We start from the raw sequence: 230,686 nt of genomic DNA, 5'->3' as shown, positions 1-230,686 counted from the left end.
CCAGTTCCACATCGTCTTTTTTCAGCCCGGCCTGTTGCAGGCTGCGCAGGGTGAACAGGTAGGGATCGGTGCCCTTGGTGGCGGCGATCTTCTTGCCCTTGAGGTCGGCGACGGTTTGGTACGGCGAATCCTTGCGCACCACCAGGGCGGTCCATTCGGCGCGGCTGTAGACATACACCGACTTGATCGGGCTGCCGTTGGCCCGGCTCAGCACCGCCGCCAGGCTGGCGGAGGAGGCGAAGTCGACGCCGCCGCTGTTGAGGTATTCCAGGGAGCGGTTGCTGCCCTGGCTGAGGACCCAGCTGACCTTGGTCTGGGGCAGGGCCTTTTCGAGAAAGCCGAAGTGCTTGAGCACCAGGCTGACCGGCGAGTAATAGGCGTAGTCCAGGTGCACTTCGGCCGGCGGATTTTCCGCGGCCTGGGCCAGGGGTTGCAGGCCTAGCGCCAGGACGCAGGCGCTGAGCAGGTATCTGGCGCGAGCCAGGGGGAAACGCAAGACGGGTTTCATGGAGCGGCTCCGGACAAGGCGGCGAGAGGGCAATGTTGTTATTTCCGCTGCTTATTTCAAAAGTCGCGGACGGCAGGAATAAATCCTGTCGGAAAGGAATATTGCAGGCTCTGTGCCATAGCCGGGGAAGGGCGGTTTCAAGGTGTTCCAACAGGAAAAAAGCCTCTGGCGATGTTGCCTGGCCAACAGTCTGTTGCCGCGCTGTTTCTCCACCAACAGCCTCCTGACGCGGGTGCAAAAGCGGCTATGAGCTTATGCGTTAACAGAATTTCAAAAGCGGATTCTAAGAGCGTTATGTTCTAGAAAATCCGCTTTTCCAATCATCCAGGAATTTCCCATGACGCTCTCCCGACGCCTGCGCCGTCTGCTCCTCAGCACCCTGTTCGCGGCGCCCCTGGCCCAGGCCGCCGAGCCGCTGGTGCTGCAGGTCGGCGACCAGAACTACTACAACGTGCGCGCCTCGGTGGAGGCTTCGGGAGTGCTCGAAGGCGCGCCCTACCAGGTCGACTGGAAACACTTCCAGGCCGCTGCGCCCCTGGCAGAAGCGCTGAACACAGGCGCCCTGGACCTGGGCTTTCTCGGCGATTCGGGCTTTCTGTTCCTCGCCGCGAAACAGGCGCCGGTGAAGCTGATCGGCGTCTCGCGGCAGAACCCGGACACCATCGCCTTGCTGGTGCCCAAGGACTCGCCGGTGCAGACCATCGCCGACCTCAAGGGCAAGAAGGTCGCCTACTGGCCCGGCGCCTGGAGCCAGCAACTGACCCTGCGCGCCCTGGAGCAGGCCGGCCTGCCGGAGGACCATGTCGAGTTCATCAAGCTGATGCCGATCGACGCCGCCGCGGCCTTGCCCCAGGGCAGCATCGACGCCTTCCCGGTGTGGGAACCCTATATCTCGCAACAGATCCTGTTCTCCGGCGCGCGGCCGATCCTCACCGCGAAGAACCTGATGCCCGGCCTCAGCGCCATCGCCGCCTCGACCCCGGCCATCGACAGCAAGCGCGCCGCCATCGCCGACTTTCTCGGCCGCCTGAAGCTGGCTCGCGCCTGGGTCGACAGCCACACCGACCAGTACGCCGACCTGTGGGCGAAAAAGGCCAACCTCGACCCGAACGTCTCGCGCCATTGGCTGCGCCAGGCGCACATGAGCGTCGGCCCGGTGGACCCGCAGGCCGCCGCCGACCTGCAAAGCACCGCGGACTTCCTGTTCAAGGTCAAGGCGCTGCCGGCGCCCTTGGCCACCGCGACTGTTGTCGACACTTCCTTTACCCAGGCCCTGAGCCAGTGACGCCTTGCCGGGGCCAGGTCACAGGCTCCGGCGCATTCAACGCCCTTCGTGCTGGCGCCGATAAGCCCCCGGCTGCACGCCCACGGCCTTGGCGAAGGCGCGGGTAAAGGCCGCGACCGATTGATAACCCACTGCCGCGCCAACCTGTTCCACGGTGTGGTTGGCCTTGAGCAACTGGCAGGCATGGCGCATGCGCAGCGCCAGCAGAACCTGGCCCGGGGATTGCCCGGCCAGTTCGTTGAAGCGCTTGAAGAAGGCCGAGCGCGACAGCCCGGTGCAGGCCGCCATGCTTTCCAGGGGCCAGGGTTGTTCGGGGTGTTCGATCAGCTGTTCCAGCAGCGCGGCGAAGGCCGGGTGCCGGGCCAGCGCCACCAGCCCGCCAAGGCCCTGGTTATCGGCCACTTGCTGGCGCAGCACATAGAGGAACAGCAGGTGGCTCAGGCGCTCCAGCAGCGCCGAGGAGGGCGCGGGCGTGCGCCGGCACTCTTGCAGGATCAACTCGAACAGGGCCCTAGCCGCGCTCAGGGACGGGTCGCCGGCGCGCAGGACGATCCAGTCCGGCAGGCCGTCGATGATCAGCGACGACAGCCCGGACCTGAAGTGAAAGAAACCGCAGACCAACCCCACGCCATCCTCGGCCTGATCTTTTGCGTGAGCGTCGAGCGCCTGCATGGCCCTGCGTGGCAGTTCAAGGGCGGCGTCACGCGCTTCGGCGCTGGACAGGCGATAGTCCAGGTCGCGCAGCAGGAACAGCGCATCCCCGGCATTCAGGCGCTGGGCCGGCTCATGGCCCTCGATATGCAGCCAGCAATGGCCCTGCACGATCAGGTGGAAGCTGGCCCGGGCCAGGCCGTGGGTGCTGGCGTGCCAGCCGCCGCAGTAGCGGCCGACATGGAACAGGCTGGCGTCGAGTTCGAGGCTTTCTAATAACCAATCAACCAGTGGGCTGGACGAAATCATCTAATGGAAACACTCAGGAGCAAGTAATCGCTACTTTAGAATATGGATCGGAATTCTTATAACCAACAGACTGGCCGGACACCAACACAGCAGGAGTCCACCGCATGTCGCGCATCACTCTACACAGCCTGCAAAGCGCTCCCGAAGCGGCCCGGCCGTTTTTGCAGAACGCCCAGAACAACTCGGGGTTCATCCCCAATCTGCTGGGCATCCTGGCCAATGCCCCGGCGGCGCTGGAGACCTACGTTACGGTATCGGCGCTCAATGGCAAGGCCGAGCTGAGCCTGGCCGAACGGGAGGTGGTGCAACTGGTGGCCGCCACCACCCACGGTTGCGATTTCTGTGTGGCCGGGCACACTGCGGTGGCGCAGAACAAGGCCAAGCTGCCGGACGAAGTGATCAGCGCGTTGCGTGAGCGCAGCCTCTTGCCGGAGGAAAAACTGCAGGCATTGGCTGCCTTCGCCGCCGAGGTGATCGCCACCCGCGGCAACGTCAGCGAGCCGACGTTCGCGGCGTTCAAGGCCGCCGGCTACAGCGAGGGCAATGCCCTGGAAGTGATACTCGGGGTGAGCCTGGCGACCCTGTGCAATTTCGCCAACGTGTTCGCCCGCACGCCGCTGAACCCGGAACTGGCCAAGTACCGCTGGCAAGCGCCGCAGCAATGATGCAGCGGCTGGATTCAAGGCACGGCCGTTGGGCCGGTGCCGCGTAAAAAGGAGAAAACCACATGCTCAACCCCGCATTCAGTCAATGGCTGGACGCCGAGGCCCAGGCTTTGGACCAGGGCCACTGCGACCCACAGCAGGTGCTGGCGCGGCTGGCCGAGGCGCAGGTGCTGCGCATCGGCATTCCGGCCGGGCAGGGCGGTAGCGGCGGCGACCTGGGCGACGCCGTGGAGGCGCTGGCCGCGGTGGCCAGCCGTTCCCTGGCGGCGGCCTTTGTGTTCTGGGGCCAGCGGGCCTTTATCGAATACCTGCTGCACAGCCCCAACGCGGCCTTGCGCGAGCGTCTGTTGCCGGACCTGCTCAGCGGCGAACTGGCGGGGGCCACCGGGCTGTCGAACGCCATGAAGTTCCTCTCCGGCATCGAAGCCCTGCAAGTCCGCGCGCAGCCACGGGCTGGCGGTTGGAATCTGAACGGGCGCCTGCACTGGGTGACCAATCTGCGCAAAAGCGGTTTTGTGGTGGCCGCGGCCATCGAGCACGAGCAGGGCGGCGCGCCCTTTATCCTGGCGATCCCCGCGGGCCTGGCCGGCTTGCAACGTTCCGAGGACCTGCAACTGATGGGCTTGCAGTCGAGCAACACCGCGGCGCTGGAACTGCAACAGGTCGAGGTCGACCACGACTGGTTGCTGCACGAGGATGCCAAGGCCTTTCTGCCAGCGGTGCGCCCGGCGTTTCTCGGCCTGCAATGCGGCATGGCCATCGGCCTGGCGCGGCGCGCGCTGGATGAAGTGCAGACGCACCTGCACAGCGGGCGTTCGATCCTGCGCGAGCCGTTGCAGGAGCAACGCCAGCAGTTGGAGGAGAGCGTCGCCGAGCTCAAGCGCGGCCTGTTGGAGGGGCGTTTCCTGACCCAGCCCGCGGCGCTGTTCCGGCTGCGCATCGCCCTGGCCGAAGCTGCCGCCAATGCCGTTCAGCTGGAGTTGCAGGCCAGCGGCGGCAAGGCCTACCTGAGCGAGCATGGCGGCGGTTTTGCCCGGCGCTGGCGCGAGTCGGCCTTCGTGCCGATCGTCACGCCGAGCCTGGTGCAGTTGCGCGCCGAGTTGCAGCGCCAGGCCCGAGACGCGGCGGCATGAGCGCGGCCTTGCTCGAAGCCCGGCAGATCAGCCTCGGCTACCCCGGTGAAGCAGGCTGGCAAGCGGTGCTGGAAGGCTTCGACTTGCGCTTGCAGCCGGGGGAGGTGGTGTCGATCCTCGGCCCCAGCGGCGTCGGCAAGTCCAGCCTGTTGCGGGTCCTGGCCGGCTTGCAGGCGCCCCACAGTGGTAGCGTCAGCCTCCTGGGCCAGACGCTGGACGGGCCGCATCCACGGGTGGCCGTGGCCTTCCAGGACCCCAGCCTGCTGCCCTGGCTGAACCTGGAACACAACGTCGCCTTCGGCCTCGATTTCGCCCGCCAGCCGGCGCTGGACACCCGGCAGCGCCAGGCGCGGATCGACCAGGCGATCGCCGAGGTTGGCCTGCAGCATGCCCGCGGGCATTACCCGGCGCAGCTGTCCGGCGGCATGGCCCAGCGCACCGCGCTGGCCCGTTGCCTGGCGCGCCAGCCGCAGGTGCTGTTGCTCGACGAACCCTTTGGCGCGCTGGACGAAGTGACCCGCGCCGACATGCAGCAACTGCTGCTCAAGGTGATCGCCGAACACCGCACCGCGGCGCTGCTGATCACCCACGACATCGACGAAGCCCTGCTACTTTCCGAGCGGATCCTGCTACTGGGTAACAGCCCGGCGCGGACCCTCGGCGAGTGGCGCATCGACCTGCCTCAGCCGCGCGCCGAGCTGGTGGAAGAACTGGGCGCCCTGCGTATCGAGATTCTCAAAACCCTTCGGCGGGCGAGCCGCGCTGCACAACCCCAAGCCTTGCTGCCTCAACCTACACCTCTGGCTCTGTAGGAGCGAAGCTTGCTCGCGATAAAAACGTCAGTGCGGCGCAGGGTCCCAGACACCCCGTCAGCGTTGAGGTCATTCGCGAGCAAGCTTCGCTACTACAGACGAGCCGGACGAGCCGGATGAGCCGCAAGAGGCGGTAAATGGCCGGGTTCAACCCCTTGCCCGAATGATCGGAGATACACCATGTGCCTGGATGACTTCACCCACAGCCGTCGCGACTTCCTCAAGCTCAGCGCCTTGCTCACCGCCGGCGGCGCCTTGCCGTTGCTCAATAGCCTGCAGGCCCGCGCCGCCGCGGAGCCGGACGCGCCGGTGCGCATCGGCTACCTGCCGATCACCGACGCCACGCCCTTGCTGGTGGCCCATAACAACGGCCTGTTCGAGGCCGAGGGCATCCGCTCCGAGCGCCCGGTGCTGTTGCGCAGTTGGGCGCAGGTGATCGAGGCCTTTATTTCCGGGCAGGTCAATGTGATCCACCTGCTGTCGCCGATGACCGTCTGGGCCCGCTATGGCAGCCGGGTGCCGGCCAAGGTGGTGGCCTGGAACCACGTCGGCGGCTCCGGCCTGACCGTGGCACCGGGCATCACCGAGGTCCGGCAACTGGGCGGGCAGGCGCTGGCGATTCCGTTCTGGTACTCGATTCATAACGTGGTGGTGCAGCAACTGTTGCGCGACAACGGCCTGACCCCGGTGAGCCGGCCGGCCAGCAGTGCGCTGGCAGCGAATGAGGTCAACCTGCTGGTGCTGCCGCCGTCGGACATGCCGCCGGCCCTGGCCAGCAAGCGCATCGCCGGCTACATAGTCGCCGAGCCCTTCAACGCCCTGGCCGAGGAACTCAAGATCGGCCGGGTGCAGCGCTTTACCGGGGATATCTGGCGCAACCACGCCTGCTGCGTGGTGTTCATGCACGAGCAGGATTTGAATCACCGCCCCGAATGGTCGCAGAAGGTGGTCAATGCCATCGTCAAGGCCCAGTTGTGGACCCGCGACCACCGCGCCGAGGCCGCCAGTCTGCTGTCCCGCGACGGCGCCAACCGCTACACCCCGCATGCGCCCCAGGTGCTGAGCCGGGTCTTGGCGCCGAGTGCCAGCGAACGCCAGCAGTACCTGGCCGACGGCGCGATCCAGCACGCCCAGTGGGACGAGCAGCGCATCGACTTCCAGCCGTACCCGTTCCCCAGCTACACCGAGGAACTGGTCAAGCGCCTCAAGGACACCCTGGTCGAAGGCGACAAGGGCTTTTTGGCCAGCCTCGACCCGCAGCACACCGCCCGCGATCTGGTGGACGAGCGCTTCGTGCGCAACGCCATCGCGTCGGTTGGCGGGCTCAAGGCATTCGGCTTGCCCGACAGCTTCGAACGCAGCGAGGAGTTCAGCCTCTGATGGCCAAGCGATCCGCATCGAGCCTGCACGGGCTGCTGGGCGTGGCGGGGCTGCTGGGCCTGCTGCTGTTGTGGTGGCTGGGGGTGCACCTGTTCGGCGGCGCCGACGGGCTCGCGGCGCGTTTTTCGCCGGCGGCGACCCTGGCCAGCCTGCTGGAACTGCTGGGCCGCGCCGAGCTGTACGAGCATGTGCTGGTCAGCCTCCAGCGCATCCTGGTCGGCCTGGCGCTGGCCTTGCTGGTCGGCGTGCCCCTGGGCCTGCTGATTGGCAGCTACCGCCACCTGGAGGCGGCCACCACCCCGGCGTTCCAGTTCCTGCGAATGATCTCGCCGCTGTCGTGGATGCCGGTGGTGGTGATGCTGATGGGGGTAGGGGACCAGCCGATCTACTTCCTGCTGGCCTTCGCCGCAGTCTGGCCGATCCTGCTCAATACCGCGGCCGGGGTGCGCCAGCTCGACCCGCGCTGGCTGCAACTGAGCCGCAGCCTCAGCGCCACCCGCTGGGAAACCCTGCGCAAGGTGATCCTGCCCGGGGTGCTGGGCCATGTGCTGACCGGCGTGCGCCTGGCCATCGGCATACTGTGGATCGTCCTGGTGCCTTGCGAAATGCTCGGGGTCAGCGCCGGCCTGGGCTATTTCATCCTCGATACCCGCGACCGCCTGGCCTATTCGGAACTGATGGCCATGGTCCTGCTGATCGGCGCCCTGGGCTTTGCCCTGGACAGCCTGGCCCGTGGTCTGCACCGGCGCTGGACGCACTTGCCGTAACGCCGCGACGGGCGCATTGTCAGTGGGAAGTCTGAAGTCATGCTGGCGTTCGATCCGGCGTTGACGCACTGGCGTATAGAGAAGCGGGCGCCGGTGGCCGGCGTGGGCGTCCAGCCTATCTGGAGGTGCGCCATGAGCCAGTATCAACGTTTGTTGCTGGTCATCGACCCGGCAATGCGCCAGTCCCCCGCGATTCCGCGTGCCGCTGCCCTGGCCAAGGCCAGCGGGGCGAGCCTGCATATCGCGGCCTTGCTGAAACCGGCGTCGATTCTTTCCCTGTTCGAGCACAACGTGCGCAATGAAGCGCGCGAACGTTACCGCCTGGGGCACCAGGAATGGTTGCAGGAGGAGGTGCATCGCCTGCGCGGCCATGGTGTCAAGGTCAACGGCGAGGTGGCTTGGGCCGACGACCTGCTGGAGGAAATCCTGCAGCACGTCGCGGAAATCCAGCCCGACCTGCTGATCAAGGACGTGCAGCACGAACCGGCGCTCAAACGCGCCTTTCTCACGCCGATGGACTGGCACCTGCTGCGCCAGTGCCCGGTACCGCTGTACCTGATGGGTCGCCACGGCCATACCTTGCCGCAAATGGTGGTCGCGGCGGTCGACCCGTCGCGGCCGGAGTACCAGCACAACGGGCTCAACGACCGGATCATCCACGAAGCCAACAGCCTGGCCCTGCAATGCGATGCCGAGCTGCACCTGCTGCACGCCTATGACGTGTCGTCGGTCTACCTGGGCGATGCCGGGGGCGGTGGCCTGGTGCTGGCGGACCTGACCCGGGAACTGCGGGTGACCCTGGAAAAAGCCTTCCTGGAACTGGCCGAGCGTTATGGCGTGCCCGAGGAACGCCGGCATTTCATCCTCGGACAACCGGTCACCGTGCTGGCCAACTTCGTCACCGAGAACCAGGCCGACGTGCTAGTCATGGGCCGCGTGCATCGCCAGGGCCTGGAGAAACTGGTGGGCAGCACCACCGAGCACGCGTTGTATCAGGTGCCCTGCAGCCTGCTGGCGCTGTAGCCGGGCGCCTTGGGAGGTGAGACATGAGCGAATATCCGTCATTGCAGATGACCCTGCGCAACCGTCAGGCGGCCGGGCAAGGGCTGGTCGCGCCGTTGCAGAAATACAGCCGCCGGCCCGAGGTGATCGTGCTGGCGTTGCCCCGGGGCGGGGTGCCGGTGGCCTGGGAAATCGCCCGGGCCTTGGAGGTGCGGCTGGACCTGATGCTGGTGCGCAAGCTTGGCGTGCCCGGCCATGAAGAACTGGCAATGGGCGCCATCGCCAGCGGTGGTATCCGCATCCTCAATCAGGACGTCCTGGGCAGCCATCACCTCGGTGATGCCGCGCTGCAAGCGGTGACCATACGGGAAACCCAGGAGTTGCAGCGCCGCGAGCGGGTCTACCGTGGCGACCGGGCCGCGCCCGACCTGCGTGACCAGGTGGTGATCCTGGTGGACGACGGGCTGGCCACCGGCGCCTCGATGCACGCCGCGGTACAGGCGGCGCGCCTGCAGCACCCGGCGCGGATTGTGGTGGCCGTGCCCCTGGGGCCGCAGGAAACCGTCGACACCCTGAGTTTCGAGGTCGACGAGCTGATCTGCCCGATCACGCCCCTGTGGTTCGTGTCGATCGGCAATGGTTACGCGGACTTTGCCCAGACGTCGGACGAGGAGGTGATCGACCTGTTGCAGCGCGCCTGGCAGCGGCCCTGCGAAGGCGGTTCGGCATGAAGGCCCGGGCTGCCTGAACGCGGGCGCTCCGGAACCAAAACCGCCGTTGCCCCTCCAAGCTGTGCCCGGCGCTGCGCACAGGCCGGGCGAGGGATCCATGGGCGAGGGATTTTTGCCATTGAGGTGACGACCGCAACGGTCCGGCACAGGGCAAAACATGAAACAAGGCTTCAAGCTTCTCTGCGCAGTGTTGCTCGCCGCTGGTCTGGGCGGTTGCATCGCTGCCCCCATCGAAATGACCGCGCAGACCGAGCAACGCCTGCGCGCCCAGGCGCCGATCCGCTTTCTGTTGACCTTCGACGACGGCCCCAGCGCGTCCAGTTTGTACAACCCGACCGAACGGGTGCTCGACGACCTGCTCGACAATCCACTGCAACCGGCGATCAAGGCGGTGTTCTTCGTCCAGACCCGGGCCTCGCGGGCCGGCGGCAGCGACATAGGGCGGCGGATCATGGCCCGCGAGCACACCGAGGGCCATGTGCTGGGCTTTCATACCGCCACGCCGAGGCACACCAACCATCGCTCGCTCGACCCACCGGAACTGGAGGCGTCCCTGAACGACGGCAGCGCCGATATCGCGCTGATCACCGGTGTGCCGCCGAACCTGGTGCGCCCGCCATTCTGGAACTACGACAAGCGCACCTTCGCCGCCTACCAACGGCATGGCCTGCATGTGTTGCTCACCGACCTCAGCGCCAACGACGGCAAGGTCTGGGGTTTCAACGCCAGCCCACGGCGCCGGGCCAACATGCTGCGCCAGCTGTCGGAAGTGCGCGAACGCATTGCCCTGGGCCAGTTGCCGACGGTGGACGGAGTGATCCCGGTGGTGGTGACCTTCCACGACCTCAATCGCTACACCGCCCGCCACACCCGGGAATACCTGCAGATCCTGCTCGACAGCGCCCAGGCCACTGGCCTTGCGACTGCGCCCAAGCCGTTCTACGACGATACCGCGGCGCTGCAACGGGCGGTCATGGCCCGTACCGTCACCAACAGCGAACAGCCGGTGCGGTTGCCGGGGTTGTGGAACTGGCTGTGGGACAGGAATTCCCACTGAGCAGGCGTGACCGTTCGCATTGGGCAAGACATGACCGTCGGTCCGCCAGTGTCTCGCCAGGATCGAATAAAACGCTGGTTTTACAGTCACATGGGTGGTTGCAGGCGCCGGCCCCGCCGGTTCGCACAGGGCCCGCTGCGTTGCCGGGCTGCTTTGCCAACCCATCGTTCTGACCCAGGTTCTAGGACACTTCCATGAAGCGACTCGCGACACTCACCCTGACCCTTTGCTCCACGCTGCTGCTGGGTGGCTGCTACCCCCATTGGGACGACGGCCGACGCTACGATCGCGACCATGACGGTTGGCGCGACCACAGCCGTTATGACCGCGACTACTACCGTGATCGCGATCGTGACGACGACCGTTACGACCGCCGCTACGACCGGCGGGACAAGGACGGGCGCTATCGTCGCGACCGTGACGATGACGACGATGATGATTGAGTCGCCGGGCGCTTTTCGCCCGACCTGACAACGGCGCCCGAGGGCGCCGTTGTCGTGTGTGTCGGGCGTTACTTCACCGCATAGAACTTGCGCACATAGGCCGTGCTGTGCCACGCGCAGGGCGTGCCCTGGGCAACGAACAGCGTAGCGCCGGGGCCGGCGCTCAGGCGGCTGCCGTCTGCGCCCTCGAGGGTCACGCTTCCTTCCACCAGGTGCATCAGTTCATTGAGCTTGTGCGGCCGGCCGTGGCGGCGGTACGGCGTGGAATCCCAGACCCCGATCCGCAGGTCGCTGGCGTCGTCCTCGAAGGCGTTGCGCGAGCGGCATTGCGGTTCCGGGCCGATCAGGATCTGTGGTTCGGGAGCCGCCGAGGGCGAGAGCATGGCCCGCGGGTCGAGCAGCGTCAGGCCCGGTTCGGCGCCCGCCGCGGCACGGTTCACCGCGCAGAAGGCCCAGAGCGTGCCGGGTTCGGCCTCGAGCTTGAAGGCGCTGCCGCGGCCGATCACCACGCTGGCGCCCGGGGCCAGTTCCAGGGCCGGTTCCCCAGACGGCTCGGCGCTGTCGAGCAACACCTTGCCGGCGTGCACCACGAGCATTTCGATGTGGGGGAAATCCTCGCTGGCAAAACGTCCGCTGGTGCGTACGACACCGGCGGCAATGCCGTCGCTGCCGTTATAGGCAACCAGCCGATCGGCGCCGAAGGGGTCGTCACTGCCCAGGGCAGCAGGGGTGAACAGGCTGGCGTCGAAGCGGCCGTCGGCGCCTGCCAGCAGCAAAGCGGCGGGTGTGGACATGTAAAGGACTCTCTGGGGGGGGTGGAAAAAGGCGCCGCGACCCAGGGGCTCGCGGCGTTGCGGGTCAACCGATGGCCTGGGTCACCAGGGCGAACTGGCGCACGTTGCCGAGCGCCCGGGGCGGGGTGCCGCGGGCCATCTGCGCGACCTGGTCGACCTGTTTCAGGCCAGCGCTTTCCAGCCATTCGGCCAGGCCGCAGTCGGCCGGAATATCGATGCGCACGAAAGCATCGGCAACCTTGCTCAGCAGGCTGGCGATCATCTGCCGGGCCTGCTCGGCGGTTTCCGCGACCACCGGGCCGATGCAGCGGCCACGGCCGAACGGCCGCAGCAGGGCGAAGGCGCGCAACTGGCCGTCGCGTTCGATGCCGACGCCGTGCTCGACCACCGCGAACAGGTCTTCCAGCACCTGCTGGCGGTCCAGTCCGCTGCCGGCGTTGGCCAGGCTCAACTGGCGCAGGCGGTCGGCCTTGCGCAGCGGCCGGCAGCTTTCACCGGCGGGCAGGGCGCCCACCTCCGGCACCCGCACCAGGCCCTGATGCTGCTGGATCACGCCGAACTCGACGAAGCCCTGGCTGGCATACAGCGGCGCGCCGGCCAGGGTGGCGTTGAGGATCGGCGTGCGCGACTCGCAGGCGTGCAGGGCCTTTTCCATCAGGGCCCGGCCGATGCCCTGGCCCTGGTAGTCGCCGCTGACGATCACCAGGCCGATGGTGGCGTAGTCCCCCTGCAGGCAAGCGAAGGCACTGCCGATCAGGCGCTCGCCGTCCTCCACCACGAAGCCCTGGCCGACCCGCTGCAACATCGCCCAGTCTTCCAGGCGATGGGGCCACTTCAATTGCACGGACAGGGCGTGGGCCGCCGGCAAGTCGGCGACTGTCATCGGGCGGTACACATAAGCAGGGCGAGGGGTGGCGGACATGGCAAGACTCCGTGAAAAAGATAAGCGCGATCGTCGGCGATGCGCCTGTATCCCATCTGCGATCACGCCTGGCAAGAGCCCCGCGGCGATTCGGCAGAATCCCTAAAAGACCGGCCGGCAGACCACAGTAACTACTTAAAAGGGGCCCAAGGTCGGCAGCAAATGCTTGCGCTTTTTTCCTAGGATGGAGGCCTGGTTTTTACCGGCCGGGCCGGCCTTCGCCGACCTTATTGCCGCCTTCAAGTGGAGTGCTCCATGGATAGCTTCGATCCTCGTCTTGTCGCTGTGCGCAGCGCTCATTTCATCGCCGGCCAGTACCGCGACGCCGCGCCCGGGCTGGAGGTCTCGCGACCGTCGGACGGCCAGGCCTACGGGCAGTTGCCAATCGCCGACGCCGGGCTGGTGGACGAGGCGGTGAACAACGCCTGGCAGGCCTTCGCCCGCTCCGACTGGGCCAGCCGTCCGCCCCGGGAGCGGGCGCGGGTGATGCGGCGCTGGGCCGACCTGGTGGAAGCCGACGCGGCGATCCTGGCGCCGCTGGAGGCGGTGGGTTCGACTCGGCCGCATCAGGATGTGATCGGCTGGGACATTCCCTATGTCGCCGAAGGCATCCGCTTTTTCGCCGAGCTGGCGGACAAGCACGGCGGTTCGCTGGCCGCCACCCAGACCGACCGCCTGGGCATGCAGATCGCCGAACCCTACGGGGTGATCGCCGCCATCGCGCCGTGGAATTTCCCGCTGAGCATGGCCTCGTGGAAAGTCGCGCCGGCCCTGGCCGCCGGTAACGCGGTGGTGCTCAAGCCCTCGGAACTGACGCCGTTTTCCAGCCTGCGGTTCGCCGAACTGGCGCTACAAGCCGGGGTTCCGGCGGGCATCTTCAACGTTGTGCAGGGCGACGGCCGGGTCACCGGCGATGCCCTGTGTCGCCATCCGCGGGTGGCCAAGGTGACCTTCACCGGCTCCACCGCCACGGGGTCGAGCATCATGTCCACCTGCGCCCTGGTCGGCCCCAAGCCGGTGACCCTGGAGTTGGGCGGCAAGAGCCCGCAACTGGTGTTCGCCGACGTGCCGGACCTCGCCAAGACCGCGCACACCGTGGCCATGGCCATCACCGGCAACGCCGGGCAGGTGTGCGTCTCCGGCTCGCGGCTGCTGATCGAGCGCTCGATCATGCAGCCCTTCGTCGAGCACCTGCGGGCGTACTTCGAACAATTGCGCCCGGGGCCGACCTGGTCGTCGGCCAGCACGCTGTCGCCGATCATTTCCCGGCAGCAGGCGAATCGCATCGACGGCATCGTCCAGCGTTCGCGCGAGGCCGGCGCCGAGGTGCTCTGCGGCGGCGGGCTGTTCGACGGCCTGGGCGGCGCCTATTACCAGCCGACCCTGCTGACCGGCCTGGATAACCGCAACCCGGCGGTCTGCGAGGAGATCTTTGGCCCGGTGCTGACGGTGCAGGCCTTCGACGACGAAGCCGAGGCCCTGGCCCTGGCCGAGCATGCCACCTACGGCCTGGCCGCCGGAGTACACACCGCCGACATCAACCGCGCCCTGCGCCTGGTCCGGCGCCTGGAAGCCGGCACGGTGTGGGTCAACCGCTACGGGCGCAGCAACGACTACATCCTGCCCACCGGCGGCTACAAGCGCTCCGGCATCGGCAAGGACCTGGGGCGCGAAGCCTTCGAGGCCAACCTGCGCTTCAAGAGCGTGCTGATCGATATCGCCGGCTGAAAACCGTGATCGGCGGGGGCGGGTGAGTGGGGCGGTACGAAGTATGCATTGAACCTGCCGGCGCCGCCGCAGGCCGGCCGCCACCGGTTGGGGATCGACCGGCAGACACTCTGCGATTCAGCGAAACGGGCGCTTCCAGACGGGGGCGCCCGTTTTCGTTGGGGCCGGCGCAGGTTCTGCGGCGACCGGGCCCGGACTTGAGCCCCGGCGGCCGGCAAAGGTCCATAAAAGCGCATGAATACGGGCTTTGCCCAAGGCTGGCGCGCCCCGCAAAGTCTGCTGAGGGCACCCCGAAAAACGGTGGTTTGTATCGAGCAGCCCGCGCTTTTAACGCCATCTGCTGATTTCACGGTGTTGTAATGAAGCTGTGATTGCAACGCTGCATCAGGGCTCCGGCAGCCGCGCTCTTGCGTGTCACGCCATGACCTCAACGAACTTCAGGACCGCACTCAATGAGCTTTCTTCGTCCCAAATTCATTACGTTCGACTGCTACGGTACGCTGACCAACTTCCACATGGGCACCATGACCCGCGAGCTGTTCGCCGACCGCGTCGGCCCTGAACAGATGGACCAGTTCGTCAAGGACTTCTCGGCCTACCGCCTGGACCAGGTCATGGGCGACTGGAAACCCTACGACGAGATCCTCAAGACCGCGCTGGCGCGGACCTGCAAGCGCTGGGGCGTCGAGTACCGCGGCGAAGGCCAGCTGTACTACGACGCCGTGCCGACCTGGGGCCCCCATCCGGACGTGCCGGCCGGGCTGTCGAAGATCGCCGACAAGATCCCCCTGGTGATCTTCTCCAATGCCAGCGACAGCCAGATCATGTCCAACGTCGACAAGCTCGGCGCGCCGTTCCACAAGGTCTTCACCGCCGAACAGGCCCAGGCCTACAAGCCACGCCTGGCGGCCTTCGAGTTCATGCTCGACAACCTCGGCTGCGGCCCGCAAGACATCCTGCATGTGTCCTCCAGCTTCCGTTACGACCTGATGCCGGCCCATGACATGAAGATCAAGCACAAGGCTTTTGTCGCCCGTGGCCACGAACAGCCGGCCAACGCCATCTACGGCTACCAGCAGATCCCGGACATCGGCGGCCTGGCTGGGCTGGTCGGGCTCTGATCGGTCATGGGCGCTCTTCAAGGCTGGGTCAGGGAGTCAGGCATGGGCAGTGAATCCTATTGGCTCGACAGTGCGCCGGCCTTCACCGGGGCACAGAGCGGCGCGCTGCCGGACAGCGTCGACGTGGCGATCGTCGGTGGCGGTTTCACCGGGCTGTCCGCGGCCCGCGCGCTGGCCATGAAGGGCGCCCGGGTGGTGGTGCTGGAAGCCGGCCGGGTGATCGGCGAAGCTTCCGGGCGCAACGGCGGCCAGTGCAACACCGGGGTGGCCCAGGATTACGCCGCCCTCAGCGCCAGCCTCGGCGCCGAACGCGCGCGGGCCTATTACCAGGCCTATGAGCGGGCGGTGCAGAGCGTGGTGGCGCTGGTGGCGCAGGAGGGCATCGGTTGCGACCTCAAGCGCAACGGCAAGCTCAAGCTGGCGGCCAAGCCCCTGCATTACGAAGGGCTGGCGCGCACCTGCGAGCTGATCCGCCGCGAGGTCGATGCCGATGTCGAGCTGCTGTCCGCCGAGCAGGTACGCGGCGAAGTCGATTCCGCCGGTTTTCACGGCGGCCTGTTGCAGCGCAACGGCGTGCAGATGCACGTCGGGCGCTTCGGCATCGGCCTGGCGCACGCCGCGGCGCGCCATGGCGCGCTGATCTATCAGGACTGCGCGGTCCAAGGCTGGCAGGGCAACAGTGGCGGCTACCGGCTCGACACCGCGCGCGGTTCGTTGCAGGCGCGGCAGATCCTGCTGGCCACCGGCGCCTGCCAGCATGGCGACCTCGGCTGGTACCGGCGGCGCATCGTGCCGGTGGGCAGCTTCGTGGTGACCACCGAGGTGCTGCCGCAGGCCCTGGCCGAGCGGCTGCTGCCGCAGCAGCGCTCCTATGTCACCAGCCGCACCATCGGCAACTACTTCCGCCTGACCCCGGATAACCGCCTGCTGTTCGGCGGCCGGGCGCGCTTCGCCATGTCCAGCCCCAGTTCCGATGCCAAGAGCGGCAAGGTGCTGCAGGCGGCCATGGTGCAGATGTTCCCGCAACTGGCCGGGGTCGCTATCGACTACTGCTGGGGCGGGCTGGTGGACATGACCAGCGACCGGCTGCCCCGGGCCGGCGAACGCAACGGCATTTACCACGCCATGGGCTACAGCGGCCATGGCGTGCAGATGTCGGTACACATGGGCCAGGTCATGGCCGAGGTCATGGACGGCGCCAATCCATCCCTCAACCCCTGGCAAGACCTGGCATGGCCGGCGATTCCCGGGCACTTCGGCAAGCCCTGGTTCCTGCCGCTGGTAGGGGCTTACTACCGCTTCCAGGACTATCTGCACTGAGTTTGCTTCACCGTCGTTTTGCGTTTCCAGGACGCTCCGGTCAACCGCGAGCACTCGAGCCTTCTCATTATTCGACAGGTAGAACTGCTATGACTGACAACAAAGTCGATCCGCAACTGATTTCCGGCGAAGAAAGCCTGCGGGTTTTCGAAGGCCTGAACCGTGGCATGTCCCGCCGCAGCGCCTTGCGCATGCTCGGCGTGGCCGGTGTCGCCGCCGCGGGCGCCGGCAGCCTGTTCGGCAGTGCCGGCACCTTGCTCGCCAGCGACAGCGCGGCGCCGGGCAAGGGCAAGCCGGGCGGGCGCATCCGCGTCGCCGGGATGTCCAGTTCCACCGCCGACACCCTCGACCCGGCCAAGGGCGCGCTGTCCACCGACTATGTGCGGCACTTCATGTTCTACAACGGCCTGACCCGCTTCGACAGCCACCTGGTGCCGCAGCTGGAACTGGCCGAGCGCATCGACAATACCGACGCCACCCTGTGGATCATCACCCTGCGCAAGGACGTGACCTTCCACAACGGCAAGGGCCTGACCGCCGCCGACGTGGTGTTCTCGCTGTCGCGGCACAAGGATCCGGCCACCGGTTCCAAGGTCATGCCGCTGATGGAGCAGTTCGCCGAGATCAAGGCCAGCGGCACCCATGAGGTGCAGATCCGCCTCAAGGCGCCGAACGCCGAGCTGCCGTCGATCCTCGCGGTTTCGCACCTGCTGATCGTGCCCGAAGGCACCACCGACTTCAGCCAGGGCATCGGCACCGGGCCGTTCAAGGTCAAGGAGTTCAAGCCGGGCGTGCGCTCGGTCTCCGCGCGCAACCCGAACTACTGGAAGCCGGGCCTGCCGTACCTGGACGAGATCGAGTTCATCGCCATCGCCGACGAGCCGTCGCGGGTCAACGCCTTGCTCTCCGGGGACGTGAACCTGATCAACGAGGTCAACCCGCGTTCCACCGCGCGCATCGCCGCCAGCGCCGGGCACCGGGTGGTGGACGCGCCGTCGGGCAACTACACCGACCTGATCATTCGCCAGGACCAGCTGCCCGGCCAGAGCCCGGAATTCACCCAGGCGCTGAAGCACCTGCTGGACCGCGAACAGGTCAAGTCCGCGGTGTTCCGTGGCTACGCCGTGGTCGGCAACGACCACCCGATCGCCCCGGGTTCGCGTTACTACAACGCCGACCTGCCGCAGACCCCGTACGACCCGGAAAAGGCTCGTTTCCTGCTGAAAAAGGCCGGCATGGAGAAGGTCAGCATGCCGCTGGTGGCCTCGCCGGCCGCCACCGGTTCGGTGGACATCGCCGTGCTCCTGCAGCAGTCGGCCAAGCAGGCCGGGCTGACCCTCAACGTCAACCGCCTGCCCAGCGACGGCTACTGGTCCAACCACTGGATGAAGCACCCGCTGAGCTTCGGCAACATCAACCCGCGGCCGAACGCCGACGTGATCTTTTCGCAGTTCTTCCAGTCCAGCGCGCCATGGAACGAGTCGGGCTGGAAGAACGAGCAGTTCGACCAGTTGCTGATGCTGGCCCGCGGCGAAACCGACGACGCCAAGCGCAGCACGATGTACGCCGACATGCAGACCCTGGTGCACGACCACTGCGGCATCGGCATCCCGGTGTTCATCAGCAACATCGATGGGGTCGACCAGCGCATCAAGGGCTATGGCAGCAATCCCCTGGGCGGCTTCATGGGCTACATGTTCGCCGAGCAGGTGTGGCTGGACGCGTGAGGGGCGAAAGCAGGTTCCGTCGGGGCTGCAAGGCAGGAGGGAAGGGCGATGAATAGCAACACACTGTGGTTGATCGCGCGGCGCATGGGCGCCGCGGTCGTGACCTTGTTGATCGTGTCCATGGTGGTGTTCGCCATCACCGCGGTGCTGCCGGGGGACGCGGCGCAACAGGCCCTCGGGCAGTTCGCCACGCCGGAACAGGTGGCGGCGCTGCGCCTGAAACTGGGCCTGGACCAGCCCGGTGTGGTGCGTTACCTGCACTGGCTGCTCAGCCTGCTGGCCGGCGACATGGGCACCTCGGTGTCCAACGCCATGCCGGTCAGCGAGCTGATGGCCGGGCGGGTGCCCAACACCCTGATGCTGGCGGCGGTGACCGCGGTGGTCTCGGTGCCGCTGGCGCTGACCCTGGGCATCGGCTCGGCCATGGGCCGCGGCGGGCGCCTGGACAGCCTCCTGAGCTTCATCACCCTGGCCCTGGTGGCGGTGCCGGAGTTCCTGGTGGCGACCCTGGCGGTGCTGGTGTTCGCGGTGAACCTGGGCTGGCTGTCGGCCTTGTCCTACGCCAGCGAAACCCACTCGCTGCTGCAGTTCCTGCGCACCTACGCCTTGCCGGTGATGACCCTGTGCTTCGTCATCGTCGCGCAAATGGCGCGCATGACCCGCGCCGCGGTGATCGACCAGCTCGACAGCCCCTACGTGGAAATGGCCCGGCTCAAGGGCGTCAGCCCGGTGCGCATCGTGCTGCGCCACGCCTTGCCCAACGCCATCGGGCCGATCGCCAACGCGGTGGCGCTGAGCCTGTCGTACCTGCTGGGTGGGGTGGTGATCGTCGAGACCATCTTCAACTATCCCGGGATCGCCAGCCTGATGGTCGACGCGGTGACCAACCGCGACATGGCGCTGGTGCAGGCCTGCACCATGCTGTTCTGCACGGCCTACCTGGGCTTGGTGCTGATTGCCGATCTGTGCGCGATTCTTTCCAATCCGAGGCTGAGAAACCAATGACCAATCTCATGGTGAAGTCGACGCCGGCCACGCCCGACCTGGCGCTGGGCAAGGTGTCCCACGGGCCGTCCTGGCTCGGCCTGACCGGGGCCGCGATGTGTGTGCTGTGGCTGCTGGTGGCGCTGTTCGGCCCCTGGCTGGCGCCGCATCCGGTGGGCGAAGTGGTGTCCGCCAATGTGTTCGACGCCATGGGCGCGGCCTATCCGTTCGGCACCGATTACCTGGGCCGCGACATGCTCAGCCGGGTGCTGGTGGGCGCGCGGTTCACCGTCGGCCTGGCGCTGATTTCCGCGGTCCTGGCCAGCGGCCTGGGCACCGCCTGCGCCTTGCTCTCGGTGGTCGCGCCGAAATGGCTGGATGAGGTCATCAGCCGCCTGATGGACGCCTTTATCTCCATCCCCAGCAAGATGCTGGCGCTGATCATGGTCTCGGCCTTCGGCTCCTCGGTGGTGCTGCTGGTGTGCACCGCGGTGTTGAGCTTCACCCCCGGGGCGTTCCGTATCGCCCGCAGCCTGGCGGTGAATATCGAAGCCCTGGAGTACGTGCAGGTGGCCCGCACCCGCGGTGAGCGCCGGCTGTACATCGCCTGCGTGGAGATCCTGCCGAACATGCTCAACCCGGTGCTCACCGACCTTGGCCTGCGCTTCGGCTTCATCGTCCTGCTGCTCAGCGGCATGAGCTTCCTTGGCCTGGGCGTGCAGCCGCCGGACGCCGACCTCGGTTCGCTGGTGCGCGAGAACATCGGCGGCCTCAACCAGGGCGCGCCGGCCATCGTCATCCCGGCGCTGGCCATCGGCACCCTGACCATTGGCGTGAACCTGTTCATCGACAGGATCTCGTCGCGCCGCAGCCGCCGTCCGGGAGGTCATTGAGATGAGCCAGTTGATTCGAGTGCAAGACCTGCGGGTGGTCGCCGGCGGCGAGGGCGGCGAAGTGGAGATCGTCAAGGGTGTGAGTTTCGCCCTGGAGCAGGGCGAGGTGCTGGCGCTGATCGGCGAGTCCGGCTCGGGCAAGACCACCATCGCCCTGGCCCTGCTGGGGTATGCCCGCCGCGGTTGTCGCCTGGCGTCCGGGGTGGTGCGGGTCGGCGAACACGACATGCTGGCCCTGGGCGAGGAGCAGTTGCAGGGCCTGCGCGGCAATCGTGTGTCCTACATCGCGCAGAGTGCGGCGGCGGCCTTCAACCCGGCGAAGCGCCTGCTCGACCAGGTGCTGGAGGGCGCCCTGATCCACGGCCTGGACAGCCGCGCCAACCTGGAGGCCAAGGCCATCGAACTGTTCCGCGACCTGGCCCTGCCGGACCCGGAACACATCGGCCAGCGTTACCCGCACCAGGTCTCGGGCGGCCAGTTGCAACGGGTGATGGCGGCCATGGCGCTGATCAGCGACCCGCTGCTGGTGATCCTCGACGAACCGACCACCGCGCTCGACGTCACCACCCAGATCGACGTGCTGCGCGCCTTCAAACGGGTGGTGCGCGAACGCGGGGCCACGGCGGTGTATGTGTCCCACGACCTGGCGGTGGTGGCGCAGATGGCCGATCAGATCGTGGTGCTCAACGGCGGCCAGATCCTCGAACAGAGCGCCACCGCGCCGCTGCTCGAGGGCCCGGCCCACGATTACACCCGCAGCCTGCTGGCGGCCGCGCGCCCGGACTCGACCATTCGCCCGCCCAGCGACATCGCCGAGGACCAGCCGCTGCTGACCATCAAGGGCCTGACAGCCGGCTACGGCAACAAGAACCTGCAAGGCATGCCGATGATCCGCGTGCTGGAGGACATCGACCTGACCGTGCGCCGTGGCCAGGCCATCGGCGTGATCGGCGAGTCCGGCTCGGGCAAGTCGACCCTGGCGCGGGTGGTGGCTGGCCTGCTGGCCCCGGCCCTGGGCAACCTGACCTTCGACGGCCAGCCCCTGGGCGGCAGCCTGTCGAGCCGCACCGACGAGCAGTTCCGGCGGATCCAGATGGTGTTCCAGAACGCCGACACCGCACTCAACCCCATGCACAGCGTCAGCGCCATTCTCAGTCGGCCGCTGAAGATGTATTTCGGCCTCAAGGGCGCGGCGCTGCGCCAGCGCATCGACGAACTGCTGGACCTGGTGCGGCTGCCGCGCACGCTCGCGCAGCGGCGGCCCAACGAGCTGTCCGGCGGGCAGAAGCAACGGGTCAACCTGGCCCGCGCGCTGGCGGCCAAGCCCGACCTGATCCTTTGCGACGAGGTGACGTCGGCCCTGGATACCGTGGTCGGCGCGGCGATTCTCGAACTGCTGCGCGACCTGCGCCAGGAGCTGGGGGTGTCCTACCTGTTCATCAGCCACGACATTTCCACGGTGCGCGCGCTGTGCGACGACATCGTGGTGATGTACAGCGGGCACAAGGTCGAGGCCGGCAGCCGCGCGGCCTTCGGCCAGGCGCCGTTCCATCCCTATACCGACCTGCTGATCCACTCGGTGCCGGAGCTGCGCCAGGGCTGGCTGGAAAGCTGCGGCAGCACCTGCGCCAGCCTGCCGCCGATCGGCGCCAGGGCCAATGTGCCGGAGCTGTGCACCTTCCTCAATCGCTGCCCGGTGCGCATCGACGGCCTGTGCAACCGCACCGCGCCGAACCGCCGCGCCATCGACGGCGGCAGCGAGATCCTCTGCCACCGCGACAGCGGCGAGTTGCTGCAGAGCCAACAGAACTTCAATGGCATGACCGAGGGAGCCTACGCATGAAGGGGCGTTTTGTACGGCTGGGCGAGCGCGAACGGGCGCCGGTACAGCTGCGGGTGGACGGGGAGCCCATCGAGGCATTGCAGGGCGACACGCTGATGGTGGCGTTGCTGACCCAGGGGACGGCCCTGCGCCAGTCGGAGTTCGATTCCGGCCGGCGCGCCGGCTTCTGCCTGATGGGCGCCTGCCAGGACTGCTGGGTCTGGACCCGCGCCGGCGAGCGCCTGCGCGCCTGTTCCAGCGAGGTCCGCGAGGGCCTGGACATTCTCACCACACAACCGGAGGCGGTATGGCCACTGCACGGCTGAACATCTCGTCCGGCAGCGCGCCGCGGGTGGTGATAGTCGGCGCCGGCCCGGCCGGCACCCGCTGCGCCGAAACCCTGCTGGCGGCCGGCATCGTGCCGACCCTGGTCGACGAAAATCGCCGCGACGGCGGGCAGATCTACCGTCGCCAGCCCGAAGGTTTTCGCCGCGACTACGCCACCCTGTACGGCAGCGAAGCGCACAAGGCCCGGGCCCTGCACGACAGCTTCGAGCGCCTGCGCTCGCGCATCGACTATCACCCGGACACCCTGGCGTGGAACCTGACCCCGGGGCAGCTGTGCTGCGTCAGCCAGGGCCGGCACTTCACCCTGGACTACGACGCGCTGATCCTCTGCACCGGCGCCACCGACCGCCTGATGCCGCTCGAAGGCTGGCAACTGGCGGGCACCTACAGCCTGGGCGGCGCGCAGATCGCCCTCAAGGCGCAGTCGGTGTCCATCGGCCACCGCGTGGTGTTCATGGGCAGCGGGCCGCTGCTGTACCTGGTGGCCAGCCAGTACCTCAAGGCCGGGGCGCAGGTCGCCGCGGTGCTCGACACCTCGCCGCTGGGCAAGCGCATCGGCGCCTTGCCGAAACTGCTGGCGCGCCCGGGATTGCTCTGGACCGGCATGAAGCTGCTGGCGCGGCTGTGCCTGGCCCGGGTCCCGGTGCACCTGGGCATCCAGCCGATCCGGGTACTGGGCGATGCCCAGGGCGGGGTCAGCCTGGTGCAGGTCAAGACCGCCAAAGGCGACAGCCTGGATGTCGAGTGCGATGCCCTGGCCCTGGGCTATCACCTGCGTCCGGAAACCCAGTTGGCCGACCTCGCCGGTTGCCGCCTGGCCTTCGACCCGGCGTCCAGCCAATGGCTGCTGGAACTCGACGAGGCCGGGCGCACCAGCGTCAACGGGGTCTACGCCGCCGGCGACGGGGCGAAGATCCGTGGCGCCGACGCCGCCGAACACGCTGGACGCCTCTCGGCGCTGGCTCTGCTCGAGGATCTGCAACTGCCGGTCAACGCCGCGGAACGGGACGAACAGCGCCAGGCCCTGGCGGTGATGGACCAGTTCCGTCTGGGCCTGGCCCAGGCCTTTCCCTGGCCGAGCGCCCAGGCCAAGGCACTGCCGGACACCGCCATCGTCTGCCGGTGCGAGATGATCAGCGCCGGCGAACTGCGCCGCACCGTGCGCGAGAAGGGCGCCTGCGAGGTCAACCGCGCCAAGGCCTTCAGTCGGGTCGGCATGGGCCGCTGCCAGGGCCGCTACTGTTCCCAGGCCGGGGCCGAGGTGATCGCCGCCGCGGCTGGGGTCGCGGTGCAGGAGGTCGGCCGGCAGCGCGGCCAGGCCCCGGTCAAACCCCTTTCGATGCTCACCGGGGAGGTGACGCCATGACCGTGCAACAGTCCGATGTGCTGATTATCGGCGGCGGCCTGATGGGCTCGGCGGCGGCGTTTTTCCTGCGCCGGCGCGGCCAGTCGGTGACCCTGCTGGAGCGCGACCAGATCGGCCAGTACGCCAGCGGGGTGAACTTCGGCAACGTGCGGCGCCAGGGCCGTTATCTCGGCCAGCTGGAGCTGGCCAACCGTTCCTGGGCTTTGTGGAAGCGCCTGCCGGAGCTGATCGATGACGACCTGGAGTTCATCGCCAGCGGGCATATGCGGGTGTGCTACCGCGAGGACGAAATCGCCGAGCTGGAAGCCTATGCCGCGGCGCCCGAGGCGCGTGAGCTGGACCTGCAGATCTACCGCGGCCGCGAGCTGCACGAGCGTTTCCCGTTTCTCGGGCCGGACGTCAAGGGCGGCTCCTACGCGCCCCATGACGGCCACGCCAACCCGCGCCTGGCGGCCCCGGCCTTTGCCCGGGCGGCGGTGCGCGCCGGGGCGCGGATCGAAGAACGCACCGAGGTGAGCGAGGTGCAGAAGGTTGGCGGCGGGTTCCTGGTCGGCACCAGCGACGGCCGCCAGTTCAGCGCCGAACGCCTGCTGATCACCGCCGGCGCCTGGGGCCAGAAGCTCTCCGAGCAGTTCGGCGAACCGGTGCCGCTGGACACCAACGGCCCGCAGATGGCGGTCACCGAGCCGGTGCCTTACGCCTTGCCGACGGTGATCGGGGTCTACACCAAGATCCCCGAGGAGGTGATCTACTTCCGCCAGATTCCCCGCGGCAACATCATCATCGGCGGTGGCTACCGCAGCAAACCGGACATGCTCACCAGGCGCGCCCAGGTCGAACCGCGCAGCATCCTCAACCAGATCCAGCAGATGCGCCGGCTGCTGCCGGGCGTCGGCAACCTCAACATCATCCGCGTGTGGAGCGGCATCGAAGGGTATCTGCCCGATTCGCTGCCGATCATGGGCCCCAGCGGCCAGGTCGACGGCCTGTACTACGCCTTCGGTTTCTGCGGCCATGGCTTCCAGCTCGGCCCGGGCGTCGGCGACGTGATGGCCGAGCTGATCGCCACCGGCAGCACCGGCACCTCGATCGACGCCTTTTCGATTCGCCGCTTCGCCGGCACCACCGCACAACGGAGCAAGGCCTCATGAAACCCCGGGTACTGGAGATCCTCAAGCGCCTGATCGCCTTCGACACCGTGTCCTCGGAGTCGAACCTGGCGCTGATCGAATACGTGCGCGAGCTGCTGCTGGGCAAGGGCATCGAGTCGCTGGTCGTCAAGGACGAAAGCGGGCGCAAGGCCAACCTGTTCGCCAGCACCGGGCCCCGGGAGTTGCCGGGGGTCCTGCTGTCCGGGCACACCGATGTGGTGCCCGCCGCAGGCCAGGCCTGGAGCCTGCCGGCGTTCCAGGTCACCGAGCAGGGCGGGCGCCTGTACGGGCGCGGCAGCTGCGACATGAAGGGGTTTATCGCCCTGGCCATAGACGCCATGCTCGATGCCGCGGACTGCACCTTGAGCCGGCCGCTGCAACTGGCGCTGTCCCATGACGAGGAAATCGGTTGTGTCGGCGTGCGACGGCTGCTGGACGTGCTGCACCTGGCGCCGGTGCGGCCGTTCCTGTGCCTGATCGGCGAACCCACCCATATGCAGTTTGTGCTCGGGCACAAGGGCAAGGGCTCGTACCGCGTCCATTGCCGTGGCCAGGAAGCGCATTCTTCCCTGGCGCCGCTGGCGGCCAACGCGATTCAGCTGGCCTGCGATTTCATCGCCGGTTTGCGCGAGAGCCAGCAGCGCCTGCGCGAGCAGGGCGCGCGGGACGCCGACTACGACATTCCCTACAGCACCGTGCACGTCGGGCAGATCGCTGGCGGCAAGGCGCTGAACATAGTGCCGAACCTGTGCACCCTGGATTTCGAAGTGCGTAACCTGCCGGCGGACGATCTCGAGCAGTTTCTCGAACAGATGCGCGAACGCGCCGAGCTGATCGTACGCGAGGCGCGCCAGCTTTCCGAGGTGGCGGCCATCGAGATCGAAACCCTGAATGTCTACCCGGGGCTGGAGACCCATCCGAGTGTCGAGGCGGTGCGTTTCCTCCATGACTTCGCCGCGCCCGGCACCGGCTACGCCAAGGTCGGCTTCGGCACCGAAGGCGGCCTGTTCAACCAGCGCCTGGGCATCCCGGTGGTGGTCTGCGGCCCGGGTTCCATCGAGCAGGCGCACAAGCCCGACGAGTTCATCGAGGTCAGCCAGATGGACGCCGGCCAGCGTTTTCTCGAAGGCCTGCTGGGTTCCCTGAAACGCTGAGCCGGCCCCAGCAGCCGCTGCCGCAGGCTGCGATCGGGCGCTAGCCCGCCAAGCTGTATCCCGGATCGGCCTGATACACCGCGGTCAGCGGTTTTGCGACGGCTGCGCCGCCGATCGCAGGCTGCGCCAGCGGCTACATCGATCCCGGTTTTCCTGCTGAACGCCGAACCCTGTAGCCGCTGCCGAAGGCTGCGATCGGGCGTCAGCCCGCCAAGGCTGTATCCCGGATCGGCCTGATGCACCGCGATCAGCGGTTTTGCGACGGCTGCGCCGCCGATCGCAGGCTGCGCCAGCGGCTACATCGATCCCGGTTTTCCCTGGCGAACGCCGGCCCCTGTAGCCGCTGCCGAAGGCTGCGATCGGGCGTCAGCCCGCCAAGGCTGTATCCCGGATCGGCCTGATGCACCGCAGTTATCTGTTTTGCCACGGCTGCGCCAGCGGCTACAGGGCGGTGTTCAGGTTCTCGGTAGAGCCTGCTGTGACGCCGCGTTTTTCAGCATCCGACGCTGTCGGCCCGGCGCTTTCAGCATCCTGGGCTGCGGTGCCTGCTTAGACTGGGGGCTGTCTCGGAACAGGACTCGACCATGCTCAAGAATCGTTTGAAAGACCCCAGCCTCTTGGTGGAACTGGCCTACATCGACGGGCAGTGGGTGGCCGCCGACGATGGCGCGACCCTGGCGGTGCTCGACCCGGCCAGCGGCGAATGCCTGGCCCGGGTCCCGGCCCTGCAGGGCGCGCAGACCCGCCTGGCCATCGCCGCCGCCGAACGCGCCTGGCCGGCCTGGCGCGCGCGCCCGGCGGCGGAGCGGGCACAGCTGCTGGAGCGCTGGTACCAGGCCATGCTCGACAACCTCGACGACCTGGCCCTGATCATGACCGCCGAACAGGGCAAGCCCTTCGCCGAAGCCCAGGGCGAAATCCGCTACGGCGCCGGTTTCGTCAAATGGTTCGCCGAGGAGGCGCGGCGCATCTGCGGCGACACCCTGCCGGCACCCGCTGGCGACCGGCGCTTGCTGACCCTCAAGCAGCCGGTGGGGGTCTGCGCGGCGATCACCCCGTGGAACTTCCCCAACGCGATGATCACCCGCAAATGCGCGCCGGCCCTGGCCGCCGGTTGCCCGATCATCGTCAAGCCTTCCGACCTGACGCCGTTGTCGGCCCTGGCCCTGGCGGTGCTGGCCGAGCGGGTGGGGATTCCGCCGGGGGTGTTCAGTGTGCTCACCGGCATGCCGGCCGGGATTGGCGAAGAGCTGACCGGCAACCCGGCGGTGCGCAAGATTTCCTTTACCGGTTCCACCGCGGTCGGCCGCCTGCTGATGCGCCAGAGCGCCGAGCACATCAAGCGCCTGAGCCTGGAACTGGGCGGCAACGCGCCGTTCGTGGTGTTCGACGACGCCGACCTGGAACAGGCGATCGCCGGGATCATGCAGAGCAAGTTCCGCAACGCCGGACAGACCTGTGTCTGCGCCAACCGCATCCTGGTCCAGGACGGCATCTACGCACGTTTTGCCCAGCGCCTGGTGGAGGAGGTGGCCAAGCTCAAGGTCGGCAACGGCCTGGAGCCGGGCGTGAGCATCGGCCCGTTGATCAATGCCGCGGCGGTGAGCAAGGTCGCCCGGCATATCGACGACGCCCTGGGCAAGGGCGCGACCCTGCTGTGCGGCGCGATTCCCCAGGGCGAAAGCCAGTTCGTGCTGCCCACGGTGCTGGGCGAGGCCAGCACCGAGATGCTCCTGGCCCACGAGGAAACCTTCGGCCCGGTGGCGCCGCTGATGCGCTTTCACGACGAGGCCGAGGCGCTGGCCATCGCCAACGCCACGCCCTACGGGCTGGGCGCCTACTACTTCACCCAGGACCTGCGCCGCTCCTGGCGTTTCGGCGAAGCGCTGGAGTTCGGCATGGTCGGCCTCAACACCGGGATCATCTCCATGGAAGTGGCGCCGTTCGGCGGCATCAAGCAATCGGGCCTGGGCCGCGAAGGCAGCAAGTACGGCCTGGACGAATACCTGGAGATCAAGGCTTTTCACATCGGCGGCCTGTGACCCGCCCGCACCGACTTCGAGGAGACATGCGACATGAGCAAGGCATTCAGGATCGCCGCCATCGCCGGCGACGGGATCGGCAAGGAAGTGCTGCCGGAAGGATTGCGGGTGCTGCGGCAGGCGGCGCGCAAGTGGCGGCTGGACCTGGAGATCGAGGTGCTGGACTGGGCGCACTGCGATTACTACCTGGAGCACGGGCAGATGATGCCCGGGGACTGGTTCGAGCAGCTCAAGGATTTCGACGCCATCTACTTCGGCGCCGTGGGCTGGCCGGACAAGGTGCCGGACCATATTTCCCTGTGGGGTTCGCTGCTCAAGTTCCGCCGCGACTTCGACCAATACGTGAATATCCGCCCGGTGCGGCTGTTCCCCGGGGTGCCGTGCCCGTTGGCCGGGCGCGAGCCGGGGGACATCGATTTCGTGGTGATCCGCGAGAACACCGAGGGCGAGTATTCCTCGGTGGGCGGCAAGATGTTCGAGGGCACCGAGCATGAGTTGGTGCTGCAGGAGTCGGTGTTCACCCGGCGTGGCGTGGACCGCATTCTCCAGTACGCCTTCGACCTGGCCCAGACCCGGCCGCGCCAGCGCCTGACGGCGGCGACCAAGTCCAACGGGATTTCCATCAGCATGCCGTACTGGGACGAGCGCACGGCGCTGATGGCCGAACAGTACCCGCAGGTCAGCTGGGACAAGCAGCACATCGACATTCTCTGCGCGCGTTTTGTCTTGCAGCCGGAGCGTTTCGACGTAGTGGTGGCCTCCAACCTGTTCGGCGACATTCTCTCCGACCTCGGCCCGGCCTGTGCCGGCACCATCGGCATCGCGCCTTCGGCCAACCTCGACCCGCAGCGGCGCTTCCCGTCGCTGTTCGAGCCGGTGCACGGCTCGGCGCCGGACATCTACGGGCGCAATATTGCCAACCCGATCGCGATGATCTGGTCCGGCGCGCTGATGCTGGATTTCCTCGGCAATGGTGAGCAGCGCTACCGCGACGCCCACGACGGCATTCTCAAGGCCATCGAACAGGTGATCGCCCAGGGCCCGATCACCCCGGACCTGGGCGGCCAGGCCTCGACCCAAGACGTCGGCGCGGCGATTGCCGAAGCCCTGTAGCCGCTGCCGAAGGCTGCGATCGGGCGTTAGCCCGCCAAGCTGTATCCCGGATCGACCTGATGCACCGCGGTCAGCAGTTTTGCGACGGCTGCGCCGCCGATCGCAGGCTGCGCCAGCGGCTACAGCGATCGTGGGGGTCAGTAGCCCTGGGTCCGGTCGATCTGCCCGAGCATCGGTTCGCCGCGCTGGTGGCGGCGGATATTGTCCAGCAGTACGGCGAAGGCGCTTTGCGGCTGGGTCATGGCGGCGATGTGCGGGGTCAGGAGGATCTGCGGGTGATCCCAGAACGGGTGTTCGGCCGGGGCCGGTTCCTGTTGCAGGACGTCGAGCACCGCGCCGCTGAGCTGGCCGCTGGCCAGGGCGTCGAGCAGGTCCTGTTCCACCAGGTGGCCGCCACGGCCCATATTGATCAGCGCCGCGCCACGGGGTAGCTGACGGAACAGCGTGCGGTCGAGGATGCCCTGGGTCTGTTCGGTCAGGGGCAACACGCACAGCAGGATGTCGCACTGGCTGAGAAAGGCCGGCAACTGCCGGTTGCCGGCAAAACACTGCACGCCGTCGATGCGGTGGGCGCTGCGGGCCCAGCCGGACAGGGCGAACCCCAGCGGCCGCAGGGTGGCGAGGATCTGCTGGGCCTGTTGCCCCAGGCCCATGACCCCGACCCGGCGTTGCGCCGCCGGTTGCAGCAGGTGCGCCTGCCAGCAGCGGGCGAGCTGTTGCTGCCGGTAGCGCAGCATGTCGCGGTGCAGACTGAGCACGGCGAAGCTGGCGTATTCGCACATGCCCCGGGTGATGCCCGGGTCCAGCAGGCGCACCACCGGCAAGTCCGGCGGCAGGCGCGCGAGGTCCAGTTGATCGACCCCGGCCGAGAGGGCGAACAGCACTTCCAGGTTAGGCAACAGGCTCAGGTCGTCCGGCGCCTGCCAGGCCGCCAGGTAGCGGATGTCCTCGGGGTTGCCGAGGTCCGGCCAGGCACGCCATTGAATGTCCGGGGCCTGTTCGGCGAACAGCGCTCGCCAGCGTTCGCCACGCACGGGGTCAGCTTTATAGAGAAGGGCCATGGGCGGTTCCTGATCGACGGGGGATGCTTTCATGATGCCGCAACGGCAAAGCAGGATCTGTCGAAAGGCCGCGCCCGAAAGCCTTGCGCAGCACGCTTCGAGGCCCTGGTCGGCAGATTCGGCGGGGCTGAAGGAATCTGCCGTTTGCCGGGGTGAAAACAGTGGATCCGGATTTCTCAGGGGCCAAGTTCGGCTGAGTCGGTTCCGCCGAAGCCTTAATCTGAAGCCATCGCAACCGCTTCCCGGTTGCCTGGCTCAGTATGAGGAACGCCATGAATAGCAAGGTCGACGAAACACCTCATTGGCTCCAGCAGCGCGATCGGTTCGTGCCGCGGGGCGTGGTCACTGCCCATCCGCTGGTCATCGACCGCGCCGAGGGCTCCCAGGTGTGGGACGTGGACGGCGAGCGCTATCTGGATTTCGTTGGCGGCATCGGCGTGTTGAACATCGGCCACAACCACCCCAGGGTGGTGGCGGCGGTGCAGGCGCAGTTGCAGAAAGTCTCCCACGCCTGCTTCCAGGTGGTGGCCTACAAACCCTACCTGGACCTGGCCCGGCGCCTGAGCCAGATGATCGGCGGCGCCGAGCCCTACAAGGCGGCGTTCTTCACCTCTGGCGCCGAGGCCGTGGAGAACGCGGTGAAGATCGCCCGCGCCCATACCCAGCGTCCGGCGGTGATCGCCTTTCGTGGTGGTTTCCATGGCCGCACCTTGCTCGGCAGCACGCTGACCGGCATGAGCCAGCCGTACAAACAGAACTTCGGCACTGCCCCCGAGGTGTTCCATACGCCGTACCCGAACGCCTATCGTGGGGTCAGCAGCGAGATGGCCCTGCAGGCGTTGCAGGAGCTGTTCGCCACCCAGGTCGCGCCCGAGCGCGTGGCGGCGATCATCATCGAGCCGGTGCAGGGCGACGGCGGTTTCCTCGCCGCTCCGGTGGAGTTCCTCCAGGCCTTGCGCGCTCTGGCCACGCAACACGGTATCGTGTTGATCCTCGATGAAATCCAGACGGGCTTCGGTCGCACCGGCAACTGGTTCGGCTTCCAGCACGCCGGCATCCAGCCGGACCTGGTCACCGTGGCCAAGAGCCTGGCCGGCGGCTTGCCGCTGTCCGGCGTGGTGGGCAAGGCGCAGATCATGGACGCGCCGCTGCCCGGCGGTCTTGGCGGCACCTACGGCGGCAACGCCCTGGCCTGCGCCGCGGCGCTGGCGGTGCTGGATGCCTACGAAGAGGAACAGTTGCTGGCCCGCGGCGTGGCGCTGGGCTTGCGTCTGCGCGAAGGGTTGCTGCGCCTGCAGCGGCTGTACCCGTGCATCGGCGATGTGCGTGGCAGCGGCTTCATGCTGGCGCTGGAACTGGTCAAGGACGACGCGGCGCGCAGCCCGGATGCCGAGCTGACGCAGCGCCTGATCGACCAGGCGCGCCTGGGCGGATTGCTGGTGATCAAGTGCGGGGTCCACCGTAACGTCCTGCGCTTCCTGGCACCGCTGGTAACAACCCCCGAGCAGATCGACGAAGCCCTGGCGATTCTCGACGCCGCGCTGGCACGAGTCTTGAACTGAGCTGATGCCCCGGTCGGCGCCGGGCTGCCGGGCGCCACCGGTGGGCATTTTTGGAGCATGGATCGATGGAACGCATCATAGGAGGCTGTACACGCCATGGGGCTGACTGATTATCGTGCGTTGCTGATCGACTGCGACGCGGTCCTGGTGGACCGCGACTCGGGGGTCTGGGCCGCCTTGCAGCCCTTGCTCGACAGTCGCCGCGGGCAGGCGGACAAGGAACAGGTGCTGGGCGAATTCGCCGAAACGGTGCGGGGCCTGTACCCGCGTTTCGCCGAGCTGGGGTTCAGCGGCCTGCTGTGTTTCGCCCATCGCCAGCTGGCCGAGCGCTGGGGCCTGAAGGCGTCCTGGGAGGAGGGCATGAGCTTCGCCCGTTCGGTGGCGGGCTGGTCGCTGTTCGAGGATGCGCCGGGGGCGATGCTGTACCTGCGCAAGTTCTATCGCCTGCTGGTGCTGGGCGATCGCGATGCCGAGGACCGCGCGTTGTTGTGCGAGCGGCTGGGGATCGCCCAGGACGACTTCATCTCCCTGGCCAGCCAGCCGTTGCAGGATCGCCAGTGGCTGGCGGACAACGACCTGCGCGCCGAGGACATTCTCCAGGTGACCCGGCCGCCGGCCACCGCGACGCAAGCGACGGCGGGCCTGTGCCTGATTTGCCGCGCCGGCAGCCGCAATCCGCAACCCTGCGCCGCCGACTACTGCATCAACAGCATGGCCGACCTGGTGGCCCAGCATCAGGCGTCGTTACGGCGCTGATCTTGCTTGTCGATTGCATCCCACAGCAATCAAGAGGTAAACGATGGAAGGTTTAGTCAAACTGGACCGTATTGATATCAACATCTTGGTTGAGCTGCAAAAAGACGGACGCATGACCAATGTCAGCCTCGCCGACGCCGTGGGGTTGTCGGCCAGTCCGTGTCTGCAGCGGGTCAAGCGCCTGGAGTCGGCCGGCTACATTTCCAGCTACAAGGCGCACCTGAACCTGGCCAAGATCACCGACTCGGTCATGGTGTTCACCGAGATCACCCTGAGCGACCACAAGCGCGAAGACTTCGCCAAGTTCGAGTCGAATATCCGCCTGGTGGACGAGGTGCTCGAGTGTCACCTGATCAGCGGCGGCTACGACTATCTGGTGCGGTTCATGACCCGCAGCATCCAGCATTACCAGGAGGTGGTGGAAAGCCTGCTGGACAAGAACATCGGCATCTCCAAGTACTTCAGCTACATCGTCATCAAGTCGCCGGTCCTCAAGGACGGCGTGCCCCTGCGTAAATTGTTGCGCCACTGACGCGTTCTTCTCTCAAAACGAAATGTTATCTGATAACATTTTGTCGCCTGATCAATCACCCTCACGCGCGCCCCTGACCGGGCGCGCTTGCGTCTGGGCCGGCCTTTTGCCGGGCCCGTGAGTGACAGCGGGTGGCGCGCAAGGAAGCAATACCGGGCATGAAAGCCCCGCGTGCACCCCGATCGGACAATCCACGCACCGCTGACCCCTGGATGCTTCAGCCTGGCGCACACCGCATAAATCGCTGTTTGTCCCGAGAAAACAGCAGGCGACGGGCGTGTGCCGCGGCAAATCGGAACAAAGCACAGAACGGCCTGCGCTGTAATGCCAGCCAGTGGTAGGTGCGCATCGTCTCCCCGGGAAGTTCAACGCCATCAGAGCGGGGGCGGCGATTCGTTGAATGAGAGCACAAAGGAGCGCAACACGATGCACAAGAGCACGGCAAACACATTGATAGGGCTGGGCGCGCTGATGCTGGCCGGCGGTACCCAGGCCCACCAGATCTGGTACGAGCACACGCCGGGGCAGCCCCTGACGCTGTATTACGGCGAGTACGACAAGAACATGCTGGAAGTGACCCCCGGCGGCCTCGACCGCTTTCGCCAGCTCAAGGGCTGGTCGGCGGCGAATCCTGCCCTGGGGCTGAGCCTGCAACGCCAGTCGTTCAGCGTCGGCCATCAGCCCAAGGCCGACGAAAGCCTGCTGGCGCAGGACACGCAGTATCCGATCTTCGACCTGCACGAAGGCGGCAAGACCCTCAAGACCTACTGGACGCCCGCCACCCGCTGGGTCGGCGACCTGCGCGCGCGCCAGCCGGAACTGGCGCTGGACATCGTTCCCACCGGCGTGGCCGCCGCGGGCCAGGCGCAGTTCCAGGTGTTCTATGGGCTCAAGCCGCTGGCCGCCCAGGCCGTGATCCTGGAAACCGGCTCGGGCGAAGTCTTCACCCAGACCAGCGACAAGGACGGCAAGGTCAGCTTCGCGCTGCCGTGGCAGGGCACCTACGTGGTGGCCGCCGAATACAAGGACCGCACCCCGGGCACCCGCCAGGGCCCGGACAACCAGGCCGAGGCCTACGACCTCAAGAGCTTCAGTTCCACGTTGTCGTTCCACCAGCCACAGGGCAAGCCGCCGTTGCCACGGGCGCCTTCAACGCTGCCGGCCTCGGAAGTCACGCGCTTGAAAAAGCAATCCTGACCCCGTGTCCCGACCCCCTGTGCCGAGTCGGCGACAGGGTTTTGCCCAGGTTCAACGACCTTCAACATGAGTGACTGATATGACTCTTTCTACTGGATTGGCAGGGCAGGCGGGCGTTGCGTCCCCTGCGCTGGCGGGCAGCGTGGCCAAGGCCAACACACGGATGCTGGCGATCGACGCCCTGCGTGGCTTCGTCATGCTGTGCATGCTGGTGGACCACGTGCGCGAGACCTTCCTCCTGCATCGCCAGGTCACCGACCCGATCGACGCCCTGAGCGTGACCCCGGACCTGTACTTCACCCGCATGCTCAGCGAGATCTGCGCGCCGGTGTTCATTTTCCTCACCGGCCTGTCGGCCTGGCTCTACAGCCAGAAACACAGCCTCGGGGAAACCTCGGTGTTCCTGCTCAAGCGCGGCCTGTTCCTGGTGTTCCTCGAACTGACCTTCGTGTGTTTTGCCTGGAACGCCGAGTTCCCGCCCAAGACCCTGTGGCTGCAGGTGATCTGGTGCATCGGCATCTGCATGATCGTGCTGGCCGGCCTGCTGCACTTCAAACGCAGCTGGCTGATCGTGCTGGGGGTGGCCATCGTCGCCGGGCACAACCTGCTGGATGATGTGGTGGTGGGCCCCGAGTCGCCGTTCTTCGTGCCCTGGTCGATCCTGCACCAGCGGGTGTTCATCGACATCACCGAGTTCACCCGCGCCCGCACCACCTACCCGGTGTTGCCGTGGATCGGCGTGATCCTGCTGGGCTGGGCCATCGGCCCGTGGTTCGGCAAGGACATGCAGCCGGCGGCGCGGATTTCGCGGTTGCTCAAGGTCGGCGTCGGCCTGCTGGTGGCGTTCGTGTTCATCCGCTACCTGAACGTCTACGGCGAGAAGCCCTGGGTGCAGACCGGCGATGCGCTGCGCACCTTCATGAGCTTCATGAGCGCCAAGAAGTATCCGCCGTCGCTGATGTTCCTGATGCCCACCCTGGGCTTGGGGCTGATCCTCCTGGCGTACTTCGAGAAGGTCCAGGCGCGCTGGTCGACCGCGCAACTGGCGATCTACGGCGGTGCGCCGATGTTCTTCTACCTGCTGCACCTGTACGTGCTCAAGGCCATGTACCTGGTGGCCGTGGCCATCTGGGGCGCCAACCAGGGCACTTACTACGGCTTCGACAACCTGTCCGGCGTCTGGCTGTGGAGCCTGGTCCTCGGTGTGCTGCTGTTCTTCCCGACACGCTGGTTCGCCGGCCTCAAGCAGCGTCGCCGCGATATCGCGATCCTCAAATACCTCTGAGTGGGATCCCGGTGGTGCGCCCGTATAGCGGCGCACTGCCTCTTATCGCCCGCCATTCATCGATTTTCGGGAGTTCCACAGTGAAGACCTTGACCCGACACACCCTGTTGTTGGCATTTTTTTGGTATTGGGGAGGCCAGAGCCTGCTCGCGCTGGCCGCGGAGCAGGACAATGCCAAGGGCTTTATCGAAGACAGCCAGTGGAGCCTGTTCAACCGCAGCCTCTACGACCGTCGCGACTATCGGCATGGTTCCTTGAGCAACGGCGCGCGCAACGCCTACAAACCCCGCGCCGAACGCAGCGACCTGGCCGAGGAGTGGGCCTACGGCCTGATGGCCGACTACAGCTCTGGTTTCACCCAGGGCACGCTCGGCTTCGGCCTGGACGCCCATGTGTATTCCGGCTGGAAACTCGACAGCGGCGGTGGCCGGGCCGGCAAGGCGCGGTTGCTGGGGGTGGACAACGACGGCCATCCCAAGGACGAGTTCAGCCGCGGCGGCGCGGTGGCCAAGCTGCGTTTTTCCTCCACCGAACTGCGCTACGGCGAGCAGCGGGTCAAGACCCCGGTGTTCGGTTCCTCCGACAGCCGCCTGCTGCCCGAGACCGCCACCGGCTGGTTCCTCACCAGCCGCGAGCTGAGCGACACCACCCTGTACGGTGGCCACTTCAACGAAAGCACCGACCGCAACGCCACCAGCCACGACCAGGGGTTCGTGGTCAATTACTCCAATGGCCAGCAGGGCGACAGCTTCGACCTGGTCGGTGTGCGCAATACTGCAATCAAGGGCCTCAACGCCAGCCTGTTCAGCGCCCTGTACGAAGACACCTGGCGCCAGCAGTACCTCGGCGCGCTCTACAACCTGCCGTTGAGCCCGGGCCAGGACCTGACGTTCGACTTCAACCTGTACCGCACCCAGGACACCGGCAAGGCCCTGTCGGGGCGCATCGACAACACCACCTGGAGCCTGATGTCGACCTACAAGAGCGGCGCCCACAGTTTTGGCCTGGGCTACCAGAAGGTCGACGGCGACACGCCTTACGACTACGTCACCCGCGGCGCGATCCTGCTGAGCAACGCCGTGGCCCTGTCGGACTTCAACGCCCCTGAGGAAGCCTCCTGGCAGGCCCGCTACGACCTCAACATGGCCGGCTACAGCGTGCCCGGCCTGACCTTCAGCGCCCTGTACGTGCGCGGCAGCGGCATCGACGGCAGCCATATGGACCCGCGCGGCGGCTACGCCTGGCTGGGCTACGGCGAAGGCGGCAAGCACTGGGAACGCGACCTGCAGGCCAAGTACGTGGTGCAGTCCGGCCCGGCGAAAAACCTCGCCGTCACCCTGCGCCACGCCGTGCACCGCGGCAATAAAGCCCAGGCCGAGCTGGATGCCGACCAGCTGCGGCTGGCGATCGAGTATCCATTGGGCGGCAGGTTCTAGCGCCCAGGCACGGCCCGTCAGCGCCCGGCCCCTCCTTGCGGAGGGGGTTTCATGGTCCGGACATTTATTGCCCGGGGCTTTATGGCCGGGCGCCGTTAATGCTGCTATGCCTTGGAGAGCCCTTCACGCTTTACCGCAGCAGTTGTCATGACACGGACGTAGGGTGACACCGGTCCTCGCCTGGCCGATTGGCCGCGCGGGAACCTCACTTGACTGCCATGGGGTAACCAGGTCGTGGAGAACACAAGGATCAAGGCGCGCCAGCTGATCGTCTGCATCGATGGCACCAACAACCGTTTCAGTGACGAACCGACCAACGTGGTCCGGCTGTTTCGCTCGCTACCCAAGGACAGCGAAACGCTGCTGGCCTATTACGACCAGGGCGTGGGCACCTTCGGGCTCAGCGAAACCCTGTTCGAATGGCAGAAGGTGCCGTCGCGCATCGCCGGGCTGATGTTCGGCTGGGGCATCAAGCGCAACGTGCTCAATGCCTACCGCTTCCTGATGGAGAACTACAGGGACGGCGACCAGATCTTCCTCTTCGGCTTCTCCCGCGGTTCCTACGCGGTGCGGGTGCTGGCGGCGCTGCTGCATACCATCGGCCTGCTGCCGGCCCATCAGGTCCAGTTGATGGACTTTGCCTGGTCGCTGCTGACCACTCGCCAGCGATCCGCTGATAATTCCAAACCGAATCGCCAACGGGCCATGAGTTACACCTGGTGGCGCATGAGCGCGGACAAAAAGCCGGACTTCGACTTGATGGAGGCGTTCAAGGGCAGCTTTGCCCGGAAGGTGAGCATTCACTTTCTCGGGCTGTTCGACACCGTGAGTTCGGTGGGCTGGGTGTACGACCCGCTGATTGTTCCCTACACCCGCCGGAACAAGGACGTGAAGATCATCCGCCATGCGGTGTCCCTGGACGAACGCCGCAGCTTTTTCCGCCAGAACCTCTGGACAGAGGACGAGGGCGTGAACCTCAAGCAGGTCTGGTTCGCCGGCGTGCATGCCGATATTGGCGGCGGTTACCCCGCCGGCGAATCGCAGCTGGCGTTGATTGCCTTGCGCTGGATGGTCGGCGAGTGCCTGGAAGCCGGGTTGAGCATCGATGCCGAAGCCTGTCGCGCAGAACTCTATCCACCCTCTGTGCTACAGGATCCGCTGGCCCAGGCCCACGATTCCCTGACCCGCAACTGGCTGATCGCCGAGTGGGTGCCACGCCTGGTCTGGAACTCGAAGACCCACAAGCGAGTCCGTGAGTACGGTTCGATGCCGCCGTTCGGCAAACCCAGGTCGCGGGAGATTCTCACGGATAAACCAGGGCAGAAAGTCCGGGTGCATGACTCCGTGGCCGTTCGCCTGAAAGGCTCCCTGGCCGACGACCAGCCCTGGGGCAGCCAACTGACGTACCAGCCGGAAAACCTGTTGCGCATCGATACCGCGCTGATCGAGCAGGTGGGCGACTCGCCGAGGCTGGATGAGTACAACCTCTAGGGTCGCTCGCCCATTCACTGCCGATGCCGGCGCAGCAGCTCGATCTGCTGCGCCGGCACCTGCTGGCGCAGGGCTTTGTACAGGGCGCGGGTTTCCAGCAGGTTCCAGATCCGCAGCAGGGTTTCCAGGGCGTCCAGCGGCTTGCTGATGAAGTCGCGGGCGCCCAGGGCCAGGGCACGCAGGCGGGTGTCGCGGGTGGCGTCGGCGGTCAGCACCAGGATCGGCAGGTAATCGTTGGCCGGGATCCGTCGGTTGAGCTGTTCGAGCACGGCGAAGCCATCGAATTCGGGCATGTGCAGGTCGAGGATCACCAGGTCCGGCTCGAAGCTGTTGAACAGCTCCAGGGTGCGTAGCGGCTGGGTGCTGCTCAGCACGTTGTGCAGGCCTTCGCGGGCCAGCAGCTGCTCCATCAGCTCGAGGTTGGGGCGCTGGTCGTCGATGATCAGGATGCGCAAATCATGGTTCATGCGGGCTCCGGTAAATGTTGCTCAAGGTGGGCGAGAAACGCCGGGATATGAATGGGCTTGGTCAGGATCGCCGTGGCCCCGGCCTGCAACAGGGCGCGGTGGGTCAGGGCGCTGGCGTCGGCGGTGATCATCAGCACCGGGGTGCTGGCGGTGGTCGGCGATTCCCGCAGCCGGCGCAGCACTTCCAGGCCTGCAAGGTCCGGCAGGCTGACGTCCAGCAGGATCAGTTGCGGTGCATGCTGGCGCGCCAGGTCGAGGCCCATCTGGCCCTGCATGCTCGACAGCAGGCGAATGCCCGGGCGGCGTTGCAGCAGGGTTTCGATCAGCGCCAGGCTCGACAGGTTGTCTTCGATGCACAGCACCTGGCCCCGGTATGTCACGGCCTCGGCCCGGGCCGGCAGCACCGCCGCCGGTAGCTGTTGCTCCAGGGCCAGGCGCGTGCCGGCCGCGGCCACCTGGACAAAGGGCAGTTGCAAGGTAAAGCAGCAGCCCTGGCCCGGCGTGCTGTGCACCCGCAGGCTGCCGTCCATCATTTCCAGCAGGCTCTTGCTCAGGGCCAGGCCCAGGCCGGTGCCTTCCACCCGCGGGTCGGCGCCCAGGCGTTCGAAGGGACGGAACAACTGGTCCAGGCGCTCCAGGGGAATGCCGGCGCCGGTGTCGCTGACCGCCACCTCGACCCGGGTGTCCAGGACCTTGACCGCGATCCGCACCTGGCCCCGGGGCCGGTTGTACTTGATGGCGTTGGACAGCAGGTTGAGCAGCACCTGGATCAGCCGCTGGCGGTCGGCGATCACCCCGCTGTGCTCGCTCAGCGCGGGCAGGGCGGCCAGCTGGATGCCGGCGTCGGTGGCCATCGGCGAGACCAGGGTCAGGGCCTCGTGCAGCACCGCGGCCAGGGCGATCGGCTCGACATTCAGCGCCAGGTGCCCGGCCTCGATGCGGGCAATGTCCAGCACCTCGTTGATCAGGGTCAGCAGGTGCTGGCCGGCGCGCAGGATATGCCCGACCTGGGGCCGCTGGCCGCTCGGCGAGTCCATGTCCAGCAGTTGCGCGAAACCGAGGATGGCATTGAGCGGGGTGCGCAGTTCGTGGCTCATGCGCGAGAGGAATTCGCTCTTGGCGCGGCTGGCGCTTTCGGCTTCCTCGCGGGCGGTGCGCAGGGCTATTTCCGCGGCGCGGCGGTCGGTGATGTCGCGGGTGATCTTGGAGAAGCCGCGCAACGCGCCGCTGGCGTCGTACTGCGCGGTGATCACCACGCTGGCCCAGAAGCGGCTGCCGTCCTTGCGGCAGCGCCAGGCCTCTTCCATGTAATGGCCGTCGCGGGTGGCTTCGCGCAGGGCCATGTCCGGGTGCGCCGGGCATTCTTCCGCCAGGTAGAACAGCGAGAAGTGCCGGCCGAGGATTTCCTGTTCGCTGTAGCCCTTGATCCGCTCGGCGCCGGCGTTCCAGGTGGTGACCCGGCCCTGGGTGTCGAGGGCGAAGATCCCGTAGTCCTTGACCCCGTCGATGATCAGCCGCAGGCGTTCTTCGTTGTCGCGCAGGGCGCGCTCGCGCTCGGCCAGCAGTTGCCCGGCCTCCACCAGGCGGGTGCCGAGCTGGCCGATTTCGTCCTGTTCCGGGGCTTGCGGGCGCAACGGTTGGCCGAGGGCCAGGCGCTGGGCGTTGCCTTGCACCTGCTGCACCCGGGCGACTATGCCCTTGGACAAGAACAGCACCGCGACAATCGCCCCGAACAGACCGCAGAGCGCCGCCAGCAGCGTGGCCAGCAGCAGGCGCATACGGGTTGCCGAGGCCGCGGCGCTGCGTTCGGCGAGCAAGCCGTCTTCGCGGATGCGCATGGCGCTGATCTGCTCGCGCAGCACGTCGAGCACCTGTTTGTTCTCGATCAGGATCGCCGTGATGCTGGCGCTGTCGTCGGGCCGGCCGTTGCGCAGGGCCACCAGGCCGTCGAGCTTGTGGCCGATCAGCGGGGCGATGGCCTTGAGGTGGTCGCGCATGCGCGCATCGCGAATGTTGCTGTCCAGCCGTTGCAGGGCGGCCTGGATCAGCGGCTGGGCACGTTCGTAGCTGGGCAGGAAGTCTTCGCGGCGGGTCAGCAGGTAGCCGCGCACGCTGGCCGCCGCTTCGGCCAGCAGGGTGTGCACGGTCTGGATGTCGCCCTGCACCAGCAGCACCCGGCGCACGTCTTCCTCGGCGCGGGCGGTCTGGCGTTCGGTGATGTAGATCAGCACCAGTGACAGCAGCAGGATCACCAGCGGCAGGGAGATCACCACCAGCGCCTTGCCGCGCAGGGGCAGGTCGAGCCAGTGCCGGCTCGCCAGCAGTCTCATGGCCAGTCTCCCGCGGGCTGCGCCACCAGCCCCAGGGCGATGCCGCGCACCGCGGCCTGGGTGCGGTCCGCCGCGCCGAGCTTACCGATCACCCGTTCCACATGGGCCTTGGCGGTGCCGGTGGTGATGCCGAGCTTTTCGCCGATCTCGCGGTTGCTGAAACCGCCGGCCACCAACCCCAGCACTTGGCGTTCGCGGGCGGTCAGGGTCGCGGCCTGGGCGCTGCCGCCGGCGTTGCGCTCGGCCATGCGCCGCAGCAACCGGGCGCTGACGCTGCTGTTGAGGGCTTCCTCGCCCTGGGCCACCCGCTGCAGGGCGCCGAGCACTTCGCCACGGCTGGCGTCCTTGAGCAGGTAGCCGACGGCGCCGGCGGCAATCGCCGCTTCCAGGTGGTCGGGGCTGTCGTCCATGGTGAAGATCACCACCTTGATCGCTGGTTGCCGCTGTTGCAGCAGGCGCGCGGCGCCCAGGCCGTTGAGCAGCGGCATGCGGATGTCGAGGATGGCGATGTCCGGTTGCAGGCGCTCGCACAGGTCGAGGGCTTCCTGGCCATCCCGGGCCTGGCCGACCACCTCGAATTCCGGGTGGCCGGCCAGCAGGGCGACAAAACCGGTGCGGGTGACTTCATGGTCGTCCGCCAGCACCAGGCGCAGGGCAGGGTTCATGGCTGTTCTCCAGCAGCGGGCAGCGGCACCCGGGCCAGCAGGCGGGTGCCGTGGCCGGGGGCGCTGTGCCAGGACAGCTCGCCGCCCAGCAGGCTGGCGCGTTCCCGCATCGCCGCCAGGCCCAGGTGCTGGCCGCCGCAGTTGGACAGCGGGGTGCCCAGGGCGAAGCCGACGCCGTTGTCTGCCAGCGCCAGCGCGGCCTGGCCGTCGGCCAGTTGCAGGCTCAGTTCGACGCGGCTGGCGCGGGCATGCTTGAGGATGTTGTTGATGCCTTCCTGGGCGATGCGGAACAGGGCGATCTCGCTGGCGCCCGGCAGGCGCGCGCTGGACTGTTGCCGCCAGTGCACCTCGAGACCGGCGTCGCGCAGGCGGTCGGCTTCCTTGTCGATGGCCTTGTACAGGCCAAAGTCGTCCAGCACGTTGGGGCGCAGGCCGCCGATCAATTGCCGGCCCTCGCCGACGCAACCCTGGGCCAGGGTCAGGATGGTCTGCAGCTCGTTGTGCAGTTCCTGTGGCAATGTCGGGCAGCGTCCGGCAAACCCCTGCAGGCGCTGGTGCAGCCCGGCCAGGGTTTGCGCCAGGCCGTCGTGCAGGTCGTAGGCCACGCGCTTGCGTTCGTCTTCCTGGGCGCTGAACAGCCGGTGCACCAGTTCCGACATGGTGCGTTCCCGGGCTTGCAGGGCCTGGAGCAAGCGCTGGTTTTCCAGGTGCGCCGCCAGCAGGGTGGCCAGCAATTGCAGGGATTCCAGGTCCTCGCTGTCGGGCGCGGCCAGGGCCACGCTGTTGGCCAGCAGCAAGGCGCCGAAGGCCTGGCCGTCGGCGCCGGGCAGGGGAATGCGCAGCACCTGGGGCAGGGCGGCATCGGTCTGCGGCAGCCATTCGGGGTGCAGGGTCGCAGACTTGGCCAGCTCATGCAGGGCGGCCAGGCGTTCGCTGCCGCCGTGCTGGGCGGTGGCCTGGGGCGGCTGGGCGGGGTGCCATTCCAGCAGCAGGCCGTGGTCCATCGCCATAAAGGCACAGGCCCGTTGCAGGGCGCGCTGGCGCATGGCTGCGGGCGGCAGTTGGGTCAGTTCCTGGCCGGTGTCCACCAGCAGGCGCAGGCGCGCCGCGCGGCTTTGCGCCTGGCGATACTGGCTGCGAATGGCCAGGGCGCTGCCGGGGTCGTGGGTCGGGCTTTGCATGAAAAACAGGCTCCAGCGTGAAGGGCGTGCGCTCGCGAGCAGGCATTAGACCCGGTTGCCGGCTGTGGGCCTATCTGCCGAATGGCATAGGCCGCCGGCACCGGTTGGCCGATGGCGAGGCCGCAACGGGTGGGCAAAGTGGGCGCATTGAAACCCACTGGAGCCTTCCGATGAAACTGCCAACCACCGCCATCGCCCTGTTACTGGCGCTGACCGCGCCCCTGGCCCAGGCCCTGGACGCCACGCCTTATGTGTACCGCACTGTCGCCGAGCAGCCGCAGAACCAGGGCGACCGGGAGATCGCCGGCCTGTTCGATCGCTGGAACGCGGCCCTGCAAACCGGCAGCGCAAAAAACGTAACCAGTCTTTACGCCGCCGACGCGATCCTCCAGCCGACCGTGTCGAACCAGGTGCGCACCACCCCGGCGCAGATCCAGGACTACTTCGAGCACTTCCTCGCGGGCAAGCCGGTGGGCCAGATCAACTACCGGGAAATCCGCCACCTGGGCGCGGATGCGGCCATGGACAGCGGCGTCTACACCTTCACCCTGCACGAGGCCGGTGGTGCGACCCGCCAGGTGCAGGCGCGCTACACCTTCCTCTACGAGCGCATCGACGGCCAGTGGAAGATCCTCAACCACCATTCCTCGGCCATGCCCCAGGCGCAGCCGCCATTGCAGGCCAGCCATCGCTGAGCAAGCGCTGCCGCACCTTGAAAAAAAACGCCGGGACTTGTGCCCGGCGTTTTGCTGTCTTCAGCCTTCCTGGCGATAACGCCCCGGGGTCATGCCGAACCAGCGGCGGCAGGCCTTGTGAAAGCTGCTCTGGTCGCGAAAGCCGAGCAGGGCGCCGATGTACTTGACGCTGCGCGCCGAGTTGCGCAGGAAACTGTGGGCCAGCATCAACCGCGCCTCGTCGAGCAGCGCCGAGAAGTGCATGTCTTCGTTGCCCAGGCGTCGCTGCAGGCTGCGGCTGCTGACCCCCACCAACTGCGCGATGTGCCGCAGGTCGCTGGGCCCGCCCTGGGCCAGGCGCTCGGACAACACCCGCCTTACCCGCGCGGTCATCGAGCCGTCGAGCAGCAGCTTGAGGCGGGTTCGCGCGTATTCCATGTGCAGCACATCCAGGGCCGGGTCGGCGCTGGGCAGGGCCATGGCGCAATCGCGCGGGCTGAAGCTCAGGCTGTTGTAGGGCGCCTCGAACTGCAGGTTGGCGCCCAGCAGGTGCTCCAGGGCGCGGGTGTCGGGCGGTCGCGGGTAGGTGAAGCTCGCCGCCAGCGGTTGCGGCTTGTGCCCGGGCAGCAGCCAGTGCACCAGGCCCAGGGTCTGCGCCGCGCCGGCATCGATGAAGGCCCGCGGCACCAGGCCCGGTTCGAGGGCGATGTCGAAGCCGATCAGGGTGACGGCCTGGGGGCTGCGCTCCAGGCACAGGTAGAAGCCGTTGCTGACCAGCGAGTGATAGTCCACCAGGCGTTGCAGCGCGGTGTCCAGGGTGGCGCCGGACATCAGCGCGTAGCCGAGCACTTCCAGGTTGGCCGGGTGGGCCTTGGTGTACGCCAGCAGGCCGAGGTCCGGGTTGCCGCACAGGTGCACGGCGTCTTGCAGCAACGCGTAGACCAGCTCCAGCCTGACGCCCATGGGGTTTTCACAGGTCTCCTGATGGCTGCTGCCGTGGCGCTTGAGCAAGGCCTCGACCTTGACTCCGGCATCGGTCAGGACATCGGCAAGCACCCGGAAACTGGTGCCGGTCATTCTGTGCATAGTACTTCCTGGACTGGTGGCTAATTGATGTCATTGGCGCTGGCGCATGATCGCAATAAACCTCGGGCCACAGTCGAGAAAGGGCGGTGCGGTGTTTCCAAGGACAAACGAAAGGTATCCGGGAACACTTTCGAGCCGTCCGGGCAGGGGGGATCATAAATAGCAATGAGCCATTATCACGTCGGGCGCGCCGACGCATCCTGGCCAAGCCCACCCGGCGCGCTGTCGCCGCTTCGACTACGGATCTGTCATGCAAAGCGTCAAAGACTTCTATCGGGAACTGGCGCAGGGGCGACTGGCGCTGGCCTTCCAGCCGGTGGTGCGGCTGCCCGACACCAGCCGGGTGCTGTACCTGGAAGGTTTGCTGCGCCATGTCGAACAGCCCGGCAATGGCGTCTACCCGTTCGCGATGCTCGAACGCCATCAGCTGATGCGCGAGCTGGACCGCAGCGTGGTGGGGGGCGTGATCGAGCGCCTGCTGGAGGACGAGCACCTGCGCCTGGGCTGCAACATCTCGGCGCAGAGCGCGATCGTCGATCCGTTCTGGTCCGCGACCCTCGCGCAGTTGCGCGACGCGCCTTCAGTGGCCGCGCGGCTGGTGATCGAAATCACCGAAAGCGCCACGCCGCCGAGCACCGAGGCGGCCATCGAGTTTGTCCTGTGCCTGCGCGAGCTGGGTTGCCGGGTGGCGGTGGACGACTTTGGCGCCGGCCTCGGCACCCTGGAGTTCATCCGCCGGACCTGCCCCGACATGGTCAAGATCGACCAGGGTTACCTGCAACGCGCCCGCAGCGAACCCAACAGCGTGCAGACCCTGAAACACCTGGTGCAGCTGTGCAAGACCCTGGCGCCCTGCGTGATCATCGAAGGCATCGAGAGCGAAGCCGACCGCGCCCTGGCCACGGCCTGCGGTGGCGAATGGGGCCAGGGCTACCTGTTCGGCCGGCCACGGCTCGACCGCCTGGGCGCGCCATGCCGGTTGCGTGGGGTGGTGGCCGAGCCTGTGGTGACGGATTGAGCGGGGCGGTTTGCCAGCGATAGCGCTGGTCTATTCACCCAGGCCGCCATCGACCGGTCGCGGCTTCAGTAATAAACGCCCTTGGCGTCATAGGGCAGCAGCACGGTATCGACCGCCGCATCCACCGGCAGGCTGACCACCGCCACCAGCGGGCAGACGATGCTCATCCAGCAGTAGATCGTGGCGTAGCCGTCGTAGCCGCGGGCGTCACGCATGGTCAGCAGCTGGATATTCTGCTGGGTGCCTTTGTAGAGGTCGTAGGAAATGTACTGATTGCTGGCACGGGCCATCAGGGTGCCGCAGCCCGAGAGGGCGAGTGTGCCGAGCAGGACGAGAGCAGTGAGCGCTTTGATGATGCCATTCCTTAGCAAGCCGATTTGCGGCGCGCATCTTCGCATCGCGCGAGGTATCAGGCCAGCTTGAATGGCAATGTTCACAGTGAGCTGTCGGCGATGACGGGGGCGCAGTTGAAATCGCCTTCGCCGGCAAGCCTGGCTCCTACGCAAGCGCGTGCCAGCCGCACATTAGCGAACGCCCTCCGACCCCGTAGGAGCCAGGCTTGCCGGCGAAGGCGTCGGACGTCTCAGCCGAGAAACCGCGGGCAAAGCCGTTGAGCTTTCAGCCCAGCACCTCGCACAACCGATGCCACAGCATGCCCAGCGCCAGCAGCGGCGCGCGCAGGGCGGGGCCGCCAGGGAAGGTCATGTGCGGCACTGCGCTGAAGATATCCAGGCCCCGGCTGTGCCCGGCGTGGATGGCCTCGGCCAGCAGGCGCGCGGTCCAGTGGCTGACGTTGAGCCCATGCCCGGAGTAACCCTGGGCGTAATACACATTGGGGTACTGGCGCAGGCGCCCGACCTGGGGAAAGCGGTTGGCGGTGATGCCGATCTTGCCGCCCCATTGGTAGTCGATGCGTACATTCGCCAGCTGCGGGAACACCTTGAGCAGCTTCGGCCGCATATAGGCGCCGATGTCCGCCGGGTCGCGCCCGGAGTAGTGGCAGGCGCCGCCGAACAGCAGGCGCCGGTCCGCCGAGAGCCGGTAATAGTCGAGGCCAACCTTCTGGTCGCACAGCGCCAGGTTCTGCGGGATCAGTTCGGCGGCCAGGGCCGGCGCCAGGGGCTCGGTGGCGATGATGTAGCTGCCGGCCGGCAGCACCTTGCCGGCGAGGCGTGGCTCCAGGTCATCCAGGTGGGCGTTGCAGGCCAGCACCAGGCTGCCGGCGCGCACCGTGCCGCTGGCGCAACGCACCTGCACGCTGTCGCCGTGGATCAGCTCCAGCACCGGGCTCTGCTCGAAGATCCGCACCCCCAGCGTCCGGGCCAGGGCGGCTTCGCCGAGCACCAGGTTGAGCGGGTGCAGGTGCCCGGAACCCATGTCCACCAGCCCCCCGGCATAGGCCGAGGACGCCACCACCCGGGCCATGTCCTGCGGGGCGACAAGGTGGGTTTCATGCACGTAGCCCAGGGCCACGAGGTGTTCCTGCTCGGCCTGGAACGCGGCGAACTGGGCCGGGGTGTTGGCCAGTTCGCAGAAGCCCCAGCGCAGGTCGCAGTCGATGCCGTGCTCGCGCACGCGCTGGCCGACCAGCGCCACCGAGTCGATGCCGGCCTGTTCCAGGTAACGCACGCCCTCGGTGCCGACGTAGCGGGCGAAGCCGCTGACGTCGTGGCCGATGCCGCGGATCAGTTGCCCGCCGTTGCGCCCGCTGGCGCCCCAGCCGATGCGCCGGGCTTCCAGGAGGATCACCGAGAGGCCGCGCTGCGCCAGTTCGATGGCGGTGTTGACCCCGGTGAAGCCGCCGCCGATCACGCAGACATCGGCGCTGAGGTCGGCATTCAGCGGCGGGTAGTCCGGCAGCGCGTTGGCCGAGGCGGCGTAGTAGGAGCGGGTGTGTTGTGCATGGCTGTGCTGGTTCATTTGTTGGACTTCACTTTGCTCCAGGCGCGGGTCATCAGGCGCATGGTCTGCGGGCTCTGGGTGCTGGAGATGTACAGCTTGTCGAGCACCGCCTGGGGTGGGTAGACCTCGGGGTTGTTCACCAGCTCGGGGTCCATGTATTGCTGCGACGCCGGGTTGGGGTTGGCGTAGCCGACATAGGCGCTGACCTTGGCGATCACTTGCGGGTCCAGCAGGTTGTTGATGAAGGCATGGGCTTGCTTGGGATTGCTGGCGTCCGCCGGGATCGCCAGCAGGTCGAACCACAGGTTGCTGCCTTCCTTGGGAATCGAATAGGCGATCTTCACCCCGTTCTTGGCTTCCTTGGCGCGGTTGGCGGCCTGGAACACGTCGCCGGAATAACCGAAGGCCAGGCAGATGTTGCCGTTGGCCAGGTCCGAGACGTACTTGGAGGAGTGGAAGTAGGTGATGTAGGGACGGATCGCCAGCAGCTTGGCTTCGGCTTTCTTGTAGTCCGCGGGGTTTTCGCTGCGCGGGTCCAGACCCATATAGTTGAGCACCGCCGGGAACACCTCGTCCGGCGAGTCCATCATCGACACCCCGCACTGGCTGAGTTTTTTCAGATTCTCCGGTTCGAAGAACACCGCCCAGGAATCGATGCTGTCGATGCCCAGCACCTGCTTGACCTTGTCGACGTTGTAGCCGATGCCGTTGGTGCCCCACAGGTAAGGCACCGAGTACTGGTTGCCGGGGTCGTTCTGCTCCAGCAGGGCCAGCAGTTTCGGGTCGAGGTTCCGCCAGTTCGGCAGCTGCGCGCGGTCCAGCTTGAGAAAGGCCCCGGCCTTGACCTGCCGCGCCAGGAAGTGGTTGGACGGCACCACCAGGTCATAGCCGGTGCGCCCGGCCAGCAGCTTGCCCTCCAGGGTTTCGTTGGAGTCGAAGACGTCGTAGATGACCCGGGTCCCGGTCTTGGCCTGGAAGTCGGCGAGGGTGGTCTCGCCGATATAGTCGGTCCAGTTGTACACGCTGACTGTCGATTCGGCCTGGGCCGTGGCGCCGAACAGCACCGTCAGGGCCAGCGGAACCACTGATTTCCATAGACGCATAGCGATACCCCTTTTTGCGGTTGTTATTGGTTTGCCAAATTCATGAAGCCCTGTAGCCCTGTAGCCGCTGCCGAGCAACGCGAGGCTGCGATCGGCGGCGCAGCCGTCGTAAACCCGGCCATCGCGTTGCATCAGGTACACCGCGTGCGACGGTCTGGCGATGGCTGCGCCATCGATCGCAGGCTCGGCAGCGGCTACAACGGTGTGCGCGGCAGCGCCCGAATCGCGTAGGCCTCAGACGCTGAGCAACAGGAACTCGCGCTCCCAGGAACTGATCACGCGCTTGAAGTTCTCGTGCTCGGCGCGTTTCACCGCGACGTAGCCGCGCACGAACTTGCTGCCCAGGTAGCGCTCGATGGTCGGGCACTCTTCCATGCGGGTCAGGGCGTCTTCGATGGTGATCGGCAGGCGCAGGTTGCGCCGCTCATAGGCCCGGCCTTCCACCGCGGCGCTCGGCTCGAGGCCCTCGACCATGCCCAGGTAGCCGCACAGCAGGCTGGCGGCGATGGCCAGGTAAGGGTTGGCGTCGGCGCCGGGCAGGCGGTTTTCCACGCGCATGGCTTCCGGGCCGGATGTCGGCACCCGCAGGCCGACGGTGCGGTTCTCTTCGCCCCATTCGACGTTGACCGGCGCCGAGGTGTCCGGCAGGAAGCGGCGGAACGAATTGACGTTGGGCGCGAACATCGGCAGCACCTGGGGGATGTACTTCTGCAACCCGCCGATATGGTGGCGGAACAGCTCGCTCATGCGGCCCTCGGCGTCGGCGAAGATCGGCTTGCCGGTGGCGCTGTCGACCACGCTCTGGTGCAGGTGCATGGCGCTGCCGGGTTCGTCGGCCACCGGCTTGGCCATGAAGGTGGCGGTGACGTTGTGCTTGAGCGCGGCCTCGCGCAGGGTGCGCTTGAACACGGTGATCTGGTCGGCCAGGTCGAGGGCGTCGCCGTGGCGGAAGTTGATTTCCATCTGCGCCGGGCCGTCTTCGTGGATCAGCGTGTCGAGGTCCAGGCCCTGGGCTTCGCACCAGTCGTAGACGTCCTCGAACAGCGGGTCGAATTCGTTGGCGGCGTCGATGGAGAACGACTGGCGTCCGCTTTCGGCCCGGCCGGAGCGGCCCAGCGGCGCCTTCAATGGCAGGTCCGGGTCTTCGCAGCGCTGGGTCAGGTAGAACTCCATCTCCGGCGCGACGATCGGCTGCCAGCCCTTGTCGGCGTACAGCTGCAGGACTTTCTTCAGCACGTTGCGCGGCGACAGCTCGATGGGGTTGCCGAACTTGTCGAAGGTGTCGTGGATGACGATGGCGGTCGGCTCGATGGCCCAGGGCACCAGGTAAACCCCTGCGGCGTCGGGGCGGCAGACCATGTCGATGTCCGCCGGGTCCAGCAGGTCGTAGTAGATGTCGTCGTCGACGAAGTCCCCGGTTACCGTTTGCAACAGCACACTTTCCGGCAGGCGCATGCCTCGCTCATGCAGGAACTTGTTGGTGGGCGCTATCTTGCCGCGGGCGATGCCGGTCAGGTCGCTGACCACACACTCCACTTCGGTAATCTTGTGTTCTTTCAGCCAGGTAGACAGCTGATCGAAAGGGGCATTCATAAGGACCTCGTCAATGATTGTCGGTGACGCGCCAGCACTTGGAGTCGCCCATCAAGGCTTCCCCTGTGGCGCGTTGACGACTATCTTGGGCAAGCCTCGCGGTTCCATCTATCCACTTTAAGCAGCACCAAAGCGCACCAAAAGAGTGCGCAAGGTCCCTTCATGACAGCGTCGACAGCTCTCCAGGTCCAGGCCTTCAACACCTTCGATGTGGCCGATCAGATCCGTGCCACCCCGGGTTGGGTGCAGCATTACCAGCAGATGTCGCCCGGGCATTTCGCCGGGCAGGTGCGTTATCTGGACCTGCAAGGGGTGCAGATCTACGAGGAGTGCATGAACACCCGGGTCGAGCAGAATTTCAGCGCGCCGCAGGACTCCCTGGCGTTCTGTTTCGATCGCAGCGACAACGCCCTGTACCTGCTCAACGGCGAGAGCCGCAACATCTGGATCACCCCGGAGAACTACCAGGAAATCGCCGTGGTGTTCGGCCCGGAATTCGTCCGCGGCCATGGCCTCGACGCGCAGCGCCTCGACGGCCTGTTCCTGGCGCCGCTCAACTGCGGGCAGAACGCCTTGTTCAGCCGCTGGCTCAGCACGACCCTGACCCGACTGTCGCAGACCCTCGACCCACCCAGCCGCGAAGCCCTGACCCAGCAGTTGCTCGAGGACTGCCTGTTTATCCTCGACAACGCCTGCGTGCGCCTGGACGGTGGCGGCCTGCGCCGGCGCGCCGAGGAGCGGGCGATCATGCAGCGGGTGGCGCAGTGGGCGGCGGACGGCCCGGAAGACAGCCTCAACCTGCTGGAGTTGGCGCAGGTGGCCGGGGTTTCCCTGCGCCAGTTGCAAGGCGCGTTCAAGGCCTTCGCCGGCATGGCGCCGACCCAGTGGCTGCGCCTGCGCCGGCTGAACAGTGCGCACCGCGAACTGCTGCGCCGCGGTCCGGACGAAACCACCGTGGCCGAGGTGGCCATGCGCTGGTCGTTCTGGCACCTCGGGCGGTTTTCCAGCAGCTACCGCGCGCTGTTCAAGGAACTGCCGAGCGAGACCCTGCGCCGCGGCCAGCGGTGAGGTTTTCCCCAGCGCGGGCCCGCGGGACTATCGCCATTTCCAGCCTCATGCGGGGGGACTCTTGTCTGCCGGAGGGCGGCGCTGGCCATTGCGGCTCGGCCGAGGCGGGCTTGGCTCATCGCCCTGGTGCGCGACGCCCGTAGGGTGTTCGCGCAGGTAGCGCCACAGCGCCCGGGCGATGGCATCGCCGTTGACCCCTTTGCCGAAGACCTGCTGGCCGATGCTCAAGCCGAGCTGGCGGTAGCTTTCGAACTGCGCCTCGTCGAAGAACTGGTCGACGGTGGGCTGGTTGGGGAAGGACGTGTTGATCAGCGCGTAGTTCTGCACGTCCGGCGATACCGAGGGGATCAGCCGGGGCTTGAGCACCAGGATGCGACTGACCAGGGTGTCCGGCTCGGTGCAGGCGTAGACGTTGAGCAGCAGCGCGCAATGCGGGTCCGCCGGCGATGGCGCGATCTTGAAGTCCTCCATGCGCCCGAACACTTTGCCCAGTACCTCGTCCCCGATGATCGCTGCGTCTTCCCTGATCTCCAGGCCGTGGTCGATGCGCGCCAGGCGGATGAGATTGCTCAGGTCGTCGAACCGGTAATCGGGATCGCAGCCACAGTCGCACATCACGATCAGCTCGACCTGGCGTTCCTGGCGCAGCAGTTCATAGGCCGCCGTGTTCTCGAAGTGGCCGCCGTCCGAGAGGTACTGATAGGCGCGCCGATGGCCGTGGAAGTGTGCGGTCAATTCGTAGAACAGGTAGGTCTGGGTCGGTAGCCAGCGCGACAGCTTCAGGCCCAGGGATTGCCTGGGGTTTTCCGGTTTAGCGTCGATAAAGCGGCTGGGCCACCAGTTGCCCAGGCGCACGTTGGCCAGGCCCAGCAGCAGCGACATGCCCAGACTGGTGGCGCGCCCCAGGCCGGTGGTGAAGGCCGCGCCGGAAACACCGATCCACTGGCCGATGGTCAGCGGGTAGGCGATTTCCGAAGCGGGGATATTCTCCAGGTCGCGCTGATAGAGCTTGCCATCGAGGATGAAGGCCCCTTCGCCCTTGACGCTGCCCGGCGCCAGGCACAGCGGCTTGCCCTTGCGGTCGCGCTGCACCAGTTGTTCGGCGGGGTCGACCGTGAGGTTCATGGTCACGTTGATCAGGTGCAGCGGGCCGGCGTTCGGCGTGCCGTAGTAGTGCTCGACGCTGATGTCGTCGTTGCTCAGTGGCTCGGCCACGCTCATGTGCTTGCGCCGTTGCTCGGGCGTGCCGTCGAAGCGCTTGCCGTTGGTGGCGCCCATGTAGGCGCGGACCAGGCGCGCGCTGTAGTAGGACTGCAACGACGAGGTATTGAGGAAACCGACGAAGCGGCTGCTGACCCAGGTCAGGGCCGCCGCCACCCCGGCCAGCAGGGCCAGCCGCAGCACATGCCCGTCTTCCTGCAGGTCGAAGCTGCCATCGGCGGTGACCCATATCACGAACAGCATCCACGCCAGGCAGACCGCCGCCAGCAACAGCACGCCGCCGATCAGGCTCATGACCTCCAGGGGCAGCAGGCGCAGCCAGCCCGGCAGGCTCTTCTCGTCCCGCAACAGCGCCACGCGGCGCACCAGCCAGATCAGCAGCGGGAGAATGCCGATGGTGCCCTGGGTCAGGGTCTGCAGGTGCAGGTAGATCGCTTCGGAGAGCGACACCAGGAACGCGGCGAACAGCAGCACCCCGAGAGCCATGATGATCTGCGACAGCACCCGGGTGACCTCGACCCGGTAGTTGCGCACGGTAAAGATCCCGTCTTCGTCGTTGGCCTTGCGGGTGCGGTATTTCAGGCGCCAGATCAGCAGCCAGGCGTAGACGATGCCCAGCAGCGCGATGGCCGCGAACCCGAGGAACAGGTAGCGTACGTTCGGCCTGTCGTCCGGCTGTTGCAGCAGCGCCCAGATGCCGACGAAGACCAGCACCATCACCGTGCAAGCCACGGCCGCCAGGTTGCTCAGGGCCGGAGGATTGCTCAGGCTGTTTTTCGGCAGCACCAGCCAGTAGGCCAGACAGCAGGGCAGCAAGCCGAGGAGGAACACCGCGCCGGGCAGCAGGAACAGATTAGGCACGTACTTCACTTGCAACAGCATCAGCAACGACAGGACCAGGACAATCGGCATGCCGATGACAAAGTGCAGCGACAGCCAGTTGCGCCAGGTGATCGCCAGGGCGTAGAGCGCGTCCCCCGAGCCGGTCGGGGTCAGGTAGCGGCCGTTCTCCCGGAGCCAGGCCGTGGGGCCCTTGCCGATGTCTTTGTCGCTGGCGTTGGCGTAGTCGATGTGGGTACTGATACGTCCCGGCGGCTCGTAGTGCAGGACCTCATAGGCGTTGACCGCCGCGGTCCTGGCCGCTTGCTGGGCGGGCGACAGGGGCGAGGCTTCGGCGCGCTCCTGGGCCTGCTCCCGGCGCAGGCGATTGGGGATGAACAGGCTGGAGAAGAAACTGCCGATATAACCGCCGCCGCTGACCGTGCAGAGGTAGTCGAAACGCGGCAGCAGGGTGGTGGTGAGGTTGTCTTGCGGTGTCTTCGACGGTCGTGGGTTGGCCTGTTCCGGCGCATCGGCCCGGGCCATCGCCTGCAGCACCCCCAGGCAAAAGGTGGCGCTGCGGATGCCACCCCCGGACAGCGCCAGCCCCCAGATCCTGGGAGGCTGGCCGGCCGGCGCGGGAAGGTATTTGAGACCCAATGCAGTACGGCGGTTCTCGATGCGCTTCCTTTCCCCCTCGTAGTGCTGGGTCGAGTCCATGATTGCTCCTTGCAAACTGAAGTAGTGGCATTGTGCAAATAGGATTAAAGCAGACCGTCAGATTTTTCCGAATACAAGGAGCAACTCGGGATGAAGTTCACGAAATATTCTTTATTTAGAAATGTAATTAAACATCATCGGCTTAGAGAGTTAATGCGGCTGTATCAAGATCAATGAATGCCTTGACCGCGGCCTGCAACCGCCGTGTAACTTGCTTGTTACTTGAGGTCACTACTTTGCGTGGGTCGCTATTTCCCGCCCTGTAACTTCAAGGAATTCAACCGCGTATGCCTACTCTCACTCGCAGGAAGCTCATGCAGGCCGCCGCCATCGGCTCGGCCTTTACCTTACTGCCAGACTCCATCCGCCAGGCCCTGGCGATCCCCGCCAACAACCGCACCGGCACTATCCGCGACGTCGAGCACGTGGTGATCCTGATGCAGGAAAACCGCTCCTTCGACCATTACTTCGGCACCTTGCCCGGGGTCCGCGGTTTCAGCGACCGCTTCACCATCCCGCTGCCCGGCAAGCGTTCGGTGTGGGAGCAGCAGGGCATTGGGCGAGTGGTGTTGCCGTATCACCTGGACAGCTCGCGGGGCAACGCGCAGCGGGTCAACGGCACGCCGCATTCGTGGATCGACGAGCACGCGGCCTGGGGCAGCGGGCGCATGAGCGCCTGGCCGACTTTCAAGACCAACACGTCCATGGGCTACTACCGCGAGCAGGAGCTGCCGTTCCAGTTCGCCCTGGCCAACACCTTCACCCTGTGCGATGCCTACCACTGTTCGGTGCACGCCGGGACCAACCCCAACCGCCTGTTCCACTGGACCGGCACCAACGGCCCGACCGGCGCCAACGTGGCGGCGGTGGTCAACGAATGGGACGGCCCGGGCGCGGTGGACGTCGGCTACACCTGGAAAACCTACCCCGAGCGCCTGGAAGAGCGGGGCGTCAGCTGGAAGATCTACCAGTACCTGCCGGACAACTTCGGCGACAACCCGCTGGCCGGTTTCCGCCAGTACCGCCGCGCCAGCGTGGCGGCCGGCAACCCGGCGCAGCCGCCGGAAGGCTTCACCGCCTTCGTGCCCTACAGCGATGCGCTGAATGCCCGGGTGCCGCTGTACAAGGGCAATGGCAACACCTTGCCGGCCCGTAGCGGCAGCGACCTGGAAGGCATGATCGCCGGGTTTCGCAACGATGTGCAGCAGGGCAAGTTGCCCAAGGTCAGCTGGATCGTCGCCCCGGCCACCTATTCCGAGCACCCGGGGCCGTCCAGCCCGGTACAGGGCGGCTGGTTCACCCAGGAAATCCTCAAGGCGCTGACCGACAACCCCGAGGTCTGGAGCAAGACCGTGCTGCTGGTCAACTACGACGAGAACGACGGTTTCTTCGACCACCTGCCGTCGCCCTCGGCACCTTCACGGCGCCTGGACGGCAGCTTCGCCGGCAAGTCCACGGTGGATTTCGACAGCGAGGTGTTCACCCACCCGGCGCCACCGGGGACCACCCAGCAACCGCGTCCGGACGGTGGCATCTACGGCCCCGGCCCGCGGGTGCCGATGCTGGTGCTGTCGCCCTGGAGCCGTGGCGGCTGGGTCAACTCCCAGGCGTTCGACCACACCTCGGTCCTGCAATTTCTCGAGAAGCGCTTCGGCGTGCGCGAGCCGAACATCAGCGCCTGGCGCCGTGCCGTGTGCGGCGACCTGACTTCGGCCTTCAACTTCGTCAATCCCAACAGCGAAATCCTCCCGCCGCTGCACACCACCACCCGCCAGGCCGCGGACCTGCTGCGCCAGCGCCAGGAGCAACTGGCCCAGGTGCCGCTGCCGGACCCCAGCCGCCAGCAACTGCCGCAGCAGCAACGCGTGGCCCGGCCATCGCGGGCCTTGCCGTATCGGCTGAATGTCGAGGCCAAGGCCAAGCGCAAGGCGTTGAGCCTGACCCTGAGCCTGCAGAACAGCGGCGAGCAGGGCGCGGTGTTCCATGTCTACGATCGCCTGCACCTGCTGGACATTCCCCGTCGCTATACGGTGGAGGCGGGCAAGCAGCTCAAGGACAGCTGGCAGACCGCGGGCCGCTACAAGCTGTGGCTGCTGGGGCCTAACGGCTTCCACCGCAGCTTCCACGGAAACCTGCTGGAGCGCCAGCCCGAGGTGTCGATGTTCAGCCGCGGCAACAACCTGCAGCTGACCCTGAGCAACCCGGGCAAGGAGCCGGTATCGATCACCATCGAGCGTTGCCCCTACACCCATCAGGGGCCATGGCGTTTCGACGTGCCCGGACGCAGCGAGGTCCACCAGATGTTCGCCTGCCAGGCCAGCGGCGGCTGGTACGACCTGACCCTGCGCGGCGAGGGCGGCTGGCTGCGGCGCCTGGCCGGGCGCCTGGAAACCGGTGCGCACAGCATCAGCGACCCGTTGATGGGCGTGTAAGCGCGCACCCGTGCCCGGCCCGCAAGGGGCCGGGCGCTGTTTCAACAGCCGACCGGGTGCTTCACCTGGATCTCTTCAGTCCCTGGGACCATGGTTCCAGAGCACCCGCCGATGTTCCCCAGCAGACGAAAACCAGAACCCAATCACACGAAAGGACTTGGTTTGCCTTATGAATATTAATTAGAATCAGTCTCATTTGAATAATCCTTCGCGCAAGGCTCTTGACATGATTGAAGCAGCGACGCCACCGGAGCAAAGCCTACATGCCCTGTACCGCGACCATCGCAGCTGGCTCGAGAGCTGGTTGCGCCAGCGCATGGGCAACGCCTGGGATGCGGCGGACCTGAGCCAGGACACCTTCCTGCGCGTGCTCACCAGCTCCCAGCAGCTGGTCGACCTGCGCGAGCCGCGGGCCTACCTGGTGACCGTGGGCAAGCGCCTGCTGAGCAACTTCTACACCCGGCGCAAACTGGAGCAGGCTTACCTGGACGCGCTGGCCAGCCTGCCCGAAGACAACGTGCCGTCCCCGGAACAGCGCTGGGTGCTGCTGGAAACCCTGCAAGCCCTCGACGAACTGCTCGACGGCCTGCCGCCCCTGGTGCGCCGGGCGTTTCTCTGGAGCCAGCTGGAAGGGTTGGGCTACCGCGAGATCGCCGAACGCCTCGACGTCTCGGAACGCACCGTCAAGCGCTACATGGCCCAGGCCTACGAACACTGCCTGCTGGTGGAGCTGTGATGCGCTCGGCGCCGTCCAGCGAAACCCGCGAGGTGGCCCGCGCGGCAGCCCAATGGCTGGCGCTGCTGGAGTCCGGCGCGGCCAACGCCGACGATCACGCGCGCCTGCAGCACTGGCGCAACAGCAACAGCCAGAACGAAAGCGCCTGGCAGAAGGCGCAGCTGCTGCGCCAGCGTTTCTCCGCGCTGCCTTCGGCCTTGGCGCTGGCCACCCTGGATCGTCCCGAGCCGTCGCGGCGCGCGGTACTCAAGCGCGCCCTCGGCGTCGCCGCACTGGTGCCGACCGCCTGGCTGCTGGGGCGCCAACTGCCCCTGGACGTATGGCGCGCCGACCTGCAGACCGGCACTGGCGAACATCGCAAATTATCCCTGGCCGATGGCAGCGCCTTGCAGTTGAACACCGCCAGCGCGGTCAACGTCGACCTGGGCGCCCGGCAGGTGACCCTGGTGCGCGGCGAGATGGCGCTCAAGGTCACCGGCAGCGCGCCGCTGACCATCCAGGCGCCTTATGGCCGCATCGTCGTCAGCCGCAGCGAAGTCTGCGTACGCCTCAATGAACACGATTGCCGGGTGTCGGTGGTCAGCGGCTCGGTGCAGCTGCAACCCTTGTTCGGCCCGCAACTGCAGTTGCGCGAAGGCCAGCGGGTGCGGCTGCGGGTGGACGGCGCCGGGCAGATCGATGCCTTCGACGCGCAGTTGCCGGGCTGGCGCGACGGCGTGCTGATGGCGCAGAACCAGCCCCTGGGGGATTTCCTGCGCGAGCTCGGTCGTTATCGCCCGGGCCTGCTGCGCTGGGAACCGGAACTGGAAGCCCTGCGCGTCACCGGCAGCTTCCGTCTCGACAACACCGACCGCGTGCTGTCGCTGCTGGCCGCCAGCCTGCCGCTGGAGGTGCATTCGCGCACCCGTTATTGGGTCACCCTGACTTCGGCAAAAGAACCCCCGCAAAAAAATATTGGCTGAAGCCTGTCCCTTTTTTTCGCCTCGCCGGTCATTCCAGGTAAGTGAACAAAAAAACGAGAGCTTCCTCCCATGCCCGTAGTATTGCCATACCGTTTGCGTCCGGTTTCCCCCGGACTGTTGCAGTTGGGCCTCATCCTGACACTCAGTTCCAGCCCGTTATTCATCCAGGCCAGCCTGGCCGACGACGCCGCGCGGCGCAGCTATCAGGTGCCGGCCGGCCCGCTGAGCGCCGCGCTGACCCGTTTCGCCGGCCTCGCCGGGGTCAACCTGTCGGTGGACCCGCAGCTGGTCAGCGGCCGCAACAGCAGCGGCCTGTCCGGCGAGTACGGGGTGGAGGAGGGCTTTGCCCGCTTGCTGCAAGGCTCCGGCCTGCAACTGCAACCGGTGGGCGAGCAGGCGTATATCCTGACCCCGGCGCCGCAAGGCAGCAGCCTGCAACTGGCGCCGACCTCGATTCTCGGCGCCAGCGGCGCGACCGACAGCGACGTCTTCGCCGGCGGCCAGGTCGCACGCCGTGGCTCGCAAGGCCTGCTGGGTTCGAAGGACTTCATGGAAACGCCGTTCAGCATGACCACCTACACCAGCGAGGTGGTGAAGAACCAGCAGGCGCGGACCCTCGGCGACCTGATCGCCAGCGACCCCTCGGTGCGCGCCACCAACCCGGCGGGCGGCCGTTACGAGCAGTTCACCATCCGCGGCTTCAGCCTGTTCAACAGCGATGTCGCCTACAACGGCCTGTACGGCGTGCTGCCGACCTACACCATCGACATGGAAATGGCCGACCGGGTGGACATCCTCAAGGGCCCGACCCAGTTGATCAACGGCATCTCGCCGCGGGGCAGCGTCGGCGGCGGGATCAACGTGGTGCCCAAGCGGGCCACCGACAAACCCATCACCGAATTCACCGGCAGCTACGCCTCGGACAGCCAAGTGGGCGGCGCGGTGGACATCGGCCGGCGCTTCGGCGAGGACAACAAGTTCGGCGTGCGCCTGAACGCGGTCAAGCAATCCGGCGACACCGAATGGGATCACCAGAGCGTCGACCGCGAGATGGCGGTGCTGGGCCTGGACTTCCGTGGCGAACGCTTGCGCCTGTCGACCGACATCGGCCACACCGAGCGCGACACCGACGCGCCCCAGGAGCGGGTGCAGATAGGCGCCAACGCCAAGGTGCCGGACGCGGATGACGTGCGGCACAACTATGCGCAGTCCTGGAGCAAGGCTCGCACCAAGGACACCTTCGGCACGGTCAACGCCGAATACGACGTCAATGACTCGATCATGCTGTACGGCGGCGTCGGCGCGCGCAAAAGCAACCACGACTTCCTGCGCCATGCCGTGTCGATCACCAACGACGCCGGCGACTTCAGCGTGCAGCCGCGCGACTTCACCCGCGACGAAAACGTGCGCACCACCACGGCGGGCGTGCGCAGTTGGTTCCACACCGGCCCGGTGAGCCATGAGGTCAACCTGGCGGCCAGCTACTTCTACATGGATTTCGAAAACGGCGGCGCGCGCTATGCCGCGTCTCCCAGCAACCTCTATAACCCGCGGCCGACGCCGACCCCGTCGCGGCCGACGCGTTTCGACCCCAAGGTCTACACCGAGAACCGCTTCAGCGGTGTGGCGCTGTCCGACACCCTGGGCTTCTTCGATGACCGCCTGCTGCTGACCCTCGGCGCGCGCTGGCAACGGGTCAAGGTCGACGACTGGAGCGACGGCGTCAAAGGCGACACCGCCTACGACGAGGAAAAGGTCTCGCCTTCGGGTGGCCTGCTGTTCAAGGCCACCGATCAGTTGTCGCTGTACGTCAACTACATGGAAGGCCTGAGCCAGGGCAAGATCGCGCCGTCGACCTCGATCAACGAAGACGAAATCTTCCCGCCGTTCATCAGCCGCCAGGTCGAGGCCGGCGCCAAGTATGACGCCGGGGCCTTCGCCCTGACCGCCGCGGTGTTCCGCATCAAGCAGCCGGCCTACGAGACCAACGCCACCACCCGGGTCTTCGGCCCGAACGGCAAGCGCCAGAACGACGGCGTCGAGCTCAGCGTGTTCGGCGAACCGCTCAAGGGCTTCCGCCTGCTGGGCGGGGTGATGTACATCGACAGCGAACTGAAGGACACCACCAACGGCACCTTCGACGGCAACCGCGCACCGGCCACGCCGAAGTACAACGTCAACCTGGGGGCCGAGTGGGACGTGCCGAAGGTCCAGGGCCTGACCCTGACCGCGCGCGGCATCTATTCCAGCTCGCAGTACCTGGACCAGGCCAACAGCAAGGAAATCGACTCCTGGGAACGTTTCGACCTGGGCGCGCGCTACGCCTTCAAGCTCGACGACAAGGACATCACCTTGCGCGCCAATGTCGAGAATGTGCTGGACAAGCGTTACTGGAGTTCGGCCGGGGCCTCGGACGACAGCGAGCCGGGCTTGACCCTGGCGACGCCACGGACCCTGTTGCTCTCGGCAACCGTGGGTTTCTAAGAAGCGATGCGGACAAGCGCCACAGGGAAGGGCGCACCGCCGTGTTGGTCATGACCGGTTCCTTTGGTCGAGGAAGAAAGTATGCCCGTTATCAGTTGATCAACTTGCTCGCCTCTTGAATGAGGTGTTGGCCATTTAATGGCAACTAATGAAGTTGTCGGAAAGATGGCAATAACATGGCAGTTTCATACGTCATAAATGACGGCTTACCAAGTTTATCAACTTGGTTTTTGGCGTGGGCGCGATAGTTGACTTATATCTGCAAGTGCCATGTGACTATTCCAAATAAGTTTGAATAAGTAGTTGCGTGTTTTTATTAATGATAATAATTTGCATGTCGAATTTAACGAGGGTGAACAGATGTTGAATGATGGCATATTGCGCACTAGTCCTCTGCAAAAGACCAATGCCGACTATCTGGCCCGGCAAGGCAAGTTCGAATCCAATGTGCGCAGTTATCCGCGCAAGTTGCCGCTGGCCATCGCCAAGGCGCATGGGGTCTGGGTCACCGACGTCGAAGGCAAGACCTACCTGGACTGCCTGGCCGGCGCCGGCACCCTGGCCCTGGGGCACAACCACCCGGCGATCATGGCCAGTCTCGACAGTTTCCTGGCCTCGGGCCTGCCCATGCACACCCTGGACCTGACCACCGTGGTCAAGGACGCTTTCAGCGAAACCCTGCTCAGCCTGCTGCCGGGCCAGGGCCGCGACTACTGCCTGCAATTCTGCGGGCCGTCCGGGGCGGACGCGGTGGAAGCGGCGCTGAAGCTGGCCAAGACCCATACCGGGCGGCACAACGTCATCAGTTTCTCCGGGGCCTACCACGGCATGACCCACGGCGCCCTGGCGCTGACCGGCAATACCGCGCCCAAGCACGCCATCGCCGGCCTGATGCCGGGCGTGCAGTTCATGCCGTACCCCCACGAATACCGCTGCCCGCTGGGGATCGGCGGCGAGGCCGGGGTCGAGGCGCTGACCCATTACTTCACCCAGTTCATCGAAGACGTGGAAAGCGGCGTGTCGCTGCCGGCGGCGGTGATTCTCGAGGCGGTGCAGGGCGAGGGCGGGGTCAACTGCGCGCCGGCCAGCTGGCTGCGGGCGATCCGCGAAGTGACCCGCCAGCACGGCATCGTGCTGATCCTCGACGAGGTGCAGGCCGGTTTTGCCCGCACCGGCAAGATGTTCGCCTTCGAGCACGCCGGCATCGAGCCGGACATGATCGTCATGTCCAAGGCGGTGGGCGGCGGCCTGCCGATGGCGGTGCTGGGCATCAAGCGCGAATTCGATGCCTGGGAGCCGGGCAACCACGCCGGCACCTTCCGCGGCAACCAGATGGCCATGGCCGCAGGCCTGGCGACCCTGCAGGTGCTGCGCGAGCAGAACATCGCGGCCCTGGCCGAGCGCCGCGGACAGTGGCTCAAGGAGCAACTGATGGCCTTGCAGCCGAGCTATCCGGCCCTGGGCCAGGTGCGCGGGCGTGGCCTGATGCTGGGCATCGAGATCGTCGACGAACGCCAGCCGGCCGACCGCCACGGGCATTTCCCCTCGGACCCGGGCCTGGCCGTGGCCATCCAGCAGCACTGCTTCAAACAGGGCCTGCTGCTGGAGCGCGGCGGACGCCGCGGCAATGTGATCCGCCTGTTGCCGCCGCTGGTCATCGACGACGAACAGTGCCAGCAAGTTATCCAGCGATTTACTCGCGCAATGGCGGACGCCTTATTGCAGGCACGTGCTTGAAGTGCTGTTTTTGAAGTGAAGCGTATTCGATGAAAGTGTGTCGTTTTTCACACTTTTAAGTCTTGATTGAATAACTGTCGGGCGACAGGTTTTTCTTGTTAAAGGTTGCAGGAAAGTGCAAGCGGACGAGTTCGTTCGACGGGTATCTGTCGGCTTTCGGTATGGCCGAAGAGCAACTAACTATTTGCCGCGGCAGTACGCAGCCAGTGACCGCACGGGCTACTGTGGAGCATGTATGAATTATTCAGATCGCGATGTTTTATCAAAGCATGTTTTATCGACGATGGTCAGTGAGCTGGCGACCACTCGCGCCTTGCTCAATTGCCTGATCAAAGAGTTCGCCTTGCCGGAAAACTGCCTCAGTTACAGCTGGCCGACACAGATGCAGGGCATCGCGCCCGGCAGTTACCTGGACGGCCTGGAATGGAAGGGCATCCCGCTGACCATCGACCTGCCCAACCGGCAGCAGTTCTTCGTCATGGTCGACCGCCGCGACCACCTGGGCAGCCACCGTTACCTGTCGGACGTGTATGCCCGGCGCGAAGCAGGCGAGACCTGGCGCTGCCTGGCCTTTGCCGAGTTCGTCGAGCAACTGCTCGGCGCCTGCGAACACATGACCCGGGCCAGCAACGACGAGCTGCTGGACCAGGTGCTGCAAAGCCAGTCACTGACCGCCGCCATCGTCGCCCACAACATGGACGGCCAGGGCCCGGCGCCGCTGAGCGGCTACCTGGCCAGCGAGCAGGGCCTGTGGTTCGGCCACCCCAACCATCCGGCGCCCAAGGCGCGGCTGTGGCCGGCACACCTGGCCCAGGAAACCTACGCCCCGGAATTCCAGGCCGAGACCGCGCTGCACCTGTTCGAAGTGCCGCGCCAGGGCCTGCGGGTGACCGCCAGCGGCCTCAGCGAGGAGCAGGTGATGGCCGGTTTCGCCGACCAGGGCCGGGCGCGCCCGGGGCACGCGATGATCTGCATGCACCCGGTGCAGGCCGAGCTGTTCATGCAGGACCGCCGCGTGCAGCGCCTGCTGGAGCTGGACGAGGTGATCGACCACGGGCCGACTGGGCCGCTCGCCAGCCCGACGGCCTCGATGCGCACCTGGTACATCGAGGACCACGACTTTTTCATCAAGGGCTCGCTGAACGTGCGCATCACCAATTGCGTGCGCAAGAACGCCTGGTACGAGCTGGAAAGCACGCTGATCATCGACCAGCTGTTCCAGCGCCTGCAGCGGACCCAGGCCGAGACCCTCGGCGGCTTGTCGGCGGTGGCCGAGCCGGGTTCCATGAGCTGGGCCCCGGCCCAGGCCAGCGAAGCCGATGCCCACTGGTTCCGCGAACAGACCGGGGCGATCCTGCGGGAGAACTTCTGCCGCCGCGCCGGCGCCGAGCGCAGCGTGATGGCCGGCACCCTGTTCGCCCGCGACATCCATTCGCGGCCGCTGGTGCATGACTTCCTGCAAGGGTTCAACGCCAGTGAACTGACGGACGAACAGCTGGTGGACTGGTTCGACCAGTATCAGGCGCTGCTGCTGCGGCCGGTGCTGGCGCTGTTCTTCAACCACGGCGTGGTGATGGAGCCGCACCTGCAGAACAGCGTGCTGATCCACGACCAGGGCCAGCCGCAACAGCTGCTGCTGCGGGACTTCGAGGGGGTCAAGCTTACCGATGAGTTGGGCATGGCGCAGATCGAGGTCGGCCTGCACCCGCGGGTGCGCCAGTCGCTGCTGTATTCCCGCGAGCAGGGCTGGAGCCGCATCACCTATTGCCTGCTGATCAACAACCTGTCGGAAGCGGTGCTGGCCCTGAGTTGGGAACGCCCGCACCTGGCGCCGCTGATGTGGCAGCGGGTCGAGCAGCAATTGCGGCGCATCCGTGACGAGCTGGTACGCCCGGCGCCGGAACTGGACGCGCTGATCGCCGGCCAGCCGATTGCCTGCAAGACCAATCTCAAGGTGCGCCTGGCCGCCAAGGCCGACCGCCAGGCCGGCTACGTCAGCCTGAGTTCGCCGTGGAGCGAGGAGGCCCGTTATGGCTGAGTTGTCCCAGGCGGTCCTGCGCGCCATCGAGCTGGCCCGGGCCGGCAGCGCCGATCCGCTGGCGGCCTTTATCTACGACCTGGACGCCTTGCAGGCCCATGTGCGCCAGGTGATGGCGGCGTTGCCGGCCGGGGTCGAGCTGTATTACGCGATCAAGGCCAACAGCGAGGCGCCGGTATTGGCGGCGCTGGCCCCGCTGGTCAGTGGTTTCGAGATTTCCTCGGGTGGCGAGATCGAGCGGGTGGTGGCCTGTCCTACCCGCAAGCCCTATGTGTTTTCCGGCCCGGGCAAGCTCGATTCCGACCTGCGCGTGGCCCTGGCCCATCAGGTGGAAGCGGTGCACCTGGAAAGCCTCAACGAGATCGAGCGCCTGCAACGCCTGGCCGAAGAAGCCGGGCGAGTACAGCCGGTATTCATCCGTATCAACCCGCAGTTGCCGCAGAACCAGTCGAGCCGGCTGGCCATGGCCGGCACCGCCACGCCGTTCGGTATCGACGAGGCGGAGCTGGCCGAGGCCGTGCAAAGGGTCGACCGCGCCAGCCATCTGCGTCTCAAGGGTTTCCATGTGCACGCCATGTCCCACCAGCAGTCGGTGGAGCGCCATGAGCAGTTGCTGGATTTCTACCTGCAACGCTGGCCGCTGTGGAAGGCCCTGGCGGCGCACCCCGAGCAACTGACCCACCTGAATGTCGGCGGCGGCATCGGCGTCGATTACCTCAGCGGCCAGCAGTTCGACTGGCAGCGCCTGTGCCGCTACCTGGAACGCCGGCTGGCGGAGCAGGGCGCTCAGGCACCGATCCTGCGCTTCGAGCCGGGGCGGTTTATCAGCGCCTTCTGCGGTTACTACGTGATCGAGGTGCTGGACACCAAGACCAGCCACGGCGAGCACTTCCTGGTGTGCCGCGGCGGCACCCACCAGTTCCGCCTGCCCGCGGCGCAGAGCCACGACCACCCGCTGATTCACCTGCCGCGCACGCCGCAGCCGGCGCACAGCGCGGAGCAGGCCTGGACCGTGGTCGGCCAGCTGTGCACGCCCAAGGATGTGCTGAGCCGGGCCCAGCCGCTCAAGGGCGTCAGCGTCGGCGACCTGCTGGTGCTGCCGATGGCCGGGGCCTATGGCTACAACATTTCCCACGCCGACTTCCTCTGTCATCCACGGCCGGCGCAGCACTTCCTGCGCCAGGGTGAATTGCTCGAAGGAGCCGGTCTGTGAGTTTCAAGGCACCGCGCGCTTGGGTGGTGGTCAACGTGCTGCTCGGCACTATGACCGTCAGCCTCAACAACAGCTCGCTGAACCCGGCGCTACCGGCGTTCATGCAGGCCTTCGCCATCGGCCCGCTGATGGCCACCTGGATAGTCGCGGCGTTCATGACCAGCATGGGCATGACCATGCCGCTGACCAGTTTCCTCAGCCAGCGCCTGGGCCGCCGGCGCCTGTACCTGTGGGGCGTGGCGCTGTTTATCGGCGGTTCGCTGCTCGGTGCCCTGGCCGATTCCATCGCCCTGGTGATCGCCGCGCGGGTGGTGCAGGGGATCGCCAGCGGGCTGATGATCCCGCTGTCCCTGGCGATCATCTTCGCGGTGTACGCCAAGGACGAGCGCGGCCGGGTCACCGGCCTGTGGGGCGCGGCGGTGATGCTGGCGCCGGCGGTGGGCCCGCTGTGCGGCAGCCTGCTGCTGGAGTGGTTCAGCTGGCGCTCGCTGTTTTTGATGAACGTGCCGATCGGCGTCGTTGCGCTGCTGATGGGCCTCGCGATACTGCCGCCTTCCGAGCCGGCCGAGCGCAAGCCGTTCGACCTGGCCGGCTACCTGCTGATCGCCTCGGGCATCGGCCTGCTGATGATCGCCATCAGCCGCCTGCACCACGCCGCCGGGCTGCTGGACCCTATGAACCTGGGAATGCTGCTGGTAGCGCTGCTGTGCCTGGTGGCCTTTGTCCGCCTGGAGCTGCGCCGCGAGGCGCCGCTGCTCAACCTGCGGATCTTCGCCCTGCGCGGTTACCGCCTGAGCGTGATCATCGCCGTGGTGCAGTCGGTGGGCATGTTCGAGTGCCTGGTGCTGCTGCCGTTGCTGGTGCAGACGGTGCTCGGCTACAGCGCCATCTGGACCGGCCTGGCGCTGTTGTGCACGGCGGTGTTCGCCAGCCTGTTCGGGCGCATGGGCGGTAGCGCCCTGGATCGCCACGGGCCGCGTCTTGTCGTGTCCATCGGACTGCTGCTGACCGGACTGTCGACCCTGGCCCTGGGTTTGCTCCCGGCCAATGCGGCGATCGGCCTGGTGTTCGCGCTGATGATGCTGCGCGGCGCGGGCCTGGGCCTGTCCTACATGCCGGTGACCACCGCCGGGCTGAATGCCTTGCCCGAGCCGATGGTCACCCAGGGCGCGGCGATGAACAACATCTCGCGGCGCCTGGTGTCGTCCCTGGGCATTGTCATCGCCTCGCTGTGGCTGGAGTTCCGCCTGGTCGATGGCGGCGTGCAGGCCCAGGCGGGCATGTCATCCGCCATCAGCGAGGTGTTCGTGGCCACCGGCCTGCTGATCCTGCTGGCGTTGCCCTGCGCCTGGCGTTTTCCCCTTTCCGACGAGACCGCCGAGGCTGTGCCCGGCGCGCTCGAACACCGTTAACCCTTCTTCGCACAAGGTATGAACATGGCGACTGCAATCTCGACAACCTCAAGCCAGCCCTCCGGTCCCGGTGCCTGGCTGGCCACGGTGGATGGGCGTATCGACGAAAAAGTCCAGCAGCGGGTGGTCGGCCAGCTGTTGCAGACCCTGCTGTATGAAGGCGTGCTGCCATTCGACAGCCAGCCGCTGGAGGGCGGCCCGCACGGCCATGACAGCGGCCAGCGCCGTTTCGTGGTGCTCGGCATCGACGGCCAGCAGCAGCGGGTGGAGTACCACTGCAACGGCCTGCTCAGCGCCAGCTTCGATTTGATCCGCCTCGATTCCGCCAGCCTCGAACGCCTTGACAGCCGCGGCCGGCGCAGCGTGCCGGACCTGCACCAGGCCCTGGCCGAGCTGCTCGGCGACTATCAGGACAGCCCGCACCTGGGGCGTTTCATCCAGGAACTGGAGCAGACCCAGCTCAAGGATCTGCAAGCGCGCAGCCAGGGCTACCAGGCCGAAAAGCCGGCCCACCAGCTGGACGTGGACGCCCTGGAGCAGCACTTCATGGACGCCCACAGCTACCACCCGTGCTACAAGTCGCGCATCGGCTTTTCCCTGGCGGACAACCAGGCCTACGGCCCGGAGTTCGCCACGCCGATCGCCGTGGTGTGGCTGGCGGTCGCGCGCAACCGGGCCTCGCTCAACCATTCGCAAAAACTCGATTTCCCGGCCTTTATCCGCCAGGAGCTGGGCGCCGAGCGCTGGCAGCAGATCGAGCGACAACTGGCCAGCCAGGGTAGGGCGCTGGACGACTACCAGCTGCTGCCGGTGCACCCGTGGCAGTGGGAAAACCTGATTGTCTCGACCTTCTACCCGGAGCTGCTCAGCGGCGAGCTGATCTACCTCGGCACCTCGGATGACCGCTACAAGGCCCAGCAGTCGATCCGCACCCTGGCCAATGCCACGGCCAAGCAGCGGCCCTACGTCAAGCTGGCGATGAGCATGACCAACACCTCCAGCACGCGCATCCTGGCCCGGCACACGGTGCTGAACGGGTCGATCATCACCGACTGGCTGCAACAGCTGATCGCCAGCGACAGCACCGCGCGCCAGCTGGATTTCGTGATCCTCGGCGAGGTGGCCGGGGTCAGCTTCGACTACCAGCACCTCCCTGAGTCCCGCGGACCGCAGGCCTACGGCACCCTGGGGGCGATCTGGCGCGAAAGCCTCCACCAGTACCTCAAGGCGGACGAACAGGCGGTGCCATTCAACGGCCTGAGCCATGTGGAGAACCGCTACGGCACAGGGCCGCAGCAGCCGTTCATCGACGCCTGGATCCGCCAGTACGGCTTGCAGGCCTGGACCCGCCAGCTGCTGCAGGTGACGGTGCCGCCGATCATCCACATGCTCTACGCCGAAGGCATCGGCATGGAATCCCACGGCCAGAACATCGTGCTGATCGTCAAGCAGGGCTGGCCGCAGCGCATCGCCCTCAAGGACTTCCACGACGGCGTGCGCTACTCGCCGGCGCACCTGGCGCGTCCCGAACTGTGCCCGGAGCTGGTGCCGCTGCCGGCCAGCCACGCCAAGCTCAATCGCAACTCGTTCATCCTCACGGATGATGTCAACGCGGTACGGGATTTCTCCTGCGACTGCTTCTTCTTTATCTGCCTGGCGGAGATGGCGATCTTCCTGCGCCAGCACTACCAGCTCGACGAAGGCCAGTTCTGGCAAATGACCGCCGAGGTAATCCTCGACTACCAGGACGCCCATCCGCAGCACCGCGACCGTTTCGGCCTGTTCGACGTGTTCGCGCCGAGCTACGAGGTCGAAGAGCTGACCAAGCGCCGCCTGCTGGGCGACGGCGAGCGACGCTTCAAGTCGGTGCCCAACCCACTTCATGCCTACAGGCCGCAAGCATGCTGAGAAGCAACCAGCTGAAACGCAAACTGGCGGCCGGGCAAACGGTGTACGGGCTGATCAGCTCGATCCCGGCGCCGGCGGCCATCGAGCTGATCGCCGAGGCCGGATTCGACTTCGTGATCATCGACATGGAACACGTGCTGATCAATCCGGAAACCGTCGAGCACATGATCCGCACCGCCGAGGCCTACGAGCTGACGCCGCTGGTGCGGGTCGCCGACCTCAACCCCAAGACAATGCTGCGCCTGCTCGACGGCGGCGCCCAGGGCATCGTGCTGCCGATGATCGAGTCCGCCGAGCAGTTGCAGGCGGCGATTGCCGCCTGCAAATACCACCCGCTGGGCCAGCGCAGCCTCAACGCCGGGCGCCCCGGCAGTTTCGGCAAGCACAGCCTGGCGCAGTACGTGGGGCAGGCCAACGAGCAGATCATGCTGGTGGCGATGATCGAAAGCGCCGCCGGCGTGCGCAACGCCGCGCAGATCGCCGCGGTACCGGGCCTGGACATGATCCTCGAAGGCGCGGCCGACCTCTCGCAATCCCTCGGCATGCCCTGGCAGATCGACCAGCCGGCGGTCCGGCAGGCCCTGCTCGACAGCTGGCAGGCGGCGGACCATGCCGGCGTGCCGTACTGCGCGATTCCCCGGCAGCAGGGCGACCTGGGACGCTGGCGCGAGCGCGGGGTCCGGGCCTTTGTCCTCGGCGACGAACGCGGCATTGCCTTTCGTGCTCTCCAGGCCAGGTTGGCCACCCTTTCTCTAGAAGGAAAATAATCCGATGAACTTCACAACCATGGCCGCCGAGCTGGTGATGCAGGACCTGATCGATTGCCTGCTCGCCGAAGACTTCTTTGGCCGCGAACCCTTGCCGTTGCTGACTGCCAGCCAATGGCGCCAGGCCCATCCTGAAGCGCCAGCCCTTGAAGCCTCAATCCTTGAAAGCGCGGATGGGCAACAACGGATCTGGGAGTGGTGCTGCGACGCCCAGGAACAGCGCTTTATCAGCATCGCCCTGCGCCCGGGCATCACCCAGCAGTGGGAAAAGGTCCCGGGCACGCAGGTTCTGGCCCGCCAGGAGCAGCGCTGGACGGCGCTGGGCCCGGTGGACTTCATGCGCCGGGTGTTCACCGGCATGGGCCCGCGTTTCCAGGACAACGAGAAGGGCCTGACGCTGTTTCTCGAAGTGCTGCATATCAGCGTCTGGCAGACCGCCTTGTCCCTGGAGCACCGGGTCGACCACCAGGGCCTGATGGCCCAGGACGGCGCCACCTTTTTCCGCACCATGGAGCAGTGGGCTTCGCTGCGCGATCGTCCGTACCACCCGCTGGCCAAGGCCAAGCAGGGCTTGCTGCAGGCCGAATACCAGCAGTACCAGGCCGAGTTCGCCCGGCCGGTGGCGCTGAACTGGGTGGCGGTGCGCAAGGACCTGCTGCAAGGCGGCGCGGGCGTGGCGGACCTGGAACAGGTCTACCCGGCGCGCTACCTGTTGCCGGAAACCTTGCAGGAACGCCTGGCCGCAGAGCTGCGCGAGCGCGGTATCGGTGACAGCCACGTAGCCTTGCCGGTGCACCCGTGGCAGTTCGAGCATGTGTTGCAGGCGCAACTGGGCGATGCCTTCGCCCGTGGCGACTGCCAGCGCCTGGACTTCAGCGAAGCCACGGTCTTCGCCACCTCGTCGCTGCGCTCGATGACCCCCTGTTTCGCCAGCGCCGACTACCTCAAGCTGCCGATGGCCATCTATTCCCTGGGCGCCTCGCGCTACCTGCCAGCGGTGAAGATGATCAACGGCGGCCTCAGCGAAGCGCTGCTGCATCAGGTGCGACGCCTCGACCCGGTGCTGGAACAGAGCCTGCACCTGTGCGACGAGAGCAAGTGGTGGGCCTTCATGCCGCCCCAGGCGACCCTGTTCGACGAGGCGCCGCGGCACCTGTCGGCGATGGTCCGCGGTTACCCGCAAGCCTTGCTCGACGACCCGGACTGCCGCCTGCTGCCGATGGCCGCCCTGGGCACGCCATTGCCCGGCAGCAACCGGCACTTCTTCGATGAGTGGATGCAGTACCGCGAACTGCCGGCGACCCAGGCTTCGGTGCTGACCCTGTTCGGCGAGCTGTGCCAGCGCTTCTTCGACGTCAACCTGCGGATGTTCCGCCTGGGCATGCTCGGCGAGGTGCACGGGCAGAACGCGGTGCTGGTGTGGAAGGCCGGCCAGGCCCAGGGCCTGCTGCTGCGCGACCACGATTCGCTGCGCATCTTCGTGCCGTGGCTGGAACGCAACGGCATGGCCGACCCGGAATACCGGATCAAGAAGGGCCACGCCAACACCCTGTATCACCAGCGTCCCGAGGACCTGCTGTTCTGGCTGCAGACCCTGGCGATCCAGGTCAACGTGCGGGCGATCATCGACACCCTGGCCCAGGTCTACGCCGTGCCGGCCACTGCATTGTGGAGCGCATTGCGCCAGGTGCTGGACGCTCTGTTGCAGAGCATCGACTTCGACGACGAGGCCCGGGCGATGATCCAGCGCCAGCTGTTCGAAGCGCCGCGCTGGCCGCAGAAGCTGCTGCTGACGCCGATGATCGAACGCGCCGGTGGCCCGGGCAGCATGCCGTTCGGCAAGGGCGAAGTGGTCAACCCGTTCCAGCGGTTGGCCGCCGATGCCTGACCCGCTGATCCATCCTTGCAGGCGCACGCTGTTGCGCCTGTCCCTGGGGTTGCTGGCATTGCCGCAGATCGCCCGCGCCGAACCGCGGCGCCTGGTCACCCTGTTCCAGGGCGCCACCGACAGCGCCGTGGCGCTGGGCGTGACGCCCTGCGGCGTGGTGGAGTCTTCGAGTGAAAAGCCGACCTTCCGTTATTTGCGCCCGGCGCTGGCGAATGTTCCTCATGTCGGCCTGGAAACCCAGCCCAGCCTTGAGGACATCGTGCTGCTGGAGCCGGACGTGATTGTCGCCTCGCGTTTTCGCCACCAGCGCATCGCGCCGCTGCTCGAACGCATGGGCACGGTGCTGATGCTCGAGGAAGTCTTCGAGTTCAAGCGCACCCTGGCGCTGATGGGCGCGGCCCTGAACCGCCAGCAGCAGGCCAGCAGCCTGCTGGGGCAATGGCAGCAGCGGGTGGCGCGCTTGCGCGAGCAGTTGCAGGTGACTTTCGCCGGGCGCTGGCCGCCCACGGTGTCGGTGCTGGATGTGCGTGAAGACCACATCCGCAGTTACCTGCCGAGCAGTTTCGCCGGCTCGGTGCTCACGGAGCTGGGTTTCGCCTGGAACCCGGTCGCCCGCGAGTCCCGGAGCACCTATATCAAACTCACCAGCAAAGAGAACTTGCCCGTGGTCGATGCCGACCTGTTTTTTGTATTCCAGCGCGACAGCCAGGCGGTGCGGCACAACTATGAACGGCTGGTGCATTACCCGTTCTGGCAACAGTTGCGCGCCGTGCAACAGCAGCAGGTGTGGCGGGTCGATGGCATTGCCTGGAGTTTCTCCGGAGGGATCCTCGGCGCCAACCTGATGCTCGACGACATTGCCCGCCTGGTGGCGTCTTCATGAGTCGCGGGCTGAAACTCGGCCTGGCGGCGGTCGTCCTGCTGCTGTGCGCTGGCCTGAGCCTGGCGGCCGGGGCGACCTGGATCGAACCGTCGCAGTTGCTCAAGGGCCTGCTGCAACCGGACAGCCTCAGCGCCGGCCAACAGTTGATCTTCAACAGTCGCTTGGCGCGCACCCTGATGGCCGTCGCCGTGGGTGCGAGCCTGGCGGTGGCGGGGGCGCTGATGCAGGCGCTGACCCGCAACCCGCTGGCATCGCCGGGGTTGTTCGGGGTGAATGCCGGGGCGACCTTCGCGATCATCCTGTGCTCGTCGCTGTTTGCCCTGTCGTCCATGAGCCAGTGGCTGTGGTGCGCCTTTATCGGCGCCGCGCTGGCCGGCAGCCTGGTGTGGCTGATCGGCAATCGCGGGCAGGGCAGCCTCAACCCGCTGCGCATCGTCCTGGCGGGGGCGGCGATCACCGCGTTGTTTTCCGCCTTCAGCCAGGCGCTGCTGGTGGTCAACGAGGAGGGACTGGACACCGTGCTGTTCTGGCTCGCCGGGTCGTTGTCCGAGCGCGACCTGGCGCTGGCCGCGCCGCTGCTGGTGGGCGTCTTGCTGGCCTTGCTCGGCGCGTTGCTGCTGGCCGGGCAGGTCAATGTGCTCAACGCCGGCGAAGCCATCGCCATCGGCCTGGGGCAGCGCACCGGGTTGATTCGCTGGCTGATGAGCGTGCTGATCATCGGCCTGGCGGGTAGCGCGGTGGCGCTGGCGGGCAGCATCGGTTTCATCGGCCTGCTGGTGCCGCACATGGTGCGCAAGGGCCTGTCCATCGATCATCGCTGGTTGCTGCCGGGGTGCGCGGTGCTGGGGGCGATCCTGCTGTTGCTGGCCGACACCCTGGGGCGCCTGGTGATTCTGCCGCAGGAGGTGCCGGTGGGGGTGATGACCGCGTTGTTCGGCGCGCCGTTCTTTATTTTCCTGGCCCGTCGTGGAGGTCGTTATGAATAACACCCTGACCCTGCGCACCGCCGGCTTTTCGCGGCGCATCGACCTGGCGACCCTGTGGCGGCTGTTGCTGGCCGTGCTGGCGACGGCGCTGGTGATGCTCGGCGCCTTGTCCCTGGGCAAGCTCAACCTGTCGCCGCTGACCGTGCTGGAGCTGCTGTGGCGCGGCGGCGACGAGCGCCTGCTGTTCATCGTCGAGCAACTGCGCCTGCCGCGCCTGCTGCTGGCGGCCCTGGTCGGCGCGGCGCTGGCGGTGTCCGGCCTGATTTTGCAGAGCATCATCCGCAACCCGCTGGCGTCCCCCGATCTGCTGGGCATCACCAGCGGCGCCAGTGCCGCGGCGGTGCTGTACCTGTCGTTCTTTTCCCTGCTGCTGGGCCCGCAGTTCTTGCCACTGGCGGCGATGCTCGGCGCCGGGCTGGCGGCCCTGGCCATTTACCTGCTGGCCTGGAAGCAGGGCACCTCGCCGCTGCGCCTGGTGCTGATCGGTGTCGGCGTGTCGGCGCTGCTGGCGGCGGTGACCACCTTTGTCCTGGTGTTCAGCCCGCTGACCACCACCTTGTCGGCCTATGTCTGGCTCACCGGCAGCGTCTACGGCGCCAGCTGGCCGGAGCCGCGGGCCCTGGCCGGCTGGTTGCTGGCGATCCTGCCGTTGCTGGTGTGGCTGGCGCGCCAGGTGCGGGTGCAACAACTGGACGATGCCTTGGCCCAGGGCATCGGCGTGCGGGTACAGTGGCTGCGCGCCGGCTTGCTGCTGGTCAGCGTGGCCCTGGCCGGGGCGGCGGTGGCCTGGGGCGGGGCGATTGCCTTTGTCGGGCTGATCGCGCCGCACATCGCCAAGCGCCTGGTGGCCCCGGGGTTCGCCGGGCAGGCGCTGATGGCGGCGCTGGTCGGCGCCAACCTGGTGATGCTCGCCGACCTGATCGGGCGCACCCTGTTCCTGCCGCTGGACCTGCCGGCGGGGATCTTTGTCGCGGTGCTGGGCACGCCGTTCTTTCTTTATCTTTTGATCAACCAGCGGCACTAAGGAATTCCCGATGTCCTCGATGGCAACCCAGCAACTGACCCTGGGCTATCAGCGCCAGGTGATTATCGACGGGCTGGACCTGCAACTGCCGGCGGGCCAGGTGTCGGTGCTGATCGGCAGCAACGGCTGCGGCAAGAGCACCCTGCTCAAATCCCTGGCGCGGCTGCTCAAGCCGCAGCAGGGTTCGGTGATCCTCAATGGCGAGGATATCCAGCGCAAATCCACCGCGGCGGTGGCGCGCGAACTGGCGATCCTGCCGCAGATGCCCAGCGCCCCCGAAGGCATCACCGTGCGCCAGCTGGTGGCCCTGGGGCGTTATCCCTACCAGAACTGGATGCAGCAATGGTCGGCCCAGGACGAAGCCATGGTCGAGCGCGCCCTGTTGCAGACCGGCGTGCAGGCGCTGGCGGAGCGGCCGGTGGATGCCTTGTCCGGCGGCCAGCGCCAGCGCGTGTGGATCGCCATGACCCTGGCCCAGGACACCGAGATCGTGCTGCTCGACGAGCCCACCACCTTTCTCGACCTGGCGCACCAGATCGAAGTGCTGGACCTGCTGCGCGAACTCAATCGCCAGGAGAACAAGACCATCGTCATGGTCCTGCACGACCTCAACCTGGCCTGCCGCTACGCCGACCATATGGTGGCGGTGCACCAGCGCACCGCGTTCGCCCAGGGCCGGCCCGAGGAGATCCTGACCGAGGAACTGGTCAAGCAGGTGTTCGACCTCAACTGCCGGATCATCCCCGATCCGTTTTTCGGCACGCCGCTGTGCATTCCCTTTGGCCGGGAACTGCCGCAATGAATCTGCAAGCCGCCTTCAACCCGCAAGACTGGAGCGTGCTATCCGGGCCGCTGCGCCTGAAACCCATGGCCCAACGCGACCGCCAGCGCTCCCTCAGCGCCCGCACTTTACTCGACGATGAAACCTGTATCGCGCTGCTCGACCAGCTGGGGCCGGTGATCGGTTCGCCGACCCGGGCGATCACCGCCTCGCTGCTGGCCAAGCGTTTTTCCTTCCTCGCCACCGGCGCCTGCCTGTACGCCATGTCGGTGTGCGACCAGGGCCTGCTGCTGTCCCTGGACGATTGCGTGATCGAGTACGGCCACGACGACGGGCTCTGGACGTCGTCGATGCCGCTGGCGGACCGGCCGCCCCTGACGTATGCCGCGGGCGAACGCGACGCCTGGCGTGCGGCGATTGTCGAGGCGCTGTTCGCCGGGCTGCTGGCGCCGCTGTGGCAGACCTTCAACCGGGTCAGCGGCATTTCCCGGCGCATCCTCTGGGAGAACACTGCGGTGCGGGTCTATTCGCTGTACGAAAAACGCATGGGCAAGGTCGAGGATCCGCTGATCCGCTTGCGCCATGAGGCGGACTTCGACTGGCTGCTGCAAGAGGCCGCGCCAGCGCTGTTCGGCCTGGACTACAACCCGCTGCGGCACTTCCGCCGGCCGCCGACACCGCTGGAGGAGGGCAAGAGCATCCGCTTTCGCCGCACCTGCTGCTTTTATTACGAGGCCACCGAACCCGCCGAATACTGCTCCACCTGCCCGCTGTTGCGCCCGAGGAAATGCCGATGATCGCTCCGCGCCAACACCACGCCAGCGCCGCCTTGCTCGAGCATTACCGCGGTATCGCGCCCTCGACCCTCGGCCATTTTGGCGACGAGGGTTACCTGCGCGGCATCCGCCCGCTGTTCGACGGCCTGCGCATGCTCGGCAATGTGGTGACGGTCAAGGTCTTCGCCCCGGATGGCGCCATCCTGCGCGACGCGCTGCTGCTCAGCGAACCGGGGGACGTGCTGGTGATCCAGTGCGTGGGCGATCAGGAGTGCGCCTGCTGGGGCGAACTGCGCACCCTGGCCGGGTTGATCAAGGGCCTTTCCGGGGTGGTGGTGGAGGGCACGGTCACCGATGTCGCCGCCCTGCGCGAGCATCGCTTGCCGCTGTTCAGCCGTGGCGTCAGCGCCTACACCACCCGCGGCATCGGCGAGCAAGGGGAGGTCAACCTGCCCATCGAAGTGGCCGGGGTGCGGGTCAACCCGGGGGATATCGCCATCGGCGACGACGACGGCGTGTTCATCCTCGACGGGCAACGGGCCGAGGCGCTGTTGCCGCAACTGCTGGCCAAGGAAGAGCAGGACCGCGAGCGGTGCGCGGCGTTCTTGCAGCGCCTGGCCGCCACCCGCTGACGCGTCGGCGAACCGGCCGGGTTTGCACTTTTATAAGGCTCGCGGCCCCGGCCTTGCACCAGGCTAAGGCGATTCCTGGCCCGGGGTAGGCTATCCGGGAGCCTTGCAGAATGACCGCGCAACCCCACCAGCACGGCCTTTCAAGGCGTGCGGCGCAGCCTGGCACAAAGGCTGCAAGATAGCCGCTAACGCCCCACCGCGCATGTCGCGGGCGGGCCGCCCCTCGGTCAACGCGGATCGATCGGCCAACCGGCCATGGGCACTCGGTGAGTCAGGCACAGCAGCCCGATCGCACACCGCAAATAACAGGCAAAGGCGCCTGGAACCGTGAGGTTTCAGGCGCTTTTTTTTGCTTTAAAAAAACCGTGATTGGCTTGGGTCGGGTGCTATTTATGAATGCCATTGTTGCCCCTTTGAACACACACAAAACCCTGATCGTGATCGGCAACGGCATGGTCGGACATCATTGCGTCGAACAGTTGGTGGCGCGAGGCGCCCTCGAGCAGTACCGCCTGCACGTCTTCAGCGAAGAGCCGATGCGCGCCTACGACCGGGTGCACCTGTCCGAGTATTTCAGTGGTCGCGACGCCGAATCCCTGGCCCTGGGCGATGCCGCGCTGTACCAGGCCCCGGGCCTGACCCTGCACCTGGGGGTGGCGGTGCTGCGCATCGACCGCGAGCACCGCCAGGTCATCACCGCCGCCGGCCCGGTGCACTACGACAAGCTGGTGCTGGCCACCGGGTCCTATCCCTTCGTGCCGCCGATCGAGGGCGCCGCAGGCGATTCGCGCCTGGTCTATCGCACCCTGGAAGACCTCGACGCCATCCGCGCCGCGGCCGCCAATGCCCGGCGCGGCGTGGTGGTGGGCGGCGGGCTGCTCGGCCTGGAGGCGGCCAACGCCTTGAAGAGCCTGGGCCTGGAAGCCCATGTGGTGGAGTTCGCGCCACGGCTGATGCCGGTGCAACTGGACGAGCAGGGCGGTCGCGCGTTGAAGGCGCGGATCGAAGCGCTGGGCGTCGGCGTGCACCTGGGCAAGGGCACCCAATCGATCAGCGCCGGCGAGCAGTACCGCTACCGGATGAACTTTGCCGGCGACGACTTCCTCGAAACCGACCTGATTGTGTTCTCCGCCGGGATTCGCGCCCAGGATGCCCTGGCCCGCGACTGCGCCCTGGAGATCGGCCCGCGCGGCGGCGTGGTGGTGGACAACCAGTGCCTGAGTGGCGACCCGTACATCTACGCGATCGGCGAGTGCGCCAGCTGGAACGGCAGCCTCTTCGGCCTGGTGGCCCCGGGTTACCAGATGGCCCGCAGCGTCGCCGCCCAGCTGTGCGGCGAGCCGGGCGAACCCTTCATGGGCGCGGACATGTCGACCAAGCTCAAGCTGCTGGGGGTCGATGTCGGCTCCATCGGCGACGCCCAGGGCCTGACCCCGGGCGCGCGCAGCTACCAGTTCATCGACGAGGCCACCGCCAGCTACCGGCGCCTGGTGGTGGATGCCAGCGGCAAGCAGGTGCTCGGCGCGGTGCTGGTGGGCGACAACAGCTACTACGACACCTTGCTGCAATACATGCAGAACGGCATCGCCTTGCCCGCCGAGCCGGCCGGCCTGATCCTGCCGTCCAGCGCCGGCGCGCCGACCCTCGGCCCGGGCGCCTTGCCCGAGTCGGCCACGGTCTGCTCCTGCCACAACGTCACCAAGGGCGCGATCTGCTCGGCCATCGACGGCGGCTGTTCCGACCTCGGCCAGCTCAAGGCCCGGACCAAGGCCTGCACCGGTTGCGGCGGTTGCGCCGGCCTGCTCAAGCAGGTGTTCGAGCACGAACTGATCGCCCGTGGCGTCAGCGTCGACAAGAGCCTGTGCGAACATTTCGCCTACACCCGCCAGGAGCTGTACGCGCTGGTGCGGGTCGAGGGCATCCTCAGTTTCGACGAGATGCTCGCCAAGCACGGCCGTGGCCATGTCGGCTGCGATATCTGCAAGCCGGCAATCGGCTCGATCCTCGCCTCGTGCTGGAACCAGCCGATCATGGACCGCTCCCTGGTGCCGCTGCAGGACACCAACGACACCTTCATGGCCAACATGCAGAAGAACGGCACTTACTCGGTGGTGCCGCGCATCGCCGGTGGCGAGATTACCGCCGACAAGCTGATCGTGATCGGCCAGGTGGCGAAGAAATACGAGCTCTACACCAAGATCACCGGCGGCCAGCGCATCGACCTGTTCGGCGCCCAGCTGCACCAGCTGCCGGATATCTGGGCCGAGCTGATCGCCGCCGGTTTCGAGACCGGGCATGCCTACGGCAAGTCGACCCGCACCGTGAAGTCCTGCGTGGGCAGTACCTGGTGCCGCTACGGCGTGCAGGACAGCGTGCGCATGGCCCTGGAGATCGAGGACCGCTACAAGGGCCTGCGTTCGCCGCACAAGCTGAAGTTCGCGGTGTCCGGCTGCACCCGCGAATGCGCCGAGGCACAGAGCAAGGACGTCGGCGTGATCGCCACCGAGAACGGCTGGAACCTGTATGTCTGCGGCAACGGCGGCATGCGCCCGCGCCACGCCGAACTGTTCGCCACCGACCTCGACGACCAGACGCTGATCCGCTACATCGACCGCTTCCTGATGTTCTACATCCGCACCGCCGACCGCCTGCAACGCACCTCGGTGTGGCGCGAAAGCCTGGAGGGCGGCCTGGATTACCTCAAGGCGGTGGTGATCGACGACAGCCTGGGGCTGGGCGCCGAGCTGGAAGCGCAGATGCAGCTGGTGGTGGACCGCTACGAATGCGAATGGGCCAACGCCCTCAAGGACCCGGAAAAACTCAAGCGCTTCCGCACCTTCGTCAACGACCAGCGCCCGGACCCGGACATCCATTTTGTCGAGGAACGCGGCCAGCGCCGGCCGATCATGGCCGCCGAACTCAACCTGATCCCTGTCACCGAGGAGGTGCTCTGATGAGCCTGTCGCCAAACCCGCAACGCATCGAAAGTGAATTCGCCGAGCAGCCCGGGGTGCAGTGGCGGGCGGTGTGCAGCCGCCAGGACCTGGTCAGCCACAGCGGCGTGGTGGTCTGGCACGACGGCGCCCAGGTGGCGCTGATCTACCTGCCGGATGCCGCGCAGCGGACCCTCTACGCCATCGACAACCACGACCCGCAGTCCGGCGCCAATGTGATCGGCCGCGGCCTAGTGGGCTGCATCAAGGATGAGCTGGTGATCGCCTCGCCCCTGTACAAGCAGCACTTCCGCCTGGCCGACGGCACCTGCCTGGAATACCCGGAGCAACGCCTGCGCACCTGGCCGGCGCGGCTGCGCGGCGACGTGGTGGAAATTGGCGTGCAGTAGGCCGCACGCGCTTCCTTCAATACACATCCATGCCTGACCCCGCGCCGCCCGGCGCGGGGCCGGAACCCCTGTTGCTCAAGTATCGGAGACGCCCATGAAAACCGCTGCTCAGTTGCTGAAGTTGAAGGCCGTGGAACACCACCAGGTGCACAGCATCGGCCCGGACCAGATGGTGCTCGAAGCACTGCAGATGATGGCGCAGAAAAACGTCGGCGCGCTGCCGGTGATGGAAGCCGGGCAGGTGGTCGGCGTCATCAGCGAACGCGACTATGCACGCAAGGTGGTGCTGCAAGGCCGCTCATCGGTGGGCACCCCGGTCCGCGCCATCATGAGCGCCCCCGTGGTCACCGCCGACAGCCAGCACAGCATCGAACGCTGCATGGCCGTGATGACCGACAGCCACCTGCGCCACCTGCCGGTGCTGGACGGCGAGCAACTGATCGGGCTGCTGTCGATTGGTGATCTGGTGAAGGAAGCGATTGTCGAGCAGGCGGACCTGATTCGGCAGTTGGAGCACTATATTCGGGGGCATTGAGGGAGCAGCACCTTGTGCTGCTTCATTCCGCTTGGGGGAGCACGGGCTGTCTTCCTATAGATGCTGTGCTTGGGATTTTTCGTTCAGCCTGAAGACGATGCCTTCCACTTCCATGTCGACGGTGTACTTGAACAACACGTGGATGCTCTTGGACATGCCTGGTAAACGATAGCTATCCCAGCCGCCCGTCATGCCGGAGATAGGCACTCTATAAGGCGCTCCTGACTCCAGCGGCTCGCCATATTGAGATTTAACCCACGCCTGATTCATCTTCGTTTTGAGCTGGTAGGGAAGGCTCCCTCGGTATATGGGTTCTCCTTCAAAAACCTCAAGAAAGGTAATGAACAGGTTTTCAAAACGTTGAGTGCTGGCCCAAAAACCCAATTCGACCCCTGGCTCCGGCGACACTGTCACCCTGTCGCTGTCATCAAAGATGCCCTTTGGTGGTCCTCCTGGGAGATACATTCCTAAGGCAATCATTTCGGGGTAAGTGCGACCGAGGCTTTTGATCAAGTCATCGATCATGACGGCGTTCATATCAATACAAGCCTTATCCACACAGAGCTAAATGTTGGGCTTGTTGTTTGACCTGAACACCACTCCTTCAACTTCCATGTTCATGTTGTATTGAAATACCGTTCTAATGTTTTTTGCCGTGCCGGGAAGGTGGTAGGTATCCCAGCCGCCAGTCATTCCAAGTACCGGCATTTTGAAAGGTGCTTTTGACTCCAAAGGCTCTCCGTAATGGGACCTTACCCAAGCTTGGTTCATTCGACGTTGAAGCTGGTACGGCAATCCATTCTCGTAAACTGAGTCGTCGTCGGAAGTCTTATGCAAATAGATACAGAGAGAGTCAAAGTGCTGAGTGCCTGAAAAGCCCAAATCTATTCCGGCTGCAGGTGACATGAACGAGGTGTCATCGCCCTCGAACATACCTTTTGGTGGCCCGCCAGGGAGATACATTCCAGATGCGATCAACTCGGAATAGGTCCTCCCCATAATTTTAATCAGGTCATCGATCATTGCGGCGTTCATATCAATACCAGCCTTGTTCCTGATGAAGGTTATGCAGATTGGTGCGCGCATTTTCGATTTGCGCTTCGCTGAACCCCAGATCTTGGAGAAACGGTTTAAGTGCGTCGAGGTTGTTATCGACTGCTGCCCGTAGGTCGGCGGCATCCTCAATCTGCTTCGTCTTGGTGTTTCTACCTCCGTACGTCTCACTGTACTTTTGATGCACCTCGCGTGGGATGGCCATACTTGGCGCGTTCCGCAGGATTTTTTTTAAGTTTTTCGGGAGGATGTTTGGGTTGAGTTTAACGACATATTCTCTCAAAGCACCTTGCGACGGTATGTGATCAATATCCAACCCATCCTTGGCGCTTCTACTGGAAAGATCATTCGCCGGGCCGACCTCCAGCGGGTTGACCAGGGGCTTGGCGAAGACCAGGTACAACGAGCGCAGGCCGCTGCCGATCGGGAAGGTGACGATGCAGTCTTCGACCTTGAGCTCGTCGAGGGGCGCGCCCTGGAGTTGGCTGTCGCCGCCTTCGGCGATGGGGTGGACCATGAGGTTGGCCAGTTTGTCGGTCACCCCCGGGTAGGGCGTCGGGGCGGTGACCACCGGGCCGTTGTGCGGTGTCCAGGTGATGGTGAGTGTGCCGAGGTGGGCCTGCATGGCGTTTTTGTCGGCGTTCCAGTGGGCCTTGATCACCGGGACGCTGTCCTGGCCCGACTGGGCGCTGGTGTGGATGCCGTGGATGTGCAGCGCGCCCTGGCTGTCGCGGCGGAACTGGAAGCGCACCCGGGTAGTGGCGGCGCGCAGCTCGCGCAGTTGTTCTTCGCTGTAGAAGGCGTCGTCGCCAAGCCGGGTCGGGGTCATGGCCAGGAGCAGCACCTGTCCAGCCGGGCCGCCGACGGTCCTGGCTGCGGTGCCGGCCATCTGCACTGACCAGGCGAAGCTCCTGAGGAGCCGTTCGCCGGCGACCCTGCCGAGCCTGACCTCGGTGGCCGAGGAGGCCATCAGCATGGTCTTGCCGAAATTGCCCGCGGGCTCGCTGGCGCTGCCGGCCTGGGTGGTGCCCCAGGGCGCGCTGCTAATGGACTTGGCGAAGACCAGGTCGGTGCGAGGAGCGGGATCGGGCCAAGGGTCTGGCCGAAGGTAGACCGGCTGCGGTTCGGGCGCGGGGCAGAGCAGGCTGCCGCTGGCTGTGGCGGCGGAACTGTCGGTGACCAGCACCCAGTCGCCGTTTCTGACGGCGGCCAGAATCTCCCGGTCGCTGTGGATGCTGTAGTGCTCGCGCAACAGCTCGTCCAACCCTTCAAGGCTTGACCTGTTGCGTTGCAGGGCCATGCGCACCTGGGTTTCGGCGAAATACGGATCGTGCGCGTTCCATGCCTGCCGGTCGGAGGCTTTCAATAAGCGCATGTCAGTAAGCGCAAATCAGTAAATGCATGAGCGGCCCCGGCTTCTGGATAGGCCACGAATGCTAGGGGGCCATCCCGGCGCGGCGCTTTAGGCCCTTTCTGAAACGCTCGAAAGAAAACTCGCTTGTGGGCCGGCGATAAAACCGGCGATCCGTTTCTGGCGCTAAAAGCTGCCGTTCGTCACGGCGCACGGAGCGGGATTCAACTTTTGCCCACAATGATTTTCACAGCCGTTGTAAGGACCGCACCAGGCCCGGAGGGGCTGCTATCCGCCGGAGGTTGAGCCAGATGAACGACGACTCCCTGGACGAAACGCTCGAGGAACGCCGTCAGCGCCGGGTGGCGCGGGCGCTGAGCCTGAACCCCGACGAAGTGGCGCGCTGGGTGGTGGCCATGGAAGAGGACGGCAGCGGCATGGGTTATGTCATCGAGTTTTCCGCCGCCACGCCGGTCGGGGTGCTGGCCAGGGTGCCGGGGCTGGGCAGCGACCGGCTGATCAATATCGGCCCCATCGACTAGCCGCCATGGCTCACGTCCAGCCCCCGCCAGCGCTGACCGCCGAGCGTCTGCGGGCATTGCACAGTGAGGGTTTCGTGCTGCTGCCCGGAGTGCTCGACGGGGTGCAGATCCAGCTGCTGCGCCGCGCTATCGACGGCCTCAAGCCCCAGCATTGGGACTACAGCGGCTTGCTCGAACACTACAAATGCGTGTTCAATCGCGACCCGCTGTGGCTGGCGTTTCTCGATCTGTCGGGGGTGATCGAGCTGGCCGAAGCGGCGCTGGGCGACGATTGCCATGTCATCGGCCAGACCGCTTGGCGCTGCCATCCGGGCTTTCAAGGGATGGGCCTGCACCTGGATTACCTGGCGATGCAGTTGCCGCGCAGCCTGCTCAGCGATCCGGCCTTCGAGCTGCCGATGCAGATCTGCACCTGCCACCTGTACCTGGACGATATCGACCAGGACCTGTGCCCGACCCGGGTGGTGCCGGGCAGTCATCGAGCCGGGCGGCCGCCACGGGCCGGCGAGGAATATTGGCATGGCCAAACTGCCCAGGCCGTGCTGTGCCAGGCCGGCGACGCGCTGATGTTTCGCAGCGAACTGTGGCATGCCGGCAGCGAGAACAGCAGCGCCGAACGCATCCGCTACCTGCTGCAGGTGCACTATGGCCGGCGCATGGTGGCGCAGAAGTTTTCGCCGTACCTGCACTGGCGTTTCAACCCCGAGGTGCTGGCGGCGGCCTCGGCGCGCCAGCGGCGGTTGCTGGGCGAGCATGAGGAAGCGGAATACGACTGAACCGGGCGGCGGCGCCGTCAGCTGTCGGGAAAGGGAATCGACAGCAGCCAGCGGCTGAACGCCTGCAACGATGGCAGGTGCTGATAGCGGCTGGGGTAGGCCAGGTAATAGCTGCGGCCGCTGTCCACCGGCTCGAACAGCGCCACCAGCTCGCCGCTGTGGATCTCGTCCTGCACCAGGATGCGCGGCACCAGGCCGATGCCGATGCCGGCGACCACCGCCTGGATCAGGTGCGCGGTCAACTCGAACCCCGGGCCCATGCGCATCGCCCGCGGATGCAGGCCGTTCTGCTCGAACCATTCGGGCCAGGCATCGGGACGCGACACCACATTCAACAGCAACTGCCCGGCCACGTCGCCGACGGACATCGAAGCGTGCTCGGGCAGGGCCTTGGGGCTGGCCACCACCGTGAGCTTTTCCGAGAGCAGCCGATGGGCCTCGTAGCCGGGCCAGTGGCCGGTGCCGGCGCAGATGATCGCGTGCATGTCGGCGGTGTCCTTCGACAGGTCGCTGGTGACGATCCGCGAATGGATATGCACCAGGGTGCCCGGGTGGCTGGCGTAAAAGTCATGCATGCGCGGCAGCAGCCATTTCGAGCCGAAGGTCGGCAACACCGCCAGGTGCAACGGGCCGCCGCCGGCCTTGTGGGCGATGGTCTGCAAGGTGGCGTTGCGGATCCGCGCCAGGGCCGCGGCCAGTTCGTGGTGATACAGGGCGCCGGCGGCGGTCAGCTCGATATGCCGGCCGTCACGGCTGAACAGCGGCACTTCCAGCAGCGACTCCAGGGCCTGGACCTGGCGGCTGACGGCGCTCTGGGTCAGCGCCAGTTCTTCGGCGGCCTTGGTGAAGCTGCCATGCCGCGCCGCGGCCTCGAAGGCCACCAGCACCGACATCGACGGAGTGAGACGTCTGGGGTTCATTCATAAAACTCATGGAAAAAGCACATGAAATACATTTGCCCACGGTGCAAGGCTCTAGGAAAATAGGCTTTTTCGGCTGGCCACCGCCCCTCGGGCTGCGTGCAAGCATACGTGTTTTGCATGCACCGCTGCGCCTTTTCTCTGCCTGGAAGCCTTTTTGATGATTGCTCTGCTTGCCCCCGAACGCGACCCGCTGGCCCACTACCAAAGCTTCCTCGACGCCCTGGCCGCCGACGGTTTTCGTGGCGAGATCGCCCGTGACCTGGGCCTGCGCACGGTGCTGGCCACCGACAACTCGATCTACCAGCGGCTACCGCAGGCCGCGGTCTTCCCCCGGGATGTCGCGGACGTGGAACGCCTGGCGCGGCTGGCGGCGAGCCCGGAACACCGCGCGGTGGTGCTCACTCCCCGTGGCGGCGGCACCGGCACCAACGGCCAGTCGCTGACCGACGGTATCGTGGTCGACCTGTCGCGGCACATGAACCAGATCCTCGAGATCAACGTCGAGGAACGCTGGGTGCGGGTGCAGAGCGGGGTGGTCAAGGACCAGCTCAACGCCGCCCTCAAGCCCCATGGCCTGTTCTTCGCCCCGGAGCTGTCGACCTCCAACCGCGCCACCGTCGGCGGCATGATCAACACCGACGCCAGCGGCCAGGGCAGTTGCACCTACGGCAAGACCCGCGATCACGTACTGGCGCTGAGCACCGTGCTGCTGGGCGGCAGCCGCCTGGACAGCGCGCCGATCGACAACCGCCAGTTGACCGAGGAGGCCGCGCAGCCCGGGCGCATCGGCGAGGTCTACCGCTGTGCCCAGGACATCGCCGACCACCAGGCCGAGCTGATCGAGGCGATCTTTCCCAAGCTCAATCGCTGCCTGACCGGCTATGACCTGGCACACCTGCGCGAGACGCCGGAGCGCTTCAACCTCAACAGCGTGCTCTGCGGTTCCGAGGGTTCCCTGGGCTTTATCGTCGAGGCGCGGCTGAATGTGCTGCCGATTCCCCGGCACTCGATCCTGGTCAACGTGCGCTACGCCGGCTTCATGGATGCGCTGCGCGATGCCAAGGCGCTGATGGCGCTGAAGCCGCTGTCGATCGAGACGGTGGACTCCAAGGTGCTGATGCTGGCCATGCAGGACATCGTCTGGCACGGCGTGGCGCAATATTTCCCGGAACAGGCCGACACCCCGACCCTGGGCATCAACCTGATCGAGTTCAGCGGCGACGACCAGGAAGAGCTGGAGCAGCGGGTCGACGCCTTCGTCCGCCACCTGCAACAGGACAACTCGGTGGTGCGCCTGGGCCATACCCTGGCCATCGGCGCCCAGGCGGTGAACCAGGTGTACGCCATGCGCAAGCGCGCGGTGGGCCTGCTGGGCAACGTCCAGGGCGAGGCGCGGCCGCAGCCCTTTGTCGAAGACACCGCGGTGCCGCCGGAGAACCTGGCGGACTACATCCTCGAGTTCCGTGCGCTGCTCGATGGCTACGGCCTGCAATACGGCATGTTCGGCCATGTCGATGCCGGCGTGCTGCACGTGCGGCCGATCCTTGACATGAAGGACCCCGAGCAGGCGGCGTTGATCCGGCCGATCTCCGATGCGGTGGCGGCGCTGACCCACAAGCACGGCGGCCTGTTATGGGGCGAGCACGGCAAGGGCCTGCGCTCGCAGTACGTGCCGGACTATTTCGGCGAGCTCTACCCGTCGCTGCAGGCCCTGAAGGCCGCGTTCGACCCGTTCAACCAGCTCAACCCCGGCAAGATCGCCACCCCGGCCTCGGTGCCGGAGGCGCGCCTGACCCGGGTCGACGAAGTGGTGCTGCGCGGCGAGCTCGACCGCACCATCGACGAGCGCGTCTGGCAGAGCTATGACAGCGCCCTGCATTGCAACGGCAACGGCGCCTGTTACAACTTCGATCCGGACGACGCCATGTGCCCGTCGTGGAAGGCCACCCGCAACCGCATTCATTCGCCCAAGGGCCGCGCCTCGCTGATCCGCGAGTGGCTGCGCCTGCAGGGCGAGCAGGGGGTGGACGTGCTGAACGGCGGTGGCGCGCGGCTTTCCAACCTGGCCCGGCGCGTCTATAACAGCGCGGCGCGGTTGGCCGGGCGCGAGGACTTCTCCCATGAGGTGTACGACGCCATGGCCGGCTGCCTGGCGTGCAAGTCCTGCGCGGGGCAGTGCCCGGTCAAGGTCAATGTGCCGGAGTTCCGCTCGCGCTTCCTCGAGCTGTACCACGGCCGTTACCTGCGCCCGTTGAAGGACTACCTGATCGGTTCCCTGGAGTTCAGCGTTCCCTATCTGGCGCGCCTGCCGCGGCTGTACAACGCGTTGATAGGCGCGGCGCCGGTGAGCCGGGCGCTCCAGCACCTGGCGGGGATGGTCGACAGTCCGTTGCTCAGCACCCTGGATTTCCAGGCGGTGTGCCGCCGGCGCAACGTGCGCATGGCCAACGCCGCGCAACTGGCGACGCTGTCCGCCGAACAGCGCGAACGCAGCGTGATTCTGGTGCAGGACGCCTTTACCCGGTTCTTCGAAACGCCGCTGGCGGCCGAGTGGCTGGAGCTGATCGAGCGCCTGGGCTTGCAGATCTACCTCGCGCCGTTCGCGCCAAACGGCAAGCCCTTGCAGGTCCAGGGCTTCCTCGGCGCCTTTGCCCGGGCCGCGCGCTACAACGCGCAATCGCTGCTGAAGCTGCAAGCCAGCGGCGTGCCCCTGGTCGGGCTCGATCCGGCGATGACCCTGGTCTACCGCCAGGAATACCGCAAGACCCTGGGTGCGGCTCAGGCGCCCGAGGTGCTGTTGCCGCAGGAATGGCTGGCCCGGGTATTGCCTGAGCTGTCTGCCGAAGCGAGCCCGACCGCCGAGGCCGAGCCCTATCAGTTCCTCGCGCACTGCACCGAGAAGACCAACGAGCCGGGTAGCATCGGCCTGTGGCAACAGGTGTTCGCGCGAATGGGCCTGAAGCTGCAAGTGCTGGCCAGCGGTTGCTGCGGCATGTCCGGTACCTACGGCCACGAGGCCCGCAACCTGGCGACTTCGCAGGTGATCTACCAGCAGTCCTGGCAGCCGCTGGTGGCCCGCCACGGCCAAAGCGGCCGGCTGCTGGCCGACGGCTATTCCTGCCGCAGCCAGGTCAAGCGCCAGGAGGGGCAGGGCCTGCAGCATCCACTCCAGGCTCTGCTGGAACAACTGCGCAAACGCCCGCTAGCGACCTGACGACAGGGGGCGATGTAGCCGCTGCCGAGCCCGCGAGGCTGCGTACGGCAACGCAGTTGCCGCAAAGCCTGAGCCCGTGGTCTGCCTGGAAAAACGCGGTGTCCGGTCCAGCGCCCGCTGCGCGGTCGTGCGCAGCCTGCGGCAGCGGCTACACAGGCAACGTGGCTCCTGTAGCCGCTGCCGAGCCTGCGAGGCTGCGCTCGGTTTGGGCGGCATTCCGACACAGCGACCGCAAACCCAGCATCCCGGATCTTCCCGCCGGCGCGGGGGCTTCAGTCGGTGCCGTCCATCAACTGCTTGATGCGCAGCCAGTCGTTGCGCGCTTCCAGGTACTTTTCGTTGGCCCGCTGCTTGGCGCTGCTGAACAGGGCCAGGCGGTCGTCGTCGACATGGTCGGTGTTAAGCAGCTCATAGGCCTGGACATCCAGGCGGTCGGCTTCGGCAAACAGCCGGGCGTTGTTCGCCAGCTCGCGGTTGATTCGTTCTGTCCTGCTCATGGATGCATCGTCCTCCTTAATCCTGCATAGGGCCGGCCACGGCAAGACACCTGAGCCCATGGATATTCACCTTGCACCGGGTGCCTCGGCCGCTGGCCGAGATATCGAGACCCTGCCTGAATTTGGAGAATCGCCTTTTACCCGGGGTTCCATGGCGCTGCCGAGTGGTTGTCGGCAGCGCGCGGATGGGCGCGGGTCAAGGCTATTCCGGCGTGCCATGGATCAGCTCCAGGGCCTCGCTGCGCGACAGCGGCCGCTGCATGCGCTGCGACAACAGGGCCATGGCCCGCGGGTATTCGCAGGCGACCACCGACTCCACCTGTTCGTTGAAGCACAGCAGAGCGATAAAGCGGTACTGCTCCGGCTCGCCCTCGAAGGCGATCTGGTTCCAGCGGCGGGCGTGGCCGAGCACCTCGAAGGTCTGGTCGTAGAAGTAGGTCCAGAAGAACGGCACCACGCTGAAACTCAGCTGCTCGCCGAGCATGTTGCACGCCGCGAGCTGGCCTTGCTGCTGGGCCACGCGCCAGTGTTCGATGCGTTGCGAGCGGCCGTCGCAAGGGAAACTCACGAGGTCGCCGGCCGCCCACAGACCATCGGCCACCGCCAGGCTGGCGTCGGCTTTGAGCGAACCGTCCTCGGCCCGGTCGAGGCCTTCGACGAAGGCCGTGGCAGGGCTGACGCCGATGCCGAACAGCACCAGGTCGACGGCGATGCGCTGGTCGTTGTCGAGGACCACCTGTTGCACCTGGCCCTCGCCGACCAGGGCCCGGGCTTCGCAACCGGCGTGGTAGATCACCCCGTGTCGTTCGTGCAGGGCCCGTATGGCGCTGCCGATGCGTTCGCCCAACTGGCGTTGCAGCGGTACCGGGTGGCGACCGATCAGGTGCACCATCAGCCCGCGTTTGCGCAGGGCCGAGGCGGCTTCCAGGCCGATAAAGCTGTCGCCGACGATCGCCACGCGTTTACCGGGGAGGGCCTGTTCCAGCAGGCGCGCGGCATCCTCCCGCGAGCGCAGCATGAACACACCCGGCAGGTCGGCGCCTTCGATGGCCGGCAGGCGCGGCTCGGCGCCGGTGGCCAGGAGCGCGGCGTCGTAGTCCAGGCGTTGGCCGTTGGCCAACAGGATCTGCCGCCGTCCCGGGTCGAGGCGCAGGACCTCGGTCTGCAGCACCTGTAGATCGGCCTTGCGATAAAACTCCGGCTCGAGCAGGGGCGGAACCTCCGCCGGCGGCATTTCGCCGGCCAGCACGTATTTGCTCAGGGCGGTGCGGTCATAGGCGGGCCGCGCCTCCTTGTCGATCCAGGTCAGGTTCCTGCCGAAGCCTTTGGCTCGCAGGGTAGCCACCGCGGCGGCCCCGGCGGCGCCGGCGCCGATCACCAGCAGGCGGCGCGAGTCGGCCTGCCGTGGTGGGGCGGGTTCAGCCATGGGCTGGTCGGCAACCCAGACCCGGTTGTCATGGCGGATGTCGACTTTGTAGCGCTTGAGGCTCGCCAGCGGAGGTGGCTCGCAGACTTGCCCGCTGGCGCAGGCAAAGACGCCCTTGTGCCAGGGGCAGATCAGTCGCCCCTGATACACCGCGCCCTGTTCCAGCGGCGCCCCGGCGTGGGGGCAATCGGCCTGGTAGGCCCGGACCTGATCGCCCGTGCGAACCAGCAGCACGGCTTCGGCGCCGACCTGGACCCGGGTGCCGCGGTCTTCGGGCAACTGGTCGAGACGGGCCACGACATAAAAGGTCATCGCTTTTCTCCTGCGCATTGCGCGCCCTCGGCCATCCTTGCGCGCCACCTTCTCGGGAGCGCGGGGCCGGGTACGGAATCTTCTGCTCGAGGGCGCAACGCGGCCCGGCCAAGTGGCTTCGCGCGGCTTTCGTCATGAACGCCGCCATTCGCTGGATTAAGTGTGGACCCTGCAAAGCCCGGCCGATGGGCATGCTCCGATAGCCGGTCATGCTCGAACCGGCAGGCGCCGGGGCGCTAGACCGTCAGTTCGATCAGCTGGCCTTCGACCCGGCCGGCCTCGAGGGTCAGATACCCCAGGCTGACCGGCAGCTTGAAACGCCTTGGCCCGGCGCTGCCCGGGTTGATGTAGAGCACATCGTCCTGCCAGAACAGCCGCGGCCGGTGGGAGTGGCCGCTGACCACCACCCGCACGCCCGGCGGCAGAGGTTTCGGCACCTCGGCCAGGACATGGCAGAGCAGCAGGTCGACGCCATCGAGCTGCACGGTGACGTGATGGGGCAGTGCCCGGGCCCAGTCATGGGGCTGATCGACATTGCCGAATACCGCGGTCACCGGCGCCAGGTGTCCGAGGGTGGCGAGCATCTGCGGGTCGCCGATATCACCGGCATGCAGGATGTGCGCGCAGCCCTGCAGCGCCGCCAGCGCGCCGGGACGGAGCAAACCGTGGGTGTCGGAGATCAGGCCTATTTTCATGCGTCGCTTTTCATCGAAGGCTGTCTAATGTGGTTTCGCCGTGGTGCAAGCATAGCCGGTCGCGCTCGACGATAACCGGCGTGGGCAGGCCGGAGGCATGGGCTGTCCGGGCAAAAAAAAGCCGGAGTGCGTCAGGGACGACACTCCGGCGTTGTGGATCAGGCTTTGCGGGTACCGCCGCCGGAGCCTTGGGTGCCACCTTTCTTGCCTGCGTCAGGGGCTTTTTGCCGATCGGCAGGGATGTTGCCCCCCGAACCCTGGCCGCCGGATTTCTTGCCGGCCGGTGAGGGTTTTTGAGTGTCCTTGTTGCCCATGAGTGGGTTCTTTCCGCTGGTAGCCATTTTTTTCAATCCTCGATAGTGAGCGATTTGACACCTCGCAAGATTGGGAAACAAAACTGCAAACGAAAGTTTGAAAAAGTTTCTTGCGGGACGACGAGTGGCGGGGGATCGATTGGCCGCGGGCAGTTGTCCAACATTAAGTCGGTTTATAGGGCCTGCGGGATCAAGTTGTATTTTCAATTGGAGGACCAGAGGGCCTATCGGTCTAACTGAACGACGCGCGGCATTTGCCGGCTGGCTGGCCGCACGTGCGTTGGCCGCGTGCCGATGGCCAGACAACCGACCCTACTGGCCCATGCGCAAGAATGCATAAAAATAGCCTGGCGGAGACCGATATGGCTGATCAGCCGCGCAGAGTTCTGGACGAGGACCGTTTTCGCTTGCTGGTCGAAGCGGTGGTCGACTACGCGATCTACATGATCGATCCCCAGGGCATCGTCACCAGCTGGAATGCCGGCGCCAGGCGGTTCAAGGGTTACCAGGAAGCGGAAATCCTCGGCGCGCACTTTTCCTGTTTCTACACCCCCGAAGACCGCCAGGCCGGGTTGCCGGAACGCGCGTTGCACACTGCGCTCACCGAGGGGCGTTTCGAAGGCGAGGGTTGGCGGGTGCGCAAGGACGGTACGCGTTTCTGGTGCCATGTGGTGATCGACCCGATCCGCGACCCCAGCGGGCAGTTGCTGGGTTTCGCCAAGATCACCCGCGACCTGACCGAGCGCAAGATCGCCGAAGAAACCCTCAAGCAGAGCGAGCAGCAGTTTCGCCTGCTGGTGCAGAGCGTCACCGACTACGCCATCTATATGCTCGACCCCGACGGTCGGGTCAGCAGCTGGAACCTCGGCGCGCAGCGGATCAAGGGCTACCTGCCGCAGGAAATCATCGGCGAGCATTTCTCGCGCTTCTACACCGAGCAGGATCGCCTCGACGGCGTGCCCCAGCGGGCCCTGGAAATCGCCACCCGCGAGGGCCGTTTCGAGAAGCAGGGCTGGCGGGTACGCAAGGACGGTACGCAGTTCCTCGCCCATGTGATCATCGATCCGATCCGTGGCGATGCCGGTGAGCTGTTGGGGTTCGCCAAGGTCACCCGCGATATCAGCGAGACGGTCGAGGCCCAGAAGGCCCTGGAAAGTGCCCGCGAGGCGCTGTTCCAGGCGCAGAAACTGCAAGCCATCGGTCAGCTCAGCGGCGGCATCGCCCATGACTTCAACAACCTGCTGACGGTGATCCTGGGCAACCTGGAGCTGGCGCGCAAACGCATCGGCGACGACCCGAAACTCTCGCGCCTGCTGGACAATGCGGTGGTCGGCGCCGAGCGTGGGGTGTCGCTGACCCAGCGCATGCTGGCCTTTGCCCGGCGCCAGGAACTCAAGACCGAGCCCGTGGCCCTGACGCAACTGATGACCAACCTCAGAGGCTTGCTCGGCAGCTCGCTGGGGCCCCAGGTGACCATCCTCACCGAGCTGCCCGAATCCCTGCCGACGGTGCTCGCCGACGTCAACCAGCTGGAGTTGGCAGTGCTCAACCTGGCGACCAATGCCCGCGATGCGATGCCGGGCGGCGGCACCCTCGTGTTCAAGGCCGATCTGTGCGACAGCGGCCAGGCCGCCGGCGTCAACCTGCTCCATGAGCGTTATGTGCGCCTGTGCGTGATCGACAGCGGCGAAGGCATGGACGAGCAGACCCTGGCCCTGGCCGCCGATCCGTTTTTCACCACCAAGGGCGTGGGCAAGGGCACGGGTCTTGGCTTGTCGATGGTGCATGGCCTGGCCGAGCAACTGGGGGGGCGGCTGATCCTCAAGAGCCTCAAGGGGCAGGGCACCACCGCCGAGTTGTGGTTGCCCCTGGCGAGCCAGGCGACCCCCGTCGTCCCGGCTCGTTTGCCGGCTCCGGACTCGCAGCAGCAGCCTTTGTGCGTGCTGGTGGTCGACGACGACAGCCTGGTGCTGACCAGTACCACACTGCTGCTCGAAGACCTCGGGCACCAGGTGCTCTGCGCGATGTCCGGCGCCCAGGCGCTGCAACGTTTCGCCGAATACCCGGCGATCGACCTGATGATCACCGACCTGGCGATGCCGGTGATGGACGGCGGGCAACTGGCGAGCGCTGTGCGCGAGCTGCGCCCGGACCTGCCGATCATTCTCGCCAGCGGTTACGCCCAGCGCCTGGAGGGGCTGGCCGCGGCCTTGCCGCGGGTGCCCAAGCCCTACACCCAGTTGCAGTTGATCGAGGCGCTGGCGCAGGCGGTGAGACAAACGCCGTCCAGCCTCAGGACGTGCCGCTGACCGGTTGAGCTCGCCGGGCGCCGACAATCTCCAGGCGCCCTGCATTCTGCTGGCTTATCCCCTTGCCCGGTCGGGATGGCGCCGGCGTTTCTTATTGCGTTCGTAGCGGGCGAGCATCGGTTGGGTGCTCAGGCCGTGAACCAGGATGCTCAAGGCCACCACCGACAGGGTGAGGTTGGCGCTGGCATCGGCCAGCGCCGGGTCGAGGTCGTGGTTGAGGGCATAGAACAGGTAATAGAGGCTACCGATGCCGCGGATGCCGAACCAGCCGAGCAGCAGGCGCTGGCGGCCATCGAGCAGGCGGCCCCAGGGGATCAGCAAGACGCTGAGCGGGCGGATCAGCAGGAACAGCAGGGCGCCGACGGTCAGCGCATGCCACTCCCAATGGGCGACCAGCACCACGCCGAGCAGGGTCACCAGGAACACTTCCATGGCCCGCTCCACCAGGCCGCCGAAGGCCAGCATGTCGCCGAGCATGATGCCCGCCGCGACCTGGCTTTCGCCCAGGGCCTCGACGTCGCCATGCACCGCCTGCGCCGGATCGACATGCTGGTGGCCGACCACCGGTTGCACCAGGTGCTCGGCCGGCGCCCGGGCATGGTCGCTGGAATGCACCTCGGCCTGGCGCAACCCCAGGGCGGCGGCGAACACCGCGAGAAAACCGTAGCCGTGGATCAGCTCCGCCACCACGTAGGCCAGGGCGATCAGGGCGAAGGTCAGGTAGTCGTTCGGCGAGACCGTGCTGTCGGCGTACTTGATCCGCTGGTGCAGGGTCAGGTGGCCGAGGCCGCGGCCCATCCAGTAGCCGCTGAGCAGCCCCGCGGGCACTGCCCAGAGCAGGCTGAACACCACCCAGTCGCCGAGCCAGGCGCCGGGGTCGTCGCCCTGGCGGGTCAGCAGCAGGCCGAGGATCACGAAGGGAAACGCTACGCCGTCGTTCAGCCCGGCCTCGCCGGACAGGCCGAAGCGCACCCGGTCGTAGTCCTGGGCGTCGCTGACCTGGACCAGGGTCGCCAGCACCGGGTCGGTCGGGGCGAGGATCGCGCCGATCAGCAGCGCCGGCCCCCAGGGCATGTGCAAACCGTAGTGCAGCAGCAGACCGACCCCGGCGATCGACAGCAGCATCACCGGCCCGGCCAGGCCGAAGGCGATGCGCCAGCTGCGGCTGTTGAGCGGCAACCTGAGCTTGAGGCCGCTGACGAACAGCGAGAACAGCACCGCCACTTCGGTCAGGTGTTCCATCCAGCCCGCGGCCTGGTGGATGTCCAGTTGCAGCAGGCCGAGGCCGGCGGGGCCGATGGCGATCCCCAGCGCCAGGCAGACCACCGAGGTGGTCACGGGCATCCAGCGCAGGTAGGAGGAGGTCAGCGCGAGGATCAGCAGCACCGCGCCCAGGACCGCGACCCAGGCAATGAAGGTCATGCCGGCCTCGGGTCGCGCGCAGCGAGGCTGCCTTGGGCGTTGGCGGGCCCGGCCAGCGCGGCGGCGATCATGAGCGGGCTGGGGGCGACAGGCATGGACAGATCCTCATGAACGCGGACGTACAAGGCAGGAGCGCTCGCCAGCTCGAAGCGGCGGGCCCTCAAGCTGAAGACGCCCGCCAGGCCCGGACGTTCCACCGCGCAGCCGTACGGCAGGCGCCATGGCCATTCGTCCAGTGCTTCGCACCCGGGGCGCGGTTCGGCATCGAACAAGAACAGGCAATGCCGCCCGGACCGATACAGAGGTGCTTATGACTCGCCAGCCCGTTGATCCGCGCAACGATCCGCAGAACGATCGCACGCGCGCCCCCGAACCGCTGGAACCGCAGGACGCCCACGGGTTGCCTGGCTACCCCGGGCGGGCCGCGGCCGCGGATGAGAAAAAGCCCGCCAAGGGCCCGGCCAATCGCCCCGAGCCCGAACCGGGCGCTACTGAACCTGGCAACCAAACCCCGGAACAGGACAACGAAAAAAACGGTTGAGACCGTGGCTCGCGCCGCGACGGGGCGGCCTTGGCGCCCGGGGCAACAGGGTCAGCCGCCCGAGACTTTCCAGTGCCTGACGTCGTCGGCGAAGACCACCTGGCGCACCTCGTGGGCGATGCCGTAGGCCAGCGACTCATGGGCGGCGATGACCTTTTCCTCGGCCGACAGGCATTTGAAGATGTCCAGCTGGGTCGCCGCGTCGGCGGTTTCCAGCTCGTAGATTTTCACGTAGCGCGCCAGGTCGTTGTCCAGGCTGGAGAGGTATTCGCGCAGGCGCTGATGATCCACCGAGCTCTGGCTGAAGTACCAGTTCATCGGGTGGATCAGAAAGCGCGAATGCGGCGCGGTGATGCGCCGGTTGGCGGCGAGAAACATGATGATGCCCATCGACTCGATGTTGCCGGCGTTGATCGCGCACAGCGGCACCGGCAGCGATTTGAGAAAGGTGTAGAGGGTGAAGCCGAAGTTGGTGCTGCCGCCGGTGGTGGAAAGATTCAGCAGCAACGAGGTGGCGCCTTGTTCGATGGCTTCCAGGCAACTGTCGCGAAAGCGCTCGGTGGTGCCCTGGTCGATCTGGCAGTGAAAATGCACGATGTGCTCGGTCATCGGACGGCCTCCCGGTGCGGGCCACGGTGCGTGACCTGGCTCTACGATTGAGCCCGGGTGGCGGCGAAAGTTTCGCTGAGCAGGTGTCTGGCCAGGAGGGCCGGGCGACCGCTCATCCATTGCCCTGCACCCCCTGGCCCGGCCCGGTGCCTAACGGAGTAGGGCCCGGATTCACCGGGCCTGCCGTGAGGTGCACCATGTCCCAGTCGATGCATGACCCCAGCGAGCCCCGCACTCCTGAACCCGACCCTCTGCAACCGGTTCGCCGGCACGACCCGGTGATCGATCCCAACGTCAACGATGATGCCGAACGCGATAAGCGGCGTGACGATGACAGGGAGCGGCCAATGATCCCCGATCTGCCGGCACCGAACGAACCGACGCCACTGTCCGATGACCGCCGCTGACCGTGACACGACGGGTGGCTGAAGGAACAGGAGATCGGGGGTGGGGGATCAGTTGCGGTCCAGCCATACCGTCTGTGCGTTGCAGAACTCGCGGACGCCGAAGTGCGACAGCTCACGGCCGAAGCCGCTTTTCTTCACGCCGCCGAAGGTCACCCGCGGATCGCTGGCGCAATAGCCGTTGATGAACACGCCGCCGGTTTCCAGCTCGGCGGTCAGGCGTTCGGCCAGGGCGACATCCCGGGTGTAAATAGTCGAGGCCAGGCCGAATTCGCTGTCGTTGGCCAGTTCCAGGGCGTGCCGGGCATCCCGGGCACTGATGATCGAGGCCACGGGGCCGAACAGTTCCTGCTTGAACGAGGTCATCCGGTCGGTGACGCCGGCCAGCACCGTCGGCAGGTAGAAGTTGCCCGGGCCCTCGGCCTTGGCGCCACCCAGCAGCAGGGTCGCGCCCTCGTCCAGGGTGGCCTGCACTTGTTCGTCCAGTTCGTCGCGCAGGTCGAAGCGCGCCATGGGGCCGATGTAGGTGGCGTCAGCCAGCGGATCGCCGACTACCAACTGGCGAGTGGCGGCGACGAACTTCTCGGTGAAGGCCTCGACCACCCCTTGCTCGACGATCAGGCGCTTGGCGGCGGCGCAGACTTGCCCGGTGTTCTGGTAGCGGCCGATGACCGCGGCCTGCACGGCGGCGTCCAGGTCGGCGTCGTTGAGCACGATAAAGGGGTCGGAACCGCCGAGTTCCAGCACGCACTTCTTCAGGGCCGCGCCGGCCTGGGCGCCGATGGCGATGCCGGCGCGCACGCTGCCGGTCAGGGTCACGGCGGCGATCCGCGGATCGGCAATCGCCCGGGAGACGCCGTCCGCGGTGACGTTGATCACCTCGAACACGCCCTGCGGGAAACCGGCGCGCTGGAAGGCTTCCAGCAGCAGGTAGGCGCTACCCATGACGTTCGGCGCATGCTTGAGCACGTAGGTATTGCCGGCGATCAGCGCCGGTACCGCGCCGCGCAGCACCTGCCAGATCGGGAAGTTCCACGGCATCACCGCAAGGATCGGGCCCAGCGGCCGGTACTCGATGCGCGCCTTGCCGCTCGGCACCGGGGCCGGCTCGGGGGCGAGCATCGCCGGGCCTTCGGCGGCGTACCACTCGCAGAGCTGGGCGCATTTTTCGATCTCGCCGCGGGCCTGGGTAATCGGCTTGCCCATTTCCAGGGTGATGCTCCGGGCCAGGGTTTCGCCGTTGTCGCGCAGGGCCTTGGCCAGGGCCAGCAACAGGACCGAGCGCTGTTCCAGGCTGCTGCGGCGCCACTGGGCGGCGGCCAAGGCGGCGCGGGCGAGGGCGGCGTCCAGCGCCTCGGCGGATTCATAGGGGTAGTGGGCGATCTGCTCGCCGGTGGTGGGGTTGATCGAAAGGGCGTGGGTCTGGCTGGAAACCGGGGTCATGGCAGCGTCCTGTGGGCTGGGGAATGGCCGCAGGTTAGGCTGGTACAAGGCTTATGAAAACTGAATAATAAAGAGCATATCTTTCACGTTTGGAGAATGAGATGGACCTGGTGCAGCTGGAAATCTTCAAGGCAGTGGCTGAGCAGGGCAGCATCAGCGCCGCGGCGCAACTCATCCACCGGGTACCCTCCAACCTGACCACGCGGATCAAGCAGCTGGAGCAGGATTTGGGGGTCGAGCTGTTTATCCGCGAGAAAAGCCGCCTGCGCCTGTCGCCGGCCGGCTGGAGTTTCCTCGACTATGCCCGGCGGATTCTCGACCTGGTGCAGGAAGCGCGGCTGACGGTCGCCGGCGAAGAACCCCAGGGCCCGTTCTCCCTCGGCTCCCTGGAGAGCACGGCGGCGGTGCGGATTCCGGCCTTGCTGGCGGCCTATAACCAGAAGCACGTCAAGGTCGAGCTGGACCTGTCCACCGGCCCCTCCGGGACCATGATCGATGGCGTGCTGTCCGGGCGCCTGACCGCGGCCTTCGTCGATGGCCCGGTGCTGCACCCGAGCCTGGAAGGCGTGCCGGTGTTCGACGAGGAAATGCTCATCATCGCGCCGCTGGGGCATGCGCCCATCACCCGCGGGCGCGACGTCAACGGCGAGAGCATCTACGCCTTTCGCGCCAACTGCTCCTACCGCCATCACTTCGAGCGCTGGTTCAGCGAGGATGGCGCGGTGCCCGGCAAGATCCACGAAATGGAGTCCTACCACGGCATGCTGGCTTGCGTCAGTGCCGGCGCCGGCCTGGCGCTGATGCCGCGCAGCATGCTCGAAAGCATGCCGGGCTGCGGCACGGTGAGCATCTGGCAGCTGGCGCAGCCGTTCCGTTTCCTGCAGACCTGGCTGATCTGGCGCCGCGGCACGGTATCGCGCAGCCTGACCCACTTCGTGCGCTTGCTGGAGGAGACGCAGCCGCAAGCTACAAGCTACGAGCGGCAAGCTTAGAGCTTAGAAGAGCTTGCAGCTTAGAGCTTGCAGCTCCTCACGAGGTTGGTACGGTCTGGTTGCGCCCCGCGCGCTTGGCCATGTACAGCGCCGAGTCGGCCTGCATCAAGAGGGTCTTGAACTCGGGCGTGGCGGGCACGCAGCTGTAGACGCCGAGGCTGATGGTCACGACGCCGCCGGGGTTGTCGACATGCTCGATCGCCAGTTCCTGTACCGCCAGGCGGATGCTTTCGGCCAGCACGTAGGCGCCGCCAGGCTCGGTGTCCGGCAGCAGCACCGCGAACTCTTCGCCGCCGTAGCGCACCGCCAGGTCCGAGGGGCGCCGCACGCACTGGCTGATGGCCCGGCTGACGGCGCAGATGCAATGGTCGCCCGCCACATGGCCATAGCGGTCGTTGAAGCTCTTGAAGTGGTCGATATCGAGCATGATCAGGCTGATCGACGAGCGCTGCCGGGCCGCCCGCAGCCACTCCAGTTCCAGGTTGCGCTCCAGGTGCCGGCGGTTGGCCAGGCCGGTCAGGCCGTCCTGCAACACCAGGGTCTCCAGCACCGAGCGGGCTTTCTTCAAATGGCTTTCCACCCGCAGGCCCTTGCGCACCTGTTTGAACAACAGGATGCCGACCAGCAGATTGACGAGCAGCACCACGGCGATCATCGCGGTCAGCTGATAGGTATCGGCGCGCCAGTTGCTGAGAATGGACTCCTGGGAATTGGCCGCCGCCACCACCAGCGGGTACTTGTACAGCACCCGATAGCCGAACAGGCGGTCGACGCCGTCGATGATCGACTTGACCATGACCGTGTCGGCGGGGGCACGGGGTATGTGCACGGAGAAGATTTCGCCCCGGGCCAGGGACGCACCGATGAGCTTCTCGTCGAATGGCCGCCTGGCGATGATCGTGCCCTGGGGCAGGGCGAGAAAGATCGCGCCCTTGTCGTCGATGCTGAAACGATCGAAGAAGGTGTCGAAGTACTCCATCTTGATGGTCGCCAGCACCACGCCCTTGAAGTTGCCCTGGGCGTCGTTGACCCGGCGCGAGAAGGGGATCACCCAGTCGCCCGTGGTCTTGCTGCGCAGGGCCGCGCCGACCCTGGGGGACAGGGTTGCATTCTCGCGGTGGAACTTGAAGTAGTCGCGGTCCGAGTTGTTCGCCTTTGGCGGCTTGTAGTCGAACGAGGTGAGCACCCAGTTGCCTTCCCGGTCATAGAAGAACAGGCCGTGCAACTGTTCGGTGGTGAACACGCGCTTTTTCAGCAGCTTCTGGGTTTTTTCCAGGGCCTGGGGCGACAGGTCGTCGAGGCGCTCGATCAACTCTTCGAGGATCAGGTTGGCTTCGTCGAAGGTATCGGTCGCCTGTTGTGCCATGGACAGGGCCAGGTTGCCGGAGATCAGCCGGGCTTGCGCCAGTTCATGGGCCTTGCTGTTGATGACCTGGATGCCATAGATGCTGAGAATCGACACCGCGACCACCATCAGGAAGGCGATGGTGACCGCCAGTGCGGGAAGTCGTTTCGACTCCAGGGCAATATCTTCGGGGCTGATGTCGGGTTTTCCGTCCATGGTGTTCCTTGTCTTGCCGGGAGTGAAACAGGGCTGTCGTCGGGCTCCTCGATGACAGCTGCGGCTCGTTGAAAAAAGTTGCCAGGGCCTTAGCCACGATAGCTCAGGGCTTCCCACCGCAAGATAAAAAACAGGGCGCTCGCCGGCGGTGCGCCCTGCAGGGGCCGGTTCATGCGCTGGGCTGGGCCGGTGGCTCGCCAGCCGCCTTGTCCTGGCTGTCGCTGATCAGCATCAGGTTCTGCGGCGACGACAGGGCGATGCCCACTTCGCGCAGGCGCCCGAGGATGGTGAACAGCAGGTCGCTGCGGGCACCGGACACCGAGCGCGGGCTGCCGACGTAGCCGCTGACGCTGATGATCAGGCCATTGCTGGTCAGGTCCTTGAACGATACCGAGGTCGCCGGCGCCTTGAGAATCGCCTCGTGCTCGGCATAGGCCTGCAGCAACAGCTCGCGCACCTGCAGCACATCGGTTTCCAGGGGCAGGGTCAGGGTGATGCCGACCACGCCCAGGGCGTTGTCCATGGTTACGTTGCGCACGTTCTGCGAGATGAACTGCGAGTTCGGCACGATCACCGTGGATCGGTCGGACATCTGGATTTCCGTGGCGCGCACGTTGATCCGCCGGATATCGCCCTCGACCCCGGCCAGGCTGACCCAGTCGCCGACCTTCACTGGCCGTTCGGTGAGCAGGATCAACCCGGAAATGAAGTTCTGCACGATGGCCTGCAGGCCGAAACCGATACCCACCGACAGGGCGCTGACCACCCAGGTCAGGTTGGTCAGGTTGATCCGCAGGGTCGACATCACCACGATCGCCAGCAGGACAAAGCCGATGTAGCCGACCAGGGTCACCAGTGAGGCACGCATGCCGGCGTCCATGTTGGTTTCCGGCAGCAGCCGCTCGCTCAGCCAGCGCTTGAGCACACGCACGGCGAACATGCCGCCGACCAGGAACGCCGCCGCCAGCAGCAGGTCCTGGGGCACGATGTTGAGGTTGCCCAGGGACCGGCCGCTGACATCCAGTTGGGCAAAGCCTTCCAGCAGTTCCCCCGGGCTCGAGCCGGACGGCATGAAGGCCAGCAGCGCCGCGGTGAACAGCAGCAGGGTCCGGCCGATGCCCGCCAGCACGGTGGTGGCCTGGGCCTGGTGGCGCGGCGACAGGCCCAGGGCCGCCGCCAGCGCCAGGCCGCCGGGCTGCTTGGGCGACAGCAGGGTTTCGCAGAGGTCGCCGAAGCAGGCGATCAGCAGGTAGGCGCTGGTGGTCACCACGCTGATCCACAGCAGCTTGACGGTGAGGAAGTACGCCAGGCTCAGGTAGCCGCTGAGCAGCGACAGCAGGATCACCGCGACCCAGACCGCCACGATGAAGGGCAGCAGCCCGGCGATGCCGGTGGGGCGCTCCAGCTCGAAGCGCCGGCGGGTACGGCGATGGCGCAGCAGGGCGAAGAAAAAGATCAGCGCGGTGACCAGCGCCGTCAGGCCGTTGACCGCCACGGTCAGGGCCAGGCTGCTGGCGATCACGCTGTTGATCCGTTCCTCGCCGGCGGTGAGCAGCAGCGCCAGCGCGAGGATCAGCGGGAACGGCCCCAGGGCTGTGGCGATCTGATCGGGAATCGGCGGCAGGCGCCAGGACGGCCGCGACAACATCAACATGGCGCGGCCGAGGCCGACGATGAAGGAGCAGAAAATCAGCAGGGTCAGCCACTGGCCGATCAGGTTGAGCACATCGGCGCTCAGGGTCGCACTGTTGACCAGTCCCCAGCGCAGCAGCGAGGCGGCGGCATTGATGGTGACGATGGTCGCCAGCCCCACGGTCAGCGCCAGGGCGCTGCGGCGCAGGCGGCCTTCGGGCAGCCAGCGGATCATCGACCAGATCGCCAGGCGTTCCAGCAGGCGCCGGCCGACCACCCAGATCAGCGCCGCGATGACCAGCGTGGTGATGAACAGCCCGCGATTGCCGGGGGCCAGTGCCGTATCGAACGCGGTCCAGACTTCGTCGGAGAGGCGGTTCAGGCGCCTGAGGTCATCCTCGGTCGGGCGGATCAGCGTGGACCAGAAGGCCGGGCTGAGGGGGCTCGCCGAGCGGGTGCTGATCTGCGAATTGAACAGGCTGCGCCGCAGGTTGATGATCTGCGCGGCGAGGTCGCGGCCGGACTGGCTGAGCAGGTTGGCCTGGCGCTCTTCGTCGAGCAGGTTGTCCTTCTGCGCGCTCAGCACCTGGCGCTGGCTGGTCAGGCTGGGCGCTTCGTCGGGCAACGGTGGGCCGAGGACCTTGAGTTGGTCGTCCAGGCGCTCGATATCGGTAGCGCGCAGGGCGATCAGGCTGTCGGCCTGCTTCTGCACTTGCAGCGCGGCCTGGCGCAGGTCCGAGAGCAGGTCGTCGTTACCGCTCGCCGACACGCTCTGGCGGATCAGCTCCAGCCGGTCGTTGAGCTGCTCGAGATCCGCGCCCTCGGCCAGCAGCGGCAGCTGATTGCGGGCAACACTCTGCGGCCCGGACGCCGGGGCCGCGAAGGCCGGCAGCGCAATACACAGCAACAGGGCCAACAGCCCCATCCCCCAGCGGTTCTGTCTCACTCGCCGCATCTGTCATGTCCTCTTTTGCTGTTCACCAGCCCTGACGAGCATAGACCGCGCCCTCCCGGCATAAATTCCCCGGTGGGTGGCCCGCTGCCGTGGCGATCAGGGTGGCGCAGCATGCCGGTTTATGCGGTGTTCGAGAACGGGGGCGGTGAAAAAATCCTTAAGGGGAAACCAGGCCGCTCAGCGCCGGCCGCCGCGATAGGCCCCCGGTGGCAGCCCGGTCCATTGTTTGAAGGCGCGCTGGAAGGCGCTGGGTTCCGAGTAGCCCAGGCGTTCGGCCAATTTGGCGACGCTCACCGAGCCGCGGGCGAGCAGGGTGCAGGCCAGGTCCCGGCGTAATTCATCGCGCACCCCGAGGAAGGTCACGCCGAGCGCTGCCAGCCGGCGGGCCAGGGTCTGCCGCGAAATGCCCAGGGCCCTGGCCGCCTCGAGTTCCGACAGTCCGGCAAAGGGTTCGGCGGCGCACAGCAAGGCGCGCAGGTGGGCTTCGAAACTGGCCAGCGGGCCGGGGGCGATCACCGCCGGTAACAGGTGGCGGGCGAAGCGCGCCGCTTCCGCCGGCCGGCGCATCAGCGGCGCCTGCAGGTTCACCGCCGGCAGCTCCAGCCATGCCTGCGTGGCGAAAGCCGGTTGGCGGCCGAACAGAAAGCGCGTTTGCGCGGTGAAGGCGCCGAGGTGCCCGGGCAGGACGATCCGCCGCAACGGCAGGGTTTCGCCAGTGAGCCAGCTGCCGGTGTGCCAGAGCGCCAACAGCAGCATATGCGGCCAGAGCACCGAGTCGGTTTGCGCCCCGGGGCGCGGTGTCAGCACCAGGCGGGCAATCCTGGCGTGTTTTTCCAGGCGCCAGGGCGGCGAATCGTCGAACAGCTTGTAGAAGCGCGCGGCCTCTTCGAAGGCATCGGCCAGGGTCGGCAGGTGCACCAGCAGCCGCAGCAATTGCTCGAAGCTGCCCGGCGGCACGGTGCGGGCGAAGAAACCCAAGGCTTCGTCGGCGCCGACGCCCACGGCCAGGCGACTCAAGGCGCGGTAGTTGAGCGGCGCCACGCGATAGCCGTCGCGCAGGGCTTCCCTGGGCAAGTCGCAGCGCTCGAGCAGCGCGGCGCGTGCGTCGGCGTCGAGACGCAGTTGCCCCAGCATCTCGCGCACAAAACGCGCGGGAATGGTCGGGGCGACGATCCAGTGCGGGTAAGGGCGGGTCATGTCAGTTGAGGCAAAGCGTCATTGGCGGCCACTCCGGCGTCCTGCAGATTGATGCGACCCACTCCCAGGAGCCAGTCGATGACAACCACAACCTTGCCCGAGCGGCACGACTACATGAGCAACGGATGCGCCAGGACCTATAGGTCGACCGCCGGTACCCAGCCCGCCGTGCCCGCCGCGCAACTCGACGAGCTGATGGCCCGCCTGCAACGCGACGGCTTCGTGGTGCTCGAACGGCTGTTCGATGAGCAGCAGGTTAGTCGCATGCGCGAGGATCTGCTGGGACGTTTCTGCCAGACCGGGCGCAACTCGTTCGAGGGCGCACGCACCCAGCGGTTGTATGCGGTGATTGCGAAAACGCGGGTCTGCGATGGGCTGGTGGAGCATCCGCTGATACTGGGCCTGCTGGACCGACTCCTGGCGCCCAATTACCTGCTGTCGCAGCTGCAGGCGATCAATATCCTGCCGGGCGAGTGCGCCCAGCACCTGCATTACGACGATGCCTTCTATCCCATGGCCCGCCCGCGGCCGGCCTATGGCGCGGCGACGATCATGGCCCTGGACGACTTCACCGGCGACAACGGCGCCACCGTGGTGATTCCCGGCAGCCATCTGTGGGACGGGCGCCTGCCCACCGCCGCCGAACAGGCCGCCGTGCTGCCGGTGGTCATGCCCAAGGGCTCGGTGGTGTTTTTCCTCGGCACCCTCTGGCACGGCGGCGGCGCCAATCGCAGCGGCGCGCCACGCCTGGCGCTGACGGCGCAGTACTGCGAACCCTGGGCGCGCCAGCAGGAGAACTTCATCCTGTCGACCCCGCGCCACGTCGCCCGGCAATGCAGCGAACACATCCAGCGCATGCTCGGTTACTCGATCCACGCGCCGTTCATGGGCATGGTCAATGGCATGCACCCCAAGCGCATGCTCGAAGAGCCGCAGGGGCGCTGAGTGCTGCCAGGCCGAGGGGCTCAGTTGCCATCGGCGACCTTCCTTTCTATCTCGGCGATTTTCCTGGCGATGTCCTCGGCCTCCTGCTCATTGCCTTGCGCAGGGCCAGGCGTGGCGGCGTCATCGAGGCCATGGCTCTGTTCTTCCTCGTCGCCAGGGTCCGGCTGCCCGGGGCGTTCTTCGGGGGCGGTCCCAGAGGCCGATGTGGATGCTTTCGGATAGTGCGATTCAGGATTCATGCTGGGGCCCTCGCTGGGGTTCTTCATCGCCAAGGGGGAGGTCTATACCCCGAAAGGAAAGGTGTCTTCTTCATGACTGAGACCGCTCGCCACCGGCAGGGGGGTAACGGCACCGGTCGTTTCATGCCAGACCAGCGCATCGAACTGCTCGCCCAGCACCGCCTGGAAATAATGGCTCTGGCGCTCCGTCGCGGGCCGGTAGATGACGCCGATCGCCCGCTCCAGCAGCGGTTCGGATAGCGCCTGGCGCAGGTCTTCGCGCTCGGGGGCGCGCCAGTCGGTCAGCGAGGCGGGAATGCCCGCCTGGAGAAACTGCTGCTCCCAGCTGTCCGCAAGGGAAGGCCGCACCTCCTTGATCCCCATGTCACCGTCCCAGTTATCGGCGGCCACCACCTGGCCACGGTCGGTGCTCATGCCGATCAGCACGGCAGCGTCGCCGTAGGCCGTGCGGCACAGCTGGCCGATGTTGAATTCGCCGCGCCAGCCCATGTCGGTCGCCGCCGCGTTGCCGATGTGCGAGTTATGCGCCCAGACCACTGCCTTGGCGCCCGCGCCGCGGTGCGCGAGCAAGGTCTGCAAGGTATCGAACATGTGCTTGTCGCGCAGGTTCCAGGAGGCGGCCGAGCTTCGGTACATGGCCCGGTAGTACTGTTCGGCGGAGCGTACGACCCGGGCATTCTGAGTGGCGCTGAAGAGCGCTTCAGGGTTGCTGGCAAGGCGTTCGCTCAACAAGGTGTTCAACTGCTGGACCACCGCTTCTTCGCAGGAAGCCTCGTGCCCGCGCTCGACGAAATGGCCATACAGCGCCGGGTCGTCCTGCCAGGGCGTCAGGCAGCCATAACGGTGACGGGCTTCATGCGCCAGCCGGGCGTCGGTGCGATCGAGGTAGGCCAGTACTTCGCTGATGGAGTTGCGCAGGCTGTAGACATCCAGCCCACGAAACTCGACGCGCTGCTGCGCGGGCAGGGGGCGATTGTGGCGGTGCAGCCAACGGATGAAGTCGCACACCTCGACGTTGCGCCACATCCAGCTCGGAAAGCGGCTGAACGCCTGCTGCCCGGCGGTGGACGGGCCGAGGTCGCGCACATGCCGGTCGATGTGCCCGGCGTCGGGCCAATCGGCCTCGATGGCGACGATGCTGAAGCCGTGCTGGGTGATCAGCCGTTGGCTGATGGCCGCGCGGGTTCGATAGAACTCACGGGTGCCGTGGCTGGCTTCGCCGATCAGCACCACCCTGGCGTCGGCATAACGCTCGAACAGCTCGCCGAAAGCCGCGGACTCGAGTGGGGGCAGGGGTTCGGCGTAGCGGCGCAGCAGGGCCTGGAGCCTACTGACAGGCTCCTTGCCACGCCCGGAGATCTCCTGCCGGCCTTTGCGTGGGTTCATGGCGCAGCCTCCTTCCAGGTAGAGGATCTGAATTGCCAGGGTCGATACAGAGGAGACGTCGCCGAAGAGAGGGTGTTCCCGCCTGGGGACCGAAGGTCGGCCAGTCAACGCCTGGATGCCATCAGCCCACCGGTAAACACCGGCTGTGGCCAGGATTTCAATGGGCCTTGGCCACGCCCTGCAGCTTATGAGCGGGCCATCGAAGAAGCGGTGGTGCAAAGGGTCGCCGCGTCTCTGGACGATGGCGAAGCTATTTTGGAGGACCGGCTATTACCCGTTCGTGGCGTCGCTCATAAGCTGGGTCCGTCGACCAAAGGCCAGTTGTTCAAGGCCTGGTCAGCGTTTCTGAACCTGCAAGAGAAGCACACGAGAATGAAAAGACTGCACAAGAAAATCGCCCTGGTCACCGGCTCGTCCAAAGGTATCGGCGCCGCCATCGCCAAGCAGCTGGCCAGGGACGGCGCCACGGTGATCGTCAACTACAGCCGCGGGCGCGAAGAGGCCGAGCGGGTGGTCGAAGAGGTCCTGCAGGCGGGCGGTCGCGCCCATGCCATCCAGGCGGATGTCGCCAATGCCCTGGAAGTGAAGGCGCTGTTCAAGGCCATTGTCCATGAGCACGGCCATCTCGATATCCTGGTGAACAACGCCGGCGTCTATTCCACCGCGCCCCTGGCCGAGATCGATGAGCAGGAGTTCCACCGCCAGTTCAACCTCAACGTCCTGGGCCTGATTCAGTGCACCCGCGAAGCGGTCGGCGTGTTCAACCCGGACGGCGGCAGCATCGTCAACATCAGCTCCAGCGTCACCTCGTTCACCCCGGCCCATTCGACGGTCTACACCGCCTCCAAAGGCGCGGTGGACGCCATCACCAGGACCCTGGCCAATGAACTGGGGCCGAAGAACATCCGGGTCAACTCGGTCAACCCCGGGCTGGTGGTCACCGAAGGCGTGCATGCCAGCGGCTTTTTCGAGGATGCCTTCCGGCAGAAGATCGAAGCCATCACACCTTTGGGGCGGATCGGCAAGCCCGAGGACATCGCCCCCGCGGTGGCCTTCCTCGCGTCCAGTGATGCCGGGTGGATCACCGGCGAAATCCTGGTGATCGGCGGCGGTCTGCACTAAACCTTGGAGTCAGCCTTGGAATCAGCCTCGACGGCGGCCGACTGCTCGCGCTGGTACTGGCGTGGCGAGTGCGACATGACCCGCTTGAACGCGGTGCTGAAGGCGCTCTCCGATTCATAGCCCAGGGAAAACGCGATGGTCGCCACCGAGTCGCTGGAGTTTCTCAGGCGATCGCCGGCCAGCAGCATGCGCCAGTGGGTCAGGTATTCCATTGGCGCGGCGCCGACGATCTGCTTGAAGCGCAGGGCAAAGGCCGAACGCGACATGGCCGCCAGCCGCGCCAGTTCCTCGACTGTCCAGCGTCGCGCCGGAGCGGCGTGCAGGGCGCTCAGGGCGGCGCTGAGGTTGCGGTCCGCCAGGCCGAAAAACCAGCCCATGTCATCGCGGTCCAGGTCGTTGCGTTCCAGGGCAGCGAGGTGGGCCCGCAGCACCTCGACCAGCATGATGTGCGCCAGGTGCTCGTTCATCAGCGAGCGGCCGGGCCGCTGCTGTTGCAGCTCGGCGGTAAAGCGTTCCAGCGCCCAGCGCAGGATCGACGCCTGCGGCGAGTGGCCCTGCACATGCACCAGCGAGGGCAGGGTACTGAGCAGGAACCGGGTAGGAATGCCGGTGAAGTCGAAACGCCCGCCCACCAGTTGCACATCGTCGCCGCCGTAATCGAGGGTGAGTTCGTCCGGGGCCGGGGTTTGAAAGAAGCCTGCGGAGTCCATGGCCGGCACGGACAGATCGCTGGACAAGGTAAAGGGCAGGCCCCGAGTCATCAGGAAGCAGTCGCCTTGCTGGAGGTGCTGCGGCGCTTGTTCGCCACTGACCTTGACCCAGCAACTGCCCTTGACCACGGCCGTGAACTTGATGCCGGCCCGGCTGGGAAAGTCGAAGGCCCAGTCGCCGCCCAGCTTCAAGGCCGCCGAATGGTAGTTACGGATTCTCAGCAGCGAAAGGACACCGGAAAGCGGATCCATGGGGCACCTTTTTGGACGATTGGCAAAATTTAACCGACTTTAGCATGCCGATAATCCCGGAACGGGGCTGCCAGGAGGAAATCCTCGGTCCAGGGTTGTCGCCGAAAGTCATTGCCCGCGGCCCTGAAAGAACACGTCGCCGATCACCCCGAACACGGTGCTTTTCAGGGCATTGTCCAGTTCCACCCAGGCCAGGCCAGTGGTCGCCCGGTAGTCCCCCAACTCCAGGGGGCGGACCACGACGTTGGCGGGTACTGCGCGCCCGGCGTGGGCGGGCAGCAAGCCAATGCCGAGCCCGGCGGACACCAGGGCGAGCATGGTGGTGAACTCGCCCAGTTCCGCAGCGACTTCCAGTTGCCGGCCATGGCTGTTCAGCACTTGCATCAGTTGATCGTGAAAGCCCGGGGCGTAACGCCTGGCCAGGATCAACACCGGCAGTTGCGCCAGCGCCGCCGGTTGCAGGGTGGTGCACGAGGCCAGCGGATGATCGCTGGGGAGCGCGACCATGAAACGCTCCTGCAACACCTCGCGGGTCTGGATGCCGGGAATGATCGCCGGCAGGCGCATCAGGCCGAAGTCCAGCTGGCCGTTTTTCAGCGCTGCGGCCTGGTCCGGCCCCGGCATGTCCTTGAGTTCCAGCTCGATACGCGGGAAGCGCTGATGCAGGGCGCGGATCAGCGTCGGCAGGAACTCCGGCAGTACCGAGGAAACGAACCCCAGGCGCACGCGGCCGATTTCCCCACGGCCCGAAGCCCTGGCCACATCCATCGCGTGAGCCGCCTGATGCAAGGTCGCGCGGGCCTCGGGCAGGAAGATCGCCCCGACTTCGGTCAGCGCCACGGCGTGACGGTTGCGTTCGAACAGGCGCACGCCCAATTCCTCCTCCAGCAGCTTGATCTGCATGCTCAAGGCCGGCTGGACAATGGCCAGCCGTTGCGCCGCGCGGCCGAAATGCAGCTCTTCTGCCAGGGTCACGAACGAGCGCAGGTGTTTGATTTCCATCGGGCGACTCCAGGCTGAAAACGATTCGAGGCGGTGATCACGAAGGTTGATTACCAGATCACCAATGACGATTGGACAGCACCCGCCAGCTGCGTTGAAGTGCCCGCAAGGCCCATTTAAAAAACAGCGGCCGTCTTGTGGAGAAAAGCATGTCATTCAATCCCGGTTGTTTCCAGCTGGATGGGAGAAGGGCCCTGATCACCGGTTCAGGCAAGGGCATTGGCCTGGAACTGGCCCGGGGCCTGGGCGCCGCCGGCGCCAAGGTGGTGATCAACGATCGTAATAGAGACAAGGCCCAGGCCGCTGCCCGGCAGTTGCGCGACGAGGGCATCGGCGCGGAGATCGCGGTGTTCGACGTCACCGATCGCGCCGGGCTGTTCGAGGCCATAGACACCTTCGAGACGCAGGTCGGGGCCATCGACATCCTGGTGAACAACGCCGGCATCCAGCGGCGCGCACCGCTGGAGGATTTCGCCGCCGAGGACTGGCACGCGCTGATGCGGGTCAACCTGGACGGGGTGTTCCATGTGTCCCAGGCCGTGGCGCGGCACATGATCGGCCGGCGCCGCGGCAAGATCATCAATATCTGCTCGGTGCAGAGCGCGCTGGCCCGGCCGAGCATCGCCCCTTACGCGGCGTCCAAGGGCGCGGTGAAGATGCTCACCCAAGGCATGTGCGCCGAATGGGCGCGCCATGGCATCCAGGCCAACGGCCTGGCCCCGGGCTATTTCGCGACCGAAATGAACCGGGCGCTGATCGACGACCAGGGGTTTTCCCAATGGCTGTGCAAACGCACGCCGGCCGGGCGCTGGGGCCGGGTCGAGGAGCTGTGCGGCACGGCGGTGTTCCTGGCCTCGGCGGCCTCGGACTTCATCAATGGCCAGACGATCTTTGTCGACGGAGGATTGACCAGCGTCGTTTGAACCCCGCACCCATACCTGAAAAACAACAACAAACAGGGGACACCCATGAGCCATCTCAACGAACCGGCACTGCCGCCGCACACCCGCGATCAGGCCGGGCATGCGCCAACCACCGCCACGGGCTTCGCGCCCAGGCGCTGGCTGTACCTGATTCCGCTGATCTTCATCACCTACAGCCTGGCCTATCTGGACCGGGCCAACTATGGCTTCGCCAGCGCGGCGGGCATCGAGCAGGACCTGGGCATCAGCAAGAGCACCTCGTCACTGATCGGCGCCTTGTTCTTCCTCGGCTACTTCTTCTTCCAGGTACCCGGCGCCATCTACGCGCAGCGCTACAGCGTGCGCAAACTGGTGTTCTGCAGCCTGATCCTGTGGGGCCTGTGTGCGATGGCCACCGGCCTGGTGACCAATATCCCGATGCTGATGGTGATCCGGGTGTCGCTGGGCATAGTCGAAGCCGCGGTGATGCCGGCGATGCTGATCTTCATCAGCAACTGGTTCACCCGCCAGGAGCGTTCGCGGGCCAATACCTTCCTGGTGCTGGGCAACCCGATCACCGTGCTGTGGATGTCGGTGGTCTCGGGCTACCTGATTCATGCCTGGGGCTGGCGCGAGATGTTCGTCATCGAAGGCGCGCCGGCGGTGCTGTGGGCGTTTGTCTGGTGGCGCCTGGCGCGGGACAAGCCCGAGCAGGTCGACTGGCTGAGCCGGCAGGAAAAAGACCGCTTGGCCGCCATCCTCGCCGAAGAGCAGAAAGGCCTGAAGGCCGTGCGCAACTATCGCCAGGCCTTCACCAGCCCGCTGGTGATCCAGCTCTGTGCGGTGCATGCCTTATGGAGCATCGGCGTCTACGGTTTCATCATGTGGCTGCCGACCATCATCAAGCAGGCGGCCGCCACGGACATCGTCACGGTCGGCTGGCTGAGCGCGGTGCCTTATGTCGCCGCCGTCGCCGCCATGCTCGCGGTGTCCTGGGCATCGGACCGCTCCGGGCGGCGCAAGTCGTTTGTCTGGCCGCTGCTGGGGGTGGGCGCGCTGGCGTTCTTCTGCTCGTACTTGCTGGGGCCGTCGCACTTCTGGCTGTCGTTCGCCTTGCTGACCGTCGCCGGCGCCGCGCTCTATGCGCCTTACGGGCCGTTTTTCGCGCTGATCCCGGAAGTGCTCCCGGCCAATGTGTTCGGCGGGGCGATCGGCCTGATCAACGCCTGCGGCGCGCTGGGGGCCTTTGTCGGTTCGTGGATCGTCGGCTATCTGATCGGCCTCACCGGCAATCCCGGGGCGGCCTATGTGTTCATGACCCTCGGCGTGCTGTCTTCGGCGCTGCTGATGGCCGTGGTGAAGGTCCGGCGTTGAGGTCACGCCGGGCAATACCTCTGGGGCAACCGTCGCGCCGTCTCACCGGGCGACGACAGAACCCGGGGCCGACGGCTGCCTCGCCATTGCGCCAGCCCACCGGGTAGATACCGGCCACAGCCGTCTGGGGCCAGGCTATCAATGGGCCTTGGCCACGCCCTGCAGCACCGTGCTGTTGGCCTGGCTATCGTGGGCCTTGACGATATTGCCCAGGGACACCACGCCCACCAGGCGTTTCTGGCGATTGACCACCGGCAGGCGCCGCAGCTGGATATCGGCCATGTTGCGGGCCACTTCGTCGACCTCCTGGTCGTCGAAGCAATAGCGAATGTCATTGCTCATGACGCTGCTGATCGGCATATCGCAGCTTTGGCCTTTGGCCACGGCACGAATGACGATATCGCGGTCGGTGATCATGCCGACCAGCCGGTCCTCGTTGTTCACCAGGATGGCGCCGCTGTCGATGCTGGCCATCATGTTGGCGACTTCCCGCAGCGTCTGTTCGGGGCGTGCGGTCTGTACATTGCGGGTCATGACTTCAGAGATCTTCATCATGCTTCTCCTCGAAAGGCCGGGCCGCTGTGGCCCGGCATGAAAGGCAAGGGCCCAGGCCCTCGCAGGTAAGGCTCAACGATCAGCTACGACCTTCACGGGCGCCGCCGGGCTGGCCGCCTTTCTTGTTGGCGTCCGATGCTTTCTGCCGGCACTAATTGGGAGTGCCGGTTTTTTTCAAAAGTTGAAATTTGTTCGGCGGCGTACGACGAGTGGTTAGCCGCCTATGAGCGGGCCATCGAGGAAGCCCTGGCGCAAAGGGTCGCCGATCCGCAGGCGTGAGCCGGCAAACCCCGCGCTCAGGCGGGGTTTGCGGGTGCTTCACTGGGTCTTGGATTGCAGGTGCCTGGCCATGTCCAGGTGGTCCTGCAGCTTGGGCAGGGTCTCCTCGGCGAAGGCTTTCAGGTCCGGCTTGTCCGAAGACGCCACTTCTTTCTTGAACAACTCCACGGCCTTCTCATGGGCCACTACCTGGTTGTCGGCATAGGCTTTGTCGAAGGACTCGTCGCGCATCTCCAGGATCATTTGCTTGGCCTTGGCCGTCAGCGAGGCTTCGTCCGGGATCTGGATATCGAGTTTTTTCGCCAGCACCCGCAATTCCTGGTTGGCTTTGCTGTGATCACTGATCATCTGCGTGGCAAATGCCTTGACGTCCGCGGAGGCGCTTTTTTCCAGGGCCAGCTTGCTGCTTTCGATTTCATTGATCCCGGCTTGCGCGGCCTCTTCGACAAAGTCGCTGGAGCTCATCGCCATTGCACTTGAAAGGCTTCCTGCGCTCAGCAGGAACAACAGGCTCATTCGTTTCATCAGCAGGTTGTTCATGTTCTTTCTCCATTCGTGGCACGACAGGTGTCGCCTGACGGTTGATAGAGAACCTGCGGCAAAGGTTTAAATTATTTCCCGGTTTTTCGACCACCCGCAGGCAAGCCTGGCCCGCTTCGATCCGTAGGCCGCGCGCGTGCCGGGTTCAGCCAGGTATGACTCAGCGGCTGCAACGCTGGCGAATGACCCGCGCCGCTTCATCCGCGAGGATCTGGTAGAGCGCCGGGGAAGGGTGGAAGCCGTCCCCGGCCATCAGGCTGGCGGCCGGCTGGAAGCGGGTCGCCAGCAATGCGCAGCGATCCTGGCCGGCCAGCAGTTCGACCAGCAGGCTGTTGAAACGCCGGGCCCTGAGGCCCAGGTACCAGCGCAGCGGCTGGGGCAGGGCGGGGAACAGGTGCATGGGCGGCACGGGCAGGAAGACGATGTGCCGGGCCTCGAAGCGCTCGCTCAAGAGTACGATCAGGCGCGAGATCCGCGCCTGCCATTCGGCCGCGGCGATGCGGCTGGTGACGTCGTTGACGCCGATGGACACCAGGGCCACATCGAAGGGCTCGGCCGGGCCGTCCTCCAACAGCTGGAACAACTGTCGCGAGTCCAGCCCGGACTGTGCCCGCAGCTGCCATGACAGCTGGAAGTCGCCGGCGAGGCCAGCCACCAGCCGGCCGGCAATCGCCTCGTCCTGGGTAAGGGCGCCCACGCCCGCCGCCGCGGAGTCGCCGAGGATCAACAGGCGCAGGGCCGGCCCGCTGGCGTCGGCGTGCCTGCCTTGGCGCGGGCCTTCGGCCTCCGGCAACCTGGGGGTGACCCAGCGGGTGTACAGGCCCTGGGCGAGTAACAGCGGCCCCAGGGCCACCTTGGCGAACACGTCAGTCATGGGCAGCTACTCAGAAGGCATATTGCAGACGAGTGTAGTAGTAGCCGCCAGTGAAGCCGAAGGGCGAATAACTGCCCCAGTTGTCGCCGAACGACGAGTTGCTGACGCCGATAGGGTCGGGGTACTTGTCGAACAGGTTCTGCGCGCCCACCGCCACGGTCAGTTGCTTGTCGAAGGCATAGGCCACGTCCAGGTCGGTGATCCACTTGGCCGAGTATTCGCGGTCCAGGTCCGGGTTGCTCGAACTGTTGACCTCGGTGTAGGTGCCGTAGCGGGTCAGTCGCAGGTTGACGTCGAAGTCGCGGATCGCCCAGTCGGCGGAGAAAATCATCTTGCTGCTGGGGGAGGTCTTGGTGAGCAGCGCCCGCGACTGGCGCCCGAGCAGCTGGAAGTTGCTGCCCAGGGCGCTCAGTTGCGCGGGGGTGTCGCTGACGCTGAGGATTTGCGTGTGGTTGTAGTTCAGCGCCGCGGTCCATTTCACCGAGCCGTAGCGGGCCAGGTTCTGCCGGTAATTGCCCACCACATCGACCCCGGAGGTGCGGGTGTTGGCGCCGTTGGTGAAGTACTGCGCGCCAGCGGTGGCGGGCACGCCGATGCTGTCGAGCAGGGCGGCCACTCCCGGGCCCTGGAAGCGTTCGCTGAGCACCAGGCGGTCGCGCAGGTTGATCACGTAGCCGTCCACGGTCAGGCTCAGGTCTTCGCTGGGGGTCAGGGCAAACCCCAGGCTGAAGTTGGTCGAGCGCTCCGGTTTCAGGGACTGCGCCCCCAGCGCCTGGGCGCCGGCCGAGTCCACCGGCAGGATCACATAGTTGTAGGACTGGTAGACGCCATTGATGGTGTCGAAGCCGGTCGAGCGCGCGGTGAAGATCTGGTTGGCCAGGGACGGCGCGCGAAAGCCGTTGCTGATAGTGCCGCGCAGCGCAAACACCGGGTTGAACTCATAGCGGGTGCTGAGCTTGCCGCTGCGGGTGGCGCCCACACCTTCGTTGTAGTGCTCGTAGCGCGCGGCGACGCCCACATACCACTGCGCCACGGGGTAGAAACCCAGGTCGATGTAGCTGGCGACGCTGTTGCGGCTGATCTTCTGCTCATCCTCGGGGCTGATGCCATTGGTCACCTGGGCGCCCGGATCGGGGCGTTGCCCGGCGCGCGGGTGGCCGGCGGGAAACACATAGCCGCCATCGAGATAGGAGGCCTCGGAGCCAGCACGGGTCTCATAGCTTTCGCGCCGGTGCTCGAAGCCGAAGGCCAGGTCCAGCGGCTTGGCCAGGCCGATCTCGTAGCTGCGCTTCAGATCCAGGTTGCTGGTCAACTGGTCGGCGATGTAGATGCCGGAGGTGAACTTGTTCGGGGTGTTTTCCCCCAGGGACGGGTTCTGGTTGTCGTAGGTGCGCTGCTTGGCGTAGTTGCGCCCGTAGGTACTGCTCAGGTCCCAGGCCCAGCCGCCGAAGTCCCCGCCCTTGGCGCCGAACGCCGACTGGAAATCGGTTTCGTTGATCAGCCAATAGGGGCTGTAGCCGTTGGGGTAACCATTGGGGCCGGTGGTGATGGTGTTGCGGCCATTGGGCAGGCGGAAGTTCTGGCCGTCGTTGTTCTCCCGGGTCGCCAGGGTCGAGAACGAATACAGGGTCACGGCGTCGTTCAGCGGCAGGTCGAGGTTGTAGCCGACATCGGCCTGCTGGCTGCGGGGCAGGCCGTAGCCCTTGTAGGTGTGGTGGCTGGCATCGGCCTCGCGCGGGTCGGGCGAGCCGTCGGCCAGCGGGTAGTAATGGCGGCTGTAGCCGTTGCTGCCGGCCTTGTTGTCGCGCTCCTGGTAACGGCTGTCGAGGGAGACATTCAGCACCCCGGCCTCGCCGACCTGGAAGCCGTAGTTGAGCGCCTCCTGGGCGGTGCCGCGCTTGCCGTCGTAGCCCTGGCCGAGGGTAGTGTCGGAACTGCCGCCGGTGGTCTGCTTGAGGATGATGTTGATCACCCCGGAAATCGCGTCCGAGCCGTACTGCGCCGCGGCGCCGTCGCGCAGCACCTCGATATGGTCGATGGACGCCACCGGGATCAGGTCGAGGTCGCTGGGCGCCGCGCCGCTGTTGATGCCGTTGATGTTCAAGGTGGCGCTGGTGTGCCGGCGCTTGCCGTTGACCAGCACCAGCACATGGGAGGCGGTGAGCCCGCGCAGGGTCGCCGAGCGCACCACGCCGCTGGCGTCCCAACCGGCGCGGTCGGGCAGGTTGAAGGACGGAATGAACTTGCTCAGCGCTTCCAGCAGGCTGGGTTTGCCCACCGCGCGCAGTTGTTCGCCGGTGACCACGTCGATCGGCGTCGGGCTGGTGGTCACGGTGCGTTCGGCGGTGCCACGGTTGCCCGTGACCACCACCGTATCGAGGGTCGGCGAGGCGCTTTCGGCGGCCGCCAGGTTGAACCAAGCCAGGCCGCCGGCAATCGACAGCGGCAGCAGTAACGGGCGAAACGCAGGCACGGCGTGTTGGACGGTTGAGCTGGGCATAAGCATGAAGCTCCTGAATGTCGGGGTGTCACTGCTTGCGCGCGGCGACGGCTTCGATTTCCACCAGGCCGCCGGGCAGCGGCAGGGCGACCACCTGCACCGCGGTGCGCGCCGGCTTGTGCGGCTGCTCGGCGCTGCCGAAGAACGGCGTATAGCCTTGCTGCAACCCGGCGAAATCCAGCTTGCCGCCCTTGGCCGGGTCGCCCACCAGGAACACCCGCAGCTGGATCACGTCCCCCAGGTCCAGGCCCTGGCTGTGCAGCACGCCCTTGAGCTTGTTGAGGATCGAGGTGGTCTGGGTCGCGGTGTCGCCGTAGGCGGCAAAGGAGTCCTTCGGCGCTTGCGGGTCGTGCAGGTCGGCGAGCAGGCCGCTGACGAACAGCAAGTCGGTCTGCGCCGGCACCGCCACCGCCAGGGAAATCGGAAAGTTGGAATTGGGCAGGGCGATGCGCTTGATCTCGTCGGCGTGGCTGAGGCTGGTGAAGGCGGTGGCGGTCATAAGCAGTCCTGCGAGCAGTGTGGCGGTTTTCATCGGACGGTCCTTTTTGCTGTGGAGAAAAGGGCGGAAAAATCAGGCGGCAACGCCCGGTTGCAGGCGTTCGGCATGGCGGCCGATCAGGCTGACGATGCGTCGCGCCGAATCGGCGGCGCTGTTCTGCCAGATGCCGACGCCGCCATGGGCCAGGGCATCACTGGCCAGGTAGGTACGGCCCTGGGGCTGGTTGAGGATGTGGTAGGCCTGTTCGCCGACCTCGTCGTTGACGATCCACGGGCCTTTGCTGAAGGGCACCTTGGACCAGTTGATGGCCACCGGTTTTTGCAGCTTGGCGCTGTGCCCGGGGTGCAGCAGCTCGACGGCCTGGCGCGAGGAGGCGAACTGCTCGGCCAGGGATTTCTGGCTGAAGGCCTGGGCCGCCGCGCTGGTGTTGTAGGCGGCGATAAGGATGCCCTGGGCGCTGTTCAGCCGGTCGCTGGGGTACCACAGGCCTTTGACCTCGTGGTCCAGGTAGGACAGCCCGCCGAAGATGTTGAAGTCGGTTTCCCAGAAGCGCGGCGACTGCCAGGCCACCTTGTTCGCTTGGTCGCTCTGGGCGCTGAGGATCGCCTGCTTGAATGGCGTGCTGAAGTTGTTCGGCAGCCGGGCCAGCAGCGGCAGGGGCACCGTGACGATGGCGTAGTCGGCGCTCAGGGTCTGGCTCTTGCCGGTCTGGCGGTCCTTGTAGGTGATGCGGCTGCCAAGCTCTGCGGTCTGGATGTCGCTGACTTCGGCGTGAAAGCGCACCGCATCCTTGAGCTTGTCGTAGAACGCCAGGGGAATGCGGTCCATGCCGCCCACCGGCTGGAACATGGTCGAGGAAAACTCGGGGATTTCATCGAACACCAGCGCGCCCCAGAGCTTGGGGTTGAGCAGGGTCTGCAACTCCAGCGGCGCCCGGGTGATGCCAGTCTGGTCGCCGGCGCCGGGCAGGCGGGTGTAGCCCGAACGCACCGAGCCCTTGTATTGGAAGTCGGCGTTGAGGTCGCCATAGACCTTGAGAAAATTCAGCAGCGCCTGGCGGTCGTCGGCGCTCAGGTCCTGGTCCAGGGCCTTGCGGCTGACGCTGCGCGCCAGCAGTTCGGACAGCTGGCCACGGCTGTCGTTGACCGCCTGGCGCAGCTGGAACGCCGGCTGCCGGGCGTCGGGCAAGGCCAGGGCATTGCGGCTGCTGTTGACCAGCACTTGCAGCTCGACGCCCAGCTCGCGGCAATAGCCGAGAAGGGTCTGGTGATGGCTGGGAATACGCGCCGGGCCGGCGTTGAAGAACTGGCCCTCATCGAAGTCCACAGTCTGGCTGACGCCGTCGTCGAAATCGACCTTGGTGCCGCGGCGCAGGGTCCAGTTGCGTCCGCCCACACGCTCGCGGGCCTCGAGAATGGTCACGCTGAAACCGGCCTTGCGCAGTTCATAGGCGCTGACCAGCCCGGAAATGCCGGCGCCGACCACCACCACATGCTTGCCTTTGCCGCTGCTGCCCAGTTGCAGCGGGTCGAAGCTCGCCGCCATCGCCTTGGGCGCAAGCCCCAGGGCATCGAGGGCGCCGACGGCGGCGGAATAACCACCGACGGCGGCGATACGGGAAATCAGTTGCCTGCGGGTAAAAGCCATAAGGTACTCCTTGGCATGTTTGCCGATGAGGGGGTCAGAGGTCGTAGCGCACGGACAGCAAGAGGGTTCGCGGGTCGTTGACCGAGTAGTAACGGGCGCCGCTGGACGGCACGTAGCCCACCGACTGCGGGTAGGCGCGGTCGAGCAGGTTTTTCACCGCCAGGGTGGTGGTCCAGTGGCCGTCGCCGGAGATGTAGCGGGTGTTGGCGTTCCAGAAGGTCTGCCGGGGGATTTCCTGGATGTCGTCGTTCAGCGCGTTGGCGTAGGACCTGGTCTGGAACTGCGCATCGGTGCCGGCCAGCCAGGTGCCGGGCAGGCCGGCGGGGATGCTGTAATTGAGGCCGACACTGGTGTTCCCGCGCGGTGAGAACACCAACTGCTTGCCGTTGGCGTCGACCCCGGCGCCGCTGGCGTTCTCGAAGTCGTCGTACTGGCTTTGCAGGTAGCCGAGGTTGAAGGTCAGCTGCAGGTCATGGGTCAGGGCGCTGAGGGTTTCCAGCTCGACCCCGTAGGTGTGGGCCTGGCCGACATTGGTGCGCAGGCTGACGCCCAGCGCCGGGTCGTAGGCATTGGTCTGCAGGTCCTTGTAGTCGTTGTAGAACAGCGCCAGGTTGGCCCGCAGGCGGCGGTCGAAGAAGTCGCCCTTGAAGCCGGTTTCCCAGGTGGTCACGTCTTCCGGGGAAAACGCCTGCTCGGCGGCGGCCCGGGTCGGCGCGCGGTTATCGTAGCCACCGGCCTTGAAGCCCTTGGCCACATAGGCGTACTGGTTCAGGTGCGGCGTCCAGGCGTATTCGAAGCCGAGTTTCGGGCTGGTGGACTGCCAGGATTTGCTCGAATCGGCACTGAAATTAGTGCCGGTGATCCGTCGATTGCTGTCGATCGCGTAGTTGTCGTACTCGAAGTTCTTGTGCTCGCGGGTAAAGCGCAGCCCGGCGATCAGCGACAGTTGTGGGGTGATCTTGTAGCTGCCCTGGCCATACAGCGCATAGCTCTCGGTGTGGGTGGTGCTGTACTGGCCCTGACCGATCACCCGGTTGCGCGCCACCGAGTAGGTGAGGTTGTCGCGCTCGGCGTCGAACTGCTCGCGGTACAGGTACAGGCCGGTGCTGAAGCTTAGGTCGTCGTAGTCACCGTTGAGCTGGAACTCCTGGGTGGCGTAGTCCTGCTTGTAGAGGATCAGGTTGTTCTGGATCAGCGCCGCCTGGCCCGAGTTGTCATAGTCCACCGGCTGGTGGAAGGCCGAGTAGGCGGTCACCGACTTGAAGTTCAGGTGCTCGTCGATGGCGTAGATCGCCCGCAGCACCGAGCTGCCCTGGTCGAGGCGGTTCTTCGGATCAAGGCTGCTGTAGCTCTTGAACTTGTCGAAACGGCCGTTGGCATCGAAGGGCGTGTAGCTGGTGGTGTCGCCCCGGTCGAAGGTGCCGGCCAGGGTCAGTTGCACATCCCAGGGCGAATCGTCCGGCTTGTAGCGCAGCTTGCCGCGGTACGACTGGATATCGACGTTGTTCACGTCCTTGCCGCGGGTGGGGTTGGAGACGGTGCCGTCGCGGCTCAGGCGGATCGCCGAAAAGCTGCCGAACAGGGTGTTGTCCACCAGCGGTCCGCTGATCAGCAGGCGGCCGTTGCGGGCGTCGTAGTCACCGGCGCCGAGTTCGAGGAAACCCCGGGTTTCCTGGGTCGGGTCGCGGGTGATCACGCGGATCGCCCCGGCGCTGCTGTTGCGTCCGTACAGGGTGCCCTGGGGGCCGCGCAGCACCTCGACGCGCTCGACGTCATTGAAATCGAGCATCGAGGAAATCGCCCGTGGGATGTACAGGTCGTCGGCGTAGACCGCCACGGCCGCTTCCTGGATCGGATCGGTCTCGCCGATGCCACGGATGCCGTAGGTCTGCGCGCTGTAGGAGATCGACTGGCGGCTGAGGGTGAGGTTCGGCACCTGCCCGGAGAGGTCGCGGATGCTCTTGATCTGCTTGTCTTCCAGGGCTTTTTCATCGAACGCGGAGATCGCCAGCGGGGCCTTTTGCAGGTCCTCGGCATGGTGCTCGGCGGTGACGGTGACCACCGGCAGCGCAGCCTTGTCGGTGCTTTCTTCGGCGTGGGCCGGCAATCCGGCCAGGTTCAGCGAGACGCCGGCGCTCAGGGAGACAGCCAGCGTCAGGCGGTGTGCGGTGAAGTGCTGCATGGTGAACCCCAGGTGTGTAGGTTGGCGTTGTTTTTTTCCGGGCAAGGCTGCGCCGGGGCCATGCTTGGAAAGCCATGGCGGCGGGGGGCTTGGGCCGGTTTTCAGGTTCGGGTGGAGCTATTGACCGTGGAGTGGTGTCGGCCGGAAAAAATGCAGTTCCGTGGGCCTCCACCTGGTCGGGTGGTCGGTGCTGGATGTAACAGTATTTGTATAAATACGCCGTGTAAAAGTCTGAATAGTTATAAGTTAATTATAAAAATATGTAATTTAATGCGATTAATAAATGCGTATTTCTGATGTTTATTTTGAGGGGTTCACGAAATCGCGGGCAAGTCGGATCGCCGCCCGCTCGCTCCTACGGACAGTAGCGTCTGTAGGAGCAAGCGGGCGGCGAGCGGCTTTGCAGCGGCTGGCGCTAGAGGCTAATAACCGCGCTCGAGATTCGCCGGGTTCTCCAACGGCTGCCCGGCAAGAAAACGCTCGAGGTTGGCCAGGAAACCGTCGGCGATCTCATGCCGGCTGTTGGTGGAAACCGACGAGGTATGGGGCGACAGCCGCACCCTGGGATGGCTGTACAGCCGATGGCCGGCCGGCAGAGGTTCGGGTTCGGTGACGTCCAGCGAGGCCAGGCCGATGTGCCCGCTGTCCAGGGCCGCGAGCAGGGCGTCCTGGTCCAGCAGGCCGCCGCGGGCGATGTTGATCAGGTGCAGGCCGGGCTTGGCGCTGGCCAGCACCTCGCGGTCGACGATATGCCGGGTCGCTTCGGTCAAGGGCGCCGCCAGCACCAGATGGTCGCTACGGGCGAACAGCTCATGGATATCCCGCGCCGCCTGCACGCCCTCGACCTCGAACGGCGCCTGGCTCTGGCGCAGGGCAAGCACATTCAGGCCCAGGGCCCGGGCCTTGCCCGCCAGGCTGCGACCGATCGCGCCAAAGCCGAGAAGCCCCAGGGTGCTGCCCTTGAGCGGGGTCAGCGCGGTGAAGTTCCACTGCGGGTCATGCACCCAGATCTGCGGCAGGTGCTTGGCCGCGGCGAAGATCGCGGCCAGGGCGAACTCGGCGATGTTCTCGGCCCCGCTGCCGCGCAAGGTGCTGACCGGCGGGCCGTTGAACAGCCACCGGGGATAGAAGTCGATGCCCGACGACACCACCTGGATCCAGCGCAGCGCATAGGGCCAGCCCGGAGGCGGGGTGTCCGGCGCGAGGTAGCCGCGGACATTGATCGGTCGCGCCAGCAGGATGCCGACCTCGGCCGGCAGGTCGCTGGGCACCCCGGCGGGCGCGTCGAGCACCTTGGCCCCCGGGTGAGTCAGCGCCAGGCGCTGGCGGATCACTGCGTTGAAGTCGGCATCCAGTTGGCTGGCGATAACGAGTGGGGTCATGACTTGTCCTTGTTCTGGCGCTGGGCGAATACCGCCTTGCCGACACCTTGCAGCACGGCATCGTTCTGCGGGGTGTGGACACGACCGCAGAGCACATCGCGGTAATGCCGTTGCAGCGGGCTGTGGCGCGACAGGCCGGGGTTGCCGCAGGCCTCGATGGCCAGCTCGACGGCGCGAATCGCGTTGCCGGTCACCAGGTACTTCAGTTGCGCGGCGTTGCTCGCCGGCGTGCGGCCTTCGGCGGCGGAATCCAGCAGGCTGCGATTGGCGAACAGCAGGGTATCGATATGGCCGAGGGTTTCCTGGAAGCGCGGCAGGGTTGCCAGTGCCGCGCCGAGGTTGGACGGCTTGCGTTGTTCCAGCCAGCCCACCAGCCAGTCCCGCGCGGCCTGGGCGATGCCGTCGTAGACCGCCGACAGCAGCACCGCCATCCACAGGAATCCATCGCCATCCAGCTCCGGTTGCGGCGCGCTCCAGGGGCTGACGCTGACGGCGTGGTCCAGCGGCACCAGCACGTTGTCGAACAGCACTTCGTGGCTGCAGGTGGCGCGCATGCCCAGGTGGTCCCAATCCTCGACGATACTGATGCCGGGGGTGTCCTTGTGCACCAGCCAGGCGCCGACCAGCGGGTCTTCGTCGGTGCTGCGGGCCCAGACGCTGAACCAGCTCAGGCCATGGCTGCCGGTGGAGTAGATCTTGCGCCCGCTGATGCGCCAGCCGGCGGCGGTGCGCCGGGCGATGGTCGCCGGCAGGCCGCCGCGGGCCGGGGTGCCAAGGTCGGGCTCGACCCGCAGGGCATTGATCAAGGCGCCGTCGCGCACCGCGTCGGCGGCCACCCGCAGGCGCAGGGCTTCGGGCCAGCTCTTGCTGTCTTGCAGGCGCGAATGCTGCAGGTACTGCATCACCAGGATCAGCGCGGTGGAGGGTTCGCCCTTGGCCACCGCGCTGATCACCTTACGCGCCTGGGCCAGGCTGGCGCCACCACCGCCCAGGTGCTTGGGCACCGTCAGGGCCAACAGGCCGTGCTGATGCAGCAGGGCAAAGTTGTCCCGGGGAAAGGCGCCGCTCTGGTCATACAGGTGGGCCGTGGCGCCGAGTTGCTGGCCGAGGCCTTGCAGCAAGGCGTCGAAGTCGCCGACTTCGACCGGGTGCAGCAAAGGCGGCAGGGGAGAAGAAAGACTCATGGTGACTTCACTCGATCAAGGAGGCTGGGAGCCGGTTCATAGCGGCAGCAAGGCAAAACTTCGGTCCCACAGGGGACTGACGTCGAGCCGTTCGCTGAGCACGCCGGCGTCGAAGAACAGGTCGGCGACTGCCTGCTGCGAGGCGATGGCCTGGTCGTTGACGGCGATGATCCGCGACGGCTGGCTGCGGTTGTTGTACATGTCGAGAAACACCGCCTTGTCGACGCCCAGCAACTGCGCCGACTTGCTCGCCCAGGGCCCGGGGTTGTCGTTGATCCACTCCAGGGTGCGCGCCTGGCGCTGGATATAGTCCTGAATCGCCTGCTTGCGCAGCGGCTCTTCCAGGGCCGCGGGCCGCGCGGCGATCAGGTAGTTGCCGGACAGGTAGCCCAGGGCGGTCTTCAGTACCCGGGCGCCGCTGCGGAATTTCGCCAGCTGGATAAACACGCCATAGATCACCCAGGCATCGAGCTGGCCACTCTGGAAGGCGCTGAACCCATCCTGGGGCGTGAGCGCCACCGCGGTGATGTCGTTCATGCTCAGGCCCTGTTCCTTCAAGGCCTTGATCAGGAAGTAGTGCGAGGTGGTGGAGCGCACATAGCCGACCCGCTTGCCGCGCAATTGGCCGACCGACTCGACCTTCGAGTCCTTGGGAATCAGGAACACCTGGTTGTTCACGTCGCCTTGCAGCACCGCGATCAGGCGTGGCTGGCGATGGCTCTGGATCGAGAAGATCGGCGGGATCTCGCTCATCCCGCCGACGTCCAGGCTGCCCGAGGCCAAGGCCTCGACGATCAGGTTGCCGCCGGCGAACTCCGAGTATTCGACTTTATAGGGGGTATCGGCGGTGCCGGCGTCCTCGACGAAGTAGGAGTCCTGCCCACGGTAGGTGGCGACTCCCAGGGTCAGGTCGGCAAGGCTGTTGCCCTGGGCGAATACCCGTGGCGCAAACCCCAGCGATGACAAACCCAAGGCGCCGAGGGCCAGCGAGCTGGCGGTGAGGAATCCGCGACGGTTGAGGTATTCGCTCATGCCACGGCCTCGCTCTGGGTTGCTCTGGCCTGGGATGGCTTGGCGTAGCGGTTGACCGGCACCGGCAGGCCGAGGTTGTCGCGCAGGGTCTGGCCGCTGTATTGGTCACGGAGCAGGCCGCGTTGTTGCAGCACCGGCACCACCCGTTCGGTGAAGTACTGCAGGCCGTCCGGCAGCAGCGAGTTGATGATGAAGCCGTCGGCTGCGCCGCCTTCGAACCATGTTTGAATGGCATCGGCAACCTGCTCGGGGGTGCCGACGAAGTCGCGCCGTGGTCGTGAGAAGCGCAGAGCCACTTCGCGCAAGGTCAGGCCCTCATCCCTGGCCAGCTGCTTGATCCGCTCCGAGCCGCCTTTCTGGCTGTTGGCGCCGAGGTCGCCGAGTTCGGGGAAGGGCCCGTCCAGCGGGTACTGGCTGAAGTCATGGTCGTTGAACGGCCGGCCGAGAGCGACGATCGCATCTTCAATGCTCACCAGCGCTACCGCCTGCTGGTAACGCTCTTCGACTTCTGCGGCATCGCGGCCAACGATCGGGCGGATGCCGGGCAGGATCGACAGCAGCTGTGGATCGCGGCCAAAGCCGGCGGCGCGGCGCTTCAGGTCCTGATAATAGGCACGGGCTTCGTCGAAGCCCTCGGAATTGACGAAAATCGCATCGGCATTTTCGGCGGCGAAATTGCGCCCATCCTCGGAGGTGCCGGCCTGGAAAATCACCGGCTGGCCTTGCCGGGAGCGCGCGATGTTCAGCGGGCCCTTCACCGAGAAGAACTCGCCCTTGTGCTCCAGGGCATGCAGCTTGCCGGGAGTGAAGAACTCGCCGCTGTGCTTGTCGTAGGCGAAGGCGTCGTCTTCCCAGGAGTCCCACAGGCCCTGGACCACCGCCACATGTTCCTTGGCGATGCGGTAGCGCACGGCGTGGGGCGGGTGCTCGGCCTTGCCGAAGTTGTCGGCGGTGCCGCTGAGCCAGGAGGTGACTACGTTCCAGCCGGCGCGACCGCCGCTGATATGGTCCAGCGAGGCGAGTTGGCGGGCGACCTGGAACGGCTCGCTGTAGCTGACGGTGACAGTGGCCACCAGGCCGATATGCCGGGTGCTGGCGGCCAGGGCCGAGAGGATGGTCAGCGGCTCGAAGCGGTTGAGGTAGTGCGGGCTGGATTTTTCATGGATGTGCAGGCTGTCGGCGATGAACACGAAGTCGAACTTCGCCGCCTCGGCCAACTGCGCCTGCTGCTTATAGAAGTCGAAGTTCACGCTGGCGTTGGCCAGGGCCCGCGGGTGGCGCCATTCGCCCCAGCCGTGACCGACGCCATGGACCATCGCGCCGAGTTTCAATTGACGTTGTTTGCTCATGGTGGTGCTCCTGAATCCGTAGCCTGGTTAGCGGGATGCCTGGTTGAGTTGCACGCGCGGGGCGTTGAAGCTCTTGTCGAAGCCCTGGGAAACGTCGATGGGCCGGGTGAGGATGCCTTCCTCGCGGTAGATGTCCGCGGTGGTTTGCAGGCCGCCGATGACCTGGTCGTCGATCGCCACCGGCTGCATGTGCGTGGCCTTGGCCACCGCCAGGTGCACCGCCAGCGGCAGGCCGGTGACCTGGGCCTGGGCGGCGGCGAACTCCTGGGGATGGGCATTGGTCCAGCGGTAGGCGCGATCGACCCGGGCGACGAAGTCTTCGAGCTGCTGGCGTTTGTCGGTGATGGCCTGGCGGGTGGCGGCCAGGTACAGATGGTTGCTCAGCAGGCTGTCGCCGCTGGCCAGCACCTTGGCCTGGCTCTGGGTGGTGGCGATGGTGGTGTAGGGGTCCCAGGTCGACCAGGCGTCGGCGCTGCCGTTGTCCAGGAGAATGCGCGACTCGCTGGGCAGCAGGTAGATGAACTGCACGTCCCGGGTGCTCAGGCCGACACTGCGCAGGGCCTTGATCGCCAGGAAGTGGCCGATGGAACCACGGGTGGTGACGATGCGCTTGCCCTTGAGGTCGCGGGCGTCGTTCAGCGGCGAATCCCTGGGCGCGAGAATGGCCGTGGTGTAGCGCCCCTCGGCGTGGACGATGCTGACCACCTTGAGCGGTGCGCCAGCGCCGAGGGCGAACACATAGGGCGCATCGCCCAGGGCGCCGATGTCCACGGCGCCGGCATTCAGCGCTTCGCCCAGGGGTGCGGCGGCGGGGAACTCGGAGAACTGGATTTCATAAGGCACGTCCTGCAGCTCGCCGGAGACTTGCAGCAAGACCTTGATCGTGGATTTCTGATTGGCCACCCGCAGCGGTTGCAGGTCGGCGGCCTGCACCGTGGCGGCGAGGCAGAGAGTGACAGCCAGCAACAGCGGGGTGATGAAGGGCAGGGTAACGCGCATGACGACAGGCTCCAGGCGGGTGTCGGTGGTTGGGGGTCACCTCCGCCTGGAGAAAGGGGTCGGTCCGGGTGTTGCGTCGGCTGGCTCATGACCGCTGAAGGCACATGAGCCGGGCTTCAATTCACAGGGTTCAGATCACATAAAAACCGTGGGTGCCGTCGCGGGCCAGTTGCTCCACCAATCCGAACTCCCAGTCCAGGTAGGCTTGCATGGCTTCGTGGGGGTTGTCGGTGCCCTCGTAGGGCCGGCGATAACGGTCGATGCGCGGCGAGGCCAGGCGGGTTTCGCCCGTCTCCAGCGGCAGCTGCGCGGCGATCCAGCTGGCGGTGCCCTGGTGCAGTAGGAATACCGCCTTGCCAGTCAGGGCCTCGACCTCGGCGACTGCCAGCCGTGCCAACTGGCTGCTGCCGCAGGTCAGCACATAACGCTCGGCGGGCGGCAGCTTGGCCAGGACCTGCGGCAACTGCGCGCGCAAGGCCCACCAGGCCCCCGGGATATGCCGCTTGACGTAGTTGGCGCTGCTGGTGAAATCCAGCACCAGAGTGTCGCCTTCGCCCAGCCATTGGGCCAGGGTGTCGGGGCTGATTTCCTCGGCCTGGCGCGGCGCGGGCACCGGGGCCTGCCAGGGGCCTTGTTCGCTGAAATGTGCGGGCTGCAAGTCGTCCAGCACGTACACCTGCCAGCCCAGCTGCGCCAGCCAGGAGGCGGACATATTGGCGCGCACGCCATCGTCGTCCACCAGCACCAGGCGCGCGCCGCGCACACTGGCGAAATGATCGGTTTCCTGTACCAGTTGTCCGCCGGGGGTGGAGCGGGCCGTGGGCAGGTGGCCGGCCTCGAATTCTTCCGCGGTGCGCACGTCGAACAGGTAGGTGCTGCGCTGCGTTTCCTGCTGCCAGCGTTGCAGATCGCCGAGGCTGGCGCGGCCCACTCGTGCCTTGTCGGCCACCCGCCGGGCGTCTTGGGCGGCGCTGTCTCGATGAGCTTCGCTGGTCGCAGCGAAGCGCCGCGACTGGCCATGCTCCAGCGTTTGCCCGGCCAGGGTCCAGCCGATGGTGCCGTTGCGCAGGGCGGCCACCGGGTTGGCGATGCCGGCATTGATCAGCGACTGGGTGCCGATGATGCTGCGGGTGCGTCCGGCGCAGTTGACGATGATCCGGGTCGCCGGGTCCGGCGCCAGCTCGCGGGCGCGCAGCACCAGCTCCGCCCCCGGCACGCTGATGCCACGGGGAATGCTCATGGTCTGGTATTCGTCGAAGCGCCGGGCGTCGAGCACCACCAGGTCCGCCTGGCTGTCGAGCAGGGCCTGGACTTCTTCCGCCGCCAGGGACGGCGTATGCCGTTGGCTCTCTACCAGTTCGCCGAAGGCCTTGCTCGGCACATTGACGTCGATGAACAACTCGCCACCGGCGTCGCGCCAGCCTTGCAGGCCGCCCTCAAGCAGGCTGACGTTGCTGTAGCCCAGCGCTTGCAGACGTTGCACGGCACGTTCCGCCAGGCCTTCGCCATGGTCATAGAGAGTGATCTGGGTATCGCGTCGGGGAATCCGCGCATACACCTCCAGCTCCAGTTTCGACAGCGGGATATTGGCGGCGAACAGCGGATGCCCCTGGGCGAAGGGTGCCTCTTCGCGCACATCGACGAGGGCCAGCTCTTCACGGTTCAGCAGCGCCTGGCGGATCTGCGGGTAGGAGCGGGTAGGTGCTGTGCTCATAGGGCTTGGCTCTCTTTGGACAGGTCCCAGATATTGGGCAGGTAGGCGTTGGAATAACCGGAAATGAACAGTTTTTCGCTGCCGTCGCTCTGGTACACCGCGCGGCGCACGGCACCGATATTGGCGCCGTAGACATGGATGCTGATGGACACCTGGTCGTCGAAGGCGTTGCTGACCTGATGGATGTCACCGATCTTCGGCGACACCGCCTCGACCTGGCCGGGCAGCAGCTGGATTCGCTGGCCCTCGGCCCGCAGGCTGCCGTCGCTCTGGCGGGCAAAGCCCTGGGAATACTCCGCGCCGCGCAACATACCGATCAGCCCCCAGACCCGGTGGTCGTGGATCGGCGTGCGTTGCCCCGGCCCCCAGACAAAACTGACGACGCTGAAGCGCTGCCGGGAATCGGCGTGCAGCAGGTACTGTTGATAGCGCTCCGGGTCGGGGCGGGCGAAGTCTTCGGGCAACCAGTCGTCATGGCTGACCAGCTGGGCCAGCAGCTTGCCGCCGCGGTGCAGCAGATCGCCTTCGCGAGGATTGCTGTCGATCAGCTCCGCCAGGGCGCCTATGAATGCTCTGAGTCTCTCCGGGTGTCGGGCCTGGGTCATGGCGATTCCGTGGTCGTGGTCTAAGTTCGATATCAGGATTTAAGCATAATGATTTTTCTTAATATGCTATTTTTTTATGATTAGGTTATAGCTGAAAGGAATTTAGAACCCTTGCGAATAGCGTTAGACGTTATCGATAGATGCGCCAGGCTATCCAGCCACTCACATTCAAACTATGCTTTTCGAACATCTTAATGACTGTTCTCTATGTGCGGACCAAATGAAAATTGATGATATCGACGCCTTTGTCGAAGTGATTCGCTGCCAGTCCATCAGCCATGCCGCCGAGACCTTGCAACTGACGCAACCGGCTATCACCCGGCGGGTGCAGAACTTCGAGCAGGCCTTGGGCGTGGAGCTGTTCGACCGCAACACCAAGCCGCTCAAGCCCACCCTGATCGGTACCCGGGTGTACGAGCAGTGCCGGCTGATCCTGCGGGAAATGGATGCCCTGCGCGAACTGGTGGCCACCGATGCGCCGCCCACCGGGCTGTTGCGCCTGGGCGTGCCGCAGACCATCGGCGATGTGGTGCTGCTCGATGCCCTCAAGCACCTGCGGGTCGAATACCCCGAACTGCGCGCCCAGGTGGCCACGGGCTGGGGCAGCCAACTGGTGGGCAAGATCGAGCGTGGCGAACTGGACGCGGCGGCCGCGCTGTTCCCGGCCGGCAAGATCTTCCCGGACAACATCATCGGTGAGTCGATCGGCAAGATGGAGCTGGTGGTGGTCTGCGCCAAGGCGCAATTGCCCAAGCGCCCGTGCAAGCTCGCCGACATCTACCAGAACGGCTGGATTCTCAATCCGGACGGCTGCGGCTTCCGTGCCGGGCTGCAACGCACCCTGTCGGACCAGGGCCTGGCCCTGCGGGTCAACCTGGAAACCTTCGGCACCGAGTTGCAACTGGGCCTGGTGGCCGATGGCCTGGGGCTCGGCCTGGTGCCGCGGCCGTTGCTGGAGCGCAGCGCCCACCGCGAACAACTGGCGGTGATGCCGCTCAAGGACTTCAAGCCGGTGATGGATCTGTGGCTGATCTACCCGCATTTTCTCGGCAACCTGCAAGGGCCGGTGGATGCCTTTGGCAAGCTGGTCGCGGGCTCGCTGCAGAAGATCAAGAGCGCCGCGTGAGCGGGGTAAAGAGGGAGGGGAGAGGGATGGCTTAAAATAAAAAATAATGATAATTAGCTTAGATTAAAATGTGCTTTTTATTATTTTTTGCCTTCCCCTAGGCTTGCTGGAGTTCCTTAAAGGCCATCCAGGAAGTTTTGCCATGAGCAGCGTCAGCCCGTTATCCAGCGTCTCGAAAAATGTTCGCCAGCGTGTCAGCCCCGAAGAATGGGAGGTGCGCGTGAAGCTCGCCGCGGCCTACCGGCTGGCGGCCTTGTACAAGTGGACCGATCACATCTACACGCACTTTTCCGCGCGGGTGCCGGGGCCCGACGAGCATTTCCTGATCAACGCCTTCGGCTTGCTGTTCGACGAAATCAGCGCTTCCAACCTGGTCAAGGTCGACATCGACGGCACCATCGTCGACGACCCCACGGGCCTGGGCATCAACTACGCCGGTTATGTGATCCACAGCGCGATCCACGGCGCCCGTTCCGACCTGCACGCGGTCCTGCACACTCACACTCGCGACGGCATCGCCGTGTCCGCCCAGCGCGACGGCCTGCTGCCGATCTCCCAGCACGCCATCGGCTTTTCCGGGCGCGTGGCCTACCACGGCTACGAAGGCATCGCCCTCGATCTCGACGAGCGCGAACGGCTGGTGGCGGACCTGGGGGACAAGAGCGTGCTGATCCTGCGTAACCACGGGCTGCTCACCGCGGGCATCAGCGTCGAGCATGCGTTCCAGCAACTGCATTACCTGGAGCGCGCCTGCAATATCCAGATCGCTGCCCAGGCCAGCGGCAATGCCGAACTGATCTTCCCGCCGGCCGAGGTGGTGGCCAAGGTCGAGAAGCAGGCCGAAGCCTTCAAGAGTGGTGATGGGCCGGGTGTCGCCCGGCATTGGAATGCATTGATCCGGCAGTTGGAGCGTAGCGATACGGGCTACAAGGAGTGATGGTACGGACATGCCAGCGCGCTTACGCACTGTAGCCGCTGGCGTAGCCTGCGATCGGCTTGGGCGGCATTGCGACGCAGCAGCCGTGAATCCACAACACGCGGTCTGCCTGACAAACCGCAGTCTCCGGTTTTGCGTCTGCTGCGCAGCCGATCGCAGGCTGCGCCAGCGGCTACAAGGCGTCCATCCTGCAAGGCGTGATGCTTTGTAGCCGCTGCCGAGCGAAGCGAGGCTGCGAACGACCGCGCAGCGGTCGCCAGGCCAGGCGCCGCCAAGGGGCAGTAATAGCGCGTCGGCAGGTTGGCGGGGCTGTGCCCCGATCGCGGCCTGCGGCAGCGGCTACAGGGCGATCAGGGCTCCATGCGTCGGGGTTCCAGCTCAGGCGACTTTTTCCGCGGCCAGCCGCTCACGCTCGGCCACCCGTTTGCGGGTCAGCGGGATCAGGCGCTGGCCATAGTCGATGGCATCCTCGAGCGGGTCGAAACCGCGGATCAGGAAGGTGGTGATGCCCAGGTCGTAGTAGTCGAGCAGGGCTTCGGCCACTTGCTCCGGGGTGCCAACCAGGGACGTCGAGTTGCCCTGGGCGCCGAGCAGCCCGGCGATGCCGGTCCACAGCCGCTTGTCCAGGCGCGAGCCCTGGGCCGCTGCCGCCAGCAGGCGGCGCGAACCTTCATTGGGTGGTTCGCGGCGGACAAAACCGGTCTGCTCGGCGAGAGCCGTGGCCTGCTGCAGGATGCGTTCGGCACGGGCCCAGGCCTGCTCCTCGGTGTCCGCCAGGATCGGCCGCAACGACAGGCTGAACCTGATGCTGCGGCCATGCTTGGCGGCCTCGGCGCGCACCTGGGCCACCACTTCGCGCACCTGCTCGTAGGTTTCGCCCCACAGCGCATAGACGTCCGCATGTTTGCCGGCCACCGCGATGGCCGCCGCCGAGGAGCCGCCGAAGTACAGCGGGATGTGCGGCTGTTGCGGCGACCGCACCGCCGAATACGCGCCCTCGACCTGGTAATACTGGCCTTGATAGTCGAAGGGCTGGTCGCGGGTCCATTCCTGGCGCAGCACGTCCAGGTATTCGTCGGTGCGGGCGTAGCGCTGGTCCTTGTCGATGTAGCTGCCGTCGGCGCGCAGTTCGCGGTCGTCGCCACCGGCGATGATGTGCACCGCGGTGCGCCCGCCATTGAATACATCCAGGGTGGTGAACTGGCGCGCGGCCAGGGTCGGCGCGGCGAAACCCGGGCGATGGGCGATCAGGAACTTGAGCTTTTTCGTCACGCTGGCGGCGTGCGCGGCAATCAGGGTGCTGTCCGGGCTGTTGGAGTGGAACGCCACCAGGGCGCGGTCGAAGCCGGCGTCTTCATGGGCGCGGGCGACTGTCTCCACGTAGTCGGGTTGCAGCACGGGGCCGCTGCGTGGGTGGATTTCCGAGGCGTGGTGGCCGCCGATAAAACCGATGAATTCGATACTCATGGTGGATTCCCTGTTTTCTTCCAATAGTTTTCCAATAGGCGTAATTCAGCCTCCACCGGGCAAGGGGTCGGTCCGTGGTGTCGAAAGTAGGCGCAGCGGGGCAGGGTGTGAAATGCCGTTTTGTTCTAAGTTAATTATTAAATTAATTGATTATTTAAATGCTGATTAATCAGTAATGTGCATTTTATAGCGCCGTGCCCGCGCACTCCGCAAAGGGCGTTGGCCGAGCCGCCTTACTATGCAAATAATTTATCTGGTTAATTTTCTATCTGATTTTTAATCATATTAGGTTATTCCCAAAAAGAATTTCACTGAGATTTTTTATGCGAATAGCATGAATTCGAAGCTGAAACATGGCGCCTCCGGCCATGTGCTTGATGAGGAAGCAAGCCTGATGAGCGACAAGACTTTCGAGACACCGGGCGCCAGCAGCTCGTTTTCCGTCGACAAGGCCGTTCGCCGGGGTGGCGCGGGGCAGGGTGGGGCGCAGTGGATTCCGCGGTGGCTGCGCAACTGGCGCACCCCCGAGGCGCTGCTGCGCCTGATCAGCCCGATCATGCTGCTGTTGCTGTGGGAGCTGGCCTCGCGCTGGGGGCTGATTCCCCAGCGGGTGATCGCCGCGCCGTCGCAGATCGGCGGCACGCTCTGGGCCATGATCGCCTCCGGTGAATTGGGCAAGCATCTGCTGGTGTCGCTGCAACGGGCGCTGGTGGGCTTGAGCTTCGGCGTCAGCATCGGGGTGGTCGCGGCGCTGACCAGCGGCCTGTCGAAACGCGGCGAGGTGGTGCTGGATTCGCCGATGCAGATGCTGCGCACCATTCCTTCACTGGCCCTGGTGCCGCTGTTCATTCTCTGGTTCGGCATCGGCGAGTTCACCAAGATCGCCCTGATCGTCACCGGCACCACCTTCCCGGTGTACCTGAACCTGTTCGCCGGTATCCGCAACATCGACCCCAAGCTGATCGAGGCCGCCAACACCCTGGGCCTGAGCCGGCGCGAGCTGATCTGGCACGTGATCCTGCCGGGCGCCTTGCCCTCGTTTTTCGTCGGCCTGCGTTATTCCCTGGGGATTTCCTGGCTGGCCCTGGTGTTCGTCGAGCAGATCAACACCACCGCTGGCATCGGTTATCTGGCCAGTGATGCGCGGGACTTCATGCGCACCGACGTGATCGTCATCTGCCTGCTGATCTACAGCGTCCTCGGCCTGCTGATCGACGGCCTGATCCGCACCCTGGAACGTTTCGCCCTGGCCTGGCGCCCAACTTTCGTGAGGAATTGATATGTCGAGCATCGATCTTGTGGACGCGACCAAAGCCGCCCATCCGGTACAACTGCGCAATGTGGTGCGCCAGTTCGGCGAGCAACGGGTCATCGACGGCCTGGACCTGGACATCGCCCCGGGGGAATTCGTCGCGCTGCTGGGCGCCAGCGGTTCGGGCAAGACCACCTTGCTGCGCAGCCTGGCCGGGCTCGACAGCATCGACAGCGGCCAGTTGCGGGTGCCCAAGGCGCGGGCGGCGGTGTTCCAGGAGCCGCGCCTGATGCCCTGGAAGCGTGCCTGGAAGAACGTGATCCTCGGCCTGCGCATTCCCAACGCCCGCGCCCGCGCGGTGCAGGCCCTGACCGAAGTCGGCCTGGCCCACCGCCTGGAAGCCTACCCGGCGACGCTTTCCGGCGGCGAAGCCCAGCGCGTGGCCCTGGCCCGCGGCCTGGTGCGCGAGCCCAAGCTGCTGTTGCTCGACGAACCCTTCGCCGCGCTGGATGCGCTGACCCGGATCCGCATGCACCGGCTGATCATCGACCTCTGGCGCAAGCACACGCCGGCGGTGCTGCTGGTGACCCACGACGTCGACGAAGCCATCCTCCTGGCCGATCGGGTCATCGTGCTGGCCAACGGCAAGATCGCCGAGCAACTGAGCATCGACCTGCCACGCGCGCGGGACACCGGCCAGGACGGTTTCCAGGAAATTCGCGCGCGTTTGCTGAGTCTGTTGGGGGTGGAAGCGGTGGAGCCCGCGCTGCAAGCAGCCGGCTCTGCACGCCAGTCTTCCAACAACAGCATTCGGCGGTTTGCCCATGGTTGAGCTTTTGATAAAGCAAGGTTCACGTTTTCGGAAAACCACGGCCCTGCTGCTGTCGGGGGCCATGTTGTTGCTTGGCGGTTGCGGTGAAAGCGGCAAGACAGAATCCACCTCCACGAAACACTCGGACTTGTCCGGCGTCACCCTGATCCTCGGCGACCAGGCCAAGGGCCTGCGCACGGTGGTGGAGGCGGCGAATGCCCTGGAGGGCATCGAGTACAAGGTGCAGTGGGCGAACTTCCAGGGCGCCGCACCGCTGTTCGAAGCCCTGCGCGCCGGTGCCGTCGACCTGGCGCCCGCCGGCGATACCCCGGTGCTGGCGGCGGCCACCGGTGGCGCGCCGTTGCGCATTGTCGCGGTACGCCGCGGCCAGGCTCGCGGCATCGCGATCCTGGTGCCGGCGGATTCGCCGATCCGCAGCGTCGCCGACCTCAAGGGGCGCAATGTGGTGGTGTCGTCGGCCCGCGGCAGCATTGCCCAATACCTGCTGATTCGCGCCCTGGCCAACGCCGGGGTCGACGAGAAGGACGTCAAGGTCGGCTTCGTGCTGCCGACCGACGCCTTGCCGGCCTTCAATGCCGGGCAAATCGAAGCCTGGGCCACCTTCGGCGTGTACCAGGCCTTCGCCGAGCAGCAGGGCGCGCGGGTGCTGATCAGCGGCGAGGGCATCAATACCGGGCTGAACTTCATCACCGCCTCGGACGAAGTGCTCAGCGACCCACTGAAGCGCCAGGCCCTGAGCGATGTCCTGCAACGTTTCGCCAAGGCCCTGGAGTGGGGCCGGCAGAACCCGGACGAATACGCGCGAGTGTTCGCCAGGGTCAACGACATCCCGCTGGAGGTGTCGCAGACCCTGCGCCGTTGGGGCGACGAGTCGCTGCTGCCGGTGGCGGCCCAGGACGTCCAGGCCTTGCAGGAAGTCGACGACCTGTTCGTGGCCAAGAAGATCTTTCCCCATCGGGTCGATGTCCGGACGCTGACCGATACCGGTGTGTTTTCCGCGCCTTAGGTGGCGGTTGGCGGAAAGGAGGGCGGAGCATGGTGTCACGCTATTGACGGATTCGCGGCGTGGCGCGCTTACAATCGCAGGCCGCTGAAACCTTCTAGACGACTTACGAGCATGTGCTGGAGCGCCAGGTCTGCCTGCTTTCCGCGATTGCCGTGGACAGCCAGCCGGCCCTCTGAGCCCGCGAGCCCTGTTGAACCCCTATTGACGAAATAAGGAGTGCGAAGATGAACATCGGTTTTCTCGGGCTGGGCGGCATGGGCGCTGCCATGGCCAGCACCCTGTTCAACGCCCCGGTGCACCGCAACTATGGCCCGCAGATCGCCGAGCAACGCTTTTCCCCGGCGGCCTTCCGTTTGGTCCTGGGCCTGAAGGGCGTCGGCCTGGCGCTGGAAGCCGGTCAAAGCCGCCATGTGCCGCTGCCGTTTGCCAGCGTGATGCGCGATTCCCTGCTGGAGGCGGTCGCTCGGGGCGATGGCGAGCTGGACTGGACGGCACTGGCGCGGATACCGCTGCGGCGCTCCGGGCAGGACTGACGCCTAACCGCGCAACGGCCGGCAGGCTTCTTCCAGGGCGGCGCGCAACGCCTGGCACAGGCGATCCGGCTCGCCGCCCTGGCGAAAGCCGCTGACTTGGCGTTGCAGTTCGACGAAGCACGGGCCCTCGGCAGTCCTTGCCAGGCTCACGCGCGGATCGGGCTGGACGTAGCGCGGATCGCCCGGCCCCAGGTACAACCCGTTGAGGTTCTGGTAGTCAGCGTCGATCCAGGCGTACAGGTGATGCTCGAAACCCTCGGCAAACCGATAACGGCCGAAGTCCATCACCTGCAATTGCAACGGCTCGATGCTGGCTGTTCCGGCCAGTTGCACATTGACCCCATCGATCAGCAGCGGCGCGCCCTGGTTATCCGCCAGCAAGCGCTGCAGCGTCTCGGCCACTTGGCCACTGACCCGCAGCGCTTCGCCGTCGCGCCGCACCCGCAGTTCGCCGTTCTCCCGGCCAACCTGAAAGCGCACCGCACCACAGCTGCTGGCGGTCAGGCCATAACGGCGCAGCAACAGTTCGGCCTGCATCAGGGCGCCGGCCAGTTCGGCGCCTTGCCAATAGCGTTGCCGCTGGCAGCGCGGGCGGGTGCAGGGCCGGCGCAACAGCAGCACCGCCGGTTCTGCCGGGCGCCCGTCGTGCCACAAGGCGTCGAAGCCCAGATCGATCAGGGCATAGGCCGGCAACGGCGTGATCGCGCCGCCGGCGTGGCTCATGGCGGCGAATACCAGATGCTCCATCAGCACTTCGTGCACCGCTTCGGCCAGGGTCAGCAAACCGTTGGAGTGGGGCAACACCGGGGCTTCGTCCGGCGGCACGCCGATGCCCTTGATGTCGAACAGCACCTGCGCGCTTTCCGGGGAGCACAGCACCGCGGCGCGGCCATAGCGAGGCGGGCGCCAGGCTGCCACCCGGCGGCCGTCGAGGGCGATAGGGGTGTTGATGCCCCGTGCCGCCGCCTGGCTGGTGGAGATAAAGGCGGCGTTGTGCAGCAGCCAGAGGTCGATCGCAGCCTGCTCGTCGGTGCCGTGTGGCGTCGCCCAGAGGCTGCCAAAGTCGGCGCGGATCGCCCCGTAGCTGGCGAACAGCACCCGGGCGCCGGCCACCCCCAGCAGCTGTTCTTCGGCCAGGGCCTGGCCGCTGCCGGCGTAGTCCGCCAGCTGCCTTACCCGTGGGCCGGCCGCGAAGGGCAGGTCCAGGTCATGGTTCGGTTCATCGAGCGAGTCGAAACGTTTCATCGGTGGCCTCTGGCCCAGGCGGCGAGGCGCCGTGGGTGGTCGAGAGCGGCGAGCGGGTCCAGCAGAATCCAGCTGTGGTGCAGGTCCAGGGTCGGTTCCGGCCCCTGGGCCACCTCGCCATGGCGCCCGAGCATGGGCAGGTCCCGCAGCGCGCCGCGGGCCGGGGCGCAAACCCCGAGGGCCTCGGCATGGGGGCTGTAGCGCAGCCGCTCGAACAGCGGCCGCTCGCGGATGCGGATCGGCACGAATTGCCAGCTCGGCGCCAGCGTGCCTTCGACGGCCCAGGGTTCCAGGCCGTAATCGCACAACCGCGCCAGCAGCTCCGGCACCTGTTGTCTGAGCCTGTGGGTGCGCGCCTGGACCGCAGCGACGGCGGTTATCAGCGCCGGCAAGGCTTGGATCGACAAGGGAGCGCTCGACGCCGGCCGTGCCCGCGAACGCTGGCCTGGCGACCAGACATCGATCTCGCCATCCACCGGGCTATCGCCAAACAGTGCGCCGCCACCGCCGATATCCAGGGGTTTGCCATGGCCCATGGAAGTGACCACCAGCGAAGCTCCGGGGCCGCTCAGATCCCAAGCGCCGGCGCTGTCTTCGATGATCGGCAAGCGCTCCCCCAGCAGGTGGCGCAAGGCGGGGATATCGCAGGGCAGGCCGTATTGATGGACCGCGATCACCGCGTCCAGGCCATTGATGTGGGGCGCCAGGGCGGCAGGACTGAGCAGCAGCTCGGCGGCGTTTTCGATAATCACCGGCACCGCGCCGGCATTGAGCACGGCCGCCACCACCTGATGGCAGGTAGCGGCCGGAACCGCGACCCGCCAACCCGCGGCGACGCCCAATTGACGCAGCGCCAGTTCCAACGCCGCCGTGCCGGAGCCCAGCAGGGCGCCGTGGCGACGCCCATAGAACTGCGCGAGCCAGGATGAGCACGGCAGCCGATCGACTTCCCGTGCCCGCCACTGGCCATCGGCGGGAAGCGCGATTACTTGCACTTGTCCATGGCGCAGGCAGTCAGGGCTTCGACCTTGCACTTGTCCATGGCGCAGGCAGTCAAGGCTTCGACCTTGCACTTGTCCATGGCGCAGGCGGTCAGGGCCTCGACCTTGCACTTGTCCATGGCGCAGGCAGTCAAGGCTTCGACCTTGCACTTGTCCATGGCACAGGCGGTCAGGGCCTCGGCCCGGGGGCCGCCGATGCGCCAGCTGGTGAACTTGCTTTCCGGCAGGGCGCCGCGCTTGACCACATCCAGATGCAGGGTGCGGGAATCGTGGTCGTTACATTCGAGGAGGATCTCGTCCTCGCCGATCGCGAAGTGATCGTGCAGCAGGCAGAGTCCGAAGCGATCCAGGTTGCCGTGGCGCTCCAGTAGCTCATGCAGGTCATTGATGAATTGCGCATCAGACGCCCCCAATGGCATGGCTTCGTCAAAGGAAGGATTGGTGTGTCCGTTCATGTGGTGTACTCCAATATGTTTGATTTAAACCGGTCATCTTCATCAACAGTGCGCGGTACGTTTCTGCCTCATGCACCTCCTTGTTCCGACGGAACCTTGCTTGCGGATCGCCAAAGGGAGTCGATGCTCAAGCGATCGATGGCCTGGCTGAAGTCCCCGGTGAAGGCCGGCGGGCTGATGCGGCGCACGTTGACCGCGGCCGAGATGAAGGCGAAATCGATGCTGCCGTAGAGCAGGCCAACGCCTTTGCGCGCCAGGCCCGGCAGAGCCTGACGTGAGTCGATACGGGCATGTTCGGCGTGAAGAGCCGAAGAAGCGGGCTTTTTCCTGTCCATGTGCAGCCCTCGCGAAAGGGAGGGTGATCCGTCCCTCACGAGTAAGTTAAAGCAGGAAAACAGCAGGTTGCCAGTAGCGTTTCCGACAGCCGGAACGGTGAGGGTGAAGCCCGATAGCCAATCGCAATTACCCCTGGCTTTTCATCGCCAAATGGAAGTATTGAGCCGCTTGCCATGGCCTAGTATGGCGGCTGTAGGGCGTTGTAAGGCGATTGGCGCACCGAGGTTAACCGGCCCGGTGCGCAGGCAGTCGGTTGTTCGGCCATCAGAAAAAGAACCGGTCGCGACACAGGTGTCCCGAAGGACAGAGGGACCGGTCTGCAGCACATGCAAGGAGCAGCGCATGACACCCGTGAAGCTGATGTTGAGCATTTTCCTTCCTTTGGTGCTGTTACAGGCCTGTAGCAGCGATACGAAAAACCCCTGCGGCGACAAGCCCGGCGAGCGACTCGACGAAGCCAAATGCGTCGGCCGCGATGCCGGCAGCCTCAGAGGCGCCGACGAGGACTATTTCGCCGACATGGACTACGGCGTGTCCAGGCAACCGCAACTGCTGGTCGAGCGACTGTCGCCCTTCATCCCCGGTATTACCGAACAGCAGGCGCTCCAGGCCTTCGCCCGCGGGCGCAACAACTGGATCGTCTGGACCGCCGGCAACGATGCGCTGTGGGACAAGCTCTCGCGCGACAGCGTCGGCAACCTGGACCTGCTCAAGACCGTCTCCAACCACCCGAGCCTGAAATACAACCGCGATAAACGCTGGCAAGTGCTGGGGGTGGTCAACGAACCCTGCTACGTCAAGGGCGAGGGGCCGCGTGACGATCGCTACGGCCTGTGGCTGGACAAGCGCGACCCGTCCTGCGCCGCCGACCCTTTCGAGGACGAAACCAAATACCCCGGGGTGAAGATCGGCGCCCGGGGCAAGAACCTGCCGGTGGGCTCCTATTACGGCTACGGCACCGGGATCGTCGGCCTGCGGCTGTTCCCCAACCCGGACTTCGACGAGCACGCGCAGAAGAAGTGGGACGCCAAGCGCTATTACGAAGACCCGGCCTATTACAACGACAACAAGCTGGTGAAACCTTACCGGGTCGGCATGTCCTGCGGCTTCTGCCATGTCGGGCCGAACCCGACCAACCCGCCGGCCGACCCTGAACATCCGGCCTGGTCCAACCTCAACTCCAACCCCGGCGCGCAGTACTTCTGGGTCGACCGGATCTTCATGTGGAACCAGGACCCGAGCAGCTTCCCGTACCAGTTGTTCCACACCTCGAAACCGGGAGCGCTGGACACCTCGTTCGTCTCCACCGACTACATCAACAACCCGCGCACCATGAACGCGGTCTACAACCTCAAGGCGCGCATCGAGCTGGCCTCGAACCTGGGCAAGGAAAAACTCGCCGGCGGCGGGCTGAACAACCGCCAGTTCAACGAGGTGCCCGGCGTGCCGCCGGACAGCCCGCTGGCGCAGTTCTACAAAAAACCCGACACGGTGTTCACCCCGCGGGTGCTCAAGGACGGCGCCGACTCGGTGGGCGCGCTCGGGGCCTTGAACCGGGTGTTCATCAATATCGGCCTGTACAGCGAGGAGTGGACCACCCACTTCCGGCCGCTGATCGGCGGCAAGCCGATCACCCCGTTCCGCATCGACGTGGCACGCAAGAACTCCTCCTACTGGAACGCCAACGAGGCGCAGACCCCGGACCTGGCGTTGTTCTTCCTGGCCTCGGCGACCCCGGACTACCTGAAGAACGCCCCCGGTGGCGCGGCACACCTGAGCGAACCGGCGGCGGTACTGGAGCGCGGCAAGGAAGTCTTCGCCGACACCTGCGCCCGTTGTCACTCCAGCAAACTGCCGGAAAAGGCCTGGACCTTCTTTCCCGACCATGGCTGCGTGAACGACGGTTACCTCAAGTGCTGGAACAATTACTGGACCTGGAGCAAGACGCCGGAGTTCAAGACGGCGATGCGCGCCATCGTCAAGGATGAGAAGTTCCTGACCGACAACTTCCTCTCCACCGAACTGCGGGTGCCGGTCACCCTGACCGAAACCAACGCCTGCAGCCCGCTGGCGACCAACGCCCTGGGCGGCAATATCTGGGACAACTTCTCCTCGGAGTCGTACAAGCAGTTGCCGGCGGTAGGCTCGGTGCTGGTGCAGAACCCGTACACCGGCGAGCCCTGGGAATACGCGATGCCGGCGGGCGGACGCGGTTATACGCGGCCGGCCTCGCTGGTCAGTGTGTGGTCCACCGCGCCGCTGCTGCTGAACAACCGCCTGGGGCAATTCCACTGGAAAGGTGGGGTGGAGGACCGCATGGCGTCCTTCGACAGCTCGATCGAGATGCTGCTGTGGCCGGAAAACCGCACCGGCGACTTCCAGGTCATGACCCGCTCCGGCAAGAGCCATAGGGGCACCGTCGACGTCACCAGTGAAACCAGCTACCTGCGGGTCAGCAGCGGCTATCTGCCAACCTTCCTGCAAAAACTCGAAGGCCTGTTCGGCCGCTGGCTGCCGTGGCTGTTCGGCGAGGACGGCATCCAGCTCGGGCCGATCCCGCAAGGTACGCCGGTGAGCCTGCTGTCCAACATCGACCTGGAGAAACGCGACCAGGTGCTGGACCTGCTGCTGAAGATCAAGCACGACCTCAAGCAACTGCCGCCTGGTGCCTCCGACGAGGAAGCCCGCAAGGTCTTCGCCGGCCTGGTCAAGCCGCTGCTGCAGGTGAGCAAGTGCCCGGACTTCGTGGTGGACAAGGGGCATTACTTCGGCACCAGCTTCCTCAAGGAGGAAGCGCCCCTGAGTGATGCAGACAAACGGGCCTTGATCGCCCTGCTGAAAACTTTCTAGGTGGCCAGCGATGAACAACGAAACGGATTACGAGTACATCGTGGTCGGCTCCGGGGCCGGGGGCGGCACCGTCGCCGCCCGCCTGGCCGAACAGGGCCGCAAGGTGCTGGTGCTGGAGTCGGGCAGCGACCCGGCGGCGGCGGACACCACCGCCCCGCGGCTGCCGGAGGAGTACCAGGTGCCGGCGTTCCACCCGCGCTCCACCGAGAACGATGCGATGCGCTGGGACTTCTTCGTCCGCCACTACAGCAACGATGCCCGCCAGTCGCAGGACCCCAAGTTCACCCGGACCTTCCAGGGCGAGAACGTCGACGGGGTGCTGTATCCGCGGGCCAGTTGCCTGGGCGGCTGCACCGCGCACAATGCGATGATCACCGTCTACCCGCACAACCAGGACTGGGACCATATCGCGCAGATCACCGGTGACCCGTCGTGGAACGCCAGTGCCATGCGCGAGCACTTCCAGAACCTGGAGAACTGCCACCACCGGCCGTTCCAGCGGTTTCTCTCCTGGTTCGGCATCAACCCGTCGCGGCATGGCTTCAAGGGCTGGCTGCACGTGGAAAAGGCCGTGCCGGAAGCGGTGATCGACGACCTGTCGCTGGTGCGCTCGATCGTCAAGTCCGCCGAGCAGGCGTTCAAGACCCTGGGCGAAACCCTCAAGCGCATCGGCTGGCAATTGCAGGGCGTGGGCGACCCCAATGACTGGCGGCTGGTGCGCGAGGAAGCCATCGGCCTGCGCTATCCGCCGCTGACCACCCGGCACCACCATCGCCACGGCACCCGCGAACGCCTGCTGGATGTGCAAAAGCGCCACCCGGATAACCTGCACATCGAGCTGGATGCGCTGGTGACCCGAGTGCTGCTCGATGACCAGCAGCGTGCCTATGGCGTGGAGTACATCAAGGGCGCGCGGCTGTACCGGGCCTGCACCTTGCCGCGCAATGCCACCGGTGAACTGCGCCAGGTGCACGCCAGCCGTGAAGTGATACTCGCCGGCGGCGCCTTCAACACCCCGCAACTGCTGATGCTCTCAGGCATAGGCCCGCGCGAAACCCTGGAAGCCAAGGACATCCCGGTGCGGGTCGAATTGCCGGGCGTCGGGCGCAACCTGCAGGACCGCTACGAGGTCGGGGTGGTCAACCGGATGAACTTCGAGCACTGGGAAGTGCTCAAGGGCGCGCGCTACGCCAAGGGCGATCCGCAGTACGAGGAGTGGGCCAAGGGCAAGGTCGGGGTCTACAGCACCAACGGCGCGGTCCTGGCGATCATCAAGAAATCCCTGAAGCAACGGCCGCTGCCGGACCTGTTCTGCTTCTCCCTGCTGGCGCTGTTTCGCGGCTATTTCCCCGGTTACTCGAAGCTGATCGTCGAGCACCTGAACTACCTGACCTGGGCCATACTCAAGGCCCATACCAACAACAACGCCGGCTACGTCACCCTGCGTTCGAAAGACCCGGCCGACACCCCGCTGATCAACTTCCATTACTTCGAGGAGGGCAGCGACACCCAGGGCGAAGACCTGCAATCGGTGGTGGAGGGCATCAAGTTCGTGCGCAACCTGGCCCAGCCGCTGAAAGACGCCGGGCTGATCGCCAGCGAAGAACTGCCCGGCGATGCGGTACAGACCGACGAACAGCTCAGGACCTTCGTCATGAACCAGGCCTGGGGCCACCACGCCTCCTGCACCTGCCCGATCGGCGCCGACGACGACCCGATGGCCGTGCTCGACAGCGCCTTCCGCGTACGCGGCGTGGGCAACCTGCGGGTGGTGGACGCCTCGATCTTCCCGAAAATCCCCGGCTTCTTCATCGTCACCTCGATCTATGTGGCGGCGGAGAAGGCGGCGCAGGTGATCCTGCAGGATGCTGTTGCAGCACGGGCGCAGGCGGTTCGCGGCGCAGGGCAGGCTACAGCCAGTGCGGACAGAGCGACCACGGTGGAGGCGATGGTTGCGTCAAAACGCTGAACGCTGGACAGGAGGCCGAGCCGTCGAAAGGCTCGGCCTTTTCTTGCCTTCACGGCGTGCCCGGATGCGGATCCGGATACTCAGCCATCACATCGAGCGGCTTGGCATAAGGCCCATCCCACAATTGCCCGTGCAGCTCACCAATGCGCCTGGCCATCGCGCTGTCGTGCATCACCACTTCCAGGTTGCGCGAATTGTCCAGGTAACCGCCGAGCCAGTTGCTGGTGCCGACCCAGGCCACCTGCCCATCGATCTCCATGGTCTTGCTGTGAATCACCCGCGCATAGGGAATGAACCCCTGGGACGCCTGGGGCAGGGTGACGATCCTGACCTGGACATTGGGCAGCACCGCCAGGCTTTTCAGGTAGGGCAGTTCCAGCTTGTCGGTGTTCCAGTTGGACACCAGCAACTTGATCGACACGCCCCGCGCCGCGGCTGCCCGCACGGCATTGTCGATCACCGCGTAATAGGGCCGGGTCCGGTCAGGCCCGTAGGACAGCGGCGCATAGTCCAGCAGTTGCACCCGCACTTCGTTCTTCGCTTCGGCCAGCAGGCGCGGCAACTCCTGTTGCGAGTCGCCCACGCCGGGCGGGTTGTAGCGTTGCGGGCTGGCCACCAGGTAATTGCCGCTGCGTAGCGGCGGCTGGCCGGGGGCGGGCAGGGGCACCGGCTGGTTTGCCGCCACGGCCGCCTGGGCCCGCCAGTCCTGTTCGAAGATCGCCTGCACCTGGGCCACGGTGCTTTCATCGCTGATGCGCAACCCGGTTTCGTGGATATGCTCCAGCGAACGCCAGTCGAAGTTCTGGCTGCCGACGAACGCCTGTTTGCCGTCCACCACCATGTACTTGGCATGGATGATCCCGCCGCTCACCCGGGCATAGGGCAGTACCCGGAAGGTCAGGTTGGGAATCGCCCGCAGGCGCTCCAGGGTGGCGGGGTCTGACAGCTTCAGGCCCTTTTCTTCCAGCAGGAAGCGAATCTTCACGCCGCGTTTGCCGGCCGCCTCAAGGTGTTCGATCACCGTGCCCAGCACCGACCCGGGATGGTCCGCCGCATAAAACTGGCCGATGTCGATCCGGCTTTTCGCGCCATCGAACAGCTCGATCCACACGGGGCCGGGTTGCCGCAGATCCGCCGTGCCAAGCGCGGTGTCCACCGGCACCGTATGCACCAACTCGAACCCCGCAATGGCAAAGTCCGCCTGGACCAGCGGACTGACGAGCAAGCCAGCCAGGCCTGCGATCCGAACGCTGAGCAGCGCTCGTGGAAACTTCATGCATACGGACATAGGCGTCTCATATCGGAAAAAGGCGGGCGCGGCCTGCGCCCGCCCTGGGAAATTACGCGGTGCGGCTGTGCAACGGGCTCGGCGCCCGATGCGGCACCTCATCCTGCACCCGGGCGCCGGTGGCCGCGCGGATCAACAGCATCTTCAGTTGATCGTTGATGCGCTCCAGGCTGTCCTGGAAAAAATTATGGAACACCACGCAGAACAGGGCGATGGCGATCCCCAGGCCGGTGGCGAACAACGCCGTGCCGATACCGCCGGAAATCTGGCCCGGGTCGGACACCCCGGCGCTGGCCAGGGCCTTGAAGGTGTCGATGATCCCCAGGATGGTCCCCAGCAAGCCTAGCAAGGGGGCGGCAGTGGTGATGGTCTCGATGATCCACAGGCTGCGGGCCAGTGGCGCGCGGGTCGACAGGTACTGGCTCTCGATCACGTCGTCCAGGTCCTTGCGCGAACCCTGGGCAGCCTTTTGCGCCAGCACCGGCAGGACCATGCTCAAGGGCAGGCTGTCGCGGCGGGTGGCGCCTTGCGGCAAATCCCGCTCGCTGTGCACCTGACCGCCCAGGGCCTCCATCAACGCCCTGGCCTGGCGCCGTACATAGGCGAAGTAGAGACCGCGCTCGATGGCGATGAAGATCGCGATGGCCACCGCGGCATACATCACATAGAAGGTGATGTCGTGAAGCAGGTTCATGTCCATGATGCTTTACCTCATTCTTCGATATGGCGGATGACGATCAGAAATTCGCTTCCAGGGAGACGGTCACGGTCCGTTCCAGGCCCACGATGTAGGCCGGGTCACCGTCACGGAAACCGCCGTAGGGCGCGGCGTTGGTCTTGGTGGTGTACACGCCGTCCAGGTACTTCTTGTCGAACAGGTTGTCGACGTTCAGGCGCAGGGTCGCGTCCTTGACCACTTTCTTGTCCACCGGCAGGTAGATACCGGCGCCGAGGTTGAACACGGTGCGTCCGGAAATGGCTTCGTCGTTGGTCAGGTCGCCATACAGCTTGCTGGTGTATTTGCCGCCGAAGGTGCCGTAGAAGCGCCCGTCGTCGTAGCCGATGTTGGCCGCCAGCATGTTCTTCGGCACGTTGGCGAACTGCTTGCCGCTGGTGGGCAGGACAATGGCCTTGCCGGCGTTGTAGACAGTCAGGTCGTCCTGCTGCTCGGCGCGGGTGTAGGTGTAGGAGGTGTAGTAGTTGAAGTGGTGGGGCAGCAGGCCGCTCCATTCCAGTTCCAGGCCGCTGTTGTCGACGGCGCCGGCGTTGATGTCGGCGAAGTCGCCGTTGATGTCCCTGGACGAGACCTGGCGGTCCTTGAACTGCATGTAGAACAAGGTGGCGGCCAGGGTCATGTCGTCGCCGCTGTAGCGCCAGCCCAGCTCGTGGTTCCAGCTGGTTTCCGGCTTGGAGTCGATGGAGCCGACACCCTGGTCGTAGAGCACGTAGTTCTGCGGGATACGCATGTTGCGCGACAGGCTGTAGAACAGCTGGTCGCGCTCGTCGAGCTGGTATTTCAGGCCGACGTTGGGCAGCAACTTGTTATAGGTCTGGTGACGCTTCTCCGGCTGTTCGGTGAGGCTGCCGTGGTTGCTGCCGTCCCGCTTGACGTTCATGTAGGCCAGGCCCGCCACCAGGGTCCAGTCCGGGGCGAAATACCAGGTGTCCTGGGCCCAGACTTTCTGCGCCGGGGTAATGGTGAAGCGGTCGCGGCCCTGGACCTTGTTGCCATTGGCGTCCACCACGTTATCCGAATCCGGCCAGGTACTCTCCGGCTTGCCGCTGCTCTTGAGCGGGATGAACGGCTGGGTCTGGCTCTGGCGCGCGCGCTCATACCAGTAGCCGAATTGCAGGCTGTGGTCGCCCAGGTCCCAGTTCAGCTTGGTGGTGATGCCCGGACGCCAGGTCTGGGTCCGCGAAGGGCGGTAATAGACGCCGCTGGTGGAAGAGCCGTCGGCGTTGTACTGGGCGGCGGTCTGCAGGTTGCTGAGGTCGAACACGCCGCCCCGGTTCGAACCGCTGTTCAGCGCATAGCTGGAGGCGCCCACGCCGCTGCCATTACCCCAGTAGTAATACGGGATGACCGACAGGGCCAGGTTGTCGGCCAGTTTGAATTGCGTGTTGAGCACCGCGGTAAAGGTCTGGAACGGGTTCTGCGCCAGGGCGTAGTAGCTGCTGACCTTGCCGTTGCTGCCCAGGGCCGGCGTCGAAGGGTAGGGGTCGTACTTGCGACCGTTCTGCTGGAACTGGGTCTTGGTCAGCTGGCTGTAACTGTTGTTGTCCTGCTCGTGGTACTTGAGGATCAGGTTGGCCGTATTGCCGCCGCCCATGTCGAAGAAGCTGTTCCATTCCACCTTGTCCGCCCGCACCGCGCCGTCGCCGCGCCATTTCTCACCTTCGGTGTGGGACAGCGAAAGCCAGTTGCTCAGGCCGTTGACTTCGCCGGTATTGAGCCGGGCGAAGGTCTTGAAGGTGCCGTTGCTGCCAGCCACCTGCTTGACGAAGGCCCCGGTTTCCTTGGTCGGGCGGATGGTCACGATGCCGATGTTGCCGCCGCTGGAGCCGATGTGCGGGCCATCGGCTTCGGCCGAACCCTGGGTGACGAAGATCTGCTCGATGTTTTCCGGGTCGCCCAGCAGGTTGGAGTACAGCGCGTAGTTGCCGGAGTCGTTGATCGGCATGCCGTCCACCGACATCCCCACCTGGTCGGAGTTGAGCCCGCGCATGGTGAAGCGGAAACCCGAAAGCCCGGTGGCATCTTCGCTGGAGATGTTCAGGCCCGGGGTGTATTTGAGTTTGTCGACGGCGTTGCCGGTGGCGGTCTGTTTATCCAGCGCCTCCTTGGTCACCGTGGAACGCGCCTTGACGCTCTCCTCCTGGACCATGTAGCCACCGCCCGCCGTGGCCTTGCCTTGCACGCCAATGGTGCCGACGTCGCTGTCGCTGGTGTCTGCCATGGCGATCCCATGGCCCATGCTCGCGGCAACGAGTGCCAGATGAATCCGGGTGAACTTCATCACTGTCGTCCTGCTGTTGGGTGCTTACTGCACGCTGTAGTTGAAGGTGGCGGTGAAACGTTGCTCGTTGCGCCCACCGAAGGCTTGCTCGGGGAACGGCTTGACCTGCTTGATCCGGCGCAGGCTGTTGGTGGCGGCCCGGTTCAGCAGCATGCTTGACGCCTGGGTCTGGATCCCGGAGTCGAGGACGCGGCCCTGGCGATCCACCAGCAACCAGACCACCACCTCGCCACTGGGGCGTTCGAGGGACGCCTGGCGTCCGGTGGGGTACTGCTTGTAGGTGTCCAGCTCGTTGCGCAAACCTTTGAGATAGCCGCCTTCCAGGGCCTGGCCGTCGACTTTCGGCGGGGCAGGTGGCGCAGGCGTCGGTGTCGGTGTCGGGGCGACGGCGGGCTGCACGGGTTTGGCGGTGGCCGGCGGCGTGGGTGTCGGCGTTGCCTTGGCGGCCACGGGCGCTGGCTTGGGCAGCGGTTTTGGCTTGGGCTTGGGTTCAGGTTTCGGTTGTGGCGGTGGTTGTAACTTGGCCGGCGGCGGAGGAGGGGCCGGCTCGGCTTCCTGGTCTTCGATGAACGGCGGCGGTGGTTCCTGTTCCACCACGGGCTCGGGGACTGCCTCCGGTTCTGGTTCGACCAGGGCGATTTCAACCGCCGACTCGTCATACACCGGCTGCACTTTCAGGGTTTGCGACTGGATACCCAGTGCAATCAGCACCAGGGCGATCAGGGCCGGGACACTGCCCAGCAACTGACGCGCACGAAACAGGGCGTACATGATCAGGACTTGCGCGTGGCGATGGAGACCGAGGTAAAGCCACCCAGGCGCAGGGTGTCCATGACCTCGACCAGGCGGGAGACTTCCACGCCCTTGTCGCTGTTGACGATGATGGTCGACTTGCTGTCAGGCTTTTGCGCGGCCTTGAGCGCCGGCACCAGGGCTTCGACGCTCAGGTCCTTGCCATCGAGCTGCAACTGGCCTTCCAGGCCCAGGGTGAGGATGAACTTGTTCTGCGGCTTGAGCTGTTGCGAACTGCTGGCGCTGGGCAACTGGGTCTTCATGCCCAGTGCCGGAATCACGTTCAGGCTCACGAGTACGAAAAACACCAAGAGGAACATCATCACGTCGATCATCGGGATCAGTTCGATGTGCGCCTTGCGTTTTTTCGGTTCGTCCCAGGTTCTCATTCCGTTACCCCGTCATTGATTAGGGGCGCCACGCTAGCAACGGAAAATGACCGATTGGTTAACTTTAATTTAAGCTTTTAGGTGTCTAGGACGCGGATTTCAGAAGAACCATCAGTCATTTTTTGACGGTCATGAAATTGACATGCCGGGGGCGCATTTTTGCGCATTTATCCGGCGAGCCCCCCGACATGAGCGCTGCACTTCCTTCGTTACTCACTCCGCGACTGGCGCTCAAAGCGCTGCAAAAACACCAGGCCGAGACACTGTTCGAGCTGGCCAACGGCCCCGGGATCGCTGACAACACCGCAGCGATTCCATCGTACGGGCTGTTGCGCGCCGATTGGCGGCCCGCGTCATGAGCGACGATATCGGCAAGCCGGTGGACCCGGGCCGTCGCCGGGTGCTGTCGGGCCTGGCGGTGGCGACGGCTTTTTCGATCCTCAGCCCCTTCGCCCGTAGTGCCGGCATCGACTACCCGTTCACCCTGGGCGTGGCCTCGGGCGATCCGCTGCCGGATGGCTTTGTCATCTGGACCCGCCTGGCGCCGTTATTCAACGCGGCCGATGGGCGTGGCGGCTTGAACCGTTCGGTGCCGGTGCGCTGGCGGGTGGCCAGTGACGCGGCGATGAGGCGGATCGTGAAACAAGGCGAAGTCATGGCCACTCTGCGTTTCGCCCATTCCGTCCACGTCGAGGTCGCGGGGCTGGAGGCTGGGCGGCCCTATTGGTACCAGTTTGAAAGCCTCGGGGCGCAGAGTCCGACAGGGCAGTCGCGCACGGCTCCGCCTGTGCACGCGATGGCGTCGGCGCGGCTGGGCTTTGTCTCCTGTTCTCACTGGGAGCGCGGCTACTTCAGTGCTTACCGTCACTTGGCCGCGGAACAACCTGACCTGGTGTTCTTCCTCGGCGATTACATTTACGAAAAATCCTATGCACCCGACTCCGGCAAGATCATTCGCCCCCACAGCAGTGACGAGGCGCTGGACCTGGCGGGCTATCGCAACCGCTATGCCCAGTACAAGACCGATCCTGACTTGCAGGCGCTGCATGCCAGCGCGCCCAGCGTGGCGACCTGGGACGATCACGAAGTGCAAAACGACTACGCCAATCGCTGGTCCCAGGATCCGGGGACTCCGGTAGCCGCGTTCCTCAAGCGGCGAGCGGCGGCCTATCAGGCCTTCTACGAACATATGCCATTGCGCGCCACCAGCCTGCCGCGGGGGCTGGACATGCGCATCTATCGGAACCTGGACTATGGGCGACTGGCCCGATTCCATGTATTGGACGGCCGGCAGTACCGCTCCGAGCAACCGTGCATTGCGCCCAATGGCAGCCATCAGGGGCATATCGCCGAAGACAGTTGCCTGGATTTGCGCGACCCCGGGCGCACCATGCTGGGCTGGCAGCAGGAAGCCTGGCTGGACCAGGGCCTGGCCCGGTCCCGGGCGCAATGGAATGTGATCGCCCAGGACCTGCTGGTGGCGCCGCTGCTCCAGCACGTCCCGGCGAGCCAGGCGCTGGGGCACTGGACCGACGGTTGGGACGGCTACAGGGCGACTCGCGAACGGGTGCTGGCCTCCATCGAACGCCGGCGAGCCAGTAACCCGGTGTTCTGGGGCGGCGACATTCATTCGTTCTGGGTCACGGACCTGCATGCGCGCGCCCATGACCCTGACTCGCGGATCGTCGCCACTGAATTCGTCGGCACCTCGGTCACGTCCGACGGCCAGTCGTTCAACGCCATCCTGCCCTTCAATCCCCATGTAAGGTTTTTCGAGAACCGCTGGCGGGGGTATGTGGCGGTGGAGCTGGAAGAACGGAAGATGCTGACCCACCTGCGGATCATTTCCGATCCCCGGGACCCGTATGCCAGTGTCTCGACCCTCAAGTCCTTTGTGGTGGAGTCGGGGCGGGCGGGGGCGATTGCGGTCTAGTCAGTTCCACTCAAAATGCTGGCCGGGCCAATCATTTTGAGTGGGTATGCAGCGTTCAGAAGGTTGCGAGAAAAACGCCGGTTTTCGAACGGCGAGGGCAGGGCAGGCTACAGCCACTGCGGACAGAGCGACCACGGTGGAGACGATGGTTGCGCCCAGGCGCCGAATGAGTGGAGAAGGCCGAGCTATCGAGAGGCTCGGCCTTCTCGCTGCCGAGGGTACAACGACCTTCGAATAATCCAGCATCAGCATTCGGAAACAGAACGGTTGCGTGGGTCGGCCGACATCTTATCGATCGGCAGGCAGTACGCTTTTGTTCATGCCCGCCCGCTGGGAGATTGGTCGATCTTCAGAGCGGGTAAAGTGCTTTGGATGGAATGGCCGCGGCCAGGCATTAACCCTATACAAGGTCAATGCCCAGCGTACACGGTGTTTTTTTACAACACGACAAGCCCCTAAGCGCTCTAGTCAGTCACTAGCACACTAACCAGTTCGCTACGCGAAAAGGGGCCTGTCACCGGGCTTTCGCCCGTGACCTCCACTTGTATGGTGTACGAACCTGACACCGGAGTATCGAGTTGCGATATCAGTTGTCTTGCGCCTTGTTGAAAGTGCACTACCGACTGTTGATGCGCCAGAATGTCCCGTTCTGGCAATAGCTGTTGACGCAGTGCCGCGAGTTTCGCCTGCGACTCAGGGACGCCTCGTGAGATGTGAGCAGGGTTCGCCCGCACCGAACCGAGTTGATCGTGATACTTGATCAAGGCATTGGCCAGACTGATGGTCGGCCGAATCACGGAGGCATGGGCTCGGACATTCGTCAGGGGCTCGCCGCCCTCGTTCAGATTGAGTTTTAGCTCCAGCGGCCGACCGACATTGTGAGTCCGGGCAATATCGACGTTGAGTTTTAGCTCCGCGATTGCATTGCGTGTTGACGACGGGTACTGCAGTGCGCCCCCCGTGCAGTTGATCGTTTGACCTGCGCCAGCGAATTCCAGCTGGACCTGCCACTCCCCCGGGGCCGGGTTGTCGACGTTGTAGATGACAAAACCGTCGCCGATGATGGTCGGGTTCAACGGGCTGGTGGAGCCTGAAGGGTCGACCAGAGTCACTGACAGCTGATTGCCGGAAGGGCTGCCACGTGTGTAGGTGACCTCGGCGTTGGACCAGACTGCCGAGATCTGCGCGCCACCGGGACGTTGAGATACCGTCGCCGGGATTAAACGGTAGTCGTTTGTGGGAATGTCTACGAGCTGGTTCGCCAGTAGCGCAGCCGAAGCGGTTTTCGAGCGAATCTGGTGATAGACCTTCATCATGTCGGCGGCGCGGGGCGCATAGAAGAACTCTCCGTTGGTGTGCTGGGCGATTTGTTTCAGCAGGTCCTGGTCGGATTGCGGTCCCATGGCGCAGGTCATGACCGGATAGTCGGGAAGCATATCCAAGGGGGACGGTCCGGCGTTTTGGAAGCCATCGGTCAACAGCACGCAAGCCTTGGGCTGGCTCGCCGAGTCAAGGAAGGTGCGTGCCTGTTGTAACCCTAGACCTATGGCCGTGCTGTCGCCGTTGAACGATAGTTTACTGACCTCCAGGGCTGCATTGGCGGTGACGGTCAGTGCCTGGTCGACGGTGGCCAAGCCTCCATTGCCGGTATAGACATTTCTTGCCGTGGTGTCATAAGCGATAACAGCAAACTTGTCTTCAGGTTTGAGCGAACGCAGGAAGGCCTTGGTATCGATGACAGTTTGTGCCACGTAACCTTCGGCGGTCATGCTGTATGAAGTGTCGACAATAGGAACGACTGAAACACTGGTCATGCTCTTTGCTCCTTTTCCAGCCCCGAATGGTCGACGCGTACAGCCAGCTGGCCGAGCGTTGACGACGCATCGAACACGGCCCGCCCTTGTTCGTCGATGGTCGCCCTTGCGACGGGTGCGCCGTCAGATAGCAACTCAAGGTCAAGTCCTTGGGCCGATTCGCCAGTGGCCAAAGTGATTTTGATAGTGATTGACATAATCAGGCTCCTGCTCAGTTCTGACGATCGATGAACGAGGTGACACCACGGGCAACAGATCCCACGAGCGTCGGGGGGGTATTGCGAAATTGCCGAAAGATATTTCGCCCGCTGGCTTTACCCGATGGATCTTCTGGCACGTTTAAGGTCGGAAAGTAACTGCCTTGCAACTCAACGAAGGCTGACCAGGGCCCGGTGTAGGATTCGTTCAGGCCATTGGTATAACTGAAGGCGTAACGCACGGCGTTACCATCCACCCAGTTGGGGGGGCTGGGGGTATGGCTTTGCCAGCCATTGGGCTGAAGCACCGGCGATGCCGTTGGCGGTTCCAGATAGCCGGTTGGTTTGTTCGGGTTGTAACTGGCTTTTAACAAGGCCAGGGTGGTGGCGCCCCACCAGTCTGCCGTCCAGTGACGGTCGTTGAGGTCGTTGATGTTTTGGCGGCGAAGTACCGTCGAACCTTGAGCCACGAACAAGGGGGAATAGTTGGCCGTGCTCAGATGGTTCTGCACCGCTTGCAGGTCGGGTAACAATGAGTTTGCGGCGTACTCGTCGGGTGTCGGCGCGGTGCCATAGAGGAAACTTTCAAAGACCTCGTCCACTGAACTTTGAACGATAAATCCAACGCGGTTGCGGTTACCGACATCGACGGTATCGAAGTAGCGCTTGTCGCCATAGGCATGCCAGTTATCGTCCTGAGTGTTGTTCACATTGAGGCCAAACTTACAGTCCTCATCATGCATATAGCGCGACAGAAAAGAGCTGACAAAGCCGGACGTGACAGTGTCGTGTAGCTGCTTGCGTGGCGTGCGCATGTGTCCGCCGGAAAACAGGTCTGATAGGAAATGGTCAGCGAAGGCGTTCATTGCGTAGGCCAGCTCAAGATCCTGGCGTTGCCCGCTTTTTCCCGCTTTGATCGCCTGTTGCAGTGCAGCGGTGTGGCCAGCCTTATAAGCGAGAACCGCCCAACTGCCGAAGTGGTCCCAGTTTACGGCTGCCAGCTTGAGATAACGACCCAGAGGGATGCCGGTAGGCCCCCCACCGGTGATCACGTTCCATTTCAGCGAGAGCGTATCGCCCAACTTGTCATAGGCTTCGTGCGCGGGCAAACCATCGTTGATCGCCTGGTTGGCGGCATCAATTTCCACCTGCATTACTTGTAGAATTTCATGCGCCTCCTTATTGGAGGCCGGTAACGTCGCCAGGGAGTTGAACGCCGCGCTAAAGCGCGCTATCCGTTCCGCAGCGGTTGCACCGTCGGAGATCGGCTTATCGGGAATGCCATAGAAGTCCCCCCCCAATGCGACGATCTGACCGTAGGTCAGGGCCAAGCCATTGGGTAGATTCAATGGGACCTGCCAGGCGGGTGTACCCGTGTCGCTACCGGAAAAGTACAACGTTACACTGTCTCCGATCGCCATATGTTCGCCGCCCTCGAATAGCTCGCGAGGACCATCGCCTCTCCTGGTAGCCACTTGTACCGGTGGTGTGACCATTTTGTGGTACTTGATGGTGTGGTCGCCCAGATCCACCAACACCAGTTCGGCACCGTCGCCAGGCACGGGAATACCTTCTTCGGTGAACAGATAATCCAGTCTGTCGTGAATCTTGCCATCGGGAGCAACGCTTTGTGGTGCGCGTACTTTTGACATGTCCTTGTCTCCTGCGGGAAGGTTATAACGCTAAAAAATGGCGTATGAACGCCACCAGTGTGCAGACGCTACAAAGCACACTGCACTTGCTGCTCTGGGGATAAAACCAAGCTTCGGCAACAGTTACAAAACGGCCGCGGCCACACTTACGGCCAGTAACACGCAACCTTGTAATGTCGGAAGGAACGGTGGGGACGTCGTGCTGAGGCGGCCTCAACCGAGGGGGGGAACTCAACCTTGAGTTTTGACATGACCTTGCCTCCATGGCATGGCGAGCACTTGTCACATTTGCGAGTGCCTATCGCGATACTGATTGACAACACTGCGAATAGAGATCACCTGGATCTTAGCCAAGGGCGGAGTGCAGTCAAACACCGTTGATACCAAAGCGCTTCCATTCGTCGCCCCACACACACCTCGAACCTGGGTGCGGCCAATGCGTAGGGGGTGAAGATATAGCGGTGTGCCAAGGCATCGTTTCAGGCTGGGCAGAGACCATCATCGCCAAAGTAAGTACCGTTCATCTGCGTATCACTGGCAAACCAGCCAGTCTAATCGTTGATGTCGTGGCGCAAGCTCCAGGGGCATCGAGCCCAGGCTTGCCGTTGGCAGTTACGGCGCTCGATTGTGTGCTCGCGGAAATTTGAGTGGATAGGCCGCGTTCACAAGGCATGGCAAGCGCCGTTTTTCGAACGGCGAGGGCAGGTGGCCCAGGATTACTGTTTCGGCTGCCAGGCCGTCGATCCGGCCGCCGCCTTGAACCTGGCGCGGTTCTCCGGGGTGGCCGGGGGCTCGGAGTCACCGAAGATCGCCTTGAGCCAATGGCCGTCGGTAGGGTTGGGGAAGAGGACGAACTTGCGGCCGAACTGCTCTTTGTCTTCCGTCATCAGGCTGTTGCGTTGCTTGACGTCCGCGACGTAGTACTTGCGTTTGAAGTCATTGAGGTTGTCGCCCAGCATGACTACCACCTCGTAGTCCTTGGCGATTTCCGTTTGCCGTGGCTCTTTGTTGGAGCTGTCGCGATAGACCGTCAGGTGTTGTTCATCGGCAAACGGCAGCTTGTTCTTGCGCAAGTTGGCCAGGGCATATTCCTTGGTTTTTTCGCCCTGGTCGCGGCTGGTGACGTAGAACACCTCGACCCCCTTCGATTGGGCGTAATTCAAGAACTCCACTGCCCCGGGCGTGGCGACCGGGCCATTGTCGGCGACCCACTGGTCCCAGGCGCCGTCATCGAAAAACTCTTTCCCCGAATTGATCATGTAGCCCCAGTAGCTGTTGCTACCCAGCACGGTATCGTCGACATCGCTGATGACGGCCAACGGTCGGTCGCCCTCCTTGCGGGCTTGCAGGGCCTGGTCCAGACGCATCCTGGCGATGTTGAAGCCTTGGTAATAAAGCGCCTCGAACTCAGCCGCCGTCTGCTTCCAGGCAACCGCCGCGGTCAAGAGATTGGAGGGGGAACTGGCAGCCTCTTCGGCAAACACAGGCGTCCACTGGAACATCAGAAGCGAGAAGAGCGCAGGGGTAATCAAGGCTTGGTTTATTTTTGATTTCATACTCGATACCTGAATGGAAACGGAGCGGGTAAATACGCAGCAGGGCAAAGATGGCGCCGCGCTGACCAATACCGCCAAGGGGTTCTATAGCACTCGGGTGCCCCACTCAATACGGGTGTCGTGTTTTGAGATCAATGAGGCGTGATTCCGACTCAGGTCTCGCATGCGGAGGTTCAAGGCGAGCGCGTCGTCTTGAAGATGAGTTTTCCATTGCCAGGGGCAAGGGGAACCCAGAGCCCCAGGAATGCGCGCGTCAATATACTGACCTTTTTTTAAGCTCACAGCCTCATCTTAAAATTTAGACGGATTATTGACATGATGGCATTCGTATCCCAGTATCCGCTTCTGTTTTGCGTCATTTAACTGATGTTTTTTTGACGCCTGACTTCTGAAGCCCTCCAGAAAAAGGCGATACAGCCTTTGTTAAAGAGCAGGTATCCACGGAAATATCAGCCATAAGGCCAACAGCCATGGCTCATTTTCGTGGGGGTGCCGGCTTTAGACGGTGGGGGTTGCGATATTTTTTAGGGATGATCTATGTCTGCCAAACGAGTACTGGTAACCGGGGGGGCTGGCTTCATTGGTTCCCACTTAGTGGATGCGTTGCTGGCAAGAGGCTATGCCGTCCGGGTTCTGGACGATCTCTCTACCGGCAAGGTCAGCAACCTGCCGATGGACTGTGCGGCCTTGAAACTGGTGGTCGGCGATGTCGCCGATGCCGCGACCCTCACTGAAGCCATGCAGGGGTGCAGCGCGGTGGTGCACTTGGCGGCTGTCGCTTCGGTCCACGCCTCGGTCGAACACCCGGCAGCTACTCATCGGAGCAATTTCATCGGCACGCTGCGGGTATGCGAGGCGATGATCGCCGCGGGCATCCGTCGAGTGGTCTTTGCCTCCAGTGCCGCGGTTTACGGCAATAACGGGGAGGGCACCCCGATTGATGAAGACACGCCCACGTCCCCCCTGACGCCTTATGCCGCGGACAAGCTTTCCAGCGAGCACTACCTGAATTTCTATCGTCGCCAGCATGGACTGGAGCCGGTGATCCTGCGCTTCTTCAATATCTTCGGGCCCCGCCAGGACCCGTTGTCGCCGTACTCCGGGGTGATCAGCATTTTCAGCGAGCGGGTGAAAACCGGACGGCCGATCGTGGTGTTCGGCGATGGCGAGCAAACCCGCGATTTCGTCTATGTCGAAGACCTGGTGAAGATCCTGCTCCAGGGCCTGGAACACCCCCAGCCCGCGGCTGATGCCACCAATGTCGGTCTCGGCGGGGTCACCACGCTCAATGACCTGATTACGGCCCTGGAACGGATCAGTGGCAAACCGCTAAGCGTGAGTCATGCCGCTGCCCGCTCGGGCGATATCCGGCATTCCAAGGCCGACAATCGCCGCTTGCGCGAACGCTTTGGCCTGGGGTCGCCAACCACCGTGGCTGAAGGCCTGGCACGGCTTTACCACAGTCTTTAATGCCACGCCTTGCGGGCCCGGTTGCAGAGGGCTCGCGGGTCCGGTATCGCGCGGATTGATCTACTCAAGAGTGATTTATGGACATCGAGTTTCGCAGGGGGCGTGTTTGCAAAGGGGTACGGCGGCTGTTTACCGCGCTGGCGTTGTGTGCGACCCACTCGGTGGTGCAAGCCTCGCCAGCGGCGCCCGCCAGTGTCGGGTTCTGGTACGCCGATCGGCCACCGCTTCAAGAGTTGGCGCAGTTCGAATGGGTTGTGGTCGAGCCGGGCCATATGAGCACCGCCAATGTTGCCACCTTGCGCGAACTTGGCAGCCAGCCGTTCGCCTACCTGTCGGTGGGTGAGTTCGATGGCGACCGCGTCGCCCTGGACAAAGCGTCGCTGACCCGCAGCGCAAGCGCTACGCGTAACAAGGCCTGGAACAGCCAGGTCATGGATATTTCGACGCCGGCCTGGCGCGAACATCTGTTCAAGCGTGCCAAGGCGTTGCAAGGGCAGGGTTATGCCGGTCTGTTCCTCGATACGCTCGACAGCTTTCAATTGCTCCCCGAGGCTCATCGCGAACCGCAACGCAAAGCCCTGGCGGCGTTTCTGCGGGAACTGCACAGCCGCCAGCCGAACCTCAAGCTGTTCTTCAACCGGGGCTTCGAAGTGTTGGGCGAGCTCGATGGCGTTGCCTCGGCCGTGGCCGTCGAATCGATCCATGCCGGCTGGGATGCCTCAGCCAAGCGTTATCGCCCGGTTTCCGAGTCCGACCGCAACTGGCTTGAAGGTGAGCTCAAGCCACTTCGCGCGAAAAACATGCCGTTGGTGGCCATCGACTACTTGCCGCCCGACCGTCGCGAAGAAGCGCGCAAGCTGGTTCGTCAATTGAGCCAGGAAGGCTTTATCCCGGTGGTCACCACCCCGGACCTCAACGCCATCGGCATGAGCACCGTGGAAGTACAGCCGCGGCGCATCGCCATGCTCTACGACCCGCGCGAAGGCGAACTCTACGATCACGCCGGGCACCGGATGCTTGGCGGTCTGCTGGAATACCTGGGCTATCGGGTGGACTATCTGCCGGCCGATGCCAGTTTGCCGTCCCACAGCTTCGCCGGCCTGTACGCCGGGGTGGTGGTGTGGATGACCAGCGGCCCACCCCAGGACAGCCGTGCCTTTAATGGCTGGATTGGCCAACGCCTGGACGAACAGGTGCCGCTGGCCATCATGGCGGGCCTGCCGATCGAGGATCGCGCATTGCTCAAGCGCCTGGGGCTGAACCTCGCGGCGCCGGGGGCTCGCGGCGCACTGCGAGTGCTGAGCCAGGACAAGGCCCTGATCGGTGGCTTCGAGGCGCCGGTAGTGGCGCGTACCCGAGAGCTGACCCGTGTGACGCTGCTGCCCGACGGGCCGCAACCGGCCCTGTTGCTGGGGGATGACCAGGGCGGCAAGTACGCCCCCGTGGCCATCGGCACCTGGGGTGGCATGGCCCTGGCGCCTTATGTGGTAGAGACCAATGTCGAGCGCAGCCGCTGGATTCTCGACCCCTTTGCCTTTATCCAGAAAGCCCTGCGCCTGCCGGCACAACCGCACCCGGACACCACCACCGAGAACGGCCGGCGGATCGCCACGGTGCATATCGACGGGGATGGCTTCCCATCCCATGCCGAAGTGCGCGGCACCCCTTATTCCGGGCGCCAGGTGCTGGATGACTACATTCGTCCCAACCCGTACCTGACCTCGGTTTCGATCATCGAAGGGGAGGTCGGGCCCAAGGGCATGTCGCCGTTCCTCGCCAGGGAGCTGGAGCCCCTCGCCCAGGAGATCTTTGCCGATCCCAAAGTCGAGGTTGCCAGCCACACCTACAGCCACCCGTTCTACCTGCAGCCGGAAAAGGCCAGGCAGGACGAAGACTTCCACGCCGAATACGGATTGCGCCTGAACATCCAGGGCTACAAGACCCTGGACTTCAAGCGTGAGATCGTCGGATCGCGGGACTACATCAACAGCCGCCTGACCACTGCGCAGAAGCCGGTGAAGTTGCTCTTCTGGCCGGGGGATGCGCTGCCCAGCGCCGAGACCATCAAGCTGGCCTACGACGCCGGGCTGAAAAACGTCAACGGCGGGCAGACCATCCTGACCAAAGCCAATTCATCGCTGACCGGCCTGTACCCCTTGTTGCGTCCCACCGAAGGCGGCTTGCAGTACTACGCCCCGGTGATCAACGAGAACATGTACACCAACCTCTGGAAAGGCCCGTATTACGGCTTTCGCGACGTCATCGATACGTTCGAGCTGACCGACAGCCCACGGCGCCTGCGCGGCATTCACCTGTACTACCACTTCTATTCGGGCACCAAGCAGGCGTCGATCAAGGCCATGGCCGATATCTACCGCTTCATGCGCGGCCAGCAGCCCTTGTCGTTGTGGATGAGCGACTACCTCGATCGGGTCCATGGACTGTACCAGGCCAGCCTGGCCCGCACCGCCAATGGCGACTGGCAGGTCCGCGGCATGGACGGCTTGCGTACCCTGCGCCTGGACCCGGAGCTGGGCTGGCCGGATCTGGGGCGTTCGCGGAACGTGGCCGGTGTCCGTGATCTGCCCCAGGGCCGTTATGTGGCCTTGAGCGGCGACCATGCGCTGCTGGCCCTGCGGCCCGAGCGTGACCCGCGTCCGGCATTGGAGCTGGCGAATATTCCCTTGCGTGACTGGCGTTATGTGAGTGACCGACAGGTGAGCTTCTCTTTTGCCGGCCAGTTCAACCTGGAGTTCTCGGTGCGTTCGGCCAGCGCCTGTCGGGTCGAGGTCCGGGGCCAACGTTATGCCGGCAAGTCCGAGCAGGGCCTGTGGCATTTCCAACTTCCCATGAAGCAGGTGAGTGATGCCCAACTCTTCTGCAACTAAGGCGCCACGCGCACGGCTGCTCAACCCCTGGGCATTGCTGCTGGTGGCGATGGTCGTCGGCGTGCTGCTGTGGGCGACCTATCGCAACGAAGATACCTTCCGTCCCACGCTCGGCCCCCCGGACGAAGTGTCCGCCAGCTATGCCGAGGTGCTGCTGGCGGCCCACCCGGAAAACAACGAATTGCGCACCCAACTGCTCGACCTGCTGATTCAGCTGGGCGATTACCCGAGGGCGGAAAAACACCTGGCCCAATGGCCACAGGCCGATCCAGCGCTGAAGTCCTACTACCGCCTGCAACTGGATGCCCTGGCGCTGACCAACAGCACCGACGGCCCAGCGTTGCAGGCCCTGGCCGAACGTTTCAAGGCCTTTGACTACAAGACACTGCCATCCCCCCAGCTTGAGCGCCTGGCCACGCTGGCCTTGAGTGTCCAGGCCCCGGGGCTGGCCGCGGACGCCTATGCCGAACTGGCGCGTCGCGATCCAGGGCAGCGTGAGCATTGGCTGCCCGAGGCGGCGAAGTGGTACCAGGCCAGCGAGCAACCCGGACGCGCCGCCGACCTCTATGTGCAGTTGCTCGATGCCAGCCAGACGCCTGAAGCGCGTCGCCAGTTCCTGCAGGAAGCCTTCAACACCCTGGTGGCGGCGGATCGCGGCGCTCAGGCGGCCGAGCTGTTGGCCCGGGAACTGGCCGCCCAGCCGGATGCGCAATTCGATGCTGCGCTGCTTGACCGGGGCGTCGATGTGGCGGTAGCGCACAAGCGTCCGGACCTGGCCGAGTCATTTTTTATCGCATGGCGCAAGTTGCAGCCCGACAACCCGGAAATCCTGGCCAAGGAGTTCAGGCAGCGACTGGCCTTCGGTGACCTCAAGGGCGCTCATGCGGCGGGCTCGCAACTGCTGGAGCAACATCCGGAGGATCCGTTGCTGCTGGAGCAGATGGCCCATCTCGCCGAATGGCGGGGCGACTCGGCCTCGGCGCTGGGCTACTGGATCAGCCTGAGCAAGCTGCGGGACAACCCGGCCGAGTTCGAGCACACCTGGCGCCTGGCGATGCAGAGCTACGACTTCGACCGGGGCATTCCGCTGCTGGCGGGGATCATGGACAGCCGCGCCCTGAGCAATGTCGAACTCGATGCCCTGGTGTACGCCGAAGAATCCCGGGGCACGCCCGAGCAGGCGGAAAAGTGGTTGCGCCGCTATGTCGCCAAATACCCGAAGCACCGCCTGGCCTGGGTCCGCCTGTTGCAGAACCTGGAAAACACCGAGCAGTACCCACAGCGGCTGGCGGTCTGGAAGAACTTCGCCAGCCGTTATCCGTTGACCAGCGCCGAGCGGGTGGACTGGGCCAACAACCACCTCAAGCTGTTTGACAGCCAGTCGGCCTGGAAGGTGATCACCGCGGTCGACGGCAACAAAATCAACGACCTCGACTACTGGCAGTCCCGTGCCGCGCTGGCCTGGGACCTGGAGTCGGACGATGAACTGCAGCTCGCACTGGAGAAGATGCTGGCCATCAAGGGCTCGCTCAATACCGGCGACGAGAGTGAGCTGATCGCCCTCTATCGCACCCGCGATCCGCGCAAGGCCTTGCAGTTGACCGTCGACAGCTGGCGCCAGGGGCACCATCCGCGGCGCCTGGTCGCGGCCCTGCAATTGGCCCAGGAGCTTCAGGACTGGCCATTGGTGATCGATCTGCTCAAGGAGGCTGACCAGTACCCGGAAGCCGCCGACTATTCCCAGGTCCTGGCAGCGCGCGGGGCGCTGCAGGTCCACCAGGGTCATCACGACGAGGCCCTGCGCCTGTATCGCCTGGGCTTGAGCCGCTTCCCGGAGGACAACACCTTCCGCGAACGCCTGATGTGGCTGTATGTCGACCTGGGGCGCACGGGCGAGATCAAGCCGCTGCTGCAGCAATGGCGTTCCCTGGCGCGCGGTGACAGCACGCTTTGGCTGCCGTTTGCCGCCGCCAGCCAGTGGCTGGGGCGCAATACCGAGGCCCTGGCCTGGTACCGCCTGTACCTGCAAGCCAATCCCCGGGACTGGATGGTCCAGGCGGCCTACGCCGATGCGCTGGAAGGCGCCGGTTATGCCGACTCGGCCCAGCGCCTGCGGCTCAAGCTCAATCGTCAGGTGACGCCCGAGCAGATCCGCGCCACGCCCCAGGGCTATGCGACCTGGCTGCGCCTGGTGGCCAGCAGCTACTCGTCGCGCAAGGCGCAGAACAAGGCGATGCAGTGGCTGGACGGCTCCAGGCCGATGCTGCAGCTGTGGTTCGAGCAAATGCTGGTGCGCCTGGATGACATCAATCAGTCGGCGCAGAAGGATGACTGGCTGGCCTGGGCCCGCGCCCGTGGCCTTAAGGTCAGTCGCTACGAACAGATCCAGCAAGCCCTGCGCGGCAACAATCGCCAAGCCCTGGAGCGCCTGGTGGCCAGCGATGGCCTGGACCCGGCGCAGCGGGTCGAGGCCCTGAACAGCCTGGGTCGTGGCGGCGAAGCGCTGGCCGTCGACCTGTCGGCGCTGGGCGAGGACCAGCCTCCCGCGATCCGTGAGCAATTGCGGCGCCAGGCCATCGAGATGACCGAGCGCACGCCCCAGGGCGTACAAATCGCCTGGGAACGCCAGGATTACGGCGGACTGGTGTTCAACGGCCCGCGCCTGAGCGCTGCGCGTTACCTGAATGACGACTGGTACGCCAGGCTCGTGGTGGAGCAGGGCCGATACAGCGGCGACACCCTCGATGAATCACGCCTGGGCAACGAGACCAATACCGGATTGACCTTGCAGCGGCAGTTGGAGGACGGCGACTACAAACTGATCTTCGACAGCAGCCTGCGCAAGGACGATGACCGCAACGGCCTGGGCGCCAGCCGCACCTGGCAGGTGGACAGCGGCAACGAACTGGACGTCGGCGCCGACTGGCACCGTAAGAACGAGGACAGCGGGCTGATGCGTGCCTTCGGCCAGCAGGACGATGTCTGGGTCGGCGGGCGGCATCGCTATTCGGCCCGTGACCAGTTGTCCTGGAGCCTGGCCCAGCGCTGGTTCTCGACCCGCAGCGGCGATGACCTGGGCAGTGGCCAGGCGTTGAAGATCGAGTTCGACCACACCTTGCAGTTCGAAGGGCCGAACTGGGCATTGCGCAGCGGCATCGACTACCAGCAAAACAGCCTGGACCACCGTTCGCTGCCCAACCTGGCCAATACCCTGGGCGGGGGCATCGACCTGGCGGGGGCCGGCCTCGAGGATCCGAACCAGATCACCAGCCAGACCCTGCTGCAAAAGCGCTACGGCCAGCTGTTCTTCGGCAGTTCGTGGCGGCGTGGCTTCCCGGGGGCACTGAACCGCACGCGTGGGCAGTACACCTGGCTGGTAGACGTCAGCTCAGGCTGGCAGTGGACCGACAACACCATCAACTACGCCATCAGTACCGGTGTCGGCACCGAGGTGATAGGGGATGACGAATTGGCAGTGACCTTCGGCTACCAGTCGGCCCCACAAGGCGGAACGGGCAAGTCCGGGGGCACGGCAGGTGTCAGCTACAGCGTCCGTTTTGGACGCTGATCATGGAATTCAAAGAGGAGTGAACCTTATGCAATCCATTCGTTGCGTGAGTCTGGCGATGGTCGCCTTGCTGATGGCCGGCTGCAGCAGCTTTACCGGTCAGGACAGCCCCGAGCTGTCGAAATCCGCCCGCTGGGGCGTGTTGCCACTGGTCAACTATTCCCAGACGCCCCAGGCCGGCGAGCGCAGTGAGCAGATTCTGCTTAGCGTACTGAGCAGCCGGGGCCTGCAACCCCAGGTCTACAACGGCGCGGCGGGGCAGGGCGAACAAGCCCTGCTCGACGATAACGAGCGCCTGGCCGGTGCCATGGATTGGGCTCGCGAGCAGAATCTCGACTATGTGGTGTCCGGCAGCATTGAAGAGTGGCAGTACAAGAATGGCCTGGATGGCGAGCCGGCGGTGGGCATCAGTCTGCGGGTGGTCGAGGCGGGCACCGGCAAGGTGCTCTGGAGCAATAGCGGCGCCCGTGCCGGCTGGTCCCGCGAAAGCCTGGCCGGCGCGGCGCAGAAGGTGCTCGACAAGCTTGTCGGTGGCCTCAGGATCGAGTGACTGTCATGAGATCTCCACACATGGACTACGCGCTGGCGCCCCGCGCCAGCGGTCCGGCGTCATGGCTGGAAACTTTCCTGGTGACGGCCCTGGTCATCGGCGTGGGTCTGTGGCTTGCGCCACAAGACCCGCTGCAGGTGCAGGGTGAGTTTCCCTGGTCGGTGCTGGCGCCACTGTTGCTGGGCGTGCGCTACGGCTTTGTCCGCGGCCTGATCAGCGCCAGCCTGTTGGTGGCGGCGTTCTTCATCCTGCGCCAGTCGGGGCTGCCCGGTTACGCGCAGATCGCTCCCTCCTACATTGTCGGCGTGCTGGTCTGCGGCATGCTCGTGGGCGAGGTGCGAGACCTGTGGGAACGGCGACTGCTGCGCTTGCAGATGGCCAACGAGTATCGCCAGTACCGGCTCGACGATTTCACCCGGGCGCACCAGATTCTGCGGGTGTCCCACGATCGCCTGGAGCAGCGCCTGGCCGGTAGCGACCAGAGCCTGCGCAGTTCGTTGCTGGGCCTGCGCGATCGCCTGCGCGTGCTGCCCAATGGCGATGATCCGCTGAGCCTGCTGGCCGAGCCTGTGCTGACCCTGCTTGGCCAGTACGGCTCGTTGCGGGTAGCCGCGCTGTACCGTGTGGAGCAGGCTGGCCATGCGTCGCCGAACCTGACCCTGCTGGCCGCCACCGGGACCATGGGGCCCCTGGACCCCAACGACCTGCTGGTGCGCCTGTGCCTGGAGCGCGAGGAACTGGTGAGTGTGCGTGAAGAGCTGCTCGATAGCGGCGGGCAGGCTTCGGTGTCGTCCCTGCAGGCCTGTATTCCCTTGGTGGACACCCAGGGACAGGTGCTGGCGATCCTCGCGGTACGGCAGATGCCGTTCTTCGCCTTCCAGGAACGCACCCTCAGCCTGCTGGCGCTGCTGGCCGGGCATATCGCCGACCTGCTGCGCTCTGACTTGCAGGTGCTGCAACTGGAAAGCGACGATGCCCAGCACTTCACGCGCCAGCTCAAGCGTTCGCTGGTGGATGTCGAGCAGCACGGCCTGTCCGGTTGCCTCTATGCATTTGAATCGACCCAGGCCAACGATGAACTGACGCGGCTTTTCGAACGCAGCCAGCGCGGACTGGACCTGCATCTGGGCCTTGCCAACAACCGCGGGCACGCTCTGTTGCTGGTGCTGTTGCCACTGACCAGTGCCGAGGGCGCCCAAGGCTATCTGGCGCGCCTGGGCAAGCTGATTCACGAGCATTTCGGCATGAGCGTGGAACTGGCCAGCCTGGGGGTCACCGTGCTGCCTTACGACCTGGAGTCGGCCCGGCAACGGGATGGGCTGCGTAACTTCCTGTACAACGAGTGTGGCCTGAATGATCAGCAAGTGGCTGTTTAGCGCAGCGTTGTTTTTCGAGGCGGGGAGCTGGGCCAGCCTGACGGCGCAGTTGCCCGACCCGCAGATCGCGCTGCTGTATGCAATGACCCACGGGATCGCCTGCGCCCTGCTGACGGCGGCGGTCTGGCGGCTGCTGCCGGCGCGCTATCGCACGCCGTTGCCGTGGAGTCCGCTGTTCATTTTCAGCCTGGCGTTCTTTGTCCCGTTGCTGGGCTCGGTGGGGGTGATTGCGGCGATCTTTCCGGCGCTGTATCTGCCCCGCAAGCGCGATACGCAGATGTGGCAGGCCGTCGGCATTCCCGGCCTGCCGTTTCGCGCGCAGTCCCATTTGCATTCGCCGACCTTCGGTGACAGTGGCTTGCAGGATGTGTTGCGCCACGCGCCGGACCCCGACCAGCGCCTGGCGGCGTTGCTCGCCACCCGCAGGATGCCGGGCAAGGAAGCGGTGCCGATTCTGAAGCTGGCCCTGGGCGATCCGAGCGACGATGTCCGACTCCTGGCGTATTCGATGCTCGACAAGCAGGAAACCGATATCAACCAGCGGATCCAGTCTTCCCTCGAACAGTTGCCCGGTGCCGCGCCCAGGAAGGCCGGCGCCCTGCATGCCACCCTGGCGCGCTGGTACTGGGAACTGGCCTACCTGGGCCTGGCCCAGGGCAGCGTCCAGCTGCACGTGCTGGAGCAAGCCGGCGAGCATGCCAGGCTGGCGCTGGAGGCGGGAGAGGGCGGCGAGTTGCTGTTGCTGGCCGGGCGTATCGCCCTTGAGCGCGGCGATATCGACAAGGCGCGGCTGCATATGCACCAGGCCCAGGAAGCGGGCATGGACCCGGCCAAGGTCTTGCCGTTCCGTGCCGAAATCGCCTTTGAAAGCGGGAACTATGCCGAGATTCCCGCGCTGTTGAGCAGCTTGCCGCCGCAGATGCAACAACGTCCGCCCTTTGCCGGGCTGATAAGGACCTGGACATGAAGAAGACCGTCAACCCAACGCCCATCGCCGATGTCTGCCTGTTGCTCGAGGGCACCTGGCCTTATGTGCGCGGCGGTGTGTCCAGCTGGATTCACCAGATGATCCTCGGGCTGCCGCAACTGACCTTTTCGGTGTTGTTCATCGGTGGCCAGCGCGAAGCCTACGGTCAGCGCCGCTATGAGATTCCAGCCAACGTCGTGCACATCGAAGAGGTGTATCTGGAGGAAGCCTGGCGCAATCCGAAGCACAGGCGAGTCGCCCACACCGCGTCCCTGGAAGAATTGAGCAACCTTTACCGTTACCTGCACAACCCGGAAAAACCGGCCGCCGAGCTGGGCATTGGCGTGCTCGATTCCCTGGCCCAGGCGCGGATCACCCTGGATGACGTGCTCTACAGTCGCCCCAGCTGGGAGGCGCTGACCGAAGGGTACGAGCAGCATTGCGCCGATCCTTCCTTCGTCAATTATTTCTGGACCCTGCGCACCATGCAGTCGCCGTTGCTGATGCTCGCAGATGCCGCCCGACGCATGCCGCGGGCGCGGGTCCTGCACTCGATTTCAACCGGTTATGCCGGGCTGGCGGGCTGCATCCTCAAGCAACTGTGGGGGTGCCAGTTGCTGCTCAGCGAGCACGGGATCTACACCAAGGAGCGCAAGATCGACCTGGCCCAGGCCAGCTGGATCGCCGAAACCAGCAACCAGGCGCTCAACGACAGCATGGACACCGGCTCCGGTTACATCCGTATGCTCTGGGTGCGCTTTTTCGAGCGCATCGGTCATCTGGTCTACGACAGCGCCGACCAGATCATTGCCTTGTACGACGGCAACCGCCAGCGACAGATCAAGGACGGCGCACCGGCTGAGCGCACCCAGGTGATTCCCAATGGCATCGACCTGCAGCTCTGGACCCAGGCCCTTGAGTCCCGGGCCGAAGGCATCGCCCCCGTGGTCGGACTGATCGGCCGGGTGGTGCCGATCAAGGACGTGAAGACCTTCCTGCGGGCCATGCGGGGAGTGGTCAGTGTGATGCCGCAGGTCGAAGGCTGGATCGTCGGGCCGCAAGAGGAAGATCCCGAGTACGTCGCCGAGTGTCGCAGCCTGGTGGCCAGCCTCGGGCTGGAGCAAAAGGTGCTGTTCCTCGGGTTCCAGAAGATCCAGGACATCCTGCCGCAACTGGGCCTGATGGTGCTGACGTCCATCAGCGAGGCCCAGCCCCTGGTGATTCTCGAAGCCTGGGCCGCCGGTACTCCAGTGGTGAGCAGCGACGTGGGCTCCTGCCGCGAGCTGATCGAGGGCGGCGAAGCGTCCGACCGCGATCTCGGGCTGGCCGGGGAGGTGGTGGCGATCGCCGATCCCCAGGCCACGTCCCAGGCAATCATCGACCTGCTGCGCAGCCCCGAGCGCTGGAAGTCCGCCCAGGCCGCCGGCTTGTCGCGGGTTCACCGCTACTACAGCGAAACCTTGATGATCGAGCGCTATCGCAGGCTTTATCACAGCGCCATGGGCACCCTGCAAAAGGAGGCCGTGTAAATGGCCGGTATCGGTTTCGAACTGCGCAAGATTCTCTCGCGCGACTCCTACACGGCGACGCTGCATGCCTATGTCTATGCCGGCCTGATCAGCTCCGGGCCCTGGGTCCTGTCGATTCTCAGCGTGATGCTGGTGGGGGTCATCAGCCTTGGACTGGTGGTCCCGGAGGTGGTGATCCGCCAGTTCCTGATCACCGTGACCTACCTGATGGCCACGTCGCTGATCCTCACCGGCGGCTTACAACTCTTCTTCACCCGTTTTGTCTCCGACCGCCTGTTCGAGCGCAAGTACGAGCAAATCCTGCCGAACCTGGTGGGCATGCTGCTGCTGGTGACCCTGGGGGCCGGGGTGCTGGGCATCCTCCTGCTGATCACCTTGTTCGACCAGGGGCTGATCTACCGCCTGCTGACCCTGGCCAACTTCGTGGTGCTCTGCAACCTGTGGCTGGTGATCATATTCCTCTCGGGGATGAAGGCTTATAACCGCATCCTGCTGGTGATGCTGGTGGGCTATGGGCTGATGGTCGGCAGCGCATTCTTCCTCAGGCACCTGGGCATGGAAGGGCTGCTGCTGGCGTTGCTGCTGGGGCACAGCAGCCTATTGTTCCTGTTTCTCTACGACATCCTGCGCGAGTACCGGGCCGAGAAACTGGTGGCCTTCGATTTTCTGGACCGGCGCCAGGTGTTTGTCAGCCTGCTGTTGACCGGGCTTTGCTACAACCTGGGAATCTGGATCGACAAGTTCATCTTCTGGTTCAACCCGCAGACCTCGAGCCAGGTGATCGGGCCGATGCGCGCCTCGATTCTTTATGACTTGCCGATCTTCCTCGCCTACCTGGCGATCATTCCTGGCATGGCGGTGTTCCTGGTAAGGATCGAAACCGACTTCGCCGAATGGTACGAGCGCCTGTTCCGGGCGGTGCGCGACGGCGAGACCCTGCAGCATATCGGTTCGTTGAAAGCCGAGATGACCTTCTCGATCCGCCAGGGCCTGCTGGAGATCTGCAAGGTCCAGGGGCTGACGGTGGTTCTGCTGTTTCTCTTTGGCCCGCGCATACTGGAGTGGCTGGGGATGTCCAGCTACTACCTGCCGCTGTTCTATATCGACCTGATCGGGGTGAGCATCCAGGTGGTGTTCATGGCGATCCTCAACGTGTTTTTCTACCTCGACAAACGGATGATCGTGCTGGAGCTGTGCCTGTTGTTCGTGGCACTCAACGGCGCCTTGACCCTGCTGAGCCTGTACCTGGGGCCGAGTTTCTTCGGCTATGGCTTCACCTTCTCGCTGCTGCTCTGTGTACTGCTGGGGCTGGCGCGGTTATCGACGGCGCTGGATGACCTGGAGTACGAAACCTTCATGTTGTCTCGTTGAAACTCAAGCCGGTCAGTGAGGATTGAACACCCCCACGCGTTATCGGCAGGAGCGATGCCCGGCTCGTTGCAGCCAGGCCATCCACCAAGAGCGCAGGACTGTGCGAACTGCGCTCTTGGCGGTGGTCTACACGCTTTGCGGATCAGTCGCCGGGAATGCCTTGCAGATCGCTGATCATCTGTTCGATGACTTGTCCTGCATGGTCGCCATAGGCTGCGGCGTCCATGTCGATCCGCCCCGAAATATGCTCGGTGTGCTCATCCAGGGTGATCTCGAAAGCCACGCGGCAGGTATCGTTGGGCAATAGCCGCAGGCTCATCCACTGGTTGTCGCCCAGGGCGATGCGGCTGCCTGCGCTGCGTGAGTTCCAGGCGTTGAACAGCTGGGGAAACGGCAGTTCGAAGCCGGCGGTGCGGGTAGACATACCCTCGGGATACAAGGCTGCCGGCTCCATGTCCTGGCGAGCCGCGGCATTGATCACCGCCCGCTGCACGCGCTTGATCACCGCGGCCAATGGCTCGCCGGGCTCATGCCGGGTGCTGACCGGGATGGTATTGGACAACGGCCCCACCAACTTCTGGGCCGCGGCGCCCGGGCGATTGGCGAAGGGGACGCCGGTCACCACCGTGGCGACACCGCTGACGGCACTGATTGCCCGTTGGTAGATGGCCAACAGCAGCACGAACGGCGTCACGCGCTGGGCCCTGGCATAGTCCAGAACCCTGCTGCGCGGCACGCTGGAGGTGAACGTCAGGCTCTGCATGCGCCCCATGCCGCCAGCGCCTTTGGCGCGCAGTGCGTCGAGCCCGTAGGGCCCCGTCCCCGGGTAGATCTCAAGCCGTTGCGCCGCGCTTGCCGGCGGTGGTAGGTGCTGCAGCCGGCAATAGTCGTTCCAGGCGCTGCAGGACACCGGGGGCAGGCCCGAGTAATGCTGGGCGATATCCTCCAGCAGCAGGTCAATCGACGCGCCATCGCAGGTATAGATCCAGAAGCCGATCCAGATGTGCAGGCCAGCCTCGTCTACCGCCGAGGCGATGCGCAGCCCGGGCTCGGCGGCTTGCCTGGCCCGATAGGCCAGGAAGTCCTGGTCGGTGACGGCGGCCTGCACCTTGCCCAGTTGCTCGCGCAGCGCCTGGCGCAATGCCTGTTCGCTGGGGGCACGGCCGACCAGTTGTTCTCCTTCGATCTCGAATCGGGCCGCCAGGATCGGATGCCGGGCCAGGGTCTGGGCCACGGCGTCGAATACTTGCGCGTGGCAACACTGCTCGCTGAAGTCCAGACGCAGCGCGCCAGAATAGGCGCGCCCCGTCTGGTCAAGCATCGCCCCGGTCCATTTTTCCCGCAGCCCCGCGACGCTGGAAAGCGTCGCCAGGGGTCCCTTGAAGGGAGGGATCAGGTAGTTCTGATGCATGACGATAACCTACGGCTGGGGGCTCGAGGGGGCCGGCTCGAGAGCCAGGGCATTGCGTCCGGCCCAGATCAACAAGGCACCCCCGATCATCGCCAGCGCCGACAGTGCGAAAGCGCTGACGAAACCATTGGCCGTGATGGTCGGCACTGCGGTGCTGTCGGAGACCGCCAGGCCCACGGCAGCCAGCAGGGTGACCCCGAACACCTGGAACAGCTGCTGGATGGTGGTGGTGATACCCGAGCCGGCACCGGCATCCGCCTCGCTCAGGTCACTGGTGGCCAACGACTGAGCGACCGGTGCGACACAACCGAAGCCGATGGAGGTGACCAGCATGGCCGGGAGCATTCCCAGCCAGTAGCTATGCAGGGGTACGCCGAAGGCAAACAAGGCGAAACCCAGCGCCGAGGTTGCCAGGCCGACGACTGCTGCCGCCTGCGGGCTCCAGCGCTGCATGACGAACTGCGAAAGGAAGATGCCGGGGAAGAAACCCAGGCAGAAGGGCAGCCAGGCCAGGCCAGTCTGCATCGGGCTCAGGCCGAGGTAGTCTTGCAGCAGCAGTACGCCCAGGTAGAACAAGGCGCCGGAGGTCGCCGCCAGGATGGCCACGATGGCGTAGCCGGCCAGGCGGGGAGAGCGAGCCATCAGGCGTGCGGGAATAATGCCGTTTTCCGAGCGCTTGCAACGACGCAGTACCAGGGCGATACCCAGCAAGCCCAGCACCAGGAGCGCCACGCGCTGTCCGGGCAGGTGCTCGATGCCGGAGCCCATCACGGCCATGACGGTCGCGGCGACGGCCACCACCAGGATCAGTGCGTTGCCCAGGTCCAGAGGGGTGGAACTGCGGTGGGTGAACTTGGGAATCATGACCATGGTCGCCACGCTCAGCAGCATGACGATCGGCACGTTGATCCCGAACACCCAGCGCCACGACAGATAATGAGTCAGTACGCCGGACAGCAGTACGCCGATGATCGAGCCCAGGCCGCCCAGTGCCGCCCAGATGCCAAACGCCTTGCCGCGCTCGGGGCCTGCGGGAAACAGCAACGACACCATGGCCAGCCCGGTGGCCGAAGCCAGGGCTTCGCCGACCCCTTGCCCGGCACGGCTGACGATCAGCACGGTGGCATCTTCGGCGAAGGTCGCCAGCAAGGAAAATGCGCCAAAAATCACTACGCCGACCTGGAAGGTGCGCCGCACCCCAAAGGCGTCGCCGATCCGCCCGCCCAGCAGCAACAGCGATCCGGCGGTGATGAGGTAGGCATTGACTACCCAGGTCAGGGACCCGTCCGTGAGTCCCAGTTCGTGCTTGATCCGTGGCAGGGCCACGTTCACCACGGTGGCATCCAGCAGCAGTATCAGCTGGATGATCGAGATGACAGCCAGTGCCTGCCATCGTTTTTCATTGAGCGTTGCATTCGCGGGTGTGTGAGTCATGTTTATCCAATCCTTAGATTAATGGGTGTCGACCGGTATCCGGCTGGCACCCGAGGCTTTCTTCCAGAGCGATCAGCCCATGGGGTTGACGTTGGCCAGGGCCAATGAGTTACGGATCATCTTGATCCCGTAGTCGGAGCCGATGCTCTCGGGGTGAAACGGCACGCTTTCGATCGGCCGGGTAGGCTGGCGCGCCGCCCTGTTCACGCCATCGCCCGAGCAGGCGGTGGCTGGTAACGCGCTCACAGGGCGCTCTCCCGTTGATCGCGGATACGGGCGTGCTTCCAGGAAATGTAGGCGCCGGTCTCGGTCCTCGGGTCCAGGCTCTGCTCCAGTTGCAGCTGGACCGAGGTGCCGAAATGGCCGGCCATCTGCTCCTGTACCTGGGCCAGCGAACGCTCGCCGATACCCGCCACCATCGACACTTCGACATGGTCGCTGCCGTCGCTGGCGGTGCAGATCCTGACCTCGTAGCCAGAGACCCACTCGGCCGCAGCCAGCACCGCCGACTCGATCAACGCCGGCAGTACCTGGCGACCGGCCAGGGTCATCACATCGCTCACCCGGCCAAAGACCCGCAGGCAACGAGAACGATTGCCGCACCCGCACTCCTCGGCAGCGTGCAGTCGCGCCAGGTCGCCGGTGCGGTAGCGGATCAGCGGCTTGGCCCCGGGTACCAGCATCGTCAGGCACAGTTCGCCGATATCGCCCTCCATTCCGGGAACCGGAAGAATCTCCGCCAGGTAGTTGGTCTCGGAGAAGTGCAGGTTGCCGTTGGCGCAGCCAGTGGCCACCGCATGGGCTTCCTGGGAGCCATACAGGCCATGGGTGCAGTGGGCATTCCAGACCCGGGCGATATTGCTCAGCATCTGCGGTGTGCACAGTTCGCCCAGCACCATGATCTGGCCCACGGCGGTCTCGCGCGGATCGATCCCCTGGCTCACATAGAGCCGGGCCAGGGCCAGGGCCACGGCGGGGGAGCAGATCAGCGAGCGCACGCCAAGGTCGTTGATCAACTGAGCGGCCTTGACCAGGCCGACCCGGGGGCTTTCCGGCCACAGCCGCACATAGGGAATGCCCAGGTTGCGGCAGACCTCGCCATAGGTATCGCCGAACGCATACAGCTCCGACGGCCCCATGATCGCGGTAAGGGCATCGGTGGTGCCGAATGTCGACTGGTACAGGTCGGCGACGGCCTTCTGCACATAGGCACCGCTGGTGTCCACGTCGATCGCCGCCCGAGGGCAGGGGGTGGGCGCCCCCGTGGTCCCGGTCGTCTCGTAGTACACCGCGATCTGCTCGAAAGGCAGGCTGCAGACCGAGCGGCCCACGGCGCGCAGGTCTTCCTTGGTGGTGAACGGTATGCCGTCCAGCGCCGGCAGCGCGCTGGGGCCACCCAGTTGCGAACGCAGGTGCCTGGCATAGAACGTCGAGCGTTCCTGGACATACTGCAAGACTTCCCGGGCCCGCAGTTGCCCCTTGGCCTCCAGTTCCTGTGGCGTGGTGCGTCCATCCAGGTAGGCGTCCACATCCTCCAGCCATTGCCGGTGCAGGTTGTCCTTGATCATGGCTGGTTCCCCGCGTCCAGGCTGTTGGCGAACTCACTGATGGTCTCGGTGAGCATGAGGTTCTCCAGGGGCACGCTGATGGACAGCTGGGACTCGAGTTCGATCTTGATCTTCATCGCCGACAGCGAGTCGCCGCCCAGGTCGAAGAAGTTGTCCTCGGGCAGTACCACCGGCTCCTCAAGATGGCTGGCGATAACCCGGATAACGGTGCGCAGGATGGTTTGCGGAGTCTTGCTGGTGGAGTCTTTCATGTCATTCCTCAGGGTTTCACGCAGGGCCAGTACATCCACCTTGCCGTTCTTCGACAGGGGTAATTGGGGCAACGGCTGGACAGTTTTCGGCACCATGTAGGCAGGCAGGCGCAGGGTCAGGGCCTGGGTGATTGCAGGAGCCAGTCCGGGCTCGCCGACATAGACCAGGGCGATCTGCTTGGGATGCCCGTCGGGACCAGGCAGGGCTACGGCACAGGCCCGCGAGACACCGGGGCAGGACTCGGCCACGCTCTCGATCTCGCCCAGCTCGATGCGCAGGCCATTGAGCTTGATCTGGTTGTCGAGACGTCCCAGGATCTCGATTTCGCCGTTGGGCAGGTAGCGCCCGAGGTCGCCGGTGCGGTACATCCGCTGCCCGCTGCGCGGGTGCTGGACAAAGGCCTTGCCGCTCAGTTCCGGCTGGCCGATGTAGCCACAGGCCAGGGACACATCGCTTTGCACCAGCATTTCCCCGGGCACCCAATCCGGGCAATCGGTCCAGTCGCCCGCCACGATGTGATAGGCCGAGTTGCGCATCGGCGCGCCATAGATCACAGAACGCACCATTTGGCCTTCTTGCTCGTCGATCTCGTGCAGCACCGACCAGTTGGTGGTCTCGGTCGGGCCTCCACAGGAGTACAGCCGTGCCTTCGGGTACAGCGCCCTGGCTCGCGGCAGCAATGGCAGAGGGATCCAGTCGCCGGCCATGACGATATTGGCCAGCGATTCCACCGCGCAGAAGCTGCGCGCGTTTTCCGCGACACTGCACAGCAAGTCCATGATGGCCGGCACGCAGGCCCAGAAGGTCACGCCGTGGCGCCGCTGCAGTCGCAGCCAGGTATCTGGGTCCGGGCCCGCGGCCTGGGCAGGAACCACCACCGAGCCGCCGTGCAGCAGGGGGCCGAAGATATCGAAGACCGACATGTCGAAGTGCAGGGCGGCAGTGGCCAGGTGGCGAGTGGAGGCATCCAGGCCGAAGCGCTCGACGACGTCATAGACGTGGTTGACCACCGCGGCCTGTGGAATCTCGACCCCCTTGGGGTTGCCGGTGGAGCCGGAGGTGAAGATCACGTAGGGCGAGTAGTCCGCGGGCAGGGGTGCCAGGACCAGGTCCGTGTGCTGCCCGGCCCAGGCACGCAGGTCCTCGTCCGTCAGCACGAGCCGCTGCGCCTGCTCCGGCAACCGGGTATCGGCACCGGCGATAACCGTGCGCACCCCGGCCTGGGACAGCACCGAGCGGATGCGCTCGGGCGGCAGGTCGATATCCACCGGCACATAGCCGACACCGGCCAGCAGGCAGCCGTAGACCGCCGCATAGTGGCCGCTGCCCTTGGGCAGCACGATCCCGACAAAGCGTTCGCCGGGGTTGCGGGCTTGCTGGATCAGCTGGCCGATCCGTGCCGCGGCCCGGCCGATTTCGCCCCAGCTGTAGCTGCCCCGGGGATCGAGGACGGCGGTTTCCCCGGCGCGTTCGGCGATCCGTGCCAGCAGCAGGTCACGCAGGTGAACCTCCGGTACCGGCGCCTGGGTCGCGTTTACCGCCTGGCGTACTTCGATCTGCGCGGCAGGTCGCAGGTCGAGCCAGGTGCGTTGCCAGACCTCGCTGTCGTCGGCCAGTTGCTGCAGCAGAGTGCGGAATGCGCCAAACATCGCTTCCACCACGTCAGGGCGAATGACCCCGGACAGGTAGTCCCATTTGAAGTACAAGGTGCCCTCGGATTCGCGCAGCTGCACATCCAGGGTGACTTGCGGCGTTTGCGAGACGCCGTAGACCTCTTGCCCAAGACGCGCCGCATCATGGCGGCCCGGGTGCCCGAGCAGGCTGGTGAGGACGATCGGCATCAGCGGCGCACCGCCACTGCGACGAGCCCGGGCCAGCTCGCGCAGCACCTCGACACCGTTGAACAGCCGATGGTCCAGTGCCTGCCAGATGGCGCCTTGCAACTTCTGGCCGCGAGCCTCGAGGGTATCGGCGGCCGCTGTTTCGTAAGGCACCAGCAGGGTATTGGTAAAGTCGCCGACGACCTGGTCGATATCGGCACTGACGGGCATCCGGTCCGAGACCGGGAAGTTCAGGGTAAAGCGGTCTTCTTCGCTCCAGCAGCGCAGCACTTCGCACAAGGCCAGCGCGACCGCCCCGGATGGCGAGATATTGCGCGCCTGGGCCTGGGCCTGGAGTCGCTCCCAGGCCGCGACGGCGAGGCTGCCCTCGTATCGCTCGAAGCGCGACGGGCCGCTGAACTCCCCGGGCTCCAGCTGCGGCAAGCGCGGCGCCGCCGGCAGATGGTTGATCTTGTCCAGCCAGTATTCGCGGTCGGCCTGGTACTGGGCGCTCTTGAGCACCTTTTGCCGATAGGCGACGTAGTCATGGAAGCTGGTCTGGAGCACAGGCAGCCGTGGGTCATCTTCCAGGTAGAGATCGATCAGGTCGGGGATGATCACCTGGAAGATCGACCAGGCATCGGCGATCAGCATGTCGATGCACAGATGCACACGGCTGGTGCCGGCGCTGATGCGGCTGATGCGGAACTGGAACAGTGGCCATTGCGTGGTGCCGATTTCTTCGTTGGCCATGCGTTCGCGGACCTGGTCGATCTCCCGGTCGATCTGCGCCGCATCCAGGGCGCTGAGATCGACGTACTCCACCGCCTGGGTACCGTCGACATCGCCGATGCTCTGGCGTCCGCTGGCATCGATGGTCATGCGCAGCATCGGATGGCGCTCGACCAGCAGCCCCACGGCACGGGTGAAGCGCTCGCGATCCAGGGCCTGCACTTCCCATTCGAAATAACCCTGGCAGCCGACGCCGCCGTAGTCGTAGAACGAGCCACGACCGATCCACAGTGCCTGCTGGCTTTCGTTGAGTTCGAACGGCAGCCGTTGCTGCTGCGCCGGCAAGTGCTCGAACGTCGGCAACTGGGTATTGCGCGAGGCATTGGCCAGGCGTACCAGGTTCGCCAGTACCGGCTCCTCGAGGAACGCGCCCATTTGCACATGGATGCCGTGCTTGCAGGCCAGCTCGCCGACCATGCGCAAGGCGCGCAGGGAATCGCCGCCGGCGTCGAAGAAACTCGACTCCAGCGTCGCCTCTTCACACAGCGTCCAGGCCAGCCAGCAATCACGTACCGCGTGGTCTGCCCGGGTCACCGGGGCAAAGACGGTCTGGTCCGCATCGCGCTCGATCGGGCCGACCTGCAGCGCGTTGTAGTCCACCTTGCCGTTGCGCCCCAGGGGCAGGGTGCCGGTCACGATCTGGCCGGGCTGAGCGGCCGGGTGCAGGCGCGAGGCCAAATGCTTGCGGACCTTGGCCATCACCTCTGCGGCGTCCGGAGCCAGCTCCAGGAACAATGCCAGGGTCGCGCCCAGGTCGTAGCTCAAGCAGGTGGCCGCCGCCTTCACCACGCCCGGTACCTGCAGCGCGGTGATCTCCAGTTCAGTCAGGTCGACCCGATGTCCGCGGATCTTTACCACCGAGTCGGTCCGCCCGAAGATTTCCACGGTGCCATCGGCGGCCATGCGCGCCCGATCGCCGGTGCTGTATTGCAATGGCGACGTGGCGTCCAGGGTGTTGCCACGAAACGCCTTCTTGGTGTCCTCGGGGTTCACGTAGCCCACCGACAGCGTCTCGCCGGTGATGATCAGCTCGCCGACACAACGGGCCGCGAGCGGCTGGCCATGGCGGTCGACCACATACATCCGGGCGCCGGGTATCGCCCGTCCGACCGAGGGCAGCAAGGTGCGGCGCGGTGCGCACAGGTCCTCGATGGACACCACCGCGGCCTCCGCGGAGCCATAGACATTGATCACCCGGTAGCCGAGATCGGTCGGCGGCCATTGCTTGCAGCGTTCACCGGCGATCAGCATGGTGCGCAGGCCGGTCCGGGTCCCGGTGGCCCACAGCGCTTCGGCGATGGACGTCATGGCCAGCGTATGGTTCATGTCGCCTTCGAGCAGCCAGCGGGCCAGCAGGTTGACGTCCTGCAGCACCTGCGGGGCAGGGATGCACACCGTGCCGCCGGCGCACAGGACCGGCAGCGGGTCGACCTCGACCATCCCGTAGCCGGGCGACGACAGCCATGAGCCGCGGCTATGCTCGCCCAGCCCGGCCTGATCGATAATGGCGTCCAGGGTTGCGGCCATTCCCCGATAGGACAGGCATACGGCCTTGGGCCGTCCGGTACTGCCGGAAGTGCCGGCGATAAAGCAGGCCTCGTTGGTGGTTTCGACCCACTTGCCGTGTTCCCAGTCGACGTGGGCAGGGCGTATCTGCACCTTGTCGATATCCAGCAGCGGGCAGCTCGCCCAGTCTCGCGCCCGCTCGGTGGTGCTGCCTGCGGTCAACACCGCATGGGGACCGCACTCTTCGATAAAGGCCCGGATGCGTTCATCAGGATGCGCCGGGTCGATCAGCACGCAGGTGCCGCCCATGCGTTGCACGGCGATGATCGAGGCCAGGTGTTGCCAGCCACGCTCCAGGAACAGCGCCAGGCGCGGGCTCGAGCGCCGGGAAGTGACGCGTTCGCGTATGTGCTGGACCAAGGCCTCGGAGGCATCCCAGAGTTCGGCGTAGGTCAGGGAGCGGTCGCTGTTGTCATCCACGATCGCCACGGCCGATGGCTTGCTCTGTACATGCCGGTAGATGCGCTCCACCAGGAACTGGCGCTGGCCGGCTTCGCCCGGGGCAGGGCAGGCGGGCTGGATCGTGGACGCCGGCAGGGCCCTGGGATCCAGTACCCGGGCGCAAGCGAAGGCCACCAGTTCTAGCAATTCCAGGCGTACGGCCCGGGTCATGCGATCGCTGCGTACCGACAGTTGGCAACGGCCGTCCTGCAGCAGTAGCCAGACCGGCGATTGCGCCGCTGGCAGGTTGTTGCCATTGCTGATCTCGATATCGGCACGCAATTGCGTGTCGTCATGGGGCGCTTCGGCACTGTCGCGCAACTGCGCGATATAGCCCCGAGCGTCTTGCGCAAGGTTCAACGCCGTGCAATCGACGCCGAGCTGCGACCGCTTGCCGCCGTCATGGATGCCCAGGGTCACCCGGCCTTCCGGGCTGAGCAGGGAGCCCAGGACCGCGGCGACCGTAATCAGGTCGTTGATGCTGGCCGTCAGGCCAGGGGGCAGGGCAATGTCTTCCTGCTCCCGTGCGCTGTCGGCCGATTGCCCGGCCGCCGGGCACGCGAACGCGTCCCACAGGCTGCGCTCGGTGCCTGGCAGCGATTGTGGCTCGGCGGGTACTGATGTCATGTCGTCCCTCATCTTGTTCATGCCTTCCCTGTTGTCACGCTGTGGTTTTGTTCTCGATCTGGTGAATGGCCTCGATCTGCTCCGCCAGTACCGAGGCAGCCTGAAGCACGGCTTCACGCTCCTGGTCGGCGAGTGTCGAGGCATCGACTGCGATGAAGCGTTTGCTGCCCTTGGCCGCCGTATTCCAGGTGGCGACAGCCCGGCCGCCAATGAGTACCACCGGCCGCCCGTTACCGGCCGCGTCGTAGCCGCCGACCCGTTCCAGCTCAAGGCAGTCGCGCTGTCTCGAACCGGGCGCATAGCCCATGACCAGGGGATCCCAGGCCGGCAGGAAACGGATCTGCGCCGTTGCGGGGGCCTTGGCGCGGTCGAGGAACCGCTCAAGGCGCGCCAGCCCGGCCGGGCTGTGCCACATCTGGTTTCCGACCTGGCGGGCTGCGCAGGCTTGAAGCAGCGTGCGCGCGGTTTCCTTGGAAACCCCGAGCCACCAGGCCAGGTCGTCGACCGTGACCGGTCCGTAGTGTTCGACGTAGCGCCCGGCGATATCGCGCAGTAGCAGGTCGCGGTCCAGTGGCACGCCGTCACCGGGTAGCAGCCCTTCGGGTGCAGCCGAGTACAGCCAGCGGTTGGACCATTGGTTGGCCGCCGGTATACGGACCAAGGCGCCGTCATAGGCGGCAACCGAGGTCAACGCACGCGCCTGGGGCGCCGGCAGGTCGAGGGCGCTGCCGATGTCCTGCAGGCGCACCGAGACGCCACTGCTGAAGGCGACCAGCGTCGGCAGCAGTCGCCGGTAATCGTCCAGGCCAAGCCCTACGTCCCGTAAGCGCCATTCGTGGTTGGCCAGGGGCAGGCGGGTGGCAGCGAAGACCTTGGCCGCCAGCTCGCCGGGAAGCAGGAACTTGGAGCGCCGCATGCCCGGGATCCGCAGCAGGTCGCTGGCGTTTTCCATGGCCAGTACGGTCTGGCGATCGAGGTTGCGATTGCGCGCCATGACCGCCAGCCAACTGGTAGGCCGGGCCGAATAGACCCCGACATAGGCCTGTGCAATCTGTGCCACGGTGGCATCCGCCAGGCGCTCGAAGTGTTCCGACACTATCCATTCCCGCAGGTGGGTGTCGGTGAGGCCATTGCAGGCAGTTCTAATGCTCATAAGGTTCTCGATAGCTGTTGGGCTGCGCAGTTCAGTCGCCGACGACATCGAAGTTGCAGCCGCGAGCGGCCTCGAGCTGGTACATGTCGGACTTGGCCGGGACGAAGAACGTGCCGTCCTTGCCCTCGCGATGGCGTTCGCCAGGTACCGAGACCGGCAGTGCCGCCTGCCCGGTGACTCGTTCGTAGTCGCGCATCAGGCGGGTCATGGAAACCATGCGATCGAGCATCCGGCGCAGCATCTCCATGCCTTCCTTGTCGCCCAGTACTTCGCCTTTCTTGTCGCCCACGAGCATGGCCGGGAAGCCGTAGCCGACCATGATCATGCGGTTGAGCAAGGCGCACTGGAGCATCTGGTTGTAGACCTCCACATGGCCCATGCGCCGGCCGGTGACCATGACCCCGGCAACCTTGTTGGTGAGGGTGCGATCGTGGCGCAGGAACCCGGTCCCGACCCGCTCCAGGAATGCCGACATCAAGGGCGTGGCGCCAAAGCCATGGACGGCGCAGGCGAAGATCACCCCATCGCTGGCTTCCATGAGTTGCACGGCGCGCGCGGCGTCATCCTTCTGCGCGCAGGGCTCGTCGCGAAAATTGCAATCACCGCAGGCCCCGCAGGGGTCGATCTTGGCGCTGGCCAGTGAAAAAACCTCGAGAATCACATCCTGCTTTTCCAGGTACTCGGCCGCCCACTCCAACGCCCTGGCATTGTTGCCATCCAAGCGTTCCGAGCCGTTGATGGCGACGTATTTGATCTTGTCCGTCATGGTGCTTCTCTCTTCTTAGCGTTTGCGTATTGGCCGGGCACGACGATCGCCGGACCGTCGTGCCATGCCTCCAGCGGTGCCGGAGACTGCTTCAGCCTGCCAGGTAGTCAGCGATCGGATACTTCACGCACAGCGCCTCGGCCTCCGCGCAGAATTGCTTGCGCAGCGCCGGGTCCAGGGTGAACTCGCTCTCGCCGAGCGGAGTCACCTGGTCCAGGATCCGGCAGAGCAGGTCGACGATCTGCCGGCATCCCTGCGGGTCGACATGGCGCTGGGCGAGGGCGCCGGTACCGATGCGCAGGCCACTGGTGACGAAGGACGAACGTGTTTCGCCGGGCACCCGGTTCTTGTTGACGATGATTCCGCAGTGCTCCAGCGCGGCCTCGGCGATAGCGCCGGTCATCGCTGCGCGCAAGCGAATCAGAATGGTGTGGTTTTCGCTGCGACCGCCCACCACCTCATAGTCCCGGGCCTGGAATTCGCTGGCCATCACATCGGCCGCGTCGCGGATGCGTTGCATCTCGGCATCGAATTCGGGGGTCATGGCGTAACCCAGCGCCGCGGCCTTGGCGGCCATCATGTTGACGACCGGCGCGCCTTGCATCCTCGGGAACACCGCCAGTTCGAGCACCCGGGCGAAGGTCGCATCGCGGCCGGGGACTTTTTCATTGGCGTCACGGCCCGAGAGAATCAGGCCGCCACGGGGGCCTGCGAGCTGTTTGTGGGTGCAGGTGGTGGTGACGTGCGCGGCGTCGATCGGGCTCGGATGGCGCCCGGTCGCCACCAGGCCGGCGATATGCGAGATGTCGGCCATCAGGATGGCGCCGGCTTCATCGGCGATCTGCCGGAAGCGCTCGAAGTCCACGACCCTGGAGTAGGCCGTGGCACCGCAGATGATCAGTCGCGGCCGATGCTTGAGGGCCAGCCTGAGGACTTCGTCGTAGTCGATCAGGCCTTCCTTGGTGGTGCCATAACCGATGGCCTTGTAGTAGGTGCCCGAGAACGTCACGGGGCTGCCATGGGTCAGGTGGCCACCGTTATCCAGGGCCATGCCCAGTAGCGTGTCGCCAGGTTCGAGCAGGGCGGCGAGCACCTGGTAGTTGGCGCTGGAGGCCGAGTGCGACTGGACACCGGCATATTGCGCACCGAACAGCTCCCGGGCACGGTGGATCGCCAGGGACTCGACCAGGTCCACGTTTTCGCAACCGGCGTGATAGCGGCGTCCGGGAACGCCTTCGGCGGTGACATTGACCAGCGCGGAGGACGAAGCCGCCAGGGTGCGGGGCTTGACCGCGCAGCAAGAGGCGACCAGCGAGAGGGTGCGTTGCTGGCGAGCGACCTCGGCATCCAGGATCTGCGCCAGTTCGGCGTCGTGTGCCTGAAGATCGGCCAAGCCGCGCTTGAGCAGATCGGCCTGGGTGAGAAGTGGTTGATGATTGACTGTCATGACTTGCTATCCCTTCCTTTGGTGTTGTGTGCTGCGAACGCCAGCACGGTTTCCTCGACCTCGCGCGCATGGGTACGCACGAAGTAATGCCCGCCACCTGCCAGGGTTGCGGCCTGGGTGACGTCGATGAACGTGCGCCATTGCTCCAATACCGTTTCGGGCTCGGCGGTAGCCGGATCTTCATCGCCCAGCAGGAGCAATGCCGGTACGCCATGCGCCGGGTGCTGCGCCAGGTAGCGATAGGCCTCGCAGGCGATCAGATGGTCTCTGCGGCCGCGGGCCAGCATGCTCTCGACCTGGCTGTCGAGCAGTCCGGTGAAGGCGCCCAGGGAGCGCAGGTAGTCGGTCCAGGTCTGGTCCGCCGTGGTTTCGGCGGCGCGAATCGCGGCATCGGCATCCAGCACCGGGCGCGAGGCTGCAACCACCAGTGACAGGCTCTCGTGCCTGTCGGCCATGCTCGAGGCAATGCACGCCGCGGTGGCCGCGCCGGCGCAGTGGCCGTAGATCACCAGGCGGGCGGCGCCGATCTCTTCGATCTCGGTGGCAAGGGTGTCGAGCAGGGCATGGAAGTCCAAAGCGTCCTCGACCTTGAAGTCACCGAAATCCACGCCGAAAACCTGCACATCCTGCGTGCCTTGAAACAGGCCGCGGTAGGCCGTGGCGTCTCCGCCGCCGAAAGGCACTGCAACCACCGCGGTCGAACCCGCGGCGGCTTGCGCATCGCCAAAACAGACCAGGCGCACGGATTGTCGAGTGGCTTCGCAGAGGATGCGCCGGGCCAGGTCAACGGCCGTCGGGTGCTCGAAAAGCGTCACGATGGGCAGGTTGCAGGACAAGCGCGACATCACCCGAATAGCGTCGAAGGAGTCGCCGCCGAGGTTGAAGAAATTGTCTGCAGGGCCGACATGCGGCAGCTTGAGCACCTCGGCAAACGTGGCAGAGATTCGAGCCACTTCATCGGCCAGGGCTTGTTCATCGAACTGGATGTTTTCAGTCATTCCATTCACTCCTATCCATAAGTACATCAGCGAGTTCATTGAGCAGGTGGGTGGCGGCACTGGCGTCGCAAAACGGCCCCTCGATCTCCAGGAACAGTTGCGAAGCGCCTGTGCGGCGTATTTCGATTCCCACCGGAAACGTCGCGCTCATCACCTGCGAGGCCGGGATCCCGCGCCTGCCCGCGCCGTTGATGAACAGCTCGGACGCCCGGCAACAGGCCAGCGCCTGGCGCGCCGTGGGGCAGCGACGAGCACGTGCCTCAAGGCTGGTTTGCCCGGGCAGCAGCTGTTCTCCAGGGACTGCGAAGGAGAGCGGGACAAGGCCCGTCATCATGCCGATGGCATCCTGCTGGTGAGCCGGGCGCCAGTCATGGGAGGAACACAGGGTGTCGCCCTCGGCGATGACATCGGCCCGCCGCAGGCAGGCCAGGAGCGTCGCCAAGGGCGGCTTGCCGACATTGATCGTGGCGATGTCCAGGCTGCGTTGCAGACTCACTCGCTGCCCTTGGGTATTGAAGGCCAGGCGCCCGGTTTGCCGCAGGCGCACTGGCGTCATCGGTTGCGCAACAACTGTGCGCAGCCCGTCCTCAGCGTGCGCGTGCAGGGCTTGCGCCTGGACATAATCGTCATAGCACCCGCGCCCTCGACGCATGTGCGCCAGGGCTGAACCGACGTCAGCGGATTGCGCTGCTTGCAGCCGCCGCGCCAGAACCTCGAGGCTATGTTCGTCGGCCAACCCATGATGGATCGAGAGGAGGCAGTGCCATCCAGTGTCAGTGGCCAGGCTGCCGGCGGCAAATAGCGCAGTGCCGGATCTGACAGCCAGCTGGGCCTTGCGCAAGGCCTCGGCAGCGCTGCTGCCACGAACATCGAGCACTTCAAGATACTGGCCCAGCTCTTCGCCCCACCCAGCGATCACCAGCTGGCGCAAGAGTCCGAGATCCGGGTCGACCCCGTCCTTGAGCGGTATGACCGTGGAAACTTCCTGGACGACCCCGGTGTAGAAGCCTTGGGCGACCATGGCCTTGGCCTCGACGCTGAGCTTGGCGTCGGCAAGCGCCTGCATCATCCCCAGCCGTTCGATCGATTCCGTGGCCGGGCCTTGAGCTGTTGTTTTTGACATGTCCGATCCTCGGCGCGCAGGCATCATCCGGCGGCGATTTCGATCCATTGGAGAACGCATTTCCGGGCACCCGCAGCTCTCCCGTCCAGCCGGAAAGCCATAGAGCGCGCAGCGTTTTTTGTACGACGGCCTTAGTCGGTCATATCGTAAAAATGCGTCGGCTTTTTACTTGCTTCGAGCGGGCCGATCAGTTTCTAAGGCGCACGCAAAGGAGGGAGCCTGACGGAATGTCGGGCAGGGTTCCGAGGGGGTAGGAATCATTGCTTGCAGCATTTCGCTCATGGGCCGAGGTGCTGAAAGCGGGGGTTTCAAGGGGGGCTGGCAGGTTCCGGACAACAATATCGGCAAACAAAAACATTAAGCCATTCCTTAGCTTGGGTAGGAAAAATGTCGCCTTTTGGGCGATCTAAATAAAGCATCCTTTGATACGGAATCAGGTAATCCCTGATTTGGCCAGGGGATGACCCTGCTCGCCATAGGGGAAAACCTTAGTAGGTAATGTCGTAAGCGCAAGTAAGTTTTTTCCGATTTTTAAAAAAATTATCGGACCGCTCCAGGCTGCGGTTCAGCAGTGGAAAACATGCGGACCTGCCATCAGCAAAGCCGGAGGTGCGCCACGGCCAAGTAATAGGCCGCGGCGTCAGGGGAGGGGAGAAATAGAGGAAAGCGGGGGCTCAGCAGTGAATGTGTTCAGCCGCATGCATGGCCAGGTAGGCATCGAGCTTCTTGTCGTTCAAACCCAAGGTACTGAGAATTTGCGCCATGAAGCTGACAGGCGCGCTACCAGGGGCGGTAACCACCCCCTGGTCGGCAACGGCATAGGGCACATCCTGGTAATAATCCGCTCCGCGGTAATGCACCTGCTTCAGGTTCTCGGCGGAGTTGGACGTATGCCGCACGTGATCCAGCACTCCGGCCTGGGCCAGGACGCGGGTGCCGTCACAGATGCCGGCAACGACGATTTTCCTGGCGTGAGCCGCACGAACCAGCGCCTCGATTGCCGGTGCCTTGTCTGTTTTCCACACAGGGCCTCCCGTCACGATCAGCAGGTCGACATCGTCCAGCTCGATGGCTTCGATGGCCAGGTTCGGGATGATGGTCATTCCTCCAGATGAGGTCACTTGCTGGCCACCGGGGGCTGCGAAACGAGTGTCGAAGCCATAGTAGGCTCGCCCCGTGGAGTTGATGAGTGCGGGTTCCCAGTCGGAGAAATTCTCGGTGAGAATAGTGACGGCACGTACCATTTGAGTGTCCTTCTCAAGTATCCATGATGATCGGCGGCCATGATCCAGAATGCGGGTCCTGGCCGGTTGCCGTCGAGTGTAGGCGCTGGCGCGTCGCTGAATGACGGGGCTGAGTATCGGCGGGATGCATCGGACTCGACAATGACAGTGGTCAAAGGGTCGTCAGGTTGAGCATTGGAATCAGCAAGAGCGAAACGGTGTAACCCCGACCTGTAAAGCACTGACACCCGAGCGGCAAAAAATCCAACAGAAGGGCCCAGCAGGGCCCTTTTTTGTTATCGGGTTTTCAGCACGTTGCTCTGAATGCGATGACCATCAAAGCCACGCTTTGATCCGGGCGCATACCGCCTGGGTGGAAATGCCGTAGCGATCATGCAGGGTCGGCAGGGCGCCAGCGTCGAGGAAGGCGTCAGGCAAGGCAATCTGCCGGAACGCCGGAGTCACCCCGTTGCGCAGCAAGACCCCGGCCACGGCTTCGCCCAGGCCGCCGATGATCGAGTGATTCTCGGCGGTCACCACCAGCCGACCGGGCTTTCTGGCTTCGGCGAGGATGCTTTGTTCGTCCAGCGGCTTGATCGTCGGCACATGCAGCACGGCGACCTCGACGCCGTCGGCCTGCAGCTGCTTGGCCGCTTCCAGGGCGCGCATGGTCATCAGGCCGGTGGAGATGATCAGCACGTCGTTGCCGGTACGCAGGGTCTTGGCCTTGCCCAGCTCGAAGGTGTAGCCGTATTCGTCCAGCACCAGCGGCACATTGCCCCGTAGCAGGCGCATGTAGACCGGCCCCTGGTGCGCGGCAATGGCCGGCACCGCCTGTTCGATTTCCAATGCATCGCAGGGGTCGACGATCATCAGGTTGGGCATCGCCCGGAAGATCGCCAGGTCGTCCGTCGCCTGATGGCTGGGGCCGTAGCCGGTGGTGAGGCCCGGCAGCCCGCAGACGATCTTGACGTTGAGGTTTTCCTCGGCAATCGCCATGCAGATGAAGTCATAGGCGCGGCGCGAGGCAAACACTGCATAGGTGGTGGCGAAAGGCACGAAACCTTCGCGTGCCATCCCCGCCGCCGCGCTCATCAGCAACTGCTCGGCCATGCCCATCTGATAGAAGCGCTCGGGATGGGCCTTGGCGAAGATGTGCAGGTCGGTGTACTTGGACAGGTCGGCGGACAGCCCGACGATATCCGCGCGCTGCTGCGCCAGCGCCGCCAGGGTGTGGCCGAAAGGCGCCGCGCGGGTGGCTTGGCCCTCGGCGGCAATCGAGGCAATCATCGCCGAAGTGGTCAGGCGTCTTTTCGCCGGCTGGACAGTGGTGGCCGGTGTGTTGGCGGCGTTGCTCATGCTTGTTTTCCTTCTTCCAGGTGGTTCAGCGCCAGGTCCCACTCGTGCTCTTCGACGCGGATGAAATGGGTCTTTTCACGGTCTTCCAGGAACGGCACGCCCTTGCCCATGCGCGTGTCGCAGATGATCACCCGGGGTTGGCCGGCGGGGTGATTGCGCGCGGCGTCGAAGGCGGCGACCAGGGCCTGCAGGTCATTGCCATCGACCCTCTGGGTGAACCATCCGAAGGCCTGCCAGCGCTCGACGATGGGCTCGAACGAGAGGATTTCGCTGGAGTAGCCATCGGCCTGCTGGTTGTTGACGTCGACGATGGCGATCAGATTGTCGAGCTTCCAGTGCGCGGCCGACATCACCGCTTCCCAGGTCGAGCCTTCGTTCAGTTCGCCGTCGGACAGCAGGTTGTAGACGAAGCAGGGCGAGCCTTTGCGCTTCAGGCCCAGGCAGGCGCCGACCGCGATCCCCAGGCCCTGGCCCAGGGAGCCGCCGGTGATTTCCATGCCCGGGGTGTAGGTGGCCATGCCCGACATCGGCAGGCGGCTGTCATCCGAGCCGTAGGTTTCCAGCTCGTCGAACGGGATGATCCCGGCCTCGATCAAGGCCGCATAGAGGGCAATCGCGTAGTGACCGATGGACAGGTAAAAGCGGTCGCGCGCCTCCCAGTGCGGCTCTTCGGGGCGATGGTTCAGCGCGTGGAAGTAGGACACCGCCAGCAGGTCGGCGGCGCCGAGGGCCTGGCCGACATAGCCCTGGCCCTGGACCTGGCCCATGCGCAGCGCGTGGCGGCGAATATTGTGGGCGCGCTGCGCCAGGGTGATCGATGCAGCGGGTGAAGGATGGATTGTCATGGGGAAACTCCGTTGACTCAACGATTGACCAGGGCGGCAGGGATACGCAGCACCAACAGGGCGCCGCCCAGCAGCACGGCGGTGATCAGGTACATGCCGATGGCGCTGGAGCCGGTCTGGGTGGTGATCCAGCCAATCAGGTAGGGCGAGCAGAAACCGGCGAGGTTGGCGAAGCTGTTGACCGCCGCGATGCCAGCGGCGGCGGACACCCCGCCCAGCAGCGTGGTGGGCAGCATCCAGAACATCGAGGAGGCCGAGAGAATGCCGGCCGCCGCCAGGCACAGGCTCAAGATGGAAAGGGTGATGCTGCCGCCCAGCAGCGCGGCGAGGGTCAGGCCCAGGGCGCCGGCGATCATCGGGATGATCAGGTGCCAGCGCCGTTCGCGATGTCTGTCGCCACTGCGCCCGACCAACAGCATCGCGGCGATGGCGCAGAGGTAGGGCAGGCTGGTGAGGAAGCCGGTATGCAGCGGGTCGGCGACCCCCGCGTTGCGCACCAGTGTGGGCAGCCAGAAAGTGATTGCGTACTGCCCCATTACCACGCAGAAGTAGATGCCGGCGAGCAGCCACAGACGCTGGTCGCGGATGAGCTCGCCCACTGAGCCATGGGTGACCTTCTTTTGTTCATCTTCGGCAAGCTCGCGGCTGATCAGGGCTTTCTCTTCGTCGTCGAGCCAGGTGGCCTGGTGCACGCCGTCCTTGAGATAGCTCAGCACCAGCAACCCGACCAGCACCGTGGGCACGGCCTCGAGCACGAACATCCACTGCCAGCCAGCCCAGCCGTGGACCCCGGCGAAATGGTTCATGATCCAGCCCGAGAGCGGGCCGCCGACCATGCCCGAGAGCGGGATGGCGATGAACCACAGTACGGTCATGCGCGCCCGCCGGTAGGACGGGAACCAGTAGGTCAGGTACAGCAGCAACCCAGGTGCCAGGCCGGCTTCAGCGACGCCCAAGAGAAAGCGCAGGACATAGAACTGCCAGGCGGTTTCGACGAAGGCGAAGAGGGCGGAGATGATGCCCCAGGTGATCATGATGCGGGCGATCCAGACCCGCGCGCCGACCTTGTGCAGGATGATGTTGCTCGGCACTTCGCAGAGGAAATAGCCGATGAAGAACATGCCCGCGCCCAGCCCGTACACCGTTTCGCTGAGGGCCAGGTCGTTCATCATCTGCAACTTGGCAAAGCCGACGTTGACGCGATCGAGATAGGCGCACAGGTAGCACAGCATCAGGAAGGGCATCAGGCGCCACGCGGTTTTGCGGTAGGCGTTGGAGCGCACGGTCGAAACCGCTTCGAGCGATAGGGTTGTCATGGTCTGATCTCTTGTTTTTATTGACCGGCAGGCCCGCAGGCCCGACTGCATCGTCGATCCAGAACCGCACGGGCCGTGAGGCCCGCCAGGTGTACTTCAGTGAATCAGCATGCCGCCGTTCACATCCAGGGTAATGCCGGTGAGGTAGGACGACAGGTCGCTGGCCAGGAACAGCGCGGCGTTCGCCACATCCTGGGCGGCACCCAGGCGGCCCAGCGGAATGCCGTCGATGATCGCGTGGCGACGCTCGTCCTGCATCAGCCCGCCGGTGATGTCGGTGTGGATCAGCCCGGGGGTGATCGAGTTGACACGCACCTGGTCCGGCCCCAGTTCCCGCGCCATGGCCTTGGCCAGGCCGAGCACGCCGGCTTTCGCGGCGCTGTAGTGCGGGCCGCCGAAGATGCCGCCGCCGCGTTGTGCGGAAACCGACGACAGGCAGACGATGCTGCCGCCAGCCTGCTGGCGCATCAGCGGGATTACCGCCTGGGACATCAGCAAGGTGCCGCGCAGGCTGACGTCCAGCACCTTGTCATAGTCGTCGGGGCGGATGTCCAGGGTCTTGAGGGGCTGGGTGATACCGGCGTTGTTGACGAGAATGTCGATGCGCCCGAAATGCTCGATGATCCGGGCGACCGCCTGTTGCACCTGGGCCTCGTCGGCGACGTTGGCGGCCAGGCCCAGGTGGTCTTCGCCCAGGGACGCGGCGGCATCTCGCGCGGCGGCGGCATCCAGGTCGAGGATCGCCACCCGGGCGCCGTGTCGCGCGAAGGTGGTCGCGGTGGCGCGGCCGATGCCACGCGCGGAGGCTGCACCGGTGATGATCGCGACTTTGCCTTGAAGGAGCATGGAGAGTACCTCTGATTGTTTTTATAGGGTCGACCCGCAACGAATCGATGACCCAGCTTCTCTCCCCTCAGACCCCTGAGCAATAACGCGAATCTCACTGGGTGCTGAAAATAATTCAGCACTCGCCAGCGGGACAATCGAATGGTTGAATGACCAAACGCCCGGCTCAGGCCCTCTGCAACGGAATAACAACAATCATGCGTTCATCCGGCGATGCACCTTCGGTACTGCCACCCCTGAAAGCCATTCAGGCCTTCGAACAGACCGCGCGCTTCGGCAACGTCGCCCGCGCTGCGGAAGTGCTCGACCTGACCCCCTCGGCCGTCAGCCACCAGTTGGCCAAGCTGGAGGCGATGATCGGCCGCCAGCTGTTTTTCCGCACGGCCCGTGGGGTGACGCTGACTCCGGTCGGCGAGCAGTACCTGGCCGAAGTCTCCGGCATCCTCCACAGCCTCGCCGTGGCGACCGAACGCGCCACCAGCGATGTCAGCCTCGATTGCCTGCGCCTGCATTCATCGCCGAGCTTTGGCCTGCTGTGGTTGATGCCGCGGCTGGAGCAGTTTCGCCAGAGCCACCCGGATATCCAGCTCAACCTGTCGTGCTCCTACGAATCCCTGCACTTCAGCCGGGACAAGATCGACGTCGATATCCGCCACGGCTTGCCTAACTGGCCGAGCTTTGAAGTGCGCACGGTGCGCAATGAAAAGATCGCGGTGCTGGCCTCACCCAAGCTTCTGGAAAAGCGCCCGGTCCGCACGGTGGCGGACCTGCTCGACAGCCAGCTGATCCTCTCGGAAGCGACGTTGGTAAAGTGGCCGCAGCTGTTTGCCCAGCACGGTGTGTCGCGGCCAGAAAAACCCTACACCCTGAGCTTTGACCGCTCCTACATGACCCTGGAGGCAGCTAGCCACGGGCTCGGCTTCGCCTTGGAAAGCACCTTGCTGGCGCAGGATTATCTGGCGCGGGGGGCCCTGGTCGAGGTCGCACCCCAGTTGAGCACACCTATCACTGCCCATCATTTAGTATTTCCACGGGCGCACTCAAACTTTCCGAGAGTCAGGCGATTTCTTGAATGGATGCAGAAAGAATTGGGACATGACTTCAGTTACTGATCTGGAGTTCCCTCGTGGCAGCACCGGGCCCGACGGCTCAGCCCGTGAGGAGGGCAGGTCACCCCTCGAGCCGCACCAGCGCCTGCTGTAGTTCCCGACTGTCGCCACCCAGCGCAGTGGTCGCTTGTGCCGCCAGTTTCAGCAGCATTTTGCGCGCCCCCTTTATGACTTCTTCATTGAATCGCTCAGAAGGGCCCGAGAGGGTCAGGGCCCCCTTGAGTTCATTATTCATACCGAATACAGGCACCGAGACCGCTGCGGTATCCGGATCGCGTTCGCCAAATGAACTGGCCCAGAGCTGTTCGCGAACCTCCGGGAGGGCATGGTCAGTGGATAGGCCGAATGTGCGGAGAATTTTTCCGGAAGCCCCGGCCTGGAGCGGGAAGCGGTCGCCCTCGTGAATGGAAACCCGCACGGAACGCCTGGGCTCGACCCGAAAAAGAACAACCCGACTGTCGTTCTCGATGACGTAGAACGAGGAGGTTTCCCCGCTGTCTTCCGAGAGCGTCTCGAGTTTCGGGTAGATGATATCGCGCAGGCGAAATGAGCTTTGGTAAAGCGGTGCCAGCCGGAGTGGCTCGTGGCCGATGGCGAACTGACCGTCTGGCAGTCGGCGAATGAAGCCGGCTCTTTCCAGAGAGTTCATCAAGCGCAGAATGGTACTTTTGTAGAGGCCGGTGCGACGAGCCAACTCCGCCAGTGGCAGCACGTTGCGCTCGGCATCGAAGGCGCTGAGTATCGCAAAGGCACGGTCCACCGCGGCAACGCCTCCGTCAGCGGTGTTCTGGGGAGAGGCTTTATCGAGTATTTCGTTACTGTTCATAGTCATTTCGGCCAGTGATTGGGCAGCACGTCAGTGATCGTCAATAGGCTCGGCCCTGCTGCGGCCGAGCATTTTGACGGTACCTTACCCGCAGCGGATGCCTGTCGACTAGTCTGCGTGACAGAACGTGATTCTGATATCCAGCATTCGCAGCTTACGCATCTCGCATGAAGAAACGCAGCGACAAGGCCATGAGCGCGGCAAAGAACAAGACACAGCCCATGACCATCAGGCCCGCAGCGAACGACTGGGTGGACTCTTTGAGGTAACCCATCAGGTAGGGGCCGACAAAACCACCGAACGCACCGAAGGAGTTGATCAGTGCGATGCCACCTGCGGCCGCCTGGCCCGACAGGAACTTGGCCGGCAGGGTATAGAAGATGGTTTTGGCAGAAATTGTCCCGACCAGGGCCAGCGTTATGCCTATCAGGGCAGGCACCAATGCGTTCATGTTCAGCGCGAAGATCAGCGCCAGGCCTGCCAGCACCAGGGCAATCACCAGATTGAGGATACCTCTGCCCGTGCGGTCGACGTACCTGGCCCAGAACAGCAGACCGATCGTGGAGAAGAAGTAGGGAATCGCCGCTACCCAGCCGATCATGCTGAGTTCCACGCCTTGTGCCTTGAGCATCTGTGGCAGCCAGATACCAATACCGTAAGTGCCGATGGTGAAGCTGAACGTGATAGAGCTGAGGATCCATACGCGTGGATCTTTGAGTGCGGTGCCGAAGGCGTGGCGTTTCTGGTCCTTGCCGTTTTCCTTTTCCAGCATGCCGTTCAAGGCATCGCGCTCTTCCTGGCTCAGCCATTTGGCTTCGCTGGGGCGGTTGGCCAGCACTTTCAGGGTGATCAAGCCCAGTACACACGCCGGAAGCCCTTCGATCAGGAACATCCACTGCCACCCGGCCAGGCCCCAGACGCCATGCATCTGCAGCAACCAGATCGACAGCGGGCCGCCTACCAAAAAGGAAATCGGGGTCGCGACGGTGAACCAGGCCAGTACGCGCGTGCGGTACTGCGCGGGGAACCACAGGGTCAGGAAGAAGATCACGCCAGGAAAGAAACCCGCTTCCGCCACCCCCAGGATGAACCGCACGACATAGAAGCTATAAGGGCCGATCACCCAGGCAGTGGCCGCTGCTGCCAGGCCCCAACTGATCATGATGCGAGCCATCCACAACCGGGCACCGAAGCGGTACATCGCCAGGTTGCTGGGCACTTCGCACAGGCAGTAGCCGAAGAACATGATGCCCGCGCCCAGTCCGAACTGGGCGGCAGTGAGGCCGAGCTGATCGGTCATCTGCAATGCGGCATAACCAACGCTGGTGCGGTCCAGATAGTTGAAGAAGTAAGCCAGCGCAAGTAATGGAATCAAACGCCAGGCGGCTTTTTTCATGGCTTTGCGTTGAAGCTCGGAATGTTCTTCAGGTTTGTGCAGGGACAAATCGGTAGCCGGGGTCGTGACGTTCGCCATGACTGCATCCTCGGTGTTGTTGTTATGGATAACCGTGGCGGGATAGGCCGACGGTCTTGGCAGAATTTCGTGCGGCTCCGGCACCCCATCCTGCAGTTCGCGCCGAGCCTCCCTCGCCGCGTTCAGATCCAGTGGCCGCAGTGACAGGCCCAGGCTGGCCTGTCGCTACGCCGTTCAAGCGCTTCTTATCGTTCCGGCTGCTTCGAGGGCGGCGATCGCCTCGGGCGCGTAACCGATCTGTTCCAGCAGTTCCCGGGAGTGACTGCCCATTTCCGGGACGTTCAAGCGAGCGCCAAAACGTTGGCCATCCATCTCGAATGGGAGCATTGGAACTTTCACTTTCTGGCCGTCGGCAAGCACCAGTTCGGTCATGCCCCCGGACTCGTTCAGATGGCGATCCTCGAACAGATCCTCCGGGCGCTGGATCGGAGAGAAGGGCAGGCCGGCCTGTTCGCAAAGCGTCATCACGGCCTGCTTGCTCATGCCGCCAATGCGCTCGCGCACCAACGGCATGATTCGCTCGCGCGCTTTCACTCGCTGGTTATTGCGAGCCAGGTTTGGATCGCTGCCCAACTCCTGGAAGTCGAAGGCGTTGCAGAACGCTCCCCACTGGCTATCGCTCACCACACCGATAAACACCTGCTCGCCTGCTTCATCCGTGTCGAAGACGTCATAGATTGCCCAGGCTGAAATGCGGCTGGGCATCGGGGCCGCGGCGGCCCCCGTCACCACTTTTTGCATCATGTGTTGGGCAACGAGGAATGCCGAGTTTTCGAACAGACCGGTCTGGACGAATTGGCCTCGGCCGGTTTCTTTGCGCTGCAGCAGAGCGGCAAGAATGGAAACGGCGCTGAACATGCCGCCCATGACGTCGTTTACCGACGCGCCGGCACGAAGAGGGCGTCCGACAGGCCCGGTCATGTACGCCAGGCCGGTCATCATCTGCACCACTTCATCGAGCGCGGTGCGATTTTCGTAGGGGCCAGGCAAGAAGCCTTTCATCGAGCTGTAGATGATGTCCGGCTTGATGGCTTTGACCTGCTCGTAGCCCAAGCCCAGCTTTTCCATGGCGCCGGGACGGAAGTTCTCGGTGACGACATCGGCGGTGGCGATGAGCTTCTTCACCGCAGCCATGCCTTCAGCGGATTTGATGTCCACCGCAAAACTCTTCTTGTTGCGGTTGTAGGTCATCCAGTAGCCCGCACCCGAGCCCATCAGGCGCCGTGTGTTGTCGCCCTCCGGTACGGGTTCGACCTTGATGACCTCGGCGCCGAGGTCCGCGAGCAACAGACCGCAGGTTGGCCCCATCACCATGTGGACGAACTCGATGACGCGAATCCCGGCCAGTGGCCGTTTTTTTTCTTCTGGCAGACTCATACGGCCTCCTTGGCATAGGTGAAGTTCTTGCCGACGCCGGCATCAGGGATGAAGCCGTACAGCGGTTCGCCTGGCAGCCCCTTGAGCAGCCATTCCCGGGCGCTTACCAGGCGATCAAGATCGACACCGGTGCGCAGCCCCATGGATTCGAGAAGGTAAACCAGGTCTTCGGTCACGATATTGCCCGAGGCACCCGGCGCGTATGGACAGCCGCCAATGCCGCCCTGAGAACCGTCGAACGTCGTTACGCCGGCTTCCAACGCTGCAACGACGTTAGCCAGGCCTTGTCCGCGGGTATTGTGGAAATGCGCACTGCCGCTGAGTTGGCCTATTTCATTGCGCAGCCGCTTGAACAGGCGGCGGACCTGGGTGGGGTTGGCATAGCCAACCGTGTCGGAAAGACCAACCTCATCGACGCCGAGCTCGGCCATTTTCACGGCGATGGCGATGGTTTCGTCATCCGTCACCACGCCTTGCAGCGTGCAGCCAAAAGCCGTCGAGACACCGGCCTCTATCTGGATGCCGGGGAAGCATTCGTTGCGTAGCTCCACCACCGCCTTGACCTCCTCGAAGACCTGCGCATGGGTTTTGCGGATATTGGAAATCGAATGCTGCTCGCTCACGGAAATCGGCAGGGTGATCTTGTGCACACCGGCATAGAACGCTGCTTGGGCACCTCTCAGGTTGGGCACCAGCGCAGTGACGTAGAGGTTCGGCAAGGTCAGCGCGTGAGCCACGACAAGCGCGCAGTCGGCCATTTGCGGCAGCAGCTTGGGGGAGACGAACGAGCCCACCTCGATCTCGCGCAGGCCTGCCTTGGCCAAGGCCGTTATCCACTCCAATTTGGACTCGGTGGACATGATGGCCTTGATGCTTTGCAGGCCGTCACGCGGCCCCACTTCACTTACCAGGATGTCGATGTCAGCAGCGTCTTTCACAGTAGGTTCTCCTCATCTGCTGGAGAGCCTGTCGAACATTCACGCAATGCGGCAGCTAGGGAAAAGCACCTATTGCTGTGTTGTTCTGTCAGGCGGAATGATGTTCTATTTTTAGTATTGGTCGTAAAAATACATCCTGTCAATGACTCCTTCGATGAGCTGTTCTACAGGCCATCCGCTGCGCGCTGGCGAGGCTACGTCCCCTGGATGGCAGACGATTTGCTCCGGCCAAAGCATCGCCTTCTGGAAGCGTCACGCTTGACAGGATAAAGAAATGCTCAGAAAGTTGTTCTGCCAAAAGAAACAATGTTCTATCTGGCAGAACATTTTTTTAACAAGAACAAGATTCTCTGTGCACCCGGACTGCAAGGTTGTCGCTCGAACAAATACCGTTCGCCCCCTTCGTCACGGTGCCAGCTGATACGCGGAGTGCTGCAATGAGTCTTTATCCCCCTCCCCAGGACCGGACCACCGAAGTTTTCACCCGCCTGCCGGAGGAGTTCTGGCGCACCGGTGACTCCGATTGGGTCCGCGCCAACAAGCCTGGCCAGAAGGTTGCCAGTTTTCTGGAAGGACCTTCTTTCGACCTGGACGGCAATCTCTATGTGACCGACATCCCTTACGGCCGCGTATTTCGCATCTCGCCGAAGGGGGAGTGGGAGTTGGTCGTCGAGTACGACGGCTGGCCCAACGGCCTGAAGATCCACCGCGATGGTCGGATTTTCATCGCCGACTACAAGCGCGGCATCATGTTGCTGGACCCGCTCAGCAAACGCATCGAACCCTTCCTCACCCACCGCCGCAGCGAAGGCTTCAAAGGGGTCAATGACCTGTTCTTCGATCGTGGTGGGCGCCTCTATTTCACCGACCAGGGCCAGACTGGCATGCACGACCCCAGTGGGCGGGTGTTCCGTTATGACCTGGAAAACCAGCGCCTGGATTGCCTGCTGGATAACGGCGCGAGCCCCAATGGCCTGGTGATGGATCTGCACGAGCAGGCATTGCTGGTAGCGATGACCCGAGGTAATGCGGTATGGCGCCTGCCCATTCAACAGGACGGCAGCACGTCCAAGGTGGGGACATTCACGGCCATGGCCGGCGGTGTGAGTGGTGCCGACGGAATGGCCCTGGATGAGCAAGGCAACCTGTTCGTCTGCGATGCGGGTAATGGCTGTGTGTGGGTCTTCGACGGCCATGCCGTTCCTCTCTACCGTCTTCGCTCCTGCACCGAAGGACGAACCCTGACCAACCTGGCCTTTGGCGGGGAAGGGAACCGCGACCTGTTCATCACCGACTCTTCAACCGGCCACATCCTCAAGGTGGCCATGGAGCATCCCGGCAAACGGTTGTTCTCGCACACCGCGCAATAACCACACGCAATGAAGACCGGTTCGCCTGGCCCTCGGCTTCGACTCGCCTCGAAGAAAGCTGACGGCTGACCTTCGCCCAGACAAGACAAATAAGAAGAGGGACACATGCTTACGATTCTCAGCTACACCATGATCGCCTGCTTCATGTACCTGATCATGAGCAAGCGCCTGTCGCCACTGGTCGCGCTCGTACTGGTACCCATCGTGTTCGGCTGCCTGGCCGGCTTCTCCACCGGGCTGGGGCCGATGATGCTCGACGGTATGAAGATGCTCGCCCCCACGGGGATCATGCTCACCTTCGCCATCCTGTACTTCTGCATGATGACGGATGCAGGCCTGTTCAATCCGCTGATCAAGCTGATCCTGAAACTGGTCCAGGGCGACCCACTGAAAATCGTGGTCGGCACCGCGATCCTCGGCACCTGCGTGGGCCTCGATGGGGATGGGGCAACCATGTACATCATTACCACCGCAGCGATGCTGCCGCTCTATCGCCGCACCGGTATCAGCCTCCAGGTCATGGCGACCGTCCTGCTCCTGACCATTGGCGTGATGAATATCCTGCCCTGGGCAGGCCCGTTCTCCCGTGCGGCCAGTGCGATGCATGTCGATATCACCGAGCTGTTCATCGAGATGATCCCGATCATGATCGCGGGGCTCAGCTGGGTGATCTTCAGCGCGTTCTGGCTGGGGCTGAAGGAGCGTCGTCGCCTCGGCACCATCACGCTCGATCACGATGAGTTCATGGAGCACTTCACCGAGTTTCGCCTGGGTGACTGGCGTTTCCTGTTCAACGCAGCGCTGACCATCACGCTCATCGCTCTGATGATGTTGAACCTCATGCCGCTTCCGGTACTGTTCACCATCGCCTGTGCCCTGGGGCTGGCAGTCAACTTCCCCACGCTCAAGGCGCAGAAGGCGGTCATTGGTAAACATGCAGATAACGTCATGGCTGTCACCTCGCTGATTTTCGCCGCGGGCATCTTCGTCGGGATCATGTCCGGCACCGGTATGGTCAAGGCCATTTCCGAAAGCCTGATCATGGTCATCCCGGACTCCGCAGGACATTTCATGTCGGTGTTCACGGCCTTCATCAGCATGCCGTTTACCTATGTCCTGACCAATGACGCGTTCTACTTCGGAATCCTGCCGATCCTGGCCGAGACCGCCAGTCACTACGGTATCGGGGCCAAGGAGATGGCCATTGCGAGCCTGATCGGACAACCGGTTCACCTGCTCAGCCCGCTGGTGGCCTCCACTTACCTGTTGTGCGGCCTCCTCGATGTCGACTATGGCGACAATCAGCGCGCCTCGATCACCTGGAGCATCGGGACGTGCCTGGTGATGTTTGTCGCGGCCATCGCGCTGGGATCAATCAATCTCTATAACTGAGCCCCTCTTGGCGTATTGCAGTTATAGATGTTCGCCGCGTACGTCTGGGCTTTGAAGAACTTCGGACAAGGACGTTCGTTGGCGCTTGGCAACTTGCCCCGAGCTTTTACTGCTGGCAAATCCACAGTTGCTCTGGGTCAAGTCTCAATCGCCAGGGTGAATTAGTCTTCAGTCAACGCCGGCACCTATTGTAAAGTCAGGCTATTAGCCCGCTCGGAAGATTGCCCCATCGGTCTCGCGCTAGCCGCTGATCTGTTACTCATTCGCTTACTCCTCTGCGGTGTCATATGACTCGTTCGATACGGCGTATCCTGGGCCGACTAAACAAACGTGGCCACTCACTCGCAATTATCTTCTGCTTGCTAATGAGTGTTCTCATTGGCGGGGCACTTTGGTTATCCGATAATAACGAGTACCTGCGTGACCTCAGTGAAGTCGCTCTTGTCGTTCAGGCCACTGTGCTCGGTGTGCTTTATTTCTCGACACGCCTTCGCGATTATCATTTCGAACGTCACCTCGAAGAACTGAGGATGCGCAAGGAGAAGGTCAAGGCCCTGAATGCCCGCTTGCGTAACTTGATCAATGCCGCGACCCAGGTGGCTGTTGTTACCACAGACTCTCGCGGGCGCACGCTCTTGTTCAGCGCCGGAGCCGAAAAGCTGTTCGGTTTCAGTCGTGAAGAAATGTTGGGACGTGAACCTGCGCATATCCTGCATGTGCAGGAAGAATTCATCGGCGGCGACCGCACTCCGGATAACCCGGCTCATCAGCAAACCACCGACAAGAAGCTGAGCAACCAGCTGCCTGGCGGGGAGGGTTGTATGACCACAGAACGGACCTATCGCCGCAAGGATGGCAGTCACTTCATAGGTGAGTTGCGATGCGCGAAGATCATCGATGCAAACTCTGGGCAGGTTGAGCACATCAACGTCATTATCGATGTCAGCGAACGCATTGCCTTGCTGAATAAAATCAATGAAGCCAAGGCTTTCCTGAAGCTCCTCACTCAGCGTATTCCAAACGTGCTCTATCAGTACCATCTAAGAGAAGAGGGTGAGAGTTATTTTTCTTACTGCAGTCCGAGCCTGGAACACGTCTTCGAGCTCAAGCCAGAAGAGGTCGTCGGTATCAGGTTCAAGCAAAATCCTTTGTTTCACAGGGTTCACGAAGAAGACCTCGCACTTATCTATGCGGCAACCAGGGAGTCGGTCGAAACGGGTAAACCCTGGGCATGTGATTTCCGCGTACATCTGCCGGAGAAAGGTACTCGTTGGCTGCGCGGCGAGTCTTATGCGGAAAAACAAGCCGATGAGACACTTGTCTGGTATGGCTCGTTTATCGATATCACTGAACTGAAAGACCGCGAGGCCGCGTTACGCGTCCAGGCCATCACGGACGAGCTGACGGGTATTTACAATCGACGCTACTTTATGGACAGCCTTGAACACCATATCGATCTGGCAAAACGCTACGGTTCATTTTTTTCCCTGATCATGTTGGATCTCGATCACTTCAAGTCGATCAACGACCGCTGGGGGCATGAGGGGGGCGATAGGGTACTCAAGGAGACCTGTCGCCTGATTGGCCAACGTTTACGCAGCATTGATGTGTTCTGCCGCATTGGTGGCGAGGAGCTGGCGATTCTCTGCCCATCCACTCAGGCTGAGCAAGCCGCAAGTCTGGCCGAATCCTTGTGCCAATCGCTGGCCAATCATGTCATCCCCCCGGTAGGTCAGGTGACAGCGAGTTTCGGGGTTGCCTGTTGGCAAAGAGAGTTGGACGTGCAGGCGCTTTTACGCCGGGCCGATGAGGCGACCTACAGCGCCAAGCAAGAAGGGCGTAATCGTGTCCGTATGGCAGTTCAGTAGACGTTTTGCTCTCGATCTACCGCTCGATCAGACCGAATTGAATCCTTGGTTTAGTGGTCTCGACGGGCTCATTCCTGCCATTTGGCGGCCACGGGCATCGAGATCGGAAAGCTTGGCGTCGTCGTGCTGTTGACCAGGAATACCCGGCCGAAGCCTTCCGGCGCCAGTTCCCTCCAGATAGAAGCAGCCTCCGATGAGTGACGACTGCCACACCTTCGCATGGATTTCCTCCGCCTCAGTAGGTGAAGGCAATGGGCGGTGCGTTGCCATTGAGCAGGTAGTCGCCGATAGCCTTGTACTTGTAGGCCAGGGCGTCGTGGGTGGTGTGGGTGCGGGCGTTACGCCAGTGGCGATCGAAGTTGTACCGCGACTGAGTGGTGGCGGCGCCGCCGACCTCGTAGAGGCGCTCGCAAACGTGCAAGGCGGCGCGGGTTGAGGCGATCTTGGCTTCGGCCACTGCAATTGACGACCGCGCCAGGATCGCCTCCAGCCCGGCACCTTCGGCCAGGCCCTGCAACTGGCTACGGGCGGCCAGGTCGACGGCGCCGGCGGCTTTCTCCACCAGGGCTTCGGCGCCATGGATACGGGCCGCCAGATCACCCAGGGTATGCAGGATGTAAGGATCGTTGCGCGCCTGGTTGACCCCGCTTTCACGCACCGGGCGCGAGCCGGTACGGGCCCACAGAACGGCGTCGTCGAGAGCCGCGAGGCCGATGCCGATATCGATGGCGCAGTGAATCAGTTGCGCGCTGGCACCAATGTAGTTGCGTCGCTGGTACCACTGGGCCAAAGGGATCACTTGCTCCGGGCGCACCGGGACGTTCTCCAGCAGGGTACTGCCGCTGGCGGTGACCCGCTGGCCCATGCCGTCCCAGTCATCGAGCATGACGATGCCCGGAGTATCGGCCGGCAGCATCACGTAGACCGCATTGCCATCCTCGTCCACGGCCTGGATTTTCAGCAGGTCGGCGAACAGGCAACCGGTGCTGTAGAACTTGCTGCCGTTGAGCACCAGGCCTTCGCCTCGGCGCTCCAGGCGGGTATGGATTTCGCCGCGAAAGGTGCCGCTGCGCTCGGCAATCGCTCCCGAGGACAGCCGGCGTTCGGCAAAGGCCCCAAGGTACAGGCGCTGTTGTTCGGGGCTGGCGATCAGACGCAAGTGTTCGACGGTGGCGAAATGCGGGAACAGCGCCTGGGCAACGCTGGGGTCGGCCTTGCCCAGGGCGATGAAGATCTGCGCCACCTGTAGTTGGCTGACGTCGCCGCCCCCCAACTCGGAGGGAACCCGGGCGGCACCCAGGCCCGAGTGGCGGATCAGGTCGAGCTGGGCATGGGGCAGGATCCTGCCGGCGTCGCGCTCGGCGGCGCCGGGTTGGATCTGGGTGGCCAGGTGTTGGGCCAGGGCGAGGTAGTCGGTCATGGGAATGTCCATCGAGAAAGTCAGGAAGCGTCGCGCAGGACGTGGCGTGGCACGCCGAACAACAGGATCAGGGTGCCGCTGGCCACCAGGGCCGCGACGATGTAGAGCGCCAAGCTGATATCGCCGGTGCTGGTCTTGATCGCGCCGATCATGATCGGCGTCAGCAGGCTGCTGATCTGCCCGCAGCAGTTGACCAGCGCCAGGCCGGCGGCCTTGGCGTGGTCCGACAGGTAGTAGGTGGGAATGGTCCAGAAGATCGCCGTGGCCACCAGATACCCGCTGGTCATCAGGGTCAGTACGGCAATCGCCGAGTAGGGGCTGAACAGGAAACCGGGCAGGACCAGCATCGCCAGGGCTGCGCCCAGGCCACCCAAAGCGAAGTGCCAACGACGCTCCTGATGCAGGTCCGAATGCCGGCACGCCCATAGCATCAGGCTGACACCGACCACATAGGGCAGGGCCGAGAGCATCCCCAGTTGCCCAAGGTTGCTGACCCCCGAGTCGCGAATGATCGACGGTGCCCAGATGTTGGTGACATTACCGGTGCACATGATCGTCAGGCAGTAGGCCAGGGTGATGAACCAGACCTTGCGATCCTTCAGCGCTTCGACAAAGCGTTGATGACCGCCGGGTTTACGGTGTTGCCGTTCATGGGCCAGAGCCCGCTCGATGGCTTGCTTTTCAGCGCTGCTCAGCCATCTGGCGGTGGCGGGTTTGTCGTCCAGCCAATACCAGGCGAACAACCCGGCGAGCACCGGTGGAATGCCGGTGACCACGAACAGCCATTGCCAGCCGGTAAAGCCACCGAGGCCGGCGAAGTGCCCCATGATCCAGGTCGACAGCGGGCCGCCGATGATCCCGCAGACGGCGATTGCCATGATGAACCGCGAGGTGATCCGCGCCCGGTGGGTGGCGGGAAACCAGTAGGTCAGGTACAGGATCACGCCGGGAAAGAATCCGGCCTCGGCCGCACCCAGCAAGATCCGCAGCACATAGAACTGTGCCGGAGTCTGGGCGAAGGCGGTGGCGATGGTCACCAGGCCCCAGAGGATCATGATCCGGGTCATGGTTTTTTTTGCGCCGATCTTCTCCAGCAGCAGGTTGCTGGGAATCTCGAACAGCAGGTAGCCGATGGAGAAGACCCCGACGATGATGCCGAAGGCGGCGTCGCTGATGTTCAGGTCAGTCTTGAACTGCAAATGGGCAAAACCGATGTTGACCCGGTCCAGCCAGTTGAGGACAAAACACAGGAACAGGAACGGCATGATGCGCCACGCCAGCTTGCGATACAGGCGTTGGTCGAACGCTAGCGCCGCGCTGTCGGTGTTCTGATGAGTGTGGGCGGTCAAGGTGCTGGGAGTGTTCATCGGCCCTTACCAGCTCACATCAACTTTGGCGAAGTAGTAGGCACCTTCCAGGCCATAGGGCGAGTACCAGCTGTAGGTCGGATTATCGGTGGGGAAGAAGTAGAAACGCTTGGCCTCGGCGTTGAGTTGCTGGGGACGGCGGTCGAAGATATTTTCCCCGCCGATGGTCAGTTTCACCGCGTCGCTCAGGTAGTAGCCCAGGCTCAGGTCGGTGATGAATGCCGGGCGTATTTCCTCGTCGCGGCTGGCGGAAATCTGGTTGCGCCCGGTGACTTTGGAGTAGCGGGTTTGCTTGAGCGTGAGGTCGAAGTCACCCAGTTGCCAGGCGGCGGTCAGCGAGGTGACGTTCTTCGGATAGGCGCTGGTCAGGTTGCCCTGGCGGTCGCGGCCGACCGCGCTGATCCCGGTGCCGGCCAGTGCCGCGGGCTCCTTGATCTTCTCGATGGTCTGCAGGCTCTGGTTGCTGAGCAGGGTCCACTTGGTCTTGCCATAACGGCCCAGGTCATAGCGGTAGTCGGCCACCAGGTCGATGCCGCGGGTGCGGGTGTCGGCCAGGTTGCCGAAGTAGGAGACGATCTGGTTCGGGTTGAGACCCTGGCTGGCCAGCAGGTTGGAAACAGCCGTGCCTTGCAGGTTGCTGGTTTGCAGGATGCGATCCTTGATATCGATCTGATACAGATCGACGGTGATATCCAGGTTCTCGGTCGGCGTGGCGACAAACCCCAGGCTGTAGTTCATCGAGCGTTCCGGCTTCAGCTCTTTGGCGCCCAGGGCCTGGCCAGCCGCATCATCGACTGTCACATAGCGGGTAGTGGCCTGTTCCAGTTGGCCGGTGATCGGGCTGTTGCGCCAGGCGGTGAGGGACGAGGAGTAGTACTGCTGTTGCAGCGACGGCGCGCGGAAACCGTTGCTGATGGTGCCGCGCACGGCGAACTGTGGGGTGAAGGCATAACGGGTCGAAAGCTTGCCGCTACCGGTATCGCCGAAGTCGCTGTAGTGCTCGAAGCGCCCGGCCAGGCTCATGTCCCAGCGTTCGGTGAGGCTCTGGCTGAAGTCGATATAGCCGGCGGTGTTGGTCCGCGAATAGTTGTGCGCGTCCTGCGGAGTGAAGCCGACCAGGCCTGGCGCGCCCGGGTTGGGACGCTGACCGGCCAATGGGTGGCCGACCGGGAACACATAACCGCCATCGGCATAGGAGGCGTATTCGCCGGCCTCGATCTCGAAACCATCGCGACGAAACTCCAGTCCGGTGGAGACGTTCAGCGGCTTGGCGAACAGCCCGGTGTCAAAGGCGCGGGTCAGGTCCAGGTTGTTGGTCCACTGGCTGGCGATCAGGTGTCCGCCATCCATGTCACGAGGGCTGTCGGGTCCCAGGGACGGGTTCAGCGAACGCTCGTTACGGGTGTTGGCGTCGTTGTAGCCATAGCTGCTGCTCAGGTCCCATTTCCAGCCCAGCCACTCTTCGTTGCGTACCCCGATCACCGTCTGAAAATCGTCCTCTTCGACCACGAAGCGTGGCGAGAAACCATCCGGATACACCGAGACGATGTTCTGCGGTGAGTTCGCGGTGCGGTAGGTGCCCCAACTGGTGGAGTTGCGGTGGCTGAGGGTGGAAAACGAGTACAGGGTGAAGGCTTCGTTGAGCGGCAACTCAGCGTTGTAGCCAAAGTTATAGGTCTGCGAGCGGGGTTGACCCAGTTGCTGGCGATAGCGGCTCTCGCTGGTTTCCCGCGGGTCGGGCTGGCCGTTCTGGCGAAAGTAGATGCTGGTGCGGTCCGGAACCGCGCCTGCGACGTTGGAGCTTTCCTGAACCCCGATATCGGCGCTGAGGCTGAAGAAACCATCATTGGGCAATTCAAAGCCCTGATTGATCTGGCCCTGGCCACGGGCGCCGAAATTGCCCTTGCCGCCGACCCGCTCCTTGAATTGCCCGTACAGCGCGCTGGCACTGCCACCGGAGCGGTTGTTCTTGAGGATGATATTGATCACCCCGGCAATGGCGTCCGAGCCGTATTGCGCCGCGGCGCCATCGCGCAGCACTTCGACGTGATCCACGGCGCTGATGGGGATCAGGTCGAGGTCGGCGGGCGACTGGCCGCTGGAGGTGGTGGCGGTCTGTACGAAGATCAGCGAGGTGGTGTGCCGACGCTTGCCATTGACCAGCACCAGCACATGGTTGCCACCCAGCCCGCGCAGCGTGGCGGACTTGACCGACAAGCCGGTACCGCCGGTAAAGCCCGCAGCGTTGGTATAGGACGGCACGCTGGCCGCCAAGGCGTCGCGCAGATTCTGCTTGCCCGAGCGAGCCAGGTCGTCGGCGCTGATGACGTCGATGGGCGCCAGGCTCTTGGCCAAGGTCCGGCCACTGTCCCGGGCGCCGGTGACGACCACGGTCTGCAGGGCGGTTTCGTTGGCGGCCGATGGCCGTGATCCGTCCTCTTCGGCCAGCGCCACCTGGCTGGCGCAGAGCCCGAGGAGGCTGGCGCTCAGCAGGCTGAGCCTGGGGTACAAGCATGTGTAAGGGCGAGACATGGTGAGGCTCCGATGAAGAGGTGCCGCTTTCCATTCCTGGTGGTGGGTGTTCCTGACAGTACTGGCGAGGCTGAAAGTGTTGGCTTTTCTGGTTATAGAAGTGCGTTACCGGCCGAGCATGACGTCCTGGCGAGCCTGGTCGACCAGCTCCATGTGGCGCTTCAGACGGTTTTTTCTCTCCGCCAGCAGCAGAGTCTTGGTCCACTCGACGGCCTTGCCGGAATGAGCCGCCAGGCGCGCGGCCAGCTCCAGGGAGCTGTCGTAGGCGTCGGCCACGACCCGATTGACCAGGCCCATGCTCAGCGCCTGGTCGGCATCGAAATGCCGGGCGCTGAGCATGATGTCCAGGGCGGCGGCTTCGCCGATCAGGCTTGGCAGGGTAATGGCGCTGAAGCCGGACAACATGCCGTGCTGGACTTCCGGAAAATTGAACCGGGTGTCATGCCGGGCAATACGGAAATCGCAATGAATGGCCAGGCTGATGCCCAAACCCAGGGTGTAGCCGTGCAAGGCGGCAACCACCGGTTTGCTCAGGTCATGGCCAACGCCGGGCAGGGCGCGGGCGAGCAGTTCGCTACTGACCGTCTCGCCGGTGGTTTCTATTTCCTTGAGATCGGAACCTGCACAGAACGCCCGCTCGCCAGCACCACGCAGAACGATTGCACGGACGGCGCGATCGTCCTGCGCCCGCTGCCAGACCTCCGCCAACTCGCGCTTGGCCTGGCTGTCCAGGGCATTCAGGCGCTCCGGACGATTGAGGGTGACCACCAGAATCCCTTCACCAAGGTGTTGATACTCGACTGTCATGGTTTCGATTTCATTGAGTGTGAAAGAAAGACGCTTTGCCCCTTGAGGTCCGCGTCAAAGTGGGGAAAACTTAATTGATGTGCACAATGCAAACAACTTGTTTGTTATATGAACATATTCTTATTAGGTCACAAACGGTTATAAAAAATGAAAGCGATAGTTCTAAAAGCCTTTGGCGGGCCGGAGCAGTTGCAAGTCCAAGAGGTGCCCACACCCCAGGTGGGCCCAGGCGAGGTCCTGGTCAAGGTGCAGGCGGCCGGGGTCTGTCACCACGATCTATTGCACCGCGCCGGCCGCCTGCCAGGGGCGCATACCGACGTGGTGTTGGGCCATGAGGCGGCAGGTGACGTGGTCGAGGTCGGGGCGGGGGTATCGCAACTGGCCGTGGGCGCCCGCGTGGTGATCTACCAGCGGCGTTTTTGCGGACAGTGCCGGGATTGCCTGCGTGGACGCCAGGATCTGTGTCGGGCCCTGGGCCTGCCGTCGGTGGACACCGAAGGAGCCTATGCGCAATACCTGCGAGTGCCGGCGATTTCGGCCATCGAACTGCCCGACGGCTTGGGCTACACCCAGGCCGCGCTGGCTTCATGCCCGATTGCGACCAGCGTCCGGGCCCTGTACGGCGAGGCCGCACTCAAGCCTGGCGAAACCGTGTTGATCAACGGCGCCAGCGGCGGCCTGGGAGGGCACCAGATCCAGCTGGCTCGGGCGCTGGGTGCACGGGTGATCGCGGTCACCAGCAGCCCGGAAAAACATGACTTCCTGCAGGCTCTGGGCGCCCATGAGGTGATAGTGACGAGCGAGGGATACAGCGCCCAAATCTGGAAACTCACCGGTAAAAGGGGAGTGGACGTGGCCATGGATAACCTCGGGCATACCCTGGAGGACACCCTGCGCAGCATGACCCTGGGCGGGCGAGTCGTGGTGTTGGGCAATGTCCATCCCGGCAGTGTCCCGATCGCACCGGGCCTGCTGATCGGGCGGCGGCTCAAGGTCCAGGGCTCGGGTAGCGCAACACTTGAAGAGTTGCGCATGGCCCTGGCGCTGATCCACAGCGGCCAGGTCAAGCCGTTGATCGATCGCGTGCTGCCTTTTCATGAAGTGGCCCGGGCTCACGAGTTGCTGGAGTCGCGACAGGCCAGCGGACGTATCGTCCTGAGCGGGTGGTAGCCATGGACATCAGTACATTGCTTGCCCAGGCTGCCTGCAAATGGCCGAACGAACCGGCGCTGCGCGAACCGTCCAGCGCCCGGACCCTGACCTTCCTGGAACTCGATCAGGCCCTCGATGCTGTCGGCCAGGCCCTGGACCGGCTGCAGGTCGCGCCCGGGGCGCGAGTGGCGCTGTTGGCCGACGCCAGTCTCGACTACCTGCTCGCCGATTATGGCTGCATGGCCAACGGTCGGGTACGGGTGCCTCTCGACCCAGCACTGGCCGCGGACGAGCTGCTGGCCCAACTGCGCGACGCTGGCGCTGTCTTGTTGCTGTTTTCACCAGCCTACGCGGCACTGGTCGAAGACCTGCGTCTGGCGGGCATCGAGTGTCGGCCCTTGAGTTCCGTGAGCGAAGCCGTGCCGTCGGCAGTCCGGCCGCGACCGGCGCAGTCGCCTCAGGCGCTGGCCTCGTTGAACTACACCGGCGGCACCACCGGCGTGCCCAAGGCGGTCATGCACCGGCATGCGAGCCTGTGTGCGGTCTTGCAGAACATTGTCATGGCCCGCGGCGCTTCAACTGGCGATGTGCTGCTCAATGTCCGTCCGTTGTGGCCGATTGCCGCGGTAGCGGTGTTGGCGCATCTGCTCAGTGGCGGGCAGGTGGTGCTGGGCGGGCGCTTCGATGGCAAGGGCTTTGTTGCGCAATTGCGCGAGTATCAGGTCGCGTTCAGCTCCCTGGTGCCTACTCAGCTTGTGCGATTGCTGCGCGAGACGGACGCTTCCCCCGTGGACTTGCCATTCTTCAAGAGCCTCGACGTTGGGGCCGCCGCGCTGGCAAGCGAAGCGCTGGAGGGTGCGTACCGCCTGTTTGGTGAGCGCATCAGTGTCCTTTACGGGATGACCGAAGCCCCCTGGAGCTGCTACCTCTCGGCCGCGCAGATGGCCACGGCGCGACGTGCCGGAGAGAGCGCCGAAGGGCTGGTGGGACGTCCGGTGTTTGCCGCGGCGGTGCGCATCGACCAGGCCGATGTCAACGGCGTCGGTGAAATCCTGCTCGGCGGTCCGCAGTTGATGAGTGGCTACTGGCAGCTCGAAGAGCTCAGTGCTCGGGCGCTCGATAACGGCTGGTTGCGCAGCGGCGATCTGGGGCGGATTCGCGCCGATGGGCAATTGCTGGTCCTGGGACGCTGCAAGGACATCATTCGCAGCGGTGGAAAGTCGGTACAGCCCGGCGAGGTCGAACAGAGTCTGCTGGGCCATCCCGGGGTGGTCGACGTCCATGTGTTCGGGCTGCCGGACGTCGAGTGGGGCGAGCAGGTGTGTGCGGCGGTGGTGCTGGACGGCTCGCGCAAGCTGTCGGCGGCGCAACTGATGGAACACTGTCGAGCGCAGTTGTCGCGGTACAAGGTACCGCGACGGATCTATTTCATCGATCAGCTGCCGCGATCGCACTACGGCAAGGTGCAGAAGAACCGTTTGCTTGCGGCACTCGCTCCGGATCTGTCGTCCTAAAGGTTGCCCAGTTGCGCCGCGATACCTTCGCAGGCCCGGCGCACATGGCTGGCCAGGGGAGAACCCGGGTGGGTCTCGTCTTCCATCTCCAGGCCGGCCACAACCACCGCGCCCATGGCGATCGCGTTCTCGGGCCGGATGGGGAAGGCGACTGACGACAGGCCAGGCTTGAACTCGCCATGACCGAAGGCAAAGTCGTCCTCGCGGCGGATCTGCTCCAGGGTTGGGAGCGCCTTGGCATAGCGCTCTTCACCCAGAATGGCCAGGGCCGTCGATTCGCTGTAGGTGGCCAGTACCGCGCGCCCGCTCGGGCTGCCGTCGATGGGGAACTGGTCGGCCAGGTCGACGATCACGTTGAGCGGGGTGGTTGGGGTCCACATCCGTTCGATCAGCACCACCTGATCGCCCACGGGAACCGACAGCGAGACGATCGCCTGGCGCTCGCCTATGACGCGCTGCAATTCGATGGCATAGGGCAGGGCAATCTTCCTGAGGTTCAAGCGATTCAGATAGGCCGCCGAATAGATCAGGCACTCGGGGCCGATGCGGTAGGTGCCTCCTTGCGCCTCGATCAGGCTCCAGTAGGTCAGGGTTTTGAGCAGACGGTGGATGGTGGTGCGGTCGATGCCGGTCAGTCGCGCCAGGTCCAGTGCGCTGGCACCGTGCTTGAGACCGGAAAGGGTGCGAAGCAACACAATCGAACGGTCGATGACCTGAACGCGCCCGCCAGCAGCGTTTTCCTTGCCGTTGTTGCGTGCCGGTTGAGTCGAAGAAATATCCATTGTGGCAGTGGCTTCCGAAAAGCATTTTGATCGGCTGGCACGGAATGCTGGCTCGGCCGGTGGCCAAGGTTAGCCGTGATCCGCCGCAGGGTGAAGAGCAGAACGAAGTGAGCCTAAGCTAATGTAAAAACGATATTTATTACAGATTTTTAAGATCGTTTAGTTTCAGCGGAAACGGATAGCCGTCGGCGTCTTTCGGCAGACGCCTCAGCTTGTGCACGTCATCGAGCGATAAGGAATGCCATCGTTCAACTCACATGGGAGTGAATCATGTCGTACTCGCTGGACATCACCGCCTTGCCATCCCTGGATCTGTCATTGCTCGCTGGCCGCCCGCAGCAGCGTCGGAAATTTCTGGATGAGTTACGCCATGCCGCTCGGGATGTAATGAAGCATGAAGTGCCTTCCTGAATTAGGCCTGGCTTGCTGCCGGCTCGCGAATGGACGAAGAAGCGTTTGAGGTGAGGGTGGTCAGCTCCTGGCGACTGTGCTCGGGGTTGACCAGGCGCAGAGCCAGCAGGCCGCCGACCAACAGGGCGATGCCGAACAGGCCGATGCTAAGTTCGAAGCCTTTGACCAGATCGCCACCTTTCCAGCCGATGGCCTGCCCGACCATGTGCGGGGCGAGCATGCCGGCGCTGGTCAGCAGGCCGATGTGGATGGCCAGCATGCTGCCGCGCTGCCTGGGCGGGGCAATGTAGGCGATGATGGAGTTGGCAAAGGCTGGCACAAGGTTCACCACGACCCCGCCCACCAGGTACAGGGCCATGGTGCTATACAGGCCCTGCTCGACGAAGCCCATCAGGCTCAGCGCTACGCCGCCGATCAGGCAGGCCACTGCTGGTGGCACGGCCATCGCCATGCGTACGCTGGCCCCATGCTTGAGAGCACGCTGCGACAGGCTGGACACTGCCAGATTGAGAAAGATCACGCCGACCGTGGCAGCCATCACCACATAGCCGGATTGCATCGGGGTCATCTGCAGGCCTTTCTGCAGATAGGTCGGCACCCAGCTGTAGATCAGTGCGGTGGGTAGGTAGGTGCAGAATCCGGCCAGTGTGATGAACACGAAAGTGCGGTTGAGCAGCAGGTGGCGATAGGGGGCAACACCGCGCCCCCCAGTGATCGTATCGTCATGCTGGCCCTCGCGGCCAATCAGCAGCCAGATGACCAGCCAGACCAGGCCGATACCAGCAAGGATCAGGTAACCAACCCGCCAGCCCATATGCTCGATCAGTAGTGGTAGCGACAGTGCTCCGGCGATGGCTCCGACCATGATCGCCACTTGAGTCCAGGCGGCGGGCTGGACTCGCTCGCGCGGGGCGTACCACTTGAAGCAGGCGTGCTGGGTCACCGCCGTACCTGGGCCACAACCGGCACCGAGCAGCATGCGGCTGGCGACCAGGGCATAGAAGCTGGTGCTGATGGCGGTGAGCAATTGGGCGGCCATCCAGACTACTGACATGCCGGAGAGAATCCAGCGACTCGGCAGGCGGTTGGCAAGAAAGCCGACCAGCACGCCAGAGACCGAGTAGAGAAAAAAGAACGCACTGCCGATAAAGCCGAACTGCTCCGGCGATAACCGCAGTTCGTCGATGATCTGTGGGCCGGCGAAGGCGAAGATGGTCTTGTCCAGTACGCTGATGACCATCACCGCCATGAGCATCAGGACGATCAGGCCGCGACGGTGGTCGGAAGGGGGCTGCATTGGCTCAGGCCTCGCTCAGGTAGGTTTCGACCAGGCGTGCCCAGAGACTGGCACCGAAGGGGATCGCCTGGTCGTTAAAGTCATAACCGGGATTGTGCACCATACAACCGCTCGGGCCGCTGTTGCCATTGCCCAGAACGATGTAGCAACCAGGGCGTACCTCGAGCATGGCGGCGAAGTCCTCACTGCCCAGGTAGCCGCTGGGTACTGTGGTCAGCACCGACTGCTCGCCGACTAGCTCGCGCGCCACGTTCTGCAGCAGGGTGGTCTCTTTGACAGTATTAAGCAGTACGCCTATGCGCTCGTCGTAATGCAGGTCCAGGGTCAGGCCGTGGCCCTGCGCCACACCCTGGCTGATTTCGGTAATGCGTTTGCGCAGCAGTTTGCGAATATCCGGATTGGTCGAGCGCACGCTGATCTTCAACGTGGCGACGTCCGGGATCACGTTGTGTGCCTCGCCAGACTGCAGCGAACCGACGGTGACCACGCCCACTTCGCCGGCTGGCACATTACGCGCAACAATCGACTGCAGAGCCAACACCAGTTCAGCAGAGGCCACTACCGGGTCCTTGGCCTTGTGCGGCATTGCACCGTGCCCCCCAACACCAATGAGGCGGATGGTCGCCACATCGGATGAGGCGCTCATGGCTCCGGCCTGGGTAAGGAATATGCCCACCGGCAGGCCTGGCATATTGTGCAGGGCGTAGACGGCGTCACAGGGGAAACGTTGAAACAAACCCTCCTCGATCATCCGTTTGGCCCCGCCGAGGGTTTCTTCGGCTGGCTGGAAAATCAGGTTAAGGGTGCCGTCGAACTGCTGTGTCTCGGCCAGGTAGCGGGCCGCGCAGAGCAGGATGGCGGTATGACCGTCGTGGCCACAGGCGTGCATCTTGCCGGCCTGCTGGCTGCAATAAGGCACGCCACTTTCTTCGTGAATCGGCAGGGCATCCATGTCGGCGCGAATGCCGATGCTCTTGCTGCTGTTGCCACATTTCAGCACGCCCACCACGCCTGTACCGCCAATGCGAGTGTGCACGCTGTAACCCCATTGGCGCAGGTACGTGGCCACCAACTGGCTGGTGCGCTGCTCTTCAAAGCCCAATTCAGGATGCTGGTGGATACGCTGGCGAATCTGGGCGAACTCACTTTGCGAGGCGAGGATCTGCGGGATCAACGCGGGTTGAATCGGATTCATAGGACAACCTTGGAGGTGACGGCGATAGGTACGGAGCAGCATGCCGCAGGCACCGAGCGCTGAATAATCACCTCTGCGCATGCGTATCGGTTTTGGTTATGCAGGCACCGGGCGGCCCAGTGCCGCCCGGGATGCAATGAGGGGCGTTTGCGGGAGGCGTGATCACGCCATGGCGGGGTCAGTCGCTGAACAGTCCACTGCACTTGGCTGCATGCGGGTTCGTGTAGGCGTACACCAGCTCATCGGCCAGCGTCTTGGCTTCGCGCGTCATCAGTTCCTGATCCCGGCAGACCAGGGAGATATTCATCAAGGGGACGGGTTCGACAATCTGCAGAATTTCCAGGTTGTTGAACAGTCGCTGGGTCAGCTCCAGCACGCGGACCGACCAGTAGCTGATGGCATCGCTGCTGGCTGCCAGTTCTGCGTACAGCACCACCGAGGCGCATTCGATGATGTTGTCTGGCCTGGCGATGCCGTGTTCGCTGAGCATCTGTCCGATCTTCGATTGCTCGAGTGACTCCTGCAGCAGCCAATCCTGCCCTTTCAATTCATTCAATGAGCGGGCATGACGCATGGGGTGATCTTTGCGTACGGCCAGTACGGTGGCTTGTTCGTACAGCGCAGTCCAGTGGAAACCATCGGAGCTGCGGGCTTCCGGCAGCGACGTCAGTACCAGATCAAGTTGTCCCTCGCGCAGTCCTTCCATCAACTTGGAGGGACGCAGTTCATGGATCTGCACCTGGACCTTGGGGAAGCGCTTGCGGTAACGGTTGAGGCTGCTCACGAACTGCTGGCTGGGAGTGACCGGTGATACGCCAATAGCGAGCTTGCCATCCATCACCCCCTTGAGCGTGTCGATCTCTTCACGGGCGCGGCGTACTTCCTGGAGTACCAGGCGGGCGCGTTTAACCAGGCGTTCGCCATAATCGGTGACCGTAATGCCGCGGTTGGAGCGTACCAGCAGGGGAACGCCAAGCTCCGCCTCAAGCTCCTTGATGCCCTTGGACAGCGCGGGTTGAGAAATATGCAGCAGGCGCGAAGCTTCTTGGATACTGCCGCTTTCACAGATGGCGACGATGGCGCGCAGTTGGTGCAACTTCATGGGAAAAGCCTCGCCTATTCAAGGTAATAGACGGAATTTAAAGCAAAAAACGCACGTCGGGGCGGCGAGATGATACAGGTGCGGATTCCGAATATTTGCCAAGTGTTGCACCGGCGGGAGAAAGCGGCGGCCAGGAGGCCGCCGTAGGGTGGGGCGCGCAAAATGGTGTATTCAACGAATGCCAGCGGCGCGCAGGGCATTGGGGGTGAATTGCTTGCGGCTGTACTGCACATCGAACTGGTAGGCGTTCGGCTGCTCGTTGTACAGCGCGCTGACCGCGTAGCGTCCGGACAGTACGTCGTAATGTGTTTCGGCGCTGAACTGCGGCACCTGCTGGTCGTAGAAGAAAATGCCGTGGCCTTCAGAGACGCGCCACAGCTGTCCACGGCCGTCATAGGCATCGGCTTCGGCGGTTTGCCAGCTGTCCTCATCGATGAACAGATCCCGACGCGAATAAATGTGGCGCTGACCTTCCTTGAGGGTGCCTCTAACATGCCAGACCCTGTGCAGTTCATAGCGGGCATGCTCGGGGTTGAGGTGGCCCGGCTGGATGATGTCGCTGTACTTCAGCTTGGGCGAGCCCATCTTGTAGCTGTTGTAGGGAATGTACATCTCCTTCTTGCCCACCAGTTGCCAGTCGAAGCGATCCGGCGAGCCGTTGAACATGTCGAAATCATCCATGGTACGCATGCCTTCGGCCCCCGGGCTGTCATAGGCAATCTGCGGCGCGCGGCGTACACGGCGTTGACCGGCGTTGTACTGCCAGGCCATGCGCGGTTCCTCGACCTGGTTGATGGTCTCATGCACCAGCAGCACACCACCGGCCAGACGAGCCGGGGAGAGGAACTCTTCGCGGTAGAAGTAGAGGACGTTGGCCATCTCCTGTGGGGCATAGTCGACCAGACCGACCGGATAGGCCAGTTGCTGCTCGATCTGGCTCGGGGTAAAGGTGCCATTGGTCTGCGGCGACGCCTGCACCACCATGCGCTGGAAGGCCAGCCCACGGTAGCGACCGATATGGTTCCAGATCACTTCCAGGCCATTCTGCGCCACGGCAAAAGGCAGCCCGCCGCTGCGGAAGTTCTGCAAACCGTTGCCACCTTCCGCCAGTTGAGTCTTGGCGGCATTGATGCGGCTGGTGTCGAGATAATCCTGGGGCAGGCTGACTGAGCGCCGGGTTGGATAGACCGGGATACGGTAGGTCTGTGGGTAGCGCTTGAACAGGGCGAGCTGGCCGGGGGTCAGCTTGTCCTGATACTGCGCGACATTGGCGGCAGTGATGGTGAACTGGGGCTGGTCTGCCACAAAGGGGTCGCTGAGGAAACCATTGGCGTCACGCTGGCCGGCGTTCCGGCCGATGCCGCCGGTCCATGCCGGGATGCTGCCGTTGGCATTGCCGGCCTGTTCTGCACCGATTGGCGTAAGGTCCTTGCCCAGTCGAGCGATCTGCTCTACCGGTACGGCAGCCAGCGCCTGGTGAGTCAGCAGCAAACCCAAGCACAGGCCGCCTGCACGCAAGTGTTGTGTCAGGTATGGGGAGAACGTCATGTGTATAACCCTCAGAAGTTCATGCCGACGCTGAAGGCGAGGAAATCGCGGTCAGTGTTGGTGTTGAAGTCACCACCGAAGTAGTCGGTATAACTCAGGCTGGCGGTGTATTTGGACAGGTAGTCGGCATCCAGGCCGACGCTTACCGACTTGTTGCCTTCGGTGAAGGTCGGGCCAAAGCCCTCGACGTCGTGAGCGAACGCCAGGTTGGGCTTGAGGTTGATGCCGGCGATGGCGTCGTTGAAATCAAGCGCGGCGCGCAGGCGGTAACCCCATGAGTTCTGGGTGAAGAAACCCTTGTCGGTGCACTGGTCGGGGTTGGCGGTATTGAGCACGGCCGTACACAGGCGGTTGCCACGTACACTGCCGACTCCTGGAAGGGTGGCAACGGCAGAGGAGGGCAGCGACCCCATGCCGAATACGCTGCTGCGGCCGAAACGCAGGTCGGAGCCGTCGGTCGAGCCGAGGTTGCCGATATGGCTGTAGCCGACTTCGCCGATTAGCGTCAGGCGGTCGCCCCCCAGCACCTGATCGAATGTGTGCACGGCACTGATCTGGGCCTGGGTGAAGGGCATGCGCTTGTAACCCTGTACCAGGCTGCGATAGCGGTTGTCGGCCCAGTCGGTGTCGAAGATTGCCAGGCCGTTCATCCCGCCCAGGGTGTAGAGCCGACCAACACTCGCTGTCGTGGAAACATCTATGCCGTTGAGTGCCAGTGGCATGTTCGGCCGGTGGCTGATCTCGCCGGACAGCGCGGTGCCGTCGGGCGTGGTGGTGGCGAAGCTGATGCCGTAAAGACGGATATCTTCCGGATAGTCCAGGTAATAACTGGCGGTCGACGCACCCGGCGCGCCGAGAATCGCACCGGGGCTGGTGGCATTGCTGGCTGTCCACATGCTTTCCGGTGTGCGGCTGTGATAATTCAGGGCATAGAAACCGAACTCGGTATCGTTCAGCTCCGGCACCAGCCAGCGCAGCGCCACGCCGAACTGGCCACTGTCACGAGCGTCCCGATCGGCGCCACGCGGTACCCAGCCATAGGTGGCATCATCGCGCTTGAAGTCGCTGCCGTTGGTTGTCATCCCATAGTTGCAGCCCTTGGGGGCGGTATCACCGCCGAAGAAGGTGCCGCAGTTATCCAGAACTGTTTTTTCCCATTCCAGCTGGTAGAAGGCCTCCACCGACAGGTTTTCAGTCAGACCCTGGGTGACATACAGCATGTTCACCGGAATCAGCCCTTCCTTGATTTCCGAGCCAGGACGGCGCAGTGCGGCAACGTCGGCAGGGTTGATGGCGTTGATGCTGTTGCCGATAAAGGTGCTCTCACCCCAGCTCACCACCTGCTTGCCAGCACGCACGCTGCCGGGCAGGTCGCCCAGCAGGTAGTTGTGGTAGACGAACGCATCCAGCAACTCGACGCCCGAGGCCTGGGCGGCACTGTCGCGACCACTGTCATCGATATCATAGAGCGGGCGATGCTCATCCTTCAGTTCAAAGTCGTACCAGTACTTGCCACGCAGGAATACGCCGGTTTCGCCGTAGCTCAGTTGCAGGTCATGCAGGCCTTTGAAGATCTTCGAGAAGGTCTCGCCCCGCTTGAAGTTGAGGCGGCCGTCGTCGCTGGTGCTGCTGGACGCCTTACCACCGTTGGCTTTACCGACGAACTTGGCGTCGGCTTTATCCATGGCCCAACTGGTACCGAAGGTTAGCGATGAGTCGAGCCGACCCTCGATTTCCCCGATGTTGAAATTGACAGCCTCTGCAGGTAGCGCTGCAAAGGTTGTAGCCAGTGCCAGGGCATGGGGGAGCATAGCCCCTGCGCCTTTTGTTGTTATGTTCATACTGCTCTCCGCCTGGGCGTGCTGTGCTAGGAAGGCCGCGGGCAGTCGCCACACGGCGCATCGCTGGGTAACTGTTGAGAACATTGCGTTGGCATCCTAGGGGACGGCTGAAATTCTGCCTTCTGAAAAAAACTTATGCCTATAGCCAAAGGTGAGGTCGGACATTCTTGATTTAGTCGACCTAAATTCAATACGTTGTTTTTGTCTATTTGGACTACCCAAGCCGTTGAGATGGCAAGGGTCTCTGGAATTCGTACACCACGATGGTGTGGAGCTGATGCTTACCTTCCGTGGAATACGCACTCAAGCAAATCAGGATGTTCAGAATGGAGCATATTTAATGGAAGGTTTAAGAGAGCTCATGCAGAAGCTCACGACCCGTCTTGATAAGCATGATGGTGAGGTCGTCGCCACACTTCAACGTGTCGCGAAGGGCGAGCTGAAGATGGTCGAGACGATTAGTCCTGAGGAGAAGGAATACGCTCGGGCGCTTTTCGGCTGGATTGCAGAAGTTGGCCCGCAAAAAGTCTGGGCGAAGATTCAGCCGGTACTGGCCGATCCTGCCACGTTAAAGGGAGGTATCGCGCTCGATGAAATACTGCCGGATCCGCATCCTGGATATTCAGTATTTCCCACTCCTCATCAACGCAAAGAACTTAAAGACTACCTTAAGGATAAACGCAACCAGGCCAGGCTTGCGGTTCTCCTGATGAGCTACATTTTCTATAAGCAGTTCCACTACCCGCAGCCAGAGACGGGTATGTATGAAATTTCGGGTAATCCATTCCAGAAGGTCAAGTGGCTCTACCGCTATTGGTTCAATCAGCTTGAGGTCGCCGAGAAAGAGTCGGGGCTGGAAGAGTTCTTCGCGTCGCAGGTTTTAAATTTCTTCAAACTGAACGACTCATCGATAGACCCTGGATTCGCGTACCCGCCTGTTCGCACTTTCTCTGTTTCATGTGCAGGCGATTTGCTCGCGGTCGATTGCCTGACGCCGGAAAACACACCGCACCTGTTCGACGACATCATTGACTTCTACAGCACCGCTGACATCGTTAGTGCCAATCTTGAGTCAACCGTTAATAAGAAAAGGCCCGTGGGGCGCGATCAGGATCCAGGTAAACCGGCCCGAATGAATACGTCCGAGGCGATGTTCCAGAAGTTCCGCGACGAAGCGAAAATCAATTTCTTCAGCACCGCAACGAACCATGCGATGGACTGGGGAGAAGAGGGCGTGCTCGCCACCCTTGAGGTTCTTAAAAAATCGGGCGCCTACTATTCCGGCACCGCCGCGAGCCAGGCCGAGCAGGATGATGTGGTCGTTGTCGAGAAGAACGGCATCAAGGTCGGCTTGCTGGCTTACACCTTTGATCTCAATGGTCACGAGGTACCCCCAGACAAGCCTTACCTCGCCAATGAGGTGCGATTCAATGATGCCCACCCAGCACCCGATTACTCACTGATCGAGAAGCAGGTAGCAGCAGCGAAAGCGAAGGGGGCGGATTGGATCATTGCCTACTGCCACTGGGGATGGGAGTTCGAGATGTATCCCCACGTCAGTATTGTTGAAGCCGCGCATAAAGTTATTGCCTGCGGTGTTGACACTATCTTCGGTAACCACCCACATGTCAGTCAGCCTGCGCAGCTTGTACCACGTCCGGGCAAACAGGATGCATTGGTTGTCTATGCTTTCGGTGATTTTGTCAGTTACCATCCAGAAAGCCGCAATTCAAAACTTGCTTACATTATAAAGTTCAACATTGGGAAAGCCCTCGGATCTACTCGCCTGTTCAACCTACGGACACTGCCTATCTATATTGTTAATGAAAGACTGGATGGCGATCGCTTCAACTGCCGAATCGTCAAGTTCTCCGATGTCCTGGAGAATCCGGATAGTTACGGCCTGACTGAACTGGAGAAGAGTCAGCTGCCACATTTACATGACAAGGTGTGGAAGGATATCCTGTCTCCGATTTCAAACATCCAGGAATGATTTGAACTGTAGGGCGTGCGGGCGCGTGTCATTCCGATAGGTGCGAACTTCCCCTATGCAAAACCACTATCTGGTCGCAATGCTGTTCACCTAAACGGTACAGCCTTGCGATTCGATGGGTCGCGGGTTTTGGATATCTTTACCGTCCTCGGCCTTGATGGTCGAGAACGGTCATCTAAGAATAGATTGGTCAGGCTAGCCTCAGCTCTATAGCTCAGGAGGCCTGATGTTGTTGGGTAATAGAGCAGGCAGGGCACTTGCGGCAGATGATTTCTCAGCGGCCGAAGCGCTTTTCGCAATTGGTGCAACTGAATGGCGCCGGGGTGTGCAGATACATCATTTAACTTATGGGCGATATTTACTGTTCATGAGTGATCGAAACCTCCAATCATTGCTAGGGTTTTTGGCGGGAGTAGGGAGCCTCATGTTCACAGATGTATGTTCATGAATGGCCGATCTAGGAAGTTGTCGACGCAAGACTGGTTAAAGCCAGGGGCAGAACAACCAAGGAATTCCGTGTTGATGCGCTAAAGGTTACTGCCCGTGCAGTAGTTGCGGGAAGCTTGACCATTCTTGACGCCAAAGCACCCACCAGAGGTGCCAAAATCAAAAAGCCAATGTACACAGGGATAACCGGAGCAAGCAGATTGATGTCGCGCACCACCGAAGATATCTGAGATCCAACCACCACAATCAGAACCGCAGCCATTGCTGGAACGGGTAGCCATGCCCACGCTGCGTTCCACCCCGCGACAATGTTCGACCGTCTAACAAACCTGCCTGGATAAAGGAGCCCACGAATGGGAAGTATGCGCACCGCGTCGGTAGTAGCCAGGATCGGCGGAGCGAGGGTGTGATGAGCTTTCACGGCCTCGACCCGTTGGGCTGCGGTCAGCTGCCCAGAGCGGTACTGGTTGAATAAGCCATAACAGATAGCCGTGCAAGCCATCGGTGTCCAGCCACGCAGGGGGCTCAACCTCACCCACATGCGCATAGTAGCTGGACCAGGGCCACGCAGCGGGTTCACCCACCATGCCTGCGCGCACCAGGCTCAGCTCCACGTAGCGGCACACCTCCAGCAGGGAAGCATCCCGGATCGACCAGAATGGCCTTGAACCGCCCCAGGAACAAATGCCCCACCTTGCCGTGCCGTCGGTTGAATACCTGCGTGTACACCCCGTTGACATACCGCATCAGCCACGAAAGATTCGCCTGCCGGGTGTGGAGCACGAAGTGGTGACGAAGATCGGCTTGCGGCGGTCGCACTGGGGAAGTGACGTGATAGATCGCGCCGGGGAATTCGATGCAGAGAGGTCTGGTCATGGGTTGGGCAAGTTAAGAGGGAAGGGGGCAAAAGGAGAGACCTGACCCCGAATCTGCCGAATCTGTTGCGGCAGCCTGTTAGTGCTCGCAAGGAGTAGTTCCCGTTAGGAAATGAGCCCCTTGGTAAAGGCGGGTGCAATTACAGCATGCCTCTATTGGTTGCCACCCCGAATTGCCTTTGGTCCAAGCCATGAGCACATATTCACTGAGATCACCACCGTGCTCCGGTAAGATAAGGTTAATTGCCCTACTTTCCCCGCAATTAAATAGATCCCAGTTGTAATGAGTGTATACCTTCGAAAAGTTAACCGGTGCTCTGGCAACATCGCCGCCCCACCCATTTGCGCCATAAGCGACATCTCCGGTAAATCTTTGCAAGGCACCTGCTATTACGGTTGGACTCCCGTGAATACGCTTGTAGTCAAAGTTATTATTCAACGCAATTTCTGCATCCTTGATTGATATCAAATCATTTTCCAGCGTGAATTGATCTATATCGAGCGCAACTTCATAAGCCGAAGGATCCTTGGATGGCGTGAGGCCTAAGGGGTCAGCCCAGGTCATGCAGTTCCGAGCGTATTGATAAAGATTGACTCCGCCCAGTAATCTGATTGGGTCTACGCCAACAAACTGGCGAAGTTCAGGATCGAAGTAGCGGTGCCGGTTGTAGTGCAGCCAATTTTCTTCATCCGCATACTGCCCCTGCAAGCGGATCGGGTTGGCGACTTCGCTGACGACTACGCTTGTTCTGCCCCAGACCGCGTATCGCGCAGCCCACACAACATGTCCGTCGCTGTGTATCAGCCGCGTCGGAAAGCCATTAGGGTCCGTGTCGTATCGATAGCTGCTAGTGCAGTCGACAAGCGCCAGCGGCACGAAGCTCTCTGGGTAGTACACATATTCGCGTAGTGCAGGCACGACCATTTGCGGATTCGCCTGAATCGCCAGCGCCTCTTCGGCCACCAACGCGTCACCATCCCAACCGAACCAGATCGCTTGAACGCTTGTGCCCTTGAAGACGCGCCTCCCCATCGGGTCATAGCCGTAGACGGTTTCAACCTCGTCCGCTTGGCTCCCATCAAACGTCGGCCGCGTCCGACTCCTCACCAACCGCTGACTCGCATCCCATTCCAGCGCAAGGATCCTCGGCGCTTCTCCCTCCAGCCGCCGCTCATCCCGCCGCTCTACCAAGTTACCCGCCGCATCGAACCGGTAGAACACCCCCTCGCACCAACCCTCGCGGCGCCAGGGGCCGTCGCTCTGCCGCACGTTGGTCGTCAGCCGATCCCCCACCGGATCCTGGAAGAACCGCTTCAGCTTCCCTTGCGGGTCGACGTGTTCGACGATCTGCCCCAGCGGGTCGTAGCGGTACTGGTCCAGCCCGTGCTGGCTGTCCTTGCGGTGCGTCAGGTTGCCGGCCGTGTCGTAGGAGTATTGCGTGTCGAACAGCCACTCCGCTTCTCGCCTGACACCTTGCGCCGTGAGCCGCCCTTCGGCGTCGTACTGGTAGTGCCGCTCCAGTGCAGGCGCCAAGGTTTCCTTGACCACCTGTCCCGCTGCATCGCGTTCGATGGTGATCGGCGACTCGTCGTTGATACGAATGGCCGTCGGTTGCCCGAGCGTGTTGTATGCATAGGCAACCGTGTTGCCCGCGCTGGTCTCGCGCCGGATACGACGGCCCAACATATCGAAGCTGTTCTTGATGACGAAGTCGCCTTGCCGCTCTTCGAGCAGCCGCCCCTCGGCATCCAGGGTTCTTGTTACCGTCACATGCTCGTTGGCGCAGCCGGTGAGGTTGCCGTTCGCGTCGAAGTCGAAGGTCTCCTCGAACGAGCGGCCTGCCTCGAAGGGATGCTCGAAGCGCTTGCGCCGGATGCGCCCGAGTTTGTCGGTCGTGTAGTCGATCATCCGACCCAGCGGGTCGCAGCTTTGCTTCAGGTGCCCGGCGATGTCGAAGGCGTAGCGTGTGGCTTGGCCCCAGTAGTCCACTTCCTCGACCACCCGACCGAGCGCGTCGCGCTTGAGTTCGTACCGCTCGCCGCGCTGGTTGCTCACGCCGACGAGCTGCTCCTCGGTGTCGTAGTGGTAGTGCACCACGTGCCCGTCGGGCTGGTGGCGCTTGGCGACGAGCCCCTGCCCGAAGTATTCGAAGCTCGTGCGGGCGCCGTTCTCGTCTTCGTAGTGCGTCAGGTTACCCTGTTCGTCGTAGGCACATCGGACGCTGGCACCGCCCGGTAGGGTGGTCTCGATCAGCCGGCTTTTGTGGTCGTAGCGGTACCGGGTGCTGCGGCCCAGCGGGTCGCCGCGCTCCAGCACGTTGCCCAGCAGGTCGCGTTTGAGCCGGGTGAGCTGGCCCAGCGCGTTCTCGACGCTGACCAGGTAGCCGTTGCTGTCGTAGCCGAGCCGGGTGGTGGCGTTCAGGGCGTCGGTCACGCCCACCAGCAGGCCGGCCTCGCTGTATTCGTAGGTGGTTACCGCTCCCAGCGGGCTGGTCTGTTCGATCAGCAAGCCCCGCTCGTCCCAGCGCTGGTGCCAAGTGGCGCCGTTGGGGGCGGAGATCGCCGTGGGCTTGTTGCACGCATCCACCTGGATCGCCAGCGCACTGCCGTCTGGTCGTATGAGTTCGAGCAGGTTGCCTCGCTCGTCGTAGGCGTATTGGATACGGTGGTTGCCCGCATCCACCACGACCGTGGTGCGTCCCGACTCGTCGTATTCGTAAAGCGTGCGCCCACCCAGCGGGTCGATTTCCAGGACGGGCAGGCCATTTTCGTCGCACTGGACGGTGGAGGCGTGGCCCAGCGAGTCGGTGATGCGCACCTCGCGGAACGCTGGGGCGTAGGCGAAGTGGTAGTCATATAGCCCGCCGTCGCCCCAGGCATGCACCACCTGCCAGGTCTCGCCGCTCTTGTCGTATTCGTAATGGAACGACAGCCCGGTGCGGTTGGTGTGCCGCACCATGTAGTGGCCGTTATAGGCGAAGCAGTACGGGTTGCCCAGCTCGTCGCGGACGGCGGTGAGGTGGCCCTGTTCGTCGTGCTCGTAGGTCACGAAGGTGTGGCTGAAGTCGGCATCGGACACGCACAGGGTCAGCGAGCGGATGTGCTGCCCGGCGTATTCGACGAGCAGGTGGCGCCCGCCCGATTCACGGATCGTTCGCAGCCGGCCGTCCTCCCGCTCGTAATCCAGCCAGTTGCCGCACAGGTCGCTGATGCGGTCCAGCGGGGCTTCGCGCAAGCCGTCCTCACTACGAACCAGCAGCGCCTTGGGGAAGTGGTAGATCAGATCGCTCTTGGTGCGCACGCGCCATTCGTCGCCGTGGTCGCTGAGCAGCGCGCCGTCCATCAGTCCCAGCACGGCCGCAGCGTCGCCGATCCCGGCAGGTAACATGGGGAACAGAGTTGGCCCTTCGCTGGGGTGGCGGAACATCACGCCACCATCGGCCGCATCGATTTCCAGCCGGGCATCGGCAGGGCTCTCCCAACCGACGCCGCAGGCACCGGGGCGCTCGCTGCCGGAGGCGTAGTTGCGTGTCCATTCCAGCGGTATGTGCCAGGGCAAGGTGAAGTCGCTTTGCCCGACGCTGACCTCGCCGTTCAGGATGTTCACCGGCTCGGCCCGCAATATTTTGCACTTCAGGACACCGGGTTTCATGTTCTTGAACAGCTTCTGGCGGAAACTGGGTTTCTTCGGTGAAGAGGGGGCGCCGTGTCCTTTGCTCCCTGGCGTATGCCCTTTGGGTGCCTCGCAATCGGGACCTTTTCCGTCCGAGCCTTCCTTGTTGCCCTTAGAGGAACTACAAGCGGCCGTTAATCCCAGCACATCCACCGCTGCCAAGGGATTCGTCGGATAGCTATAGAGATTAATGCCTCCTTCTTGGCCCATCGGGTCCGACTGCAAATACCGCCCCAGCCTCGGGCAGTACACGCGAAACCGATTGCAATGCAGCCCCGTCTCCCGCTCGAACCAATGCCCCGGCCATCTCAAGTCGTACTCGACCGTATTGCCCTCGGCGACACGGATCAGGCCGTATGGGTCGATGTCGTCCGCCCGCCAGGCTTCCCGCCCCCGGGCATCCTCGATGCGTTCCGGCAGGCCGACCTGGTTGCAGAAGACGAAGTACGAGCGCCCCGATTCGGGCGGGGCGTCAGGGGTGTTGTAGTCGAGGAACAGGAAGGGCAGAAAGGCGTCTTCATTGGCGTAGACGTAGAGCCGTAGCCGACCGTCGGGCGCGGTTTCGGCCGCGAGGCGGTCGCCGTCCCAGTGGTATTCGGTGCGGGCCTGGCCCAGGGTCTTGGCGATGCGCCGACAGAGGCCGTCGTATTCCGCTGTCCAGGCGTCCGGGCGGCCGCTCCAGCTGACCTTCGCCAGCAGGTCCATGCTGTTGTAGTGGTAGCGGGTGCTGTGGCCATGGGCGTCCACCACTTCGCAGAGATGGTTGCGCTGGTCGTAGCGATAGGTGCCTGCGCTGGAGGTTTCCAGGCGGTTGCCTTCGCGGTAGCGCATCCACGGCACGGCCGGAGTGGCCAGCAGGTTGCCGCCGGGGTCGTAAGCGTAGTGGCGTGTCGGCGAGCCGTCGCGGATTTCCCAGACGAGGCGGTGGGCGGCGTCGTAGCGGTATTCGCGGAGGCCGTCGGCGTTGCTCTCCACCCGTCGCAGTTCGCCTTCGCCGCTGTAGTGGTAGCGCTGCCAACGGGTCGCTTCGGGCTGGCCGGAGGACCAGTGCAGGCGGCCGATACAGCGGCCGTCGAGGTCGAAGCGGCGCAGTTCGCGGCTACCGTTGCCCAAGGCCAGCAGCAGGTGGCCGTCGGCGCCGCGTTGCAGGCGCTGGGTGCCGCCGTCCGGGGTATGGATCAGCAGAGAGCCGCCGGGCTGTACGGCGTAGTCCACAGTGAAACGGTCGAAGTAGGTGGTCCGCGCCAGGTGCCGGCCCCGGTACTGGTGGCGCACGCCCTGGCCGTCGCGCAGGTCGCTGGTGCGCCGGTCCGCCCAGTCGTGGCTCATGCACACCTCGTGGGTGTCGGTGGAGGCTTCGGTGAAGTGGCCGCGTTCGTCGTAGCAGTAACGGTGTTCTTCGCCGGAGGCCAGCAGGCGTGTGCTATGCAGGCCGTTCTTGCCCACCTCGAAACTGAGCAGCAGGTCGCCGTGGGCGTCGCGCTTCTCGATCAGGCGGTCGCCGGTGTCGTAGGCGTAGCTTTCGCGGGTGACGCCGTGGCGGACGACGCGGGTGATGCGGTCCTTGTAGTCGTAGTCGTAGGTGCTTTCGTTGCCGTTGGCGTCGATGACTTGGCGGACCTTTTCGCGCCGGGTGTAGCCGTAGCGCACGCTGTGGCCGAGCGGGTCGGTCTCGCTGCCGCGCAGGTTCCAGGAGGAGGTGGTGTAGTGGTGCTCGCGGCCGTCCTTGTCGGTGAAGCGCACCAGGTTGCCGGCCGGGTCGTGTTCGAAGTGTTCGCGGCGGCCGTAGGCATCGAGGCGCTCCACTATCCGGCCCAGCACGTCATGGCGGGTTTGCGGCGGCAGCGGTTCGGGTAGGGCGAGCACGTCGGTAGCCAACTCGGCCAGCTCGGCCGGCAGGTCGAGAGCGGCGGCGGGCAGGTGCTCGATGGCTTCGCCCCACTGTAGGCCGAGCGGCGTGCCCGGCACCTTGTGTTCCAGTGGGTTGGGCAGGTTGGGGGCGTCGTCCTTGGTCGGCCAGACGTTGCCCCAGCGGTCCATGCGCCCGGTGTTATGGCCGTCCGGGTCGTAGAGCCAGCGCATCACGCGGCCGCCAGAATCCTCTTCTTCGACGATGTGGCCGTCGGCGTGGGTGAGGATGTTCCGTTCGCCTTCGTAGGGGTCGATGACGCACACGACGGTGCCGGCCTCGTTGTAGAGGAACAGCCATTCGCCACCGTCGGCCTCGGTGACGCGGGTGCGACCGGGTTCGTAGGCAAGGTCCACCCGCCACAATTGGTCCTGGCCTTCGCTGTGCACGCAGCGGCCCTGGGCGTCGTAGGCGTAGGAGAAGGAGTAGCCGTTGCGGTCGGTCACCCGCGTCATGCGGCGCTGGGCGTCGTAACCGTGGGAGCCGCTGTGGCCGAGGGCGTCGTACCAGGTGGCGAGGCAGCCGGCGCCATCGTATGCGTAGCGCGCCACGCTCAGGGTGTCGTCGGGCCGGGCTCGCAGCACCTCGGTAATGTGCCCCTGGGTGTCGTAGTGGAACCACCAGGTTTGCAGGGGCTCGCCGGTTTCGTCGACGTCGCAGAGGCATTCGAGGCGGCCGTCGGGGTGATAGCGCGGGGTGCGGCGGATGATATTGTCGACGACGATCCCGGCCAGGCGGGCGTGAATATCCTCTGAGCTGCCGCGTTCGAAGCCGAGTGTGGCGTGACGATCATGGCGGAGGATGAAACGGGTCGGGCTGGACTGGCTCAGCGTATAGCCGCCGAAGGTGCCGGTGTAACGGCCGTCCGCCTGGCGCGGGAATTCGTATTCCCGGCGGCGCGGGTCGATGTACAGGGCGCGGGTGCGCAGCAGGAGCAGTTCGTGCTGGAGGCTGTGGCGGAAGCCGAAGCCCAGCGGGCCGTCTTCCTCGCTCCAATGGCTGTAGTAGTAGCGCTCCCAGGTGAAGCGGCCGGGGCCCTGGTCCTGATAATCGACCAGTTCGTCCGCGCTGGCGCCGGTAACCGGGTCTACCGGGTGGCCGGGGCGGTCGCAATCGGGGTTGGCTTTCTTGCTCTTGGGGGCGGCGAGTTCGGGGAGCTTCTTCGCTGCCTTGGCCAGGCCGCCCGCCACGTCCATGGCGTCGGGCAGGGGAAAGCCACCAATCAGCACGGTGGGGTTGCCCATCGCCAGGGTGCCGGTGCTCGGCGGGACGCCGGGGTCTTTGCCGAGCAAGGCGCCGAGGGCCATGGTGGCGGCGTCGGCAGCAGCCTGGGCGGCGGTCATGGCCGCTTCGCCGCCTTCGCCACCCTCGGCCTGCGCCGCCGCCGAGAGGCCGCCCGCTGCCGCGCCGACGGCAGTCATGGCCATGCCGAACTTGCCGAAGGCGGAGGCCGGGTTGCAGTGGCGGGTGATGTCCAGGCTCATGCGGGCAGCCCGCGAGCCGCCGATGTAGGTGTTACTGGAGCCAGTCCAGATGTCGTAGCCGGGGAAGAAGCTGCCACAGGTGGGCGCGATGCCCAGATCGCCGGCCCGCGCGGCGGAGATGCCGCCGATCAGCACGCTGACGCAGCACGAGCCCAGGGTGTTGCCGAGGCTGGGCAGTGGCGCGTTGAGGCTGGGCGGGTGCGGATGGGCGTGCGGCACACCCCGGTGCGGCATGCCGAGCACCGCGGCGGGCATGC

The 230,686-nt window shown here is 64.7% G+C and carries 179 protein-coding genes and 3 pseudogenes (2 of these 182 cut by a window edge); 90 read left to right on the top strand and 92 right to left on the bottom strand.

Annotated elements, in window-relative coordinates:
- A protein-coding gene (locus AC3RCP_RS17025) for an aliphatic sulfonate ABC transporter substrate-binding protein (protein WP_492571345.1) crosses the window boundary here: on the bottom strand, positions 1-508 show its 5' portion. It extends 485 nt beyond the left edge of the window; only the first 508 of its 993 coding nucleotides appear in the window; the start codon lies at positions 506-508; its stop codon lies beyond the left edge, outside the window.
- A gap of 337 nt (positions 509-845) precedes the next feature.
- On the opposite strand from AC3RCP_RS17025, the gene AC3RCP_RS17020 reads away from it, so the two are divergent.
- Entirely contained in the window at positions 846-1,793 is a 948-nt protein-coding gene (locus AC3RCP_RS17020) for an ABC transporter substrate-binding protein (RefSeq protein ID WP_492571346.1), read from the top strand.
- Positions 1,794-1,829: 36 nt separating this feature from the next.
- Here the strand turns inward: AC3RCP_RS17020 and AC3RCP_RS17015 are convergent, their stop codons facing one another.
- Positions 1,830-2,753 carry a cupin domain-containing protein gene (locus AC3RCP_RS17015; protein ID WP_492571347.1) on the bottom strand — a complete coding sequence of 308 codons (924 nt, stop codon included), beginning with the start codon at positions 2,751-2,753 and terminating at the stop codon, positions 1,830-1,832.
- 104 nt (positions 2,754-2,857) lie between these two features.
- Between AC3RCP_RS17015 and AC3RCP_RS17010 the strand changes: the two genes are divergently transcribed.
- The 9 genes from AC3RCP_RS17010 (at position 2,858) to AC3RCP_RS16970 (ending at position 10,743) form a co-directional block, all read left to right on the top strand.
- Positions 2,858-3,418 (top strand): carboxymuconolactone decarboxylase family protein, encoded by a 561-nt coding sequence (locus tag AC3RCP_RS17010; protein ID WP_492571348.1) that lies wholly within the window; start codon positions 2,858-2,860, stop codon positions 3,416-3,418.
- A 62-nt stretch (positions 3,419-3,480) separates the two neighbouring features.
- A complete protein-coding gene (locus AC3RCP_RS17005) occupies positions 3,481-4,551 on the top strand; it encodes an acyl-CoA dehydrogenase family protein (protein ID WP_492571349.1) in 1,071 nt (356 codons plus the stop codon).
- Positions 4,548-5,363: an ABC transporter ATP-binding protein gene (locus AC3RCP_RS17000; RefSeq protein ID WP_492571350.1), complete on the top strand. Its 816-nt coding sequence runs from the start codon at positions 4,548-4,550 to the stop codon at positions 5,361-5,363. Before AC3RCP_RS17005 ends, AC3RCP_RS17000 begins: the two co-directional genes overlap by 4 nt.
- Positions 5,364-5,543: 180 nt before the next feature.
- Positions 5,544-6,743: an ABC transporter substrate-binding protein gene (locus tag AC3RCP_RS16995; RefSeq protein WP_492571351.1), complete on the top strand. Its 1,200-nt coding sequence runs from the start codon at positions 5,544-5,546 to the stop codon at positions 6,741-6,743.
- On the top strand, positions 6,743-7,510 hold the full coding sequence (locus AC3RCP_RS16990; RefSeq protein ID WP_101338099.1) for an ABC transporter permease: 768 nt from the start codon (positions 6,743-6,745) through the stop codon (positions 7,508-7,510). Before AC3RCP_RS16995 ends, AC3RCP_RS16990 begins: the two co-directional genes overlap by 1 nt.
- A gap of 132 nt (positions 7,511-7,642) precedes the next feature.
- On the top strand, positions 7,643-8,533 hold the full coding sequence (locus AC3RCP_RS16985) for a universal stress protein (protein WP_053261340.1): 891 nt from the start codon (positions 7,643-7,645) through the stop codon (positions 8,531-8,533).
- A gap of 23 nt (positions 8,534-8,556) precedes the next feature.
- Positions 8,557-9,243, top strand: a complete 687-nt coding sequence (locus AC3RCP_RS16980) for a phosphoribosyltransferase (protein WP_457240878.1) — start codon at positions 8,557-8,559, stop codon at positions 9,241-9,243.
- 157 nt (positions 9,244-9,400) lie between these two features.
- Entirely contained in the window at positions 9,401-10,300 is a 900-nt protein-coding gene (locus AC3RCP_RS16975) for a polysaccharide deacetylase family protein (RefSeq protein WP_101338096.1), read from the top strand.
- A gap of 194 nt (positions 10,301-10,494) precedes the next feature.
- Positions 10,495-10,743, top strand: a complete 249-nt coding sequence (locus AC3RCP_RS16970) for a hypothetical protein (RefSeq protein WP_053261337.1) — start codon at positions 10,495-10,497, stop codon at positions 10,741-10,743.
- A gap of 68 nt (positions 10,744-10,811) precedes the next feature.
- On the opposite strand, the gene AC3RCP_RS16965 is transcribed toward AC3RCP_RS16970, so the two are convergent.
- Entirely contained in the window at positions 10,812-11,537 is a 726-nt protein-coding gene (locus AC3RCP_RS16965) for a cupin domain-containing protein (RefSeq protein ID WP_274303234.1), read from the bottom strand.
- Positions 11,538-11,601: 64 nt separating this feature from the next.
- A complete protein-coding gene (locus tag AC3RCP_RS16960) occupies positions 11,602-12,459 on the bottom strand; it encodes a GNAT family N-acetyltransferase (protein WP_492571352.1) in 858 nt (285 codons plus the stop codon).
- Positions 12,460-12,714: 255 nt separating this feature from the next.
- Between AC3RCP_RS16960 and AC3RCP_RS16955 the strand changes: the two genes are divergently transcribed.
- The 13 genes from AC3RCP_RS16955 (at position 12,715) to AC3RCP_RS16895 (ending at position 29,228) form a co-directional block, all read left to right on the top strand.
- A complete protein-coding gene (locus tag AC3RCP_RS16955) occupies positions 12,715-14,187 on the top strand; it encodes an aldehyde dehydrogenase family protein (protein WP_492571353.1) in 1,473 nt (490 codons plus the stop codon).
- A gap of 452 nt (positions 14,188-14,639) precedes the next feature.
- Complete coding sequence (locus AC3RCP_RS16950; RefSeq protein ID WP_062825965.1) at positions 14,640-15,308, top strand: haloacid dehalogenase type II; 669 nt, start codon at positions 14,640-14,642, stop codon at positions 15,306-15,308.
- A 42-nt stretch (positions 15,309-15,350) separates the two neighbouring features.
- On the top strand, positions 15,351-16,628 hold the full coding sequence (locus tag AC3RCP_RS16945; protein ID WP_492571354.1) for an NAD(P)/FAD-dependent oxidoreductase: 1,278 nt from the start codon (positions 15,351-15,353) through the stop codon (positions 16,626-16,628).
- 89 nt (positions 16,629-16,717) lie between these two features.
- Complete coding sequence (locus tag AC3RCP_RS16940) at positions 16,718-18,355, top strand: ABC transporter substrate-binding protein (protein ID WP_492571355.1); 1,638 nt, start codon at positions 16,718-16,720, stop codon at positions 18,353-18,355.
- 48 nt (positions 18,356-18,403) lie between these two features.
- A complete protein-coding gene (locus tag AC3RCP_RS16935) occupies positions 18,404-19,360 on the top strand; it encodes an ABC transporter permease (RefSeq protein WP_492571356.1) in 957 nt (318 codons plus the stop codon).
- Entirely contained in the window at positions 19,357-20,232 is an 876-nt protein-coding gene (locus tag AC3RCP_RS16930; RefSeq protein ID WP_009044026.1) for an ABC transporter permease, read from the top strand. The genes AC3RCP_RS16935 and AC3RCP_RS16930 overlap by 4 nt, the downstream gene beginning before the upstream one ends.
- A 1-nt stretch (position 20,233) precedes the next feature.
- Positions 20,234-22,075: an ABC transporter ATP-binding protein gene (locus AC3RCP_RS16925; RefSeq protein ID WP_101338090.1), complete on the top strand. Its 1,842-nt coding sequence runs from the start codon at positions 20,234-20,236 to the stop codon at positions 22,073-22,075.
- Positions 22,072-22,380 carry a (2Fe-2S)-binding protein gene (locus tag AC3RCP_RS16920; protein WP_101338089.1) on the top strand — a complete coding sequence of 103 codons (309 nt, stop codon included), beginning with the start codon at positions 22,072-22,074 and terminating at the stop codon, positions 22,378-22,380. Before AC3RCP_RS16925 ends, AC3RCP_RS16920 begins: the two co-directional genes overlap by 4 nt.
- On the top strand, positions 22,362-23,768 hold the full coding sequence (locus tag AC3RCP_RS16915; protein ID WP_492571357.1) for an FAD/NAD(P)-dependent oxidoreductase: 1,407 nt from the start codon (positions 22,362-22,364) through the stop codon (positions 23,766-23,768). Before AC3RCP_RS16920 ends, AC3RCP_RS16915 begins: the two co-directional genes overlap by 19 nt.
- Positions 23,765-24,919, top strand: coding sequence for an NAD(P)/FAD-dependent oxidoreductase (locus AC3RCP_RS16910; RefSeq protein ID WP_101338087.1), 1,155 nt, complete (start codon positions 23,765-23,767; stop codon positions 24,917-24,919). Before AC3RCP_RS16915 ends, AC3RCP_RS16910 begins: the two co-directional genes overlap by 4 nt.
- Positions 24,916-26,073 (top strand): acetylornithine deacetylase, encoded by a 1,158-nt coding sequence (argE, locus tag AC3RCP_RS16905; protein ID WP_492571358.1) that lies wholly within the window; start codon positions 24,916-24,918, stop codon positions 26,071-26,073. Before AC3RCP_RS16910 ends, argE begins: the two co-directional genes overlap by 4 nt.
- Before the next feature lie 584 nt (positions 26,074-26,657).
- Positions 26,658-28,115 (top strand): NAD-dependent succinate-semialdehyde dehydrogenase, encoded by a 1,458-nt coding sequence (locus AC3RCP_RS16900; RefSeq protein WP_101338085.1) that lies wholly within the window; start codon positions 26,658-26,660, stop codon positions 28,113-28,115.
- A 33-nt stretch (positions 28,116-28,148) separates the two neighbouring features.
- Positions 28,149-29,228, top strand: a complete 1,080-nt coding sequence (locus tag AC3RCP_RS16895; protein WP_101338084.1) for a tartrate dehydrogenase — start codon at positions 28,149-28,151, stop codon at positions 29,226-29,228.
- Positions 29,229-29,365: 137 nt separating this feature from the next.
- On the opposite strand, the gene AC3RCP_RS16890 is transcribed toward AC3RCP_RS16895, so the two are convergent.
- A complete protein-coding gene (locus AC3RCP_RS16890) occupies positions 29,366-30,289 on the bottom strand; it encodes a 2-hydroxyacid dehydrogenase (RefSeq protein WP_101338083.1) in 924 nt (307 codons plus the stop codon).
- 272 nt (positions 30,290-30,561) lie between these two features.
- Here AC3RCP_RS16890 and gabT point away from each other — a divergent pair, with 272 nt between their 5' ends.
- The 7 genes from gabT (at position 30,562) to AC3RCP_RS16855 (ending at position 38,548) form a co-directional block, all read left to right on the top strand.
- A complete protein-coding gene (gene gabT, locus AC3RCP_RS16885) occupies positions 30,562-31,851 on the top strand; it encodes a 4-aminobutyrate--2-oxoglutarate transaminase (RefSeq protein WP_492570467.1) in 1,290 nt (429 codons plus the stop codon).
- A 96-nt stretch (positions 31,852-31,947) separates the two neighbouring features.
- Positions 31,948-32,607, top strand: coding sequence for an HAD family hydrolase (locus AC3RCP_RS16880; RefSeq protein WP_101338081.1), 660 nt, complete (start codon positions 31,948-31,950; stop codon positions 32,605-32,607).
- Positions 32,608-32,650: 43 nt separating this feature from the next.
- Positions 32,651-33,139: an Lrp/AsnC family transcriptional regulator gene (locus AC3RCP_RS16875; protein ID WP_009044015.1), complete on the top strand. Its 489-nt coding sequence runs from the start codon at positions 32,651-32,653 to the stop codon at positions 33,137-33,139.
- Positions 33,140-33,565: 426 nt separating this feature from the next.
- Positions 33,566-34,336, top strand: coding sequence for a DUF4198 domain-containing protein (locus AC3RCP_RS16870; protein WP_101338080.1), 771 nt, complete (start codon positions 33,566-33,568; stop codon positions 34,334-34,336).
- Positions 34,337-34,415: 79 nt separating this feature from the next.
- Positions 34,416-35,621, top strand: coding sequence for an acetyltransferase domain-containing protein (locus tag AC3RCP_RS16865; RefSeq protein ID WP_492570466.1), 1,206 nt, complete (start codon positions 34,416-34,418; stop codon positions 35,619-35,621).
- Between the two features lie 80 nt (positions 35,622-35,701).
- Complete coding sequence (locus tag AC3RCP_RS16860; RefSeq protein WP_492570465.1) at positions 35,702-37,057, top strand: OprD family porin; 1,356 nt, start codon at positions 35,702-35,704, stop codon at positions 37,055-37,057.
- Between the two features lie 234 nt (positions 37,058-37,291).
- On the top strand, positions 37,292-38,548 hold the full coding sequence (locus AC3RCP_RS16855; protein WP_492570464.1) for a T6SS phospholipase effector Tle1-like catalytic domain-containing protein: 1,257 nt from the start codon (positions 37,292-37,294) through the stop codon (positions 38,546-38,548).
- A gap of 14 nt (positions 38,549-38,562) precedes the next feature.
- On the opposite strand, the gene AC3RCP_RS16850 is transcribed toward AC3RCP_RS16855, so the two are convergent.
- The 4 genes from AC3RCP_RS16850 to AC3RCP_RS16835 are packed head-to-tail and all read right to left on the bottom strand — an operon-like array spanning position 38,563 to position 43,191.
- The gene (locus tag AC3RCP_RS16850) at positions 38,563-39,015 is read right to left on the bottom strand and encodes a response regulator (protein WP_007929028.1); all 453 of its coding nucleotides are present in this window, start codon (positions 39,013-39,015) and stop codon (positions 38,563-38,565) included.
- Positions 39,012-41,345 carry an ATP-binding protein gene (locus AC3RCP_RS16845; protein WP_492570463.1) on the bottom strand — a complete coding sequence of 778 codons (2,334 nt, stop codon included), beginning with the start codon at positions 41,343-41,345 and terminating at the stop codon, positions 39,012-39,014. Before AC3RCP_RS16845 ends, AC3RCP_RS16850 begins: the two co-directional genes overlap by 4 nt.
- The gene (locus tag AC3RCP_RS16840) at positions 41,342-42,010 is read right to left on the bottom strand and encodes a response regulator (protein WP_274303199.1); all 669 of its coding nucleotides are present in this window, start codon (positions 42,008-42,010) and stop codon (positions 41,342-41,344) included. The genes AC3RCP_RS16845 and AC3RCP_RS16840 overlap by 4 nt, the downstream gene beginning before the upstream one ends.
- A complete protein-coding gene (locus AC3RCP_RS16835) occupies positions 42,007-43,191 on the bottom strand; it encodes a sensor histidine kinase (protein WP_492570462.1) in 1,185 nt (394 codons plus the stop codon). The genes AC3RCP_RS16840 and AC3RCP_RS16835 overlap by 4 nt, the downstream gene beginning before the upstream one ends.
- Before the next feature lie 170 nt (positions 43,192-43,361).
- On the opposite strand from AC3RCP_RS16835, the gene AC3RCP_RS16830 reads away from it, so the two are divergent.
- Positions 43,362-43,886, top strand: coding sequence for an SgcJ/EcaC family oxidoreductase (locus AC3RCP_RS16830; RefSeq protein ID WP_492570461.1), 525 nt, complete (start codon positions 43,362-43,364; stop codon positions 43,884-43,886).
- Positions 43,887-43,946: 60 nt separating this feature from the next.
- Here AC3RCP_RS16830 and AC3RCP_RS16825 read toward each other — a convergent pair whose 3' ends face one another.
- A complete protein-coding gene (locus AC3RCP_RS16825; protein WP_101338070.1) occupies positions 43,947-44,951 on the bottom strand; it encodes an AraC family transcriptional regulator in 1,005 nt (334 codons plus the stop codon).
- Positions 44,952-45,201: 250 nt separating this feature from the next.
- Here AC3RCP_RS16825 and AC3RCP_RS16820 point away from each other — a divergent pair, with 250 nt between their 5' ends.
- Complete coding sequence (locus AC3RCP_RS16820; RefSeq protein ID WP_101338069.1) at positions 45,202-45,969, top strand: EAL domain-containing protein; 768 nt, start codon at positions 45,202-45,204, stop codon at positions 45,967-45,969.
- 65 nt (positions 45,970-46,034) lie between these two features.
- Here the strand turns inward: AC3RCP_RS16820 and AC3RCP_RS16815 are convergent, their stop codons facing one another.
- From AC3RCP_RS16815 to AC3RCP_RS16800, 4 genes are all read right to left on the bottom strand, one after another.
- Positions 46,035-46,340, bottom strand: a complete 306-nt coding sequence (locus AC3RCP_RS16815) for a YceK/YidQ family lipoprotein (protein ID WP_009044003.1) — start codon at positions 46,338-46,340, stop codon at positions 46,035-46,037.
- A 247-nt stretch (positions 46,341-46,587) separates the two neighbouring features.
- Complete coding sequence (locus tag AC3RCP_RS16810; RefSeq protein ID WP_492570460.1) at positions 46,588-47,889, bottom strand: NAD(P)/FAD-dependent oxidoreductase; 1,302 nt, start codon at positions 47,887-47,889, stop codon at positions 46,588-46,590.
- Positions 47,886-48,974 (bottom strand): polyamine ABC transporter substrate-binding protein, encoded by a 1,089-nt coding sequence (locus AC3RCP_RS16805; protein WP_492570459.1) that lies wholly within the window; start codon positions 48,972-48,974, stop codon positions 47,886-47,888. Before AC3RCP_RS16805 ends, AC3RCP_RS16810 begins: the two co-directional genes overlap by 4 nt.
- Positions 48,975-49,208: 234 nt before the next feature.
- Complete coding sequence (locus AC3RCP_RS16800) at positions 49,209-50,567, bottom strand: glutamine synthetase family protein (RefSeq protein ID WP_492570458.1); 1,359 nt, start codon at positions 50,565-50,567, stop codon at positions 49,209-49,211.
- 162 nt (positions 50,568-50,729) lie between these two features.
- Here AC3RCP_RS16800 and AC3RCP_RS16795 point away from each other — a divergent pair, with 162 nt between their 5' ends.
- A complete protein-coding gene (locus tag AC3RCP_RS16795) occupies positions 50,730-51,635 on the top strand; it encodes a helix-turn-helix domain-containing protein (RefSeq protein WP_007925420.1) in 906 nt (301 codons plus the stop codon).
- A gap of 45 nt (positions 51,636-51,680) precedes the next feature.
- Here the strand turns inward: AC3RCP_RS16795 and AC3RCP_RS16790 are convergent, their stop codons facing one another.
- Positions 51,681-54,395 (bottom strand): patatin-like phospholipase domain-containing protein, encoded by a 2,715-nt coding sequence (locus AC3RCP_RS16790; RefSeq protein ID WP_492570457.1) that lies wholly within the window; start codon positions 54,393-54,395, stop codon positions 51,681-51,683.
- Between the two features lie 287 nt (positions 54,396-54,682).
- Here AC3RCP_RS16790 and AC3RCP_RS16785 point away from each other — a divergent pair, with 287 nt between their 5' ends.
- The 20 genes from AC3RCP_RS16785 (at position 54,683) to AC3RCP_RS16690 (ending at position 80,932) form a co-directional block, all read left to right on the top strand.
- Positions 54,683-56,827: a phosphocholine-specific phospholipase C gene (locus tag AC3RCP_RS16785; protein WP_009043997.1), complete on the top strand. Its 2,145-nt coding sequence runs from the start codon at positions 54,683-54,685 to the stop codon at positions 56,825-56,827.
- Positions 56,828-57,053: 226 nt separating this feature from the next.
- On the top strand, positions 57,054-57,563 hold the full coding sequence (locus AC3RCP_RS16780; protein ID WP_492570456.1) for a sigma-70 family RNA polymerase sigma factor: 510 nt from the start codon (positions 57,054-57,056) through the stop codon (positions 57,561-57,563).
- On the top strand, positions 57,563-58,525 hold the full coding sequence (locus AC3RCP_RS16775; RefSeq protein WP_492570455.1) for a FecR domain-containing protein: 963 nt from the start codon (positions 57,563-57,565) through the stop codon (positions 58,523-58,525). Before AC3RCP_RS16780 ends, AC3RCP_RS16775 begins: the two co-directional genes overlap by 1 nt.
- A 69-nt stretch (positions 58,526-58,594) precedes the next feature.
- Entirely contained in the window at positions 58,595-61,009 is a 2,415-nt protein-coding gene (locus AC3RCP_RS16770) for a TonB-dependent siderophore receptor (RefSeq protein ID WP_492570454.1), read from the top strand.
- A gap of 360 nt (positions 61,010-61,369) precedes the next feature.
- Complete coding sequence (locus AC3RCP_RS16765; RefSeq protein ID WP_150051366.1) at positions 61,370-62,746, top strand: diaminobutyrate--2-oxoglutarate transaminase; 1,377 nt, start codon at positions 61,370-61,372, stop codon at positions 62,744-62,746.
- A gap of 235 nt (positions 62,747-62,981) precedes the next feature.
- Positions 62,982-64,784 carry an IucA/IucC family protein gene (locus AC3RCP_RS16760; RefSeq protein WP_492570453.1) on the top strand — a complete coding sequence of 601 codons (1,803 nt, stop codon included), beginning with the start codon at positions 62,982-62,984 and terminating at the stop codon, positions 64,782-64,784.
- Positions 64,777-65,997 (top strand): type III PLP-dependent enzyme, encoded by a 1,221-nt coding sequence (locus AC3RCP_RS16755; RefSeq protein ID WP_492570452.1) that lies wholly within the window; start codon positions 64,777-64,779, stop codon positions 65,995-65,997. Before AC3RCP_RS16760 ends, AC3RCP_RS16755 begins: the two co-directional genes overlap by 8 nt.
- Positions 65,994-67,409: a DHA2 family efflux MFS transporter permease subunit gene (locus tag AC3RCP_RS16750; protein ID WP_492570451.1), complete on the top strand. Its 1,416-nt coding sequence runs from the start codon at positions 65,994-65,996 to the stop codon at positions 67,407-67,409. The genes AC3RCP_RS16755 and AC3RCP_RS16750 overlap by 4 nt, the downstream gene beginning before the upstream one ends.
- An 18-nt stretch (positions 67,410-67,427) precedes the next feature.
- Positions 67,428-69,317 carry an IucA/IucC family protein gene (locus AC3RCP_RS16745; protein ID WP_492570450.1) on the top strand — a complete coding sequence of 630 codons (1,890 nt, stop codon included), beginning with the start codon at positions 67,428-67,430 and terminating at the stop codon, positions 69,315-69,317.
- Positions 69,311-70,084, top strand: a complete 774-nt coding sequence (locus AC3RCP_RS16740; RefSeq protein WP_492570449.1) for an HpcH/HpaI aldolase family protein — start codon at positions 69,311-69,313, stop codon at positions 70,082-70,084. The genes AC3RCP_RS16745 and AC3RCP_RS16740 overlap by 7 nt, the downstream gene beginning before the upstream one ends.
- A 4-nt stretch (positions 70,085-70,088) precedes the next feature.
- Entirely contained in the window at positions 70,089-71,972 is a 1,884-nt protein-coding gene (locus tag AC3RCP_RS16735; RefSeq protein WP_492570448.1) for an IucA/IucC family protein, read from the top strand.
- Positions 71,965-72,855, top strand: a complete 891-nt coding sequence (locus AC3RCP_RS16730; RefSeq protein ID WP_101338059.1) for an ABC transporter substrate-binding protein — start codon at positions 71,965-71,967, stop codon at positions 72,853-72,855. The genes AC3RCP_RS16735 and AC3RCP_RS16730 overlap by 8 nt, the downstream gene beginning before the upstream one ends.
- Positions 72,852-73,841, top strand: a complete 990-nt coding sequence (locus AC3RCP_RS16725) for a FecCD family ABC transporter permease (protein WP_492570447.1) — start codon at positions 72,852-72,854, stop codon at positions 73,839-73,841. The genes AC3RCP_RS16730 and AC3RCP_RS16725 overlap by 4 nt, the downstream gene beginning before the upstream one ends.
- The gene (locus AC3RCP_RS16720; RefSeq protein ID WP_101338058.1) at positions 73,834-74,865 is read left to right on the top strand and encodes a FecCD family ABC transporter permease; all 1,032 of its coding nucleotides are present in this window, start codon (positions 73,834-73,836) and stop codon (positions 74,863-74,865) included. The genes AC3RCP_RS16725 and AC3RCP_RS16720 overlap by 8 nt, the downstream gene beginning before the upstream one ends.
- A gap of 10 nt (positions 74,866-74,875) precedes the next feature.
- Complete coding sequence (locus AC3RCP_RS16715) at positions 74,876-75,667, top strand: ABC transporter ATP-binding protein (protein ID WP_007925442.1); 792 nt, start codon at positions 74,876-74,878, stop codon at positions 75,665-75,667.
- Positions 75,664-76,443: an IucA/IucC family C-terminal-domain containing protein gene (locus AC3RCP_RS16710; RefSeq protein WP_492570446.1), complete on the top strand. Its 780-nt coding sequence runs from the start codon at positions 75,664-75,666 to the stop codon at positions 76,441-76,443. The genes AC3RCP_RS16715 and AC3RCP_RS16710 overlap by 4 nt, the downstream gene beginning before the upstream one ends.
- A complete protein-coding gene (locus AC3RCP_RS16705) occupies positions 76,440-77,054 on the top strand; it encodes an RraA family protein (RefSeq protein WP_492570445.1) in 615 nt (204 codons plus the stop codon). The genes AC3RCP_RS16710 and AC3RCP_RS16705 overlap by 4 nt, the downstream gene beginning before the upstream one ends.
- Before the next feature lie 392 nt (positions 77,055-77,446).
- Positions 77,447-80,008, top strand: a complete 2,562-nt coding sequence (gene nirB, locus AC3RCP_RS16700; RefSeq protein WP_492570444.1) for a nitrite reductase large subunit NirB — start codon at positions 77,447-77,449, stop codon at positions 80,006-80,008.
- The gene (nirD, locus tag AC3RCP_RS16695) at positions 80,008-80,397 is read left to right on the top strand and encodes a nitrite reductase small subunit NirD (protein ID WP_492570443.1); all 390 of its coding nucleotides are present in this window, start codon (positions 80,008-80,010) and stop codon (positions 80,395-80,397) included. Before nirB ends, nirD begins: the two co-directional genes overlap by 1 nt.
- A 94-nt stretch (positions 80,398-80,491) precedes the next feature.
- The gene (locus AC3RCP_RS16690) at positions 80,492-80,932 is read left to right on the top strand and encodes a CBS domain-containing protein (RefSeq protein WP_492570442.1); all 441 of its coding nucleotides are present in this window, start codon (positions 80,492-80,494) and stop codon (positions 80,930-80,932) included.
- Positions 80,933-80,986: 54 nt separating this feature from the next.
- Here AC3RCP_RS16690 and AC3RCP_RS16685 read toward each other — a convergent pair whose 3' ends face one another.
- The 3 genes from AC3RCP_RS16685 to AC3RCP_RS16675 are packed head-to-tail and all read right to left on the bottom strand — an operon-like array spanning position 80,987 to position 83,360.
- Positions 80,987-81,469, bottom strand: coding sequence for a DUF6392 family protein (locus AC3RCP_RS16685; RefSeq protein WP_492570441.1), 483 nt, complete (start codon positions 81,467-81,469; stop codon positions 80,987-80,989).
- 27 nt (positions 81,470-81,496) lie between these two features.
- The gene (locus tag AC3RCP_RS16680) at positions 81,497-81,967 is read right to left on the bottom strand and encodes a DUF6392 family protein (protein WP_492570440.1); all 471 of its coding nucleotides are present in this window, start codon (positions 81,965-81,967) and stop codon (positions 81,497-81,499) included.
- Position 81,968: 1 nt separating this feature from the next.
- On the bottom strand, positions 81,969-83,360 hold the full coding sequence (locus AC3RCP_RS16675; RefSeq protein WP_492570439.1) for an S-type pyocin domain-containing protein: 1,392 nt from the start codon (positions 83,358-83,360) through the stop codon (positions 81,969-81,971).
- Positions 83,361-83,647: 287 nt separating this feature from the next.
- On the opposite strand from AC3RCP_RS16675, the gene AC3RCP_RS16670 reads away from it, so the two are divergent.
- Entirely contained in the window at positions 83,648-83,878 is a 231-nt protein-coding gene (locus AC3RCP_RS16670; protein ID WP_007925461.1) for a hypothetical protein, read from the top strand.
- Between the two features lie 5 nt (positions 83,879-83,883).
- Positions 83,884-84,654: a phytanoyl-CoA dioxygenase family protein gene (locus tag AC3RCP_RS16665; RefSeq protein WP_492570438.1), complete on the top strand. Its 771-nt coding sequence runs from the start codon at positions 83,884-83,886 to the stop codon at positions 84,652-84,654.
- Between the two features lie 17 nt (positions 84,655-84,671).
- On the opposite strand, the gene AC3RCP_RS16660 is transcribed toward AC3RCP_RS16665, so the two are convergent.
- Positions 84,672-85,574: a LysR substrate-binding domain-containing protein gene (locus AC3RCP_RS16660; RefSeq protein WP_457276450.1), complete on the bottom strand. Its 903-nt coding sequence runs from the start codon at positions 85,572-85,574 to the stop codon at positions 84,672-84,674.
- A gap of 160 nt (positions 85,575-85,734) precedes the next feature.
- Between AC3RCP_RS16660 and ydiJ the strand changes: the two genes are divergently transcribed.
- Positions 85,735-88,791, top strand: a complete 3,057-nt coding sequence (gene ydiJ / locus AC3RCP_RS16655) for a D-2-hydroxyglutarate dehydrogenase YdiJ (protein WP_492570437.1) — start codon at positions 85,735-85,737, stop codon at positions 88,789-88,791.
- A gap of 272 nt (positions 88,792-89,063) precedes the next feature.
- Here ydiJ and AC3RCP_RS16650 read toward each other — a convergent pair whose 3' ends face one another.
- The 4 genes from AC3RCP_RS16650 to AC3RCP_RS16635 form a co-directional block, all read right to left on the bottom strand.
- Positions 89,064-89,288, bottom strand: coding sequence for a hypothetical protein (locus tag AC3RCP_RS16650; protein WP_007925467.1), 225 nt, complete (start codon positions 89,286-89,288; stop codon positions 89,064-89,066).
- 202 nt (positions 89,289-89,490) lie between these two features.
- Positions 89,491-91,026 carry an FAD-dependent oxidoreductase gene (locus AC3RCP_RS16645; RefSeq protein ID WP_492570436.1) on the bottom strand — a complete coding sequence of 512 codons (1,536 nt, stop codon included), beginning with the start codon at positions 91,024-91,026 and terminating at the stop codon, positions 89,491-89,493.
- Between the two features lie 236 nt (positions 91,027-91,262).
- A complete protein-coding gene (locus AC3RCP_RS16640) occupies positions 91,263-91,721 on the bottom strand; it encodes a metallophosphoesterase family protein (RefSeq protein WP_492570435.1) in 459 nt (152 codons plus the stop codon).
- Positions 91,722-91,879: 158 nt separating this feature from the next.
- Positions 91,880-92,062 (bottom strand): hypothetical protein, encoded by a 183-nt coding sequence (locus tag AC3RCP_RS16635; RefSeq protein WP_007925473.1) that lies wholly within the window; start codon positions 92,060-92,062, stop codon positions 91,880-91,882.
- 335 nt (positions 92,063-92,397) lie between these two features.
- Here AC3RCP_RS16635 and AC3RCP_RS16630 point away from each other — a divergent pair, with 335 nt between their 5' ends.
- Positions 92,398-94,344, top strand: a complete 1,947-nt coding sequence (locus AC3RCP_RS16630) for a hybrid sensor histidine kinase/response regulator (RefSeq protein WP_492570434.1) — start codon at positions 92,398-92,400, stop codon at positions 94,342-94,344.
- A 54-nt stretch (positions 94,345-94,398) separates the two neighbouring features.
- Here AC3RCP_RS16630 and AC3RCP_RS16625 read toward each other — a convergent pair whose 3' ends face one another.
- Entirely contained in the window at positions 94,399-95,766 is a 1,368-nt protein-coding gene (locus AC3RCP_RS16625; protein WP_492570433.1) for a cation:proton antiporter, read from the bottom strand.
- Positions 95,767-96,076: 310 nt separating this feature from the next.
- Here AC3RCP_RS16625 and AC3RCP_RS16620 point away from each other — a divergent pair, with 310 nt between their 5' ends.
- Positions 96,077-96,307, top strand: coding sequence for a hypothetical protein (locus AC3RCP_RS16620; RefSeq protein ID WP_101338047.1), 231 nt, complete (start codon positions 96,077-96,079; stop codon positions 96,305-96,307).
- A gap of 51 nt (positions 96,308-96,358) precedes the next feature.
- On the opposite strand, the gene AC3RCP_RS16615 is transcribed toward AC3RCP_RS16620, so the two are convergent.
- Complete coding sequence (locus tag AC3RCP_RS16615; RefSeq protein ID WP_007925475.1) at positions 96,359-96,916, bottom strand: ATP-dependent Clp protease proteolytic subunit; 558 nt, start codon at positions 96,914-96,916, stop codon at positions 96,359-96,361.
- Between the two features lie 197 nt (positions 96,917-97,113).
- On the opposite strand from AC3RCP_RS16615, the gene AC3RCP_RS16610 reads away from it, so the two are divergent.
- Entirely contained in the window at positions 97,114-97,323 is a 210-nt protein-coding gene (locus AC3RCP_RS16610) for a hypothetical protein (RefSeq protein WP_101338046.1), read from the top strand.
- Positions 97,324-97,371: 48 nt separating this feature from the next.
- Here the strand turns inward: AC3RCP_RS16610 and AC3RCP_RS16605 are convergent, their stop codons facing one another.
- Complete coding sequence (locus AC3RCP_RS16605) at positions 97,372-98,763, bottom strand: aldehyde dehydrogenase family protein (RefSeq protein WP_492570432.1); 1,392 nt, start codon at positions 98,761-98,763, stop codon at positions 97,372-97,374.
- A 101-nt stretch (positions 98,764-98,864) separates the two neighbouring features.
- On the opposite strand from AC3RCP_RS16605, the gene ptrR reads away from it, so the two are divergent.
- Complete coding sequence (gene ptrR / locus AC3RCP_RS16600) at positions 98,865-99,755, top strand: putrescine utilization regulator PtrR (RefSeq protein ID WP_101338044.1); 891 nt, start codon at positions 98,865-98,867, stop codon at positions 99,753-99,755.
- A gap of 37 nt (positions 99,756-99,792) precedes the next feature.
- On the opposite strand, the gene AC3RCP_RS16595 is transcribed toward ptrR, so the two are convergent.
- The 3 genes from AC3RCP_RS16595 to AC3RCP_RS16585 form a co-directional block, all read right to left on the bottom strand.
- Entirely contained in the window at positions 99,793-101,316 is a 1,524-nt protein-coding gene (locus AC3RCP_RS16595) for a sensor domain-containing diguanylate cyclase (RefSeq protein ID WP_101338043.1), read from the bottom strand.
- Positions 101,317-101,485: 169 nt separating this feature from the next.
- Complete coding sequence (locus AC3RCP_RS16590; RefSeq protein WP_492570431.1) at positions 101,486-103,903, bottom strand: DUF3772 domain-containing protein; 2,418 nt, start codon at positions 103,901-103,903, stop codon at positions 101,486-101,488.
- Positions 103,904-104,080: 177 nt separating this feature from the next.
- A complete protein-coding gene (locus AC3RCP_RS16585; protein WP_101338041.1) occupies positions 104,081-105,100 on the bottom strand; it encodes a helix-turn-helix domain-containing protein in 1,020 nt (339 codons plus the stop codon).
- A 78-nt stretch (positions 105,101-105,178) separates the two neighbouring features.
- Between AC3RCP_RS16585 and AC3RCP_RS16580 the strand changes: the two genes are divergently transcribed.
- The gene (locus AC3RCP_RS16580) at positions 105,179-106,045 is read left to right on the top strand and encodes a phytanoyl-CoA dioxygenase family protein (protein WP_097136182.1); all 867 of its coding nucleotides are present in this window, start codon (positions 105,179-105,181) and stop codon (positions 106,043-106,045) included.
- Between the two features lie 20 nt (positions 106,046-106,065).
- Here AC3RCP_RS16580 and AC3RCP_RS16575 read toward each other — a convergent pair whose 3' ends face one another.
- The gene (locus AC3RCP_RS16575; RefSeq protein WP_101339433.1) at positions 106,066-106,284 is read right to left on the bottom strand and encodes a hypothetical protein; all 219 of its coding nucleotides are present in this window, start codon (positions 106,282-106,284) and stop codon (positions 106,066-106,068) included.
- A gap of 42 nt (positions 106,285-106,326) precedes the next feature.
- Positions 106,327-107,670, bottom strand: coding sequence for an erythromycin esterase family protein (locus tag AC3RCP_RS16570; RefSeq protein ID WP_492570430.1), 1,344 nt, complete (start codon positions 107,668-107,670; stop codon positions 106,327-106,329).
- Positions 107,671-108,042: 372 nt separating this feature from the next.
- Between AC3RCP_RS16570 and AC3RCP_RS16565 the strand changes: the two genes are divergently transcribed.
- Positions 108,043-108,792 carry an SDR family NAD(P)-dependent oxidoreductase gene (locus AC3RCP_RS16565; RefSeq protein WP_007925493.1) on the top strand — a complete coding sequence of 250 codons (750 nt, stop codon included), beginning with the start codon at positions 108,043-108,045 and terminating at the stop codon, positions 108,790-108,792.
- Here AC3RCP_RS16565 and AC3RCP_RS16560 read toward each other — a convergent pair.
- Entirely contained in the window at positions 108,789-109,754 is a 966-nt protein-coding gene (locus tag AC3RCP_RS16560; RefSeq protein ID WP_492570429.1) for an AraC family transcriptional regulator, read from the bottom strand. The two genes, AC3RCP_RS16565 and AC3RCP_RS16560, sit on opposite strands and share 4 nt — an antisense overlap.
- Positions 109,755-109,862: 108 nt before the next feature.
- A complete protein-coding gene (locus tag AC3RCP_RS16555) occupies positions 109,863-110,756 on the bottom strand; it encodes a LysR family transcriptional regulator (RefSeq protein WP_492570428.1) in 894 nt (297 codons plus the stop codon).
- A gap of 149 nt (positions 110,757-110,905) precedes the next feature.
- Between AC3RCP_RS16555 and AC3RCP_RS16550 the strand changes: the two genes are divergently transcribed.
- Both AC3RCP_RS16550 and AC3RCP_RS16545 read left to right on the top strand, forming a co-directional pair.
- Positions 110,906-111,679, top strand: a complete 774-nt coding sequence (locus AC3RCP_RS16550) for an SDR family NAD(P)-dependent oxidoreductase (RefSeq protein WP_007925497.1) — start codon at positions 110,906-110,908, stop codon at positions 111,677-111,679.
- Positions 111,680-111,724: 45 nt separating this feature from the next.
- Entirely contained in the window at positions 111,725-113,032 is a 1,308-nt protein-coding gene (locus AC3RCP_RS16545; protein ID WP_492570427.1) for an MFS transporter, read from the top strand.
- A gap of 138 nt (positions 113,033-113,170) precedes the next feature.
- Here the strand turns inward: AC3RCP_RS16545 and AC3RCP_RS16540 are convergent, their stop codons facing one another.
- The 14 genes from AC3RCP_RS16540 to AC3RCP_RS16475 all read right to left on the bottom strand — a co-directional run bounded on the left by AC3RCP_RS16540 (position 113,171) and on the right by AC3RCP_RS16475 (position 130,373).
- Positions 113,171-113,584: a CBS domain-containing protein gene (locus tag AC3RCP_RS16540; protein WP_007925499.1), complete on the bottom strand. Its 414-nt coding sequence runs from the start codon at positions 113,582-113,584 to the stop codon at positions 113,171-113,173.
- Between the two features lie 321 nt (positions 113,585-113,905).
- The gene (locus tag AC3RCP_RS16535; protein WP_101338034.1) at positions 113,906-114,406 is read right to left on the bottom strand and encodes a DUF4142 domain-containing protein; all 501 of its coding nucleotides are present in this window, start codon (positions 114,404-114,406) and stop codon (positions 113,906-113,908) included.
- A 160-nt stretch (positions 114,407-114,566) separates the two neighbouring features.
- Entirely contained in the window at positions 114,567-115,280 is a 714-nt protein-coding gene (locus tag AC3RCP_RS16530) for an SGNH/GDSL hydrolase family protein (protein WP_101338033.1), read from the bottom strand.
- A 10-nt stretch (positions 115,281-115,290) separates the two neighbouring features.
- Positions 115,291-117,780: a TonB-dependent receptor plug domain-containing protein gene (locus tag AC3RCP_RS16525; protein ID WP_492570426.1), complete on the bottom strand. Its 2,490-nt coding sequence runs from the start codon at positions 117,778-117,780 to the stop codon at positions 115,291-115,293.
- Between the two features lie 28 nt (positions 117,781-117,808).
- Positions 117,809-118,312 carry a RidA family protein gene (locus AC3RCP_RS16520; protein WP_492570425.1) on the bottom strand — a complete coding sequence of 168 codons (504 nt, stop codon included), beginning with the start codon at positions 118,310-118,312 and terminating at the stop codon, positions 117,809-117,811.
- Between the two features lie 39 nt (positions 118,313-118,351).
- On the bottom strand, positions 118,352-119,926 hold the full coding sequence (locus tag AC3RCP_RS16515; protein WP_101338030.1) for a flavin monoamine oxidase family protein: 1,575 nt from the start codon (positions 119,924-119,926) through the stop codon (positions 118,352-118,354).
- A gap of 34 nt (positions 119,927-119,960) precedes the next feature.
- On the bottom strand, positions 119,961-122,108 hold the full coding sequence (locus AC3RCP_RS16510) for a TonB-dependent receptor (protein WP_492570424.1): 2,148 nt from the start codon (positions 122,106-122,108) through the stop codon (positions 119,961-119,963).
- A 422-nt stretch (positions 122,109-122,530) separates the two neighbouring features.
- Positions 122,531-123,490, bottom strand: a complete 960-nt coding sequence (locus AC3RCP_RS16505) for a D-isomer specific 2-hydroxyacid dehydrogenase family protein (RefSeq protein WP_492570423.1) — start codon at positions 123,488-123,490, stop codon at positions 122,531-122,533.
- Complete coding sequence (locus tag AC3RCP_RS16500; protein WP_492570422.1) at positions 123,487-124,674, bottom strand: acyl-CoA dehydrogenase family protein; 1,188 nt, start codon at positions 124,672-124,674, stop codon at positions 123,487-123,489. The genes AC3RCP_RS16505 and AC3RCP_RS16500 overlap by 4 nt, the downstream gene beginning before the upstream one ends.
- A 36-nt stretch (positions 124,675-124,710) precedes the next feature.
- Positions 124,711-125,706, bottom strand: coding sequence for an ABC transporter substrate-binding protein (locus AC3RCP_RS16495; protein ID WP_101338026.1), 996 nt, complete (start codon positions 125,704-125,706; stop codon positions 124,711-124,713).
- Complete coding sequence (locus AC3RCP_RS16490) at positions 125,703-127,055, bottom strand: LLM class flavin-dependent oxidoreductase (protein ID WP_492570421.1); 1,353 nt, start codon at positions 127,053-127,055, stop codon at positions 125,703-125,705. The genes AC3RCP_RS16495 and AC3RCP_RS16490 overlap by 4 nt, the downstream gene beginning before the upstream one ends.
- A gap of 27 nt (positions 127,056-127,082) precedes the next feature.
- Complete coding sequence (locus AC3RCP_RS16485; protein ID WP_492570420.1) at positions 127,083-128,054, bottom strand: ABC transporter substrate-binding protein; 972 nt, start codon at positions 128,052-128,054, stop codon at positions 127,083-127,085.
- 130 nt (positions 128,055-128,184) lie between these two features.
- The gene (locus AC3RCP_RS16480; protein ID WP_101338023.1) at positions 128,185-129,768 is read right to left on the bottom strand and encodes a rhodanese-related sulfurtransferase; all 1,584 of its coding nucleotides are present in this window, start codon (positions 129,766-129,768) and stop codon (positions 128,185-128,187) included.
- Complete coding sequence (locus AC3RCP_RS16475) at positions 129,765-130,373, bottom strand: cysteine dioxygenase family protein (protein WP_101338022.1); 609 nt, start codon at positions 130,371-130,373, stop codon at positions 129,765-129,767. Before AC3RCP_RS16475 ends, AC3RCP_RS16480 begins: the two co-directional genes overlap by 4 nt.
- Before the next feature lie 220 nt (positions 130,374-130,593).
- Here AC3RCP_RS16475 and AC3RCP_RS16470 point away from each other — a divergent pair, with 220 nt between their 5' ends.
- Both AC3RCP_RS16470 and AC3RCP_RS16465 read left to right on the top strand, forming a co-directional pair.
- Positions 130,594-131,499: a LysR family transcriptional regulator gene (locus AC3RCP_RS16470; protein WP_009049085.1), complete on the top strand. Its 906-nt coding sequence runs from the start codon at positions 130,594-130,596 to the stop codon at positions 131,497-131,499.
- Positions 131,500-131,641: 142 nt separating this feature from the next.
- The gene (locus AC3RCP_RS16465; RefSeq protein ID WP_492570419.1) at positions 131,642-132,436 is read left to right on the top strand and encodes a class II aldolase/adducin family protein; all 795 of its coding nucleotides are present in this window, start codon (positions 131,642-131,644) and stop codon (positions 132,434-132,436) included.
- A 378-nt stretch (positions 132,437-132,814) separates the two neighbouring features.
- Here the strand turns inward: AC3RCP_RS16465 and AC3RCP_RS16460 are convergent, their stop codons facing one another.
- Positions 132,815-133,903, bottom strand: coding sequence for an LLM class flavin-dependent oxidoreductase (locus AC3RCP_RS16460; RefSeq protein ID WP_492570418.1), 1,089 nt, complete (start codon positions 133,901-133,903; stop codon positions 132,815-132,817).
- Positions 133,904-134,297: 394 nt separating this feature from the next.
- On the opposite strand from AC3RCP_RS16460, the gene AC3RCP_RS16455 reads away from it, so the two are divergent.
- The 4 genes from AC3RCP_RS16455 to AC3RCP_RS16440 all read left to right on the top strand — a co-directional run bounded on the left by AC3RCP_RS16455 (position 134,298) and on the right by AC3RCP_RS16440 (position 137,526).
- Positions 134,298-135,182 (top strand): ABC transporter permease, encoded by an 885-nt coding sequence (locus tag AC3RCP_RS16455; protein WP_492570417.1) that lies wholly within the window; start codon positions 134,298-134,300, stop codon positions 135,180-135,182.
- A gap of 1 nt (position 135,183) precedes the next feature.
- Positions 135,184-135,987 (top strand): ABC transporter ATP-binding protein, encoded by an 804-nt coding sequence (locus AC3RCP_RS16450; protein ID WP_101338018.1) that lies wholly within the window; start codon positions 135,184-135,186, stop codon positions 135,985-135,987.
- Between the two features lie 61 nt (positions 135,988-136,048).
- The gene (locus AC3RCP_RS16445) at positions 136,049-136,993 is read left to right on the top strand and encodes an ABC transporter substrate-binding protein (protein WP_492570480.1); all 945 of its coding nucleotides are present in this window, start codon (positions 136,049-136,051) and stop codon (positions 136,991-136,993) included.
- Between the two features lie 224 nt (positions 136,994-137,217).
- The gene (locus AC3RCP_RS16440; protein WP_256593374.1) at positions 137,218-137,526 is read left to right on the top strand and encodes an NAD-binding protein; all 309 of its coding nucleotides are present in this window, start codon (positions 137,218-137,220) and stop codon (positions 137,524-137,526) included.
- A gap of 3 nt (positions 137,527-137,529) precedes the next feature.
- On the opposite strand, the gene AC3RCP_RS16435 is transcribed toward AC3RCP_RS16440, so the two are convergent.
- From AC3RCP_RS16435 to AC3RCP_RS16420, 4 genes are all read right to left on the bottom strand, one after another.
- The gene (locus AC3RCP_RS16435) at positions 137,530-138,771 is read right to left on the bottom strand and encodes a hypothetical protein (protein WP_492570416.1); all 1,242 of its coding nucleotides are present in this window, start codon (positions 138,769-138,771) and stop codon (positions 137,530-137,532) included.
- The gene (locus AC3RCP_RS16430) at positions 138,768-139,766 is read right to left on the bottom strand and encodes a DegT/DnrJ/EryC1/StrS family aminotransferase (protein ID WP_492570415.1); all 999 of its coding nucleotides are present in this window, start codon (positions 139,764-139,766) and stop codon (positions 138,768-138,770) included. Before AC3RCP_RS16430 ends, AC3RCP_RS16435 begins: the two co-directional genes overlap by 4 nt.
- Positions 139,757-140,227 (bottom strand): hypothetical protein, encoded by a 471-nt coding sequence (locus tag AC3RCP_RS16425; protein ID WP_087090935.1) that lies wholly within the window; start codon positions 140,225-140,227, stop codon positions 139,757-139,759. Before AC3RCP_RS16425 ends, AC3RCP_RS16430 begins: the two co-directional genes overlap by 10 nt.
- Before the next feature lie 68 nt (positions 140,228-140,295).
- Complete coding sequence (locus AC3RCP_RS16420) at positions 140,296-140,562, bottom strand: hypothetical protein (RefSeq protein ID WP_101338014.1); 267 nt, start codon at positions 140,560-140,562, stop codon at positions 140,296-140,298.
- Between the two features lie 343 nt (positions 140,563-140,905).
- Between AC3RCP_RS16420 and AC3RCP_RS16415 the strand changes: the two genes are divergently transcribed.
- Positions 140,906-143,413, top strand: a complete 2,508-nt coding sequence (locus AC3RCP_RS16415) for a hypothetical protein (protein WP_492570414.1) — start codon at positions 140,906-140,908, stop codon at positions 143,411-143,413.
- 10 nt (positions 143,414-143,423) lie between these two features.
- The gene (locus AC3RCP_RS16410) at positions 143,424-145,382 is read left to right on the top strand and encodes a GMC family oxidoreductase (protein WP_101338013.1); all 1,959 of its coding nucleotides are present in this window, start codon (positions 143,424-143,426) and stop codon (positions 145,380-145,382) included.
- Between the two features lie 49 nt (positions 145,383-145,431).
- Here AC3RCP_RS16410 and AC3RCP_RS16405 read toward each other — a convergent pair whose 3' ends face one another.
- From AC3RCP_RS16405 to AC3RCP_RS16385, 5 genes are all read right to left on the bottom strand, one after another.
- Positions 145,432-146,658, bottom strand: coding sequence for a phospholipase D-like domain-containing protein (locus tag AC3RCP_RS16405; RefSeq protein ID WP_492570413.1), 1,227 nt, complete (start codon positions 146,656-146,658; stop codon positions 145,432-145,434).
- 64 nt (positions 146,659-146,722) lie between these two features.
- Positions 146,723-147,370, bottom strand: a complete 648-nt coding sequence (locus tag AC3RCP_RS16400) for a MotA/TolQ/ExbB proton channel family protein (protein ID WP_492570412.1) — start codon at positions 147,368-147,370, stop codon at positions 146,723-146,725.
- Positions 147,371-147,407: 37 nt separating this feature from the next.
- Positions 147,408-149,687 (bottom strand): TonB-dependent receptor, encoded by a 2,280-nt coding sequence (locus AC3RCP_RS16395; RefSeq protein WP_492570411.1) that lies wholly within the window; start codon positions 149,685-149,687, stop codon positions 147,408-147,410.
- A gap of 24 nt (positions 149,688-149,711) precedes the next feature.
- Positions 149,712-150,458 carry an energy transducer TonB family protein gene (locus AC3RCP_RS16390; protein WP_101338009.1) on the bottom strand — a complete coding sequence of 249 codons (747 nt, stop codon included), beginning with the start codon at positions 150,456-150,458 and terminating at the stop codon, positions 149,712-149,714.
- Between the two features lie 2 nt (positions 150,459-150,460).
- Positions 150,461-150,868 carry an ExbD/TolR family protein gene (locus AC3RCP_RS16385; protein ID WP_007925526.1) on the bottom strand — a complete coding sequence of 136 codons (408 nt, stop codon included), beginning with the start codon at positions 150,866-150,868 and terminating at the stop codon, positions 150,461-150,463.
- Positions 150,869-151,056: 188 nt separating this feature from the next.
- Between AC3RCP_RS16385 and AC3RCP_RS16380 the strand changes: the two are divergent.
- Both AC3RCP_RS16380 and AC3RCP_RS16375 read left to right on the top strand, forming a co-directional pair.
- Positions 151,057-151,188 (top strand): annotated as a pseudogene (locus AC3RCP_RS16380) (GNAT family N-acetyltransferase); the annotation flags it as partial.
- A gap of 35 nt (positions 151,189-151,223) precedes the next feature.
- Entirely contained in the window at positions 151,224-152,801 is a 1,578-nt protein-coding gene (locus AC3RCP_RS16375; RefSeq protein WP_492570410.1) for an alkaline phosphatase D family protein, read from the top strand.
- Positions 152,802-153,265: 464 nt separating this feature from the next.
- On the opposite strand, the gene AC3RCP_RS16370 is transcribed toward AC3RCP_RS16375, so the two are convergent.
- The 4 genes from AC3RCP_RS16370 to AC3RCP_RS16355 all read right to left on the bottom strand — a co-directional run bounded on the left by AC3RCP_RS16370 (position 153,266) and on the right by AC3RCP_RS16355 (position 158,020).
- Entirely contained in the window at positions 153,266-154,615 is a 1,350-nt protein-coding gene (locus AC3RCP_RS16370) for a vWA domain-containing protein (protein WP_492570409.1), read from the bottom strand.
- Positions 154,612-154,812 (bottom strand): hypothetical protein, encoded by a 201-nt coding sequence (locus AC3RCP_RS16365; protein ID WP_101338006.1) that lies wholly within the window; start codon positions 154,810-154,812, stop codon positions 154,612-154,614. The genes AC3RCP_RS16370 and AC3RCP_RS16365 overlap by 4 nt, the downstream gene beginning before the upstream one ends.
- 14 nt (positions 154,813-154,826) lie before the next feature.
- On the bottom strand, positions 154,827-156,464 hold the full coding sequence (locus AC3RCP_RS16360) for a phospholipase (RefSeq protein WP_101338005.1): 1,638 nt from the start codon (positions 156,462-156,464) through the stop codon (positions 154,827-154,829).
- Between the two features lie 716 nt (positions 156,465-157,180).
- Complete coding sequence (locus AC3RCP_RS16355) at positions 157,181-158,020, bottom strand: 5'-nucleotidase, lipoprotein e(P4) family (protein WP_101338004.1); 840 nt, start codon at positions 158,018-158,020, stop codon at positions 157,181-157,183.
- A gap of 537 nt (positions 158,021-158,557) precedes the next feature.
- Between AC3RCP_RS16355 and AC3RCP_RS16350 the strand changes: the two genes are divergently transcribed.
- The 8 genes from AC3RCP_RS16350 (at position 158,558) to pelG (ending at position 171,739) form a co-directional block, all read left to right on the top strand.
- Positions 158,558-159,490 (top strand): NAD-dependent epimerase/dehydratase family protein, encoded by a 933-nt coding sequence (locus AC3RCP_RS16350; RefSeq protein ID WP_101338003.1) that lies wholly within the window; start codon positions 158,558-158,560, stop codon positions 159,488-159,490.
- 77 nt (positions 159,491-159,567) lie between these two features.
- A complete protein-coding gene (locus AC3RCP_RS16345; RefSeq protein ID WP_492570408.1) occupies positions 159,568-162,378 on the top strand; it encodes a bifunctional glycoside hydrolase/polysaccharide deacetylase family protein in 2,811 nt (936 codons plus the stop codon).
- Entirely contained in the window at positions 162,356-165,946 is a 3,591-nt protein-coding gene (locus AC3RCP_RS16340) for a tetratricopeptide repeat protein (protein WP_101338001.1), read from the top strand. The genes AC3RCP_RS16345 and AC3RCP_RS16340 overlap by 23 nt, the downstream gene beginning before the upstream one ends.
- Before the next feature lie 28 nt (positions 165,947-165,974).
- Entirely contained in the window at positions 165,975-166,496 is a 522-nt protein-coding gene (locus AC3RCP_RS16335; RefSeq protein WP_007925542.1) for a hypothetical protein, read from the top strand.
- Positions 166,497-166,501: 5 nt separating this feature from the next.
- Complete coding sequence (locus AC3RCP_RS16330; RefSeq protein WP_492570407.1) at positions 166,502-167,872, top strand: PelD GGDEF domain-containing protein; 1,371 nt, start codon at positions 166,502-166,504, stop codon at positions 167,870-167,872.
- Positions 167,850-168,839, top strand: a complete 990-nt coding sequence (locus AC3RCP_RS16325; RefSeq protein ID WP_101337999.1) for a HEAT repeat domain-containing protein — start codon at positions 167,850-167,852, stop codon at positions 168,837-168,839. Before AC3RCP_RS16330 ends, AC3RCP_RS16325 begins: the two co-directional genes overlap by 23 nt.
- The gene (gene pelF / locus AC3RCP_RS16320; RefSeq protein ID WP_102679719.1) at positions 168,836-170,368 is read left to right on the top strand and encodes a GT4 family glycosyltransferase PelF; all 1,533 of its coding nucleotides are present in this window, start codon (positions 168,836-168,838) and stop codon (positions 170,366-170,368) included. The genes AC3RCP_RS16325 and pelF overlap by 4 nt, the downstream gene beginning before the upstream one ends.
- The gene (pelG, locus tag AC3RCP_RS16315) at positions 170,369-171,739 is read left to right on the top strand and encodes an exopolysaccharide Pel transporter PelG (RefSeq protein ID WP_007925551.1); all 1,371 of its coding nucleotides are present in this window, start codon (positions 170,369-170,371) and stop codon (positions 171,737-171,739) included. It abuts the gene before it with no gap.
- A gap of 142 nt (positions 171,740-171,881) precedes the next feature.
- On the opposite strand, the gene AC3RCP_RS16310 is transcribed toward pelG, so the two are convergent.
- The 15 genes from AC3RCP_RS16310 to AC3RCP_RS16240 form a co-directional block, all read right to left on the bottom strand.
- Complete coding sequence (locus AC3RCP_RS16310; RefSeq protein WP_150051231.1) at positions 171,882-173,150, bottom strand: condensation domain-containing protein; 1,269 nt, start codon at positions 173,148-173,150, stop codon at positions 171,882-171,884.
- 9 nt (positions 173,151-173,159) lie between these two features.
- Entirely contained in the window at positions 173,160-174,584 is a 1,425-nt protein-coding gene (locus AC3RCP_RS16305; RefSeq protein WP_087090951.1) for an MFS transporter, read from the bottom strand.
- A gap of 72 nt (positions 174,585-174,656) precedes the next feature.
- Positions 174,657-174,830 (bottom strand): glutamine amidotransferase-related protein, encoded by a 174-nt coding sequence (locus tag AC3RCP_RS16300; protein ID WP_492570406.1) that lies wholly within the window; start codon positions 174,828-174,830, stop codon positions 174,657-174,659.
- Positions 174,827-176,152 carry a phenylacetate--CoA ligase family protein gene (locus tag AC3RCP_RS16295; protein ID WP_087090952.1) on the bottom strand — a complete coding sequence of 442 codons (1,326 nt, stop codon included), beginning with the start codon at positions 176,150-176,152 and terminating at the stop codon, positions 174,827-174,829. The genes AC3RCP_RS16300 and AC3RCP_RS16295 overlap by 4 nt, the downstream gene beginning before the upstream one ends.
- The gene (locus AC3RCP_RS16290) at positions 176,149-181,650 is read right to left on the bottom strand and encodes an amino acid adenylation domain-containing protein (RefSeq protein ID WP_492570405.1); all 5,502 of its coding nucleotides are present in this window, start codon (positions 181,648-181,650) and stop codon (positions 176,149-176,151) included. The genes AC3RCP_RS16295 and AC3RCP_RS16290 overlap by 4 nt, the downstream gene beginning before the upstream one ends.
- Before the next feature lie 34 nt (positions 181,651-181,684).
- A complete protein-coding gene (locus AC3RCP_RS16285; protein WP_492570404.1) occupies positions 181,685-182,803 on the bottom strand; it encodes a DNA glycosylase AlkZ-like family protein in 1,119 nt (372 codons plus the stop codon).
- Between the two features lie 31 nt (positions 182,804-182,834).
- Entirely contained in the window at positions 182,835-183,569 is a 735-nt protein-coding gene (locus AC3RCP_RS16280; RefSeq protein ID WP_102679713.1) for a flavodoxin family protein, read from the bottom strand.
- A gap of 91 nt (positions 183,570-183,660) precedes the next feature.
- Positions 183,661-185,016, bottom strand: coding sequence for a serine hydroxymethyltransferase (glyA, locus tag AC3RCP_RS16275; protein WP_492570403.1), 1,356 nt, complete (start codon positions 185,014-185,016; stop codon positions 183,661-183,663).
- On the bottom strand, positions 185,013-186,014 hold the full coding sequence (locus AC3RCP_RS16270; protein ID WP_492570402.1) for an alpha/beta fold hydrolase: 1,002 nt from the start codon (positions 186,012-186,014) through the stop codon (positions 185,013-185,015). The genes glyA and AC3RCP_RS16270 overlap by 4 nt, the downstream gene beginning before the upstream one ends.
- Positions 186,007-187,137, bottom strand: coding sequence for a hypothetical protein (locus AC3RCP_RS16265; protein WP_492570401.1), 1,131 nt, complete (start codon positions 187,135-187,137; stop codon positions 186,007-186,009). The genes AC3RCP_RS16270 and AC3RCP_RS16265 overlap by 8 nt, the downstream gene beginning before the upstream one ends.
- A 674-nt stretch (positions 187,138-187,811) precedes the next feature.
- Entirely contained in the window at positions 187,812-188,381 is a 570-nt protein-coding gene (locus AC3RCP_RS16260) for a type 1 glutamine amidotransferase family protein (RefSeq protein WP_492570400.1), read from the bottom strand.
- A gap of 315 nt (positions 188,382-188,696) precedes the next feature.
- On the bottom strand, positions 188,697-189,719 hold the full coding sequence (locus tag AC3RCP_RS16255; protein WP_492570399.1) for a transketolase family protein: 1,023 nt from the start codon (positions 189,717-189,719) through the stop codon (positions 188,697-188,699).
- Positions 189,716-190,564: a transketolase gene (locus AC3RCP_RS16250; RefSeq protein WP_053261232.1), complete on the bottom strand. Its 849-nt coding sequence runs from the start codon at positions 190,562-190,564 to the stop codon at positions 189,716-189,718. The genes AC3RCP_RS16255 and AC3RCP_RS16250 overlap by 4 nt, the downstream gene beginning before the upstream one ends.
- 17 nt (positions 190,565-190,581) lie before the next feature.
- The gene (locus AC3RCP_RS16245; protein WP_492570398.1) at positions 190,582-191,880 is read right to left on the bottom strand and encodes an MFS transporter; all 1,299 of its coding nucleotides are present in this window, start codon (positions 191,878-191,880) and stop codon (positions 190,582-190,584) included.
- Positions 191,881-191,976: 96 nt separating this feature from the next.
- Positions 191,977-192,726, bottom strand: coding sequence for an SDR family NAD(P)-dependent oxidoreductase (locus AC3RCP_RS16240; protein ID WP_053261230.1), 750 nt, complete (start codon positions 192,724-192,726; stop codon positions 191,977-191,979).
- A gap of 197 nt (positions 192,727-192,923) precedes the next feature.
- Here AC3RCP_RS16240 and AC3RCP_RS16235 point away from each other — a divergent pair, with 197 nt between their 5' ends.
- Positions 192,924-193,838 carry a LysR substrate-binding domain-containing protein gene (locus tag AC3RCP_RS16235; protein ID WP_053261229.1) on the top strand — a complete coding sequence of 305 codons (915 nt, stop codon included), beginning with the start codon at positions 192,924-192,926 and terminating at the stop codon, positions 193,836-193,838.
- Between the two features lie 58 nt (positions 193,839-193,896).
- Here the strand turns inward: AC3RCP_RS16235 and AC3RCP_RS16230 are convergent, their stop codons facing one another.
- The 4 genes from AC3RCP_RS16230 to AC3RCP_RS16215 form a co-directional block, all read right to left on the bottom strand.
- Positions 193,897-194,661 carry an IclR family transcriptional regulator gene (locus AC3RCP_RS16230; RefSeq protein WP_081002301.1) on the bottom strand — a complete coding sequence of 255 codons (765 nt, stop codon included), beginning with the start codon at positions 194,659-194,661 and terminating at the stop codon, positions 193,897-193,899.
- Positions 194,662-194,815: 154 nt separating this feature from the next.
- Positions 194,816-196,135, bottom strand: coding sequence for an MFS transporter (locus AC3RCP_RS16225; protein ID WP_081002288.1), 1,320 nt, complete (start codon positions 196,133-196,135; stop codon positions 194,816-194,818).
- A 174-nt stretch (positions 196,136-196,309) separates the two neighbouring features.
- Positions 196,310-197,512, bottom strand: coding sequence for a CaiB/BaiF CoA transferase family protein (locus tag AC3RCP_RS16220; protein ID WP_053261227.1), 1,203 nt, complete (start codon positions 197,510-197,512; stop codon positions 196,310-196,312).
- Positions 197,509-198,450 carry a hydroxymethylglutaryl-CoA lyase gene (locus tag AC3RCP_RS16215; RefSeq protein WP_053261226.1) on the bottom strand — a complete coding sequence of 314 codons (942 nt, stop codon included), beginning with the start codon at positions 198,448-198,450 and terminating at the stop codon, positions 197,509-197,511. The genes AC3RCP_RS16220 and AC3RCP_RS16215 overlap by 4 nt, the downstream gene beginning before the upstream one ends.
- Before the next feature lie 437 nt (positions 198,451-198,887).
- Here AC3RCP_RS16215 and AC3RCP_RS16210 point away from each other — a divergent pair, with 437 nt between their 5' ends.
- The 3 genes from AC3RCP_RS16210 (at position 198,888) to AC3RCP_RS16200 (ending at position 203,080) form a co-directional block, all read left to right on the top strand.
- On the top strand, positions 198,888-199,820 hold the full coding sequence (locus AC3RCP_RS16210; RefSeq protein WP_053261225.1) for an SMP-30/gluconolactonase/LRE family protein: 933 nt from the start codon (positions 198,888-198,890) through the stop codon (positions 199,818-199,820).
- 105 nt (positions 199,821-199,925) lie between these two features.
- Positions 199,926-201,212, top strand: coding sequence for a CitMHS family transporter (locus tag AC3RCP_RS16205; protein WP_053261224.1), 1,287 nt, complete (start codon positions 199,926-199,928; stop codon positions 201,210-201,212).
- Between the two features lie 365 nt (positions 201,213-201,577).
- Entirely contained in the window at positions 201,578-203,080 is a 1,503-nt protein-coding gene (locus tag AC3RCP_RS16200) for a sensor domain-containing diguanylate cyclase (protein WP_492570397.1), read from the top strand.
- 235 nt (positions 203,081-203,315) lie between these two features.
- On the opposite strand, the gene AC3RCP_RS16195 is transcribed toward AC3RCP_RS16200, so the two are convergent.
- The 4 genes from AC3RCP_RS16195 to AC3RCP_RS16180 all read right to left on the bottom strand — a co-directional run bounded on the left by AC3RCP_RS16195 (position 203,316) and on the right by AC3RCP_RS16180 (position 209,206).
- Positions 203,316-204,500 (bottom strand): acyl-CoA dehydrogenase family protein, encoded by a 1,185-nt coding sequence (locus AC3RCP_RS16195; RefSeq protein WP_053261221.1) that lies wholly within the window; start codon positions 204,498-204,500, stop codon positions 203,316-203,318.
- A 20-nt stretch (positions 204,501-204,520) separates the two neighbouring features.
- The gene (locus AC3RCP_RS16190) at positions 204,521-205,867 is read right to left on the bottom strand and encodes an MFS transporter (RefSeq protein ID WP_053261220.1); all 1,347 of its coding nucleotides are present in this window, start codon (positions 205,865-205,867) and stop codon (positions 204,521-204,523) included.
- Positions 205,868-205,873: 6 nt separating this feature from the next.
- Positions 205,874-208,399 (bottom strand): TonB-dependent receptor plug domain-containing protein, encoded by a 2,526-nt coding sequence (locus AC3RCP_RS16185; RefSeq protein ID WP_053261219.1) that lies wholly within the window; start codon positions 208,397-208,399, stop codon positions 205,874-205,876.
- A gap of 105 nt (positions 208,400-208,504) precedes the next feature.
- Positions 208,505-209,206: an enoyl-CoA hydratase/isomerase family protein gene (locus AC3RCP_RS16180; protein ID WP_053261218.1), complete on the bottom strand. Its 702-nt coding sequence runs from the start codon at positions 209,204-209,206 to the stop codon at positions 208,505-208,507.
- Between the two features lie 147 nt (positions 209,207-209,353).
- Between AC3RCP_RS16180 and AC3RCP_RS16175 the strand changes: the two genes are divergently transcribed.
- Together AC3RCP_RS16175 and AC3RCP_RS16170 are read left to right on the top strand one after the other, a co-directional pair.
- Positions 209,354-210,376, top strand: a complete 1,023-nt coding sequence (locus AC3RCP_RS16175; protein WP_053261217.1) for an alcohol dehydrogenase catalytic domain-containing protein — start codon at positions 209,354-209,356, stop codon at positions 210,374-210,376.
- Positions 210,377-210,378: 2 nt separating this feature from the next.
- A complete protein-coding gene (locus tag AC3RCP_RS16170) occupies positions 210,379-211,872 on the top strand; it encodes a class I adenylate-forming enzyme family protein (RefSeq protein ID WP_053261216.1) in 1,494 nt (497 codons plus the stop codon).
- On the opposite strand, the gene AC3RCP_RS16165 is transcribed toward AC3RCP_RS16170, so the two are convergent.
- The gene (locus AC3RCP_RS16165; RefSeq protein ID WP_053261215.1) at positions 211,869-212,654 is read right to left on the bottom strand and encodes an IclR family transcriptional regulator; all 786 of its coding nucleotides are present in this window, start codon (positions 212,652-212,654) and stop codon (positions 211,869-211,871) included. The two genes, AC3RCP_RS16170 and AC3RCP_RS16165, sit on opposite strands and share 4 nt — an antisense overlap.
- Positions 212,655-212,924: 270 nt before the next feature.
- Here AC3RCP_RS16165 and AC3RCP_RS16160 point away from each other — a divergent pair.
- Positions 212,925-213,041 (top strand): annotated as a pseudogene (locus AC3RCP_RS16160) (isopenicillin N synthase family oxygenase); the annotation flags it as partial.
- Between the two features lie 25 nt (positions 213,042-213,066).
- Here the strand turns inward: AC3RCP_RS16160 and AC3RCP_RS16155 are convergent.
- From AC3RCP_RS16155 to AC3RCP_RS16135, 5 genes are all read right to left on the bottom strand, one after another.
- A complete protein-coding gene (locus tag AC3RCP_RS16155) occupies positions 213,067-214,362 on the bottom strand; it encodes an MFS transporter (RefSeq protein ID WP_053261214.1) in 1,296 nt (431 codons plus the stop codon).
- A 4-nt stretch (positions 214,363-214,366) separates the two neighbouring features.
- The gene (locus AC3RCP_RS16150; RefSeq protein WP_053261213.1) at positions 214,367-215,557 is read right to left on the bottom strand and encodes a M20 aminoacylase family protein; all 1,191 of its coding nucleotides are present in this window, start codon (positions 215,555-215,557) and stop codon (positions 214,367-214,369) included.
- Positions 215,558-215,735: 178 nt separating this feature from the next.
- Positions 215,736-216,659 (bottom strand): LysR family transcriptional regulator, encoded by a 924-nt coding sequence (locus AC3RCP_RS16145; RefSeq protein ID WP_053261212.1) that lies wholly within the window; start codon positions 216,657-216,659, stop codon positions 215,736-215,738.
- A 171-nt stretch (positions 216,660-216,830) separates the two neighbouring features.
- On the bottom strand, positions 216,831-218,207 hold the full coding sequence (locus AC3RCP_RS16140) for a DUF1329 domain-containing protein (protein ID WP_492570396.1): 1,377 nt from the start codon (positions 218,205-218,207) through the stop codon (positions 216,831-216,833).
- 11 nt (positions 218,208-218,218) lie between these two features.
- Entirely contained in the window at positions 218,219-220,048 is a 1,830-nt protein-coding gene (locus AC3RCP_RS16135) for a DUF1302 domain-containing protein (RefSeq protein ID WP_492570395.1), read from the bottom strand.
- Positions 220,049-220,409: 361 nt separating this feature from the next.
- On the opposite strand from AC3RCP_RS16135, the gene AC3RCP_RS16130 reads away from it, so the two are divergent.
- On the top strand, positions 220,410-222,041 hold the full coding sequence (locus AC3RCP_RS16130; RefSeq protein WP_238437351.1) for a CapA family protein: 1,632 nt from the start codon (positions 220,410-220,412) through the stop codon (positions 222,039-222,041).
- A gap of 484 nt (positions 222,042-222,525) precedes the next feature.
- On the opposite strand, the pseudogene AC3RCP_RS16125 reads toward AC3RCP_RS16130, so the two are convergent.
- Positions 222,526-222,810 (bottom strand): annotated as a pseudogene (locus AC3RCP_RS16125) (arsenic resistance protein); the annotation flags it as partial.
- Between the two features lie 632 nt (positions 222,811-223,442).
- Positions 223,443-230,686, bottom strand: partial view of an RHS repeat-associated core domain-containing protein gene (locus AC3RCP_RS16120; RefSeq protein WP_492570394.1) — the 3' portion only. Its footprint extends 277 nt past the window's final position; 7,244 of the gene's 7,521 nt are visible here — the last part of the coding sequence; its start codon lies beyond the right edge, outside the window — the gene reads right to left on this strand; it ends in the stop codon at positions 223,443-223,445.

This window comes from Pseudomonas sp. GW822-FHT05A08, assembly GCF_058800485.1.
This window is presented reverse-complemented; position numbering and strand designations above follow the sequence as displayed.

Coding starts and splice junctions, on each gene's coding strand:
- AC3RCP_RS17020 (WP_492571346.1), top strand. CDS start 846: ATGACGCTCTCCCGACGCCTGCGCCGTCTGCTCCTCAGCACCCTGTTC.
- AC3RCP_RS17015 (WP_492571347.1), bottom strand. CDS start 2,753: ATGATTTCGTCCAGCCCACTGGTTGATTGGTTATTAGAAAGCCTCGAA.
- AC3RCP_RS17010 (WP_492571348.1), top strand. CDS start 2,858: ATGTCGCGCATCACTCTACACAGCCTGCAAAGCGCTCCCGAAGCGGCC.
- AC3RCP_RS17005 (WP_492571349.1), top strand. CDS start 3,481: ATGCTCAACCCCGCATTCAGTCAATGGCTGGACGCCGAGGCCCAGGCT.
- AC3RCP_RS17000 (WP_492571350.1), top strand. CDS start 4,548: ATGAGCGCGGCCTTGCTCGAAGCCCGGCAGATCAGCCTCGGCTACCCC.
- AC3RCP_RS16995 (WP_492571351.1), top strand. CDS start 5,544: ATGTGCCTGGATGACTTCACCCACAGCCGTCGCGACTTCCTCAAGCTC.
- AC3RCP_RS16990 (WP_101338099.1), top strand. CDS start 6,743: ATGGCCAAGCGATCCGCATCGAGCCTGCACGGGCTGCTGGGCGTGGCG.
- AC3RCP_RS16985 (WP_053261340.1), top strand. CDS start 7,643: ATGAGCCAGTATCAACGTTTGTTGCTGGTCATCGACCCGGCAATGCGC.
- AC3RCP_RS16980 (WP_457240878.1), top strand. CDS start 8,557: ATGAGCGAATATCCGTCATTGCAGATGACCCTGCGCAACCGTCAGGCG.
- AC3RCP_RS16975 (WP_101338096.1), top strand. CDS start 9,401: ATGAAACAAGGCTTCAAGCTTCTCTGCGCAGTGTTGCTCGCCGCTGGT.
- AC3RCP_RS16970 (WP_053261337.1), top strand. CDS start 10,495: ATGAAGCGACTCGCGACACTCACCCTGACCCTTTGCTCCACGCTGCTG.
- AC3RCP_RS16965 (WP_274303234.1), bottom strand. CDS start 11,537: ATGTCCACACCCGCCGCTTTGCTGCTGGCAGGCGCCGACGGCCGCTTC.
- AC3RCP_RS16960 (WP_492571352.1), bottom strand. CDS start 12,459: ATGTCCGCCACCCCTCGCCCTGCTTATGTGTACCGCCCGATGACAGTC.
- AC3RCP_RS16955 (WP_492571353.1), top strand. CDS start 12,715: ATGGATAGCTTCGATCCTCGTCTTGTCGCTGTGCGCAGCGCTCATTTC.
- AC3RCP_RS16950 (WP_062825965.1), top strand. CDS start 14,640: ATGAGCTTTCTTCGTCCCAAATTCATTACGTTCGACTGCTACGGTACG.
- AC3RCP_RS16945 (WP_492571354.1), top strand. CDS start 15,351: ATGGGCAGTGAATCCTATTGGCTCGACAGTGCGCCGGCCTTCACCGGG.
- AC3RCP_RS16940 (WP_492571355.1), top strand. CDS start 16,718: ATGACTGACAACAAAGTCGATCCGCAACTGATTTCCGGCGAAGAAAGC.
- AC3RCP_RS16935 (WP_492571356.1), top strand. CDS start 18,404: ATGAATAGCAACACACTGTGGTTGATCGCGCGGCGCATGGGCGCCGCG.
- AC3RCP_RS16930 (WP_009044026.1), top strand. CDS start 19,357: ATGACCAATCTCATGGTGAAGTCGACGCCGGCCACGCCCGACCTGGCG.
- AC3RCP_RS16925 (WP_101338090.1), top strand. CDS start 20,234: ATGAGCCAGTTGATTCGAGTGCAAGACCTGCGGGTGGTCGCCGGCGGC.
- AC3RCP_RS16920 (WP_101338089.1), top strand. CDS start 22,072: ATGAAGGGGCGTTTTGTACGGCTGGGCGAGCGCGAACGGGCGCCGGTA.
- AC3RCP_RS16915 (WP_492571357.1), top strand. CDS start 22,362: ATGGCCACTGCACGGCTGAACATCTCGTCCGGCAGCGCGCCGCGGGTG.
- AC3RCP_RS16910 (WP_101338087.1), top strand. CDS start 23,765: ATGACCGTGCAACAGTCCGATGTGCTGATTATCGGCGGCGGCCTGATG.
- argE (WP_492571358.1), top strand. CDS start 24,916: ATGAAACCCCGGGTACTGGAGATCCTCAAGCGCCTGATCGCCTTCGAC.
- AC3RCP_RS16900 (WP_101338085.1), top strand. CDS start 26,658: ATGCTCAAGAATCGTTTGAAAGACCCCAGCCTCTTGGTGGAACTGGCC.
- AC3RCP_RS16895 (WP_101338084.1), top strand. CDS start 28,149: ATGAGCAAGGCATTCAGGATCGCCGCCATCGCCGGCGACGGGATCGGC.
- AC3RCP_RS16890 (WP_101338083.1), bottom strand. CDS start 30,289: ATGGCCCTTCTCTATAAAGCTGACCCCGTGCGTGGCGAACGCTGGCGA.
- gabT (WP_492570467.1), top strand. CDS start 30,562: ATGAATAGCAAGGTCGACGAAACACCTCATTGGCTCCAGCAGCGCGAT.
- AC3RCP_RS16880 (WP_101338081.1), top strand. CDS start 31,948: ATGGGGCTGACTGATTATCGTGCGTTGCTGATCGACTGCGACGCGGTC.
- AC3RCP_RS16875 (WP_009044015.1), top strand. CDS start 32,651: ATGGAAGGTTTAGTCAAACTGGACCGTATTGATATCAACATCTTGGTT.
- AC3RCP_RS16870 (WP_101338080.1), top strand. CDS start 33,566: ATGCACAAGAGCACGGCAAACACATTGATAGGGCTGGGCGCGCTGATG.
- AC3RCP_RS16865 (WP_492570466.1), top strand. CDS start 34,416: ATGACTCTTTCTACTGGATTGGCAGGGCAGGCGGGCGTTGCGTCCCCT.
- AC3RCP_RS16850 (WP_007929028.1), bottom strand. CDS start 39,015: ATGAACCATGATTTGCGCATCCTGATCATCGACGACCAGCGCCCCAAC.
- AC3RCP_RS16845 (WP_492570463.1), bottom strand. CDS start 41,345: ATGAGACTGCTGGCGAGCCGGCACTGGCTCGACCTGCCCCTGCGCGGC.
- AC3RCP_RS16840 (WP_274303199.1), bottom strand. CDS start 42,010: ATGAACCCTGCCCTGCGCCTGGTGCTGGCGGACGACCATGAAGTCACC.
- AC3RCP_RS16835 (WP_492570462.1), bottom strand. CDS start 43,191: ATGCAAAGCCCGACCCACGACCCCGGCAGCGCCCTGGCCATTCGCAGC.
- AC3RCP_RS16830 (WP_492570461.1), top strand. CDS start 43,362: ATGAAACTGCCAACCACCGCCATCGCCCTGTTACTGGCGCTGACCGCG.
- AC3RCP_RS16825 (WP_101338070.1), bottom strand. CDS start 44,951: ATGCACAGAATGACCGGCACCAGTTTCCGGGTGCTTGCCGATGTCCTG.
- AC3RCP_RS16820 (WP_101338069.1), top strand. CDS start 45,202: ATGCAAAGCGTCAAAGACTTCTATCGGGAACTGGCGCAGGGGCGACTG.
- AC3RCP_RS16810 (WP_492570460.1), bottom strand. CDS start 47,889: ATGAACCAGCACAGCCATGCACAACACACCCGCTCCTACTACGCCGCC.
- AC3RCP_RS16805 (WP_492570459.1), bottom strand. CDS start 48,974: ATGCGTCTATGGAAATCAGTGGTTCCGCTGGCCCTGACGGTGCTGTTC.
- AC3RCP_RS16800 (WP_492570458.1), bottom strand. CDS start 50,567: ATGAATGCCCCTTTCGATCAGCTGTCTACCTGGCTGAAAGAACACAAG.
- AC3RCP_RS16795 (WP_007925420.1), top strand. CDS start 50,730: ATGACAGCGTCGACAGCTCTCCAGGTCCAGGCCTTCAACACCTTCGAT.
- AC3RCP_RS16790 (WP_492570457.1), bottom strand. CDS start 54,395: ATGGACTCGACCCAGCACTACGAGGGGGAAAGGAAGCGCATCGAGAAC.
- AC3RCP_RS16785 (WP_009043997.1), top strand. CDS start 54,683: ATGCCTACTCTCACTCGCAGGAAGCTCATGCAGGCCGCCGCCATCGGC.
- AC3RCP_RS16780 (WP_492570456.1), top strand. CDS start 57,054: ATGATTGAAGCAGCGACGCCACCGGAGCAAAGCCTACATGCCCTGTAC.
- AC3RCP_RS16775 (WP_492570455.1), top strand. CDS start 57,563: ATGCGCTCGGCGCCGTCCAGCGAAACCCGCGAGGTGGCCCGCGCGGCA.
- AC3RCP_RS16770 (WP_492570454.1), top strand. CDS start 58,595: ATGCCCGTAGTATTGCCATACCGTTTGCGTCCGGTTTCCCCCGGACTG.
- AC3RCP_RS16765 (WP_150051366.1), top strand. CDS start 61,370: ATGTTGAATGATGGCATATTGCGCACTAGTCCTCTGCAAAAGACCAAT.
- AC3RCP_RS16760 (WP_492570453.1), top strand. CDS start 62,982: ATGAATTATTCAGATCGCGATGTTTTATCAAAGCATGTTTTATCGACG.
- AC3RCP_RS16755 (WP_492570452.1), top strand. CDS start 64,777: ATGGCTGAGTTGTCCCAGGCGGTCCTGCGCGCCATCGAGCTGGCCCGG.
- AC3RCP_RS16745 (WP_492570450.1), top strand. CDS start 67,428: ATGAACATGGCGACTGCAATCTCGACAACCTCAAGCCAGCCCTCCGGT.
- AC3RCP_RS16740 (WP_492570449.1), top strand. CDS start 69,311: ATGCTGAGAAGCAACCAGCTGAAACGCAAACTGGCGGCCGGGCAAACG.
- AC3RCP_RS16735 (WP_492570448.1), top strand. CDS start 70,089: ATGAACTTCACAACCATGGCCGCCGAGCTGGTGATGCAGGACCTGATC.
- AC3RCP_RS16730 (WP_101338059.1), top strand. CDS start 71,965: ATGCCTGACCCGCTGATCCATCCTTGCAGGCGCACGCTGTTGCGCCTG.
- AC3RCP_RS16725 (WP_492570447.1), top strand. CDS start 72,852: ATGAGTCGCGGGCTGAAACTCGGCCTGGCGGCGGTCGTCCTGCTGCTG.
- AC3RCP_RS16720 (WP_101338058.1), top strand. CDS start 73,834: ATGAATAACACCCTGACCCTGCGCACCGCCGGCTTTTCGCGGCGCATC.
- AC3RCP_RS16715 (WP_007925442.1), top strand. CDS start 74,876: ATGTCCTCGATGGCAACCCAGCAACTGACCCTGGGCTATCAGCGCCAG.
- AC3RCP_RS16710 (WP_492570446.1), top strand. CDS start 75,664: ATGAATCTGCAAGCCGCCTTCAACCCGCAAGACTGGAGCGTGCTATCC.
- AC3RCP_RS16705 (WP_492570445.1), top strand. CDS start 76,440: ATGATCGCTCCGCGCCAACACCACGCCAGCGCCGCCTTGCTCGAGCAT.
- nirB (WP_492570444.1), top strand. CDS start 77,447: ATGAATGCCATTGTTGCCCCTTTGAACACACACAAAACCCTGATCGTG.
- nirD (WP_492570443.1), top strand. CDS start 80,008: ATGAGCCTGTCGCCAAACCCGCAACGCATCGAAAGTGAATTCGCCGAG.
- AC3RCP_RS16690 (WP_492570442.1), top strand. CDS start 80,492: ATGAAAACCGCTGCTCAGTTGCTGAAGTTGAAGGCCGTGGAACACCAC.
- AC3RCP_RS16685 (WP_492570441.1), bottom strand. CDS start 81,469: ATGAACGCCGTCATGATCGATGACTTGATCAAAAGCCTCGGTCGCACT.
- AC3RCP_RS16680 (WP_492570440.1), bottom strand. CDS start 81,967: ATGAACGCCGCAATGATCGATGACCTGATTAAAATTATGGGGAGGACC.
- AC3RCP_RS16675 (WP_492570439.1), bottom strand. CDS start 83,360: ATGCGCTTATTGAAAGCCTCCGACCGGCAGGCATGGAACGCGCACGAT.
- AC3RCP_RS16670 (WP_007925461.1), top strand. CDS start 83,648: ATGAACGACGACTCCCTGGACGAAACGCTCGAGGAACGCCGTCAGCGC.
- AC3RCP_RS16665 (WP_492570438.1), top strand. CDS start 83,884: ATGGCTCACGTCCAGCCCCCGCCAGCGCTGACCGCCGAGCGTCTGCGG.
- AC3RCP_RS16660 (WP_457276450.1), bottom strand. CDS start 85,574: ATGAACCCCAGACGTCTCACTCCGTCGATGTCGGTGCTGGTGGCCTTC.
- ydiJ (WP_492570437.1), top strand. CDS start 85,735: ATGATTGCTCTGCTTGCCCCCGAACGCGACCCGCTGGCCCACTACCAA.
- AC3RCP_RS16650 (WP_007925467.1), bottom strand. CDS start 89,288: ATGAGCAGGACAGAACGAATCAACCGCGAGCTGGCGAACAACGCCCGG.
- AC3RCP_RS16645 (WP_492570436.1), bottom strand. CDS start 91,026: ATGACCTTTTATGTCGTGGCCCGTCTCGACCAGTTGCCCGAAGACCGC.
- AC3RCP_RS16640 (WP_492570435.1), bottom strand. CDS start 91,721: ATGAAAATAGGCCTGATCTCCGACACCCACGGTTTGCTCCGTCCCGGC.
- AC3RCP_RS16635 (WP_007925473.1), bottom strand. CDS start 92,062: ATGGCTACCAGCGGAAAGAACCCACTCATGGGCAACAAGGACACTCAA.
- AC3RCP_RS16630 (WP_492570434.1), top strand. CDS start 92,398: ATGGCTGATCAGCCGCGCAGAGTTCTGGACGAGGACCGTTTTCGCTTG.
- AC3RCP_RS16625 (WP_492570433.1), bottom strand. CDS start 95,766: ATGACCTTCATTGCCTGGGTCGCGGTCCTGGGCGCGGTGCTGCTGATC.
- AC3RCP_RS16620 (WP_101338047.1), top strand. CDS start 96,077: ATGACTCGCCAGCCCGTTGATCCGCGCAACGATCCGCAGAACGATCGC.
- AC3RCP_RS16615 (WP_007925475.1), bottom strand. CDS start 96,916: ATGACCGAGCACATCGTGCATTTTCACTGCCAGATCGACCAGGGCACC.
- AC3RCP_RS16610 (WP_101338046.1), top strand. CDS start 97,114: ATGTCCCAGTCGATGCATGACCCCAGCGAGCCCCGCACTCCTGAACCC.
- AC3RCP_RS16605 (WP_492570432.1), bottom strand. CDS start 98,763: ATGACCCCGGTTTCCAGCCAGACCCACGCCCTTTCGATCAACCCCACC.
- ptrR (WP_101338044.1), top strand. CDS start 98,865: ATGGACCTGGTGCAGCTGGAAATCTTCAAGGCAGTGGCTGAGCAGGGC.
- AC3RCP_RS16595 (WP_101338043.1), bottom strand. CDS start 101,316: ATGGACGGAAAACCCGACATCAGCCCCGAAGATATTGCCCTGGAGTCG.
- AC3RCP_RS16590 (WP_492570431.1), bottom strand. CDS start 103,903: ATGCGGCGAGTGAGACAGAACCGCTGGGGGATGGGGCTGTTGGCCCTG.
- AC3RCP_RS16585 (WP_101338041.1), bottom strand. CDS start 105,100: ATGACCCGCCCTTACCCGCACTGGATCGTCGCCCCGACCATTCCCGCG.
- AC3RCP_RS16580 (WP_097136182.1), top strand. CDS start 105,179: ATGACAACCACAACCTTGCCCGAGCGGCACGACTACATGAGCAACGGA.
- AC3RCP_RS16575 (WP_101339433.1), bottom strand. CDS start 106,284: ATGAATCCTGAATCGCACTATCCGAAAGCATCCACATCGGCCTCTGGG.
- AC3RCP_RS16570 (WP_492570430.1), bottom strand. CDS start 107,670: ATGAACCCACGCAAAGGCCGGCAGGAGATCTCCGGGCGTGGCAAGGAG.
- AC3RCP_RS16565 (WP_007925493.1), top strand. CDS start 108,043: ATGAAAAGACTGCACAAGAAAATCGCCCTGGTCACCGGCTCGTCCAAA.
- AC3RCP_RS16560 (WP_492570429.1), bottom strand. CDS start 109,754: ATGGATCCGCTTTCCGGTGTCCTTTCGCTGCTGAGAATCCGTAACTAC.
- AC3RCP_RS16555 (WP_492570428.1), bottom strand. CDS start 110,756: ATGGAAATCAAACACCTGCGCTCGTTCGTGACCCTGGCAGAAGAGCTG.
- AC3RCP_RS16550 (WP_007925497.1), top strand. CDS start 110,906: ATGTCATTCAATCCCGGTTGTTTCCAGCTGGATGGGAGAAGGGCCCTG.
- AC3RCP_RS16545 (WP_492570427.1), top strand. CDS start 111,725: ATGAGCCATCTCAACGAACCGGCACTGCCGCCGCACACCCGCGATCAG.
- AC3RCP_RS16540 (WP_007925499.1), bottom strand. CDS start 113,584: ATGAAGATCTCTGAAGTCATGACCCGCAATGTACAGACCGCACGCCCC.
- AC3RCP_RS16535 (WP_101338034.1), bottom strand. CDS start 114,406: ATGAACAACCTGCTGATGAAACGAATGAGCCTGTTGTTCCTGCTGAGC.
- AC3RCP_RS16530 (WP_101338033.1), bottom strand. CDS start 115,280: ATGACTGACGTGTTCGCCAAGGTGGCCCTGGGGCCGCTGTTACTCGCC.
- AC3RCP_RS16525 (WP_492570426.1), bottom strand. CDS start 117,780: ATGCCCAGCTCAACCGTCCAACACGCCGTGCCTGCGTTTCGCCCGTTA.
- AC3RCP_RS16520 (WP_492570425.1), bottom strand. CDS start 118,312: ATGAAAACCGCCACACTGCTCGCAGGACTGCTTATGACCGCCACCGCC.
- AC3RCP_RS16515 (WP_101338030.1), bottom strand. CDS start 119,926: ATGGCTTTTACCCGCAGGCAACTGATTTCCCGTATCGCCGCCGTCGGT.
- AC3RCP_RS16510 (WP_492570424.1), bottom strand. CDS start 122,108: ATGCAGCACTTCACCGCACACCGCCTGACGCTGGCTGTCTCCCTGAGC.
- AC3RCP_RS16505 (WP_492570423.1), bottom strand. CDS start 123,490: ATGACCCCACTCGTTATCGCCAGCCAACTGGATGCCGACTTCAACGCA.
- AC3RCP_RS16500 (WP_492570422.1), bottom strand. CDS start 124,674: ATGAGTCTTTCTTCTCCCCTGCCGCCTTTGCTGCACCCGGTCGAAGTC.
- AC3RCP_RS16495 (WP_101338026.1), bottom strand. CDS start 125,706: ATGAGCGAATACCTCAACCGTCGCGGATTCCTCACCGCCAGCTCGCTG.
- AC3RCP_RS16490 (WP_492570421.1), bottom strand. CDS start 127,055: ATGAGCAAACAACGTCAATTGAAACTCGGCGCGATGGTCCATGGCGTC.
- AC3RCP_RS16485 (WP_492570420.1), bottom strand. CDS start 128,054: ATGCGCGTTACCCTGCCCTTCATCACCCCGCTGTTGCTGGCTGTCACT.
- AC3RCP_RS16480 (WP_101338023.1), bottom strand. CDS start 129,768: ATGAGCACAGCACCTACCCGCTCCTACCCGCAGATCCGCCAGGCGCTG.
- AC3RCP_RS16475 (WP_101338022.1), bottom strand. CDS start 130,373: ATGACCCAGGCCCGACACCCGGAGAGACTCAGAGCATTCATAGGCGCC.
- AC3RCP_RS16470 (WP_009049085.1), top strand. CDS start 130,594: ATGAAAATTGATGATATCGACGCCTTTGTCGAAGTGATTCGCTGCCAG.
- AC3RCP_RS16465 (WP_492570419.1), top strand. CDS start 131,642: ATGAGCAGCGTCAGCCCGTTATCCAGCGTCTCGAAAAATGTTCGCCAG.
- AC3RCP_RS16460 (WP_492570418.1), bottom strand. CDS start 133,903: ATGAGTATCGAATTCATCGGTTTTATCGGCGGCCACCACGCCTCGGAA.
- AC3RCP_RS16455 (WP_492570417.1), top strand. CDS start 134,298: ATGAGCGACAAGACTTTCGAGACACCGGGCGCCAGCAGCTCGTTTTCC.
- AC3RCP_RS16450 (WP_101338018.1), top strand. CDS start 135,184: ATGTCGAGCATCGATCTTGTGGACGCGACCAAAGCCGCCCATCCGGTA.
- AC3RCP_RS16445 (WP_492570480.1), top strand. CDS start 136,049: ATGTTGTTGCTTGGCGGTTGCGGTGAAAGCGGCAAGACAGAATCCACC.
- AC3RCP_RS16440 (WP_256593374.1), top strand. CDS start 137,218: ATGAACATCGGTTTTCTCGGGCTGGGCGGCATGGGCGCTGCCATGGCC.
- AC3RCP_RS16435 (WP_492570416.1), bottom strand. CDS start 138,771: ATGAAACGTTTCGACTCGCTCGATGAACCGAACCATGACCTGGACCTG.
- AC3RCP_RS16425 (WP_087090935.1), bottom strand. CDS start 140,227: ATGAACGGACACACCAATCCTTCCTTTGACGAAGCCATGCCATTGGGG.
- AC3RCP_RS16420 (WP_101338014.1), bottom strand. CDS start 140,562: ATGGACAGGAAAAAGCCCGCTTCTTCGGCTCTTCACGCCGAACATGCC.
- AC3RCP_RS16415 (WP_492570414.1), top strand. CDS start 140,906: ATGACACCCGTGAAGCTGATGTTGAGCATTTTCCTTCCTTTGGTGCTG.
- AC3RCP_RS16410 (WP_101338013.1), top strand. CDS start 143,424: ATGAACAACGAAACGGATTACGAGTACATCGTGGTCGGCTCCGGGGCC.
- AC3RCP_RS16405 (WP_492570413.1), bottom strand. CDS start 146,658: ATGAAGTTTCCACGAGCGCTGCTCAGCGTTCGGATCGCAGGCCTGGCT.
- AC3RCP_RS16400 (WP_492570412.1), bottom strand. CDS start 147,370: ATGGACATGAACCTGCTTCACGACATCACCTTCTATGTGATGTATGCC.
- AC3RCP_RS16395 (WP_492570411.1), bottom strand. CDS start 149,687: ATGAAGTTCACCCGGATTCATCTGGCACTCGTTGCCGCGAGCATGGGC.
- AC3RCP_RS16390 (WP_101338009.1), bottom strand. CDS start 150,458: ATGTACGCCCTGTTTCGTGCGCGTCAGTTGCTGGGCAGTGTCCCGGCC.
- AC3RCP_RS16385 (WP_007925526.1), bottom strand. CDS start 150,868: ATGAGAACCTGGGACGAACCGAAAAAACGCAAGGCGCACATCGAACTG.
- AC3RCP_RS16375 (WP_492570410.1), top strand. CDS start 151,224: ATGAGCGACGATATCGGCAAGCCGGTGGACCCGGGCCGTCGCCGGGTG.
- AC3RCP_RS16370 (WP_492570409.1), bottom strand. CDS start 154,615: ATGACCAGTGTTTCAGTCGTTCCTATTGTCGACACTTCATACAGCATG.
- AC3RCP_RS16365 (WP_101338006.1), bottom strand. CDS start 154,812: ATGTCAATCACTATCAAAATCACTTTGGCCACTGGCGAATCGGCCCAA.
- AC3RCP_RS16360 (WP_101338005.1), bottom strand. CDS start 156,464: ATGTCAAAAGTACGCGCACCACAAAGCGTTGCTCCCGATGGCAAGATT.
- AC3RCP_RS16355 (WP_101338004.1), bottom strand. CDS start 158,020: ATGAAATCAAAAATAAACCAAGCCTTGATTACCCCTGCGCTCTTCTCG.
- AC3RCP_RS16350 (WP_101338003.1), top strand. CDS start 158,558: ATGTCTGCCAAACGAGTACTGGTAACCGGGGGGGCTGGCTTCATTGGT.
- AC3RCP_RS16345 (WP_492570408.1), top strand. CDS start 159,568: ATGGACATCGAGTTTCGCAGGGGGCGTGTTTGCAAAGGGGTACGGCGG.
- AC3RCP_RS16340 (WP_101338001.1), top strand. CDS start 162,356: ATGCCCAACTCTTCTGCAACTAAGGCGCCACGCGCACGGCTGCTCAAC.
- AC3RCP_RS16335 (WP_007925542.1), top strand. CDS start 165,975: ATGCAATCCATTCGTTGCGTGAGTCTGGCGATGGTCGCCTTGCTGATG.
- AC3RCP_RS16330 (WP_492570407.1), top strand. CDS start 166,502: ATGAGATCTCCACACATGGACTACGCGCTGGCGCCCCGCGCCAGCGGT.
- AC3RCP_RS16325 (WP_101337999.1), top strand. CDS start 167,850: ATGATCAGCAAGTGGCTGTTTAGCGCAGCGTTGTTTTTCGAGGCGGGG.
- pelF (WP_102679719.1), top strand. CDS start 168,836: ATGAAGAAGACCGTCAACCCAACGCCCATCGCCGATGTCTGCCTGTTG.
- pelG (WP_007925551.1), top strand. CDS start 170,369: ATGGCCGGTATCGGTTTCGAACTGCGCAAGATTCTCTCGCGCGACTCC.
- AC3RCP_RS16310 (WP_150051231.1), bottom strand. CDS start 173,150: ATGCATCAGAACTACCTGATCCCTCCCTTCAAGGGACCCCTGGCGACG.
- AC3RCP_RS16305 (WP_087090951.1), bottom strand. CDS start 174,584: ATGACTCACACACCCGCGAATGCAACGCTCAATGAAAAACGATGGCAG.
- AC3RCP_RS16295 (WP_087090952.1), bottom strand. CDS start 176,152: ATGATCAAGGACAACCTGCACCGGCAATGGCTGGAGGATGTGGACGCC.
- AC3RCP_RS16290 (WP_492570405.1), bottom strand. CDS start 181,650: ATGACATCAGTACCCGCCGAGCCACAATCGCTGCCAGGCACCGAGCGC.
- AC3RCP_RS16285 (WP_492570404.1), bottom strand. CDS start 182,803: ATGAGCATTAGAACTGCCTGCAATGGCCTCACCGACACCCACCTGCGG.
- AC3RCP_RS16280 (WP_102679713.1), bottom strand. CDS start 183,569: ATGACGGACAAGATCAAATACGTCGCCATCAACGGCTCGGAACGCTTG.
- glyA (WP_492570403.1), bottom strand. CDS start 185,016: ATGACAGTCAATCATCAACCACTTCTCACCCAGGCCGATCTGCTCAAG.
- AC3RCP_RS16270 (WP_492570402.1), bottom strand. CDS start 186,014: ATGACTGAAAACATCCAGTTCGATGAACAAGCCCTGGCCGATGAAGTG.
- AC3RCP_RS16265 (WP_492570401.1), bottom strand. CDS start 187,137: ATGTCAAAAACAACAGCTCAAGGCCCGGCCACGGAATCGATCGAACGG.
- AC3RCP_RS16260 (WP_492570400.1), bottom strand. CDS start 188,381: ATGGTACGTGCCGTCACTATTCTCACCGAGAATTTCTCCGACTGGGAA.
- AC3RCP_RS16255 (WP_492570399.1), bottom strand. CDS start 189,719: ATGAGCAACGCCGCCAACACACCGGCCACCACTGTCCAGCCGGCGAAA.
- AC3RCP_RS16250 (WP_053261232.1), bottom strand. CDS start 190,564: ATGACAATCCATCCTTCACCCGCTGCATCGATCACCCTGGCGCAGCGC.
- AC3RCP_RS16245 (WP_492570398.1), bottom strand. CDS start 191,880: ATGACAACCCTATCGCTCGAAGCGGTTTCGACCGTGCGCTCCAACGCC.
- AC3RCP_RS16240 (WP_053261230.1), bottom strand. CDS start 192,726: ATGCTCCTTCAAGGCAAAGTCGCGATCATCACCGGTGCAGCCTCCGCG.
- AC3RCP_RS16235 (WP_053261229.1), top strand. CDS start 192,924: ATGCGTTCATCCGGCGATGCACCTTCGGTACTGCCACCCCTGAAAGCC.
- AC3RCP_RS16230 (WP_081002301.1), bottom strand. CDS start 194,661: ATGAACAGTAACGAAATACTCGATAAAGCCTCTCCCCAGAACACCGCT.
- AC3RCP_RS16225 (WP_081002288.1), bottom strand. CDS start 196,135: ATGGCGAACGTCACGACCCCGGCTACCGATTTGTCCCTGCACAAACCT.
- AC3RCP_RS16220 (WP_053261227.1), bottom strand. CDS start 197,512: ATGAGTCTGCCAGAAGAAAAAAAACGGCCACTGGCCGGGATTCGCGTC.
- AC3RCP_RS16210 (WP_053261225.1), top strand. CDS start 198,888: ATGAGTCTTTATCCCCCTCCCCAGGACCGGACCACCGAAGTTTTCACC.
- AC3RCP_RS16205 (WP_053261224.1), top strand. CDS start 199,926: ATGCTTACGATTCTCAGCTACACCATGATCGCCTGCTTCATGTACCTG.
- AC3RCP_RS16200 (WP_492570397.1), top strand. CDS start 201,578: ATGAGTGTTCTCATTGGCGGGGCACTTTGGTTATCCGATAATAACGAG.
- AC3RCP_RS16195 (WP_053261221.1), bottom strand. CDS start 204,500: ATGACCGACTACCTCGCCCTGGCCCAACACCTGGCCACCCAGATCCAA.
- AC3RCP_RS16190 (WP_053261220.1), bottom strand. CDS start 205,867: ATGAACACTCCCAGCACCTTGACCGCCCACACTCATCAGAACACCGAC.
- AC3RCP_RS16185 (WP_053261219.1), bottom strand. CDS start 208,399: ATGTCTCGCCCTTACACATGCTTGTACCCCAGGCTCAGCCTGCTGAGC.
- AC3RCP_RS16180 (WP_053261218.1), bottom strand. CDS start 209,206: ATGACAGTCGAGTATCAACACCTTGGTGAAGGGATTCTGGTGGTCACC.
- AC3RCP_RS16175 (WP_053261217.1), top strand. CDS start 209,354: ATGAAAGCGATAGTTCTAAAAGCCTTTGGCGGGCCGGAGCAGTTGCAA.
- AC3RCP_RS16170 (WP_053261216.1), top strand. CDS start 210,379: ATGGACATCAGTACATTGCTTGCCCAGGCTGCCTGCAAATGGCCGAAC.
- AC3RCP_RS16165 (WP_053261215.1), bottom strand. CDS start 212,654: ATGGATATTTCTTCGACTCAACCGGCACGCAACAACGGCAAGGAAAAC.
- AC3RCP_RS16155 (WP_053261214.1), bottom strand. CDS start 214,362: ATGCAGCCCCCTTCCGACCACCGTCGCGGCCTGATCGTCCTGATGCTC.
- AC3RCP_RS16150 (WP_053261213.1), bottom strand. CDS start 215,557: ATGAATCCGATTCAACCCGCGTTGATCCCGCAGATCCTCGCCTCGCAA.
- AC3RCP_RS16145 (WP_053261212.1), bottom strand. CDS start 216,659: ATGAAGTTGCACCAACTGCGCGCCATCGTCGCCATCTGTGAAAGCGGC.
- AC3RCP_RS16140 (WP_492570396.1), bottom strand. CDS start 218,207: ATGACGTTCTCCCCATACCTGACACAACACTTGCGTGCAGGCGGCCTG.
- AC3RCP_RS16135 (WP_492570395.1), bottom strand. CDS start 220,048: ATGAACATAACAACAAAAGGCGCAGGGGCTATGCTCCCCCATGCCCTG.
- AC3RCP_RS16130 (WP_238437351.1), top strand. CDS start 220,410: ATGCAGAAGCTCACGACCCGTCTTGATAAGCATGATGGTGAGGTCGTC.